This window comes from Clostridium pasteurianum DSM 525 = ATCC 6013 (assembly GCF_000807255.1).
In the GTDB taxonomy this organism is placed as follows: domain Bacteria; phylum Bacillota; class Clostridia; order Clostridiales; family Clostridiaceae; genus Clostridium_I; species Clostridium_I pasteurianum.
The window spans coordinates 3,344,951-3,575,636 of record NZ_CP009268.1 but is presented as its reverse complement, the minus strand read 5'-3'; the positions used below and the strand labels follow the sequence as shown (position 1 = coordinate 3,575,636).

At 29.8% G+C, this 230,686-nt stretch carries 207 protein-coding genes, 4 pseudogenes and 1 other annotated feature (2 of these 212 cut by a window edge); of the genes and pseudogenes, 170 read left to right on the top strand and 41 right to left on the bottom strand.

Going from position 1 to position 230,686, the window contains the following annotated elements; all coding sequences use genetic code 11:
- Positions 1-1,055 carry the 3' portion of a SpoVR family protein gene (locus tag CLPA_RS16130; RefSeq protein ID WP_003446566.1) on the top strand. It extends 331 nt beyond the left edge of the window, so the window shows 1,055 of its 1,386 coding nt (coding positions 332-1,386); the start codon falls outside the window, past its left edge; its stop codon occupies positions 1,053-1,055.
- 256 nt (positions 1,056-1,311) lie between these two features.
- On the opposite strand, the gene CLPA_RS16125 is transcribed toward CLPA_RS16130, so the two are convergent.
- Complete coding sequence (locus tag CLPA_RS16125; RefSeq protein ID WP_003446568.1) at positions 1,312-2,598, bottom strand: FAD-dependent oxidoreductase; 1,287 nt, start codon at positions 2,596-2,598, stop codon at positions 1,312-1,314.
- 216 nt (positions 2,599-2,814) lie between these two features.
- On the opposite strand from CLPA_RS16125, the gene CLPA_RS16120 reads away from it, so the two are divergent.
- Positions 2,815-4,215, top strand: a complete 1,401-nt coding sequence (locus CLPA_RS16120) for an MATE family efflux transporter (protein ID WP_003446570.1) — start codon at positions 2,815-2,817, stop codon at positions 4,213-4,215.
- Between the two features lie 74 nt (positions 4,216-4,289).
- Entirely contained in the window at positions 4,290-4,694 is a 405-nt protein-coding gene (locus CLPA_RS16115; protein WP_003446579.1) for a hypothetical protein, read from the top strand.
- Between the two features lie 82 nt (positions 4,695-4,776).
- Here CLPA_RS16115 and CLPA_RS16110 read toward each other — a convergent pair whose 3' ends face one another.
- The gene (locus tag CLPA_RS16110; protein WP_003446581.1) at positions 4,777-5,262 is read right to left on the bottom strand and encodes a QueT transporter family protein; all 486 of its coding nucleotides are present in this window, start codon (positions 5,260-5,262) and stop codon (positions 4,777-4,779) included.
- Between the two features lie 228 nt (positions 5,263-5,490).
- Between CLPA_RS16110 and ade the strand changes: the two genes are divergently transcribed.
- The 14 genes from ade (at position 5,491) to CLPA_RS16045 (ending at position 19,383) form a co-directional block, all read left to right on the top strand.
- Positions 5,491-7,200, top strand: a complete 1,710-nt coding sequence (ade, locus tag CLPA_RS16105) for an adenine deaminase (RefSeq protein WP_003446583.1) — start codon at positions 5,491-5,493, stop codon at positions 7,198-7,200.
- Between the two features lie 85 nt (positions 7,201-7,285).
- Complete coding sequence (locus CLPA_RS16100) at positions 7,286-8,152, top strand: tRNA 2-thiocytidine biosynthesis TtcA family protein (RefSeq protein WP_003446585.1); 867 nt, start codon at positions 7,286-7,288, stop codon at positions 8,150-8,152.
- Positions 8,153-8,499: 347 nt separating this feature from the next.
- Complete coding sequence (locus CLPA_RS16095) at positions 8,500-8,982, top strand: hypothetical protein (protein ID WP_003446587.1); 483 nt, start codon at positions 8,500-8,502, stop codon at positions 8,980-8,982.
- Positions 8,983-9,196: 214 nt separating this feature from the next.
- The gene (locus CLPA_RS16090) at positions 9,197-9,646 is read left to right on the top strand and encodes a hypothetical protein (protein ID WP_003446588.1); all 450 of its coding nucleotides are present in this window, start codon (positions 9,197-9,199) and stop codon (positions 9,644-9,646) included.
- A 7-nt stretch (positions 9,647-9,653) separates the two neighbouring features.
- Positions 9,654-10,307: an accessory gene regulator ArgB-like protein gene (locus tag CLPA_RS16085; RefSeq protein ID WP_003446590.1), complete on the top strand. Its 654-nt coding sequence runs from the start codon at positions 9,654-9,656 to the stop codon at positions 10,305-10,307.
- Positions 10,308-10,311: 4 nt separating this feature from the next.
- Positions 10,312-10,449 carry a cyclic lactone autoinducer peptide gene (locus tag CLPA_RS20590; RefSeq protein WP_003446592.1) on the top strand — a complete coding sequence of 46 codons (138 nt, stop codon included), beginning with the start codon at positions 10,312-10,314 and terminating at the stop codon, positions 10,447-10,449.
- A 59-nt stretch (positions 10,450-10,508) separates the two neighbouring features.
- Entirely contained in the window at positions 10,509-12,353 is a 1,845-nt protein-coding gene (locus tag CLPA_RS16080; protein ID WP_003446594.1) for a PAS domain-containing sensor histidine kinase, read from the top strand.
- Between the two features lie 44 nt (positions 12,354-12,397).
- Positions 12,398-13,030, top strand: a complete 633-nt coding sequence (locus CLPA_RS16075; protein WP_003446597.1) for a DUF2953 domain-containing protein — start codon at positions 12,398-12,400, stop codon at positions 13,028-13,030.
- Between the two features lie 154 nt (positions 13,031-13,184).
- Entirely contained in the window at positions 13,185-13,583 is a 399-nt protein-coding gene (locus CLPA_RS16070) for a GerW family sporulation protein (protein WP_003446599.1), read from the top strand.
- 612 nt (positions 13,584-14,195) lie between these two features.
- Positions 14,196-15,323 carry a tyrosine-type recombinase/integrase gene (locus CLPA_RS16065; protein ID WP_003448282.1) on the top strand — a complete coding sequence of 376 codons (1,128 nt, stop codon included), beginning with the start codon at positions 14,196-14,198 and terminating at the stop codon, positions 15,321-15,323.
- Between the two features lies 1 nt (position 15,324).
- Positions 15,325-17,277, top strand: a complete 1,953-nt coding sequence (locus CLPA_RS16060; RefSeq protein ID WP_003448281.1) for a tyrosine-type recombinase/integrase — start codon at positions 15,325-15,327, stop codon at positions 17,275-17,277.
- Positions 17,277-17,651, top strand: a complete 375-nt coding sequence (locus tag CLPA_RS16055; RefSeq protein WP_003448280.1) for a DUF6262 family protein — start codon at positions 17,277-17,279, stop codon at positions 17,649-17,651. Before CLPA_RS16060 ends, CLPA_RS16055 begins: the two co-directional genes overlap by 1 nt.
- A gap of 92 nt (positions 17,652-17,743) precedes the next feature.
- The gene (locus tag CLPA_RS16050) at positions 17,744-18,223 is read left to right on the top strand and encodes an Lrp/AsnC family transcriptional regulator (protein ID WP_003446871.1); all 480 of its coding nucleotides are present in this window, start codon (positions 17,744-17,746) and stop codon (positions 18,221-18,223) included.
- Positions 18,220-19,383: an aminotransferase class I/II-fold pyridoxal phosphate-dependent enzyme gene (locus tag CLPA_RS16045; protein WP_003446870.1), complete on the top strand. Its 1,164-nt coding sequence runs from the start codon at positions 18,220-18,222 to the stop codon at positions 19,381-19,383. Before CLPA_RS16050 ends, CLPA_RS16045 begins: the two co-directional genes overlap by 4 nt.
- A 106-nt stretch (positions 19,384-19,489) precedes the next feature.
- Here CLPA_RS16045 and CLPA_RS16040 read toward each other — a convergent pair whose 3' ends face one another.
- A complete protein-coding gene (locus CLPA_RS16040; protein ID WP_003446869.1) occupies positions 19,490-20,629 on the bottom strand; it encodes a DEAD/DEAH box helicase in 1,140 nt (379 codons plus the stop codon).
- A 299-nt stretch (positions 20,630-20,928) separates the two neighbouring features.
- Between CLPA_RS16040 and larE the strand changes: the two genes are divergently transcribed.
- The 7 genes from larE (at position 20,929) to speD (ending at position 29,794) form a co-directional block, all read left to right on the top strand.
- Positions 20,929-21,753: an ATP-dependent sacrificial sulfur transferase LarE gene (larE, locus tag CLPA_RS16035; protein ID WP_003446868.1), complete on the top strand. Its 825-nt coding sequence runs from the start codon at positions 20,929-20,931 to the stop codon at positions 21,751-21,753.
- 215 nt (positions 21,754-21,968) lie between these two features.
- The gene (locus CLPA_RS16030) at positions 21,969-23,408 is read left to right on the top strand and encodes a DEAD/DEAH box helicase (RefSeq protein ID WP_003446867.1); all 1,440 of its coding nucleotides are present in this window, start codon (positions 21,969-21,971) and stop codon (positions 23,406-23,408) included.
- 240 nt (positions 23,409-23,648) lie between these two features.
- Positions 23,649-24,806: an MGDG synthase family glycosyltransferase gene (locus CLPA_RS16025; RefSeq protein WP_003446866.1), complete on the top strand. Its 1,158-nt coding sequence runs from the start codon at positions 23,649-23,651 to the stop codon at positions 24,804-24,806.
- A gap of 352 nt (positions 24,807-25,158) precedes the next feature.
- Entirely contained in the window at positions 25,159-26,400 is a 1,242-nt protein-coding gene (locus tag CLPA_RS16020) for an SAM-dependent methyltransferase (protein WP_003446865.1), read from the top strand.
- 282 nt (positions 26,401-26,682) lie between these two features.
- Positions 26,683-26,952 carry a hypothetical protein gene (locus CLPA_RS16015; protein WP_003446864.1) on the top strand — a complete coding sequence of 90 codons (270 nt, stop codon included), beginning with the start codon at positions 26,683-26,685 and terminating at the stop codon, positions 26,950-26,952.
- 152 nt (positions 26,953-27,104) lie between these two features.
- Positions 27,105-28,535 (top strand): sensor histidine kinase, encoded by a 1,431-nt coding sequence (locus CLPA_RS16010; RefSeq protein WP_236900353.1) that lies wholly within the window; start codon positions 27,105-27,107, stop codon positions 28,533-28,535.
- 446 nt (positions 28,536-28,981) lie between these two features.
- Entirely contained in the window at positions 28,982-29,794 is an 813-nt protein-coding gene (gene speD / locus CLPA_RS16005; RefSeq protein WP_003446859.1) for an adenosylmethionine decarboxylase, read from the top strand.
- Positions 29,795-29,915: 121 nt separating this feature from the next.
- Here the strand turns inward: speD and dapG are convergent, their stop codons facing one another.
- Positions 29,916-31,139, bottom strand: a complete 1,224-nt coding sequence (dapG, locus tag CLPA_RS16000; protein WP_003446857.1) for an aspartate kinase — start codon at positions 31,137-31,139, stop codon at positions 29,916-29,918.
- 234 nt (positions 31,140-31,373) lie between these two features.
- Between dapG and CLPA_RS15995 the strand changes: the two genes are divergently transcribed.
- The 4 genes from CLPA_RS15995 (at position 31,374) to CLPA_RS15980 (ending at position 36,433) form a co-directional block, all read left to right on the top strand.
- Entirely contained in the window at positions 31,374-33,836 is a 2,463-nt protein-coding gene (locus CLPA_RS15995; RefSeq protein WP_003446855.1) for a WG repeat-containing protein, read from the top strand.
- Positions 33,837-33,860: 24 nt separating this feature from the next.
- Positions 33,861-34,448, top strand: coding sequence for a serine/threonine-protein kinase (locus CLPA_RS15990; RefSeq protein WP_003446853.1), 588 nt, complete (start codon positions 33,861-33,863; stop codon positions 34,446-34,448).
- A gap of 407 nt (positions 34,449-34,855) precedes the next feature.
- Positions 34,856-35,410 (top strand): GNAT family N-acetyltransferase, encoded by a 555-nt coding sequence (locus tag CLPA_RS15985; RefSeq protein ID WP_003446851.1) that lies wholly within the window; start codon positions 34,856-34,858, stop codon positions 35,408-35,410.
- 99 nt (positions 35,411-35,509) lie between these two features.
- Positions 35,510-36,433 carry an NAD-dependent epimerase/dehydratase family protein gene (locus CLPA_RS15980; RefSeq protein ID WP_003446849.1) on the top strand — a complete coding sequence of 308 codons (924 nt, stop codon included), beginning with the start codon at positions 35,510-35,512 and terminating at the stop codon, positions 36,431-36,433.
- A 126-nt stretch (positions 36,434-36,559) separates the two neighbouring features.
- Here the strand turns inward: CLPA_RS15980 and CLPA_RS15975 are convergent, their stop codons facing one another.
- Positions 36,560-36,967: a 5-fold beta-flower protein gene (locus tag CLPA_RS15975; RefSeq protein ID WP_003446845.1), complete on the bottom strand. Its 408-nt coding sequence runs from the start codon at positions 36,965-36,967 to the stop codon at positions 36,560-36,562.
- Positions 36,968-37,514: 547 nt separating this feature from the next.
- Here CLPA_RS15975 and CLPA_RS15970 point away from each other — a divergent pair.
- From CLPA_RS15970 to htpG, 3 genes are all read left to right on the top strand, one after another.
- Positions 37,515-38,471, top strand: a complete 957-nt coding sequence (locus CLPA_RS15970) for a carbohydrate kinase family protein (RefSeq protein ID WP_003446843.1) — start codon at positions 37,515-37,517, stop codon at positions 38,469-38,471.
- A 156-nt stretch (positions 38,472-38,627) separates the two neighbouring features.
- Entirely contained in the window at positions 38,628-38,858 is a 231-nt protein-coding gene (locus CLPA_RS15965) for a DUF3892 domain-containing protein (RefSeq protein ID WP_003446841.1), read from the top strand.
- A 227-nt stretch (positions 38,859-39,085) separates the two neighbouring features.
- Positions 39,086-40,960: a molecular chaperone HtpG gene (gene htpG, locus CLPA_RS15960; protein ID WP_003446839.1), complete on the top strand. Its 1,875-nt coding sequence runs from the start codon at positions 39,086-39,088 to the stop codon at positions 40,958-40,960.
- Positions 40,961-41,120: 160 nt separating this feature from the next.
- On the opposite strand, the gene CLPA_RS15955 is transcribed toward htpG, so the two are convergent.
- Positions 41,121-41,504, bottom strand: a complete 384-nt coding sequence (locus CLPA_RS15955; protein WP_003446837.1) for a hypothetical protein — start codon at positions 41,502-41,504, stop codon at positions 41,121-41,123.
- A 181-nt stretch (positions 41,505-41,685) separates the two neighbouring features.
- Here CLPA_RS15955 and CLPA_RS22180 point away from each other — a divergent pair, with 181 nt between their 5' ends.
- The 27 genes from CLPA_RS22180 to CLPA_RS15820 all read left to right on the top strand — a co-directional run bounded on the left by CLPA_RS22180 (position 41,686) and on the right by CLPA_RS15820 (position 66,176).
- Positions 41,686-42,324 carry a hypothetical protein gene (locus tag CLPA_RS22180; RefSeq protein ID WP_003446835.1) on the top strand — a complete coding sequence of 213 codons (639 nt, stop codon included), beginning with the start codon at positions 41,686-41,688 and terminating at the stop codon, positions 42,322-42,324.
- A 52-nt stretch (positions 42,325-42,376) separates the two neighbouring features.
- Complete coding sequence (locus CLPA_RS15945) at positions 42,377-42,820, top strand: cell wall hydrolase (protein ID WP_003446833.1); 444 nt, start codon at positions 42,377-42,379, stop codon at positions 42,818-42,820.
- Between the two features lie 34 nt (positions 42,821-42,854).
- On the top strand, positions 42,855-43,289 hold the full coding sequence (locus CLPA_RS15940; RefSeq protein WP_003446830.1) for a hypothetical protein: 435 nt from the start codon (positions 42,855-42,857) through the stop codon (positions 43,287-43,289).
- Positions 43,290-43,366: 77 nt separating this feature from the next.
- The gene (locus CLPA_RS15935) at positions 43,367-44,707 is read left to right on the top strand and encodes an aminotransferase class V-fold PLP-dependent enzyme (RefSeq protein WP_003446829.1); all 1,341 of its coding nucleotides are present in this window, start codon (positions 43,367-43,369) and stop codon (positions 44,705-44,707) included.
- A 121-nt stretch (positions 44,708-44,828) separates the two neighbouring features.
- The gene (locus CLPA_RS15930) at positions 44,829-45,305 is read left to right on the top strand and encodes a DsrE/DsrF/DrsH-like family protein (RefSeq protein WP_003446828.1); all 477 of its coding nucleotides are present in this window, start codon (positions 44,829-44,831) and stop codon (positions 45,303-45,305) included.
- An 83-nt stretch (positions 45,306-45,388) separates the two neighbouring features.
- A complete protein-coding gene (locus CLPA_RS15925; RefSeq protein WP_003446827.1) occupies positions 45,389-46,282 on the top strand; it encodes an acyl-CoA dehydratase activase-related protein in 894 nt (297 codons plus the stop codon).
- On the top strand, positions 46,282-47,373 hold the full coding sequence (locus CLPA_RS15920) for an acyl-CoA dehydratase activase-related protein (protein WP_003446826.1): 1,092 nt from the start codon (positions 46,282-46,284) through the stop codon (positions 47,371-47,373). Before CLPA_RS15925 ends, CLPA_RS15920 begins: the two co-directional genes overlap by 1 nt.
- Positions 47,361-48,314: an acyl-CoA dehydratase activase gene (locus tag CLPA_RS15915; protein WP_003446825.1), complete on the top strand. Its 954-nt coding sequence runs from the start codon at positions 47,361-47,363 to the stop codon at positions 48,312-48,314. The genes CLPA_RS15920 and CLPA_RS15915 overlap by 13 nt, the downstream gene beginning before the upstream one ends.
- Before the next feature lie 9 nt (positions 48,315-48,323).
- A complete protein-coding gene (locus CLPA_RS15910) occupies positions 48,324-49,688 on the top strand; it encodes a hypothetical protein (RefSeq protein ID WP_003446824.1) in 1,365 nt (454 codons plus the stop codon).
- A gap of 340 nt (positions 49,689-50,028) precedes the next feature.
- A complete protein-coding gene (locus CLPA_RS15905; protein WP_003446823.1) occupies positions 50,029-50,721 on the top strand; it encodes a hypothetical protein in 693 nt (230 codons plus the stop codon).
- A 139-nt stretch (positions 50,722-50,860) separates the two neighbouring features.
- Positions 50,861-51,814, top strand: a complete 954-nt coding sequence (locus tag CLPA_RS15900; protein WP_003446822.1) for a sensor histidine kinase — start codon at positions 50,861-50,863, stop codon at positions 51,812-51,814.
- Positions 51,815-52,292: 478 nt separating this feature from the next.
- Complete coding sequence (locus CLPA_RS15895) at positions 52,293-53,057, top strand: histidinol phosphate phosphatase (protein ID WP_003446821.1); 765 nt, start codon at positions 52,293-52,295, stop codon at positions 53,055-53,057.
- Positions 53,058-53,163: 106 nt separating this feature from the next.
- Complete coding sequence (locus CLPA_RS15890) at positions 53,164-54,408, top strand: ATP phosphoribosyltransferase regulatory subunit (protein ID WP_003446820.1); 1,245 nt, start codon at positions 53,164-53,166, stop codon at positions 54,406-54,408.
- Positions 54,409-54,481: 73 nt separating this feature from the next.
- Positions 54,482-55,147: an ATP phosphoribosyltransferase gene (gene hisG / locus CLPA_RS15885; RefSeq protein ID WP_003446818.1), complete on the top strand. Its 666-nt coding sequence runs from the start codon at positions 54,482-54,484 to the stop codon at positions 55,145-55,147.
- Positions 55,148-55,207: 60 nt separating this feature from the next.
- Positions 55,208-56,506, top strand: a complete 1,299-nt coding sequence (gene hisD, locus CLPA_RS15880; RefSeq protein WP_003446815.1) for a histidinol dehydrogenase — start codon at positions 55,208-55,210, stop codon at positions 56,504-56,506.
- 115 nt (positions 56,507-56,621) lie between these two features.
- Complete coding sequence (gene hisB, locus CLPA_RS15875) at positions 56,622-57,212, top strand: imidazoleglycerol-phosphate dehydratase HisB (protein WP_003446813.1); 591 nt, start codon at positions 56,622-56,624, stop codon at positions 57,210-57,212.
- A gap of 141 nt (positions 57,213-57,353) precedes the next feature.
- Entirely contained in the window at positions 57,354-57,965 is a 612-nt protein-coding gene (gene hisH, locus CLPA_RS15870) for an imidazole glycerol phosphate synthase subunit HisH (protein ID WP_003446811.1), read from the top strand.
- A complete protein-coding gene (hisA, locus tag CLPA_RS15865; protein ID WP_003446809.1) occupies positions 57,965-58,678 on the top strand; it encodes a 1-(5-phosphoribosyl)-5-[(5-phosphoribosylamino)methylideneamino]imidazole-4-carboxamide isomerase in 714 nt (237 codons plus the stop codon). Before hisH ends, hisA begins: the two co-directional genes overlap by 1 nt.
- Positions 58,679-58,736: 58 nt before the next feature.
- Entirely contained in the window at positions 58,737-59,810 is a 1,074-nt protein-coding gene (hisC, locus tag CLPA_RS15860) for a histidinol-phosphate transaminase (protein ID WP_003446807.1), read from the top strand.
- Between the two features lie 151 nt (positions 59,811-59,961).
- A complete protein-coding gene (gene hisF, locus CLPA_RS15855) occupies positions 59,962-60,723 on the top strand; it encodes an imidazole glycerol phosphate synthase subunit HisF (RefSeq protein WP_003446805.1) in 762 nt (253 codons plus the stop codon).
- 21 nt (positions 60,724-60,744) lie between these two features.
- Positions 60,745-61,074, top strand: a complete 330-nt coding sequence (gene hisI, locus CLPA_RS15850) for a phosphoribosyl-AMP cyclohydrolase (RefSeq protein ID WP_034830098.1) — start codon at positions 60,745-60,747, stop codon at positions 61,072-61,074.
- A 123-nt stretch (positions 61,075-61,197) separates the two neighbouring features.
- Entirely contained in the window at positions 61,198-61,530 is a 333-nt protein-coding gene (hisE, locus tag CLPA_RS15845) for a phosphoribosyl-ATP diphosphatase (RefSeq protein WP_174548969.1), read from the top strand.
- Positions 61,531-61,854: 324 nt separating this feature from the next.
- Complete coding sequence (locus CLPA_RS15840) at positions 61,855-62,481, top strand: class I SAM-dependent methyltransferase (protein ID WP_003446802.1); 627 nt, start codon at positions 61,855-61,857, stop codon at positions 62,479-62,481.
- A 172-nt stretch (positions 62,482-62,653) separates the two neighbouring features.
- A complete protein-coding gene (locus CLPA_RS15835) occupies positions 62,654-63,796 on the top strand; it encodes a trans-sulfuration enzyme family protein (RefSeq protein WP_003446800.1) in 1,143 nt (380 codons plus the stop codon).
- Between the two features lie 38 nt (positions 63,797-63,834).
- On the top strand, positions 63,835-64,743 hold the full coding sequence (gene cysK / locus CLPA_RS15830; protein WP_003446798.1) for a cysteine synthase A: 909 nt from the start codon (positions 63,835-63,837) through the stop codon (positions 64,741-64,743).
- A 200-nt stretch (positions 64,744-64,943) separates the two neighbouring features.
- Entirely contained in the window at positions 64,944-65,699 is a 756-nt protein-coding gene (gene surE / locus CLPA_RS15825; protein ID WP_003446796.1) for a 5'/3'-nucleotidase SurE, read from the top strand.
- Positions 65,700-65,756: 57 nt separating this feature from the next.
- Positions 65,757-66,176, top strand: a complete 420-nt coding sequence (locus CLPA_RS15820) for a putative ABC transporter permease (RefSeq protein WP_003446795.1) — start codon at positions 65,757-65,759, stop codon at positions 66,174-66,176.
- A gap of 142 nt (positions 66,177-66,318) precedes the next feature.
- Here the strand turns inward: CLPA_RS15820 and CLPA_RS15815 are convergent, their stop codons facing one another.
- Positions 66,319-66,576, bottom strand: a complete 258-nt coding sequence (locus CLPA_RS15815; protein WP_003446794.1) for a PTS glucose transporter subunit IIA — start codon at positions 66,574-66,576, stop codon at positions 66,319-66,321.
- Positions 66,577-66,992: 416 nt separating this feature from the next.
- On the bottom strand, positions 66,993-67,583 hold the full coding sequence (locus CLPA_RS15810) for a hypothetical protein (RefSeq protein ID WP_003446792.1): 591 nt from the start codon (positions 67,581-67,583) through the stop codon (positions 66,993-66,995).
- 248 nt (positions 67,584-67,831) lie between these two features.
- Here CLPA_RS15810 and CLPA_RS15805 point away from each other — a divergent pair, with 248 nt between their 5' ends.
- Entirely contained in the window at positions 67,832-69,871 is a 2,040-nt protein-coding gene (locus tag CLPA_RS15805; RefSeq protein ID WP_003446791.1) for a thioredoxin domain-containing protein, read from the top strand.
- A gap of 213 nt (positions 69,872-70,084) precedes the next feature.
- A pseudogene (locus CLPA_RS15800) lies at positions 70,085-70,840 on the top strand (IS91 family transposase); the annotation flags it as partial.
- A 190-nt stretch (positions 70,841-71,030) separates the two neighbouring features.
- Here the strand turns inward: CLPA_RS15800 and CLPA_RS15795 are convergent.
- Positions 71,031-72,035, bottom strand: a complete 1,005-nt coding sequence (locus CLPA_RS15795) for an IS4 family transposase (RefSeq protein ID WP_143756592.1) — start codon at positions 72,033-72,035, stop codon at positions 71,031-71,033.
- A 92-nt stretch (positions 72,036-72,127) separates the two neighbouring features.
- Here CLPA_RS15795 and CLPA_RS15785 point away from each other — a divergent pair.
- Positions 72,128-73,296, top strand: a pseudogene (locus CLPA_RS15785) (IS3 family transposase).
- 19 nt (positions 73,297-73,315) lie between these two features.
- On the opposite strand, the gene CLPA_RS15780 reads toward CLPA_RS15785, so the two are convergent.
- The 3 genes from CLPA_RS15780 to CLPA_RS15775 all read right to left on the bottom strand — a co-directional run bounded on the left by CLPA_RS15780 (position 73,316) and on the right by CLPA_RS15775 (position 74,438).
- Positions 73,316-73,609, bottom strand: coding sequence for a hypothetical protein (locus tag CLPA_RS15780; protein ID WP_003446777.1), 294 nt, complete (start codon positions 73,607-73,609; stop codon positions 73,316-73,318).
- Between the two features lie 188 nt (positions 73,610-73,797).
- Positions 73,798-73,971: a DUF6518 family protein gene (locus tag CLPA_RS22175; protein ID WP_472297989.1), complete on the bottom strand. Its 174-nt coding sequence runs from the start codon at positions 73,969-73,971 to the stop codon at positions 73,798-73,800.
- 116 nt (positions 73,972-74,087) lie between these two features.
- Positions 74,088-74,438, bottom strand: coding sequence for a winged helix-turn-helix transcriptional regulator (locus CLPA_RS15775; protein ID WP_003446775.1), 351 nt, complete (start codon positions 74,436-74,438; stop codon positions 74,088-74,090).
- Between the two features lie 209 nt (positions 74,439-74,647).
- Between CLPA_RS15775 and CLPA_RS15770 the strand changes: the two genes are divergently transcribed.
- On the top strand, positions 74,648-75,316 hold the full coding sequence (locus CLPA_RS15770; RefSeq protein WP_003446773.1) for an NAD(P)H-dependent oxidoreductase: 669 nt from the start codon (positions 74,648-74,650) through the stop codon (positions 75,314-75,316).
- Positions 75,317-75,475: 159 nt separating this feature from the next.
- Here CLPA_RS15770 and CLPA_RS20145 read toward each other — a convergent pair whose 3' ends face one another.
- Both CLPA_RS20145 and CLPA_RS15760 read right to left on the bottom strand, forming a co-directional pair.
- Positions 75,476-75,919 carry a flavodoxin family protein gene (locus tag CLPA_RS20145; protein WP_236900423.1) on the bottom strand — a complete coding sequence of 148 codons (444 nt, stop codon included), beginning with the start codon at positions 75,917-75,919 and terminating at the stop codon, positions 75,476-75,478.
- 47 nt (positions 75,920-75,966) lie between these two features.
- Entirely contained in the window at positions 75,967-76,866 is a 900-nt protein-coding gene (locus CLPA_RS15760) for a radical SAM protein (RefSeq protein ID WP_003446769.1), read from the bottom strand.
- Positions 76,867-77,220: 354 nt separating this feature from the next.
- Between CLPA_RS15760 and CLPA_RS15755 the strand changes: the two genes are divergently transcribed.
- The 4 genes from CLPA_RS15755 (at position 77,221) to CLPA_RS15740 (ending at position 80,812) form a co-directional block, all read left to right on the top strand.
- Entirely contained in the window at positions 77,221-78,483 is a 1,263-nt protein-coding gene (locus CLPA_RS15755) for a CYP152 family fatty-acid peroxygenase CypC (RefSeq protein WP_003446765.1), read from the top strand.
- 254 nt (positions 78,484-78,737) lie between these two features.
- Positions 78,738-79,238, top strand: coding sequence for a nitroreductase family protein (locus CLPA_RS15750; protein WP_003446763.1), 501 nt, complete (start codon positions 78,738-78,740; stop codon positions 79,236-79,238).
- Between the two features lie 141 nt (positions 79,239-79,379).
- Entirely contained in the window at positions 79,380-79,571 is a 192-nt protein-coding gene (locus tag CLPA_RS15745; protein WP_003446761.1) for a GntT/GntP/DsdX family permease, read from the top strand.
- A gap of 146 nt (positions 79,572-79,717) precedes the next feature.
- Positions 79,718-80,812: a GGDEF domain-containing protein gene (locus CLPA_RS15740; RefSeq protein WP_003446759.1), complete on the top strand. Its 1,095-nt coding sequence runs from the start codon at positions 79,718-79,720 to the stop codon at positions 80,810-80,812.
- Between the two features lie 105 nt (positions 80,813-80,917).
- On the opposite strand, the gene CLPA_RS15735 is transcribed toward CLPA_RS15740, so the two are convergent.
- Positions 80,918-81,676, bottom strand: a complete 759-nt coding sequence (locus CLPA_RS15735; RefSeq protein WP_003446757.1) for a class I SAM-dependent methyltransferase — start codon at positions 81,674-81,676, stop codon at positions 80,918-80,920.
- A 544-nt stretch (positions 81,677-82,220) separates the two neighbouring features.
- On the opposite strand from CLPA_RS15735, the gene kdpF reads away from it, so the two are divergent.
- The 9 genes from kdpF to CLPA_RS15695 all read left to right on the top strand — a co-directional run bounded on the left by kdpF (position 82,221) and on the right by CLPA_RS15695 (position 94,081).
- A complete protein-coding gene (gene kdpF, locus CLPA_RS22170; RefSeq protein ID WP_076719227.1) occupies positions 82,221-82,298 on the top strand; it encodes a K(+)-transporting ATPase subunit F in 78 nt (25 codons plus the stop codon).
- A 180-nt stretch (positions 82,299-82,478) separates the two neighbouring features.
- Positions 82,479-84,152, top strand: a complete 1,674-nt coding sequence (gene kdpA, locus CLPA_RS15730) for a potassium-transporting ATPase subunit KdpA (RefSeq protein WP_003446755.1) — start codon at positions 82,479-82,481, stop codon at positions 84,150-84,152.
- 16 nt (positions 84,153-84,168) lie between these two features.
- A complete protein-coding gene (gene kdpB, locus CLPA_RS15725) occupies positions 84,169-86,226 on the top strand; it encodes a potassium-transporting ATPase subunit KdpB (RefSeq protein WP_003446753.1) in 2,058 nt (685 codons plus the stop codon).
- A 93-nt stretch (positions 86,227-86,319) separates the two neighbouring features.
- Positions 86,320-86,943 (top strand): K(+)-transporting ATPase subunit C, encoded by a 624-nt coding sequence (locus CLPA_RS15720; protein WP_003446751.1) that lies wholly within the window; start codon positions 86,320-86,322, stop codon positions 86,941-86,943.
- A 197-nt stretch (positions 86,944-87,140) separates the two neighbouring features.
- A complete protein-coding gene (locus CLPA_RS15715) occupies positions 87,141-89,837 on the top strand; it encodes a sensor histidine kinase (protein ID WP_003446749.1) in 2,697 nt (898 codons plus the stop codon).
- A gap of 41 nt (positions 89,838-89,878) precedes the next feature.
- The gene (locus CLPA_RS15710; protein WP_003446747.1) at positions 89,879-90,577 is read left to right on the top strand and encodes a response regulator; all 699 of its coding nucleotides are present in this window, start codon (positions 89,879-89,881) and stop codon (positions 90,575-90,577) included.
- Positions 90,578-90,865: 288 nt separating this feature from the next.
- Positions 90,866-91,132: a metal-sensing transcriptional repressor gene (locus CLPA_RS15705; RefSeq protein WP_003446739.1), complete on the top strand. Its 267-nt coding sequence runs from the start codon at positions 90,866-90,868 to the stop codon at positions 91,130-91,132.
- A gap of 95 nt (positions 91,133-91,227) precedes the next feature.
- Positions 91,228-93,687 (top strand): heavy metal translocating P-type ATPase, encoded by a 2,460-nt coding sequence (locus CLPA_RS15700; RefSeq protein WP_003446737.1) that lies wholly within the window; start codon positions 91,228-91,230, stop codon positions 93,685-93,687.
- Positions 93,688-93,871: 184 nt separating this feature from the next.
- Positions 93,872-94,081 carry a heavy-metal-associated domain-containing protein gene (locus CLPA_RS15695; protein WP_003446735.1) on the top strand — a complete coding sequence of 70 codons (210 nt, stop codon included), beginning with the start codon at positions 93,872-93,874 and terminating at the stop codon, positions 94,079-94,081.
- Positions 94,082-94,139: 58 nt separating this feature from the next.
- Here CLPA_RS15695 and leuA read toward each other — a convergent pair whose 3' ends face one another.
- Positions 94,140-95,804 carry a 2-isopropylmalate synthase gene (leuA, locus tag CLPA_RS15690; protein ID WP_003446733.1) on the bottom strand — a complete coding sequence of 555 codons (1,665 nt, stop codon included), beginning with the start codon at positions 95,802-95,804 and terminating at the stop codon, positions 94,140-94,142.
- A gap of 59 nt (positions 95,805-95,863) precedes the next feature.
- Positions 95,864-96,095 (bottom strand) — a binding site (T-box leader).
- Positions 96,096-96,401: 306 nt separating this feature from the next.
- Between leuA and CLPA_RS15685 the strand changes: the two genes are divergently transcribed.
- The 3 genes from CLPA_RS15685 (at position 96,402) to CLPA_RS15675 (ending at position 100,366) form a co-directional block, all read left to right on the top strand.
- A complete protein-coding gene (locus tag CLPA_RS15685) occupies positions 96,402-97,247 on the top strand; it encodes a prephenate dehydratase (protein WP_003446732.1) in 846 nt (281 codons plus the stop codon).
- A 603-nt stretch (positions 97,248-97,850) separates the two neighbouring features.
- Positions 97,851-99,242 (top strand): dipeptidase PepV, encoded by a 1,392-nt coding sequence (gene pepV, locus CLPA_RS15680; protein ID WP_003446730.1) that lies wholly within the window; start codon positions 97,851-97,853, stop codon positions 99,240-99,242.
- A gap of 275 nt (positions 99,243-99,517) precedes the next feature.
- Positions 99,518-100,366 carry a DegV family protein gene (locus CLPA_RS15675; protein WP_003446728.1) on the top strand — a complete coding sequence of 283 codons (849 nt, stop codon included), beginning with the start codon at positions 99,518-99,520 and terminating at the stop codon, positions 100,364-100,366.
- 69 nt (positions 100,367-100,435) lie between these two features.
- Here the strand turns inward: CLPA_RS15675 and panD are convergent, their stop codons facing one another.
- From panD to panB, 3 genes are all read right to left on the bottom strand, one after another.
- Entirely contained in the window at positions 100,436-100,819 is a 384-nt protein-coding gene (gene panD / locus CLPA_RS15670) for an aspartate 1-decarboxylase (protein WP_003446726.1), read from the bottom strand.
- A gap of 23 nt (positions 100,820-100,842) precedes the next feature.
- Positions 100,843-101,700 carry a pantoate--beta-alanine ligase gene (panC, locus tag CLPA_RS15665; RefSeq protein WP_003446724.1) on the bottom strand — a complete coding sequence of 286 codons (858 nt, stop codon included), beginning with the start codon at positions 101,698-101,700 and terminating at the stop codon, positions 100,843-100,845.
- A gap of 82 nt (positions 101,701-101,782) precedes the next feature.
- Positions 101,783-102,610: a 3-methyl-2-oxobutanoate hydroxymethyltransferase gene (gene panB, locus CLPA_RS15660; RefSeq protein ID WP_003446722.1), complete on the bottom strand. Its 828-nt coding sequence runs from the start codon at positions 102,608-102,610 to the stop codon at positions 101,783-101,785.
- A 614-nt stretch (positions 102,611-103,224) separates the two neighbouring features.
- Here panB and CLPA_RS15655 point away from each other — a divergent pair.
- Both CLPA_RS15655 and CLPA_RS15650 read left to right on the top strand, forming a co-directional pair.
- Entirely contained in the window at positions 103,225-103,776 is a 552-nt protein-coding gene (locus CLPA_RS15655) for a manganese efflux pump MntP (RefSeq protein ID WP_003446720.1), read from the top strand.
- Between the two features lie 118 nt (positions 103,777-103,894).
- A complete protein-coding gene (locus CLPA_RS15650; protein ID WP_003446718.1) occupies positions 103,895-104,332 on the top strand; it encodes a Fur family transcriptional regulator in 438 nt (145 codons plus the stop codon).
- A gap of 4 nt (positions 104,333-104,336) precedes the next feature.
- On the opposite strand, the gene CLPA_RS15645 is transcribed toward CLPA_RS15650, so the two are convergent.
- Positions 104,337-104,696, bottom strand: coding sequence for a hypothetical protein (locus CLPA_RS15645; protein WP_003446716.1), 360 nt, complete (start codon positions 104,694-104,696; stop codon positions 104,337-104,339).
- Positions 104,697-104,799: 103 nt separating this feature from the next.
- Between CLPA_RS15645 and CLPA_RS15640 the strand changes: the two genes are divergently transcribed.
- The 4 genes from CLPA_RS15640 to CLPA_RS15625 all read left to right on the top strand — a co-directional run bounded on the left by CLPA_RS15640 (position 104,800) and on the right by CLPA_RS15625 (position 109,398).
- On the top strand, positions 104,800-105,198 hold the full coding sequence (locus CLPA_RS15640) for a DUF6762 family protein (protein ID WP_003446714.1): 399 nt from the start codon (positions 104,800-104,802) through the stop codon (positions 105,196-105,198).
- A 67-nt stretch (positions 105,199-105,265) separates the two neighbouring features.
- Positions 105,266-107,065: an oligoendopeptidase F gene (pepF, locus tag CLPA_RS15635; protein ID WP_003446712.1), complete on the top strand. Its 1,800-nt coding sequence runs from the start codon at positions 105,266-105,268 to the stop codon at positions 107,063-107,065.
- A gap of 260 nt (positions 107,066-107,325) precedes the next feature.
- Positions 107,326-108,387: an HD-GYP domain-containing protein gene (locus CLPA_RS15630; protein ID WP_003446710.1), complete on the top strand. Its 1,062-nt coding sequence runs from the start codon at positions 107,326-107,328 to the stop codon at positions 108,385-108,387.
- 33 nt (positions 108,388-108,420) lie between these two features.
- The gene (locus CLPA_RS15625) at positions 108,421-109,398 is read left to right on the top strand and encodes a rhomboid family intramembrane serine protease (protein WP_003446708.1); all 978 of its coding nucleotides are present in this window, start codon (positions 108,421-108,423) and stop codon (positions 109,396-109,398) included.
- A gap of 108 nt (positions 109,399-109,506) precedes the next feature.
- Here the strand turns inward: CLPA_RS15625 and CLPA_RS15620 are convergent, their stop codons facing one another.
- Positions 109,507-111,246: an ATP-dependent metallopeptidase FtsH/Yme1/Tma family protein gene (locus tag CLPA_RS15620; protein WP_003446706.1), complete on the bottom strand. Its 1,740-nt coding sequence runs from the start codon at positions 111,244-111,246 to the stop codon at positions 109,507-109,509.
- 285 nt (positions 111,247-111,531) lie between these two features.
- On the opposite strand from CLPA_RS15620, the gene CLPA_RS15615 reads away from it, so the two are divergent.
- Positions 111,532-112,086: a rubrerythrin family protein gene (locus CLPA_RS15615; RefSeq protein WP_003446704.1), complete on the top strand. Its 555-nt coding sequence runs from the start codon at positions 111,532-111,534 to the stop codon at positions 112,084-112,086.
- 361 nt (positions 112,087-112,447) lie between these two features.
- Positions 112,448-112,897, top strand: coding sequence for a large-conductance mechanosensitive channel protein MscL (gene mscL, locus CLPA_RS15610; protein ID WP_003446703.1), 450 nt, complete (start codon positions 112,448-112,450; stop codon positions 112,895-112,897).
- 164 nt (positions 112,898-113,061) lie between these two features.
- Here the strand turns inward: mscL and CLPA_RS15605 are convergent, their stop codons facing one another.
- On the bottom strand, positions 113,062-113,346 hold the full coding sequence (locus CLPA_RS15605) for a glutaredoxin family protein (protein WP_003446701.1): 285 nt from the start codon (positions 113,344-113,346) through the stop codon (positions 113,062-113,064).
- A 355-nt stretch (positions 113,347-113,701) separates the two neighbouring features.
- Between CLPA_RS15605 and rpiB the strand changes: the two genes are divergently transcribed.
- The 8 genes from rpiB (at position 113,702) to CLPA_RS15565 (ending at position 122,224) form a co-directional block, all read left to right on the top strand.
- Complete coding sequence (gene rpiB, locus CLPA_RS15600; RefSeq protein ID WP_003446699.1) at positions 113,702-114,172, top strand: ribose 5-phosphate isomerase B; 471 nt, start codon at positions 113,702-113,704, stop codon at positions 114,170-114,172.
- A 477-nt stretch (positions 114,173-114,649) separates the two neighbouring features.
- Positions 114,650-115,363 (top strand): ABC transporter ATP-binding protein, encoded by a 714-nt coding sequence (locus tag CLPA_RS15595; protein WP_003446697.1) that lies wholly within the window; start codon positions 114,650-114,652, stop codon positions 115,361-115,363.
- Entirely contained in the window at positions 115,353-117,917 is a 2,565-nt protein-coding gene (locus CLPA_RS15590; RefSeq protein WP_003446695.1) for an ABC transporter permease, read from the top strand. Before CLPA_RS15595 ends, CLPA_RS15590 begins: the two co-directional genes overlap by 11 nt.
- A gap of 358 nt (positions 117,918-118,275) precedes the next feature.
- Entirely contained in the window at positions 118,276-118,707 is a 432-nt protein-coding gene (locus CLPA_RS15585; RefSeq protein WP_003446694.1) for a MarR family winged helix-turn-helix transcriptional regulator, read from the top strand.
- 21 nt (positions 118,708-118,728) lie between these two features.
- Positions 118,729-119,385 carry an ABC transporter ATP-binding protein gene (locus CLPA_RS15580; protein ID WP_003446691.1) on the top strand — a complete coding sequence of 219 codons (657 nt, stop codon included), beginning with the start codon at positions 118,729-118,731 and terminating at the stop codon, positions 119,383-119,385.
- A complete protein-coding gene (locus CLPA_RS15575; protein ID WP_003446688.1) occupies positions 119,382-120,143 on the top strand; it encodes an ABC transporter permease in 762 nt (253 codons plus the stop codon). Before CLPA_RS15580 ends, CLPA_RS15575 begins: the two co-directional genes overlap by 4 nt.
- A gap of 125 nt (positions 120,144-120,268) precedes the next feature.
- Positions 120,269-120,976: a response regulator transcription factor gene (locus CLPA_RS15570; protein WP_003446685.1), complete on the top strand. Its 708-nt coding sequence runs from the start codon at positions 120,269-120,271 to the stop codon at positions 120,974-120,976.
- Positions 120,977-120,982: 6 nt separating this feature from the next.
- Positions 120,983-122,224 (top strand): HAMP domain-containing sensor histidine kinase, encoded by a 1,242-nt coding sequence (locus CLPA_RS15565; RefSeq protein ID WP_003446683.1) that lies wholly within the window; start codon positions 120,983-120,985, stop codon positions 122,222-122,224.
- 63 nt (positions 122,225-122,287) lie between these two features.
- Here the strand turns inward: CLPA_RS15565 and CLPA_RS20945 are convergent, their stop codons facing one another.
- Positions 122,288-122,419, bottom strand: coding sequence for a HepT-like ribonuclease domain-containing protein (locus CLPA_RS20945; RefSeq protein ID WP_143756591.1), 132 nt, complete (start codon positions 122,417-122,419; stop codon positions 122,288-122,290).
- A gap of 139 nt (positions 122,420-122,558) precedes the next feature.
- Positions 122,559-122,951, bottom strand: a complete 393-nt coding sequence (locus CLPA_RS15560; protein WP_003446681.1) for a zinc ribbon domain-containing protein — start codon at positions 122,949-122,951, stop codon at positions 122,559-122,561.
- Positions 122,952-123,923: 972 nt separating this feature from the next.
- Between CLPA_RS15560 and CLPA_RS15555 the strand changes: the two genes are divergently transcribed.
- A complete protein-coding gene (locus CLPA_RS15555; RefSeq protein ID WP_003446679.1) occupies positions 123,924-124,727 on the top strand; it encodes a J domain-containing protein in 804 nt (267 codons plus the stop codon).
- A gap of 27 nt (positions 124,728-124,754) precedes the next feature.
- Here the strand turns inward: CLPA_RS15555 and CLPA_RS15550 are convergent, their stop codons facing one another.
- On the bottom strand, positions 124,755-125,864 hold the full coding sequence (locus CLPA_RS15550) for a GerAB/ArcD/ProY family transporter (protein ID WP_003446677.1): 1,110 nt from the start codon (positions 125,862-125,864) through the stop codon (positions 124,755-124,757).
- Between the two features lie 308 nt (positions 125,865-126,172).
- On the opposite strand from CLPA_RS15550, the gene CLPA_RS15545 reads away from it, so the two are divergent.
- The 20 genes and pseudogenes from CLPA_RS15545 to CLPA_RS15450 all read left to right on the top strand — a co-directional run bounded on the left by CLPA_RS15545 (position 126,173) and on the right by CLPA_RS15450 (position 150,143).
- Entirely contained in the window at positions 126,173-127,744 is a 1,572-nt protein-coding gene (locus tag CLPA_RS15545) for an alpha-glucoside-specific PTS transporter subunit IIBC (RefSeq protein WP_003446675.1), read from the top strand.
- Positions 127,745-127,788: 44 nt separating this feature from the next.
- On the top strand, positions 127,789-128,277 hold the full coding sequence (locus tag CLPA_RS15540) for a hypothetical protein (RefSeq protein WP_003446673.1): 489 nt from the start codon (positions 127,789-127,791) through the stop codon (positions 128,275-128,277).
- Between the two features lie 285 nt (positions 128,278-128,562).
- Positions 128,563-129,897: a 6-phospho-alpha-glucosidase gene (locus tag CLPA_RS15535; protein WP_003446671.1), complete on the top strand. Its 1,335-nt coding sequence runs from the start codon at positions 128,563-128,565 to the stop codon at positions 129,895-129,897.
- A gap of 115 nt (positions 129,898-130,012) precedes the next feature.
- On the top strand, positions 130,013-130,777 hold the full coding sequence (locus CLPA_RS15530; protein ID WP_003446669.1) for a MurR/RpiR family transcriptional regulator: 765 nt from the start codon (positions 130,013-130,015) through the stop codon (positions 130,775-130,777).
- Position 130,778: 1 nt separating this feature from the next.
- The gene (locus tag CLPA_RS15525) at positions 130,779-131,549 is read left to right on the top strand and encodes a MurR/RpiR family transcriptional regulator (RefSeq protein WP_003446666.1); all 771 of its coding nucleotides are present in this window, start codon (positions 130,779-130,781) and stop codon (positions 131,547-131,549) included.
- A gap of 136 nt (positions 131,550-131,685) precedes the next feature.
- Positions 131,686-132,705, top strand: a complete 1,020-nt coding sequence (locus CLPA_RS15520; RefSeq protein ID WP_003446664.1) for a LacI family DNA-binding transcriptional regulator — start codon at positions 131,686-131,688, stop codon at positions 132,703-132,705.
- Positions 132,706-132,910: 205 nt separating this feature from the next.
- On the top strand, positions 132,911-134,158 hold the full coding sequence (locus CLPA_RS15515; protein WP_003446662.1) for an ABC transporter substrate-binding protein: 1,248 nt from the start codon (positions 132,911-132,913) through the stop codon (positions 134,156-134,158).
- Between the two features lie 67 nt (positions 134,159-134,225).
- Positions 134,226-135,089 carry a carbohydrate ABC transporter permease gene (locus CLPA_RS15510; RefSeq protein ID WP_003446660.1) on the top strand — a complete coding sequence of 288 codons (864 nt, stop codon included), beginning with the start codon at positions 134,226-134,228 and terminating at the stop codon, positions 135,087-135,089.
- Positions 135,086-135,910: a carbohydrate ABC transporter permease gene (locus tag CLPA_RS15505; RefSeq protein WP_003446659.1), complete on the top strand. Its 825-nt coding sequence runs from the start codon at positions 135,086-135,088 to the stop codon at positions 135,908-135,910. The genes CLPA_RS15510 and CLPA_RS15505 overlap by 4 nt, the downstream gene beginning before the upstream one ends.
- A 112-nt stretch (positions 135,911-136,022) precedes the next feature.
- Positions 136,023-137,705, top strand: coding sequence for a glycoside hydrolase family 13 protein (locus CLPA_RS15500; RefSeq protein ID WP_003446658.1), 1,683 nt, complete (start codon positions 136,023-136,025; stop codon positions 137,703-137,705).
- 45 nt (positions 137,706-137,750) lie between these two features.
- A complete protein-coding gene (locus CLPA_RS15495) occupies positions 137,751-138,275 on the top strand; it encodes a glycosyltransferase (protein WP_003446657.1) in 525 nt (174 codons plus the stop codon).
- A gap of 209 nt (positions 138,276-138,484) precedes the next feature.
- Entirely contained in the window at positions 138,485-139,435 is a 951-nt protein-coding gene (locus CLPA_RS15490) for an ROK family protein (protein WP_003446656.1), read from the top strand.
- A gap of 466 nt (positions 139,436-139,901) precedes the next feature.
- Positions 139,902-140,321 carry a PTS sugar transporter subunit IIA gene (locus CLPA_RS15485; RefSeq protein WP_003446655.1) on the top strand — a complete coding sequence of 140 codons (420 nt, stop codon included), beginning with the start codon at positions 139,902-139,904 and terminating at the stop codon, positions 140,319-140,321.
- Positions 140,322-140,346: 25 nt separating this feature from the next.
- Positions 140,347-140,847, top strand: coding sequence for a PTS sugar transporter subunit IIB (locus CLPA_RS15480; protein WP_003446654.1), 501 nt, complete (start codon positions 140,347-140,349; stop codon positions 140,845-140,847).
- A gap of 25 nt (positions 140,848-140,872) precedes the next feature.
- Positions 140,873-141,679, top strand: coding sequence for a PTS mannose/fructose/sorbose/N-acetylgalactosamine transporter subunit IIC (locus CLPA_RS15475; RefSeq protein ID WP_003446653.1), 807 nt, complete (start codon positions 140,873-140,875; stop codon positions 141,677-141,679).
- On the top strand, positions 141,672-142,499 hold the full coding sequence (locus CLPA_RS15470) for a PTS system mannose/fructose/sorbose family transporter subunit IID (protein WP_003446652.1): 828 nt from the start codon (positions 141,672-141,674) through the stop codon (positions 142,497-142,499). The genes CLPA_RS15475 and CLPA_RS15470 overlap by 8 nt, the downstream gene beginning before the upstream one ends.
- A gap of 27 nt (positions 142,500-142,526) precedes the next feature.
- Complete coding sequence (locus CLPA_RS15465; protein ID WP_003446650.1) at positions 142,527-144,206, top strand: glycoside hydrolase family 13 protein; 1,680 nt, start codon at positions 142,527-142,529, stop codon at positions 144,204-144,206.
- Positions 144,207-144,386: 180 nt separating this feature from the next.
- Complete coding sequence (locus tag CLPA_RS15460; protein WP_003446648.1) at positions 144,387-147,089, top strand: sigma 54-interacting transcriptional regulator; 2,703 nt, start codon at positions 144,387-144,389, stop codon at positions 147,087-147,089.
- A 17-nt stretch (positions 147,090-147,106) separates the two neighbouring features.
- A pseudogene (locus CLPA_RS15455) lies at positions 147,107-147,466 on the top strand (6-phosphofructokinase); the annotation flags it as partial.
- Positions 147,467-147,755: 289 nt separating this feature from the next.
- On the top strand, positions 147,756-150,143 hold the full coding sequence (locus CLPA_RS15450; protein WP_003446644.1) for a glycoside hydrolase family 31 protein: 2,388 nt from the start codon (positions 147,756-147,758) through the stop codon (positions 150,141-150,143).
- Between the two features lie 78 nt (positions 150,144-150,221).
- Here the strand turns inward: CLPA_RS15450 and CLPA_RS15445 are convergent, their stop codons facing one another.
- Positions 150,222-150,572: a winged helix-turn-helix transcriptional regulator gene (locus tag CLPA_RS15445; protein WP_003446643.1), complete on the bottom strand. Its 351-nt coding sequence runs from the start codon at positions 150,570-150,572 to the stop codon at positions 150,222-150,224.
- A gap of 112 nt (positions 150,573-150,684) precedes the next feature.
- On the opposite strand from CLPA_RS15445, the gene CLPA_RS15440 reads away from it, so the two are divergent.
- From CLPA_RS15440 to CLPA_RS15400, 10 genes are all read left to right on the top strand, one after another.
- On the top strand, positions 150,685-151,338 hold the full coding sequence (locus CLPA_RS15440; RefSeq protein WP_003446641.1) for a flavodoxin family protein: 654 nt from the start codon (positions 150,685-150,687) through the stop codon (positions 151,336-151,338).
- A 37-nt stretch (positions 151,339-151,375) separates the two neighbouring features.
- Positions 151,376-153,331 carry an FUSC family protein gene (locus CLPA_RS15435; protein WP_003446639.1) on the top strand — a complete coding sequence of 652 codons (1,956 nt, stop codon included), beginning with the start codon at positions 151,376-151,378 and terminating at the stop codon, positions 153,329-153,331.
- 246 nt (positions 153,332-153,577) lie between these two features.
- Positions 153,578-153,772: a hypothetical protein gene (locus CLPA_RS15430; protein ID WP_003446637.1), complete on the top strand. Its 195-nt coding sequence runs from the start codon at positions 153,578-153,580 to the stop codon at positions 153,770-153,772.
- 154 nt (positions 153,773-153,926) lie between these two features.
- Positions 153,927-154,850 (top strand): sugar phosphate isomerase/epimerase family protein, encoded by a 924-nt coding sequence (locus CLPA_RS15425; RefSeq protein WP_003446634.1) that lies wholly within the window; start codon positions 153,927-153,929, stop codon positions 154,848-154,850.
- Positions 154,851-154,986: 136 nt separating this feature from the next.
- Positions 154,987-155,835 (top strand): AraC family transcriptional regulator, encoded by an 849-nt coding sequence (locus CLPA_RS15420; protein WP_003446632.1) that lies wholly within the window; start codon positions 154,987-154,989, stop codon positions 155,833-155,835.
- 637 nt (positions 155,836-156,472) lie between these two features.
- Positions 156,473-156,937: a ribonuclease H-like YkuK family protein gene (locus tag CLPA_RS15415; protein WP_003446630.1), complete on the top strand. Its 465-nt coding sequence runs from the start codon at positions 156,473-156,475 to the stop codon at positions 156,935-156,937.
- A 154-nt stretch (positions 156,938-157,091) separates the two neighbouring features.
- Complete coding sequence (locus CLPA_RS21440) at positions 157,092-157,262, top strand: hypothetical protein (RefSeq protein WP_174548955.1); 171 nt, start codon at positions 157,092-157,094, stop codon at positions 157,260-157,262.
- A 129-nt stretch (positions 157,263-157,391) separates the two neighbouring features.
- Positions 157,392-157,742 carry an ROK family protein gene (locus CLPA_RS15410; protein WP_080751531.1) on the top strand — a complete coding sequence of 117 codons (351 nt, stop codon included), beginning with the start codon at positions 157,392-157,394 and terminating at the stop codon, positions 157,740-157,742.
- A gap of 154 nt (positions 157,743-157,896) precedes the next feature.
- A complete protein-coding gene (locus CLPA_RS15405) occupies positions 157,897-158,748 on the top strand; it encodes a dimethylarginine dimethylaminohydrolase family protein (protein ID WP_003446623.1) in 852 nt (283 codons plus the stop codon).
- 29 nt (positions 158,749-158,777) lie between these two features.
- Positions 158,778-159,014 carry a hypothetical protein gene (locus CLPA_RS15400; protein ID WP_003446621.1) on the top strand — a complete coding sequence of 79 codons (237 nt, stop codon included), beginning with the start codon at positions 158,778-158,780 and terminating at the stop codon, positions 159,012-159,014.
- Positions 159,015-159,197: 183 nt separating this feature from the next.
- Here the strand turns inward: CLPA_RS15400 and CLPA_RS15395 are convergent, their stop codons facing one another.
- Positions 159,198-161,798: a glycoside hydrolase family 31 protein gene (locus CLPA_RS15395; protein ID WP_003446617.1), complete on the bottom strand. Its 2,601-nt coding sequence runs from the start codon at positions 161,796-161,798 to the stop codon at positions 159,198-159,200.
- Positions 161,799-162,715: 917 nt separating this feature from the next.
- Between CLPA_RS15395 and CLPA_RS15390 the strand changes: the two genes are divergently transcribed.
- From CLPA_RS15390 to CLPA_RS15335, 12 genes are all read left to right on the top strand, one after another.
- On the top strand, positions 162,716-163,942 hold the full coding sequence (locus CLPA_RS15390) for an IS91 family transposase (protein ID WP_034829433.1): 1,227 nt from the start codon (positions 162,716-162,718) through the stop codon (positions 163,940-163,942).
- A gap of 15 nt (positions 163,943-163,957) precedes the next feature.
- Positions 163,958-164,227, top strand: a complete 270-nt coding sequence (locus tag CLPA_RS15385) for an SIR2 family protein (protein WP_003444843.1) — start codon at positions 163,958-163,960, stop codon at positions 164,225-164,227.
- A 613-nt stretch (positions 164,228-164,840) separates the two neighbouring features.
- On the top strand, positions 164,841-166,289 hold the full coding sequence (gtfA, locus tag CLPA_RS15380; RefSeq protein ID WP_003445664.1) for a sucrose phosphorylase: 1,449 nt from the start codon (positions 164,841-164,843) through the stop codon (positions 166,287-166,289).
- Positions 166,290-166,822: 533 nt separating this feature from the next.
- Positions 166,823-168,073: an MFS transporter gene (locus CLPA_RS15375; RefSeq protein WP_003445662.1), complete on the top strand. Its 1,251-nt coding sequence runs from the start codon at positions 166,823-166,825 to the stop codon at positions 168,071-168,073.
- Positions 168,074-168,151: 78 nt separating this feature from the next.
- A complete protein-coding gene (locus tag CLPA_RS15370; RefSeq protein WP_003445660.1) occupies positions 168,152-169,828 on the top strand; it encodes a glycoside hydrolase family 13 protein in 1,677 nt (558 codons plus the stop codon).
- Between the two features lie 315 nt (positions 169,829-170,143).
- Positions 170,144-171,154 (top strand): LacI family DNA-binding transcriptional regulator, encoded by a 1,011-nt coding sequence (locus CLPA_RS15365; protein WP_003445658.1) that lies wholly within the window; start codon positions 170,144-170,146, stop codon positions 171,152-171,154.
- 220 nt (positions 171,155-171,374) lie between these two features.
- Positions 171,375-172,847 (top strand): ABC transporter substrate-binding protein, encoded by a 1,473-nt coding sequence (locus tag CLPA_RS15360; protein WP_003445656.1) that lies wholly within the window; start codon positions 171,375-171,377, stop codon positions 172,845-172,847.
- Positions 172,848-172,984: 137 nt separating this feature from the next.
- The gene (locus tag CLPA_RS15355; protein ID WP_003445653.1) at positions 172,985-173,881 is read left to right on the top strand and encodes a carbohydrate ABC transporter permease; all 897 of its coding nucleotides are present in this window, start codon (positions 172,985-172,987) and stop codon (positions 173,879-173,881) included.
- Positions 173,881-174,735 carry a carbohydrate ABC transporter permease gene (locus tag CLPA_RS15350; RefSeq protein WP_003445650.1) on the top strand — a complete coding sequence of 285 codons (855 nt, stop codon included), beginning with the start codon at positions 173,881-173,883 and terminating at the stop codon, positions 174,733-174,735. Before CLPA_RS15355 ends, CLPA_RS15350 begins: the two co-directional genes overlap by 1 nt.
- A 282-nt stretch (positions 174,736-175,017) precedes the next feature.
- Positions 175,018-175,809: an HAD family hydrolase gene (locus CLPA_RS15345; RefSeq protein WP_003445649.1), complete on the top strand. Its 792-nt coding sequence runs from the start codon at positions 175,018-175,020 to the stop codon at positions 175,807-175,809.
- Positions 175,810-175,870: 61 nt separating this feature from the next.
- Entirely contained in the window at positions 175,871-179,116 is a 3,246-nt protein-coding gene (locus CLPA_RS15340; protein ID WP_003445647.1) for a DEAD/DEAH box helicase, read from the top strand.
- Positions 179,117-179,385: 269 nt separating this feature from the next.
- Positions 179,386-179,583 carry a cold-shock protein gene (locus tag CLPA_RS15335; protein WP_003445645.1) on the top strand — a complete coding sequence of 66 codons (198 nt, stop codon included), beginning with the start codon at positions 179,386-179,388 and terminating at the stop codon, positions 179,581-179,583.
- Positions 179,584-179,796: 213 nt separating this feature from the next.
- On the opposite strand, the gene CLPA_RS15330 is transcribed toward CLPA_RS15335, so the two are convergent.
- From CLPA_RS15330 to CLPA_RS15320, 3 genes are all read right to left on the bottom strand, one after another.
- Positions 179,797-180,738: an AEC family transporter gene (locus tag CLPA_RS15330; RefSeq protein WP_003445643.1), complete on the bottom strand. Its 942-nt coding sequence runs from the start codon at positions 180,736-180,738 to the stop codon at positions 179,797-179,799.
- A gap of 151 nt (positions 180,739-180,889) precedes the next feature.
- Positions 180,890-181,870 (bottom strand): hydroxyacid dehydrogenase, encoded by a 981-nt coding sequence (locus CLPA_RS15325; RefSeq protein WP_003445641.1) that lies wholly within the window; start codon positions 181,868-181,870, stop codon positions 180,890-180,892.
- 61 nt (positions 181,871-181,931) lie between these two features.
- Positions 181,932-183,113: a pyridoxal phosphate-dependent aminotransferase gene (locus CLPA_RS15320; protein ID WP_003445638.1), complete on the bottom strand. Its 1,182-nt coding sequence runs from the start codon at positions 183,111-183,113 to the stop codon at positions 181,932-181,934.
- Between the two features lie 844 nt (positions 183,114-183,957).
- Between CLPA_RS15320 and CLPA_RS15315 the strand changes: the two genes are divergently transcribed.
- The 13 genes from CLPA_RS15315 (at position 183,958) to CLPA_RS15255 (ending at position 200,328) form a co-directional block, all read left to right on the top strand.
- Entirely contained in the window at positions 183,958-185,265 is a 1,308-nt protein-coding gene (locus CLPA_RS15315) for an FAD-dependent oxidoreductase (RefSeq protein ID WP_003445636.1), read from the top strand.
- A gap of 153 nt (positions 185,266-185,418) precedes the next feature.
- On the top strand, positions 185,419-186,825 hold the full coding sequence (locus tag CLPA_RS15310; protein ID WP_003445634.1) for a hypothetical protein: 1,407 nt from the start codon (positions 185,419-185,421) through the stop codon (positions 186,823-186,825).
- Between the two features lie 676 nt (positions 186,826-187,501).
- Positions 187,502-187,891: a 3-aminobutyryl-CoA ammonia lyase gene (gene kal, locus CLPA_RS15305; protein WP_003445632.1), complete on the top strand. Its 390-nt coding sequence runs from the start codon at positions 187,502-187,504 to the stop codon at positions 187,889-187,891.
- Between the two features lie 108 nt (positions 187,892-187,999).
- Positions 188,000-188,821: a 3-keto-5-aminohexanoate cleavage enzyme gene (gene kce / locus CLPA_RS15300; protein WP_003445623.1), complete on the top strand. Its 822-nt coding sequence runs from the start codon at positions 188,000-188,002 to the stop codon at positions 188,819-188,821.
- Between the two features lie 18 nt (positions 188,822-188,839).
- Positions 188,840-189,874, top strand: a complete 1,035-nt coding sequence (gene kdd, locus CLPA_RS15295; RefSeq protein ID WP_003445621.1) for an L-erythro-3,5-diaminohexanoate dehydrogenase — start codon at positions 188,840-188,842, stop codon at positions 189,872-189,874.
- 72 nt (positions 189,875-189,946) lie between these two features.
- A complete protein-coding gene (gene kamA / locus CLPA_RS15290; protein WP_003445619.1) occupies positions 189,947-191,242 on the top strand; it encodes a lysine 2,3-aminomutase in 1,296 nt (431 codons plus the stop codon).
- Between the two features lie 2 nt (positions 191,243-191,244).
- Positions 191,245-192,306, top strand: a complete 1,062-nt coding sequence (gene kamB, locus CLPA_RS15285) for a lysine 5,6-aminomutase reactivase subunit KamB (protein WP_003445617.1) — start codon at positions 191,245-191,247, stop codon at positions 192,304-192,306.
- A complete protein-coding gene (kamC, locus tag CLPA_RS15280) occupies positions 192,303-193,760 on the top strand; it encodes a lysine 5,6-aminomutase reactivase ATPase KamC (protein ID WP_003445615.1) in 1,458 nt (485 codons plus the stop codon). The genes kamB and kamC overlap by 4 nt, the downstream gene beginning before the upstream one ends.
- Positions 193,757-195,301, top strand: coding sequence for a lysine 5,6-aminomutase subunit alpha (gene kamD / locus CLPA_RS15275; RefSeq protein ID WP_003445613.1), 1,545 nt, complete (start codon positions 193,757-193,759; stop codon positions 195,299-195,301). Before kamC ends, kamD begins: the two co-directional genes overlap by 4 nt.
- 104 nt (positions 195,302-195,405) lie before the next feature.
- Positions 195,406-196,194, top strand: a complete 789-nt coding sequence (kamE, locus tag CLPA_RS15270) for a lysine 5,6-aminomutase subunit beta (protein WP_003445612.1) — start codon at positions 195,406-195,408, stop codon at positions 196,192-196,194.
- Between the two features lie 148 nt (positions 196,195-196,342).
- The gene (locus CLPA_RS15265) at positions 196,343-197,506 is read left to right on the top strand and encodes a PucR family transcriptional regulator (protein WP_236900422.1); all 1,164 of its coding nucleotides are present in this window, start codon (positions 196,343-196,345) and stop codon (positions 197,504-197,506) included.
- Positions 197,507-197,632: 126 nt separating this feature from the next.
- The gene (locus tag CLPA_RS15260; RefSeq protein WP_003445608.1) at positions 197,633-198,334 is read left to right on the top strand and encodes an aspartate/glutamate racemase family protein; all 702 of its coding nucleotides are present in this window, start codon (positions 197,633-197,635) and stop codon (positions 198,332-198,334) included.
- Positions 198,335-198,444: 110 nt separating this feature from the next.
- On the top strand, positions 198,445-200,328 hold the full coding sequence (locus CLPA_RS15255) for a BMP family ABC transporter substrate-binding protein (protein ID WP_236900421.1): 1,884 nt from the start codon (positions 198,445-198,447) through the stop codon (positions 200,326-200,328).
- A 57-nt stretch (positions 200,329-200,385) separates the two neighbouring features.
- Here the strand turns inward: CLPA_RS15255 and CLPA_RS15250 are convergent, their stop codons facing one another.
- Positions 200,386-200,973: a metallophosphoesterase family protein gene (locus CLPA_RS15250; protein ID WP_003445606.1), complete on the bottom strand. Its 588-nt coding sequence runs from the start codon at positions 200,971-200,973 to the stop codon at positions 200,386-200,388.
- A gap of 96 nt (positions 200,974-201,069) precedes the next feature.
- A complete protein-coding gene (locus CLPA_RS15245; RefSeq protein WP_003445605.1) occupies positions 201,070-202,092 on the bottom strand; it encodes a LacI family DNA-binding transcriptional regulator in 1,023 nt (340 codons plus the stop codon).
- Positions 202,093-202,465: 373 nt separating this feature from the next.
- On the opposite strand from CLPA_RS15245, the gene CLPA_RS15240 reads away from it, so the two are divergent.
- The 3 genes from CLPA_RS15240 (at position 202,466) to CLPA_RS15230 (ending at position 204,932) form a co-directional block, all read left to right on the top strand.
- A complete protein-coding gene (locus CLPA_RS15240; protein ID WP_003445604.1) occupies positions 202,466-202,768 on the top strand; it encodes a DUF202 domain-containing protein in 303 nt (100 codons plus the stop codon).
- A gap of 124 nt (positions 202,769-202,892) precedes the next feature.
- Positions 202,893-204,248 (top strand): TrkH family potassium uptake protein, encoded by a 1,356-nt coding sequence (locus tag CLPA_RS15235; RefSeq protein ID WP_003445602.1) that lies wholly within the window; start codon positions 202,893-202,895, stop codon positions 204,246-204,248.
- Positions 204,249-204,275: 27 nt separating this feature from the next.
- Positions 204,276-204,932 (top strand): potassium channel family protein, encoded by a 657-nt coding sequence (locus CLPA_RS15230; protein ID WP_003445599.1) that lies wholly within the window; start codon positions 204,276-204,278, stop codon positions 204,930-204,932.
- 129 nt (positions 204,933-205,061) lie between these two features.
- Here the strand turns inward: CLPA_RS15230 and CLPA_RS15225 are convergent, their stop codons facing one another.
- Positions 205,062-205,847 (bottom strand): hypothetical protein, encoded by a 786-nt coding sequence (locus tag CLPA_RS15225; RefSeq protein ID WP_003445598.1) that lies wholly within the window; start codon positions 205,845-205,847, stop codon positions 205,062-205,064.
- A 217-nt stretch (positions 205,848-206,064) separates the two neighbouring features.
- On the opposite strand from CLPA_RS15225, the gene CLPA_RS15220 reads away from it, so the two are divergent.
- From CLPA_RS15220 to CLPA_RS15185, 8 genes and pseudogenes are all read left to right on the top strand, one after another.
- Positions 206,065-207,747 (top strand): sensor histidine kinase, encoded by a 1,683-nt coding sequence (locus CLPA_RS15220; protein ID WP_003445596.1) that lies wholly within the window; start codon positions 206,065-206,067, stop codon positions 207,745-207,747.
- 86 nt (positions 207,748-207,833) lie between these two features.
- Positions 207,834-208,553: a LytR/AlgR family response regulator transcription factor gene (locus CLPA_RS15215; RefSeq protein ID WP_003445588.1), complete on the top strand. Its 720-nt coding sequence runs from the start codon at positions 207,834-207,836 to the stop codon at positions 208,551-208,553.
- A gap of 181 nt (positions 208,554-208,734) precedes the next feature.
- Positions 208,735-209,193, top strand: coding sequence for an antiholin-like murein hydrolase modulator LrgA (gene lrgA, locus CLPA_RS15210; RefSeq protein ID WP_003445587.1), 459 nt, complete (start codon positions 208,735-208,737; stop codon positions 209,191-209,193).
- Complete coding sequence (gene lrgB / locus CLPA_RS15205) at positions 209,194-209,886, top strand: antiholin-like protein LrgB (protein ID WP_236900352.1); 693 nt, start codon at positions 209,194-209,196, stop codon at positions 209,884-209,886.
- 240 nt (positions 209,887-210,126) lie between these two features.
- Positions 210,127-210,270 (top strand): hypothetical protein, encoded by a 144-nt coding sequence (locus CLPA_RS20935; protein WP_158380944.1) that lies wholly within the window; start codon positions 210,127-210,129, stop codon positions 210,268-210,270.
- 180 nt (positions 210,271-210,450) lie between these two features.
- Positions 210,451-211,248 carry an HAD family hydrolase gene (locus CLPA_RS15195; protein WP_003445583.1) on the top strand — a complete coding sequence of 266 codons (798 nt, stop codon included), beginning with the start codon at positions 210,451-210,453 and terminating at the stop codon, positions 211,246-211,248.
- A gap of 143 nt (positions 211,249-211,391) precedes the next feature.
- A pseudogene (locus CLPA_RS15190) lies at positions 211,392-212,129 on the top strand (family 1 glycosylhydrolase); the annotation flags it as partial.
- A 54-nt stretch (positions 212,130-212,183) separates the two neighbouring features.
- A complete protein-coding gene (locus CLPA_RS15185; RefSeq protein WP_371877637.1) occupies positions 212,184-212,960 on the top strand; it encodes a DUF434 domain-containing protein in 777 nt (258 codons plus the stop codon).
- A gap of 145 nt (positions 212,961-213,105) precedes the next feature.
- Here CLPA_RS15185 and CLPA_RS15180 read toward each other — a convergent pair whose 3' ends face one another.
- The 3 genes from CLPA_RS15180 to CLPA_RS15170 all read right to left on the bottom strand — a co-directional run bounded on the left by CLPA_RS15180 (position 213,106) and on the right by CLPA_RS15170 (position 215,592).
- On the bottom strand, positions 213,106-213,555 hold the full coding sequence (locus CLPA_RS15180) for a GyrI-like domain-containing protein (RefSeq protein ID WP_003445580.1): 450 nt from the start codon (positions 213,553-213,555) through the stop codon (positions 213,106-213,108).
- A gap of 69 nt (positions 213,556-213,624) precedes the next feature.
- Positions 213,625-214,596 carry a helix-turn-helix transcriptional regulator gene (locus CLPA_RS15175; RefSeq protein ID WP_003445579.1) on the bottom strand — a complete coding sequence of 324 codons (972 nt, stop codon included), beginning with the start codon at positions 214,594-214,596 and terminating at the stop codon, positions 213,625-213,627.
- A gap of 123 nt (positions 214,597-214,719) precedes the next feature.
- The gene (locus tag CLPA_RS15170) at positions 214,720-215,592 is read right to left on the bottom strand and encodes a LysR family transcriptional regulator (protein ID WP_003445576.1); all 873 of its coding nucleotides are present in this window, start codon (positions 215,590-215,592) and stop codon (positions 214,720-214,722) included.
- A gap of 391 nt (positions 215,593-215,983) precedes the next feature.
- On the opposite strand from CLPA_RS15170, the gene CLPA_RS15165 reads away from it, so the two are divergent.
- The 6 genes from CLPA_RS15165 (at position 215,984) to CLPA_RS15140 (ending at position 222,620) form a co-directional block, all read left to right on the top strand.
- On the top strand, positions 215,984-216,778 hold the full coding sequence (locus CLPA_RS15165) for an ABC transporter permease (protein WP_003445574.1): 795 nt from the start codon (positions 215,984-215,986) through the stop codon (positions 216,776-216,778).
- Between the two features lie 14 nt (positions 216,779-216,792).
- Positions 216,793-217,578 (top strand): ABC transporter ATP-binding protein, encoded by a 786-nt coding sequence (locus CLPA_RS15160; protein ID WP_003445572.1) that lies wholly within the window; start codon positions 216,793-216,795, stop codon positions 217,576-217,578.
- Between the two features lie 113 nt (positions 217,579-217,691).
- The gene (locus CLPA_RS15155) at positions 217,692-218,891 is read left to right on the top strand and encodes a threonine synthase (protein ID WP_003445570.1); all 1,200 of its coding nucleotides are present in this window, start codon (positions 217,692-217,694) and stop codon (positions 218,889-218,891) included.
- 105 nt (positions 218,892-218,996) lie between these two features.
- On the top strand, positions 218,997-220,010 hold the full coding sequence (locus CLPA_RS15150) for an ABC transporter substrate-binding protein (RefSeq protein ID WP_003445568.1): 1,014 nt from the start codon (positions 218,997-218,999) through the stop codon (positions 220,008-220,010).
- 224 nt (positions 220,011-220,234) lie between these two features.
- Complete coding sequence (locus CLPA_RS15145; protein ID WP_003445566.1) at positions 220,235-221,518, top strand: nickel pincer cofactor-dependent isomerase, group 22; 1,284 nt, start codon at positions 220,235-220,237, stop codon at positions 221,516-221,518.
- 16 nt (positions 221,519-221,534) lie between these two features.
- The gene (locus CLPA_RS15140) at positions 221,535-222,620 is read left to right on the top strand and encodes an Ldh family oxidoreductase (protein WP_003445564.1); all 1,086 of its coding nucleotides are present in this window, start codon (positions 221,535-221,537) and stop codon (positions 222,618-222,620) included.
- Positions 222,621-222,859: 239 nt separating this feature from the next.
- Here CLPA_RS15140 and CLPA_RS15135 read toward each other — a convergent pair whose 3' ends face one another.
- Entirely contained in the window at positions 222,860-225,913 is a 3,054-nt protein-coding gene (locus tag CLPA_RS15135; RefSeq protein WP_003445561.1) for an ABC transporter permease, read from the bottom strand.
- A complete protein-coding gene (locus CLPA_RS15130) occupies positions 225,910-226,611 on the bottom strand; it encodes an ABC transporter ATP-binding protein (protein ID WP_003445559.1) in 702 nt (233 codons plus the stop codon). The genes CLPA_RS15135 and CLPA_RS15130 overlap by 4 nt, the downstream gene beginning before the upstream one ends.
- 182 nt (positions 226,612-226,793) lie before the next feature.
- Between CLPA_RS15130 and CLPA_RS15125 the strand changes: the two genes are divergently transcribed.
- Complete coding sequence (locus tag CLPA_RS15125) at positions 226,794-227,366, top strand: TetR/AcrR family transcriptional regulator (RefSeq protein WP_003445557.1); 573 nt, start codon at positions 226,794-226,796, stop codon at positions 227,364-227,366.
- Between the two features lie 191 nt (positions 227,367-227,557).
- A complete protein-coding gene (locus tag CLPA_RS15120) occupies positions 227,558-228,127 on the top strand; it encodes a nitroreductase family protein (protein ID WP_003445554.1) in 570 nt (189 codons plus the stop codon).
- 194 nt (positions 228,128-228,321) lie between these two features.
- Here CLPA_RS15120 and CLPA_RS21260 read toward each other — a convergent pair whose 3' ends face one another.
- Entirely contained in the window at positions 228,322-228,528 is a 207-nt protein-coding gene (locus CLPA_RS21260) for a hypothetical protein (RefSeq protein WP_003445552.1), read from the bottom strand.
- 196 nt (positions 228,529-228,724) lie between these two features.
- Complete coding sequence (locus CLPA_RS15115) at positions 228,725-229,093, bottom strand: MerR family transcriptional regulator (protein ID WP_003445549.1); 369 nt, start codon at positions 229,091-229,093, stop codon at positions 228,725-228,727.
- Positions 229,094-229,171: 78 nt separating this feature from the next.
- On the opposite strand from CLPA_RS15115, the gene CLPA_RS15110 reads away from it, so the two are divergent.
- The gene (locus tag CLPA_RS15110) at positions 229,172-229,540 is read left to right on the top strand and encodes a carboxymuconolactone decarboxylase family protein (RefSeq protein ID WP_003445547.1); all 369 of its coding nucleotides are present in this window, start codon (positions 229,172-229,174) and stop codon (positions 229,538-229,540) included.
- A gap of 236 nt (positions 229,541-229,776) precedes the next feature.
- Here the strand turns inward: CLPA_RS15110 and CLPA_RS15105 are convergent, their stop codons facing one another.
- On the bottom strand, positions 229,777-230,686 hold the 3' portion of the coding sequence (locus CLPA_RS15105; protein ID WP_003445534.1) for a hypothetical protein. It continues 302 nt past the right edge of the window; only the last 910 of its 1,212 coding nucleotides appear in the window; its start codon lies off the right edge, out of view; the stop codon is at positions 229,777-229,779.

Genomic DNA, 230,686 nt, shown 5'->3' with positions numbered 1-230,686 from the left:
ATTTTTTCAAAAATAACAGACTTTTTGCAGAGGGTACCAGAGCAGATTATACCGTTGAAATGTTTAAGACTGATGCGGATATGGTAAGAAGTTATATAAAAGATCCAAGTATTGGATATGAGAGTGTTGAAAGGATACTGGATGCTGCTCATGCTATTAAGCTTCAGACTTCAAGAGTTGTAGGAGAAAAGAGAATAACTGATGAGGAGCTTAAAAGAAGAATAATAAAGGAGTATACTAATAAAAATACTAATAGAAGTATATTGGAGCCTTATAAAAAAGATGAGGCTCCTGATATAAGTAAAATACCTCTTGAGACAGAAGATGATTTATTATATTTTATCATAAGATACGGAGACTTAAGCGAATGGGAAAAAAATCTGCTTCAGGTAGTACGTAAAGAAACATCCTATTTTATACCACAAATAGAGACTAAAATTATGAATGAAGGATGGGCAAGTTATTGTCATTATAATATTTTAAAAAAGCTGAATCTTCCTGATAAACTATATCTAGAATTCATAAAACGCCATAATGATGTTATCGCACCTGGTATAGGATTTATAAATCCTTATTTTATAGGATTTAAAATGTTTGAATATTTACACAAAAAATATGGAAAAGAGAAGATATTTGAAGTAAGAAAACTTGAAAGAGATGAATCCTTTATAAGAAGATACCTAACAAAGGAACTTTGCTATGACCTCAATTTATTTGAATATGCAAAAGAAAATGAAAACTATGTAATAAAGGATATTCCAGACGATAAAGGGTGGATAAATATAAGAAATACTCTTTGCAGTTCCTGTGGTATGGGGATGATTCCTTATATTAGAATAACAGATATGTCTATACGAGATAAGACATTGACTCTTGAACATGTTTTTGATGGAAGAGAACTTAATATGGGTTATGCTGAATCTACTATAAAATATATATATGAATTATGGGGGCATACTGTAGTTTTAAAAACTAAAATAGAAGATGGAGAGTTAAGCTTAATATGTGAGTCAAAAGACAGGGTTATAAAGAGGATGACTCAGATGAAAATATAATATATTAATAAAGGCACTGTTAAAGCTATTGACTTTAAGGGAACGTACATAGATTTGTGTAAATCAAATCTATGTACGTTCTTTTTATGTCAATGGAGAAAAAGACGAACTAAAACTTGAAAATTTTTCTGTAGTGTAACGGAAGAAAAATATTTTTATTTGATATTTGTTCTTTGAACTTTACACTTTGATGTTTGTTTCGTCTCTTACCTCCATTGTGTATAAATAAGCTGTGAATTAAATATAAAAATAATTCTTAATTGTGTAGTAATTTATTATTATAAAGTTCTGTAAGTCCTAATTTGTCTATCCTATTTTTTATTTCTTTATTGTCAGTAGAATAAAGTCCTAGTTTTTTCATTCTTTCAAAATATTCTGCTCCAGAAAAAGTGAATTTGATTTTTTTGCCATCTGCCGTATTGTTTACTCTATAATTTGAATAGGAAATTATATCTCCTATAGCAGTAGAATTTGGCAGTATTAAAGGGGGTAATTTGGCTAAATATCTAACTGCATTATGGCCAGCTAAAGAACCAGTACACATAGCTTCAGTATGTCCTATAAAAAAACCGGACTTTTCACCTGCACAAAATAGATTATCTATACCTACAACTTTTAAATCATTAGTTCTTGGAGCAGCTGTTAAGTATCTTATGGAATTACCTTTTCCACCTGAATAAGGGTCTGTAAATCTTACTTTTTCCAAACCTTTAATTTTTCTCAATTTATCCAGTGGATAAAAGGGAGTCATAAGCTTTATATGTCCTGTATCTAACAATACCAAATTTTCAGCAAATTCTTCAAGGGCATATTGCTGGCAGACCTTTAACTTTAACTTTTCAAGATTAATATCCTCTTTTGGAATTTTAAGTGTTACTACTCCATCCTTATCAAGCTTATCTAATAAGTCCTTAGATATACTTTCTCTTGATATTTCACAGGAGCCGCTAAAGGCACCAAAGCTGCCATCCTCTCTTTCCGATACTATATCTTTTGCTCCAGCTAGAGCACTAATGCTTACTCTGCCGCCAAAAGTAGGGCATCTTAGTATGCACATTACACAGCCATTGCCATATTTATAACAATTATTCATACCACCTGTGGAACCAGTAGCATCTATAAATACATCGCCGTCTATAAAATTTCCATTTTCAAGTTTTATACTTAGAATTTTATTTTCAAGTTTTTTTATCTTTACAACTTTAGATAATGTATTTATATCTATTCCCAAATTAATTAAATGTTTTTTTACTTCTGGTTCAATATTATTTACATTATAGGGCCAGGCATGTTCATGAGATGGAAAGTGAATATTTTTATGTGTGGCATTATTATCTGTTATGTGGATTAAATCTCCTGCACCTAAGTTTATAAGTTCTTCAGCGGCTGTATATCTTCCGTTGTTCCTCATTATTCCGCCTACATTTCCTAGACCCAGTAATAAGTCAGTCCTTTCGTATAGACTTACATCTGCACCTGCTCTTTTGGCTGTAATAGCTGTTGCACAACCAGCCCAGCCGCCGCCAATAATTATAACTTTCAAATTTACCACCCTTTCAATTAAAGCAATTATTACTATCATATGCATTAATTCTTATTTTGTTCCAGTTTTTTGTATTATTTATATATTGAATTTTATAATAGTTTGATTTATCCTAAAAATAACGCTTTATTTTTTGGATGTATTTTGCTAAAACGTATACATCAATAGTCATAATTTAAAATATATTAATATTTAAGGGAAAAGAGATGACTTAAGTTGAAATCTGTAAGATTTATAAGAAAAGATGTATTTAATCTGACAATACCTATATTTACAGAGCAGTTATTTGTAATGTCTATGGGAATGATTAATACCATGATGGCAGGTAATATAGGAAAAGAGGCAGTATCTGCAATTGGAATGGTAGATTCAATAAATAATATATTTATTGCATTTTTTTCAGCACTGGCAATAGGAGGGACGGTTGTAGTTGCTCAATTTATTGGACAAAAAAATGATAAACTTGCAAATGAATCTATGAAACAAGTTTTATATTCAGGAATTTTAATATCCTTTGGAATAACCTTAATTACATGGATATCTCGTAATCTGCTTATATCTTTGCTTTTTGGTTCAGCTGAGGGTGAAGTTATAAGAGATACTTATACTTACCTGGGTATAACACTTTTAACTTATCCTCTTATAGCTTTGAACTTAATATGCAATGGAATATTAAGGGGTGCTGGTGATAGTAAAACCCCAATGAAAATAAGTATATTTATGAATTTTATAAATGTAATTTTAAGTTTTATACTTATATATGGAATAAATATTGATGATGGCATTATTAAAATAAATACTCCAGGGTTAGGAATAAAAGGTGCTGCTCTTGGAATTGCCTTTGCCAGAATAATAGGAGCAATAACCGTTTTACTGGTTCTTTTGAGGGGAACAAAAATAATAAAATTAACTAAATTAACTGAATTTAAATTTAACAAACAGCTATTAAAACCAATTTTCAGCATAGGTATTCCTGCAAGTGTAGAATCATTACTTTTTAATTGTGGAAAATTAATTACGCAAGTATATATTGTAGATATAGGTACTATAGCTATAGCGTCCAATGCCATAGCAGTTTCTGTAAGTAATATGCTTAATATACCAGGTAATGCATTGAGTATAGCAGCTACTGCACTAGTTGGACAATATATGGGCAGAAGAAAAATAGAGGAGGCTGAAAGATGCTTATTATATATGACAAAGCTTTCTACGTTAGCATTAATATCAGTAGGTATAATATTTATACCTTTTTCTAAAATAATTTCATCTCTTTATACTCAAAATTTGGAGATTATAAATCTAACTACTAAGCTTTTAATAATAAATGGTTTAGCTATGTGCCTCTGGGCAATTTCTTTTGTTTTGCCTGCTGGTCTTAAAGGGGCAGGGGATGCCAAATATACCATGATTACCTCTATTATAGGTATGTGGATATTTAGAATTACTTTTGGATATGTACTTGGGATTCCGCTGGGATTAGGACTAATAGGAGTTTGGATTGGAATGTATACAGATTGGTTTGTGAGGGGAATTTTATATATAATAAGATTTAGAAAGGGTAAGTGGAAAAATATTGTTCTTATAGGAAGAAATAATAATATTTCTAAAAATAACTAATATAAAGACAAATATGTGTGATACAATCATATTATATAATAATGTATAAATAATATGTAGGGAGTATTATATTAATGGCACGTTTAAATATTTCTATGGATGAGGTTTTAACTTTAATTGAAAAGAATGCGGATTACGATAAAAAGAGGATAAGAAGCTTAGGCGCTATTAATGATAAAGAAGTTGAAATAACCGTTGGCATAGGATTTTTACCTAGTATTAAGGTCATTCTTGTTTTTAATAAATTTAAAGAGGGCAAGATTTATTTCACTTTAAATTCTAATGATAATATTATAAATATGTTTATGGGTTTTTTAAAGAAAACGGATGGTGACAATTTTATATATATACACAATAAAGTGGTTATTGTGAAGGCGAATAAATTCCTTTTGAAAAATTTTTCCGGTATCCAAATTATAGATTTAAACATAGTAGATAAAGAGGTTTATGTTAAGTTATATATTAATAAAAATATATAGTTATAATCAAATTACTAATGTATTAAAAGATTATAAGTACATGGCATGTTTTATAAAATGTCATGCACTTATAATTATATTTTTAATAGAACTTTAGTGATTTTACCAACTTTGTATTTTTTAATATAGTTCTAAAAATAGGATAGCCTAGACAAGTTACAACTATGAATTCTCCTAAAGCTACTTCTCCAAAGCTCAATAAAAGTGGCAAATTTAATATAAAATGTAGTTCTAAAGCAATTACTATACCATTGACAATAGAAGGATATATTGTTGCCATTAATAGATTTTTAGTTTTGCTTATTAAAAAGACGGATATAAGAGTTGCAATACTTCCAAAAGCCATATCTACAAGCCCCATTGGACTAAATATATTTGCTATTACACAGCCAAGTACCAGTCCTGGTATGTAGCCATAATCTATAAAAGCTAACAGTACCATAATTTCTGTAAATCTTAGCTGAATTGGTCCATAACTTAAAGATGAGATTGCTATGGTTAATGCACCATAAATTGCTGCTGTCATTGCTGTTCTTACTAGATTTCTTGTTTGAAAAAAATTTTTCATATTTATCCTCCACTTTTTTAGTAAGCCTTTTAAATTTAGAAATTACAGCATTAGTGCATATTAGATTATAAAATCCCATAACTACCTATTTTATTTATATTTTTTAATGCCGTAGTTTTATTTAATGACAGGAGGCTTTCGAACTGTCATTAAAGATTTTATCAGTTTGTACGAGAAGTTTCAATAAAATTTTATATTACATCAATTATATTGAGAAAGGAGTAATACATGAGCGTAAATTTAAAAAGACATAGAATAAATATAGCTATGAAAAGGGAAAAGTCAGATCTAGTTATTAAAAATGCAAATATAGTTAATGTGTTTACAAAGGAAATAATAAAGGGAGATATAGCAATTTATAAGGATCAAATTGTAGGTATAGGTAATTATTCCGGGGTTAGGGAAATAGATGCTGAGGGTAAATATGTCTGCCCTGGATTTATAGATAGCCATATGCATATAGAGTCTACTATGGTAACTCCTGGAGAGTTTGCAAAGTCAATAATTCCCCACGGAACTACAACGCTTATAGCAGATCCCCATGAGATAGCTAATGTTTGTGGAATCAATGGAATAAATTTTATGCTTAATCAGTCAAAAGGGCTGCCATTAAATATATATTATATGATGCCTTCCAGTGTACCAAGTACATCTTTTGAGAATAATGGAGCAGATTTAACAGCGGAACTTATTGAACCATTTTTATCAAATGATAAAATATTAGGTCTTGGAGAGGTTATGGATTATCCGGCTGTAACTAACGGCCATGAAAAAATGTTGAAAAAAATTGATTTATTTGATAACAAGATTATTGATGGTCACTCTCCAAATCTTACAGGAGAGGCACTAAATGCCTATAGGACTGCTGGTATTATGACAGATCATGAATGTTCCACTATAGGGGAGGCTTTAGAAAGATTAAGGCTTGGAATGTATCTTCAAATAAGAGAGGGTTCTGGGGCTAGAAATCTTAAAAATTTAGTGGAGGGACTTATTAAACATCATATGAGTTTTGAAAGGTGTATTTTTTGTACGGATGATAAACATTTGGAAGACATAAGAAAAGAAGGCCATATAAGTTACAATATAAAAAAAGCAGTGAAGTATGGAGTAAATCCAATAGATGCTATATGTATGGCTACAATAAATTCTGCTCAGTGCTATAAATTAAAAAGGTTAGGTGCTGTAGCTCCTGGATATTCCGCAGATATATTGATATTAAATAACTTACAAGACCTAAGTATAGATAAAGTATTTTATCGTGGAAAGGTTATTTATGAAAATAAAAAAGTTTGTACAAAAATAAATATAAAAATAGATGACAATAATGTACTTAACACTGTAAGATTGCAAAATATAACTATTGAAGATTTGAAAATAAAGATTGAAAATAATACAGCTGAAGTTATAGAACTTTTGCCTCATGAGTTGATTACAAAAAAGAGAGAGTTAAAGGTAAAAACATTAGAAGGTAATTTTGTAGCTGATGAGTTATTTTCAAAAATAGCAGTAATAGAGAGGCATAAAGCTACAAAAAATATAGGGCTTGGTATAGTGAGTAATTTTAATATTAAAAATGGGGCTATAGCCAGTACCGTGGCTCATGATTCTCATAATTTGATTGTAATAGGCGATAATGATAGAGATATGTTATTGGCTATTGATGAGATTAAAAAAGTAAATGGTGGTTATACTGTTGTAAGTAATGGAAAAATTAAAGGAACTCTGCCGCTTCCAGTAGCAGGACTAATGAGTGATAAGAGTTCTGAATATGTGGAAACAACTTTGAATAAAATGCTTGAAGAGGCTTTAAAACTTGGAATCAATAAAAATATAGATCCATTTATTACATTATCTTTTTTGGCTTTACCTGTGATACCAGAGATAAGAATTACAGATAAAGGACTTTTTGATGTAACACAATTTAAATTTATATAGAATATTTAACGGAAAAATAATATTGAAAAATATTTTAATAATACTTAAAATGAATAGTATTAATAGAATAAAATGAGGTGTGGATATGAGTAGTATTGCAGGAAGCGGTTGTGAATTATTAATACCGTTATGTGAAAGAAAACCGCTAAAGGAAATAGAGAGAAGTATTATTAAAAGATATAGAAAGTATTTATGGACGAAATTTGTAAGAGCAATTAAGGATTTTAAATTGGTGGAAGAAGGAGATAAGATTGCAGTGGCTGTTTCTGGCGGGAAGGACAGCTTGCTTATGGCAAAATTATTTCAACAATTGAAAAATCATCCTCAGATAAACTTTGAATTAGAATTTATCGCCATGGATCCTGGTTTTCACGAAAGTAATAGAGAATTACTACTTAACAACTGTGAATATCTAAATATTCCTGTACATCTTTTTGAGTCTGGTATATTTGAAGTGGTAGAAAATATAGCTAAAGACTATCCTTGCTATATGTGTGCAAGAATGAGAAGGGGAGCGCTCTACAATAAAGCCAAAGAATTAGGATGTAATAAATTGGCATTAGGACATCATTTTAATGATGTTATAGAAACGACTATGCTAAATGTTTTATATTCAGGTAATTTTAAAACTATGAAGCCAAAATTAAAGGCTACAAATTTTAAAGATATGGAATTAATAAGGCCTTTGTATTATATTGAAGAAGATGATATTAAAAAATTTGTAAGGAATAATGGATTAGCTACTATGAATTGTGGATGTATAGTAGCAGCACAAAAAACCTCCAGTAAAAGAAAAGAAGTTAAAGATTTGATAGGTGAATTAAAAAAGAATTTTAGAGATGTGGATAAGTCTATTTTTCAATCTGCACAAAATGTGAACTTGAATTCCATTGTAGGTTGGGAGAAGAATGGCGAAAAGCATTCGTTTTTAGATATCTATGATGAAGAATAATGAATTATATAAAAATTTACAAAAAAATGTTTGAAATATTTTAAAAATATTGTATAATTTATTGAAGGATGGAAGAATTTTGTATTGATGACTTTATAATAATTTATACAATAAAAAATGTATCTATATACAAATAATAATGTATAAAACTCTTCTGGGATAAGAATCCGTGAGAAGAGTTTTTTATTTTACGCATAGATTCTGCACTAACTTACATTCTGCTAAATGAGGAGATAATAGTGTTACATCCCTGTATAACTCATCTAAAATTATCACCATAGATAAAATTATTTGGTAAAAGATATATAAATCTTTATCGTGAGGATTATGTTGAAAGGATGATATATATGTTAAAATTAACTCCCATGGAATTTATCTTTAGGGGTATACCGGAATCTTTTTTAATAGTATTGGTAGCTTGCATATTCTGTAATAAGAGTATTTCTAAAAAATCAATAGCAGGAGCTACAATTATTTTAGCTATTTCAACATATCTAGTGAGATTATTACCCATTATGTTTGGGGTGCATACTGTATTGATTAGTATAATCTTTATTTTAATTGGAGTATACATTCTCAATATATCCATAAATAGAGCAATTCTTTCTATACTTGTATCTATAATATCAATTATAGTCTGTGAGCTTATAAATACCTATGTAGTAATGTATATTTTAAAAATAAATAAATTTAAAAATGATATATTAAAAATAATATATGACACTCCATCCTTAATTATGTTTATGATAATAGTATTTGTACTTTTTAAGTTTAATGATAAGTTCAAAGATAAACATAATAAATTATATATATCTAGAAATAATGATTAGAATACATGAATACAATAAAAATTGTATATTTTTACAGGATTATTTTGTATAGTGAATAAAATTACAATCATTATAAAATAAAATATCAGATTTTTTATAATAATTCCATAAAAAAACAATTACTTTACTATTAAATATATTTTTTACATATATTTTATTTTTTATTATAACGTGGTATAATATTCCTAAGGATATTGTTGGAAGGATGTGCTATATGTTAAAATTATCGGCATTGGAGTTTTTCTTCAGAACTATTCCGGAGTCTTTTTTGATAGTAATGGTTGCATACATTTTTGCAAATAAAAAAATATCTAGGAAAAGCTTTATTGTAGCTAGTTTGATTTTAGCAGTTATAACTTACTTAGTGAGATTACTTCCTATTAGTTTTGGAGTAAATACTATGATTAATATGATAGTTTTTATAATAATAGGAATTAATATTATTAAGATAAATATTAATATAAGTATTATTTCAGTATTTATTTCTGTAATATCTATTTATTTATGTGAATGGATAAATGTTATCATATTAAATGATTTGTTTAATATAGATAGATTTTCTAATGATTATTTTAAATTTTTACTTACTATGCCGTCTTTATTTATGTTTGCGATTGTAGTTTTGTTATTTTATATGTTTATAAATAAGTTTGTTAGGAGATAACTTCAGAATGTTTTTGGTTGAAAAATTGTCTAAAAGTATTGTGTCAAATATATGTAATGCCTCAGAAATAGATAAAGATGAATTAGAGATGATAGAATATGGTGCATTAATTTTTATTTTAAAATCAATAAATATAATATCTGTAATAATATTTGGAGTAATATTTGGAGTGTTCTTGGAGAGTTTAGCAATAACTTTTACAATTATTATACTTAGAAAATATTCAGGGGGAGTACATTCAGATTCTCCTAACAGATGTATAGTTATTGGCACTTGTATTTCAATACTTTTTCCAATAATTGTAAATAAAATTTATAATTATATTCCATTCAAGTTTGTCAATGTAATAGCAATAATAATTTTAATATTTTCCTATTATATTATATTAAAATTGGCACCTGTAGACAGTCCAGCAAAACCTATAGTTAATATGGAAATGAGAAAAAATCTAAAAAATATGTCAATATTAGTTATGACTTTAATATCAGTTTTATTGATTTTATTAACAATTTTATACATTAACTTTGCATACATAATTTTACTAAAGATACTGGAATGTATATGCTTTGGAGTGTTTTGGCAATGCTTTTCACTAACAGTTCTAGGACATGTTATTATGGGAAAGATTGATAATATCTTAAAATATATTGTAAGGAAGTGAAAAAATGAAGAATAAATTAAAAAATACTCTTAAAAAAAACATCAGTGTCATATTTAAGCGTACAGCATTTTCTACTTCAGCTTCAGCTTGCACTTTTTCTTTCTATCAGCCCAAGGAACCAAAATGCTTACAAAAGAAATAATATAAGGGCCATAATGGTCCTTATATTATTCATTTTTAAAATAGGTGTGTGAGAATAATATGGAACAAATTCAGCAAAATGAAGAAAAAAGAATAAATGAAATAATTTCTATAGTGAAATTAGCATCACTATTTTTTTGTGTTATTGTAATATATGAGAAAATATTTGAAAACCATTTATTTGGATATAACTATAATAATTTTTTGAAGATAAACTCTACAGGATTACTTGTATTTTTGGCAATATTCTTGTGGTGGTTTTTTTCTCATCTGATATCCAAAATATATAGACTAAAATACAATTTTATAATAAGGACTGTTGAAAATAGTATTCTTATTGGGATCTATACTACATTGATACTCATAACTAACACTTATTCAAACCAAATAAAATGTCTTTTTTTGCTTGTAATTATATCTTCTACACTTCAACTTGGAAAGAGAATGGGAATGATTACAGCATGTATTTCTTCTGCCATAATTTTAATTATAGATTTTACCTATGTTTCTGTGGGAGATATAAATTATTATTTTCAAAATGATTTGATTATAGTGGGGGTATTTATTTTAACAGCCTGGCCATTAGGACATTATAAGGAAATGGAAGACAAGAGAATTGCAAATAAGGATGTACAATTAAAGCTTTTAAACAGTAAATTAGAACAGAATGATGAGAAGAGAAGATTTATGGAAGAAAATTTGATAAAGAATAAATCCTGTTATGATTTACTTATTGAAAATTCCTATGAAGCTATTTTGGTACATCGTAATAATAAATTGATATTCGTAAATGAAAGTGCAGCTAAACTTTTAGGATTTAATAGTTATTCAGATATTATAGGAAAATCTATTTTATGTTTCTTACCAGATGAAGGTAAAGCTAACTTAAAGGACAAATTTTGTAAAATATATAAAGAAAAATTGCCTAAATTCGTGTTTGAGGAAAAAATATTAAATGCAAATAATGAAATTATAGCTATTGAAAATACCTCTTGTTTTTTTATTTATGAGGGAAAACCTGCTATTCTCAGCATTTTAAGAAACATAACTTTTGAAAAGGAAGTGCTAGAATTACAGAAGGATGTAGAAAGAAATACAAAACTTTTACAGGAATCTAGAGAATTTAATAAAACTATTACAGAATTCTTTATAAATATATCTCACGAGTTAAAAACTCCGCTTAATCTTATATTTTCTGCATTACAGATGATAAAGTTGTATAATAAGGATGGAGACTGCAATTATATACAAAAGAGAAATGATTATGTGGACATTATGAGAACAAATAGTTATAGGTTATTAAAACTTATAAATAATTTGCTGGATATAACTAAATATGATACAGGTTTTTTAAAACTTCAATTGGAAAATACTAATATTGTAAATATGATAGAAGATATAACTCTATCTATATCAGATTATGTGGAAAGTAAAGGTATTAAACTTATTTTCGATACTAATGTAGAAGAAAAAATAACAGCTGTGGATGCAGATAAAATTGAAAGAATTATGTTGAATTTACTTTCAAATGCTGTTAAATTTACAAATTCAGGTGGGCAGATACTAGTTAATGTAATAGATGAAGGAGAAAATGTTTCTATTATGGTAAAGGATACTGGAATAGGCATACCAGAAGATAAAAAGAAATTGATTTTTGAAAGATTTGGACAAGTTGATAAAACACTCAGCAGAAATAGAGAAGGAACTGGACTTGGTTTATCTTTAGTAAAATCTTTTGTAGAATTACATGGAGGGACCATTGATATTGAAAGTGAAGTTGATGTTGGAAGTAATTTTATTATAAATTTACCAGTGGTACATGTAGATAAAAGTGCTGAAAATAAAGCTTTTTATGAAACAAATACAGAAAGAATTAATATTGAATTTTCAGATATATATTCATAATTAATTATAAATGGAATTTTTGTATTTTAGAGAGTGGGTAAATAATGTTTGGAATAATTTTAGCTTTTAAAATTTTTATTATAATATTTATTATAGCTGTAATTTTATTAATTATGTTATTGCTTATTCCTTATAATTATTTTATAGAAGGTAATACAAGAGAAAATTTTAAAGTTAAAGTTCATGTAAATTGGTTAATAGGTATATTTAAAATTATTGTTTTTAATTTGTCAGATCAATTTCAAATAGAGGTTTATTTTTTTAATCTACGTATTTATTCCAGTTTTAAAAAAAATAGAAATAAATACATAGAAAATAGCAAATCTATAAATAAAAAATTTAAAATTAATTTAAAAAATTTAGATTTAAATTTTTTAAAAAAAGTATTATCCTATTTAAGGGATGTCTTTTTAATATTGAAACCTAACACTTTTAATATAAAGGGAGTATATGGGTTTGAAGATCCTTTTTTTACAGGAGCTATAAGTTCTGTATTATCAATAATAAAACTAAATTTTAGTTTAGTAAAAATAGATGTTTCTCCTGTTTTCGACAAAATTGTCTTAAATATATTAATTGAGGCTAAAGGAAAAGTAAATCTTTTTAAGATTATATTTGTTATTGTAAAAGTATTAAGAGAAAAAGAATTAAGAAAGTTTATATTAACAAAAGTTTAAATTCTTACATAATTATTGATCATATCTAAATATTAATAGAGATTTTTGTAAAATAAGATTAAAGATTAGGTGTTTATCCATATAATTTATTTAAAGTTAATTTAAATATAGAGAGTTGCACCTAAGAAATACTTTATATATAAGGAGGTAGCAAATGAATAGTCAGGCTTCTTTAAAAGAAAATCTAGATACCTTATTTAATAACTTAGAGAATTTTTTAAAAACTGAAACTGTGATAGGTGAACCAATAACAATAGGGGAGACTACATTGGTTCCAATAGTAAGTCTTTCTTTTGGATGTGGTACAGGAGCAGGAAATAATAGTGGTAAAAGTGAAGAAAATTCTAAAAATGGAACGGGTCTTGGAGCTGCAGCCAAGGTTACTCCCAATGCGGTAATTGCAGTAACAGGAGATAAAGTTACATTATTACCTATATCCGGCAAGAGTAATTTGGATAGCTTGATTAATTTAGTACCAGAAATAGTTTCAAAGTTCAAGTCAAAGAAATCTGATAAAAATAATACAGATAGTAAAAGCAGCGGAAATAAATAATATCTAAAAATCTTGAATAGTAGTAACTATTTTGATATAATTGTTAAAAACTAATTGTAAAGACTATGATGAGGAAGAGTATATAAGTTTTATATTTTAAGAGAGTTGGATAAGATATCTTATAAAAATGAAAAATTATAATTGCATTTTAATAGTGATATCTAAGCTGAAAATCCAATAGTATACCTTATAGAAGGCAGCCTCTAAGTTTCCTATTGAGAAATTGGGATTACAGGATTTATTGAAAAATAAAATTTTTATTATTTACTATCCTGTTGTTCTTATAATAGATAAAGACGTGTTCCTCACGTTATAGGGGAAAGAAATATTTTTTTCTACTAAAGAGAAAGTCTAAAATAGGCTTTAATTAGGGTGGTACCGCGAATGCTCTTCGTCCCTTTCAGGGATGAAGGGTATTTTTGTCATTTTTATATAAAATAATTTAAATTAAGAAATATAGTGTAGGAAATTAAATAGTATTTACAGTGTTTTATGTACTACTTTTATATAAGAATATAACTTAAATTACTATATAAATAGTTAGAATAATTAAAGTAATTATAGTAAAGCCTATGGTTAGAATAAATAGACCATAGGAGTGAAGATAGAAATATGGAAGTAGTAAAAGTAAGAACTGAAGATGATAAAGAGAGATATTATGTAGCTGATAAAGAGGGGTTGCCTGTAGAATCAATATTAAAGTTCATTAGGTTTAGGGATAATACAAACTATGCAAGAAATACTTTGCGAATGTACTGTCAACATTTGAAGCTATATTTTGAATATTTAGAACAAAGGGAATTGAATTTTCAAAAGGTAACTATTGATGACTTAGCATTATTTGTGAATTGGTTACAAAATCCTTATAAGAGTCTAAAGGTTATTCCCACAGATAAAATAGATTCAGCAAGAAGTCCAAGAACTATCAATGTAATAGTAAATACAGTTTTAGCGTTCTATGACTATATTTTAAGACATGAAGAATATAGCAACAATATTTCAGATAGGTTAAAGAAATTTTTATCTGCTCCAAGTAGAAATTTTAAAGGATTTTTATATGGAATAGCTCATGAACAGAAGAAAGTTACAAGCAATATATTAAGGATCAAAGTTCCAAAATCCAAACCTAAAACTTTAAAAAAAGATGAAATAGAAATGCTCGTTAGAGCTTGTAATAATCTAAGAGATAAGTTTTTATTATTACTACTCTATGAAACAGGTATGAGAATAGGCGAAGCCTTGAGTTTATGGATAGAAGATTTTGATGTAAGTGATATGATTATTGACATCAAAGACCGAGGTGAACTTGAGAATAATGCAGAGATTAAGACAGTATCAAGTCCTCGTAGAATTGATATTTCACAAAATTTAGCTGATATGTTTATGGAATATATAGCTGAATACCATACTGATGAAGTTGAAACTAATCATGTATTTATAAAAATAAGTGGTAAACATCAATATAAGTCAATGAACTACATTGATATAGATAATTTATTCAGAAAATTGGTAAAGAAAACTAATATATATGCTACGCCACATATGTTTAGACACAGTTCATTAACAGTACTTAGAATGGCAGGATGGCAACCTGAATTACTTAGAATAAGAGCTGGTCATAAAAATATCTATACTACTTTAAACACATATATACATCCTTCGGATAAAGAAATAATGGAAGAGTTCAATAAAACTCAATCTAACTTAAAATTAGATATTTATAATGAAGGAGATAAATAGTGTGAAAATACAAGAAATTAGAAGTAATCAACAGAATAAATATGGTGAAATAATTGAGTATTTGAAACAAGACAATGAATATTGGATAAATAATGACAAATGGGATTTAACTGAAAAATTCTTTGTAGGGAAGAAAATCTATGCTGTAAGATATATTGATTTTGATAAGTTTAAAAATCAATATATTAAAAATGAAATTAAATATTATATTACTTACAACTTTAAAAATAACCTGTTGAAGAATACTTATATTGTAAAGTTAGGAAATACATTTAAACATTTTTCTGTCTTTATAAATAAATACTATAAGTTTCTTGAAACTTTTAATTCTATTGATAAAGAATCTTTTAGTCTAAAATTTAACAATTATTTGTTGATTAATAATGTAATGACTTCACAAGAAATGAAAGGTTTACCTTCTATTCTAGATTTCATCAAAGATTTCTATGATGACAGAGAAGAAACTGAAAAAGATATATGGTATTCAAAAAATATTAATGGTGCTAAAATTCCTGCAAGTGGAGCTAATAATGGAGTAAATAATCAACTTAATTTTAGTACTATTCCTATTTATTATAGAGAAACTATAAAAAAATATTTCAAAACTATTATTACAAAAAAAAGTTGGAATCATTGTTGTCAGATTTTAAATAATTTAAATTACTTTTTAAATAAGTTTTATTCTAATGGATATATTGATGGATTTATAGAACATTTATCAAGAAAAGATATAGAGAATTATTTATATTGGTTAGGTAATGATTATAGATACAAAAATCCAACTTATAGATGTAAATTTGTATCTTATATAAGAACATTTTTAGAATATATACAAATGGCTCAATATGATAAAGCTCCTAAAAAGGAAGTAGCATTTTTAATATTTCAAGGTGATATTCCTAAAAGAGAACTAAATAAGGATGAAGTTAAGAAAGCTAAATTTGTTCCAGAACCTATATTAAAACAATTAGATAATAATATTATGGCTTTAGATAGACCACAATACATACCTATTTATATTTTACTTAGGGAAACAGGATGGCGTGGCACTGATATATTGAATCTTAGATATAACAATTGTTTAGAGAAAATATGGAATAACAAAGAAGAAAATTACAATTATTATCTTTGTGGAGAAATAACAAAGACGGGTATAGCACTCCTTAAAATCCCGATTAGGGATAAGGTGGCTGAGATGGTTCAAAAATGTATTAATAAGGCCAAAGAATTGAGTACGGAAGAAAACAACTTTAAAAAATATTTATTTAATACTTATGAAGGTAAATTAAAAGGAAACCCATTGGCGAAACATTCTTTATTGCTTACAATTAAAAGACTTATTGAACAAAAAGATATTAGAGATGTTAATGGTGAATTATATCATTTTAGACTTCATTCATTAAGACATACAAGAGCTAAAGAATATGTAGAACAAGGTATGGGTATAAGTATTATACAACAAATATTAGGACATCAAAGCTTGCAAATGACAGTATATTATGCAACTGTAAGTGAAAATACTCTCTACGAGAAATGGAAGAATACTGAGGACTTAGAATTATTTAAGGTTGATACTAAAACCAATAAACTTGAAAAAATAGAGTTATCGTCAGACAAAGGCGAAAGCCTTATACGATATGAATATGTTAAAAAAAATTTAGATGCTGTTAGAGTTCCTTTCGGAATATGTTTTAAGCCTACTAAATCTCCATGTAGGCAGCAAATGAATCATTGTTTAAACTGTGGCAGCTTTTGTACTACTACTGAAAATATTCCTGAATATGAGGAAGAGATACAGAAGGTAAGAACTCAAATAGAAGTAAGTAATAGATGTCGTAGAGAATTATGGGCTGAAAAGAATGAGCATTATTTAGATATACTGGAGAAAACATTAGAAAAAGTTAGAGAACATAAATTAGTTCATAAGAATGGTAAATCAAGGGAGGATTTATAATGGCAGATAATACTAAAGGGTTGAAAGAATACGCAAAACAAAAAACAGAAGTGACTTTAGAAAAAGTTGATAAAGCCATTAGAGAACTTTCATTAAAAGGAGAAAAAATTAATTTTAATAGTGTGTCTAATTTAAGTGGAGTATCTAAAACTTTTATGTATAAAAATGAAGAAGTTAAACAAAGAATCGAAAAGCTTAGAGATAAACAAACTGAAAAAGTTATAAAACAAAAACTTAAATATGATAAGACCGATAAGTCAAAAGATATTATTATAATGGCTAAAGATAAAAAAATTAAAGAATTAGAATTTGAAAATAAGAAACTAAAACAACAATTGGAAATATTAAGAGGAAATTTATATGAAAAAGTATAGAGTACATTATTTACATATAGTCTATGTATAAATTGCCATGACAAGGGGCTTTAAATACCTTGTACACGAGATATATTAAGGAGAGAAATTTTATGGAAGAAATTCTAGAGATTTTAGAAAAAAATTGCAAGTACACAGAGGAAGAAATAGCGAAAATGACTGGTAAAAGTTTAGAGGAAGTAAAAGAGGTCATTAAAAAATATGAAGATAATAATACTATTGCAGGATATACTGCATTGATTAATTGGGAAAAAACAACTAAAGAAGAAGTGCTTGCATTAATAGAAGTAAAAATAACTCCTCAAAGAGGTGAGGGATTCGATAAAGTTGCTGAGAGAATATATAAATTTCCAGAAGTAAAATCTTGTTATCTAATGTCTGGGGGATTTGATCTTACAGTTATAATAGAAGGTAAGACTATGAAAGAAGTGGCTTTATTTGTTGCGGAAAAATTAGCAGTACAAGAATACGTACTAAGCACATCTACCCATTTTGTACTTAAAAAATATAAAGACAAAGGTACTATTTTTAGGGATAAACCAAAGGATGATAGAGAGGGGTTATTTATATGATGCTTGAAAATATGATACGAAAAAATGTAAGAAATATGCCTCCGTCAGGTATAAGAAAATATTTTGATATGGTAAATGAGATGGAAGATGCCATATCCCTTGGAATAGGAGAACCTGACTTCGTTACACCCTGGAATGTGGTTGAAGCAGGAATATATTCTTTAGAGCAAGGTCATACACATTATTCTTCAAATGCTGGCTTTATGGATTTAAGAAGAGAAATATCAAATTCATTGAGAAATAAATACAGCCTAGACTATAATCCAGATGAAATTATTGTGACTGTGGGAGGTAGTGAAGGGATAGATATAGCTTTGAGGGCTTTAGTGGGACCTGGAGATGAAGTTATAATACCAGAACCTAGTTTTGTTGCATATAAAGGATGCACTGCCTTTACTGGAGCAACTCCTAAAATATTAAATCTTAGAGCGGAAGATAAATTTAAATTAACTCCAGAGCTTCTTGAAAAAGCCATAACAGAAAGAACTAAGGTAGTTATAATGCCTTTCCCTAATAACCCAACAGGTGCTACTATGACAGAAAGTGAATTAAAATCAATTGTGGAAGTTCTAAAAGACAAGGATATAATAATCATATCTGATGAAATATATTCTGAGTTAACCTATGAGAATAAGCATGTATCCATAGCTAGCTTCAAAGAAATAAGGGATAAGACTATAGTAATAAATGGTTTTTCAAAGGCCTATGCCATGACTGGATGGAGGCTTGGTTATGTATGTGGAAATAAAATACTGATAAATGCTATGAAAAAAATACATCAATATGCCATAATGTGTTCACCTACTACAGCACAATATGCAGCTATTGAGGCATTAAAAAATGGAGAAAGATCTGTAAAGGAAATGGTAAGTGAATATAATAGAAGAAGACGTGTGATGGTAAATAGTTTTAAAAATATGGGATTAGAATGTTTTGAACCACTGGGAGCATTTTATGTATTTCCATCTGTAAAGAGTACAGGAATGACATCTGATGAATTCTGTGAAAAACTCTTACAAGAAGAGAAGGTTTTGGTGATACCTGGAAATGCCTTTGGAGAGTGTGGAGAGGGATTTATTAGAGCTTGCTATGCTTCATCTATGGAAGATATATTAGAGGCTATGAAGAGAATGGAAAGATTTGTAAAATCAATAAGGTAAAAATGCGGGAAAAAGACGAAACAAACATCACTTTTTATTGTCCACTATCAACTTTTAACTGAAAAAAGTTTCGTCTTTTTCTCCAAGTATGAATTAAAATAAGCTGCTATTTAGTTTTATCAATAATCTTTCCTTTAAATATATATTTTTCTTTAATTTTTAAATTTAATTTATTCATATATTTTTTTATAGTAGGTAAATCTCTTTTAGTAATAATAGAGATAGTTATTCCAGATTTGTTCATTCTTCCGGTTCTGCCAACTCTATGAAGATATTCTTTTGGATCTTCAGGTAAATCTAAGTTGAATATGTGAGTTATATCTTTAACATCTAATCCCCTTGCTGCAATATCGGAGGCTACTAAAAATTGAATTTTACCAGCTCTAAAATTGTTTAAGGCTTTTTTTCTTTCTTCTTTTTTGGCATTACCATATAAGGCATAAGAACTTATATGATGATATTGAAGTTTAGATACTATAAATTCTATTTCAACAGGTTTGTTTATAAATATTAGAGATTTTTTAGGTTCCTCAGCAGCAATTATCTTTCTGAGTAATTCAAATTTTTCTCTTTGATCTGATAGAAAATACATGTGTTCAACGTTAGTATTAAGTATTTCATCTTCAATTTTTATAATTGATGGTTCTTTCATTAAGGAAGAAGCTGAATTTATTGTTTCTTCATTTATACTTGCAGAAAAGGCCATTAATTGTCTGTCACGCAGAGTTGTTTTTATTATATCTTTTACTTTAGATATATTGTTTTTGTCAAGTAATTTATCACATTCATCAATAACTATGGTTTTAATAGTGTGACTTGATATTTTTTTCTTTTTAATAAGCTCAAAAATACGTCCTGAAGAACCTACTATTATGTGAGGTTTTTCCTTTAATTTTTCAATTTGCCTTGCTATATTCACATTACCTATTATGCTGCAGGATGTTATATCTCTAGAATAATTTTGTGATAATAATTTTATTTCACTATTTATCTGCATTGCCAATTCATGAGTGGGTACAAGGATTATACACTGCATTTCTTTCTTTTCAAAATTGATCCTGTGGAATATTGGAAGAAGATAGGCTAGAGTTTTACCAGTACCAGTTTGAGATTTTGCTATAATATCTTTATTTTCTAACGCCAAAGGTATAACTTTAGTTTGTATATTTGTAGGAATAGTTATATGTTGTTTTTGCAGGCTGTTTATTAAGTCAATATTTAATCCTAATTCTTTAAATGAAGCCATTTTTTTCTCCTTGTATAATTATATATTTATCTTGTTAAAAACTTTAATAATTGTATACTTTGTATAGATTTTTGTCAATTTGTTATCTTGACAATTGATAAAGTAGTATATAAAATTATGTTAACAATATATGTAATCAAGCCATGTTTAAAGAAATAATTAACTAATATTATATATTGTATTGCACCTCGTATTAAGTGCTTTTCATAATATTTTTATCATTGTATGATATAAAATATATTAAGTATTTTTGATTGTTATGTAATTTTATATGATTTAAATTAAAGAGGAGAATGGGTATGAGTATTGATTATAAATTAAATATGTTGAAGGATAACATACGTAAACTTAAAAGTGCAGCTATAGCATATTCAGGAGGAGTTGACAGTACCTTTTTATTAAAAGTTGCTCATGATGTTCTTGGAGATAAGGTTATTGCAGTGACAGCAAAATCTTCTACCTATCCTGAAAGAGAATTTAATGAGGCAAAACAATTTGCTGAGGAAATAGGGGTTAAGCATATTGTTATTATCTCGGAAGAACTAGATATTGAAGGCTTTTCAAAAAACCCCACAAATAGGTGCTATTTTTGTAAAAAAGAGTTGTTTACAAAGATAAGAGAAGTGGCAAAACAGAATAATGTAGAGAAAATTTTAGATGGATCAAATTTAGATGATACTAAAGATTATAGACCTGGTATGGAAGCCGCAAGAGAACTTGAGGTAGTCAGTCCTTTAAAAGAGGCGAATTTATCTAAAGGTGATATAAGAGATTTGTCAAAGTCTATGGGCTTAAGAACTTGGAACAAGCCTTCTTTTGCATGCCTATCCTCTAGAGTTCCTTATGGAAGTGAAATAACTATGAATAAATTAAAGATGATAGAAATTTCAGAACAATTTTTATTGGATTTAGGTTTTCATCAAGTTAGAGTAAGACATCATGGAGATATTGCCAGAATAGAGGTTTCTCCAGAAGAAAGAGAAAAATTTTTTAGTATAGAGTTAATGGATAAAATTGCAGATAGATTAAAGAAGTTGGGATTTAAATATGTAACTTTAGACTTTTTTGGATATAGAACTGGAAGTATGAATGAAGTACTTACAAATCAACAAAAACAGTTATAAAACAAAAATAGATTAAAATATTCAATATTTATTTTTTAAGATTATCTTGAAATATTATCATTAATATTTTATAGTGTAAAGAGTATTTCTATTGGTGAAAATGTTTATGGTCAGCATTGATGCTGGCCTTTTTAATTTAAAAGCAATTAAAAAATTGTCACAGCATTTAATTAAAACTTTATTTTAAAATAAAAATAATAAGAGGTAATATTATAATGGAAAATTTCTGTAAATTTAATATAAGCAAGCGGATTTTACTATCCTTAGAAAAGTTGGGCTATAAAAATCCAACTGAGGTTCAGAAAGAAGTAATACCTTTAGTTTTAAAGAATAAAGATATAATAGTACAATCTGAAACGGGCAGCGGAAAGACTGCTTCTTTTGGAATACCAATATGTGAGAAGATACAAATAGAAAACAATATTATACAGTCATTAGTAATCACACCTACAAGAGAATTGTGTGTTCAGATTAAAGAAGATATGTCTAACATAGGAAGATTTAAAAAAGTTAGATGTGCTGCCATTTTTGGTAAACAAACATTTTCATCTCAAGTTAGGGAATTGAAACAAAGAGTTCATGTAGTAGTGGGAACACCGGGAAGAATATTGGATCATATGGATAGAGGAACTATAAATTTAACAGAAATAAAATATTTAGTTATTGATGAAGCTGATGAAATGATGAATATGGGATTTATAGAGCAGGTTACAAATATAATCAATAAATTACCTGAAAAGAGAGTAACTATGCTGTTTTCTGCTACCATGTCAGAGCAAGTAAATTTACTTTGTAAGAAATATATGAAAGAAGCTATTACAATAAATATAAACTCTGAAAAGCCAATAACTGAAAGAATAGAGGATTATTATTATATTGTTGAAGGAAAAGATAAATTTGATTTACTACAAAAAGTTATATATAAGGAGCTGCCTAAAAGTAGTATTATATTCTGTAACACTAGAAATAATGTAGATACTCTATTTAATTTATTAAAGGATAGAGGATTCTCTTGTATTTCTATACATGGAGGTATGCTTCAAGAGGAGAGATTGGAGGCAATTAGAAGATTCAGTAGAGGGGAATTTACTTTTTTGATAGCTACAGATATTGCATCTAGAGGAATTGATATAGCTGATATAACCCATGTAATAAATTATGATATGCCTTTCGAAAAAGAAAATTATGTTCATAGAATAGGAAGAACTGGGCGTGCTGAAAGTAATGGCAAAGCCATAAGTTTTTTGACTCCCAATCAACTAAGATTTCTAAATGAAATTGAAGTATATATTAATAGAAGTGTAAAATTAGGAGAAATTCCAACAATAGATGAAATTGAAATGGGTAAAAAGTTTTTTCAGGGTAAATCTAAAAATCCTATTAAATTAAAAAGAGAAAAAAATTTTGAATTAAATAAAAATATATCTAAAATATATATAAATGCTGGTAAAAAGAAAAAAATTAGAAATATAGATATTGTTGGAACTATTTCTAGCATAGAAGGTGTTAATGCTGAAGATATAGGTATAATAGATATACAGGACAATTTTTCATATGTTGATATATTAAATGGAAAAGCTTCTTTAGTAATAGAAGAATTAAAGGATAGAAATATGAAAGGGAAAAAAATCAGATGTGAAAAGGCTAAAAAATAATTAAATGTTAACAATATGATTTTAGTGTAAATAATTGTAATAATTATAAAATTTTAAAATCATAGAAATAGTGAACTATTGCTTTTTTATATTAGTTAATGCATAATAAATGTGAACGAAAAATTCAATTTGTGGAATTATAAATATATTACCATTTAATTATTAAAAATTTAATATTATACTTAACTTTACACAGTTTTGAAGATTTTAGTTATCTCTAGATAATAAGGGGGAAAAATTGTGAATATATTAATTATATCTTCAAATAATACAGGTTGTGGTCATAAGAGTATTGCAGAGGCATTAATGGAGGAGTTTGGGGAGATTCCAGACACAAATGTAAAAGTAATTGAAGGATTTGACACAAAGGGAATATTATTAAATACAGTGGGTAAGTCCTATGGATTTTGCACTAGAAGAGCAAGAGTGTTGTGGAAAGCTGTATGGAATATATCATTAAGGAAACCGGAATTATTATCTAAATTTACTGAAACTGCTATGACAAAAAATTTTACAAAAGTTTTAGACCAAGAAAAACCAGATTTGATATTATCCATACATCCCAATTTTAATGCTCCTGTATTAAATATATTATATAAAAATGGATATAATATACCATTTATAACTCTTATAGCGGACTTAATAAGCATAACACCTTTATGGGTAGATAAAAGAGCGGACTATATCATTTCCCCAACCATGGAAGCTAGAAAAAAATGTATTGAATTTGGAGCTAATCCTCTAAAAGTGAAAGTAGATAAATTCCCTGTAAGATCAAGATTTTATAATAATAACACAAGAAAAATTCCTATCATAAATAATGATCCTAAAAACGCTTTGAAATTCCTGCTTATGAGTGGAGGAGAAGGTGTTGGTAATTTAGGAAATATTGCTGAAATTTTACTGGAAAATTTTAATTGTGATGTTAAAATAGTTGCAGGAAAAAATTCTATATTAAAAAATAAATTAGAAAACAAATATAGCCAAAAGTACGGTGATAGACTAGAAGTATATGGCTATGTAAATAATATTAATAAACTTATGGAAGAAGTGGACATACTAATTACTAGAGGCAGCCCAAATGTTTTGATGGAAGCTGTAGCCTCAAATTTACCAATAATAGTTACTGGAGAGCTTTTAGGGCAGGAAGAAGAAAATTCTTATTATATTGAACAAAAAAAGCTTGGAATGGTTTGTAAAGATTATAAGAATTTAAATAATTCTGTAAAAAGATTATTAAACCAAAATGGAAAATTATTAAAAGAAATAATGGAAGCGCAGAGACTTTACAGAGACCCTGATGCTACTAAAAATACAGTGGATTTTATTATGAAAGTTTTAATGGACTTTAAGTTGCATGCAGATATGGAAAAAAATACATTGGAGAAATTAATTTAATTATATTAAAAGACTATCTCGTAATATACTATTTATTACGAGATAGTTTTTTTGTATAATAATATTGTGAAGGCTTATTGAATTGTAATTTCACAAAAGATAAGTTATTATTAAAATTAATATATATTTATTTTTGTATATTGTTTTTTATGAATTACTCTATACATCTAAGTAAAATCAATCATAGTATAGTATTAAAAAGTAGCAAACGTTTACTACTGGCTTTTTTACAGGTATATTAGCTTGAATGAAAAAAAATGGAATATTATAATTAGTATGTTTAAGAATTTTTTATGTGATTTATGCATATGAAAAATTTTTTTATTATTTTATATATTTTGGAGGGGATATAATGGCTTTCGATACTAAGAAAAATAAAGATAAAGATTTACTTGAGGCAGTTGGACGCATTTTTGAACAAACTAAGAAAAATTTTAATATAGTATTTTGGAATGGTGAAACTATTAATTATACAGAAGAACCAGAATTTGTATTGAAGTTTAATGACAAGAGTACTTTTAAAAAAATACTGGCAAATCCTAAAACTATGACTTTTGCTGAGGCATTCATGGATGGGACCTTTGATATAGAAGGAAATATAATAGAAGCTTTAACCTTAAAAGATCAGTTTGAAAATATAGAAATATCAAATAAAGATAAAGTCACTTTATTGTTAAAGGGAACATCTTTTCCAAGTATAAACTTACATACAAAAGAGAAAGATAAGGAAAATATATCTCATCACTATGATATATCAAATGATTTTTATAGATTGTTTTTAGGTTCTAGTATGACTTATTCTTGTGCTTATTACAAAAGTCAAGATGATGATTTAACTAAAGCTCAGGAAAATAAGGTAGATCACATATGTAAAAAATTAAGATTAAAACCTGGAGAAAAATTGCTTGATGTAGGCTGTGGATGGGGACTTATGATCACTTGGGCAGCAAAACATTATGGGGTAGAAGCTCATGGAGTAACAATTAGTGAAGAACAATACAAATATGTATGTCAAAAAATAAAAGATGAAAATCTAGAGGGAAAGTGTTTTGTTGAACTTAAGGATTATCGTGATATTGAAGGTGAAGGAATATACGATAAAATAGTAAGTATAGGTATGTTTGAGCATGTAGGAATAAAAAATCTTCCTATTTACTTTGGTAAAATGTATGAACTTTTAAAAGAAGATGGATTATTTTTAAATCATGGCATAACTCATTCAAAAAATTCAAAGGTTGGAAAAGATGAAAGTGAATTTATTGAAAAGTACATATTCCCAGGTGGAGAATTACACACAATAAGTGGTGGAATCTCTATAATGGAAGATGAAAATTATGAAATTTGTGATGTAGAATGTTTAAGAGAACATTATTATAAGACTTTAGTTGAATGGGTAAGGAATCTAGAGGCAAATAAAGGAAAAGCCATAGAGTTTACTTCAGATAAAACTTATAGAGCTTGGTTATTATACATGACTGGTTGTGCAATAAATTTTAGAGCAGGGCTTATATCTATATATCAAGTACTTCTAAGTAAATCACCTAAAAAGCCAGGATTTAATATACCTTTAACAAGAGATTATATGTATAAATAAGGTATTAAGTTATGATATTTAATATGGTTTTTCATATATAACGTAAAAAGATAATAATCTATATATATTTAGAAATTGTTGGTATTATTTCGTGTTAAATATATATAGATTATTTTTATATGCAAATTTGACATATAAATATTTAAAATATAAAATTAATTAAAAAATAAATATATATTGATCTATAATATATATTTATTTTAAATAGTATGTAAGATTATATTGAAATGATAAGATAAAGTAATACACAAATTTAATTTAAATTATGAGGAGGATAGTACCATGAGAATATGGGGAAAGGTTATAAAAAATAATAAAATAGTAAAAGATGAAGTTGTAGTTTCTACAGATGATGGAAGTTATCAAGATAATTTAAAACTTTGCATAAGAGAATTATGTTATAAGATGGACATTTCAAAACCCTATTGGCTGCCTCCAAATGTAAAAGAATATAATAGAAGAAGAAAAACAACATTTAATGAAAATCATTTTATAGATAAAATTGACTTTGATAAATTTATTATAGAAGAAATATCCTCTAAAGAAGAATAAGTATAAGAATATATAAAGATTATTTATACTTTTATTGTTTTAAACAACAAAAAATTCTGTTACAATATAAAAAAGATGTATTTTGACGTAAATTGTAGAAAATATTTTTTATGGAAGTGTTTTAAATGCACAATATTATGTTTTTTTTAATTATGCTATTTACCTATTCAACTCTAGCTCTTATTTGTATTGTATTTAATACTATATACCCTAAAAAATATATAGGTTTAATATCAGCAAGTCATATATTAGGGTTATTTACAATTATTTTTTCCATATTTGACGATATTATAAAATTAAATTTTATAATTACTAATATTACGGTACTCTGTTTTTTACTAGCAAACTTTATTGCAATAATGGCTCTATTAAATTTTATAAATGCACCTATAAAATCAAATTATAAATATGTAGTAGTAATTATCACAATATTAGATATATTTTCTGTAAATTTTTTTCCAAGTTTAAGTGTTTTTATTCATAAAGTATTAATTATGTGCATCTATATTTTTATAGGTATATTAATAGTTAAGGTTAAAAATAATAATATAAGTAAAATGTGTTTAGGCATTTGCTGTATTATTTTCCCCGCACTTCAGATAATATTTGAGATCCTAATAGTTTTTATAATTAAGAATATTTTTAATTTAGATTTAGCTGTTTATGTAATTCAATCATTAGCTTGTTCATTATTTTTAATATTAATAACCATGGAAGATGAACGTAAAAATTTTAATAAACATATGAATATGCTTGAAGAAAAGGTTAAAGATAGAGAAGAATTTATCAATAGGGCAAATGAAATTGATAAATTAAAAATGGAATTTTTAGCAAATATATCTCATGAACTTAAGACACCTATAAATGTCATATTTAGTAGTATACAATTAGTGGAATTAAATTTAGCTAAAGATGATTTATCTGACAGAGAAAAAGCTTTGGATTATCTCAAATTCATGAAACAAAATTGCTATAGACTTATAAAATTATCAAATAATTTTATAGATATGAGTAAAATAGAAGCGGGTTTTATGGATTTGAATTTACATAATATTGAGATTGTGAAACTTATAGAAGATACTACTATTTCTATTGTGCCTTTTGCAGAGGAAAGAGGTATTAAAATAATATTTGATACAGAAATTGAAGAAAAGTTAATGGCCTGTGATGCAGAAAAAATAGAAAGAGTTATTTTAAATATATTATCCAATGCTATAAAATTTACTCCAAAAGGCGGAGAAATAAATGTTTATGTGTATGAGAATAATAATAATATGCATATATTAATAAAAGATAGCGGTATAGGTATTCCGAAATATATGCAGGATAAAATCTTTGATAGATTTACACAGGTTAAAGATGGTCTTCTAAAAGAAAATGAAGGCAGTGGAATAGGTCTTTCATTAGTTAAGCATTTAGTTGAAATGCATGGTGGAAAAATTACTTTAGAAAGTGATATAAATAAAGGCTGCAAATTTAATATATTACTTCCCTGTAAGGTAATTGAAGGTGAAAATGCAAGGGATTTTTCTAATAACAGTATTGGGATGAGAAGAGTAGAAATAGAACTTTCTGATATCTAAATTTTGCTAAAATATTTTCGCTATAAAAATAAAAATTTATATTGTTTTAATATATAGAGATGTGATAATATTAGGCATATAAACAGAGTTCTTTGTTTCAGATGGAGGTTTTTTGTTATGACCACTGAAACTTAGAAATCGTTATCCAGGGACATAGCAGCCGTTATCTCCCACTTTGTAGAAGATGGGAGCATTACAGATGGTAGTCATCGGATAAAAAGAAATGACAAGTCTAATATAGTATTTATGTATATTCTTTTTAGCATTTTAATCCTGTGGCAAGTAAGTGCATATACTATTATGGCTTGTTATTTATTGAGCCTTATTTAGACATCATAAAGAAATAATTAGCTAAAACAAATAGCATTTTATCTGCATCTTTGTCTTGTTATTTATTTCAGATGCCTTAATTTTAAAATAGATTTTATAAGAAAAGGTGAAGGAAATTGTGGGCAATTGATAAAAACAAATTAAAACTGTATGGATTTAATAATTTAACAAAGTCACTTAGTTTCAATATATACGATGTATGTTATACTGAAAACGATCAGGATAGAAAAAAATACATTGAATATGTAGATGAACAGTATAATTCTGAAAGGCTAACGGGAATTCTAAAGGATGTTACTGAAATAATAGGAGCAAGTGTACTAAATATTGCAAAGCAAGATTATGAACCGCAGGGAGCCAGTGTAACACTTCTTATTTCTGAAGAAGAAGTACCTTTATATGTGCTTGATCCATCTTGTAATAAGGGAATAGTGTCACCCATTAGAGAAAATTTAGTTGGACATTTAGATAAGAGTCATGTTACAGTACACACTTATCCCGAAAGTCATCCGCAAAATAGTATAAGTACTTTTAGAGTAGATATTGATGTAGCAACCTGTGGAACCATTTCACCACTTAAAGCTTTAGATTATTTAATCGATAGCTTTGATTCAGATATTATTACTATAGATTATAAGGTCAGAGGCTTTACAAGAGATGTAGATGGTCATAAACACTATATAGATCACAAAATAAACTCTATACAAAACTTTATTGCAAGCAGAACTATAGATAGATACCTTTTAACTGATATGAATATATATCAATCTAATATATTCCATACGAAGATGAAGTTAAAAGATATTAAATTAGAGAACTATTTGTTTGATATGGAAGAAAAAAGTTTAACTAAAGAGAAAAAAGAAACCATAATAAAGGCATTGGATAGGGAAATGACAGAAATATTTTATGGGATAAATATAAATTAGAGTTAAGAAAATATGAATAGTTTTTATAAATAACACTATCAAAATTATAACTAACAATTTTGATAGTGTTTTTATGATGAATGCAGGAAGAAATAAATAAGATAGATATTAATATTTATTGTTAATCTTTTATGCAATTGTATTTATTCTCTAAGTTAAAGTCTCGATGGAGTGCATTTATAGCAGCAACTGATGAAGGGGTTTTTACAAGGCACCATATAGTTGTATTGGAATCAGCAGTTTGTAAAATTTCTATTCCCTCCTTTGTAAGTGTTTTTAAAATAGTTGCCATAACTCCCGGTACATCTTTTATACCATTACCTATAAGTGCGATTTTACTACAGTTATCTTCATAGCTGTATTTTATATTTAAATTTTTCATCATTATGCTGAAGGGTATAAACTGATTTTTGTTAATAGTAAAAATTTTTTTATTTGGAAATACATTTATTAAATCTATGCTTATTTTATTTTCACCTAGCGTATTTAATATATTAAAATAGTTGCTATTTCCATCATTATCGGCTAATGAAACATTAATTTGAACTCTATTATTCATGTTAGCTATACCGGTTATTACAGAATTATATTTTTCGTTACCGTCTTTGTTAATTATAGTACCGCTGCAATGATTAAGAGTATTTTTTACTACTAGAGGAATATTGGATTTTGCAGCTATTTCTACTGCTCTAGGATGAATTACCTTAGCTCCTTGATAGGCTAATTCAAAAACTTCGTTGTAACTTATTTCTTTTATTAATGAAGCATTTTTAACAATTCTTGGATCAGCAGTCATTATACCATCTACATCTGTGTATATTTCTATTTTGTTTGCATTTAGTGCAGAACCTAAAATGCAAGCAGTAACATCACTGCCACCTCTTCCTAAAGTGGTTATATATCCATCTTCAGTTATACCTTGAAATCCAGCTACTACTGGGATTTTTTTTTCATTTAATATGGGTAAAAGTTTTTTTGTGTCAACGTTTATTACTGAGGCCTTTCCAAAATTATTATCCGTAATTATTCCAGATTGACCTCCAAGTAGAGGCACAGAATCTATACATCTTTTATTTAATTCATTACTCATAACTACAGTACTTATAATTTCACCACAGCTCATAAGCAAATCCGTTGCTTGTAAGTTACTTTCTTTAAAATGTTTGTCTAAAAGAGATAAAAGAGTATCTGTAGCATAGGGATCGCCTTTTCTTCCCATGGCAGACACCACTACCACAGGACTATAACCATTTTTTTTTGCATCAAGTATTTTCTCTAATACTAATAATCTTCTTTCTTCAGTGGAGACAGAAGTACCACCAAATTTCTGTATTACTATTTTCATGGCTAACCTCCAATATTCATATAAAATTACTTTTTAATCTTATATGTTAAAATTTGTATATCAATTATTTAATAGGATAAAAAATATTTTTTTATAGATATATATTAAAATACATACTTATATTAATAATAATATGAAATAAAAGGTAAATATGAAATAAATAATTTTAATTCACCATTTTTATAGCTATTTCATAGAATGAATATGAAAACATATGGAATGGAGTGAGTTTAATTGCTTCAAAATAGTGAAAATATAAATGATTTTGATATTTTTTTACCTAAGGGTGCAACAATCGTAATTCCCTTAAATCCAAAGGATACAACAATCGTAAAAGTAGATGACTTAGATTTGGATGGAAATTTAGAAGCAGTAATACCCTATAAATTATCTGACGAATACTATTTGATGGTTTTAAAAAAATATAATGGACAATGGCATAATGTATTTTCAATAAATGGTAAAGGAATAGGAATAAATTATTTAAACTATGTTGATTTTGATGGAAGTGGTGTGAAAAATATTGTGGTGGGTTGGCAGGTAGGTGCTATTTGGTCAGATCTTAACATATTTGCCTGGAAGATGTATGGTTTAAAAAGGATAGTAAAAAACTTAAACTATAGTATTTTACAAATATTTTCTGTACCTAAAACTAAAAGAAAGGATTTTGCAATATGGCAGCATGATACTGGTGAAGCCTATAAAATAGAGGTTTTTGGCATAGAGAAAGATAATATTTTTAAGGATAAGAAATTTTATAAAGATTATTTTAAAATAGTGGCTAATTACTATAAAAAGAAAGTTTTAGAGATGCCTGATGCTGCATTTTATTGGTATTACTTAGCGGATGCACAAATTAAATCAGGAGATAAAAAAGATGCATTAAAATCAATAGAGAAAGGCCTTAGTTTAAATATTGATTATCCTCCTAAAGAAGCTTTTACTAATCTAAAAGATAAAGCGGAAAGTAAAAGAGGGATTGTGGGATATGTGCCCAGTGAAATTTATCCAGCTTCACTTAGAACTATAGATGGAATTAAATGGGGATATATTAATGCAAAAGGAGATTTTGTTATTAAACCAAATTTTGATTCTGCGGGAGAATTTCAAGAAAATGGATTAAGTATAGTTTCAAAAAATGATTATATGGGAGTTATAGATGGCAATGGTAAATTTATTATAGATCCTAAATATGATTATATTGAAAAATTCAGCGAAAACATAGCTATTGCCAATAATAAAAATGGATATTATGCTTTTTCAGATATCGGAAAAATTATATTTCAACATGAATATTATATTGGAAATTTTAAAGAGGATAGAGCTGTATTTGTTGAAATACACGATAATAATCAGTGGATATATGGATATGTAGATAGAAATGGCAGAGTTATAATTTCTGCAAAATATGAGGTAGCCAATGAGTTCAATAATTCTAAAGCAGTAGTTAAATTATTAAAAGGTCCTTATGAAATAATAGGTATAAGTGGGGATACTATACAAAGTTTTAAATATCCCTTTGTGGGAAATATAAATGAAGGTTTATTGCCTTTCAAACAAGAAATTGATGGTAAATTTGGCTATATAAATGAAAAAGGCGAAGTTGTAATAAATCCACAATTTGGTTCAGTTGAGGCCTTTCATAACGATGTAGCTGTTGTAAATTCATCTACGGATTTTGAAAACAAATATGGATTGATAGATAAAAAAGGAAATTTTATTATACAACCTATATATAATGACGTAAAACTTTTAAATGAGGATATGGCAGCAGTTGGAAAAGCTATAGATGAAAATAATCCTTCTAAAGGATCAAAATATGCTATAGCTGATACTAAAGGCAAATTAATAACTGATTTTATATATTATGGAATTTCTGATTATAAGAATGGTCTGGCTTCTGTTTACAATGATACTTGTACTTTTTTTGTGGATAAAGAGGGAAAAGAAGTATCAAGTCTGCCTAAGGTAAAGGGTAGTGGAGTTATGACATTACTAGACGATATAGTTAAGGTTGATGTAGATAATCGAGTTTCCTATTTAAATAAGAATGGGGATATAATATGGAAACAAAATACAGAGGTTATATTAAAGGATCAGTATAAAATACAGGAAATTAAATATAATCCTAATAGAAATTATCTATTGTATTATCCTGAAGTTTTAGGTATTAGAGATAAAAAAAGACAAAGACATATAAATAAAAAAATTGCTGATTTAGCTGGAGTGAAAAAAATTGGTAGTGAAGAGCAGCTTGACTACAATTATTTTGGTGATTTTTCTATAGAATTTTTTAAAAAGAATTTGGTAGTGTTAGAAATACATGGATATAACTATCCTTTTGGAGCAGCACATGGTATGCCTACTTTAATTTATGTACATGTGGATTTAAAAGAAGGTAAAATATATAGACTAGAGGATTTATTTAAGAAAAATAGCCATTACGTTAAAGTACTAAGCAATATTATTGAAAAACAGATTAAAGCACAGGGAGAAGAATCAGAAATATGGATTAATGAATATAAGGGAATAAAACGAGACCAGCCATTTTTTATTTCACAGGATGTATTAAATATATATTTTTATCCCTATGAAATAGCTCCTTATGCGGCAGGATTTCCTACCTTTCATATACCATTTAAGGAGATTGATGATATCATAGATAAAAAGGGAGAATTTTGGAGATCTTTTAATTGAGTAGCATTGAAAAAGAGGTGTCTTATGAAACATATTTATAAAAAATATATAGAACATTTTAATACAAATCTTTTACAGTGTATGGTTTTAGGAAGAGGGCATAATGGAGTTGTATATTTACTTCCTGATGGAAAAGTGATAAAGGTTTGTTTTTCGGAAGAAAGCTGCAGAGGTGAATATTATATATTAAATAAGGTAAATGGAAATAAATATTTTCCCAAAGTCTATGGAATGAATGGAAATTATATGATAAGAGATTATGTAGGAGGAATATGTTTAAGAGATTATGTTAAAGAATATGGTTTTGATAGAGAGCTGGCCTTAAAAGTTGTAAGTTTATTGGAAGAATTCGATAAACTTAAATTTACTAAAAGAGATATTCGCTGTAAAGATATATTTGTGCAGCCAGATGGTACGTTAAAGGTTATAGATCCTAAAAAATGTTATTCTAAGGAGAGAGATTTTCCTAGACATTTGTCAAAGGGATTTGAAAAGCTAGGAATATTGGACTATTTTATGGAAGTTGTAAAAGAAAAAAGGCCTAAATTATATAGAAGATGGTTTCGTAAAATTAGAGAATATATAAGAGAAATTTCAGAAGAGGATGATTGAGTAAAGATAAATGGGTGAAAAAATATTTGATTTTTTTAAAGACAGTATTTTAAGTATAAATATTGTATATGCAGTTTTAATTTTTTATAGATAAAAATTATTAAAATTGTATATACAATATTTTATATAATAAAAGTTTGTAAATTGTAAAAGGTAAAAGTTTGCTTTTAATAATTATTTTGTATAATATAAATATAATATTTAACTTCTATTGAAGATATGATGAGTATAAATGTATATAATAAGTTTCATTATATAGGAATAATGAAGTTAAAAATAGATAATAATATACAGTTTGTAAGATTTTAAACGATTATAGATATAATACACTTTTACAATTACTTGTTGTTTATAGGAATATAGATTAATATAAGATATGTACTTTTAAGTAATTTGGAGATGATAAATTGTTAATAAATAGTTTGCTTAGGGGAAAAAATGTAAGATTAACTTCCCTTAGAGAAGAAGATTTTAATAAAATTTATGAATGGTATAATGATGCATATTCATTGAGACTTTTTGATACGATTCCAAGCTATCCCTATAGTGAGGAGCACATAAGTAATTGGATTAAAGAAAAGCAAAAATCTAGCAATGATTATATTTTTGCTATAAGAAGTACAGCTGATAATGATTTCATAGGATACATAGATTTAAACAGCATTTCATGGAACAATAGAGTTGCTACGCTGTCCATAGGAATAGGGGCCTCGGATGTAAGGGGTAAAGGATATGGTACTGAAGCAATGCAGCTAATTTTACAATTTGGTTTTCATGAATTAAACTTACATAGAATTCAACTTTGTGTATTAAGTTATAACAAGCCGGCTATTAGACTTTATGAAAAGGTTGGTTTTATAAAAGAAGGATGCTTTAGAGAATATGTTCAAAGAGATGGTAATAAGTATGATATGTACTTATATGGTATATTATATAAAGAATGGATTGAAGCAAGTTCTTAATTCAGGTGGGGATTCTTTTACCCCATCTGAACTTTTACAATATCATAATAGATTAAGTCTTAATTGTATTGGAGTTTAAATGCACTAAGGAGGGAGAAAATGAACGTATTAGTAACGGGTGGAGCAGGTTTTATAGGTTCGCATATAGTGGATTTATTAATAGAAAATAATTATAAAGTTTCTATAATTGATAATTTAAGTCATGGAAAGAAAGAAAACATAAATCCAAAAGCTGTTTTTTATGAAATGGATATAAGGTGTGAAGATATACAGGAGATTTTTGAAAAAGAAAAACCGGAATTTGTAATTCATAATGCAGCTCAGATAAGCGTACCCAATTCTATAATTGATCCCATAAATGATGCCAGTATAAATATAATGGGTACTATAAATGTATTGGAAGCATCTAGAAAAGTCAATGTAAAAAAAATTATATATCCAGCTTCTGCGGCCATTTTTGGTGAACCGTCGTATTTACCTATAGATGAAGAACATCCACTTGAGATGTTGTCTGGGTATGGGGTTACAAAACATACTGTTGAACACTATTTAAAGGTATATAAATCACTATATGATATAAATTATATTAGTTTAAGATGTTCAAATGTGTATGGTCCAAGACAGGATTATTCAGGAGAAGGGGGAGTAGTTGCTATATTTTGTGAAAAATTGTTAAGCAATGAAAAACCGTGTATATATGGCGATGGATATCAAATAAGAGATTTTGTTTTCGTAAAAGATGTAGCAAAAGCATATTTAATGGCCATTGAATCAAATGTAAATGGTATATTTAACGTTTGTACCAATTCCAAGGTTACAGTTAATGAACTACTTAGTACTATAAATAATATTTTACATAAAGATATAACAGCTACCTATACCCATTCAAGAGAGGGTGATATAAAAGATAGCTATATGTCTTATGATAAGATTAATGAAGTTATAGGTTGGAAACCAGAAAAAACTTTAATTGAAGGTCTTAAAGAAACCTTAAACTACTATAATAATTCTTTAAAAATTTAAAGACATTATAAAAAAGTTGTGAAACAACTTTCAGTAGAATAAAAATTAATAATTTATAATTAAATTTTTAACTGAAAAGATGTTTCACCTAATATATTTTGTGAAAATTATTATATAGGAAAATTTTTACCAGAAAAAGCCACCAGGATATCCATAGTTGCTGCCATAACCCCAATTACTATAGCCGTAATTGTTATATCCATAGCCATATCTACCATGATGACTTCCAAATAGTCCGCCTAACAAAAGAAATAGACCAGCAGCTGCCACTAATGAAGTAAAGGTACTGTGTACATGGCCTACATGCCTGTTGCTATCATCATAAACTTTATAATCAGATTGACTAGCGTATCCTACAGGATAGCCATAGCAATTATAAACAATGTCATTAGAAATATATCCTACTAATTGGTAATTTGCATCATAGACACAAGGGCCATAAACGTAACCCATTAGTTTATTTTTTTTACAATAAATTTTATTTCCACGTAAATATCCATAAGTTGAATCTTTGCGATCATAAATTCTTTCCAAGTGCTTAACCCCCCTTTAGTTTGTCTCAGTTTATCATCTCAATAGTAATATATGCACGTTGAGTGTTATTGGGAATTAATAATTGAATCTATATTTTTTACATTAGATGTAATTGTTGGGATCAATAAGAAATATAAGTTGAAATAGTTATTCATACAGAACTTCAAGGTTTATAGTGTATACTAGAAAGAATAAAAAAGATAATTAGTCTTTACGAATTGCATGTAAGTATGGTAGGATATCAAGTAAAGGTTATACATATTTTCATAAGACGATACTAGTCGAAAAGATAATTTGGAAGTAGTATTGTTAAGATGAGTGGTAAAGGTTTTATCTGGTAGTATGATATTTATAAAACAGATAAATCAAGATGAGATTAAAAACAAGGGATGAATTATTCCTAATAGGTATTAATTTTAAGAATTAAATTTTTATAATTTAAAAGATAGGGAGGCTTTGCCTCTTTTTCGTGTGTTTTATTAATAATACAAAATATATTTAAAGGGAGGTGCATGCTGGGATATTTAAATTGTCCTAGCAGAAGTTTATGAATAATGTTTTGTGTATGGGAGAATTGTTAATTGATTTTATATGCTCAGATGTAAATACTAGTTTAGATTTAGGAGAAAATTTTAAGAAAAAGGCTGGGGGAGCACCTGCTAATGTCACTGCTGCTATCTGTAGGCTAGGAGGAAAGGCATCTTTTGTTGGTAAGGTTGGAGATGATCCTTTTGGTAAATTCTTAAAAGATACTCTAGATGATTTAAATGTAGATACTTCTATGCTACTTATGGACAAGGTGGAAAAAACTACCTTAGCTTTTGTTTCATTAAAGTCAAATGGAGAAAGAGATTTTGTCTTCAATAGAGGAGCAGATGGATGTCTTAAGTATAATGAATTAAATTTGGACAAAATATATTCAAATAAGGTTATGCATTTTGGTTCTGCGACAGCACTACTTAGTGGAGATATGAGGGAAAGTTATGTAAGAATTATGCAGGAAGCTAATAGTAGAAATATCTTTATATCCTTTGATCCTAATTTTAGAGATAATCTTTGGGAAGAAAATGTAGATGACTTTGTTCAAATATCAAAGAAGTGTATTGAATTTGCTGATTTCATAAAAGTTAGTGATGAAGAATTAAAAATAATAACTGGTAAAGAAGATATGTATGAAGCTGTGGATGCACTAAGAGGAAATGGAAATAAAATGGTGGCAGTAACTTTAGGAAAAGATGGTACTTTAATCAGTACTAGTGAAAAAACAGAAATAGTACCAAGTATTAAGATAAAATCTATTGATTCTACTGGTGCTGGAGATGCCTTTGTTGGATCATTGCTTTATAAAATATCATTACTTGATAATGCAAAGGAACTTTTTAAAGACTTTAATACATTGAGAGATATTGTAGTATTTGCAAATAAAGTAGGTGCCATAGTGTGTACTAAACTTGGTGCAATAGCAGCATTACCTACTCTTGAAGAAGTAGAAAATATGAAATAGGGCTAATTAATTTTAGACGGAAATAAAATTGATAGTATTAAGCTCCATGTTCAATGTCATCAGTTTCAATTTAAAAATATATGTATATTTTTGTGATTATCTCAAATAATATTGATATTAACAATTAGTCTTGATATCAGTATAGGAGGGATAAACATGAGTGATAAGTCTAAAATAACCAAAGTGAAAAAAAATAAAGATGGAGATATTACAGATATAATGCTTGAAGACGGCAATATCCATTCTATAGAGGAAGCTATAGTTATGACAAAAAATGGTTCCATAGAAGGGGTAAATGTTGGAAAGGCTAAAAATGGAAGAGAATTTTTAAGAAGTAATCCTAATGGAGATGAAAATGACAATTTAGATAGTAAGCCTACATTTTGATGAATAATTGAAAATATTAAGAGTTTAAAATTTTTAATTTTTTAAATTACGTATATATAAGTCAGAAAAGCAGATATGAGAGCTTTTCTGACTTATTTTTATAAATGTAAAAAACTATGTTCACAAAGCTTGACTTATTTTTTTTATAATAATAAAATATTTTATGGTGGGAATTTTTAATAATAAAAATTAAATTATTACGATATATAATATTAGGAGGGATTTATGTGAATCAGGAAAAAGGAAATATCTCAATTCATACTGAAAATATTTTCCCTATAATAAAAAAATGGCTGTATTCAGACAGAGACATTTTTGTAAGAGAGCTAATAAGTAATGGCTGTGATGCGGTCAATAAATTGAAAAGATTAGCTGCTATAGGAGAAGCAAAGGTAAGTGACGATACTAAATACTATGTTAAGGTAAAATTTAATAAGGATAAAAAAACCCTTAAATTTATTGATAATGGTATAGGGATGACTGCTGAGGAAGTCAAAAAATACATAACTCAAGTAGCCTTTTCTGGTGCAGAAGATTTTATATCAAAGTATAAAGATAAAATGGATGAATCAAATCAAATAATAGGGCATTTTGGTTTGGGATTTTATTCTGCTTTTATGGTAGCGGATACTGTTGAAATAGAAACTCTTTCTTATATAGATGGATCAGAAGCAGTAAAGTGGATTTGTGATGGTGGTACTGAATATGAGATATCATCTTCAAATAAGAGTGAGAGAGGCACAACAATAACATTACATTTAAATGAGGAAAGTGTTGAGTTTGTAAATGAGTTTAAACTTCGAGAAGTAATTCAAAAACATTGTTCATTTCTACCTATAGAAATATACCTAGAAGATGAAGCGAAAAAAGAAGATGAGGATAAGAAAGAAGAAATCAAGCCTTTAAATGATATTCATCCTCTATGGATGAAAAATCCTAATGAATGTACAGATGATGAATATAAAGAATTTTATAAAAAGGTATTTCATGATTTTAAGGAACCATTATTTTGGATTCATTTAAATGTAGACTATCCTTTTAATCTTAAAGGTATTCTTTATTTTCCTAAGTTAGATCATGAAGCAGCGACTATTGAAGGTCAGATTAAGCTTTACAACAATCAAGTTTTTGTAGCGGATAATATAAAAGAAGTAATCCCCGAATTTTTGATGCTTTTAAAAGGAGTTATAGATTGTGCCGATTTGCCTTTAAATGTATCAAGAAGTTTTCTACAAAATGATAGAAATGTAGCTAAAATTTCAAAACATATAAGCAAAAAGGTAGCAGATAAGCTTACTGAGCTTTATAAAAAAGAAAGAGAAACTTATAATAATTTTTGGAATGATATAAATCTGTTTATTAAATATGGTTGTATGAGAGAAGACGATTTTTACGATAAAGTAAAGGACATAATCATATTTAAGAATACTGAAGGTTCTTATGTTACCTTAAAGGAATATTTAGAAGCTAATAAGGATAAACATGAAAACAAAGTATTTTATGTAGATGATGAAAAGCAGCAGGCTCAATATATCAGAATGTTCAAGGAAAATGATTTACAGGCGATAATTTTGGATTCAAAGATAGATAGCCACTTTATAAATTTTCTTGAAATGAAGGAAAATGGCGTTAAATTCAACAGAATAGATTCAGATATATCTGATACCCTTAAAGATAAGAATGCTGATGAAGAGAATAAAGAAGAAATAAAAAAAGAGACTGAAACTTTAGAAAGTTTATTTAAGGAAATACTAAATAATGACAAGGTAAAGGTAAATGTAGAAAGCCTGAAATCTGAAGAGATACCAGCAGTAATTCTTCTATCAGAGGAATCAAGAAGAATGCAGCAAATGAACAGCATGTTCCAAGGAATGGATACTGCAAATATGTTTCCTAACGATGAAACTTTAGTACTTAATAGAAAAAATAATTTAGTTAAGTCTATGCTGTTAAAAAATAATGATGAAAGTAAAAGGGAAGATATAAAATTAATTGGAGAGCATATTTATGACTTGGCAATGATGAGCCATAAACAGTTAGATGGTGAAGCTATGTCTAAATTTATAGCAAGAAGCAATAAGATACTTACAAAAATTCTATAAAAATAAATTATAAACCACAAAATGGACAAAAATATTTGGTCATTTTGTGGTTTTTCTATAGTTTATTAAAAATTATATTTTAATATTTCTTTTCTACATTAATCATTAAAATTACAAAAATTCTATAGAAAAATGCATCTATTTTCTTAAGTAAAAGTAACTATTGTAATGAGTTAAGAGTATCTTTTCTATTTTCCTGTTTATCTTTTAAATTTTCAAGATCACGCTGATTCATATTTTCTGAATTGTGATTTAAATATCCTTCGCCATATTTTATATTCTTTTCTACATTTTCTATTTCAGCTTTTTTACTGCTGCTTTCTCCATTGACAATCTTATTTTCTAAAGTTTTAATTTGTTCTTCTCTCTCTTTTTGTTTTTCTTTAGCCTGATCAATAGATTCAGCATTTGCAATATCACTGTGTTGTTCAAGATGTCTTTCTGTTCGTGTATATTTTTCTACAACATTTTCAAGTTCATTTAATTCATTAAATTTTTCACTGTTAGAATTAGAATGATTTTTATTTGATGTAATGTCTTTCATAAATAATCCTCCTCGTTTAATATGAATTCATATATAATTTAACCTTATATTATGGAGAATATGCTTTAAACAAAATACTAATATAAGTATTTAATAATAAAATTTTCATTATCCTGCACATTATTCAATAACGATAATAGTATGATAATATGAGTCTTATATTTTAGGAGGAAATTTTATTATGTCACAGTTTTATTATAATCCTTTATATAGAAATAATTCTTCATCAGAAGAAGAATTATCTGTACCAATGGAAGAAAAAGATGATATATTTGATGATGATAGAAATAAACACCATCCTGTAGGTAGTGTACTTGGAACTAGTGCAGCTAATAGTGGTATACAAGGAACTACTGTTAGCCCAGTAGCTGGAAATAATGGTTGTGGTGCTGTGGGAAATGTAGCAGGAACAGGAACTATGCCTGCAGCTGGAACTGTAGCAGGAGCTGGTGTGGTTCCTTCCAGTGGAAATGGAACTGGTACTGTAGCAGGAGCTAGTACTGGAAATGGAACTACAGTGGGAGCAGGTGCTGGAACGATAAGTTCCCAGGGAACTACAACACCTTCTGTAGCTTTGCCATCAGCTTGTGGTTCGGGAAGCTCATTTCCAGTAGAGAGTATAGAGTATACTCAAGGTTATTTGAGAACTCAAATAGGACGAAGAGTGAGAGTACAATTTTTGCTTGGAACTGGTACATTTCAAGATAGAACAGGAGTTTTACTGGAAGTTGGTATAAGTTATATAATTCTTAGAAATGAAGAAACTAATGCAAATGTATTATGTGATATCTATTCAATAAAATTTGTTGATTTTTTCTAGACATAATATAAAGCTATAATGTATACAATAACTGAATCTACGAGGTGAAAATATGGCATATTCAGATAGAGAACTCCTTGCAAGAATAATTAAATGTGAAGCTGGCGGTGAGGGAGACAATGGAATGAAAGCAGTAGCTACTGTTGTAATGAATAGAGTACGTGTACCTTATGGAGAATATCAGAGAATAGGTCAAGGGGATGTAAGAAAGATAATATATCAACAGGGTCAATTTGACTGTGTAAGATCTGTGCTTGGCGGAGTAGCTAATCCACAAACTATTTGGGCTAATCCTCCAGATCAAACTCATTATGATATAGCAGATTGGGCCATAGCTGGAAATAGGGTATTTACTATAGGAAGCTCTTTGTGGTATTTCAATCCATTTATCCCCAATTGCCCTAATAATTTTCCTTATAATGGTACGGGAATTTTTCAAGTAAGAGTGGGGCAGCATTGTTTTTATAATCCAACAGAATTATATGCTCAAACTTAGTAATGTATATATATAAATTTTGGGAGGTAATTTTATGGAGGATGAATATTATAGTGATGATTTTTACAGTCAAAAAGTATCAGATGCATATGATATTCAATATTGTGAATCCAATGATAATTTATCAGAAATAGATCAAGATAAAAATGAAAACAATAAAAATGTTGATTATAGAGAAACTACAGCAATTCAAGGCCAAGTAAGTGAGTTTAATCAAATTCAAGAGTCTTTTACAATTGCACCAGGTTCTCCAAGAGTACTTGGAATTGAATATACTCAAGGGTATTTAAGAACAATTATAGGAAGACGTGTTAGTGTAACTTTTTTATTGGGAACAGGATCATTAACTGATAGAAGCGGGATATTAACTCGTGTTGGTATAAGTTATATTATTTTAAGACAAAGTCAAACTAATACAGATGTACTTTGTGATATATATTCTATAAAATTTGTTAATATATTTGATTAGAAAATTATATCTATGTAACAATATGTATTAATAATAAATATATTATTAGGGTAATCAATAATTTTAAAGGCAGAAAAATGTACTATAATTTATATAAATCAATATACAGAAATCTAATTGTAGGTTTAGATACTAAAATACCAATAACTAATGGAAATGCAGTAACGGCTATAAATTTTGATAATGCAGCTACCACACCTCCTTTGGTTTCAGTACTTAAAGAGATTGTCAATTATGCTCCTTGGTATTCATCCATTCATAGAGGAAGTGGATATAAATCCATAGTTTCATCTAAAATCTATGAAGATTCTAGAAAGATCGTACTGGATTTTGTAGGAGGAGATATTTTAAAAGATACAGTTATATATGTAAAAAATACTACCGAAGCTATTAATAAGTTGTCTAATACATTGTACGGAGATGATAAATGTAATTTAATATTGTCAAGTAATATGGAGCATCATTCTAATGATTTACCTTGGAGAAATAAATATAATGTAGATTATATAAGTGTAAATAAATGTGGAAAGCTGGATTTAAGAGATTTAGAATATAAACTAAGAAAAAATAGAGGAAGAGTTAAACTTGTAACGGTAGCTGGTGCATCTAATGTTACAGGATATGTGAATCCAATATATTCTATTGCAGCTCTTACACATAGATATGGTGCCAAAGTCTTAATTGATGGGGCTCAGCTTGTACCACATGCACCCATAGACATAAAGCCTCATAATTCAGAAGATCATATTGATTATTTAGTATTTTCAGCTCATAAGATGTATGCACCTTTTGGAACTGGAGTTTTAATTGGGCCAATAGATACTTTTAGAGATTCTGCACCAGATTATGTGGGTGGTGGAACTGTAGAAATAGTAAATCATAATTATATAAAATGGAAAGAGCCTCCTGATAAAGATGAAGCTGGTTCACCAAATATTATGGGGGTAGTGGCTTTGGTTTCATCCATCAGAACTCTTAAAAGTTTAGGAATGAATAATATTAAAAATTATGAAGATTTGCTTACTGAATACACAATAAACAGACTTAAGGATTTACCAGAGGTTAAAATGTACTGTGTTTCTGATAAATTTAATGACAGAGTAGGTATAATTCCTTTTAATATTAATGGAATTCCTCATGATATAACTGCTAAAATATTATCTTATGAATGGGGAATAGCTGTGAGGAACGGCTGCTTTTGTGCACAGTCTTATGTAAGAGAATTATTAAATGTAAGTGAAGAGGAAGAAGAATATTATATAAAAGATAGTTCCATAAAACGTCCAGGTATGGTTAGAATAAGCTTTGGAATGTACAATGATTATAGAGAGATAGATTTAATGGTGAAAGCCATATCAAAAATTATAGAGAATAAAGAATATTATTTAAGTAAATACGGCGGAGAAACTATGGCTTAAAGTGTATGCAAAGCATTTTAAGCTGTAGTTTTATTTTTCCACATTTATGAATAAAAAATCTGTTTTATGCTCATTATAAATAAGAAATAAAACTGCACTTTATTAAAAGGGAGAATTTATAATGAGTAAAAAATTAAATTTATTAATGTTTAGTGGAGATTATGACAAAGCTTTAGCCGGGTTAATATTGGCAAACAGCGCGAAAAATGTAGGTGCAGAGGTATCTATATTTTTTGCTTTTTGGGGGCTATGTCTTGTGAGGGATCCTGAGAAAATGAATTTGGAAGATAAAACTGCCTATGAAAAAATGTTCGATATGGTTACACCTAAAGGACCAGATAGTTTACCACTTTCAAAGATGAACATGAGTGGTATTGGTAAAAAAATGCTTGTTAGAATGATGGAAGAATCAGATACTCCTAGTCTAGCTGCTTTTTTGAAAGGAGCTATTAAAAAAGGAGTAAATTTTTATGGATGTAAATTGTCTGTTGAAGTAATGGGGTTTAAGGAGGAAGAACTTCTACCTGAAGTAAAAGTTATAACGGCTGATGAATATTTAAAAGATGCTTTTGATTCTGATATTCAATTGTTTATTTAATTTATTACAATGTGAATATTTTATAGAGATAAAGTCAAAAATTTATAAAGAAAATAAATGAATGATGGAAGGAAGTGTACCTAATGAGAATAGGTGTTCCTAGAGGACTCTTATATTATAAGTACTATCCATTTATAAATAATTTTTTTAATGAACTTGGTGAAGAAATTGTAATCTCACAGGATACAAACAGGGATATACTGGACTTAGGAGTTAAGTTTTCTGTAGATGATGCATGCCTGCCTGTTAAAATATTTCATGGCCACGTAGCTTCATTAAAGGATAAATGTGACTATGTATTTATACCACGTTTTATGGAAACTGATAGGGGTCAATCTATATGCCCCAAATTTTGTGGATTGCCAGAGATGGTTAAAAACAGCATACCTGATATGCCTAAAATTATTACTGAATCTATTTATGGTCTTAGTGACAAGAAGTTATGGGATTTTTCAAAAAAACTTGGTAGAAAGCTAAATAAGAATAGAAAACAAATAGAAAGAGCCTTTATTGATTCACTAAATATTCAAAAGAGTTTTGATATAGGTAAAAATGATAAAAATTATAAAGTAAAAATTGCATTGGTGGGTCATCCCTATAATATATATGACAGCTTTATAAATATGGATATAGTAAAAAAATTAAATGAAATGAATATTGGAGTCATAACAGAAGAATATGTGGAAAAGGAAGATATAGATTCAGAAGTGAATAAACTATTTAAAAAACCCTTTTGGACTTTTGCAAGAAATTCTTATGGATTTGCTGCTCATGTGGGGCATAACAAAGAAGTTAATGGAATAATATACATATCTTCTTTTGCCTGTGGTATTGATTCTGTGGTAATAGAATTAATAAAGGATTCATTAAATGATTTTCCAATTCTTGTATTAAAAGTAGATGAGCAGACTGGAGAAGCAGGTGTAGAAACTAGGATAGAAGCATTTACAGATATGTTGGAAAGAAGGTGCAGCTAGTGAAAGTAACAGTACCTCATATAGGAAATACATATTTGGCAGTCAAAGCATTATTTAATGGATTAGGTATTGAATATATTATGCCAGAGTTCAATAATAAAGATGCTTTAGAGATTGGAGCAAAATATGCTCCTGAAGAAATATGTTTACCGTTTAAAATTATGCTTGGGAACTTGATTCAGAGTTTTAAAGCTGGTGCAGATACTGCCATAATACCTGGAAGTTGTGGACCATGTAGATATGGTGAATATTGTGAGATTTTTAAAAATACTCTTAAAAAGATGGGATGTGATATTGAAATAATAGTTGTAGATCAGCCTAAGGATATAGGAATAAAGGAGTTATTAAATAGAATTGGAAAGATATCATCAGAAAGTAATAAGTCAAGAAATGAACAGCTTAAAGCTGTATACAATGCTTATAAAGTTACAAAGCTTATAGACTATATAGAAGGGAAATCAAGATATTTAGCCGGATATGAGTTGGAGAAAGGTCAATTTAAAAAACTTTTGTATGATTGTAAAAGAGATGCTTTAGCCTGTGAAAAGCCCTTAAAAATGATAGAGGTTTTAAAAAAATATAAAAGAAGTTTAAAGAGTATTAAAATTGATAAAAATAGAAATCCAATTACTATATCCATAATAGGAGAAATATATACTATATTAGAGCCATTTTCTAATCTCTATGTAGAAGATAAACTTATGGATTATGGTGTTTCTGTAAAAAAAGAAATTAGTCCCAGCTGGTGGGTTAAAGATGCCGCATTAGTCCCATTAAAGGCTAATTCGATAAATATAAGAAGAGCGTCTAAAAAGTATCTACCCCTATATATAGGAGGGCATGCAAGAGAATGTATAGGTGAAGCAGTATTAGCTGAAAAGAATAATATGGATGGAGTAATACAGATATTTCCACTAGGATGTATGCCGGAGATAGTAGCTAAAGCAATATTACCAAAGATATCTAAAGATAAGGATTTCCCAATTATGAGTCTTGTAGTGGATGAAATGACAGGAGAAGCTGGATATACTACAAGAATAGAGGCATTTATTGATTTGCTTGAGAGGAGAAAAGAAAAATGTATTATATAGGTGTTGATGTAGGATCTGTAAGTACAGATATTGTAATTTTAGATGAAAATATGAAAGTAATTGAATCACTTTATTTAAAGACAAGAGGGAATCCATTAAAGACAATAAAAGATGGTTTTAAAACTTTACAAAATAAATATGATGATGATGAAATTAAGGCTGTAGGAACTACTGGAAGTGGAAGACAAATTGCATCCTTTTTAGTAGGAGCAGATGCAGTTAAAAATGAGATAACCGCTCATGCAGTAGCTTCACTGGATATAGATAAGAATGTAAGAACTATTATCGAAATAGGTGGTCAAGATTCTAAAATAATAATTTTAAGAGATGGTATTGTCACAGATTTTGCCATGAACACTGTGTGTGCTGCTGGAACAGGTTCTTTTTTAGACAGACAGGCAGAAAGATTATCAGTACCAATAGAAGAATTTGGGGATTTGGCATTGCAATCAAAAACGCCTGTAAGAATAGCAGGGCGTTGTGCTGTTTTTGCAGAATCAGATATGATACACAAGCAGCAGGTAGGTTATAAGGCAGAGGATATTATAAGAGGTCTTTGTGAAGCTCTTGTAAGGAATTATTTGAACAATATTGCCAAAGGTAAAGAATTAAAGGAAAAAATATTTTTTCAGGGAGGAGTAGCAGCAAATGTTGGTATGAAGTCTGCCTTTGAAAGAGAATTAGGTGTGAAGTTGTATGTACCTGAACATTACAATGTAATGGGAGCTATTGGAGCAGCTATAATTGGAAGAAATGTTGTTGAAAAAAATAACAGCAAAAGTAATTTTAAAGGATTTAAAACTGCTAGCGGTGATTTTCATTCCAAGAGTTTTGAATGTAATGGATGTTCAAATAGGTGTGAAGTTGTAAAAATTATTGATGAAAAAAATAGTAGTGGTTGTTTTGGTGATAGATGTGGAAAGTGGAGTAACTGCAGCTAAGGAGTGCATATGATACAGTTAAGCTTAATACATTATGTTTATTTAGGAGTAATAATTGCTATAATTACTATAATGTGTTTTAAAAAAGATGTAGTGCTTCCTTGTATAATTGGTCTTTTCTTAGTGGGTTTTATCTATAGTGGCAGCATAATGAAGTCAATCCAGATTATCTATAGAGCTATATTGACCTCTGGTAGAGCATTTTTAGAAATAGTAATTATCATAGCTCTAGTTAATGCCATGTCTAAATCCCTTAGCAGCTTAGGGGCAGATGTTATAATGATGAACCCTTTGAGAAAACTTATGACTAATGGTAAAAGAGCTTTCTTTATATTAGGATTTACTATGCTTATATTTTCATGGTTTATTTGGCCGTCACCAGCAGTGGCTTTTATAGGTTCTCTTATGGTTCCAGCTGCTATAAAAAGTGGTTTGCCAGAAATATGGGCAGCTGTTGCATTGGACTTATTTGGAAATGGCATGGCCTTATCTAGTGACTATTTTATTCAAGGGGCTCCATCTATAACTGCAAAAACAGCACAAATTTCAGATCCAATTGGAATCATAAAAGCAAGTTTTCCACTGTGGATGGTGATGAGTGCTGTAACTGTAATATCTTCAGCAATTATTATGGGAAGAGATTTAAAGAAAATTAAAAATATAGACAAAGATGAGATTGAAAATATAAATAAAAATTCAAATTTTGGAAGTAAATTTATTGCTGTAATAACTCCAATATTTTTTGTGATAGATGTAGCTGTAATGTATATTTTTAGATTAAAAGGAGGAGATGCTACAGCCTTGATTGGGGGCACGGCTGTAATTATAATGTGCTTAACTTCTCTAGTTAACTATAAGCTTAAGGATGCGTTTGGAAAGGTAACTTTATACATAAGAGATGGTGCCATGTTCAGTATGAAGGTTTTTGCACCTGTAATTATAATAGGAGCTTTCTTCTTTTTAGGAAGTAATGAAAGTGCTCAAGAAATTCTTGGATCCAATACAAATGGATTTTTAACAGATATAGGTATGTTTATATCACAGCGTACAAATATGAGTAAAATTTCAGTTATATTAATTCATTCTGTTATAAGTGGACTTTTAGGTATAGGAGGATCTGGATTCTCAGGATTGCCTTTAATAGGAACTTTAGCTGAAGTCTTTTCATCCAATGTTAATATAGATAGATCTTCTTTAGCAGCTTTAGGTCAAGTAATAACAATATGGGTTGGTGGCGGTACTATAATTCCATGGAGTGTTGTACCTATAGCAGCAATTTGTAATGTTGATCCCGTTGAAATAGTTAAAAAGAACATAATACCTGTATTATTTGGGATTATTGCAACAATATTAACTGCTATTTTTATACTATAATTTAATCAATAACAAGATTTATTAAAATTTTAATAAATTATTTAGCAGAAATTTGTTATACAGCTGAGTTTAAATGAATTTAATAATTGAAGGAAGTGAACTGCCTCTAAATATAAAATTTAAGTGCAGTTCTTTTTTATATTTTATAAAGAGTACTAAATTTTATTATATTGAATATGATTAAATATGAGAATAATCTTATATAGAAGATATGTTGTAAAAATATAGAAATTATACTATAATGTGTATGTGAATGATTTACCATGTATATGAATTATTATAAATACAAATCTAATATCAATATTTAGATTGATATTAGTAAAAGAGGAGGATTATTAATATGCTTACTGAACTTCAGATAGGTAAAAATAATTTAAAACAAAACTTTTACATAAAAAAGATTTGTAATTCTATAAAGAAAAATCTTTTTTCAGTAATTATAGTTTCATTAGTTCTATTTATAGTAATTATGTCTATTATATACAATAATGAATTGGAAAATGTAGATTCCAGAAATATGTTTGTTGTAAATAGGTTAAGTTTTATGAGTATAATTATTGGAATTTTAATTGGTTTCTTTTTAGCTGTGTTTGGTGAAATTTGGTATAGAAAAAGAATTTTTCAAAATACTAATAGGGAAACTATAAAAAATTATGCTAGAATTTTTAAAGCTGATATAGAAAGGAGCAGTAGATTATTTAAAAATAAGAGATTTGAGTTAATTAGAATAAGCAACATAACTATTGTAAAAAATTGGCTTGAAGCTTTTGGATACATATCTGCTGAATTTAGCAAAGAAGAATTAGAACAATTTATAAATTATTACTCTAGGATAAATAAACTTATAGAATATGAAAAGCGTATAAATGAGCATTTAGAAGGCATGCAGAGTACTACATTAAAAGATTATCCATATATGAAAGAATATAAAGATCTTATTGCGGTATTTAGTTTTGAGATTAATAATCTCTTTAAAGTGGACATAACTAAATTAAAAGAAAAATTAAATTTAATATGTAATCAGTGTAAATAATATATTTTAATGAATAATTGGAGATTTTTATTTAATGATTATGCTGAAAATTATGCATCTAAATCTATTGAAAGTATAAAGTTTTTAGTAGCTAAAATTTAATTGATATAAATTTATAAATAGTACAAGGAGTTTTAATATGGAAGATAATTATAGGGTTGAAATAGATAATTTAAATAGAGAAATAGGGAAAAAAAATATAAAATTGAAAAATATAAGTGATCAATTAGAAGAGGAAAATATAAAGAGAAAAGCTATAGAAAGGTCTTTTAAAGAAAATCAGGAAATTTTAAAAAAAGTGTTGAAGGCAGATAAAGTAAGAAAGGATTTTTTTGCTAATATATCTCATGAATTAAGAACACCATTAAATGTTATATTTACATCTACGCAGTTAATTGATTTAAATTTAAAAAAGCTTCATATTGAGGATAAAAATTTGTGTAAATATTTAGCTATGAACAGACAAAATTGCTATAGACTTTTAAAACTTATAAATAATTTAATAGATATAACTAAAATTGATTCAGGGTATTTTGATATAAAATTAAAAAATACCAATATAATAAAGGTAGTTGAAGATACTGTACTGTCTATAGCAGAATATATTAAAAGCAAGAATATAGAAATTTTGTTTGATACAGATGTAGAAGAAAGATATACTTCTTGTGATGAAGAAAAAATCAGCAGGGTAATTATGAATCTTTTATCAAATGCAGTGAAATTTACAAAGCCTGAAGGTAAAATAGAGGTTAATATCCATGATAGTGAGAATAAAGTGATTATATCTGTTAAAGATACGGGAATAGGAATTCCATTGGAAATGCAAAAGGTCATATTTGAAAGATTTGCTCAAGCCAAAGAATCTTTAGCGAAAGAATGTGGGGGAAGTGGAATAGGTCTTTCTATAGTTAAGGCATTGGTAGAAATGCATAAAGGAAAAGTTTGGGTTAAAAGTGAAGAGGGAAAAGGCAGTGAGTTTTTTATTGAACTTCCAGTTATATTACTTGAAGAGAAGGATGTTCCTAAAAATCATAATTTGGTAGATAATAAAAATAATATTATAAATATTGAATTCTCAGATATAGTAGGCTGATTGAAATAATAAAATTTTAAATTTATTCAATTATTTATAACACATACAGGAAAAAGATTTTAAGTACAAAAGATAGGTTTAAATAAATTTATTTTTATATGTAAATTGTAGATTTATTTTGTGTTTAAGGAAATAATGCTTAGAGATGAATATAAAATTTATTAAAACAATATAAATTTGTAATCCAAGTAAACGTTTTAAAAGTGAAGCAAAGTAATTTTGTATACAACAGGGCGTAGTATTAAAGTGGTCAGTTATTAAATAAAATTATAATATTAAAGGGATTAATCTAGATTCATATAAGAACTAGGGTTAATCCCTTTTATTATTTTGGAATAGTAATTAAAGGCAGAAAAACTCTTTTCACTTTGTATAGTTTATGTACTATAAATATGATAAAATTAATTTAAATTAATTTTTTATAAAGTATGCTGCAATGAATTAATGTATAAACAGTACCTTTAAGGGAGGATTATATATGTTTGATACTCATGTTCACACTACTTTTTCTACTGATTCTAAGCTTTCTATAGATAAGGCTGTAAAAAAAGCTTATGATGATAATCTAGGACTTATTTTAACAGAGCATATGGATTTAAAATTCCCTGTAGAAGGAGAATTTACATTTGATATAGATAAATATTTTCAGGAATACCATAAATACAGAAATAACAAGCTTTTGCTTGGAATAGAACTTGGTATGAGAGATGATTGTATAAATGAAAATGCAGATATAGGTAAGGGATATCCTTTCGATTATGTACTTGGATCCATACATTTTGTAAATGGAATAGATATATATGAGAAAAGTTTTTATGATGGAAAAACTAAGAAAGATGCATATAATGAATACTTTGAAAACATGCTGGAAAATATAAAAAGCCACAGTTATATTGATAGTCTTGGTCATATTGATTATATATGCAGGTATGCCCAATATGAAGATAAAGATATACATTATAGAGAACATGGGGATATAATTGATGAAATACTAAAAGCTCTTATTGATAGAAATATAGCTATAGAAATAAATACAAGAAGACTTTCTAGTAAAGACACTGTTAACAGTCTTATAGATATATATAAAAGATTTTCAGAATTAAAAGGCAAATATGTGACTATAGGATCAGATTCCCATAGTGAAAACAGTATAGGATTTAATTACAACCAGGCATTAAAAATAGCAGAATTGTGTAAATTAACTCCTGTGTATTTTAAGAATAGAAAAATGGAATATGTATAAGCCTTTTATTTTTTTATTGACATAAGGTAATTTACTTGGTAATATTTTAGTATAGTAAAGCGATAAAGCGATGCATCGGTAAAGTTAAATTAATGGAGGACTTATCATGGCAAATTTAAAGAAATATATACCAGAAGGAACTAAAGATATACTTTTTGAAGAGTGCAGATCAAAAATTAAAATAGAAGATTTAATAAGAGATGTTTATATAAATTATGGATATAATGAAATTATTTCACCTACTTTAGAATTTTATGATGTGTTTAATATGGAGAATCAGCCTATACCACAAGAAAAAATGTATAAATTGTTTGATAATAGGGGAAGAATTCTTGTACTAAGGTCTGATATGACAACACCTATAGCAAGAATTGCGGCTACAAAAATAAAACCAGAAATGTATCCATTAAAACTCTTTTATAGTCAAAATATATTTAGAGTAAATGAAGTTCTAAATGGAAAATTAAGTGAATTTACTCAATCCGGTATTGAAATAATTGGAGTAGATAGTATAAGAGGAGATATAGAAGCTATTATTACTGGAATAGAAGCTCTAAAAAGAATAGGACTTAGAAACTTTAAAATAGAAATAGGAGATTCTCAGTTCTTCAGACAGCTTACAGATAATCTTCCTCTAAATATGGAGGAAAAGGAACAAGTTAGATTATTTATTCAAAATAAGAATATTGCTGGACTTAGAGAATTTCTTGATAATAACAGCAAGATTATTGACCTCAATGCATTAGAGATACTACAGAGATTACCAGAATTGTTTGGAGGTAAAGAAATTATTACAGAGACTAGAGAACTTCTAGGTAAATCTTATGGGATAAAGGCTCTTGAAAACATAGAAAGAGTTTATGAAGTCATGGACAAACTTGGATATAGTAAATATATATCTATTGATTTGGGAATGGTACAAAATTTAAATTATTATTCAGGACTTATTTTTAGAGGATATTGTATGGAGGCAGGAGATAGTATACTCAGCGGTGGAAGATATGACAAACTTATAGAAAACTTTGGAAAGAAATTACCTGCTACGGGCCTTGCAATAAATGTAGATATAGTGGTTGAAGCTTTGAAAACTCAAGGGAAAACTTTTGCAGATAATAAGATGGAAAAAATAATACATTGTAATTTTGATGATTTACATAAAGGTTATGATTTAGTTATGAAATTAAAAGAAAAAGGTACAAAAGCAGAAGTGAGTCTGATGAAAAAATTAGAAGAAAGCTTTCAATATGCAGAAAAAATGGGTGTAAAATCTGTTATAAATATATCGGAACAAATGGAATATAAATTTGAAGATAATATATGGATAAAGGGCAGTAAAATAATAACGGAATAATATTAGAATTTATATTACTATTTGTTGTTATGCATGGGAAAAATATAAATTTTAGAAATGGAGAGCTACCAATATGGAATCTATAAAACCTTTAAGAATAGCACTTACTAAAGGAAGACTTGAAAAATTTTCAGTAGATATATTTGATAAAGTTGGTATTGATACTGAAGAATTAAAGAACAAAGGCAGAAGACTTGTACTTTGTGATAAAAAAAATAATATACAATTTGTACTGGTGAAAGCTGTTGATGTATTAACTTATGTAGAACATGGAGCAGCAGACATAGGTATAGTTGGTAAAGACACCCTTTTAGAAGAGGGAAGAGATTTTTATGAAGTTATGGATTTAAAGGTTGGTAAATGTAAATTTGCACTGGCATCTATACCAAGTTTTAACATTAACGAAGGATATAATAGAAAAAAAATTGCTACTAAATATCCTAGAGTTACAAGAGATTACTTTAGAAAACTTGGTATGGATGTAGAAATTATTAAAATAGAAGGTTCTGTGGAACTTGCACCTATTTTAGGACTTTCAGATGCCATTGTAGACATTGTAGAAACAGGGACTACATTAAAGGAAAATGGACTTATTGTATTTAACGATATATGTGATATAAGTGCCAGAATGATTGTAAACAGAGCCAGCATGAAGATGAGAAAAGATGAAATTAAATCATTAATAGATAATGTTCAGAAAGTAGTAAATGAATTCGATAAGATACCCCAGAAGAAATAGTAAATTTATATAGTTTTAAATGTTATTTTTTAAATAACCTTAAACAGGGAGGTAATTTTAGTGAGTGAATTAATCAATATATTAAAAGCCAATAGTAAAGAGGGAATAGAATACTTAGAGAACCTAAAGAAGAGAGCAGAAGGTATAGAAAATGATGTAAATATAAAAGTAGCAGAAATGCTTTCAGAGATAAGAGAAAAGGGAGATAGTGCAGTTATAAACTTTACAAGAAAATTTGATTGCGAAAGCTTGGAAAGTTTAACAGTGAAAAGAGAAGAGATAGATAAAGCCTATGAAGAAGTGGATGAGGAATTCATAGAAGCATTAAAGACGGCAAAGTCAAATATAACAGAATTTCATGAAAAACAAAAGGATAAGTCTTGGATTATGACAAAGGAAAATGGAATAGTAATGGGACAAACTGTTAGAGGACTTTCAAGAGTTGGTATATACGTACCAGGGGGAACAGCTGCCTATCCATCTTCTGTAATGATGAACGCTTTGCCAGCAAAGGTGGCTGGAGTGGAAAAAATTGTTATGGTCACACCTCCTAAAAAGGATGGTACAATAAGTGCAAGTATACTTGTAGCTGCAGATATTGCAGGAGTTGATGAGATATATAAAGTAGGAGGAGCACAGGCGATTGGAGCTCTTGCCTATGGTACAGAAACTATAGAGAAGGTAGATAAAATAGTTGGACCGGGAAATATATTTGTGGCCCTGGCAAAGAGAAGTGTCTTTGGATTAGTAGATATAGATATGATTGCAGGACCTAGTGAAATACTTATAGTTTCTGATGAAAATGGTAATGAAAAATTTATAGCAGCAGATTTAATGTCTCAAGCTGAGCATGATAAACTTGCCTCTGCAATTCTAGTAACTACTTCGCAAGAATTAGCTGTAAAGGTTCAAAAGGAAATAAAAAGACAAGTAGAAAGTTTAAGCAGAAAAGAAATAATTGAAACTTCTCTAAAGGATTTTGGAGTAATACTTGTGGTAGATAATATGGATGAAGCCATTGATTTAGGTAATAAAATAGCTCCTGAGCACTTTGAACTTATGGTAAAAGATCCATTTTTATATCTTGGAAGAATAAAAAATGCAGGATCAATTTTTCTTGGTTCCTATTCTCCAGAACCATTAGGAGATTATATGGCAGGTCCTAATCATGTGTTACCTACCAGTGGAAGTGCCAGATTCTTCTCACCTCTTTCAGTAGATGATTTTATTAAGAAATCAAGTTATATATACTACAGTGAAGAAGGCTTATATGGAGTTAAAGATAAGATAGTTAAATTAGCTGATACAGAAGGGCTTACAGCTCACGCTAATTCCATAAAAGTTAGATATGAGGACTAGTAGGAATATAAGTATCAAATGGGGAAAAACTCCATCTGAAACAAAGAACTCTGTTTATATGAAGTTTTAAAAGATCAACTTAAAATAAATTTAATAATAGCAGGAGTGATTTTTTATGGATAAAAGAGAAGCCTCTATTTCAAGAAAAACTATGGAAACAAACATAGATATGAGTCTTGAACTTGACGGAGAGGGAAACTCCAGTATAGAAACTGGTGTGGGATTTTTTGATCATATGCTTACACTTATGACAAAGCATGGACTTATGACTTTAAATCTTAAAGCAGAGGGAGATATCTATGTAGATTCACATCATTTGGTAGAGGATGTGGGTATAGTTCTTGGAAAGTGTATTAATAAAGCTTTAGGAGATAAAGTTGGGATAAAGAGATACGGAACAGCCTATGTGCCTATGGATGAGAGCCTCTCACTGGTATCTATTGATATCAGTGGAAGACCTTATTTGGTGTTTGAAGGTGATTTTAGTACAGAAAAATTAGGTATGTTTGAAACGGAAATGGTAGAGGAATTTTTTAGAGCAGTAGCCTTTAATGCTGGAATAACTCTTCATGTAAAATCTCTATACGGTAAAAATACTCACCATATAATTGAAGGTATGTTTAAGGCTTTTGGAAGGGCCCTTAAAGAGGCTATGGAGAAAGATTTCAGAATAAAGGGTGTAATGTCCACTAAAGGAAGTTTGTAATTGTTAACTTACATTGCTGTTATAATTAATTTTTACTAGTTGTACATTATATTTAATTAAGTATAAGGATTCATCTAATATAAAGAGATTTTTAAAACTGGTATTTTTAAATTTTGCTATATTAAAGAAGGGGTGATAATTTTGAAGGAAAAGACATTGAGTATAGTAGATTATGGCATAGGAAATTTGAGAAGTGTACAGAAAGCCTTTGAATCCTTTGGTGGAAAATGTAATATAACATCTAGTGTAGATGAAATTCTAAACAGTGATGGTATTATACTTCCAGGAGTGGGGGCATTCCCTGATGCCATGGAAAATATAAAAAAATTAAATATGGATAAAGCTTTAAAGAATGCAGCAGAGGCAGGAGTACCTATCCTTGGGATATGTCTTGGAATGCAGCTGCTTTTTGATGAAAGTGATGAGATTAGACCTACAGAAGGATTAGGCCTTATAAAGGGAAGAATAAAGAAATTTGAAGTCAATTTGAAAATACCTCATATGGGATGGAATTCTTTAAACATATTAAAAAAATCACCTCTTTTAGAAGGTGTAAAAGATGGAAGTTACGCATACTTTGTTCATTCTTATTATGCTGAATTGGAAGAAGATAATTTAGATGCAGACAGCTTTTATGGTATAAATGTGCCGGCAGCTGTAAGTAAGAATAATGTATTTGGTTTTCAGTTTCATCCTGAGAAGAGTGGAGATCCGGGAATAAAAATGCTTAAAAATTTTTGGGGGTTGTTATAGTGATAATATTTCCAGCTATGGATTTAAGAGATGGTAAATGTGTAAGATTGTATCAAGGAAAATTTGATGAGTCAGAAGTTGTAGGAGAAAATCCATTAGATGTAGCTTTAGATTTTAAAGCTAAAGGAGCGGAATATATACATATGGTGGATTTAGATGGTGCACTGAAAGGTGAAATAAAGAACTTGAGTATTATATCGGAAGTAATTAAGACTGTGGGCATTCCAGTAGAACTTGGCGGTGGTATAAGAAATATGGAAACTGTTGATATGCTTATAGATACAGGTCTTTCAAGGGTAATACTGGGTACCGCAGCATTAAAGGATATGAATTTTGTAAAGCAGGCGGTAAAAAAGTATGGTGAAAAAATAGCTGTAGGTATAGATGCAAAGAACGAAAAAGTGGCGGTAAATGGATGGATCGATGTAAGTGACGTGGATTACATTGATTTTGCGAAACAAATGGAGAGTATAGGTGTAAAAACTATAATATTTACAGATATAAGTAAAGATGGAACCCTTCAAGGACCCAACTTAGAGCAGCTTGAAAAAATTCATAAGAGTGTAAGTTGTGACATAATAGCTTCTGGTGGAATAAAAAATGTAGAAGATTTGAAGCATATAAAGGACATGGGTGTTTATGGTGCTATTACAGGTAAAGCCATATATTCTGGAAATATAAATTTGGAAGAGGCAATAAAGGTTTGTAAATAGTATTATCATCTTTATTATAATTAATATGGCTAAATTAAGATTTAGGAAGTGAGTTTAAATGAGTAAATATTGGAGTGAAATTACTAAAAATATAGAACCCTATGTTTGTGGTGAGCAGCCTAAAGATAAAAAATACATTAAATTAAATACAAATGAAAATCCATATCCACCATCACCAAAGGTTATAGAAGCAATAAAGATGGCTGCTAACGAGGATTTAAGATTATATCCAGATCCAAATTGCGATGAATTGAGAGATACTATTGCAGAGTATTATGATTTAAATAGAGACCAAGTGTTTATTGGAAACGGATCTGATGAAGTATTAGCATTTTCATTTTTAGCATTTTTTAATACTAATGAAAAAATTATATTTCCAGATATAAGTTACAGTTTTTATCCCGTTTATGCTAAATTATATAAATTAGATTATAAACTATCAAGTTTAAAAGAGGATTTTTCTATAAATGTAGAGGATTTTTTAGGTGAAAATGGGGGCGTTGTAATTCCTAATCCCAATGCACCAACAGCTAAAGCAATAGATTCTGATGATATAAAGAAAATACTTCAGCATAACTCTGATAAAGTAGTTATAATAGATGAAGCCTATGTGGATTTTGGTTGCGAATCTGTGGTAAAGCTCATAAAGGAATATCCTAATTTACTAGTAATACAGACTCTGTCAAAATCTAGATGTTTAGCTGGAATTCGTGTTGGATTTGCTCTTGGACAAGAAGAACTTATAGATGGACTAAATAGGATAAAAAATTCTATGAACTCCTATACAATAGATAGAGTTGCAGCAAAAGCTGCCGTTGCGGCTATTAAAGATGAAGAATATTTTAAAGAATGTGTTTCCAAAATAATAAATACGCGAGAATTAGTAAGTGAAAAATTAAAAAGCTTTGGTTTTGAAGTAATACCTTCAAAGGCAAACTTTATATTTACGTGGCACCCTGATATAGATGGAGAAAAATTATTTGCTACACTTAGGGAAAATGGATTATTAGTAAGATATTTTAATAAACCTAGAATTAACAATTACTTGCGAATAACCATAGGTTCAGAAGATGAAATGAATGTTTTTCTTGAGAAGCTTCATAAAATAGTTGAAAATATACTTCAAAAATAATTAAATTTTATATTTTTAGTGTATATAAAAATAAAGTTAGGGTTATGTAAAATTTGAACATAGTAAATGGGAATAGTTATTAAGAATATGAGTTATGTAATTATCAATAAAAAATTAATTGCGGTAAAATAACCTTTGAGGATGTGATAATATGCTTACTAAGAGGATAATACCTTGTCTTGATGTAAATATGGGCAGGGTTGTTAAAGGAATAAATTTTGTAGATCTAAAGGATGTAGGAGATCCTGTAGCAATTGCAGAATTTTATAATAGTGAAGGTGCTGATGAAATAGTATTTTTGGATATAACTGCAACGTCAGATGGAAGAAAGACTATGATAGATGTAGTAAAGAGAACTGCAGAAAAAGTTTTTATACCTCTTACTGTTGGTGGAGGAATAAGAACTGTAGAGGATTTTAGAGATATATTAAAGGCCGGAGCAGATAAAATATCCATAAATTCTTCCGCAGTAAAAGACCCTACACTTATAACAAGAGCAGCTGAAAGGTTTGGTACTCAATGTGTAGTTGTAGCTATTGATGGAAGAAAGAGAGCAGATGGATCTGGGTGGAATGTAGTTATTGCTGGAGGAAGAATAGATACAGGACTTGATGCTATAGAATGGGCTCAAAAGGCAGAAAAACTTGGATGTGGTGAGATATTACTTACCAGCATGGATGCTGATGGAACGAAAAATGGTTATGATATAGAATTTACTAGTGCCATTACAAAGGCAGTAAATATTCCAGTTATAGCATCAGGAGGATGTGGAAATTTGGAACATTTCTATGATGTATTTGAAAAAACTAATTGTGATGCAGCATTAGCAGCTTCTCTATTTCATTATAGAGAACTTACAATAAAACAGGTTAAGGAATACTTAAGGGAGAAACAGGTTAGTGTTAGATTGTAGATGATTAAAGTAGGTGAAAATATGAATACAAATGAATTATTGGAGTCTGTAGATTTTAGTAAAGGTTTAATACCAGCTATTATTGTAGATGTAGAAAACGGTGAAGTTCTGATGCTGGCTTATATGAATAAAGAATCATTGAGAAAAACTATGGAAACTAAAACTACTTGGTTTTGGAGTCGTTCTAGAAATGAATACTGGAATAAAGGAGCTACTTCTGGACATTTTCAATATGTCAAAAGTATAAGTCTGGATTGTGATAATGATACTTTACTTATAAAGGTAGAGCAGGTAGGGGCAGCTTGTCATACAGGAAGCAGAAGTTGCTTTTTTAAAACGATTGATATTTAACCTGACTAACTTGCCGTAAGTCTCCCCCTTCTTCAAGTGGGAGTTCAACGCCAAGTAAGCCATGCATTCGCAGTTCTAAAATTCAGATGGGGTAATACTAAATAATTATAAAAGAGAGGAATGATATATATGAATGAAATTATTAAGGAACTTTATGCTACAATTTTAGATAGAAAAGCTAATCCGATAAAAGATTCTTACACAAATTATCTATTTGAAAAGGGAGTAGACAAAATACTTAAAAAAGTTGGAGAAGAATGTACTGAAACGGTAATAGCGGCAAAAAATAATGATCCTAAGGAACTTGTAATGGAGACTTGCGATTTAGTATATCATTTACTAGTTTTATTGGCAAATCAGGGTATAGATTTAAAGGATGTTGAAGCTGAGTTAATTAAAAGAGAAGCTAAGACAGGTAACAAAAAGCCAGAAAGAAGAGAAATAGAAAATTTATAAGTGTATATTGACAATGAAATCAATAGAGGCTATAATAATAAACAAATATATCAAATATGAATACTAGGAATTGTTTGACATATTTGTTTTATCTGTCTATACATGCTAACTAGACAAACTAGAGGCTGTATTTTACCATAGGTAAAGTGCGCCTTTTTATTATTTAAGAGAATTTTTAATAGTATAATAGTATAGATGTAACAGTGTATTTCTTAAGAATTATTTATTCCCTCACATTACTATTAATATTTATAATAGTATGACATTTTTTTATAATTAATCATACTATATCAATAGGAATAGTAAAATAAGGAGGGGTAAGTGATGAACTCTATAAAATATTTCAATGGTATTGCATCAAAATGGAATGTAATTAGAAGTGAATACTTCGAAGAAAGATTGAAATATAAGGTTTTATCAAAAGCAGATATAAAGAATAAAATTGTAGCTGATTTAGGTTGTGGAACAGGATTTATTTCACTGGAACTAGCTAATGAAGCAAAATTGGTATTTTCTATAGATAATTCAGTTAATATGCTAAAAGAATTAAAGAAGTCAAGTATAAATAAAAATTTTAATAATGTGTATCCATTAAAATCTTCTCTTGAGGATATAACTTTATTTGATGAATCTTTGGATGCTATATTCATAAATATGGCTTTACATCATATAAGAAATGCAGATAAGGCTATAGGTGAAATGAGCAGAATACTAAAAAAAGGAGGAGTCATAGTTATATCTGATGTGATGGAGCATAATGGTGAGTGGGCAAGAGAGGAAATGTTTGATGAATGGCTTGGTTTCTCAAATTCACAGATAAGTGAATGGCTTATAAAATCAAATTTTAAAAATATTCATATAGAAAATACAGATTTAACTTGTAAGGGATATTCAAGTAAAGGAGAATATACTGAAACAGGTATATTTATTGCATCTGCCATTAAATCCTAGCAAAAGAATCAATCAGTATATTAGTCTATTTTAAATCATATTGTGTTAATAGAATTTCATAATTCATCATTATGAAAATTCCTTTTATTGTTTGATGAAAGATAGACTTATCATACTGAATTATAATAACTTTTATAAAATGCTTAATTTCTAAATATGGGAGGAACAAATTATGAAAATAGAATCTTTAGTAATTCATGGTGGAATAGATGGTGATGAGAAAACTGGAGCAGTTAATGTGCCTGTTTATCAAACTTCTACTTATAAGCAGCCAAGCTTTGGACATAATACAGGCTATGAATATTCAAGAACTGGGAACCCAACAAGAGAAGCTTTAGAAAAGCTTATTTCAGACCTTGAAGAGGGATATGCAGGTTTTGCTTTTGCATCAGGTATGGCAGCAATTACAGCAGTTATATCTTTATTTAAGACAGGAGATAAAGTAATAATATCCAACAATGTTTATGGAGGAACCTTTAGAGTACTGGATAAAGTTTTTAATAATTTTAATATAGGGTATAAAATTGTGGATACTACGGACTTGGAAGCAGTGAGAAATAATGTAGATGAGAGTGTAAAAGCAATATATATAGAGACACCAACCAATCCACTTATGGATATAACTGATATTGAGGGTATATCTAAAATAGCAAAGGAAAAGGGTATATTTACTATTGTAGATAATACTTTTATGACTCCTTATCTTCAGAAGCCAATTACTTTAGGAGCAGATATAGTTATTCATAGTGCTACTAAATATTTAGGGGGACATAGTGATGTTGTTTCTGGTCTTGTGGTAGTAAATACTGAAGAATTAGCTAAAAGACTGCATTTTATTCAAAACTCTACAGGTGGTGTATTAGGACCTTTTGATTCATTCTTATTGATAAGAGGTATTAAAACCTTGGCAGTAAGAATGGACAGACATAATGAAAATAGTAAAATAATTTCAGAGTATTTAAAAAGCAGAGAGGAAATAGAAAAAGTTTATTATCCTGGATTTGAGGATCATCCAGGTTATGAAATTCAGACAAAACAGGCAAAGGGATATGGAGGAGTAATATCTTTTGTATTAAGTGACAAGATCGATTATAAAAAGTTTTTATCAAATTTAGAATTAATTACATTTGGTGAAAGTCTTGGTGGAGTGGAGTCTTTAATATGCCATCCAGCTTCCATGACTCATGCGGCAATTCCTTATGATATAAGACAGGAAGTGGGAATTGTAGATAATTTAATAAGATTATCTGTTGGAATAGAAAATTCTCAGGATTTATTAGAGGATTTAACTTCAGCATTAAAAAAGAGTCTATAGAAAAATTTCATAATTACATTATAAAGAAGGGGTAAAGTGTGAATTATATAGAGGATATTAAAAATCTTATAGGAAATACACCTATCGTAAAAATTAATCATATACAAATTAAAGATGGAGTTAATATTTTTGCAAAGCTTGAATCAAATAATCCTGGTGGAAGTGTTAAAGACAGAATAGGCATTTATATGATAGAAGATGCAGAAAAGAAGGGCTTATTAAAGCCAGGTTATACAATTGTAGAAGCTACAGCAGGAAATACAGGTATAGGAGTAGCACTTGCTGCTATTAATAGAGGATATAATATCATCTTTGTAGTACCAGAAAAATTTTCTGTGGAAAAACAGACTCTTATGAGGGCTCTAGGGGCTAAAATTATAAATACACCAAGAGAGGATGGAATGCTTGGAGCAGTTGCAAAAGCTGAGGAATTACTAAATACTATTGATAATTCTATAAGTTTAAAGCAATTTGAAAATAATACAAATCCATTAGCTCATTATGAGACTACTGGTCCAGAAATATATAGAGATTTGGATGGCAAAATAGATTATTTTGTGGCAGGAGCAGGAAGTGGCGGAACCTATACTGGTATTGTAAAATATTTAAAGGAAAAAAATCCTAATATTAAAGGTATACTGGCAGATCCAAAAGGTTCAACTATGGGCGGTGGTATAGAAGGATGCTATGACATTGAAGGTATAGGTAACAATTTTATACCTCATACTATGGATATGAATTTAGTAGATGAAATTATAAAAGTAACAGATGAAGAAGCCTTTAATATGGTAAAAGAACTGGCAATTAAAGAGGGAATTATAGCTGGCAGTTCATCAGGAGCTGCTTTGGTAGCAGCATTGAAGCTTTCTGAAAAAATAGATAATGGAAATATAGTAACTGTTTTCCCAGATAGAGGAGATAGATATTTCAGTAAAAATATCTATTAAAGAATATCATTTTATATAACACAAAAATAGCTGTTTTAATTAAATTAAAACAGCTATTTTTGTGTTCGAATGGTTAGTTCTGTAATATTATATTAATATGGCGAAATATTATTTTGATGAATTAATTTATTGATTTTAGGATAAGTATTATTTAAGATTATAATTATAGTATTTCTAATCAATCAAAGCGGAGGTATCCAATGAGATTATTACTGGTAAATGATGATGGCATAAATGCAAAAGGTCTCCATGCCTTAGCGAAAGAACTTGAAAAATATTATGAAATAACTATTGTTGCACCAGATAGTGAAAAAAGTGCTTGTGGACACTCCATAACTATTTCAAGGCCTCTATTGGTGAAAAAAGTAAAATTAGAAGGCATAAATTCTAATGCTTATAGTGTTACAGGTACTCCTGCCGATTGTGTGAGAATTGGTATGGTCAAATTAGTAGAGAAAGACATTGATATGGTGGTATCTGGAATAAATATAGGAGCCAACTTAGGTAATGATATACTCTATTCTGGAACTGTTTCTGCAGCCATTGAAGCAGCTATTAATAATATCCCCTCATTAGCAGTATCTGTGCAGGCAGATAAGACTTTTAAAAAATTTTCTACTGCAGCAAGATATGCTAGAAAAGTTTTGAATTTAGCACAAAAAAATAATTCATATAATGATGTAGTATTAAATGTAAATGTACCGGGATTGGCGCAAAAAGATATAAAAGGAATTAAAATATGCAGAATTGGAGGTAGAGTATATAATCATAACTATGAAAAAATTAAAAATTCTAATGAGGCTGCAAGGTTTATTCTCAATGGGCAGATTAATGAACTCCATGAAAATGATACAGATGTACATTTTCTTAGAGCAGGATATGTTACTTTAACACCTCTTCATTATGATTTAACAAATTTTAAAATTTTAAGAGATGTAGAGAAATGGATAAAGTAGAAAAATTTTATTTAATTTATTTAGAATATTTTAATTATAAATACAAAATATATATTTATGATTAAAAGATTTATAATATATGGATTCTTGGGATTAAGTGCCGAAATATTCTGGACTGGACTTGGATCATTGCTTAGGGGAGATATTAAACTTACTGGTTATACTTATATATGGATGTTTTTAATATATGGATTAGCTGTTTTTTTAGAGCCTTTGCATGATAGGATTAGAAGCTGGCCCCTTTTACTAAGAGGAGGCGTTTATATGGTAATTTTGTTTTCTATTGAATATTCAAGCGGCTGGCTTTTGAGAGAATTTATAGGTGTATGTCCATGGAATTACGGCAATGGTCCGCTATCTATCAATGGTCTTATAAGATTAGACTTCGCTCCTGTTTGGTTCTGTTGTGGTCTTGGTTTCGAAAGGGTTCATGATGCCATCGATAGAGTATTTGCTCAACTTGGAGTCCACAGTTAATATCTGTTACTACAAATGATAATTCTTATCTTTGAAAAAACTATAAGTTTAAATTTTTTTTAATCTAAAAAGCTATTAAATCAATAAAAATTCTGTTTAGCCTATCACTAAGTAAGTTAAATAGAATTTTTATTTTTAACACTTATTTTAATTCACATTTCAATACTAGTTCTTTGCATTTTACTCTTAATGAATTATTTTCCAAGTGAAAACTTTTTACTTTATCCTCATAATTAGTAATCAGTACTGGTGTTACAACTTTTTTATTACTACTCTTTGTAAATTCTAGATCAATATTTGATAATGGGTATCCAACCTTAACAGTATCTCCTTCTTTTACTAATATATCAAAACCTTCTCCATTAAGTTCTACAGTGTCTAATCCTACATGAATAATCATTTCTAATCCATCTATGTAGTTTCATGTCTACTTTGTATTCTTCAGCCTTATTAAATACTTTATTTTGTATTTGTTATGGTGGAAAATTATATTGGGAATTTATAAATTATACAAAGTTTAGTAACAAATATATAGATGATTCGTAAATATTAATATAAAATTTGTAAAAAAGTTTATTTTTTAGTATAAAGTTTCGCTGATATATAACGAAAAATAGTATATAATGTAAAATAATTCAAATTAATAAAAACTATTAGAGATTTCATAAATTATTCAATTATAACAAATAAATATTGTATATTAATGATTTGGAATTTTGTAATTATAAGGAGGCAATTTTATGTCAATAAATATTAGCTCTAATTATAGTACAAGTTACTATTCAAGCAATTCTAATTCAATAGCATCAAATACAACTAATACATTTGTAAATTAGATTGGAAGTTATTGAATAGAATTCTTATATGTTGAGAACTTCCGCTTCCTAAAAAGTCTGGATTAGAATTTATAGCTTTTTCTATATAATTCATAAAATTTTCGTATACTGATAAACTAGAATTTACTTTAGCATTACCATTTTTAGCGGAATCAATAAAAGTGTTATATTCTAAAGCCAAGCCAAGAGTTATATGACCTCTTTGACTTTCTGGTAATTTTTCTAAAGCTTTTCTATATGCTTTTCTTACATATCCTGGTGCTGTTGCTGATGGAAAAGTTATTGTTCCTTCCTTTATCATTTTCAAATTGACATTTCCAGAAGCCTTCCTTATCATATGTTTTACATCATTAAATAAAATCATATCTTCTTCTCTGTCAACTGGGTCAGTTTCGTTATTAATTTCATTAAGTATTTTAGCAATAGAAGGATTATCGTCTTTAGAGATAATTTCATTAAGTTTATCATTAAAAGCTGATGCTTTATTAGAGTCAGAATTAGAAGTCGATTTAATATTAGAGTTAGTGTTAACTGTATAGTTGTTATTTGAATCAATGCTTTCTATTGGCATATATAATCTATCCTTTCTTTATTAATAAGTTGCATTATTTAAAAGTTCAATTAATATATCGAGAGAAATTATCAATACTTTTGTTTCCTAAATTCAAATTTAATAATTTAATTTTAGTTTTGTTTTATTCATGCGTTTGTTCTGGCTATGGAATATGGCACTGCAAAAAAATTGACTTTTTTATTTTTATAGAGTGAAAGCAATTAGCTTAGGTTATAATAGATTTATATAAGTTAGGAAGTGATATTATGAATTTAACGAATAAACCTAATAGATTAATTAACGAAAAAAGTCCTTATTTGCTTCAGCATGCTCACAATCCTGTAGACTGGTATCCTTGGGGTGAGGAAGCTTTTAATAAAGCTGACAGGGAAAATAAACCTGTATTTCTGAGTGTTGGATATAGTACCTGCCATTGGTGTCATGTCATGAATAGAGAATCCTTTGAAGATGAGGAAGTAGCAGAAATATTAAACAAGTATTTTGTGGCAATTAAAGTAGATAGAGAAGAGAGACCTGATATAGATAACATATATATGTCCGTATGCCAAGCCATTACAGGCAGCGGTGGATGGCCTCTTACTATTATTATGACAGCTGAAAAAAAACCATTTTTTGCAGGAACTTATTTGCCTAAGATAGAGAAATATGGACAGATTGGAATTATAGAATTATTAGATAAAGTAAACACAATGTGGATACAAAAAAAAGATAAATTATTAGAATCAAGTAATAACATTGTGGATTTTTTACAAAATGATACTGTGGATAAAAAAGGGAAAATAAATGAAGATATAATAGATGAAGCTTATAACTCATTAAAAAATGCCTATGATCCTGTATTTGGTGGGTTTAGTGATTCACCTAAATTTCCAATACCACATAATTTAAGTTTTTTATTAAGATATTATAAGATAAAGGGTGATAGAGAAGCTCTGCAAATGGTTGAAAATACTTTGGATTCCATGTATTCTGGTGGTATTTTTGATCATATAGGCTTTGGTTTTGCTAGATATTCTGTTGATTCAAAATGGCTGGTGCCTCACTTTGAAAAAATGCTCTATGATAATGCACTTTTAGCTATAGTTTATACAGAGACTTATCAAATAACTCATAAAAATAGATACAAGGAAATAGTACAAAAAATATTCGATTATACATTGAGAGATATGACTAATGAAGATGGAGGCTTTTATTCTGCGGAAGATGCTGATTCAGAGGGTGTAGAGGGAAAGTTTTACTTGTGGGATAAAAGTGAAATAGAGAATATTTTAGAGGAAGATGCTGATTTATTTAACAGCTACTATAATATAAAATCCAAAGGAAATTTTGAGGGAAGGAATATCCCTAATCTTATAGGTGAAGATTTAGAAGAACTTGAAAATGAAGAAACAAAAAATAAAATTAACCGATTAAGAGAGAAGCTGTTTAATTACAGGGAAAAAAGAGTTCATCCTCATAAAGACGATAAAATACTTACAGCCTGGAATGGGCTTATGATAGCAGCTATGGCATATGCAGGAAAAGTATTTAAAATAGAAGCCTATAAAAAGGCAGCTAAAAAAGCATCAGATTTTATTTTAGCTAATTTGATTGATAATAGAGGAAGACTTTTGTGCAGATACAGGGATGGAGAAACTGGGAATGTAGGATTCTTAGATGATTATGCTTTTTTTGTTTTTGGATTGATTGAATTATATGAGGCAACTTTTGAAGTACATTATCTAAAAAAGGCTGTGGATTTAAATGGTGAAATGATTAAATATTTCTGGGATGAAGAAAATTCTGGATTCTTCTTTTATGGTAAAGATAGTGAAGAGCTTATACTAAAGACTAAAGAAATATATGATGGAGCTCTGCCTTCTGGAAATAGTGTAGCTGCGATGAATCTAATAAGATTATCCAGAATAACCGGAGATGTTCAATTAGAAGAAAAAGTAGCAGAAATATTCAGCTTATTTTCAGAAAAAATTAATAAAGTGCCCTTGGGATATATAAACACTATTTCTGCCTTTTTAACTAATACAGTTCCAGATATTCATATAGTTATAGCTGGAGATAAAGATGATGTGAATACAAAGACCCTCATAGATGAAATAAATAAAAGATTTCTACTCTTTGCTTCAGTAGTATTTAATGATGAAAGTGATGAACTCTCTAAACTGATACCTTATATAGAAGATAACAAAGTGGTTAATAATAAGGCTACAGCCTATGTATGTAAAAATAAGGCTTGTCTGACTCCTGTTAATGATGTGAAGGAGTTTATGGATTTGATAGAGGAGTAAAGCGTAGATAAAAAATTAGTAAAACCTCACCTTAATTTAAGGATGAGGTTTTATTTTTAATATATTAGGAATTTAAAAATTTTTTGTATAAAAATATTGCCCGGCAGGGCTTGAAAAATCTAATGTTAGAAGTTTGAGGAAAATATTACAAGTAATATTTTGGAATAGGATTTTTGATATAATTATTAGCAAATTTAGTGATTGGTGATGATTATGCAAGGTGTTATAAAACAAATATTTGTGGATAATTGGGAAAAATTCAGTGAGATATATAAAGGGAAAATTAGAGCTAACATAAGTAGAGAAGTTGATAAGATGATTAATTGTAAATCCTTAGATAATGGATTTATTGAGTTTAAGTGTGAAAATTGTGGTCATATAAAAAGAGTTGGATTTAGCTGTAAAAGTAGATTTTGTACCTCATGTGGTAAGAAAAAATCTGAAGAATGGTCTGATGAAATGGTGGCAAGACTCATTAACTCAAAGCATAGACATATGGTATTTACAATTCCACAGGAACTTAGAATATATTTTGCTAGGGATAGAAAACTATTATCATTATTACCTAAATGTTCAGCAAAAGCAATTATGAGCTGGTTTAGAGATTTAAATAAAAAAGAATGTTTTACACCAGGAATAATCTCAGTAATTCATACTTTTGGAAGAGACTTAAAATGGAATCCACATGTTCACTTAATTGTCACCGAAGGTGGTGCTGGAGAAATTACAATTTGGAGGAATACAAAACATATAAATTATACAGCACTAAGGAAAAGATGGCAAAAAATATTGTTAGACGAAATAGGAATTAATCTTAAAAGTGGAAAAAAAGAATTTAAAAAATTAAAAAATAAGCTATATAAAAGGTTAGAGAATGGATTTTATGTATATGGAAAAGGTGAAATAAAAACAGCAAAGCAAGCAGGAAAGTATGTTGGAAGATATACAGCAAGACCAGCTATCGCTCAATGTCATCAATTTAATATACAAAAATATGGAATATAATAAAAATAATTGCACTAAGTTGTTTGACTATAATTTATAATAATAAAAACAATCAAAACATTATTTTTGGGAACAGCAAACAAACCCCAAAATAAAGGATTTTTTTGAAATCACATAAAATGAGGTGTGTTTTTGACTATGATGAAATCAATCCTTATAAACTACGTTTTTTGTTAGTTTTGTACTTTCCTCGTGCAAATTTTTTAATGCGGGAGTTTTGTCTATCAGGTCTTATAGGAATATCACTCCTTGAAACTTTCTCCATGATATCTTTATAAATTTTATTTCTTTTCCTTGGACTCTCTTCGAGATACATCATTATAAGCTTGTCTTTTAAACTTCCAATTAAAATATTAAAATTAGTTTTATATTCATATTTATTATTTTTGTCTTTTCTTTGAAATGCTACAAATTCATCACTATCTTTTCGTGCTAATTCAATCATATTAGATAAGTATATTGATGCATAAAAATCTTGTTCTATTGCTATTTTAGTTGTACCAGTAAAGTTTTCAATTTCAAGTCTATTCTTAAGTTCATCATATTTTATTTCTATACCCCACCTCATAAAATATAATTTTTTAAAATCACTTAAAGTTATAGATTCGTCAAATAAATTAGTTACTAAAACTTCTTCTACTCCTGATTCAAGATGAAATTTAATAATTCTTACATCGTATATTCTTTTATTATATTTAATTTGAATTATTTGATCCTGATTTGCTGCATTAATTTTTTTCCTAAAAGTACTATTTTTAAGCCTCATTACAAAATTAATATTCATTTTTATTAACTCAGCTATAAGTTCTTGACTTGGATATCCTCTGTCAAATAGCATTAGTTCTTTCATTAGCTTATTATCTTGTTTCATTTCTAAAATCATTTCTATGGCAGTTTTTCTTTCTGAAGTTTTATAACGATCTATTTTGCTTGTTATAACAAACTTATTTAATACATCAAATATACAAGACGCAGAAGCTCGAGCAATGGCTACTTCAGCATACTGATTTTTTGCATAACCAAACTCATTCCTTAATAATTCTGTATTAGGAAGTTCTATTGTTGTTCCATCAATTGCACATACTCTATATTTATTCCATAATTTGAGTTCAGCACATTCTGTATATATAACATCTATTATTGCATTATTTAATTCAATAAATGCTTGGTGCTAGTATAAAAGGTGTAGACACAAAGGAATAGATTTACAGAAGTGATAAAATAAAAATAAGGGAAGGAAAGTGTCTACAGATGGGAAGAACAGTTAAAAGCTATACAGAAGAATATAAGAACACAATAGTTGAATTATTTAACAATGGGAAAACGTATAAAGAACTTAACAGCGAATATGGAGTACCAAAAAGTACTATAAGGCAGTGGGTAAATAAGGTAGAGAAAAGAAATGACGGAACTGAAGAAAAAGAGAATAATATAAAAGAAATACTTAAAAGAGATGCTCTTCTTCAAGAGGAGAATGAAATATTAAAAAAAGCATTGTCCATATTCGCAAAGGCAAAATAGAAGAAATATATAAGTTCATTGATACCTACAAGCAATATTACTGCAGAAAAATAAAAAAGTACTTCAGCATAAAGATAATGTGTAAAACTCTTGGAATAAGCAGAGCTGCATACTATAAGCATCTGCATAGAAAGCCATCTAAATGGGAGAAGGAAGATAAGATACTAGACAAAAAAATATATAAGGAATATAAGGATTCTAAAGGAATATATGGAGCACCAAAAATTCGCGAAAAATTGATGAAAAAAGGTTTTAATCCAAGTCTTAAAAGAGTTCAAAGAAGAATGAAGAAGATGAATATAAAATCCATTATAATAAAGAAATGGAAACCATACAATACCAGCAAAAAAAGAGTAGAGCAAAAAGAAAATCTAATAAAAGAAAACTTTACAGCCAGTACAATAAACGAGAAGTGGCTTACAGATATAACTTATATTTATACACTGGAAGATGGATGGTGTTACCTAGCATCTGTATTTGACTGTTATAGTGCTAAGATAATAGGATGGTGCTTTTCAAAAAATATTGATGCTAGTATGGCTTTACAAGCTATTAAGAATGCCGTAAATAGCCAAAAACCTAATTACGAAACTCTTATAATCCATAGTGATTTGGGGTCACAATATACAAGCAGTGAGATTGAAGGATACCTTAATGAATTAGGCATACGTCATTCTTACAGTAAAAAGGGTTATCCATATGATAATTCACCTCAAGAATCATTTCATGCTTCACTTAAGAAAGAAGAAAAATTGATGAATAAATATAAGAATTTTTATGAAGCTAAAATATGCATTTTTCAATATATTGAAGCATGGTACAACAGAAAAAGAATACATAGTAGATCTGGATTTATTACTCCACAACAATGTGAAGATATTGCTAGAAAATCTGCTTAAATGTTTATAAAAAAAGTGTCTACACTATTGACATAAATCCAGCTTTAGGACTAATCTTTTGTCTGTTTTCTGAAAAAGCCTGCTTAGAAATAGTATCTTTTCGTTTTAAAACCACTTCAAAAAAATCATTTAATTCTACCTGTAGAGATTTATTTATCATATTGAGCATAAATAATACTGTTTCTTTAAAATTCATTTTTCCAGACCTCGTAAAATATGATGGATTTGTTCTATTAGAACATTTAAATATATAATCCTCAACCATCATTTTACTTCTTAATAGAGCTTTATCAAAACTTTTTTTGAAATTCATCTTAATCACCTTTAATCATTAGAGATACACAAAAACTATGTGTTCTTTTTGATTATTGTGGCAATTTTCAAATGTCAAGTGTTTTTTTAAATTTTCTTTACTTTTTCTTACATTTTAGCTTGATGACATTGGTCTTGCGGCTGTTTTTTAATGGAAAAGGTATTTAAAATATTTTAGCAAAACTTCACTTATGAAGTTAAATAATATATAACTTGATATTCAATAATACCTATTAGTGCACTACCAAACTTATGTTTTGAACCTTTATCACGACTCCAAAAGAATCCCGCTGCTCCCCAAATTATGCTTGCAATGATTGCTATTACAGACCATATGAGTATATACTTTTTACAATTTTGTATGTTTTTGATGTATTATTTGACATATGAATATACATCTTTTATCAATAATCGCATTTACAGTATTATACTTTATATATCGTATATTGGATTTATTTTTTTCATATAAGATTATCTAATTATTTTTCCTTTTCTTGAACAAGTTTACCCCAATCAAAAAGTGCAACAATAATCGGCCTTATTGAGATTCCAAATTTCGTTAGTTCGTACTCAACCTTTGGTGGAACTTCCGCATAAACAGTTCTTTTAACTATACTATCTCTTTCAAGCTCCCTTAACTGGAGTGTTAACATTCTATGAGTTATCTTAGGCATTTCACGTCTTAGTTCATTAAATCTTTTTTTACCATCAAGCAAACGATAAATAATTATACCTTTCCATTTTCCACCTATAATATTAAGGCTAGTTTCTACAGGACATTGATTATTAGTACATTCTTCATTTATTTTAGTCTCAACATAATCTTTCACATTATCACCTCGGTATAAAAAGTATACTTAAGTACCTTTTTGTATATTATATATAAAAAATGTGCATACTTCAATATATTTAATTTTATATTTATAATTATTTTATAATGAAGATTTAGGAATCTGAAAATAAATAACAAGCTAGGGACACTAGCTATTTTTTTGAAGATGCCTCATTATAATATTGAATTTGAAAGGTGGAAAAATACATGCCAATTGAAAAAGAAAAAATTATAGAAGCCTATAATTTTAGACACGCTTGTAAGGAATTTGATGCAGATAGAAAAATATCTCAGGAGGATTTTAATTTTATTCTTGAGACAGCTAGATTATCTCCAAGTTCTTTTGGTTTTGAACCATGGAAATTTGTAATTGTACAAAATGAGGCATTAAGAGAAAAACTTAAAACTGCAGCTTGGGGAGCTCAAGGTCAGCTGCCTACAGCAAGTCACTTTGTAATAATTCTTGCAAGGAAAAAAACTGATATGATTTACAGTTCTCAGTATATTTCTGAGTTTATGTATAAGGTGCAGCATCTTCCTGAAGATATTGCTGAAGGAAAGAAAGCTGCCTATGAAGGTTTCCAAAAAAATGATTTTAAGTTGCTTGAAAGCGACAGAAGTATTTTTGACTGGGCTTCAAAACAAACTTATATAGCTCTTGGTAATATATTGACCTCAGCAGCTGAAATAGGTATCGATTCTTGCCCTATTGAAGGTTTTGATAAAGAAAAGATAGAAGATATACTTGAAAGTGAAGGCATACTAGATAAAGATAAGTTTGGAGTTTCTGTAATGGCTGCTTTTGGATACAGAAAGGCTGACCCAAGACCAAAAACAAGGCAATCCCTAGAAAAAATAATAGAGTGGATTGGATAAATTAGCTATTATTAATTAGGCTACTCACTGCTGTTTAGGTAAATGTGGGGGATGTTTCATTTAAACAATATTTATAATGTAGAATATTATGCTGAGTAATAAATTTTAGCGGAAGTACACAAACTCTCGCTAAAATTTATCAATAAAATATTTATATTACTAAAACTCTTCTACCAATTCTATACCCATATTATATGCTTCCTTCATCAATTCTGCATTGTTAGCTGCATCATTAGAACCATATAGTTCACCGCCTAAGAGTAATTTACATGGAGCATCAAAACTTCCTTCAAAAATATTGTTTAAAATATATCTTAGTGGAGTGAAAGCTTCAGTATAGGAAGCATTTTCCTCCGGCGTACGTTGAGTGACTATAAGTGCTGCCTTCTTCTTTTTATCAAATGTCACAGAGAATCCTCCCTCTTCAGCAATTATATAGGCATATAATCTATCTAAAACACATTTTAATTTTCCATGAATTCCTCCCATATAGTTTGGAGAAGCAAAAACAATTATATCAGCATCATCAATAAGGTCATATATCTTGTGCATATCGTCCTTTAATACACATTTCCCTGAACGCTTACATACATCACAATTAATGCATCCTAATAATGCATGTACATCATTATTAGGACAGCTCTTTAATTTTATTTAATTATTGAAATAGCACCTTCTGCACCTTTTTCAAGATGAGCATCTAAATATTCTGCCCTTATTGACTTTAAACCATCTTTTAGTTTTGTAATCATTTCATTTTTCTTTTCTGATAACATACCATGAACTGGTATTACATTAGATGTATGAAGACCGAAGAAATAAGTATTATCTAAGTTAAGTCCACTCAATATTTCAATTTCCTCTTCAATATTTTGACGTAAGGTATTTTCTTTAAAAAGTCCTTTATTTAACTCTTCATCAAGCGGGCTGCCGGGATCAACATGTAAAGTAGCAATAAAGATGAGCTTTGGATTAATTTCATTTAGTAATTTACTATTTGCAATTGCATTTTCATGTGTTTTTTCACTACCAGCTCCTCCGATTATAATATTTACACTAAAATCTATACCGGCATTTGTTAAACGCTTCAGCTGTATTTTGGCTCCATCAACAGTAAAACCTTTATTAAAGTGTTTAACTACTTCAGGCATACCAGATTCTAAGCCAATATTAAGGTCATTAATCTTTAAAGCTCTTAATTCTTTAAGCTCCTCATCTGTTTTATTTATTATGTTTTTAACTGAGGCATACATAGCTATAGTCTCAACTTCAGGTAAAATTTCATTTATTTTATTTGCAATTAATTTAAGTTTGTCTGCACTTAAAGCAAAGGGATCAGCATTTACTAAGAATATACGATTTACTTTAGGATAAATTTTTCTAGCTTCTAATAAATCCTTTTCAATTTGTTCCATAGTTTCTATTTGAAAAGGAACATTGTTATACATGGTACAGAAGCTGCATTTATTATGACTGCATCCTGCAGTAACTTGTAGTAATAATGAGTTTGCTTCAAATGGCGGACGATAAACTGGTCCAGTATATTTCATTTTCATATCTCCTTTATTCATATATTTTATTAGGCATCTGAAAATAAATGACAAGTCAAAGATACGACGTATATTTTGAATACTACAAGGAAACAGGTTCCGCAGATAGTGAGCTATCTAAGGGTTCTGTTAACGCAGTAGGATTCAAAATAGACTAGTATACTGACTAGTTATTTATTTGAAGATGCCTTAATATAAGTTTACTACGACACAATTATTTAAGGTAGTACGCACTTTAAAGTAAGTTATGAAAATCATAAATGGGAAATATGAATAATTCCTAGATATGGTGAAAAAATAAAATGTCAAAGGAATATATATTTTATGATTATTATAGAAGGGAAGATTAAATTTATGTTAATCAAGGAAGAAATCCCACATGATAAAATATTGGATAGCACTCTTGAGTTGTCTCAGGAAGGGTATATGTTTATCAAAAATAGAATTGATCAGTACCAGTCTAATCTATTTCAGGCTCATTTGCTTGGAGAAAAAGTAGTTTGTATCAGTGGAGAAGAAGCATCCAAGGTATTTTATGATTCAGAACGATTTCAGCGAAAGGGCGCAGCACCAAAGCGAGTGCAAAAAACATTGTTTGGAATGAATGCCATACAAACTATGGATGGTGAGGCACATATTCAACGAAAGCTTCTTTTTATGTCACTGATGACCCCAGTGCATGAGAAACGCCTTGCTGAGCTCATAATGGAGAAGTTGCAAGCTTCTGTTAATAGATGGGAAGTTGCCGATAAGATTGTACTTTTTGATGAAACAAAGGATATTTTATGCCAGATAGCATGCCATTGGGCTGGAGTTCCTCTGCTGAAATCCGAAGTGAAAGATAGAGCAGAGGATTTTAGTAGAATGATTGATGCCTTCGGAGCTATTGGACCACGTCACTGGAAAGGAAGAAGAGCAAGGTCTAGAGCTGAAAAGTGGATAAAAGGGATAATAGAAGATGTACGTACTGGTAAGCTGAAGATTGAAGAGGGCTCAGCACTTTATGCCATGGCATTTCACAGGGAACTGGATGGAAGTCAGCTTGATTTACAAATGGCAGCCATAGAACTTATTAATATATTGAGACCTATTGTTGCTATCTCAACCTTCATTACCTTTACAGCTTTAGCATTGTATAAACATCCAGAGTGCAAAGAGAGGTTAATGACAGATCATAATAGTGATATTGAAATGTTTGTACAGGAAGTTCGGAGATATTACCCATTTACTCCTTTCTTGGGTGCAAGGGTGCGAAAAAACTTTATTTGGAATCAATGCGAATTTAAAGAGGGAATGCTTGTACTATTTGATGTTTACGGCACCAATCATGATTCTCGAATATGGGATAATCCTTATGAATTTCGTCCAGAGCGTTTTAAGAAACGAAAGGAAAGCTTATTTGATTTCGTCCCCCAAGGTGGAGGCGATCCTGCCAAGGGACATCGTTGTCCAGGTGAAGGCATTACTGTGGAAATCATGAAAGCCAGCCTAGATTTTCTTGTGAACAAGATTGACTTTCAAGTACCAGAGCAGGATTTAAGATATAGTTTGTCAAGAATGCCTACATTACCTAAAAGCGGATTTGTTATGAGTAGTATTAAACGAAAATTTAAATAAAAAGAAGCAATAATCTATTTAAATATAGAAGTATATTTGTTGAATACACTTCTATATTTATGTCATAGTAAATTTGTTATTTTCGTAAAAGAAAAAAAGTGAAGGTAGCTCCTATAGAAAGCTCTAATTTGTAGTAAGATTAAATTAGAGCTTTATTGACAGTATCTTAATTAATAATTACAATAATATTAATAATACTAAACATATTTGAAATGTATTAAATCTCAATATAGATGAAAGAGAGGATGGGCTTTATGAATTCAATTTTTAAGAGAAGAAGTATAAGAAAATATACAAAAGAAACTGTATCAGAGGATACAGTAAAACAGCTATTAAAGGCAGGTATGTCGGCACCTTCTGCAGGTAATGAGCAGCCTTGGGAGTTCATTGTAATAAGAGATAAAAGTATACTGCAGCAAATTATTGATGTGCATGGATATGCATCCATGCTTAAGGAAGCAGCCGTGGCTATTGTAGTTTGTGGAGATAAAAAAAGAGAAAAAGTGAAAGATTTTTGGGTACAGGATTGTTCTGCTGCTACAGAAAATATTTTAATAGAGGCACAGGAACTTGGTCTTGGAGCTGTTTGGCTTGGAGTTTATCCTGTAGAAGAAAGAGTAAAACCCATAGAAAAAATATTAAAGCTGCCGGAATCAGTTATACCATTATCAATAATATCAATAGGTTATCCTGGGGAACACAAGGATCCACCTAATTATTATGATGAAGCAAGAATTCACCATAATCAATGGTAAAAGATCGAAAAGCCAGTGGGAAAATATCTTTAATAGAAATTCTGAATATAAAAGTTATTTTAAGAATAAATGACATTATAAAAGGTCCAAGCTTTTAGAAAGCTGGGCCTTATAATTTTGTATTAATAGTACTAAAAGGATTTGATAAAAATTATTGACATTAAAGTAATGGAAGGAATGCCTATATTAAAGGTAATTACTTCTCTTGAAAAGAGTGTAGGAGGTACACTAGGTAACTTGGAATTGATTTTAGGGTTTAGAGCTATATTTGGAAAGTTAAGTATATCTGCCATCAAGGCAATAAATAATATATTTGCTATTCAAGCAAATTAAAAAAACTTAAACTTTATATTTATTATGAAAAACTTAATAAATTCTAGAAATAATTGACAAGGTTATTAATATATTCTACAATATTCATGTAGAAATATGTAGAAAAAATATATATTTAATAATACAATTTGAAAGGCTAAAATCACATGTTACGAGATTTATTTGCAAATGCTTCTATTTTAGTAGCATTTATTAGTATATTTCATCAGTTATTTAGGGATAAAAGCTTAAATCATAAACTATCCTTAAGTTTAAAAATAGCTATAAGTTTTATAGGTGGTTTACTTGGAATAATATTAATGATTTATAGCTTACATATTGACAATAATACAATAGTTGATTTTCGTAATATACCTATAATATTAACTGCAATATATGGAGGTTTAATTTCCTCATTTATAACTAGTTTGTTAATTGGAATATTTAGAGTTTCTTATTTTGGACTAAACCAATCCTCAGTCAGTGCAGTTATCTGTGCTTTGCTTATGGGAATAGGATGTGGTGTGATTTCTTATATAAGAACTTCCAAAAAAGACATCTTTATTTATTCTGTTATATACTCTTTAATAATTAGCACGGTATCTTTTAGTATAATTATAAACAATAGTAGAATTTTAATGAATATCATATTTGTATATTCCACAGCTATGATATTAATATCTGCATCCATATATAAATATACAGTGTATTTGAGTGGCCTAACTAGTATATATAGACAGCTAAAAGAAGGATATTCAAAAGATTTTCTAACTGGATTAAACAATGTGAGATGTTTTGATACTATTTTTAACAAAATGCTGGTTGATGTAAAAGAAAAAAATGAAAGGCTTTCTATGCTTGTAATAGATATTGATTTCTTTAAAAAAGTAAATGATAGTTATGGACATTCAAATGGGGATGTTATTTTGAAACAATTAAGCAGTATATTAATAAATACTTGCGGAAGTTCCGAAGTGGTTTCAAGAAATGGCGGAGAAGAATTTTCAGTTTTATTATTAGATTGCTATCCCAATCATGCTGTGAGAATAGCAGAAAATATTCGAACAGCAGTAGAAAACTATCCCTTTGAACTTAATGATGGTACAAAAATAAATATAACAGTTTCAATAGGTATATCTACTTATCCTGATATAACATCAGATCTAGATAAACTTTTTGAGGAAGCTGATTCAGCACTCTATAGAGCTAAACATACTGGAAGAAATAAAGTGATTTTAGCAGATAAAGTTACGCTTCATTGAATAATTGATCTATGTCCATGTATAGCCGCTGCAGTACTCAATTATAAAGAGTAGAACAGCGGCGAATCTTTAATTTCATAGTCTTTATTAAAACTTTATATCAAATTAATTTTTACTTCCTCCAATTATACTCCACAAATGGTATTTTACAAATAAATCAACATTGATAAATCCAGCATCCTTTAGCCATTCAATCTGACTGAGAAAACTTTCATGTATATCATCGCCTTTTACTTTAGGGGTATCTACATGTACAATATTTCTTTCCTGCCATTTTCCAAAGGTAGAGGTCCAGTTTTCATAATATTTTAGTTTATCAACTGGGATCTGTGATTTAGTGCTATTGACATAATTAACCCAGAATTTCATGCTGTTTATGTAAGCATCTTTATACAGTGTCTTCATTTCATCACAGTTAAAGAACCAGCCGGAAGGTTTAAGTAAATTATAGCAGATTTTATAGAGTGATTTTTTCTCTTCGGTTTCCAAATGGTGAATGGCAGACATGGAGAAAATTAAATCTGCTTTTGTATCTATTTTACTTTCTAAATCATCCTGTAGAGTTGTAATTATATACTTTACTCTGTTGGAGTAGGCACTTAATCTTTTTTTTGCTGCTTCTATAAAATCAGTAGAATAATCTATCCAGTAACATTTGGCATTTGGAAAATTACTCAATATTCTCTCTAAGAATATTCCACTGCCTGCACCTAAATCAAATACTATTATCTCATCATTTTTCTTAAAGGGTGCTGATTTTATTGCTTCATTCTGAAGAAAATCATATTGTGGCAGTACATATTTAATCATTTCATTGTAAGTTTCAGCCATTGAAAAAAATCTGTCTTTGTCTCTGTAATCCATTATAATTATCTCCCTTGTAAATTATTGTTTGTTAATTATGCAATCAACTTAGGCATTTAAAAACAAATAACAAGTCAAAGATGCCTTATAATTATATTATAGATAATTATATTATATAACTGAAATGAATATTAGTTATAATTATTATAACTGTAGAGAATGTTAAATAAATTCAATAGGGAATAATCTCTATCTTATGTGAATTATTTTTACAGAGCGTGGTATAGTAGCAGCAATCCATTATAAGATCATCGGATAAAAATATAAGTAATGAGGAAAGCTAATTAATATTTGGTTTTCTTCATTACTTTTTTATTTCAATAAATCTTCAAAATCTTTATACAATCTTTATACAGATAAGTACAATCTTAACTTAAATTTTATATGTAAGATGATAATATTAGAGTTGAAAAGAACAGGGGGTGCGACATTATGCAGGACGTTATATTTATAGCTCTGATTCTAATTGGATTTGTAGCTTTAAAATATTTTATAAACTGGTGCGAAAGGCAGCTAAGTAAAAAATAGTACTGGAGGGTTATTTATGATTTTTTTAGGAATAGTAATTATTTTATTGTTTATTTATTTATGTTATGCATTATTTAATCCTGAAAAATTTTAATTAGGTATACGCAAATAAATAGTAAGTCAAAGATGCCACGGATATTTTGAATCCTATAAGACATAGGTTCCAAAGATAAGAGCTATCTGAGGGTTCTGTTGACGCAGTAAGATGCAAAATACACTAGTATACTGACTGGTTGTTTATTTTAATATGCCTAAATATATGGAGGTCATTAATATGGAAATATTACAAATTGGGATTATACTTTTAATTTTTGTGCTCCTTTGCATCCCTTTAGGTAAATATATTTATAAAGTAGCAGAACATGAAAGAACTTTCTTAGATCCCTTATTAGATAAAATAGATAATTTTATTTACAGGATTTCAGGAATAAAAAAAGAGGATATGAGCTGGAAACAGTATATTTTAGCATTGATTTCCTGCAATGCTATAGCTGCTTTTATCGCCTATTTAATTTTAAGAATTCAGTCAATTCATATTTTAAATCCTAATAATATAGGAAACATGGAACAGGGACTTACTTTTAATACTGTAATAAGTTTTATGACTAATACAAATCTTCAAGATTATAGTGGTGAATCCGGACTTTCCTATTTTAGTCAGATGGCAGTAATTACATTTTTTATGTTCTTTGCAGCAGCTACAGGTCTGGCAATAAGCTTTGCATTTATGAGGGCAATTTCAGGAAGAAAAAGGGAAATGGGAAATTTTTATGTGGATTTAGTAAGAATTATAACTAGAATATTACTACCTCTGTCTATTATAGCAGCTATATTTTATATTCAGCAGGGAGTACCACAGACTCTAGTATCCAATAAAACAGTAACTACTATAGAAGGAAAGTTTCAAGATATTTCAATGGGACCTGTTGCAAGTTTGGAAGCTATAAAAATGCTGGGAACTAATGGAGGAGGATTTTTTAGTGCTAATTCAGCTCATCCCTTTGAAAACCCTACACCACTTACAAATGTTGTTCAGTCAGTTTCAATACTGCTTTTGGCAGGAGCAGTGGTAGTATGCTTTGGATATATGCTAAAAAAGAAAAAACAGGCAATCTCTATATTCATAGCTATGTCTGTGCTTCTTCTAATAGGGCTTGTAATATGTTATGCATCTGAAAAAGCAGGTAATCCTGCACTGGCAAATTTAGGGCTTAATCAGTTTGTGGGAAATATGGAAGGAAAAGAAGTGAGGCTTGGTATAGGTTTATCTTCGCTTTTCACTACAATAACTACAGCTACGTCCACCGGAGCAGTTAATAATATGCATGATTCATTGACACCTATAGGTGGATTAGTGCCGCTTATGAATATTATGCTCAATGTGATATTTGGTGGAATAGGTACAGGATTCATGAACATGATTATGTATGCTATACTCACAGTTTTCCTATGTGGCCTCATGGTGGGAAGAACTCCTGAATTTTTGTCAAAGAAGATTGAAGCAAAGGAAATAAAATTGATAGCACTGGCAATAATTATTCATCCTCTGTTAATACTCATGTCTTCGGCCCTAGCGTTAGTAGTTCCACAGGGAACAGAAAGTATATCAAATCCAGGATTTCATGGGTTTACACAGGTATTGTATCAATTTTCAAGTGCGGCAGCAAACAATGGTTCTGCTCTTGAAGGACTTGCAGATAATACTATGTTCTGGAATATTGCTGCAGGAATAGTTATGTTCTGTGGAAGATATTTATCCATGATAATTTTAATTGCTGTAGCGGCATCTTTAGCTTCAAAGAGATCCATACCTGCTACTTCAGGGACCTTTAGAACAGATAATGGAATATTTACATTGACACTTATATTTATTGTTTTGATAATGGGTGCCCTTACATTTTTTCCGGCGTTAGCTCTTGGACCAATTGCGGAACAACTTACATTATAAAAAGGATGATGTGATTATGGAAAATAAAAAATCTAAATTTATTACAAAGGATATAATGAAAGATGCATCTGTTGAATGTTTTAAGAAACTAAATCCTCAATATATGTTTAAAAATCCTGTTATGTTTGTAGTTGAAATTGGTTTCTTTATATCACTGTTTCTCACAATTTTTCCCAATGTATTTGGTGATACAGGAAACAATTTGAGGATTTATAATTTTATAGTAACTATAATTTTATTTATAACGGTTTTATTTGCGAATTTTGCAGAGGCAGTGGCAGAGGGCAGAGGAAAGGCTCAGGCAGAAACTCTTAAGAAAACTCGTAAGGATACCGTGGCAAAGCTTTTAGATTCCAATGGAAAAGTAACAGTAATAAGTGCCAGTGAACTTAAAAAAGGTGATATAGTTTTAGTGGAAAATGGAGATATAATTCCAAATGATGGTGAAGTCATTGAAGGGATAGCATCTGTAGATGAATCTGCAATTACTGGTGAATCAGCACCAGTTGTAAAAGAACCTGGTGGAGACTTTGCTTCAGTTACAGGAGGAACAAAGGTTGTAAGCGATTGGCTTAAAATCAAAATGACAGCTACTCCAGGTGAATCCTTCCTTGATAAGATGATTAACCTTGTAGAAGGTTCTTCAAGACAAAAGACTCCAAATGAGATTGCACTTAATACTATACTTGTAAGTCTTACGCTGATTTTTCTCATTGTACTGGTATCACTTTATCCTATGGCATCCTACGTTGGAGTGAAAATTTCAATATCAACACTTATAGCTCTTTTAGTTTGCCTAATACCAACTACTATAGGTGGACTTTTATCTGCAATTGGTATAGCGGGAATGGATAGAGTTACTCGATTTAATGTAATAGCTATGTCCGGAAAAGCTGTTGAGGCCTGTGGTGATGTAGATACTATGATACTTGATAAAACGGGAACTATAACCTTTGGAAACAGACTTGCATCAGATTTTATTCCCGTTGGAGGTTTACAAAAGATAGAGCTTATAAATTATGCAGTGATATGTTCTTTAAGTGATGATACTCCAGAAGGTAAGTCTATAGTTGAACTTGGGAAAAAATTAGGATGCTCTGTGGATAAGGATAAATATATCAATATAAGGTTTGAAGAGTTTACAGCACAGACTAGGATGAGTGGAATAGACTTAGAAGATGGTACTAGTATAAGAAAGGGAGCCTATGATGCCATAAAAAAGAGAGTTACAGAACTTGAGGGTAAAATACCTGAGGAATTAGAAGATACAGTTAATAATGTAGCTAAATTAGGTGGAACACCTCTTGTAGTATGTGTTAACAATAAAATTTATGGAGTTATATATCTAAAGGATACCGTTAAACCTGGACTTGTGGAAAGATTTCAAAGGCTTCGTGAAATTGGTATTAAGACTATAATGTGTACTGGAGATAATCCTCTTACAGCTGCAACTATTGCCAAAGAAGCAGGAGTAGATGGGTTTGTAGCTGAGTGTAAACCGGAAGATAAGATAGATGTCATAAAAAAAGAACAATCTGAAGGTAAAATTGTTGCAATGACAGGGGACGGAACTAATGATGCACCAGCTCTTGCTCAGGCTGATGTAGGCCTTGCCATGAATAGTGGAACTACTGCTGCAAAAGAAGCTGCAAATATGGTGGATCTAGATTCAGATCCTACTAAAATACTTGAAGTGGTTGAAATAGGGAAACAACTGCTTATAACAAGAGGGGCACTTACAACCTTTAGCATAGCTAATGATGCTGCAAAATATTTTGCTATAATACCAGCTATATTTACAGCAGCCATACCACAGATGCAGGTTATGAACATTATGAAACTATCTACACCTAATAGTGCTATATTATCAGCATTGATATTTAATGCCATAATAATACCACTTCTGATACCCATTGCTATGAAAGGTGTAAAATATAGAGCTATGAAAGCGGAAATGTTACTTTTGAGAAATATGCTTATATTTGGACTTGGTGGTGTACTCGCACCTTTTGTAGGAATAAAAATTATAGATATGATTATAACTCCAATGGTTAGAATTTTTAATTTAGGTTAACTGGAAACTTCAAATAACTGTAGTCTCATATTTATGTTGTTATTTTTCAGATAATTAATATATTTATTATGATAAATAGAAGGAGGCATTAAAATGAAAATGCTTAAAAATGCTTTTGGATTGAGTATTGTTTTAATAATAATTTGCGGAATAATTTATCCGCTTTCTATAACGGGAATAGGGCAGTTGCTATTTCCTAAGCAGTCAAATGGCAGTATTATAACAAGCAATGGCAAATCAGTTGGATCAGAATTGATAGGTCAAAATTTTACTGATGCAAGATTTTTTAGAGGTAGAGTTTCTGCCATAAACTATAATACTTATACGGAAGCAGATATAAAATCAGATGCAGATGGTAAAAAATTATATTCAGGAGTTTCTTCTGGTTCTGAAAATTTGTCACCATCAAATAAAGTATTAGCAGAAAGAGTGCAAAAGGATATAAATGATTTTCTAAAAGTTCATCCTCATGTGAAAAAGGAAGATATACCTACAGATCTTCTTACAAGTTCTGGTTCTGGACTTGATCCTGACATAAGTCCAAAAGCAGCTGAAATTCAAATAGCCTCTGTATCAAAGGCAACAGGTATAAGTAAGGAAGAACTTCAAAAAATAGTTAATAAATATACAGAGGGTAAAACTTTTGGTATTTTTGGAGAACCAAGAGTAAATGTGCTTAAAGTTAACCTTGAAATAGCTTCAATGTTGAATAAGTAAGAGCTATTTTAAAATAAATTGTTGAATAATTAAATTGATGTTTATATACACTTAATTATTTAACAACCCATAAATATGTGATAATATCATAAAAAAGACAATTATCTAAATATGAGTTGTAATAATTGCTACTTATATATTGGGAATTTTGGAAAAATAATATAATGAATACATTTTATATAAGTGGGTGAGGTTTTATGAGCCATTATGAAAGGCCAAGTTCAGACTATTTCTTAAGTAAAATTGAAAAAGAAGAAGAGAAAAATAAGCAGGGAAAGTTAAAAATATTTTTTGGATATGCAGCAGGAGTAGGAAAGACCTATGAGATGCTTAGAGAAGCCCAGGAGATTAAAAAATCAGGTGAAGATATAGTTATAGGATATATTGAGCCTCATGCCAGACCAGAAACCATGGCGTTAACTGAAGGTCTGGAAAGTATAGAAAATAAAATTATCAAATATAAGGGAAGTACTTTTAAAGAATTTGATATTGATAAGGCTCTCATTAGAAAACCCAAAATAATATTAGTGGATGAGCTTGCTCATACTAATGCAAGAGGTCAGAGAAATAGAAAAAGATGGCAGGATATACAAGAACTTCTTGCAGCAGGAATAGATGTCTATACTACTGTAAATGTTCAGCATATTGAGAGCTTAAACGATGTGGTAGAAAATATAACTCATGTATCTGTACGGGAAACTATTCCTGATAAAATATTTGATGATGCAGAAAAGGTGGAAATAGTAGATATTGAACCTGATGAGCTTTTAAATCGTTTTAATGAAGGTAAAATATATAAAATGGAACAAGTTAAAAGAGCATTACTGAATTTTTTTACTAGAAATAATTTATATGCTCTTAGAGAAATATCCCTCAGAAGAATTGCAGACAGAGTAAACTACGAAGTAGAAAGTGAAAGGCTGGCTAAAAGAGAAATTACTGTAATTCCAACCTCTGAACAGATATTGGCCTGTATTAGTCCATCTCCATCTTCAGCAAAGGTTATACGTACTGCTGCAAGGATGGCAGAGAATTATCATTCAAAATTCATTGTTTTATATATCTCTACCAGTAAATCTGAAAATTTAAGTGAACAGGATAAAAAGAGATTAAATTTTAATTTTAATCTTGCTGAAAAATTAGGAGGAGAAGTAGTTCAATTATATGGAGATAATATAGTTGAACAAATAATACAATATGCGGAATTTAGGAATATAACTAAACTAGTTATAGGAAAAAATTATAAACGAAGCAGTAAAATATTTCATTTTTATGCTAAAGATGTGGTAGATAAACTCATGGATTCCAATGCTTATATTGATGTTTATGTAATACCAAATTCATTGTACAAGAAGAAAAGAGAAAAGGTAGTACTGAAATTAAATGAATGGAGCAATCTGTCACTTAGAGAAATTGTTGAAGCGGCTATAATTATAGGAATTGTAACAGGAATTGCAAGTATTTTTGAATATATGGGTTTTAACGATACTAATGCTATTATGATTTTTATATTGGGTGTTATAATTGTTTACATGAAGACAACAGGATATTTAATAGGTATAATATCTTCCATATTTGTAGTGCTAATGTTTAATTTTTTATTTACAGATCCTAAGTATTCTTTTAAGCTCTATGATAAAAATTATTTAACTACATTTATTATGATGCTTACAGTTGCTTTTATAGTTGGAAGTCTTACAAATAAAATACAAAAGGAAGCTAGTAATTCTTATAACAGGGAAAAGAGAACTCAAACTTTGTATATGGTTAGTAGTAAATTGTTAAGTGCAGTGGGTACCTCCGAGGTTATTTCCATAGGAATAAAATATATTTCCCGGTTAATTAACAGGACTATAATAGGATATTTACCAGAGGGGAATAAGCTTTCTACTAATTTTGTGTATAATAGAGATAAAGATGAAAATAAAAATTTATTTTTAAATAAAGAGGAAGATGCAGCAGCCTACTGGAGCTATCTGAATGGTAAGGAGGCTGGTAATGGTACAGATACCTTTTATGGAGCTAAGGGATATTATATGCCAATAAAAGTTCAAAATAAAGTATTAGGAGTAATTGGTGTGTCCTGCCTACAAGGTTTTCTTGAACCAGAACAAAAATTTATTGTTCAGACTATTACAGGGCAAATAGCTATTGCCATAGATAGAGAAATTCTTTCAAGTCAGCAGGAGAAATCTAAAGTTCAAATTGAAAGAGAAAGGCTTAGAAGTAATCTGTTAAGATCGATTTCTCATGATCTTAGAAGTCCTCTTGCAGGTATTAAGGGAGCTATAAGTACCATCTTAGAAAATGGAAAATTTATATCTGAAAAGACAAAAGAAGATTTGTTAAATGGTATTTATGATGATACGGAATGGTTGATAAGACTAGTTGAAAATTTATTGAGCATGACTAAATTTGATGAGGGTAACATGGAAATTAAGAAAAATATGGAGCTGGTAGAAGAAGTAGTGTCTGAAGCGGTTCAAAGAAGCTCTAAATATTTTAAAAATCACAAAATAAAAGTTAGCGTTCCTGAAAACATTATAATGGTTTCCATGGATGGTAATTTAATTGAACAGGTTATCATAAATCTGCTGGATAATGCAGTAAAGTTTTCACCTAAAGAATCTGTTATAGAAATAAAGGTATATGAAAAGGATGATGATGTGATTTTTCAAGTTATTGATAATGGAACAGGGATAGATGAAAAAATATTGTCTAATATATTTGACAGATTTTTTACAAATGGCAGTAAAATATCCGACTCAAGACGGGGAATTGGATTGGGGCTTGCCATTTGCAAATCCATAGTAGAAGCCCATGGGGGGAAAATTACAGCTGCTAACAGAAAAGAGGGAGGAGCTGTATTTAGTTTCAATATTCCTAAGGCTTAAAGTATCTTCAAATAAAGAAATTAGTAAAGGAGGGGATTATTATGGAAAATAAGCCATATATACTTGTAGTTGAGGATGATAAACCAATAAGAAATTTTATAACTGCAGCCATATCTTCTCAAGGATATAGATATATTGAGACCAGTAAAGGAAATGAGGCTATTGCACTTTCCATGTCTAATAGTCCTGATCTTATTATATTAGATTTAGGACTTCCAGATATCGATGGAATTGAAGTTATATCAAGAATAAGAGAGTGGTCAAGTGTCCCAATTATAATTGTATCTGCCAGAGAGAATGAAAGACAAAAGGTTGAAGCTCTAGATAAAGGTGCAGATGACTACCTAACTAAACCTTTTGGTATAGGAGAACTTCTTGCTAGAATTCGTGTATCTTTAAGACATACCATGTTAAATAAAAATAAAGAAGAAATAATTGATACTTTTAGAGTTAAGAATCTGTTTATTGACTTTGAAAAAAGACATGTAATAATAGAGAATAAAGAAATACATCTTACTCCTATAGAATACAAAATAATATCATTACTCTGCAAATATTCTGGTAGGGTACTTACCCATAATTTTATTATACATGAAATTTGGGGTACATCTTTAGGAAATGAAACTCAGTCCTTAAGAGTTTTTATGGCAAATCTAAGAAGAAAAATAGAAAAAGATCCAGCTCAGCCTGAGTACATATATACTGAGGTTGGAGTAGGATACAGGCTTGTAGATGAATAGAAACAGCAGTGTTAGTAGAAGAATTACGACATTTGTATAGATTTGTTTATGATGTAGGTTATAAATTATCATTAGGTCAATTAATATTATTATTTGACTTTTAAGTTAAATAGTATATAATGATATTAAGAATCACTATCATAAAATATTTTCTTGAATTTTTTAATCTTCATAAAATCTACACAAAAGTATGTTAATATACAATTAATTTAGGAAATCAACTTATGATGATTGTCATTGTCTATTAAAGGCTGCAATAATATCACCCCACAGGGGGGAGGTGGATATATGAATAATGAAAAAATAGAGGCGATAAAAGCATTGAAGACATCAAAAGGACAAATAGAAGGAATAATAAAGATGATAGAAGAAGGTAGATACTGTATTGATGTCTCAAATCAAGTGGTTGCCGCACAATCTTTATTAAAAAAAGCAAATATGCTTATACTAAAGCAGCATTTAAATCATTGTGTTAAAGATGCCTTCATGCAGGATAATGGTGATAAAAAAGTTGATGAAATAATAGATTTACTTGGAAGGCTTATGGGTAAGTAAATCTATTAATACAGTTTTTTATAAACAATGAAATTCCATGAAAATACAGATAAATAAGAGACAATTAAAAATTATTAAGATAGGGGGTATTAGTGATGGCAACAAGTAAGACTCTAAAAATAGAGGGAATGACTTGTGCAGCGTGTGCAAAGGCAGTAGAAAGAGTGTCAAAAAAATTAGATGGAGTAGAAGAAGCCAATGTAAATCTTGCCACGGAAAAATTGAATATAAGTTTTGATGAAGCTAAAGTTTCTATACCAGATGTTCAAAAGGCTATTGAAAAAGCTGGATATAAGGCATTGGTAGAATCTACAAATAAGATTCTAAAAATAGAGGGGATGACTTGTGCAGCGTGTGCAAAAGCAGTAGAAAGAGCTTCGAGAAAATTAGAGGGTGTAATTGAAGCAAATGTAAATTTAGCTACAGAAAAATTGAATATTACCTTTGAGCCATCAAAAGTTAGGATACCTGACATAAAGAAAGCTATTGAAAAAGCTGGATATAAGGCTTTGGAAGAAGAAATAAGCATTGATATGGACAAAGAGAAAAAAGAAAAACAAATAAAATCCATTTGGAAGAGATTTGTTATATCTGCTATATTTGCAGTCCCTCTTTTGATAATAGCCATGGGTCCTATGATATTAGAATGGTTTAATATAGAACTTCCAATGTCAATAAATCCAATGATGCATATGAAAGCATACGGAATAATACAATTAATTTTAGTCTTGCCAATTATAATTGCAGGAAAAAAATATTTTACTATTGGATTTAGGTCGCTGATAAAATTAAGTCCTAATATGGATTCACTGGTGGCTCTTGGAACTTCAGCAGCATTTTTATATAGTGTTTATGGGGTTATTACATCAATTTATTCTGGTGGTGAACACAACATTCATTTATATTTTGAATCTGCAGGAGTTATTTTAACACTTATTACTCTTGGAAAATATATGGAAGCCGTATCTAAAGGTAAAACTTCTGAAGCAATAAAAAAGCTTATGGGACTTGCACCTAAAACTGCTACTATAATTAGAGATGAAAAGGAAATAGAAATTCCCATAGATGAAGTAGAAATTGGTGATATTGTAATAGTTAAACCAGGAGAAAAAATGCCTGTAGATGGAGAAGTGGTAGAAGGTAATACTTCTGTAGATGAGTCTATGCTCACTGGAGAAAGTATACCTGTAGAAAAAAACATCGGAGATAAGATTATTGGTGCTAGCATAAATAAAAATGGCTCTATAAAATATAGAGTAACCAAAGTAGGAAAGGACACTGCCCTTTCACAGATTATTAAATTGGTGGAGGATGCACAGGGGTCAAAGGCACCTATAGCTAAATTGGCAGATATAATATCTGGTTATTTTGTTCCCGTTGTTATGGTACTTGCATTAATATCCTCTTTAGCATGGCTTATATCTGGTGAAAGTGGTGTATTCTCATTAACTATATTTATATCAGTGTTGGTAATAGCCTGCCCTTGTGCTCTTGGTTTAGCTACGCCTACAGCAATAATGGTGGGCACGGGAAAAGGAGCGGAATATGGAGTACTAATTAAAAGCGGTGTAGCTCTTGAAACATCTCATAAAGTGCAGACTATAGTTTTTGATAAAACAGGGACTATTACAGAAGGAAAGCCTAAGGTTACTGACATAATAGTAGCTGAAGGTATAGAGAAAGAATATATAATTAAAATTGCTGCATCGGCAGAGAAACGATCAGAGCATCCTTTAGGTGAAGCCATTGTAAAAAAGGCTGAAGAAGATGTTATAGAATTAATAGATGTTAATGAATTTAAAGCAATACCTGGACACGGTATTGAGGTGAATGTAGATTCAAATACAATATTGCTTGGAAATAAAAAATTAATGGATACAAGAGGTATTGATTTAAAGGGATTTGAAGAAGAGTCTGATAGATTGGCAGCAGAAGGTAAAACTCCAATGTATATAGCTTCAAAAGAAGAACTTATGGGGATTATAGCTGTAGCAGATATTGTTAAGGAAAATAGCAAGAAAGCTATTGAAAAACTTCATAAGATGGGAATAGAAGTAGCTATGATTACTGGTGATAATAAAAAGACTGCAGAAGCCATAGCAAAGCAGGTTGGCATAGATAGAGTATTATCAGAAGTTTTGCCACAGGATAAGGCAAATGAAGTAAAGAAACTTCAATCAGAAGGTAAAAAAGTGGCTATGGTAGGTGATGGAATAAATGATGCACCGGCTCTTGCACAGGCAGATATAGGAATAGCCATTGGATCAGGAACAGATGTGGCTATGGAGTCAGCAGATATTGTACTTATGAGAAGTGATTTAATGGATGTATCTACAGCTGTTGAGCTCAGTAAGAAGACTATAAAAAATATAAAAGAAAATTTATTTTGGGCTTTTGGATACAATGTTTTGGGGATACCAGTGGCTATGGGAATACTTTATATTTTAGGTGGTCCTCTCTTAAACCCTATGATAGCAGCACTGGCTATGAGTTTTAGTTCAGTGTCAGTACTTACTAATGCACTCAGATTAAAGGGGTTTAAACCTTTAACCTGACTAACTTGGCGTAAGGTTCCCAGTTCTTCAAGTGGGAGTTCAACGCCAAGTAAGCCATGCATTTGCAGTTCTAAAATTTAGGTGGGTTAAAAGAATCCCCACCTGAATTAAGAACTTGCTTCAACATAGCCATAACAAGGGGCTTAGTACCTTGTAAATAATGTATTGAAGGGAGAAGTTTTATATGAAAAAGAAAATTTCAATTGAAGGAATGAGTTGTGGTCATTGCGTAGCACATGTAGAGGAGGCTTTAAAAGAATTAGGAGCTAATTCAATAAATGTAAGTCTGGAAAAGAAATCTGCTGAGGCAGAAGTAGGTACTACTTCTGATGAAAAAATAAAAGAAGCTATTGAAGATGCTGGTTATGATGTGATTGGTATAGAAAGTATATAGGTTAATTAAAGCTCTGTATCGCAACAAAGTTTGTTATACAGAGCTTTAATTATAAACTTTATCTACATCTATTTATAGCACTGATTAAAGCTTTTAAAGAAGAAGTGCTTGTATTTTCAGATATTCCAACTCCAAAGTATCTTTTACCATTATTTTCAATTTGTATATAGGATACCGCTTTGGAACGAGAACCTTTATCTAGTGCATGCTGATCATATGAAATAAATTTACAGCCGTTAATATTAGAATTATGCAGTGCATTAAAGAAAGCATCTACAGGACCATTCCCTGTACCTTCTATATTTTTGTCAACACCATTTACATTTATAGTAGCATGAATATTCAGTATATTTTTATCATCCTCTACATTCTGAAGAGATTCAGTTTCATAGCTTTTTAGATTATAAGGAGTCTTTTTATCTAAATATTCATTTTCAAATAATTCAAATATCTGATTTGCACTAAGTTCTGTAGCTAAACTATCAGATTTTTCTTTAACAATAGTTCCAAATTCCTTGTGCATTTCTTTAGGTAGAATAAATCCAAAATCACTTTCCATAATATAGGCAGTTCCGCCTTTGCCAGACTGGCTGTTTATACGGATAATTTCTTCATATTCTCTGCCAAGGTCGTGAGGGTCTATTGCAAGATAAGGAACTTCCCAGTATTCATTATTTTCTTCTTCTAAAGCTTTAAGTCCTTTTCTTATAGCATCCTGATGAGATCCTGAAAATGCAGTATATACTAATTTACCTGCATAAGGATGACGTTCATGTACAGTCATATTAGTACATTCTTCATATATTTTTACTACATTATATATATTGGAAAAATCTAATTTAGGATCTATGCCCTGAGAATACATATTTAAAGCCATTGTAAGTATGTCAAGATTACCTGTTCTTTCGCCGTTTCCAAATAATGTACCTTCAATTCTATCAGCTCCTGCAAGGAGTCCTAATTCGCTGGAGGCAGTACAAGTACCTCTGTCATTATGAGTGTGAAGGCTTATTATAATATTTTCTCTATTTTTAATGTGTTTACAGATCCATTCAATCTGGTCTGCATATATATTTGGTGTAGCCATTTCTACTGTTGAAGGCAGATTTATAATTACCTTATTTGACTCAGTTGGTTTCCAGACATCTATTACTGCTTCACATATTTCAAGAGCATAGTTAAGCTCCGTTCCAGTAAAGCTCTCGGGAGAATACTCAAAAGTAAAATTAGTTTCGGGATATTTCTCTTTATATTCATTTAAAAGCTTAGCGCCACTTACAGCTATATCAATTATTTCTTCTTTACTCTTTTTGAAAACTACTTTTCTCTGTAGTACAGAAGTGGAATTATAAAGGTGTACTACAGCATTTTTTGCTCCTTTTAAAGCTTCAAAGGTTTTTTTAATTAAATGTTCTCTTGACTGTGTAAGTACTTGAATTGTTACATCATCAGGTATAAGATTGTCTTCTATTAATTTGCGAAGAAAAGTATATTCCGTATGAGATGCAGCTGGGAAGCCTACTTCTATTTCTTTGAAACCTATATCTAAAAGCATTTTATACATTCTAAGTTTATCTTCAACATTCATTGGAACGGGAAGTGCTTGATTACCGTCACGTAAGTCTACGCTGCACCATGTAGGAGCCTTTTCGATTTGTTTATTTGGCCACTCACGATCTTTTAAATCAACTGAAGGATATTTTCTATACTTTGAATAAGACAATAAACCCACCTCTTTCAATAAATTAAAATTCTATAAAAACAAATAAAGCCCGTCTCAACAAAAGAGACGAGGCTAACCCGCGGTACCACTCTAATTAGTTCTATTATGAACTCACTTTTTCAATGGCAAATTACCATCTATCCTTGTAACGGAGGACCACGTTCTGCCTTACTAATAAATTCAGGAGACAGCTCACAGACGAGTTCAAGATTTTGAAATTACCGAAATCACAGCATCATCGGTTCTCTGAAAATTTCACTTATCCCTACTACTTCTGCTCATTGCTTTATATTGTTTATGATTATACATTAATGAATAGTAGCTGTAAATATAAAAAGTTTAAAATTATATTATCAATAATTATTCTATAAAATATTAATAAATTAATAATAAATATAGGAATAAAATTAATATTTTTAATAATAATTATTTCGTTTTTTCATCAGTAAAATAATTATTTTATAAAATATTAATATAATATAACATATTTCTACAATGGATAAAAAAAGTAACCAATAACATATTTTTTATGCTAAAATATCATATAGTGATTATGTTGATAAATTTTATAAATTTATTTAGGCAGGGAGATATCTTATGAGAAAAATAGCTACACTTGGACCGGCAGGGACTTTTTGTGAAATTGCAGCTAAAAAATATAATAATGAAAAAGATTTTGATGGAAGTATAACTTTTTATCAAAGCATATCCAAAGCTTTTAAGGCTATTGGAGAACAATGTAAATTGGGGATAGTTCCCATTGAAAACACTTTAGATGGGTATGTACAACCTACATTGGAATTGCTATCAAAAACTAAATTGAATATTATAGATGAAGTTGTTGTTCCAATCCAATTTTCTTTTGTAGGAAATTCTAAGAATATTAATGACGTAAAAAGGTTATATGTTCAATTTAAAACTCAAGGTCAATGTTGTGATTTTTTGGAACAATTTGGTGATGATGTAAAAATCATAACTACGGAGAGTAATGCAGAATCTTTTATTAGTGCCAAGTATGGTAAGTTCAATGAAGCAGCTATAGTACCTCATCATATGCTTAAGACAGAATTTAAATTGCCCTATGAAATTGAAAATGTAACAGACTCTAAAGAAAATCAGACGAGATTTATAGTTGTTTCAGAAAAATTTTTATATTATTATCCAGATAAAGATTATAAAACTTCATTAATTATTATCCAGGCAGAAGATAAACCAGGTTCATTATCCAGTATATTAAATGAATTTGCCTGTAGAAATATTAACTTAATGTCAATATTGTCGCATCCTAATAAAGAGACTTTGGGAAAATATCATTTTTTCATAGATATAGAGGGAAATTATTTTAGTGATAAAAATGTGAAAGAAGCTATTGATAATATTTCTATAAGTAATAAAGTGAGAATACTTGGAGTATATGAAAATGCCATGAAAAATTCAATTTAGTATTGACAAATTACTAAATTTATTATAAAATTAAACCAAATAATTAAATTTTTAATAACGTAGTTTTTTATAAACTTTTAACTAATATGGTAAAAAGAATTCTGTTAAATTAATACAGTATTTTCATATACTGACTAGAAAACTAGAGGTAAAAAATTAATATTGGGTTGGCTGACTAGAGATACTAGAGGTCAATTTAAAGTTTAAGTTAAATTTAAAATTATATAAAGTATATATAGAAGCTGTCTTGTAATGCATACCATATGCATTACAAGACAGCTTTTTAACTATTTACATTATTGAAAATACTTATTTTTAATAACTAAATAAAAATATTTTTAATTTTATAAACATTTATTCCTTTTAAGATAAACTTCTTTTACTTATTCATTAGTTTTCATTAAGAGTAATTATTAATATTGGTTGATAAAATTTACATATAAAGTTTATAATAATAGATAAAGATAAGTTTGAAAGGATAATATTTGAAAATATAGACAGCATAGTATAATAATTTCTAGATATGAGAGGTTATAAATAAAAAATTTATTCCGTGTTTAGAGATCTGTTTATTAAATGTATTTTCAGTATTGGGAGGATTTTATGAAAATTAATGATAGTGTAGATATGCTCAGAGATGAACTTATTCAATCAGTTCAAGAAGTTGTAAGAGTTAAAAGTGTAGAGGAAGAGGCGAAGCTAGGAATGCCTTTTGGGGAGGGACCGGCTAATGCTCTTGAAACTGCTCTTGAAATCGCAAGAAATTTAGGATTTAAGGTGGTTAACTTAGATAATTATGTAGGGTATGCAGAGTATGGTGAAGGTGATGAATATGTAGCTGTTCTTGGACATCTTGATGTAGTACCAGAAGGAGATGGATGGAAATATCCACCCTATGCAGCAGAAATACATGATGGAAAAATTTATGGAAGAGGAACTACAGATGATAAGGGGCCTATTATATCTGCCCTGTTTGCATTGAAGGCCATTGTAGATGCAAAAGTATCTCTTTCTAAAAAGGTAAGAATTATATTTGGTACCAATGAAGAATCCGGTAGTAAAGAACTTAAATATTATTTGGATAGAGAAAAACCTCCAGTATCTGGTTTTACACCGGATGCTGAGTACCCAATAATAAATGGAGAAAAGGGAATAACCATATTTGATCTTGTGAAGGATTTAAATACAAAGCCTCAGAGAGATATCAATATAAAGTATATAAGAGGTGGTCAAAAGGCAAATATGGTTCCTGATTACTGTGAAGCTGGAATTATTACAGATTTAAAAAGCAGTCTTATAGAAAGCTGTGAGAACTTTTCAGAGAGAACAGGATATGACTTAAAGATAGAAGAAAAAGACAATATGGTGAAAGTGAAATCCTATGGAGTTTCTGCTCATGGAAGCTTGCCTCATTTAGGTAAGAATGCTATTATGCAGCTTTTTGCATTTTTAGGAGAGTTAGATCTTGGTACTTCAGATATACTTAAGTTTATAAATTTCTTTAATAGATATGTAGGTTTTGAAGTTAACGGGGAGTCCTTTGGTGTTGGACTTTCAGATGATGTATCTGGGGAACTTTCCTTTAACTTAGGGGTGGTAGAAATAGATGAGAATAAGGCAAGATTGACATTAAACTTAAGATACCCTGTTACAAAAACTTATGAGGATCTTATTAAGCCCTTGGAAGAAAGAATAGATGGTACAGGAATAAGAATCGAAAATATGCAGCATCAAAAGCCCCTATATTTTTCGGAAGATCATCCTTTAATTAAAACTCTTCAAAAAGTTTATAGTGAACAAACTGGTGATGAACCTAAATTATTATCCATTGGTGGAGGAACCTATGCTAAGGAAATGCCTAATATAGTGGCATTTGGACCTATATTTCCGGGGAAACCTGATTTAGATCATCAGACAAATGAGTATATTGAAGTAGAAGATTTAATACTCAATGCTAAAATTTACGCTCACACTATTTATGAATTGGCAAAGTAGATTAAAAAGTATATTAAGTGGAGTTTATTTATAAATATAATTTTTTAACAGTGAAAAGCTTATATTGAAATGATTTTTTCAGTATAAGCTTTTCTTAGGTATTAGTTTATAGTAATTAATTATATTATAAATCAATAAAAGTATTGAGTGACATTATTCTTTATGATTATGTGAATAATGATATAATAGAATAATTAGTAATAATAGAATGAATAAGAATTATATGTTAGATTATCTAGAATATAGTTATTTAATATGATTTAGGAGGGTATACAATGGAAAAGATAGCCTTGATAACAGATACTACAGCAGATTTATCTCAGGATATAATTAATCAATATAATATACAGGTTTTATCATTTAGAATAATATATAAGGACAGGGAATATAGGGATAAAGTTGAAATTACATCAGAAGAAGTCTATAGAGGATTAAAAGAAGAAGTTCCTACTTCATCAATGCCAGCTATTTCCGATATGGAAGAATTATATGATAAGTTAGAAAAGGAGGGGTATACTCATGCCATAGCTATAGTTCTTTCTACAGGACTTTCAGGTATATATAATGGGTTAACGCTAGTAAGCAAGAATCATGAAAATATAAAATCTTATATTTGTGATTCAAAATCTATATCCTTAGGAGAAGGAGCTTTAGTTGAAGAATGTGCAAAGCTTTTAGAAGGTGGTAAAAATTTTGAAGAGATAGTTGAGGCTATACCATCTATTAAAAATAGAGTACATTTATTCTTCGTAGTAGGTACCTTAGAGTATCTTATTAAAGGTGGAAGGATAGGTAAAGTAGCGGGAACTATAGGAACTATACTAAAGCTAAAACCTATAATATCTATAGATCAGGAGGGAAAATATTATACATATTTCAAGGCAAGGGGTAAAAAACAGGCGCTTAATAAAATTACTGAAATAGCAGAAGAAATATGTAAAGATAAAAAATGCAGAGCTTTTGTTGTACATGGAGATGGAGAGGATGATGCTCTTAAGGTAAAAGAGTCTATAGAGAAGCTTCCTAATATAACTTCTGTATATTATGGAGGATGCATTAGTCCTGTATCAGGAGTACATAGCGGACCGGGACTTATTGGGTTTGTTTGTATAGAAGAAGAGTAAAATTTTTAGTAAATTATGATAATAGGATTAGTTAAAAAATAGGCCCTTTTAACTAATCCTATTATTGTTTTATTTTATTTCGCCATGTCTTTCATAAGTGGTAATTTCAGAAATAGAGTTATCATCTTTTACAAATACTACAACAGGTTTATGAAGTTTTGCTTCTTCTTCTTCCATTTCACAGTAAGTCATTAATATAACCTTGTCTCCTGGTTGTGCATATCTAGCAGCAGCACCATTAAGGCATATAACTCCACTGCCGCTTTCACCAGCAATAACGTAGGTTTCAATTCTACTTCCATTATTTATATTAACTACTTGTATTTTTTCATATTCTAGTATATTTGCTTCCTTCATGAGATCTATATCGATTGTTATGCTTCCTACATAATTGAGTTTAGCTTCTGTAATGGTAGCTCTGTGTATTTTTGATTTTAACATGCTTAGTTTCATGGGTTTTATCCTCCATAGTAGTATTATTTATTATCATTAGTATTCCAAGTGAAATTATCTATAAGTCTTGTTTTACCTATATATACAGCTATAGCAACTAAAATAGATGAACTTATTTTACAAACAGGTTTTAAATCTATACTATCTACTATTTCGATATAGTCAATTTTGGCAAGGGGTTCACTATTTATTTTTTCAGATATAACGTGAGTTAATTTAGAAGCGTGAACTTCTCCATTTTCTAAAGCTTTTTTAGCTAACTTAAGACTTTCATTTAGAACAAGGGCAGCTTTTCTTTCACTGTCAGAAAGATAAGTATTTCTTGAACTCTTTGCCAGTCCATCTTCTTCCCTTACAATAGGGCAGCCTATTATATCTATATCAAAATTAAGATCACGAACCATTCTTTTTATAACGGCTAATTGCTGTGCATCTTTTTCTCCAAAATAGGCTTTATCTGGAGTAACTATGTTAAATAACTTTGAAACTACAGTACATACCCCTTGGAAGTGAATAGGACGTTTAGAACCGCACAAACCATTTGTAAGCTCTCCAACAGTTACTGAGGTAACTGCGTTATCAAAGTACATTTCTTCAGGAGCAGGATTGAAAATTAAATTGGTTCCTGCATTTTCACAGACTTTTTTATCCCTATCTAAGTTTCTGGGATAGGTATCTAAATCTTCCGTCGGACCAAACTGAATTGGATTTACAAATATACTTACCACTACTTTGTCATTTTCAGAGGCAGCTTTTTTTATTAAACTCTCGTGACCTTCATGAAGAAAACCCATAGTAGGTACAAGACCTATTGTAAAACCACTTTTTTCCCATTCTTTTATTATATTTTTTGTTTCTTGGATAGTTTGTACAAATTCCATTTTAAACATCCTTTCTCAGGTATATTTTTTTGAATATTACATGAAATAAATTAGTCTATTTTAATAGCAATTATTATTAAGTCTAATATAGTTTACTTAGCACTTTATCATTCATTTTAAAACTATGCTCATCGTCAGGGAAAACAGAATTTTTAACCTCATGAATGTATGTTTTAAAGGCAGAAGCCATAGAATCCCCTACATCAGCGTAGGATTTAACAAATTTAGGCTTGAAATCTGGGAACATACTGATCATATCTTGGTATACAAGAATTTGTCCATCGCAGTATTTTCCAGCACCAATACCTATAGTTGGTATCGATACAGAATTTGTTATTATTTCTGCTAGTTTAGAAGGAATCCCCTCTAGTACTATTGAAAAAACTCCTGAATCTTCTAAAATTTTAGCATCCTCTATAATCTTTTTAGCATCTTCATCTGCTTTACCTTGAACTTTAAATCCACCAAAAATATTTACAGATTGAGGTGTTAAACCTATGTGACCCATTACCGGAATTTGTGCTTTTACAATTGCTTTAATTTGTTCCTGTACTGAAGCTCCACCTTCAAGCTTAACAGCTTCGGCATTTCCCTCTTGGATAAGTCTCCCAGCATTTTTTATAGCATCATACACAGAGGTTTGATAGGACATGAAAGGCATATCACTAACTAATAATGCATTATTAGTACCTCTTGCCACAGCTTTAGTGTGATGAATCATATCTTCCATAGTTACACTTAGAGTATCTTTGTATCCTAAACACACCATTCCTAAAGAATCTCCAACTAAAATTCCATCTATGCCAGAATTATCTATAATTTTTGCTGTAGAGTAATCATAGGCTGTAAGCATTGCCAATTTTTCTCCCTTTTGTTTTGCAGCTACAAAAGTTGAAGAAGTATTTTTCATAATATATACCTCCAAAAAATTATTTTTTAATATTGAGAAAGTAATAATCTATGCGTTGTTAAAAAATATCAATAATGAAAAATTTATATGTAGATTAAACGGCATACAATTTCTATTAAGGATCTTAAAAATACATAAAATTTAATAGGAAAAATAACACACATAGTACAGGATAGAATATCCCAAAATGCCTGAAAAGTGTTAATGTGTGAAAAAGACCGCAAAAGGGTTATAGAATTTAGTATAAATCTAATTATTTAAAATCCTAAAATTAATTAGGACTAATCTCTTTTTAGCTGTCTCATTCAGAGGATATGAGCAGAAAGTTTAAAATTAATAACACTTTTGGTGCAGTTCTTTAAGATACTACCCGAAAATATTTTAACACAAAAAATTTCTTTATTCAATTTAAAAAATTATGTTAAAAATTAATAAATTAATATAAATTACGTGAATAATAAATATACTTATAGTAAAATTAAAAATTCTATGTATTAAATATTTTGTTACTTATATTTTTTAATTTAATAAAGTAAATAACTAATAAAAATATAATAATAAACTTTGTATATAAAGTTCAACTTATATTTTTAAATGCTTACAGGAGGAGTTTCATGGATATTTATTCTTTATTTTTAGTTGCATTAGCATTGTCACTGGATGCTTTTGGAGTAGCTATAAGTATAGGTATGTGTAATTGTATGGCAAGAAGACATAAAATTAGATTTTGTTTTTCATTTGGATTTTTTCAATTCCTATTTTCTTTTATGGGTGCCTATGCAGGAATTTTATTTAATACATATATTGCTGCAGTGCCTCAATTAATAGGAGGTATGGTTATTTCTGCAGTAGGAATATTTATGATAAAGGAGGGGTTCGAAAAAAAATCAGATACATTGTTATTAGATCCTAAAATGTATATTGTGCTTGGTGCATCGGTAAGTATAGATGCTTTAGTAGTAGGCTTTACTGTTTTTAACAATATATTAAATCACGCTGTAATAATATATCAGACTTTGTTTATAGGTTTTGTAAGTGGAAGTATATCCTGCATAGGATTTATTATTTCAAGATATCTTAGAAAAATTAATATAATTACCAAATATGCTGATTTTGTAGGAGGTATAATCCTTACACTATTCGGACTAAAAATGATTTTCTTTTAAAATAGCATATATAGAAATTTGTGGGCAAGCATTAATAATTACCTATTTAAATGTGCCTAATATACCAATAATGAGTAATTGTGATATAATAAAAATAAAAATTATGTAAGGTGATACTATGGATTATGAGGCTTTACTTAAAGAAAAAAAAATTAAAGTTACTTTAGGAAGAGTAGTTATACTTGAGATTATAGATAAGTACTCAGAGGCTATAAGTGCAGATAATATATACGAACAATGCAGGGATAAGGGTCATAATGTGGATTTATCTACGGTTTATAGAAGTTTAGATTTATTTGAACGTAAAGGTATAATTGAAAAATTTAATTTAGGTGATGGAAAATGTAATTATAAAATTAAAGGGCACAAGCATAAACATGTAATTGAATGTAGTCTCTGTCATAAAGAAGTTGAAATAGAGTGCCCTATGCTTCCTGTAGAGGAATTAATAAAAAATAAAACAGGATTTGTTCTTATAGAACATGAGCTTAAGATGAAAGCTCTTTGTCAAGAGTGTGTAAATCGTTGTGAGAAAAATAAAAAGAATAAAGTGTGATTTATTAATGATTTTCATTTAAAAATTGAACATCAGACAGCGGAATTACTTTTTTTACGTGCCAAATCCCACTGTTGTCTTTTGACATTTTTAGCTTATAACATGTGGTATTGGCAGAGGTTTTATTTTTTATGCCCATTATATTTATAATGGCATTATTTGAATCAGAAAATATTAAATAAGAGTGTTGTATGTCATATAATTTATATTTATTTAAAATTCCCGTAGTTAAATATTCATTTACAGCAAAATTTATATCTTTACCCTCTGTATGAGACGTATTAATTCTAACTATAATTAAAATAATTATGGTTATTATAATACCAAGTATGTATACTCTTTTTACTTTAGTTATTTTTTTCATAATGAAATTTCCTCCAATCTATAAAAATTACTTTTTATGTAAATAAATTATAATATATTTGGGTATATTTGTAAATATAGATACCGCTGAAAGGAATGATAAAATGAATTTTTCTTCTTTAGTTCTAATGGAGAAAGACAAAGAAAACAAGTTCTTTACAAGAGAAATTGGTAGTTATAAAGTTAGTGATGGAGCTGAATATATAACAAAAATGTACTATGACGGTAATTTGGTAAATGTCTTTTTTGATACAAAAAAAGATGTGGAAGAATGGGAATATACAGCTATATTTGACTGTTTTGATTATGAAAGTTTTAGTGAAAAAGGATATAATATAGAAGATGTAGATGATGAATATAATCCTACTTGGTTAGTGAAATTTGAATTTTTACCTCAGCATGAGGAGATGGAAAAAAGATTAAATGAACTTTGTGATTTAATATTAGAGAAAATTTACAAAGTGTTTGAAGATATAAAGAATAAAAAAGAAAAATATGAATAGGACATATTATGATATAGTAATACTAAAATTATAAATATTTGATAAATATTAAAAAGGGGAGAATTATATGGAAGAAATAAAGAGAACTAAGACAAGAGATGAAATAGATGAAAAGTATAAATGGAGAATAGATAAGGTATATAAAGATACAGATGCCTGGGAGAAGGATTTCAGTAGACTTAAAGAATTTTCCCCTAAGATAACCGTTCTCAGTGGAAAACTTAGTGATGGAGATAAACTTTTAGAATTTTATAAATTAGATGAAGAAGCTTCAAGAATACTTGAAAAGTTATTTATTTATGCTCATCAGAGATCAGATGAAGATACAACAAATACTACTTTCCAAATATTAAAGAGTAGAATAGATGCTTATCTTTCAGAATTTAAAAGTGCTGCAGCTTTTTTTGTTCCTGAGCTTTTATCAATACCAGAGGAACATATTAATAAGGAAGTTGAGAAGATTCCTGAACTTAAGCTCTATGATTTTGCATTAAAGGATATATTAAAAACAAAGCCACATGTGCTTTCAAAAAGTGAAGAAGAACTTTTAGCTGCGGTTTCTGATTGCCTAGAAGCTCCAGGAAATATATTTAGTATGCTTTCAAATGCAGATATAACTTTTCCTAAAGTTATAGATGAATATGGAAATGAAGTTGAACTTACGGAAGTAAAATACAGTAACTTTATAAAATCTAAAAACAGAGAAGTTAGAAAAAATGCCTTTAATGCATTATTTAATACTTATGGTAATTATAAGAATACTTTTGCACAGACTTTATCTTCATCAATTAAAAATTTTGTATTTGGATCAAAGGTGAGACATTATAAAAATTCTATGGAGTATAGTCTTAAACCTAATGATATACCATTAAATGTATATGACAATGTAATTGAAACTGTAAACAACAATCTAAAATCATCCTTGCATAGATATGTAGATATAAAAAAGAAATTACTGAAATTAGATGAAATCCACATGTATGATTTGTATGTTCCTCTAGTAGATACACCTAAAGAACATATTGAATTTGAGAAAGCTGTAGAAATTGCTAAAGAAGGCTTAAAGCCTCTTGGAAAAGAATATTTAGATATATTTGATAGTGGAATAAAAGATGGATGGATTGATGTCTTTGAAAACAAAGGTAAAAGAGGCGGAGCCTATTCCTTTGGATGTTATGATTCTATGCCTTATGTGCTGCTTAATTATAATTATGAAATAAATGATGTATCTACTCTGGTACATGAAATGGGGCATTCCATCCATTCGTATTATTCAAGGAGAACTCAACCATTTATATATGCCAGCTATACACTATTTTGTGCTGAAGTAGCTTCTACAACTAATGAGTGTCTTCTTATAAATCACCTTATAAATACAGAAAAGGATAAAAATAAAAAACTGTATTTTATTAATCAGCAGCTGGAGCAAATTAGAACCACTGTGTTTAGACAGGTTATGTTTGCTGAATTTGAAAAGATAACTCATGAAAGTATAGAAAATGGTAAGCCTCTTTCTGGAGAAGATTTCTGCAGTATATGGCATGCTTTAAATGTGAAATATTTTGGCCCTAACATGATAGTAGATAAAGAAATAGATATGGAATGGGCAAGAATTCCTCATTTCTATAGTGATTTTTATGTATATCAATATGCTACAGGTTATTCTGCTGCCAATTCTTTTTCTAATATGATATTAAAAGAAGGAGAAAAAGCAGTAAAAAAATACAAGGAATTTTTAAAGAGCGGCGGAAGTGATTATCCAATAAATATACTAAAGAAAGGTGGAGTTGATATGACAACGCCTAAACCTTTAGAGGACACTATAGAAACCTTTAACAGATTACTTGATATGCTGGAAAATAATTAACAGTATGTATATTTAAAAAACTGTATCACATTTATATATTGTGATACAGCCCTGTTACGTTTGATACTTATATTATATTTATTTTCCTTATAAATTATAATATTTTTGTAAATTAAATTTAAAAAAATACGAAAATAATATTGTAGGTGAAAAATATAAATATAATATTATTAGAATTAATATTAAATGGTTCAGAATAATTTGTAAATATCCACTTATATTTTGTAATTCTGAAGTTTTTAGTATTATATGAGGTACTTATGAGATTAGAATTCATGGATAGAGTTAAAGAAGATGATATTCTTGGTAGAAATATATATACTAATGATGGAAATATATTATTACGTGCAGGCATAAAACTAAATCCATTATATATAGAAAAATTGAAAAAAATAGGAATTTTGTACATATATGTAGAAGACAGCAGGTTAGATGATGTGGAAGAAGAAGATAAACAACTATTAGAATTAAAAAATACAACTATGAGAAATATGTCACAAATAGTAAGAAATATTTGTGCAAATGGTAATCAAAAGGAAACAAAAAATTCTTTGAGGATGGTTGAGGATCTTATTGACTATATAATAGAAATGAGAGATGTGAATAAATTTTTATATAATATTCAATCTTATGACAATTATACCTATGGGCATTCTATAGATACAGGTATAATGTCAACGTTTTTAGGGGAAAAAATGAATCTTAAGGAAACTGAATTAAAAGATTTAGGTATAGGGGCTGTACTTCATGATATTGGAAAGACAAGAGTTCCTATAGCTATAATAAATAAAAAGGGTTCTTTGACTCATGAAGAATATGATGAAATAAAAAAGCATCCTATTTATGGAAAAGAGATTTTAAAAAATAATTTTAAAATTTCTAATGATGTTATTAAAAGTATTGTTGAACATCATGAAAGAGTGGATGGTATGGGTTATCCTTATGGTTTAAAAGGCCATCAAATCTCTAAATTTGGCAAAATTGTCTGTATATGTGATGTTTATGATTCTGTAATGAATAATAGATGTTATAGGGAAAAGTTTGCACCTAATGATGCTTATGAACTGATTTTAGCAGGAAGTGGAACTATATTTGACGATAAAATTGTAGAAAATTTTAAAAAGACTTTTTCTGTTTATCCACTAGGATCTTGTGTAAAATTATCTAATGGTATAGAAGGCTATGTAATAAAACAAAACCCTGGATTCCCAGATAAGCCCATTATTAGAGTGCTATATGATTCTGTTACGAAAAAAAGCGTACAGTTCTATGAAATTGACTTGGTAAAAAATATAAATGTTATAATAGATAATATAGTGTAAACTAAATACTTTACTATATTATAGGAGAGCGTTATGGATAAATACATAAAAAGTATAATTGAAAGTTTATGTGAATATTACAACTATAGAATTACTGAGGTGAGTAGTGATAGTAATAAAGAGGCATTTTGGGCAGCTGTAAAAACAGAAGTTTATCCTAAAAAGATGTTTGTATTTTTTAAAAGCGATAATGTAAAAGATATAGATAAAATTATAGATAGCAATATAAAAATTGAAAATGATTATATTGATATAGTTAAAATAATTGTTACAAAACAAAATATAAATATTTCTGGGATAGTTAGCAGAAGCAATGAAAACATTTTAATTATTAATTCTTTAAATAATGAAACTATATATGCTTCTAATGACACATATAGTAAAGCTTTTGAAATTATAAATATATTAAACTTTTTTAGGCAGAATAAAAAAGATTACAAAAATTCTATAGTAACTTATATTATAATAGGAATTAATATAGCTGTATATCTACTTTCAGGAGTTTTATCCCGAAACTTATTTAACATAGATATAAATGTTTTAGATATTCTAGGTGCTAAAGATAATTATTTAATAAATAATGGAGAATATTATAGATTATTTACTTGTATGTTTTTGCATAGTGGTATTTTGCATATAGCCTCTAATATGTATGCTCTCTACAGTATAGGAGGTTTAGCGGAAAGTATTTATGGGAGAAAAAAATATATTATCATATATATATTATCAGGAATAATAGCATCCACAGCTAGTTATGTATTCAGTAATGGAATATCAGTAGGTGCTTCAGGTGCTATATTTGGAGTACTTGGAGGAGTTCTTGTTATATCTCATAAATTAAAACATAGAATAGGCTCAGGGCTTTTTAAAAATATAATTTTTATTATAATTTTGAATTTATTCATATCTTTTACAATACCTAATATAGATATATCAGCACATGCTGGAGGACTTGTAGCAGGTATAATAATATCTTGGCTTCTATTTCCTAAAAATGAGGAATCAATATAGTTATAAAGTATAACATATAAAAATAACGGATATGAAATTTAACTATTAATATAAATTTCATGGCCGTTATTAAAATGTTTTAAATTTATATATTTGTATTACAAAAATTTACTTTACTATATTAAGTAAATCAGCTTCGTTTAGAGTTTCTTTGTCTAAAAGTTCTGATGCTAGTTTGTCCAAAATATCTTTATTTAAAAGTAGAACATTTTTTGTTTCGTTATATAGAGAATTGATGATATTTTTACATTCATTAACTATATCGTTTCCTGGATTATAGTTAATATTAGATAGTTCGGATAGATTAAGGAGCCCAAGAGTTTCTCCCATTCCGTATTGAGTTACCATATTTGTAACTAGTCGTGTACTTTCTTTAAAGTCATTATATGCGCCAGTAGTTATGAAGTCTTTGCCAAAGATTATATCTTCAGCAGCTCTTCCAGCAAGAAGTACCATTATTCTTTTCATTATATAGTCTTTATTTTGATATAACTTGTCCTCTGGTATGCTGAGAGTATATCCGCCAGCGCCTTTCGTACTTGGTATTATTGTTACCTTGGAAACTTTTTCGCCTGGCAATGTTTTTAATGATACTAATGCATGTCCAGATTCGTGAAAAGCAGTTATGGATTTATCTTTATCACTGATATTTGAACGATTAATTTTTTCATAACCAGCTATTACAATAGAGTATGCTTTGTCAAAGTGTATATTTTCTATAAATTTGCTGTTAGATTTACAGGCCAGTATAGCTGCTTCATTTACAAGGTTTTCTAATTTTGCACCAGAGAAGTAGGAAGTTTTACGAGCTAAATCATCTATGTTTACTCCTGCTACTGGCTTGTTTTTTAAATGTAGGCTTAATATTTCTTTTCTGGCATTTAAATCAGGTAAGACTATTTCTATATGTCTGTCAAACCTTCCAGGTCTCAACAAAGCTGAATCAAGCATATCCAATCTGTTGGTAGCTGCCATAACTATTATACCTTCTTTTTCATTAAATCCAGACATTTCTGTTAATAATGCATTAAGAGTTTGATCTCTTTCGTCAGAACCTCCAGCCTTACTAGAATCTCTTTTTTTACCTATGGCATCTATCTCATCTATAAATATTACTGCCTTTCCATGAGCTCTTGCTTTTTTAAATAGCTGTCTAACTCTACTTGCTCCAACACCTACATATACTTGAATGAAATCTGAACCAGACATGGCATAAAAAGGTACACCGGCTTCTCCAGCTACAGCTTTGGCTAAAAGTGTCTTACCAGTTCCTGGTTCTCCATAGAGTATTATACCCTTTGGCATGCGTGCACCATAGGAATTATATTTTTCAGGATTTTTTAGAAAATCTACTACGTCCTTTACGCTTTCTTTAGCTTCCTCATTTCCTGCCACATTTTTAAAATTAAATCCTATATCCTCTACTGCATCTGTAGAAAGTGCATCCACAGAGAATAAGCTTTTAGAAGCAACATTACTTGATTTTATAAGCATAACAATTATTGTAACTATTGATAGAGACAATACAGATACAGGGGCAACATCTCTGTTATAAGAAAGAGATTTTTCAGAAACTTTTACACCTTTACCCAGTAAATCTGCTTTAAATGTATCTGTTCTTGGATTATCTGTTTTATATATAGTTCCATCTTTTAATTTTACGTCTATATTAGGTGAATTTGTAAGAGATACTTGTGAGACTTTATGACTTGCCAAATCTTTTTCAAAATCCAAATACAATTTATCTTTAATGCTTCCGCTGGAAAGGTTAAAGATAATCAGTAATACCAATGATATAGCTGCTGTAATTAATGGTATCAGCAAATATTTATTTTTAAGTTTATACATTCACATACCTCCTAAGAAGTAGATTAAAATCTGCTTTTTTTAGTTTACATAATATATTATACAGAGTTTTTTATAAAAGTCTAATGGAAAATTTTTATGATGTTTTACAATTTAACCTGTAAGGGAAATAATGAAAAGTAGAAAATATAGATACTATTATGGTATAATTAGGTATATTATTAAAGCATAAGTTTAATAATATATTTTGAGATATGAGATGTATTTAAATAGATAATTAATTTTATTTATTTTTTATGTCTAAATAATGAGAGGATGTGTTTTATTATGGCATTAAACAATGCAATGACTGCGGACTTTTTACGTTCTGCTTATGGTGGCGAAAGTATGGCTCATATGAGATATCTTATATGGGGAGATCAGGCAGAAAAAGATGGGTATCCTAATATAGGAAGACTTTTTAAAGGTGTAGCTTATGCAGAATTAGTTCATGCCAGCAATCATTTTACTGTGCTCAAGGAACAAGTAGGGGATAGTTCTGTTGCTGCTGGAGCTGTATTTGGCAAAACAGATATAGTTGAGAATCTTCAGGGAGCTATAAATGGGGAACTTCATGAAGTAGATCAAATGTATCCAGTGTATCTTGAAACTGCAAAATTTCAAAATGAAAAAGATGCACAGAGATCTTTCCATTTTGCATTGGAAGCAGAAAAGATTCATGCTAAGCTATTTAAAGATGCACAAGATAAGGCAAAGACAAAAACTGATATTGGTTCTGAAGAAATTTATGTCTGCCCAATTTGCGGATATACTGAAATTGGTGATAATGTTGAAAAATGCCCAGTTTGTGGTGCTAAGAAAGACATATTTAAAAGTTTTTAAAAACATATGATTTGTTTTTATACCTATTTTAAAAGTAAATTGTAGAAAGAATTATGTACTTAGATATAGTTATGTTTTTGTATCTATAATATCAATTGTTATAAGTTAGTTTTGTATGTATTTATATAATAAAAGGTAATACCTTAAGAGATAAGTATTTTTATCTATAGGTACTGCCTTTTATTTTTATTGCTAGTTATCTGTTTTTGTGTGGATAATTTTTACAGTGATTTTTACATGAATAATATTTATAATGTAAATGAACAGATTGCGTTGGAGACTTACGCCAAGTTAGTCAGGTTAAAAATGTTTAATTATAAAATTATATATCTAAAATGGAATAAAGAAAGGAAGTGTTCATATGTGGAAAGATTTTAAAAAGTTTGCTCTAAAGGGTAATGTAATTGATTTGGCAGTAGCTGTAATAATAGGTGGTGCTTTTGGGAAAATAGTTACATCCTTGGTGAATGACATCATTATGCCACCGCTTGGATTAATTTTAGGAAAAGTTGATTTTAGTGAATTTTATATTAATTTAAGCTCAAATACATACAAATCATTAACGGAAGCAAAAGCAGCGGGAGCACCTACTATAAATTATGGAATGTTCTTAAATAACATAATCCAATTTTTAATAGTAGCGTTTTCTATTTTTATTGTAATAAAGCAGCTGGATAGATTTAAGAAAAAGGAAGAAAAAGCTGAAACAGAAAAAGAGTGTCCTTACTGCTTTACTAAGATAAATATTAAGGCTGTACGATGTCCAAATTGCACATCAGTGTTAGAGGATTATCAAAATGAATTGGATTAAAATGAACAAATCTTTATTAAATCTCAGAATGGTTTTATTTCTTTATTAAAAAATAATTATTTTTGTTATAAAAGAGTTAGAAAGCTGTCTCACTATGAATAGATATCTATAGCGAGACAGCTGATTTTATTTTATGTTCTAATATGATAAATTTTTATACGTAGTTAAAAAATACTGGTTTTCTCATTAGAAGCACAGGCCCTATCAAATACATTTTTGACAATTTCTTTAGTAGGAACACCTTCATGTACTTTGAAATTTCCAACATAATAAGTTGGCACATAATAATAGTCATATTTCTTTGAAATTTCTGGATGAAGTTCTTCATCAATTATTTTAATCTCTATATCTTGATATTTTGGATTTTCTTGTTTTAAAGCATTCATAAAGGAAAAAGCTTGTTTACAATAAGGACACCAACTGGTTACAAACATAGTTACAGGTTTCATTATTATCACCACCTATTTTTATAAATTCATATGTTAGTATGCTGTGAAGTAAATAAATATATTTAGTAATTATAGTAGTTTTAGATTAAATTATTCAAAATATATTATTGTAATTACTACATTTAATTATACATTATTTATCTATAATATAGTTAAAGTTTGTTTATATAATAATATCATATTAATTTTATATTATCAATAATTATTATTAGATAGTAATATTTAATAATAATTATTGATAGAGATTGTTATAATGTTGCAAAAAAATATTAAAATAAGTGATATAATAAATTTTATAAAATATTTTTAAAATTAAACTTAAATTTATCTTCTTAAGAAAGGAATGATTATAATTATGAAAATTGCAATGGGAAATGACCATGCTGGATTTGATTTAAAGGAAGAAATAAAGGCCGTTTTAGAAAGTCAAGGACATGAAGTAATAGATTTTGGAACTCACAGTAAGGATTCCTGTGATCTGCCAGATTTTATTTATCCTGCAGCTTTAGCAGTAGGTAAAGGAGAGGCTGATCGTGGAATATTTGTAGATGGAGTTGGATATGGAAGTGCATTAATTGCAAACAGAATATATGGAGTAAATGCAGTAGTCTGTCAGGATCCATTTTGTGCAAAATTAGCACGTCAGCATACTGATAGTAATGTACTTTGTATTGGAGGCAAAATAATAGGTTCCGCCATAGCTCTTGATATTGTAGATGTATGGATGAAGACTGAATTCTTTACTGGAATTGAAAAATATGAAAAACGTGTACAGAAAGTAAATGAGATAACAGAAAGACATTTAAAGAAATTATCTGAAATATAATCATCAATTTGAATTTCATTTATTTTCTTACTATCTAGTTGTTAAGTTCATTAAATTTTCCAATTAGATTTTTTACATAACTCCCTTTACATGTATATGTAAGGGGATTATGTAGTTTTGTTCACAAAATATTATTAATTAGGTTAATTAATAGTTACAATATGGAAAAAAAACTGTAACATTAAATTGATACCATTAAAATATGAAGATTACCCCCTTCATTAGATGTATAGATTTTATATGTAGAGAGCATTAGTAGAGAAATACTAATGCTCTTTGTGCTGTGTACATTTTATTATGCTTTATTACAAATTTGTAAGATAGCAGATTTATTTGTAAGTTAATGGATATGGTATTGAATGTAGAGGACAGATATAATTTAGATATGGTGATTACCGGTGATAAATAAAACAGTGGTTATTAAGGCATTAAAGGACAATAAAAATTAAATGATTAAAGATGATGGGGAGGATGTAAATGGAGATTTTAAAAGTACAAAATTTAAATAAAACCTATGGAAAGGGAGATAATAGGGTAGAAGCACTTAAAGATGTAAATTTAACTGTTAATAAAGGAGAATTTGTAGTAATTGTTGGTGCATCAGGCTCTGGTAAGAGTACACTTTTACATATGTTGGGAGGCTTGGATAGGCCTACTTCAGGTAAGGTTATTATCGATGGAGAAAGTATATATGATTATAAAGAAGAACGTCTTGCCATATTCAGAAGGAGAAAAATAGGATTCGTATTCCAATTTTTTAATTTGATACCAGTACTGGATGTGGAAGAAAATATAGCTTTACCAGCTCTTATGGACAATGACAAAGTTGATAAAACTTATTTAAATGAGATTATTGAACTGCTTGGACTTAATGAGAGAAAAAATCACCTTCCTTCAGAATTATCAGGAGGGCAGCAGCAGAGAGTGTCTATAGGCAGAGCGCTTTTAAATAAGCCTTCTATAATATTTGCTGATGAACCTACAGGAAATCTTGACAGTAAAAGCTCTAAAGAAGTAATAGATCTTTTGAAATTTACAGCTAAAAAATACAATCAAACTCTTGTACTTATAACTCATGATATAAGAATAGCGGACTCCGCTGATAGAGTAATTTCCATTGAAGATGGAAGGATAACTTCTGACAAATATATTAAATTTTCAATGGAAGGAGATAGCAGATATGATAAGTAGTTATAAACAGCTCACAGGTAGATATCTTAAGGCCAATAAAAAGAGAAGTTTACTTACTATTATAGGAATACTATTATCCGTTGCACTAATAGCTACTATAGGTTTTTTTATTGTGGGTATGCAGCAGGCGCAAATTGAAGATATAAAAAATGGATATGGCTCCTGGCATGTATCTTTTTCTGCACCAGAGGAAGAGATAATATCAAAGGTAGTAAACAATCCCAAAGTTTTAAAAAGTGGAATGTATCAGCAGGGTGAACAGATAAACATAAAAAAGGACTTAAAATTATCTCCTACAATTGCTTCTGGTAAGGCTTTGGAGCTCTTACCTATGAAGATAAAAGAAGGAAGATTCCCAAAAGAAAAAAATGAGGTTGCTCTTGAAAAGTGGGTGCTTCCTTATATTGGAGATAATATTAAAGTTGGAGATAATATTAAAATTCAAAATAGAGAATATACTCTAACAGGTATTCTTCAAGATAGTGTATATACACAAAGTCAAAAAAATGGCACAATGCTTTTAATAAGTGATAATATTGATAGAAGGAAAGCGGCACTTCTTGCAGAAGTAAGCCCAAAGACAAATTTGAAAAATGCAGTAAAAGAGCTCACATCGCTAACGGATAAGAAAATAACAAGTATAAATGATAAGGGACAGAAAATTCAAATTCCATCTGTAGTTAAAAATTCACTTCTTATAGACATGCAAGGAGGAGGAGACAGAAATTCAGGATTAGCACAATTATATATACCAGTAGGAATAATAATTGGAATTGTTGTAGTTGCCACTATTGCAGTAATATATAATGCATTTCAAATAAGTGTTGTGGAAAGAATTAAGCAATTTGGTCTTTTAAGGGCTATAGGTACTACCCCAAAACAAATAAGAAAGATAGTATTGAGAGAAGCAACTATACTTACTATAATAGGAATACCTTTGGGAATTCTTGTAGGTGTAGCAGCAATATGCACAATTCAATACGTTTTTCAAGTTATAGGAGGAGATTCTGTAGAATGGTTTAAATTATCAATATCACCTGCAGTAATAATAATAAGTATAATTGTGGGTGTTGTATCCGTGTATGTATCAGCTTTAATACCAGCTTTTCTTGCAGGAAGAATTTCTCCATTAGTTGCCATAAACAGTAGAACATCCATAGTAAAAGAGAAAATGAAGAAAAAACGATTTTCAATTATGGGAAAGATATTTAAATTTGAAGGTGCTTTAGCTTCAAAAAATATAAAGAGAAATAGAAAGAGATATAGAATAACTGTTTTTTCCATAGTAATAAGTGTAGTGTTGTTTATTACTTTTAAATCCTTTATGGATATGACATTAAATATATCAGATACTCTCAATGAATCGAAGAATATACATTTTTTAGTTCAGACAAATTCATCTACTTTTATAGATAATAATATAATAAAAAATATAAGTACCTTAAATTCCATTGATAAAGTGTATAAAGTATATAAACAATACGATTTTGACCAATTTATAGATAAGGATAAAGAAATTAAAGCTATAAAGGGTATTGGTAGTATATATGGCAGGAATACAAATATAAATGGACAAGAAAAGGTATTAATGAATGGAAGTATTAACGTATACGATAAGGCTGCTTTACAGGCATCAAAAAAGTATATACAGTCAGGTAGTATAGATATAGATAAATTAAACAATGAAAATGGTGTTGTTGTAATAAATAAAAATCAACTTCTCAATGATAAAACTAATAAAAAATATGTTGGTCCTATAGTAGGTATAAAAGTTGGAGATGAAATAGAACTGCAATATAGTGGAGAAACAAGTAATACTGTAACAAATAATGGCCAAGGTATTACTACAAGAATTAATCCGGCACAAAATAAAGGAAAATTAAATAAGGTAAAGGTAATTGCTATACTTAAAGAAGATCCTTTCGATTTTCAAGGGCTGCAGAATGGAATTAAGATTATAACAACGGAAGAAATGGCTAAGAAGCTAACTGGGAAAAATGATATTGGAGTTGTTGCATTAAATATAGTTACCAAAAATGTAAAAAATGAAGGTGCTTCAAAAGCTGAAATAGAGAAAGGTATAAAATCACAACCATCCTTAAGTTTAATAAATTACTTAGATGGTAATAGAAAGACAAAGTCTACAATTTTAATGGTTAAAATACTGGTATATGGCTTTATCGTAGTAGTATCCTTAATAGGGAGTGTTAATATTATAAATACGTTGACTACAAACATAATACTTAGAAAAAAAGAATTTGCTGCTTTAAAGGCTATAGGTTTAACTCAAAAAGGTCTCAGAAAAATGATAATTTTAGAAGGCCTATTATATGCTATTGTTGGAACTATATATGGATCAATAATAGCCTGCGGGTTATCCTATATGATTTACAGTGGAATGAGCGGAATAAGAGAAATGATTTGGCCAGTGCCCTGGGATGCAATGATAATTGCTACCATAGCTTCTCTTGTAATAAGTTATCTTTCTGTACTCTCGCCATTAGCCAGAATTAACAAAGAAAATTTAATTGAAGCAGTAAGAGAAGACTATTAATTTGAAATTATGGACTATTCAATGATTTAATAAAAATCTAATAAAATGGATGCAGCTTAGTTGTATACATTTTATTAGATTTTTTTGATGATTATATATTTTATTATTTATAAGTTAATCAAAATCAGTGAAAAGCCGTTTTTTAGTAAATATTTTTTATTAAGAACAGATATTGTATTTTATTAGTTAAGAAGGTATAATTAATATACGGATATCGTAATAAACGAATATCGTAATTTATTTAATAATGATGGATTTAGGAAGATTTATATAAAAAGTAAAATTTATTGATAGATATATTGATATAAAGAATTATATATGTCTTTCAGTAATATAATTCAAAGGTGGGAGATATTAGTTGGATGAAAATGTTTTATTGCATAAATTAATAGAAATTTTGGAATATAAAAATTTTTATCAGTTTGAAACTTCAAATATTCAGCCTCAGGATATGTATATATTGGAGAGAGTATATTTTAGTGAAAAATTAAAAGTTAAGGATATATCTAAGAAATATAATATACCAGCTTCAACGGCTACAGGGATTATTGATAGATTAGAAGCAAAGAATTATGTTAAAAGGATTAGAAATAATGTAGATAGAAGAACTGTGGAACTCATTATAACTGAAGATGGAAAGTTAGTGGTAGACAGTCATATCAATGAAGATAAAATGTTTGCACATAATCTGTTTAATACATTGGAGAAGGATAAAAAGGAAGTATTTAAGCAGTTGTTGATTGAATTAATTAAAAATGTAAAAAAGGATCAATTATTTAAGCCAAATTAATAATTAAAGGAAGTGTTTATATTGTCCTTACTGAGTCTTGAAAATATTACGTATATTAATGATAATAAAATCATACTAAAAGATATATCATTAAATATTAATTCTGGAGATTTTATTTCTATAGTAGGAGCTTCGGGAAGTGGTAAAAGTACATTTTTGAAATTGTGTGCACATCTTATAAGCCCCACAGAGGGAAATATGATTTATAGGAATAAATCATACGTGGAGTATAGCCCTATAGATTGGAGAAAAAGCATAGGTTATTGTTTTCAAAATCCTTGCCTTTTTGGAGATACTGTAATTGAAAATCTAAATTTCCCCTATTTAATAAGAAATATAATGATGGATTCAAGTAGAGTAACTAAGCTTTTATCACTTTTTAAACTTAAAAAAAGTTACTTGAATGAGAAGGTAAAAAATCTTTCTGGTGGCGAAAAACAAAGAATAGCACTTATTAGAAGTATATTATTTAAACCAAAAATTCTTTTATTAGATGAAGTTACTTCGGCTCTTGATGTGGATAACACTTTAATTGTAGAAAATGTAATAAAAGCTTTAAATAGAGAAGGTATTACAATTTTATGGATAACACATAATCCAGAGCAAAGTAAAAAATATTCAAATAAAATAATAGTTATGGAAAATGGTCAAATAATGTCTTTGGAGGTTTTAAAATGAATGGAGGAGCAGATATTAGTATTTCCTCAATGTTAGTTTCATCACTACTGGTAATGGTTTCTCTTTTTTTTACATATTTTCAAAAGTTAAATCTAGAGAAGGAGATAATTATAGGAGTAATTAGAGCTGTAGTTCAGTTAGTCGTTGTTGGTTACTTGCTCAATTATATATTTGGTTTAAAAAGTCCAATTTTTACAACCTTTTTATTGAGTTTTATGATATTTAATGCCTCGTATAACGCTGCAAAAAGGAATAAAGGAGCAAAAAATGGATTATTAATATCTTTTATATCAATAGCTTTAGGTGCCAGTATTACTATTTCAATACTTGTATTCTCAGGAATCATAAAATATGAGGCATATCAGATAATACCTATAGGTGGAATGATTATAAGCAACTCAATGGTAGCTTTGGGATTATGTTTTAAGCAAATGAACTCAGCCTTTAAAGATAAACGTGAAGAAGTTCAGACAAAGCTTTCTCTGGGAGCAGATATTTTACCATCTTCCATAGATATAATAAGAGATTCCATTAAAACGGGAATGATGCCTACAATAGATTCCACAAAAACATTGGGTATAGTATCTTTACCAGGTATGATGACTGGACTTATCTTGGCTGGAACCTCACCAGTTAGTGCTATAAAATATCAGATAATAGTTACTTTTATGCTCCTTTCAACTACGGCTATTTGTTCCTTTATAGCATGTTATATGTGTTACAGAAATTTCTTTAATAAACGAAAACAGTTGATATAATTAGTTAAATAAATTAAAAAAGAAACTAATTATATTATTAGTAAATTTAAAGAGGAGGTAAACTGTTCCAAAACATATAATAGTATATAAATATTTTACAAGGTTCTAGCAACAGTATTAAGTTAATGGGGATAAACAGATATAAATTATTATTAGTAGAAGATGATGAACCCCTAGCCATTGGCATAGAATTTACACTAAAAGATGCTGGTTATGAAGTTTTTAGAACTTCTACGGTGGAAGGTGCTGTGGCATTATTTCAGAATGAAAAGTTCAGCTTAATTATTTTAGATATCAATCTGCCTGATGGAAATGGATATGATCTATGCAAATACATAAGAGATAAGAGTGATATTCCAGTACTGTTTTTAACAGCTCTTGATGAAGAAGTTAATATAGTTCTTGGACTTGAAATAGGTGGAGATGATTATATTACAAAGCCCTTTGGAGTAAAAGAATTTCTATCAAGAATTAAAGCTCTAATAAGGAGAAATTATAAAAATATATCAGCAGGTAGTATATTAAAAAGTGGAGATATAATTGTGGATACTTCTATGGCTTCTATAAAAAAATGCGGAAAAGAAATTGCCCTTACGGCACAGGAATATAAACTTTTACTCATATTTATGAATAAACCTGAGATAATAATAAAGAGAAAAAAAATACTAGAGGAATTAATTGAAGGTGAAGAAGCATTTTTTGATGAAAATACTCTCTCTGTTTATATTAAGAGAATAAGAGAAAAGATAGAAGATAGTGTTAGAGATCCAAAGTATATAATTACTCAAAGAGGTATGGGATATATTTGGAATAAAAGCGTTATTAAGGAGTAGAAAATTATGAAAAGGTATTTTGGTAATCCAGAGCTTAGAATGAGTTCAGTACTTCTTTTGTTTATAAGTATATTATTCATGACAGTAACAATTTTTACTTTAAAATTATATCATGACAATTTAAAGGTAGATTATATAAAGACTTTGGGAGCTGTTACTGCAAAGGTATCAGAAAAAAATCCACAATTAGGAAGAGAGATCATACCTCTTATTACAAAAGAAGTAACAAAACAAGATGAAGAAAAGGGAAAGATAATATTAAAACAATATGGATTAACATCTAAACTTGAAAATCAACTTTTTCCGTATGTAAATGAGACATCAATAAAAGATATATACTCTATTATAACTATATTTATATTGATGGCAATTCTATTTTTTATACTCAATTACTTACAGTATGCATATTTCTATGAACGGATAAGAAGGTTGACCTTTGGGGCAAAAAGAGTATTGGAAGGTGAATATGATATAGCAATCAGTGAAGACAAAGAAGGAGATATGTCAAAACTTTCTGCTTCCTTCAATTCTATGAGAGGTATAATAAGAAATAATTTAGATGAGCTTAGAAAGGAAAAACAATTTTTAGTGGATTTGTTATCTGATATATCACATCAGCTTAAAACACCACTTTCTTCTATGATTATATATAATGACATATTATTGAATAAAGAATTATCTAAAGATCAAAGTAATACATTTTTAGTAAGTAATAGAAATCAGTTGTACAGAATGAATTGGCTTATAAAAAGCATATTGAAACTGGCAAGGATTGATGCTAAAGCAGTAGAATTTAATAAAGAAAATCAAAGTCTCAATGAAACCATAGAGGATTCTATAGAGGCATTAGATAGCAAAGCATCAGAGGCAAAAGTGGAAATAGATTTTAAGAAAAATAGACAGGTTATATTTCCTCATGATAGTAAATGGATTCAGGAGGCTCTGATAAATATTATAAAAAATTCAATAGAGCATAGTAAGGAAAATGGCAAAATAAATGTATATCTTGATGAAAATCCTATTTATAGAAGAATCACTATTGAAGATAATGGAGAAGGTATAAGTGAAAGAGATTTACCCAACATATTTAAGAGATTTTATAAGGCAAAGACATCAAATAATAGTGAATCCATTGGAATAGGTTTAGCACTTTCAAAGTCAATAATTGAGGCCCATGATGGAATTATTGAAGCTAGAAGTAATATTTTCGAAGGTACCAGATTTATTATTACATTTCTTAAATATTAAATACATAAGAGGATTCCAATTAATTATCTATACAAATGTATCCAAATGCATAGTGAGACAGTATTATAATATTTTGTTTGACACCAGTTCAGCAAAACTTTTTAAAGTGTTTAGATGTTTTTCTATTATTTCCTTTAATATATTTAAATTTACAGTTTCATGGTCATAGACTGTTATATTCCTAAATTCAACCATATGATTTCAGATTTTTAAGCATATTTTTATCACTTCCTTATTTAAGAAGAAAAAGACAAAATTTTTTTCAGTAGAAAGTTGACATTTAATGAACTTTATACTTTGATTTTATTTCATCTTTTCCTCTAGTATATATTTGCTATGATTTAGCTTTAAACTGGTTGCCGCATTTACTGCAGGTAATAGTAACTCTTCCTTTTTTTCGGGGAAGTCTCAGTTTTTGAGAACAATTTGGACATTTAACTATTTTGTATTCTTTACGCTGGCTAAAAGCATATTTTTCAGCATAGTATTTTCGTTTTATAATATTAAAAAAATTATTAAAAGTTTCAAGTTCCTGATAGCGCTTATATTTATTCTTTGAGATGGTTCTAAATATTGCATAAGCTAATAAAGCAAAGGCTACCAGTTCTATATATCTATTTCCTATAAAACTTAAAATTACAGATACAATAAGAATAAAACTTGTTAATTTATCAACTCCATAACAATCTCTAAATTGATAACGAATTCTATCTAAAAAATTTCTCATTCTATCACACCTCCAAGTAAGAAATTTGTTTTTCTATATTAATAATATTCTATCATAAAGTGAAAATTTATTATATTTATATTTGATTATAATAGATGTAATATTAAATTTTTATTTTCATTTTTACGGTTTAAATCTAAATGTAAACTTTAAAGCAGAAATAAAAGAAAGATATTTATTTATATACATAGAAGACAATGAAATTGGAATAATGCAAGAAGATATATAATACATTTTCAATAAATTTTATAGAGGAGATAAATATAGAAATTATAAAATTTTTGGTTCTGGGCTTGAACTATCTACGTGCAAATATATTGTGTAAAAGCATGGAGGAAATATTTATTGCAAAACTAAAAAGTATAAAGGGAGTTTATTTTATTTTTCAATTCCACTAAGTTAGATGAAATTGAAAAGAATAAAAGTATCTACATACATATTTGTAATTTTATTAAATATATAAAATTATTTGTTAAAATCTCAATAAAAAGTGTTGTTGCTAAATTGTAAAAAAAATAGTGTATATTATATTGTTTTTGTCACAAAACCAATATTTATTTAATAATATAATAATAAAAAACATGTATTACATTATTAGGATGATTTTGGATTGATGAAAAGGCATACATATAATAAATACTTTAAATTTTTAAAAAATTCAAAAAAAACTGCAAAAAAAGCATTTTTACTATAGATTCTTATAAAAGTTTAGTGTATAATCTAATAAAACTACAATATTATTTAATTAAGACTTTTAGTAATTAGTGGTATGGTATAGAGTGTGTTAATAGAGTTAAAGTGAATTGAAGTTGAATTCAACAAAAATATATATTCTCTAAATAGTGCAAACTATGATTTTATCATTAACGAGTCCTTCATTTTATAAATGTAGGGGGGATTGAAGTGATACTATTGGTCTTATTATATTCATATTAGGGGTATAGACAAATAAATGTATGGGGGGGTATAAATATGAAATATGATGGAATAGGGCTTCATCCAAAAGTTAAAGAATTATTGAATAGGTATACCATTTTAAAAGATGAGTTAAGTAAGTTGATAGAAGAAAGAGAATATATAACTATTACTGAAATTCCAAGACTTGAATCTGAATACAAATTTAAAGTTGGAATTACTGAATATGATTGCTTTGCTTTAAAGATTGAAATGAGAGCTATGAGACATGAAATAAAAATGAGACAAAATGCTCTTAGAAATGGACAGAATATTAGTGACGAAGAAATTAAGAGTAGAATTGAACTGGAATTAAAAAATTGGAAAAAGCAAATTGATCAGATGAATGAAGAAATTAACAAAGCTAAAATATATTTAAGCGGCCCTACTTTATCTGAAGAAGAAGCTAAAGAGTTAAAAATACTATACAGAAATACTGCAAAAAAGCTTCATCCAGATATAAACCCTGATTTATCTGAAGATAATAAAATTTTGTGGACAAAAATTAATGAAGTATATAAAGATGGTAATATAGAAGAATTAAGAAATTTAAGTGCTAAGGTAAATGATATAGAAGAAGATTTACATCTAGATGATGAAAATGTGCTAGATAGTATGAGTAATAGGATAGTGAAAATGAGAAATAATATAGAAAAAGTTACTCAGGATATTGATAAATTAAGTTCTGAATTTCCATTTAATATGAAAGAAAAATTAAATGATAAAGAGTGGATTAGAATAAAGAATGAAGAAACAACTAAGCAAATAGAGAACTTAGAAAAGAAAAAGGTATTCTTAAAGGCTATGTTAGCTGAATTTTAGATAGTGATATGCTCCTACTAAATAGTTTTATTTAGTAGGAGCATATATTTTTAATACAAATTTTTTTATATGATAAACTATAAGGGATAATAAGGGGATTATAATAACAATAAAAGGAAAAAAGTATACCATTACATAATTCCAGCCAATATTGATATGCTCTGGATTATTTTCAGCTATTATAAATGAAGTTATTGATATTATTATACCTAGTACACTGCATAACAATCCCCAATTTTTAATCCTAAACAATTGTGAAATTCCAAGGGCTGATGCATACATTAATATAGAAATTTTAAAAAATCCACCTAACATTAAAACAACTAAAAATATTATATCTAATCTATTTAAAAAATCTCCTATACGTACTAATCTTAGAGTTTCAAGTAAAGGATATTGGTTTAAAACGGCGAATTCATAACCTAAAGCTGTTATAAAAAGGATATTATTTAAGGTGAGAGAAATACCCTCTAAAATTGATGTTAAAATTATAGTTTTTTTTAATCTATTTCTTTGCAGTAGAAAAGAATATAACATAGTCATAACCACAAATTCCCCATATGGAAATATAGAAAGCTTCCATCCTTTTAAAGCTACAAATATAAATCCATTATGAAGAATTGGTAATATGTTGTTAAAATGAAGTATATTTTTAGTCATAAATAATAGTATGTAAATAATTATAGTAGAAGCTAATAAAATTAAAAACCCAATTTGTGACATACTTCCTATATTTTCAATTCCCTTATAAACACTATAGGTAATTATTATCATAGAAGTCGCGGCTATGATATATACAGGCATTCTTATTAATGCAAAGGACGTAGTAAGCTCAGTGAAATCTCTCAGACCTCTTGCAGCATCATAGGCAAAGAAATATATGTATATTATACTTAATATGAAACCAATATATTTTCCATATATCTTAGGTAAATAGGTTACTATGGAGTCTTTTGGATATTTGTTAAAGAGGTTTATATAAATCATTTGAATTATTATAGAAGTAAAAGAGTAAAAAAGTAATGCAATCCAAACATCATTTTTGGTTTCTGGAGTTGTAAAAAATAAACTTGCAGTTCCATAAGGAGCTAGAAACATTATTGCTAGAAACTGAGATGAGGTTATTTTTTCCTTCATTACATAAATCCTCCCATAATTTTATTGATAAAATTATTTCTATATTTAATATTTATATTTCCTTTAAATAGTTGTTTTTATACGAAATTATATAATTTCTAATTAGTGGTTGTCATAAGATTATAATATTTTAAACTTTTAATTATTTAGTATTAAAAGAAGTGTGAAAATTCACTGAAAATGTGAAAAATTATATAATGATTAACCTGACTCCTAAAACTATGTAAACCGTTGATACTAGGTAATGAAAATGTTATCATAAAGTCAACTTATAAATAAACTTTTTAAAAAGAGAGGATGAATAAAACATGATGCAGAAAATTCAAAAGTTTGGTGGGGCAATGTTTACACCGGTTTTACTTTTTTCATTTGCAGGTATTATTATTGGTCTTGGAACTCTGTTTACTACAGAAGTAATAATGGGAAGTCTGGCTGCGCCAACTAGTTTGTGGTATAAATGCTGGAATGTAGTGCTTCAGGGAGGATGGACTGTATTTAGTCAGTTGCCATTATTATTTGTAGTAGGTCTTCCTATTGGTATGGCAAAAAAGCAAAATGCAAGATGTTGTATGGAGGCTTTGGTATTATATTTGACATTTCACTATTTTTTAAGTACTATACTTTCTCAGTGGGGTGGAGTTTTTGGAGTTAATTTCGCTGCTGAAGTAGGGGGAAGCAGTGGTCTTACTATGATAGCAAATATTAAGACTCTTGATATGGGAATGATGGGAGCTCTTCTTATTTCAGGTGTTGTAATCTATTTACACAACCGCTTTTTTGATACTGAATTACCTGACTGGCTGGGAACTTTCAGCGGATCTACCTTTGTATTTATGATTGGATTCTTTGTGATGATTCCATTAGCATTTATTGCAGCTCTAATATGGCCTCAGATTCAGGTAGGTATGTTAGCATTTCAGGGGTTTGTAAAAGGCGCAGGAGCAATTGGCGTATGGGTATTTGTATTTTTAGAACGTATTTTAATTCCATTTGGACTACATCATTTATTATATTCTCCATTTTTCTATGATAACGTTGTAGTACCAGGAGGTATATATTCCTACTGGGCAAAGAATCTGCCAACTGTAGCAGCATCAACGGATTCCCTTAGATCTCTAATGCCATCTGCTGCCTTTACAGCTACAGGATATTCAAAAATATTTGGATGTCCAGGTATTGCACTGGCGATTTATGCAACAGCAAAAAAGGCAAAGAAAAAACAAGTAATGGCATTATTGATACCTATTACATTGACAGCTATTGTTGCAGGAGTAACAGAACCAATTGAATTTACATTCCTCTTTGTTTCACCTATGTTATTTGCAGTGCATGCAGTACTAGCCGCAACTATTTCAACAGTTATGTATCTTTTTGGAATTGTTGGAGTATTTTCTGGTGGAACTATTGAAATGGCATCTTTAAACTGGATTCCACTAATGGGAACTCATTGGCCTCAATATCTATTACAATTTGTTATTGGAATCAGTTTTACAGGAATTTGGTTTTTAGTTTTTAGAACACTGATTTTAAAATTCGATTTTAAAACTCCGGGAAGGGAAGATGATGCAGAAGAAGTAAAATTCAGATCAAAGGCAGAATACAGAGAGAGAAATAATACTACTGGTAATGAACAGGTTGATAAGAAAACTCAGCTTGTAATGGATATTTTAGAGGGACTTGGTGGCAAGGACAATATTGTAGATGTAACAAACTGTGCAACACGTCTTAGAGTTAACGTAAAAGATGAAAACGTTTGTAGGGACGATCCTTACTTTAAATCTATTGGAACTCATGGGTGCTCAGTAAATGGTAAATCCTTTCAGGTTATAATTGGATTAAAGGTCCCAAATGTTCGAGAAGATTTTGAAAAACTGCTATAAATTTTTCATTAGTAGGAGTGTTAATTTAAAAGGTAGGGGTAAAAATGACAAATATGAAACAAATAAAATCTTTAGATAAATATTATAATACTGCAATACTGTTATTTGCTATAACTCCGTTTATATATCTATTTTACTCATATATGGGAGCAATTAAAACAGGAGCATCTTTTCAGCAGATAATTCAGCAAAATCCTGGGAATATAGTCGTACTACTAATAGCTATGATAAATCCATTTATAGGATATCTACTCATATTTATGAATAAAAGGATACAAAAAGGAGACATTGCATATGCAGTAGTCAATCTGTCGGTGTTGATTATTGCACAATTAATACTTAAAAATCAGTTATATTTAATATTGCTTGGATTACTTTTGTTTAAAACATTAAAAACTTATAATGTATCACTTATAGATTGTTTTAAAAATAAGTGGAATAAAAAGTTCTTTGTAACCATTTCAGGAGGGATAGTGGTATTAACACTAGTTGGTATTTGTTTATTTGCTACTATTAGAATTAGTACACCTTAAAATATATAATTTCCTTTGTAAAATAAGAGACTGATTTCTGTAATAGACAGAGATTAGTCTCTTATTTTTATTTGCAAAAGACTTTTGATATAGTTTTAAATTATGAGTTGCAGTAAAGGGAAATTAGATTGTGAAAAATCCCTTAAAAAGTGATAAAGTACAGTTTAAATATCCATTTCTCTAAAGCTCTAAAAGCTATTGTAAGCGATTTCTATCCGGCGTATTATGTACTTAGAAACAGATAAGAAATTAAAACAATAAAAGTTTATTATGGGAGGAATAAGAATGGCTAATAAAAAATATTCAATTACTGTAGCAGGTGGAGGAAGTACCTTTACACCAGGAATTGTACTTATGCTTTTAGATCATATGGATAGATTTCCAATCAGGTCTATTAAGTTTTATGATAATGATGCACAAAGACAGGAAACTGTAGCAAAAGCATGTGAGATACACTTGAAAGAAAATGCACCAGAAATTGAATTTTCATATACAACTGATCCAGAAACAGCATTTACCGATATAGATTTTGTACTAGCACACATCCGTGTGGGAAAATACGCAATGCGTGAAAAGGATGAAAAAATTCCTTTAAAATACGGGGTATTAGGACAAGAAACTTGTGGTCCAGGAGGAATTGCATACGGAATGCGTTCTATTGGAGGAGTTATTGAAATACTAGATTATATGGAGAAATATTCACCAAATGCATGGATGCTGAACTACTCAAATCCAGCGGCTATTGTGGCAGAGGCTACAAGAAGACTGAGACCAAATTCAAAGATATTAAATATATGTGATATGCCTATTGATCTTGAAGAAAAGATGGCAAGTATGTGTGGACTTAGATCTAGAAAAGAACTTCAAGTATCTTATTATGGATTAAATCATTTTGGATGGTGGTCAAAGATTTATGATAAAGATGGAAAGGATTTGATGCCGCAAATTAAAGAACACATGGAAGCCAATGGATTTGCTGATGCGCTGTCAGAAACTAATCAGCATGTGGATGAAAGCTGGATACACACTTTTCAAAAGGCAAGAGATGTATATGCAGTAGATCCAACAACTATTCCAAACACATATTTAAAATACTATTTATTCTCAGACTATGTAGTAGAAACTTCCGATCCAAATCATACCCGTGCAAACGAAGTTATGGAAGGTAGAGAAAAGCAGGTATTTGGTACATGTAAAAAGATAATTGAAAGTGGAACAAGTAAAGGTGGCGGCTTTGAAGCTGATGTACATGCAACATACATTGTGGATTTAGCATGTGCTCTAGCGGAAAATACAAAAGAAAGATTTTTATTGATTGTTCCAAATGAAGGTGCTATTGAAAACTTTGATAGAACTGCAATGGTGGAAATTCCATGTATAGTAGGAAATAATGGCTATGAAAAGATATGTCAAGGAGCTATACCTCAGTTCCAAAAAGGTTTAATGGAACAGCAGGTAAGTGTAGAAAAACTTACAGTAGAAGCATGGATAGAGGGAAGTTATAAAAAATTATGGCAGGCACTTACACTTTCAAAAACAGTACCAAGTGCAAGAGTAGCAAAATTAATATTAGATGATTTAATTGAAGCAAATAAGGATTATTGGCCAGAATTAAAATAATATATTATCTAAAAAGACAGCAATTGAAAAGATTGCTGTCTTTTTATGTACATAGACAAAATAAAAAATATAATGTAAAATTTAAGAAGTTTAAAAAAGAGAAGAGTGGTGTAGATTGAATTTAGATGAGATGATAAATAAATACCATAAGAAGTTAAATGAGAATGACTTATACATTTGGAATTATATTTCAAAACATCGCAAAGAATGTGAGAGCCTTTCAATTGATGAGTTAGCCCATAAATGCAGCGTTTCAAGGACAACGGTTTTAAGATTTTCTCAAAAACTGAATTTAAAGGGATATGGTGAGTTAAAGTTTTATCTAAAGCTGGATAACGAAAAGTCAAAGGAAAATATAAATAATGTAGAAATAGTATGTAATAGTTATAATGAAGTGATTAAAAGAATAAAAGAAAAGGATTGCACAGAAATTTTTGATGCTATTGATAAAGCTAAAACTCTTTATGTATATGGAATAGGAATGGTTCAATCCTCCATAAAAAAAGAAATTAAACGTATTTTTATGAATGTCGGCAAGCAGTTTTATGATTTGAGTGGTTATGATGAAGTAAATTCTATAATAAACTTTGTTACAGATGAAGATTTATTTATAATGATTTCTTTGTCAGGAGAAAATAAGTTTATTGTAGACTTTTCTAAAAATTTGAAAATAAGAAATGTACCAATAATATCTATAACTAGATTAGAGGATAATTCTCTGGCTAAGTTAAGCGATTACAATCTTTATACTTCTACGGCCTTAATTCCAAATGTTTTTAACCATATGAATTTTGAGTCTGTAACATCATATTTTATCTTAATAGAGATTCTATTTTTAAAGTATATGGAATATGAATCACAAAAAAAGAAGAGGGAGTAATATGAATTTAGAAACATTAATTGAAGAGAATTATGGAAAGTTAAATGAAAGTGATCTGTATATATGGAATTATATACTACATCATAAAAAAGAATGTCAGACTATGTCCATAAAAGAATTAGCTTTAGAATGTAATACATCTCATACTACAATTTTAAGATTTGCACGTAAACTTGGACTTCAGGGATATAGTGAGATGAAGATCTATCTAAAATGGGAAAATATGCAGGGAAATAATGAAAAAAATAAGTTCGATGATAGAGAAATTCAAAAGGTATATAAGGATATAGAAAAAACTATAGAGGTAATGAAAAAAACAGATTTTAAAGATATATTTCAGTTGTTTGAAAAAGCAGATAAAATATATATATACGGTACAGGTTCAGTGCAAAAAAGTGCTGCAAAGGACTTAAAGAGAAACATGATTCCTGTTAAAAAGTTAATTTATGTTTTAGAGGGAAGAGAAGAATCTAATATTATTTTAGATTATCTATCCTCAAAAGATATATTTTTCTTACTTTCTCTATCAGGAAATAATACTTTTATGAATGAATTTGCACGTAGATTAAAGAAGATTGGAATAAAAATTATTTCTATTACTCAAGTTGGAAATAACGAACTGGCTTCTCTTAGTGATATTAGCCTGCAATTTTATACTCATTCATTTTCAGTAAATGGCCAAATAGAGGTGTCTACTACAACACAATTTTTTTTGATCAACCAGATTTTATTATTAAAATATTTAGAATATAAAATGAGTGTGAGTTTATAAATTAAAGTTTTTATGCTAGATATACGATTAATAGCATTTTATTTGTATGCTAAATTTTCTACAAAAATTGTAGACATTTATAAAAAAAGTAGTATAATAAAGATGTGTTAAACGTTTACGAAAGGCGGTGAGATAAATGAAATTTACAGTTAAAAATCCCACAATTAAAGATGTAGCAAAACAATCAGAAGTATCTGTGGCTACTGTTTCCAGAATATTAAATGACCTAGGAGGATATTCGGAAGATACTAGAAAACGAGTAATTCAGGTTATTGATGAAATAGGTTATCGAAGAAATGATATTGCTAGAAACTTAAAGATCAAGAGCAGCAATACTATTGCTGTATTAATGCCTAAGGTAGGCACTAACTTCTATACAGAAATTTTAAATGGTATACAGGATTCAGCTCATAATAGTGGCTATAGCGTAATAATATGTAATGTGGGAGATAATGGAGACAGAACCGAAGAATATATAAAGATAATGATAGAAAGACAAGTAGATGGAATAATTGTATGCAGTCTGCCCCCTGAAAAGAGTTTAATAGAAAATATAGTAAGAGTTAATATACCAGTTGTTCTTATTTCTACAATGTACAGTGGTTACTCTATACCATATATTAAAGTTGATGATTATAAAGCCTCCTATGCAGCAGTTGAATATTTGATCAAGATGGGACATAGAGATATAGCCATGCTGGGAGGGAATCCATTAGATCCTATAGCAGGTATTCCACGTTTGCAGGCATTTATAGATGCATTGAGGAACAACAAACTTAAGGTAAAAGAAAATCTTATAAAGCATAACGGATTTTCTTTTAAGGATGGCATTACAAGTATGGAACAATTACTAAAAGAAAAAGAAAAATTTACAGCAATTTTTGCTTCCTGCGACGAAATTGCCATAGGAGCTATATCAGTAGCTCATAAGACAGGGCTAAAAATACCAGAAGATATATCTATTATAGGATATGATGGTACACAAATAGGAGAGATGTGCTATCCACCGTTGACTACATTAGTTCAGCCTTTTTATGACATGGGGGAAAAAGCGGTTAAGATACTTGAGAAAAAAATAAGTTCATCTGACAATGTCGAAAGTTTAATTATGCCATTTAAAATAGCTGAGAGAAATACGGTAAAAAGTATAGTATAATTTTTTATACCATACGTAAACGATTAACTAGAACTATATGAATTTTGAGTTAATGAATAGGTATTGGCAATAAAACATATATAAATTTTATATGTTTTACGTAAACGATTAACATGATTTTATGCAGTATCAATATAGTCTGCTTATAAATTTCAATTTAATATATAAGATTCATTGATTATATAAAAATATGAGGAGGGTAAAAATGAAAGAGAAATTAAAATTATTAGTAACTTTAGGTATAACTTTAGTGATGAGTTCAACATTATTAGTGGGATGTAATACAGATTCTGCTGATAAGGATAAAGTACAACTGGAAGTGTTCTCTACTAAACCTGAAAATAAAAATATTCTTCAATCAATGATTACTGATTTTAACAAACAAAACCCTGATATCAATGTAACACTTTCTGCACCTGCAGATGCAGGAACTGTTTTAAAGGCAAGGCTTACCAAAGATGATGTTCCTGATATTATGAGTTTAGGTGGAGATGCTGTAAACTATGCACCCCTTGTAGATGCTGATATGCTTTCCAATTTAACTAATGAAAGTTTTACAAAGAATATAGATAAAGCTTATCTTGAAATGATGAATCAATTAAAGGAAAAGCCAGATGGTAAGGTTTATGCTATACCTTATGCTACAAATGCATGTGGAATTATATACAATAAAGATTTATTTACAAAATTAGGATTAGAAGTTCCTACAACCTGGGATGAACTTATAGCTGTATGTAATAAAATTAAAGCTAGTGGAGGAACATCATTTTATTTGACTTTAAAAGATTCATGGACGGGAATGCCCTATTGGAATGCTTTAACCAGTAATTTGCAGCCTAAAAATTTTTTGAAAGATAGGAAGGCTGAAAAAACTACTTTTTCTGCTACTCATGGTGAAATAGTAGATAAGATGATGCAAATAGGAAATAATGCCGAAAAGGATATTTTAGGTGTATCTTATGATGATGGTAATGCGGCTTTTTCACAAGGTAAAGCTTTTATGTATATACAGGGAAACTGGGCAATCAGCGAAATCAAAAAGGGAAATCCCAAAATAAATTTAGGTATGTTCATGCTGCCAGCTAGTAGTGATGCAAGTAAAAACAGTGTACTTTCTGGAGTTGATGTAGCCTTTGCCATATCAAAGGATTCACCTCATCAGGTCGAAGCAAAAAAATTTATATCCTACATGATTGAAAAAGAAAATGTACAAAAATATATAAAAGATCAATTTGCTTTTTCAGCAGTTAAAGGTGTAGAACAAAAAGATCCAAGTGTTTCAGAAATTCAGCACAGTTTAACTGAAGGTAAAATTATAGGATTCTCTGATCACTATTATCCAGCAGCTTTTGATACAGCAAGTTTAATACAAGGACTATATACTAAGAAAAATAAAGCTGAATTTCTAAAAAAACTGGATGTAGAATATCATAAGGCAAATAACAGAAGGTGATTTAAGTATACAGGGTAATGTAAATTTTTAAAATAATGTAAATTTTAACAATAGGAAGGTGAAAGAATTGAAAAGTAAAAAGGCTTTTTATGTAATGGTTATACCTGCGGTCATATTGTTTTTTATATTTCACACCATGGCACTTTTAAAAGGTATATTTTATAGCTTTACTAATTACAAGGGATTTGGAAGCTGGGATTTTGTAGGTATTAAAAACTATATTGCAGTATTTCAAGACAGTAATATCTTTAATGCATATATGTTTACTTTTAAATTTGCAATTTTAACTACCATTATAGTAAATGTAGCTAGTCTTTTAATAGCTGTAGGATTGAACTCAAAAATTAAATTTAAAAATACTTTGAAAGCTGTATATTTTATTCCCAATATACTGGGAGCTTTAATAGTAGCTTTTATATTCAATTTTGTATTTGCACATATAGTACCTAATATAGGACAATCTTTAAATATGGCAGCACTTAGTAAGAATATACTGGGAGATGAAAACCTTGCATGGCTTGGAATAGTATTTGTAGCTGCTTGGCAGGCTATTGCCTTCAATACAATAATATATATATCAGGGCTTCAAACTATTGATAATGAAGTATATGAAGCTTGTGAAATAGATGGTGCCAATAACTGGCATAAATTTAAAGATATAATATTTCCCCTTATAGCCCCATTTTTTACTATAAATATGGTTTTGTGTATGAAGAATTTCTTAATGGTATTTGACCAAGTAATGGCAATGACTGGTGGGGGACCAGGGGGAGCCACTCAATCTATATCTTTTGTCATATATAATGGCGGATTTAATCAGGGAAGCTTTGCTTATCAATCTGCTAATGCTGTTATTTATTTCATTGTTATTGTAGCTATATCTTTGTTTCAGCTTAGAATTCTTGAAAAAAGGGAGGAAAAAGTATTATGAAGAAAAAAGGTGCAAATTGGATTACAACTATAATACTAGCAATTGTTGCCTTAGTTACTATAATATTGCCATTGTACATTACTGTTTTAATAGCTATAAAGTCGCCAGAGCAAATGATCCCAAATGCTTTATCTTTTCCAAAAACACTGCACTTTGAAAACTTTTCCAAAGCTATTGAAATGACAAATTTCTTTGGAGCATTTAAAAACAGTTTCATAATAACAGTTTTCGTATTAATTTTAACTATACTTTCAAATTCTCTAGTTGCCTACGCTATAGCTAGGAATAGAGATAAGAAATTTTTTAGCGGTCTATACTATTATTTTGTAAGTGCTATGTTTGTACCATTTCCAATAATAATGCTTCCTCTTGTTAAACAGGTAAGCAGTGTTCACATGGACAATATATTTGGTATTATATTTGTATATGCTGTATTTGGATTACCATTTAATATATTCCTATACACCGGCTATATTAAATCTATTCCTAAGTCCCTAGAAGAAGCAGCAATAATAGATGGAGCAACTACATTTCAAGTATTTAGACATGTTATATTTCCACTATTAAAACCTATAAATGCAACAGTTGCAATAACCACTTGTTTATGGACATGGAATGACTTCTTGATGCCACTTATACTTTTAAGCGACTCAAAGATGGCAACATTACCTTTAGTTCAATATGTATTTAAATCACAATTTGCTACTAACTATAATTTGGCATTTGCTTCTTATTTATTAGCTTTGCTGCCGCTTCTTATAGTTTATATATTTGCACAGAGATGGATTAGAGATGGTATTACTACAGGAGCTGTAAAATAATAAAGTTATCTGTTTAATATGTATATATAGGATTAAAAAGGAGATTTAAAATTTAATATTAATAAATTAAAAATAAATATATTATTTAATTATGTGAAAGGGGATTAATATAATGAACAAAAATTGGTGGAAAGAGGGAGTAGTTTATCAGATATACCCAAGGAGTTTTAAAGATTCCAATGGAGACGGTATAGGAGATTTAAGAGGTATTATTGAAAAATTAGATTATCTAAAGAATTTAGGAGTAAATATTATATGGTTGTGTCCTGTTTATAAATCACCTAATGACGACAATGGATATGATATAAGTGATTATAGAGATATAATGGATGAGTTTGGTACAAAAGAAGATTTCAATGAATTACTTAAAGAGATGCATTCAAGAGATATAAAACTGATAATGGATTTAGTAGTAAATCATACTTCTGATGAGCACAAATGGTTTGTGGAAAGTAAAAAATCTAAAGATAACCAGTATAGAGATTATTATATTTGGAGAGATGGAAAGGATGGTAATCCACCAAACAACTGGGGGTCATTTTTCAGTGGTTCGGCTTGGAAGTATGATGAAACTTCAGATCAATACTATTTACATCTATTTTCTACAAAACAGCCTGATTTAAATTGGGAAAATGAAAAGGTGAGAAAAGAAGTATATGACATGATGAAGTTTTGGTTGGATCAAGGCATAGATGGTTTTAGAATGGATGTTATAAACTTGATTTCAAAGGTTCCAGGACTACCTGACGGTGATAAGGGTGAGGATGATTTGTATGGAAATGGTTTTCCTTTTACTGCTAATGGACCAAGGGTACATGAATATTTACAGGAGATGAATAAGAAAGTACTTAGTAAATATGATATTATGACTGTAGGAGAAACTCCAGGGGTTACTCCTGAGATAGGTAAACTCTATGTGGATAATGATAGAAATGAATTAAATATGGTGTTTCAATTTGAAATGATGGAAATAGATTCAGGAGAGGAAGGTAAATGGGACATTGTTCCATGGAGACTTACAACTTTTAAAAATATAATGTATAAATGGTATACAGGTTTAAAAGAAAAGGGATGGAATTCTTTATTTTTAAATAATCATGACCAGCCAAGGATGGTATCTCGTTTTGGTAATGATAAAAAATATAGAGTGGAGTCTGCTAAAATGCTGGCTACTTTTTTACACACCTGGCAGGGAACTCCTTATATATACCAAGGAGAAGAAATTGGCATGACTAATGTAGAATTTAAAAATATAGAAGACTATAGAGATATAGAAATTATAAATATGTTTAAAGAAAAATCTGAACAGGGAATAGATAAAGATGTACTAATGAAAGCTATATATGCAAAGGGCAGAGATAATGCAAGAACTCCAATTCAATGGGATTCATCAAATAACGCAGGATTTACTAGCGGAGAACCTTGGATAGCTGTAAATCCAAATTATAAAGAAATAAATGTAGAGAAGGCATTAGAAGATAAAAATTCTATATTCTATTATTACCAAAAGTTAATTAAATTGAGAAAAGAAAATGAAATAATAGTATATGGAGATTTGGAACTAATAGATAGAGAAAATGAGAGTATATTTGCCTATGCTAGAAACTATAATGATGAAAAACTCATTGTCATACTTAATTTTTATGGGGAAAATACTAAATTTAAGTTTCATGAAGATTTTCAAGATAAGAAAGTTAATCTGTTAATTAGTAATTATGAGGTAGAGGACAACAATATAAATGATATAATATTAAGGCCTTATGAAGCAAGAGTGTACAAGATTAATTCTAAATAGTAATAGTGGGAAAACACGAAGTAAAAAGCAAAGTATAAAGTTCAAATGGGGGAAAGTGCTAACAGTATAGGAAAATCACTAAATTATGTTGGATTTATAGAAAACAATGACTATTATAGTAAAATGATTTTTCCTTTATTGAATAAATCAATTCATGAAAAAGCACAATTTAAATCGCCACAGGAAAAAGCAAATTTTTATCATTCGGCAAAGGTGACACTATTACCTATCCAATGTGAAGAGTCTTTTGGGTTTACATTAGTGGAATCTATGGCTGCTGGAACACCTGTTATAGCTTATGCTAAGGGTGCTATACCAGAAATCATAAAAGATGGAGAAACAGGTTTTATTGTCAATGCATCAAAAGATGATATACGTGGCAATTGGATTACAAAAGCTTATGGTCTAGAAGGACTCTGTGAAGCAATTGAAATACTTTATAATATGCCCCAAATAAAGTATTTAGAAATGAGAAAAAATTGCGTTAAACATGTAAATGATAATTTTACAGCTTCTCGTATGACCGATCAGTATGAAGCTCTATATGCTGAATTAATTTCACAAAATTAACAAATAGCATCAAATTAATTATATATTTGTAGTATATTATAAATAATTTATAAATTATTTTAAAAATCCACTAAAATAATTTATTTTTTTAAAATTCTATTTTAAACTAATGCTATTATAATGTATAGTAGATTATATGAGATTAGTATATCTTTAATTTTTATTTTATAGATGCTTAAGAAAATATCAGGTATTGGAGTGAAAAATCAATGTCAAAGGAATATGTTATAGGAATAGATTTAGGAGGAACAAAAATCAGCGGAGCACTATCTGATGTAGATGGAAACGTATTAAGTCAATATACAATATCTACTAATGCCTTTGAAGGTGAAGAAGTTGTACTTAAAAGAATAATTAGTGTTATTGAAAAAGTATTAAGCGATGGAGAAAAAGTTCCAGAAGATATTAAGACTATAGGGATAGGTTCACCGGGACCACTGGATGCACAAAAGGGAATAATAATAACTACACCAAATCTTCCCTTTAAAAATTTTAAGCTGGTAGATCCTATAAAAGAAAAATTTAAAATACCAACCTATCTTGATAACGATGCCAACGTTGGAGCTATAGGAGAGTTTGTATTTGGTGCAGGTCAGGGAACAAAAAATATGATTTACATTACTGTAAGTACTGGAGTAGGGGGAGGAGCTATTCTAAATGGACAAATATATAGAGGAAATACCTGTAATGCCCTTGAAATGGGACATATGACTGTTGAGAAAGATGGTCCTCAGTGTAATTGTGGAAATTATGGATGTGTAGAAGCACTAGCTTCGGGAACAGCCATAGGAAGAATTGCAAAGGAAGCAATTTTACGAGGAGAAGATACTATACTGAAAAGCTATGAAAATGTAACTTCCTATGAAGTGTTTCAAGCAGCTAAACAAGGAGACGCGGTGGCTTCTAGAATTTTAGATACAAGCCTTAACTATTTGGGAATATGTGTTGCCAATATGATAACGATATTTGATCCTGAAATGGTTATTATAGGAGGAGGAGTTTCAAAGGGTGGAGACATTGTATTTGATAAGGTAAAAGAAGTAGTAAATACAAGATGTTTTAAAGCCATGGCAGAATCCTGTAGGATTGTTCCTGCAGGACTTGGAACAGATGCAGGAGTAATGGGGGCTGTTGCTTTGGCGGTTATTGAGAGTAAATAATATTTGTTAAATCAATCAAATAAAAACAGCAATGATATTTAGATTTCATTGCTGTTTTTATTGCGTTATATAAAATATTCTATGTCATATTTTAAATTCAATACAAATGTGTCTAAGATAAAAGCTTAGACACAAACAAAAAGTGTCCAAAAAATTATTTTTAGTAATATTTCTTTGGACAGATTAAAGATTATAATTCTTTTAGTGTCTAAATACGAAATAAAAATATATAACATCAAATAAAAATCGCCATATTTAGAGGAATTTTTTAATGTCTAAAAATGTTGGCACGATACTTGCTTTATATAAAAGTGTAAGGTAAAAATCATTAAGGAAATATAAATGAATCTTATTTGATGAAGATTTATTTTAACTCAAAAAGTACCCAAAGATCTGTTGCTTATATCTTTAATGATAAGGTATTACAGCGACTAGTTATCATATAAAAGGAAAGGAGTATAAGAACGTGAAAAAGATATTAATTGCAACTCATGGAACTTTAGCTAGCGGTGCTAAAAGCACTATTGAACTTTTAGTAGGTAATATGGCAGATATTACATGCATTAATGCCTATGTAGAAGGAGGTGAGGATGTACCAGAAAGTATTACAAGGTTTTTCGACAGTGTGAAGCCAGAAGAAGTAGTATTTGTATTTACAGATATTTTAGGGGGGAGTGTCAATCAAAAGATTACAGCTTATGCATCTAAGTTAAATGTATTTATAATTGCTGGTTTTAATCTTCCTGTTATATTGACAGTATTAATGGAAACAGAAAAAGTAACTAAAGAGAGACTTAAGGAGATTATCGAAGAAAGTCGAAGTCAAATGAATTTAGTGGAAGTTGATATAAATAATGAAAATGACGAAGATTTTTTGGAAGGTTAAATTAAATAAATTGGAGGTATGAAAAATGATAGCAGCATTAAGAGTAGATGATAGATTAATACACGGGCAGGTTGCTTTAGGATGGTCAAAGGAGTTAAAAATTCAAGGAATTGTCGTTGCAAACGATGCAGCTGCAAAAGATGAAATGCAGAAAATGACATTAAAGATGGCAGCACCAAATAGCATTAAAGTACTTATAAAGTCAGTTGAGGATGCTATTGGTGTAGTTAACAACCCTAAAGCAGCTAAGATGCGTATCTTATTGATAACAAGAAATATTAAAGATGCTTTGAAGATTTGTGAAAGTGTAGAAAAAATAGAATATGTAAATATAGGTAATGTAGGAAGATTTGATGGAATTGATGTGTCTGAGAAAACAACATTAAGTCCAACAGTTATGCTTACAAAGGATGAAATCGATTCTCTTAAAAAAATTATTGAAATTGATCCAAACACTAGTTTACAGGCTGTTCCTTCTGATGAGAAAAAACCAATGAAAGATATAATTCGAAAGATAAATTTATAAGATTCAATAAAAGGAGGAATTAATTATGTTAGTACAGGCGACTTTGGTTGCACTAGCAGTTTTTATATGCGTTGGCGGTGCTGAATTAATAGGTCTTTCCATGCTTAATAGGCCAATTGTTATAGGCCCTTTAGTGGGCCTGCTGCTTGGAGACTTGCATACAGGTGTTTTGATAGGTGCAGCCCTTGAGGCAGTATTTATGGGAATAGTTAATATTGGGGGAGCACAGGCTGCTGAACCTGGTATTGCTACTGCAGTAGGTACAGCTTTTGCTATTACGGTAGGAGGAGGATCTCAGGTTGCTTTAACTTTAGCTATTCCAATTGGAATTTTGGGACTTCAAGTTAAAAATCTCTTATACATTTTTTTAGTAGGTTTTTTTGCACCAGTTTTTGATAAGCTTGCAGTAAAAGGAGAAGAACGCAAAATAATCACCTTACATTTTGGACTTTGGGCTGTTAACTGGTTTTTATACTCATTAGTTGCTTTCTTTGGTATACTTGTAGGTTCTGATGCAGTTCAAGCTTTGTTAAATGCAATACCACATTTTATATTAAATGGGTTGACAATCTGTGGTAATCTACTACCAGCTGTTGGTATGGCTATGTTATTAAGGCTTTTATGGAACAATAAAATAGCAGTTTTCTTTTTCTTGGGATTTGTAGTGGTTGCATATTTAAAATTACCACTTGTTGCTCTTGCTGCACTAGGTATAATAGTTGCAATTGTTATTGCCTACAATGATTTTGAGATAAGCCAATTGGCTAAAGCTGGTGTTGGTGAAAACGTTCAAGTAACTGATAGTGAAGAGGAGGATTTTTTCGATGAGTAATCTAACTAAAGAAATTCCAAAAGAAGAAAGAGTGTTACTTAGAAAAATATTTTGGCGTTCATTTACTTTATATTCTTCTGTAAGCCCCGCTAAACAAGGCGGTTCAGGTTTTTGTTATTCAATGATGCCATTTATTAATAAACTTTATAATAATCCAGAGGATAAAAAAGAAGCATTATCACGTCATATGTCATATTTTAGTGCAACTATTCCAATGTCTACTTTTATAATGGGACTCACAGCTTCCATGGAAAAAGAAAACAGCATGCGTGAAGATTTTGATACTACATCTATTAATGCGGTAAAGTCTAGTTTAATGGGACCTCTTTCAGGTATTGGAGATTCTATTTTCTGGGGGGTTATAAGAGTTATTGCTGCTGGTGTTGCTGTTAGTATAGGCCAATCAGGAAATGTTCTTGCACCTATTATTTTTCTTCTTCTTTTTAATATTCCAGCGGTTGTAATAAAATACTATGGAACATTTTTAGGATATAGCTTAGGTGCAAAATATATAGAAAAATTATATGCCAGTGGATTAATTAATATATTAACTAAAGCAGCTAGTATTGTAGGTTTAATTATGGTAGGCGGTATGACTAGTCAGATGGTAAATTTTAAGACTACTGTTCAATTTAAAATGGGGGGTACCTCTGTACTTAACCTGCAAAACATGTTAGATCAAATATTTGTTGGGATTATACCTTTAGGACTAACACTACTTTGTTTCTATTTGATGAAAAATAAAAAAGTTAGTATTAATATTTTGTTAATTGCTATTATTATACTAGGAATTTTACTTTCTGCATTGGGAATTGCATAATTTAATTTTAAGATAAGGAGAATTGTTATGAGTAATTGGTGGAAAAAAGCAGTAGTTTATCAGATATATCCAAGAAGTTTTAAAGATTCAAATGGGGATGGATATGGAGATTTAAATGGTATAATAGAAAAATTAGATTATTTAAAGAAGTTAGGAATCGATGTTATATGGATCAGTCCTGTTTATGAGTCTCCTCAAGATGACAATGGTTATGATATCAGCGATTATAGAAAGATATATGAAAAATTTGGAACCAATGCCGATATGGAAAACTTAATAGAGGAAGCACACAATAGAGATATTAAAATAGTAATGGATTTAGTTGCAAATCATACTTCTGATGAACATTTTTGGTTTGAAGAGAGTAAAAAGTCAAAGGATAATCCATACAGTAACTATTATTTTTGGCTTGATCCTAAAGCAGATGGCAGTGAACCAAATAATTGGGGCTCAAGTTTCTGCGGATCAGCCTGGGAATATTCAAAGGAAAGAAATCAATACTACCTACATTATTATACAAAGAAGCAGCCGGATTTAAATTGGGAAAATCCTAAGGTTCGTCAGGAAGTTTATGATTTAATGAAATTTTGGATGGATAAAGGGGTAGATGGATGGCGTATGGATGTAATCGCATCTATATCAAAATACACAGATTTTCCAGATTATCCTGAAAGACCAGGAGAAAAATATATTAAAGGATTTATGCATGCCAACGGACCAAGACTTCACGAATATTTGAAGGAAATGAATAGAGAAGTATTGTCAAAATATGACTGTATGACTGTTGGAGAGGCACCAGGATCTGATTCAGAAAATGCTAGATTATTTGTAGATCCAGAGAGAAAAGAATTAAATATGATTATTACTTTTGAACATATGAATATTGACAGAATTCCAAATTCTCCAAATAAAAAATGGGCATTAAAAGATTTTGATCTAATAGAGTTAAAACGTATACTTTCCAATTGGCAGACTAAATTATTAAATTACGGATGGAATGCTCTTTACTTTGAAAATCATGATCAGCCAAGAATTATTTCACGATGGGGAAATGATACAAATTATCGTAAAGAGTGTGCAAAAGCTTTTGCTACTATACTGCATGGTATGCAGGGAACCCCTTACATTTATCAGGGTGAAGAAATTGGAATGGTAAATGCTCACTACAAACTTAAAGAATATGACGATGTTGAAATCCATAATGCCTATAAAGAGTTGGTAGAGAAAGATAAATCCATTTCTGAAGAGGACTTCATGGCAGCTGTATGGAATAAAAGCAGAGATAATGGAAGAACACCAATGCAGTGGGATAGCTCTGAAAATGCAGGATTTACCACTGGGAATCCATGGATTAAAGTGAATCCACGTTATACTGAAATCAATGTAGCAGAAGAACTAGAAGATGAGAATTCTATTTTTTATTATTATCAAAAGCTAATTAAACTGCGTCATGAAGAAGAAATTCTTACAGAAGGTAGTTTTAAACTATATCTTACTGAAGATCCTAGTCTATATGTATATGAAAGAGAATTTAAGGGCGAAAAGTGGCTTGTTGTAGGTAATTTTTCAGAAGAAGAGATAGAAATAGATTCTCTTAAACCTTATTTTTACGAAAAATGGGAAAGTGTTATAAATAACTATGGTGAAGTGCGTGATAATATGCCGTTAAGGCCTTATGAAGCATTTATAATTAAAAAGATTAAATAATAAAAAATATATAATATATAATAAGACCAAGGTAAAAATTATTTATGGTGAAATAAAATTTATTAAATTGATAAAATAAATTCTATATAATATCTATCAGAGAGAGTATTTTTGATTCAATGGATAAAGTAAATATTTGTTACAAAAAATTAGATTTATTAATAAAGGAGAATAAGCAATATGCAGGCAAAAGATAGGGTTTATGATATGATGAAAAAAATATGCCGGGAAAAGACAAAAATTAGTGCAGTAGAATTATCAAGAGAATTAAATTTGAGCCGCCAGGTAGTAAGTCATTATCTTAACCGTCTTCTTGAGGAAAAATTAGTACAAAAGACAAACTCAAGGCCCGTATATTGGAGTATTCCAGAGATTGAAAAAACTGAAGATGAAGAAATAATAGAACATAAGGAATTTATAGTAGAGAATACAAAAGGGAATATAAATATTCAAGATAACAGTGAAAAAAATAATTGTCAGTATGAAAAAGATGCTTTTAGTGATCTTATTGGATGTTATGGAAGTCAGAAGAAAATTGTGGAACAGTGCAGGGCGTCAGTTAATTACCCACCTAATGGTCTGCCAATACTTATTACAGGTGAAAGTGGTGTTGGAAAAAGCTTTCTTGCCAAGTTAATTTATCAATATGCTCTGGAACAAAAGGTGATTTATTCTAAAGCACCTTTTGTAGTGCTAAATTGTGCAGATTATGCAAATAATCCTGAACTATTGTCTGCTACATTACTTGGATATAAAAAAGGAAGTTTTACTGGTGCAAATAGTGATAAGGAAGGACTGTTAAGTGAAGCTGATGGTGGATATCTATTTTTGGATGAAATTCATAGACTATCTTATGCCAATCAAGAAAAGTTATTTCTATTTATGGATACTGGTAAATACAGGCAACTGGGAGATAACCAGTGGAAAAAGTCAAATGTTAGATTTATTTTTGCTACTACAGAACGTACTGAAGAGGTATTGCTTGAAACTTTCAGACGAAGGATTGCTGTTCATATTAATATAGATAGTATAATAAATCGTCCTTTTACAGAAAGACTGCAAATAGTTTACCTCTTTTATTATAAAGAATCAAAAAAAATAAAAAAAGATATCATAGTCGATTCACATGTGGTAGAAGCATTATGTTTTTCAAGACCTAAAGGCAATATAGGAACTCTGCAGAATATTGTTCAAACTAGCTGTGCTAATGCTTTTACAAGACAGATGGATGAAGTTGTATTAAGGATTACCTTAGAAGATATACCGGATATTTCAAATATATTTTTTAGTGTATCTAATAGAGATATAGCACCTCTTAAAATATTTTATGATAGAGAATTTGTTCAAATTAAAGATGAAAGTTTAGAGGCAAAACAAAAATTTATTGAATTTTTCAATCAAATTTCTGAGTTTTCCTATGAAAATGCCGAAGCAGCTAAACTGGAAATTTTCATTGAATTTAAAAAATTAATGAATTCTATTAAAGAATATTTGAACTTATTATTTTTAGATGAAAATATATTTGTGAGAGAAAGCTATATGCAAAAATTTGTGAAAATTATAAAACGTTATGGTATTCACTGTACTAGAGAATCTATGGAATTAATGTTATGTTTAGTGCTGATACTACAGGATGATATGATAATTAAACTGGATTTTAAAAGAGTAATAAATTTTTTAAAAGGTGTATCTCCGAGAGCTTATTACATAGCTATAAAGCTTAGAGAAGAATTGGGAACAATTGTAACTGGATTATCTAGATGTTTGGACATTATGAATACTATATTTTTTCAAGAGTATATTGAGGAAAATATAGAACTTCAAGGGTTAATTGTAGCTCATGGAAATACAACGGCCAGCAGTATTCAAGCTGTTGCAAATGAAAACTGCGGTACTTTTGTATTTGAATCTATTGATATGCCTATGGATATATCTTTAGCTGATACTATAAAAAAGGTTAACGATTATCTTGAAAAAATAGATACTAGAAAAGGTGTTATCCTATTAGTAGATATGGGCTCTTTAAATCAAATGTATTCTTCTATAAAGAATCATCTATCTGGAGATTTACTTATTATGAATAATGTAACTACTGCTATTGCTTTGGATATTGGAATAAAAATGATTCAAAACAATTCTTTTAAATATATTGCAGAGCAGGCAAAGAGTGCTTATAACATCAGTATTCAGTACTTTGAGGGAATTGCAAGAGGTAAAAATATAATTATTTCCTGTATGTCCGGACTTGGAATATCTGATAAGATAAAAGAGATTATATCTAGATTTGTTAATCATGAGACCATGGATATTGTAATAATGGACTATAAAAATTTAAAAAAATTAATTGAGGAGAATAACAAAGATAATTTTAAGCATACAAAATTAATAATTACAACTTCAAATTTACCTAATATTGCGACGATGAAATGGGTGAATGTTTACGATATTCTAGATGGAACTGGTGAAAAGTGTTTATGGGAAGCCCTAAAGGATGAAATAAATGAAGAGAAATTTGAAGATTTAAAAAGAGAATTTTTAAAATTTTTTTCATTGGAGGGAATAGCTAGCCGGCTGACATTTTTAAATCCCAATATTGTAGTAAATGAAGTGGAAAATGTTATTTATAGATATGAACAATATTATGACATGAAATTAGTCGGTTATATTAAATTAAATCTGTATATGCATATTGCTTTTATGATTGAACGATTAATGACATCAAATAATTATGAGCCAGAGGAAAAAGCGGAGTATACAGATAAAGAAAAAGAATTTTATGATGTTTCAAGAGATATTTTTAGTGATATAGAAAAAAGATATCATATTAAAATAAATAAATATGAATTATCATTAATGTATGAGTTGTTTAAAAATATTTTATAATGATTATTATCCTTTAGCTGTGTAAAACTATCCTTGAAGGAAAATTGAAAGGAAAAATGCATAGTCTGATTATAGTAGCAGAAGGAATTGGCGGATCAATTGAATTGGCAAAAAAAGTTCAAGATATTACGGGTATTGAAACAAGGACCACTATTTTAGGACATATTCAAAGAGGTGGAAGTCCATCCGCCTTTGATAGAATGCTTGTCTCAAGAATGGGTGTTAGAGCTGTAGAAGTTCTGATTGAAGGAAAGAAGACATCGAAAGTTATGAGTATAAGAGATAATAAAATAACTGATGATATAGATGAAGCCCTAGCAATGCCAAGAAAATTTGATGAAAGACTATATGAGATATCAGAGATACTTTCAAGATAGTTTTCATTAAAATATGAAACTTATTAAATGGATTTTAGAAATAATTCATTGCTTATATAAAAATTAGAAGGGTATAAATTGAACAATTGCTCAATTTATACCCTTTTAATTATGTGACAACTTTAATCTCATATAGTGAAAAAAATTAAATTGTAGAAAAAATTAAAAACAGCAATATTTGAGAATAAGTGAGCAATTCCTAGGTAGTAATTAAAATATTAATAGTATAAAATTATATATGTAAGTTTCATTGATTAATAGAATATAGCTGTTAAATAGGGGTGGGAAAATGTTTGGTAAAATAAGAGGATTTGAGCAAGTAGACAATAAGATTCATATTGAGTTTGAAAACCAAAATGTCATTGTGGAGATAATTTCGACTTCTATAATAAATTTCTTTTCTCCGCTAAAGAGGGAAGAGAGATTATCTAAAGCAATAGAAGATCTAAATGTTAAGCAATGCAATTTTTCAGTAGATAGTAAAAAAGATAAAATAACTATTGCCACAGATAAGTTAAACGTAAACATATTTGATGATTTCAAGGTGGATATTTACGATTATAACTGGAATATACTTTGTGAAGATTATAGAGGAGACAGAAAATCTTTTGTAAGAAGAGGTGCTGAAGGTGGCTGGGATGTAGCAGCAGAAGAGGGTCATGAACTTAAAGATGGTGACAATGAATTAAAGGTGCAAGTGCTTAAAAAGATGGAAAATGATATGTATTTTTATGGCTTTGGTGAAAAGACAGGACATTTAAATAAGAAGGGATACCATTACAAGATGTGGAATACAGATAATCCTAACCCACATGTGGAAAGCTTTGAAGCATTATATAAATCCATTCCATTTTTTATTGGTTTAAAAGAAAAACAGGCTTTTGGTATTTTCTTTGACAATACTTTTGAGTCTCATTTTGATATTGGAAAAGAAAATAGCGACTATTATTATTTTGGAGCTGTAGATGGAAATTTAGATTATTATTTTATATATGGTCCCTCTATGAAAGAAGTATTAAATAAATATACTGATTTGACAGGAAGAACACCACTGCCTCAGCTTTGGACACTTGGATATCAGCAGTGTAGATGGTCTTATGTGCCAGAACAAAGGCTAATGGAAATTGCAAAAGAGTTTAGAACGAGAGATATACCTTGTGATGCACTATATTTAGATATTGATTATATGGATGGATATAGAGTATTTACCTGGGACAATGATAAATTTCCAAATCCTAAGGAAACCTTATCTGAGTTAAAGCAGAATGGATTTAAAGTTGTAACAATTATTGATCCTGGTGTTAAAAAAGACAATGGTTATGAAATCTATGATGAAGGTATTAAAAATGGATATTTTGCTACAGATAAAGATAATATCCCCTATGTAAATAAAGTATGGCCGGGAGATGCTCTTTATCCTGATTTTCCAAATGAAAAAGTGAGAAATTGGTGGGCAGAAAATCAAAAGATAATTATGGATTATGGAGTTTCTGGTATATGGAATGATATGAATGAGCCCGCAAGTTTTAATGGGCCCCTTCCTGATGATGTGGTTTTTAATAATGATGGAATTATTACAGATCATAGAGAGATGCACAATGTTTTTGGACATTATATGTCAAAGGCAACCTATGAGGGAATCAAGAAATACACTAATAAAAGACCTTTTGTAATAACCAGAGCCTGCTATGCAGGGACGCAAAAATATTCTACAGTATGGACTGGTGATAATCAAAGCCTTTGGGAGCATTTGCGAATGTCTCTTCCAATGCTTATGAATTTAGGATTAAGCGGGATAACTTTTTGTGGTACAGATGTAGGTGGATTTGGTTTTGATTGCACTGCAGAACTTTTATCAAGATGGGTACAGGTTGGATGCTTTACCCCATTATTTAGAAATCATTCCTCGATTATGACAAGAGATCAGGAACCCTGGGCTTTTGATAAGCAAACAGAAGATATTAACAGAAAATATATTAAACTTAGATATAAATTGATTCCTTATCTTTATGATACCCTCTGGAAGCAAAAAAGCAGCGGACTTCCTGTAATTAGGGCCTTAATGCTTCACTACCAGGAAGATGAAAATACTTATGAAATAAATGATGAATTCCTGTGTGGTGAAAATATTCTTGTAGCCCCAGTTGTAGAGCAGGGAAAGACAGCCAGAATGGTATATTTACCAAAGGGAAATAATTGGGTGGATTACTGGACAAAGGAAGTTTTTCAAGGTGGGGAATATATTGTTAAGGAAGCACCTTTAGATTTATGCCCTATATATATAAAACAGGGAACAATTATACCTAGTTATCCTATACAGAATTATATAGGAGAAAAGAAAATAGAAGAACTTACTCTAGATATATATCCAGCAGCTAATGATAGGGAAATTAAGTATGTACATTATCAGGATGATGGAGAAAGCTTTGAATATAGAAAGGGAGTTTACAATCTATATGAGTTTTTAATAAAACGCAATGATGACTTAAATGGAATGACAATTAGAATAAATAAGGCTTATAGGGCCTATAGAGATAATTATCATAGCTTTAAATTTAAAATAAATAATATTAAACCTACAGAGGTTTTGGCAGATGGGAAGGTAATTGAATTCAAAATAGTTGAAGAAACAGTTGAGTTTGTAGTGGAGAGTGAAACAGAAATTTATATTAAATAGTATAGATTTTTTTAAAATAATATTAAATTTAATAGCTAAAGTATAAAACAATAAGAGGTTATAAATGGGAGGATCATCCTATTTATAACCTTTTATTTCATGTTGTTCAAAGTCTGCTTGTTCTTCGCCCCATTTTTTCAAAGCATCCAGAGCAGGAATTAATTTTTTGCCATGTTCTGTTAATCCATATTCTACGTGAGGCGGAATATTAGAATGCTGTATTCGCACAACCAGTCCATGGGATGCTAACTCCTGTAAAGAGCGTGTAAGCATGATGTTGGTGATGCCCCGTACTTGACGTTTTAGCTCATTATAGCGAATATTGCCAGGAGATAGTTTACATAAAATAGGTAGTTTCCATTTGCCGCTGATAATGTTTAGTGAATTAATAATTCTACAGGAACCATCATATAAGTTTTTAGTACTCATTGCTATCATTTCCTTAGGGCACAAAAATGTGCGTACTTTATATTTTGTATCTGCATGTTATACTAAGTTTAACAGATTAAAAGAAGAAAGTAAATAAATAGGAGGTATTTTAATGAAAGCGATAGCTGTTAATGGAAGTCCGCGAAAGGAGTGGAATACAGCCACCTTATTAAAGCGGACGTTAGATGGAGCAAAATCTGTGGGAGCAGAAACCGAGATGATAAATCTTTACAATTTAAATTATAAGGGATGTATCAGCTGTTTTGCCTGTAAACGAAAAGACAGTAAGTTCGTTGGTCACTGTGCTGTGCGTGATGATCTCACAGAGGTACTGGAGAAAGTAATCACCAGCGACGTACTGCTGCTAGGCTCACCAATCTATCTAGGCAATGTGACAGGGGAAATGAGCTCATTTTTAGAGCGTCTTATATTCATGAATATTTCGTATAGCAAGGAAGATTATAGCAATTTCCAGGGAAAAATAAATGCGGGCTTTATTTATACAATGAATGTGCCTCAAATAGCTGTAGATGCATCTGGCTATCAATATATATTTGATATGCATAAAAGATATATGCAGTTGCTCAATGGCACAAATGAATCTTTAATTGTTACAGATACCTATCAGTTTGACGATTATAACAAATATGACGCTTCTAGATATGATGAGCAACACAAAGCACAAATAAAAGCGGAACAATTTCCTATAGATTGTGAAAAAGCTTTCCAAATGGGAAAAAGATTAGCAACTTATTGTAAAATATAAAACCTTAATTGTGAAATGAAAGGAGCAGGGATCTAACTTGGAACAGAAATTGAACGGAATGAAAAAAGTGTGTTACACATGGTGCAAACGAGGGATTACAACTTTACCCTTTGTGATATTGGGAATGATTATGTTTGTAGTAGGTAATATGATTGGCGGAGCTGCAAATGCCATTATTGCTGTTGGATTGGTACTTTATGCAGGTACTATGATAAAATCTCGTTTGTCCATAAAATCATATTTGAGAAGTTATCTGGTTATGTTTATTTCAGGCATGCTTGGCACATTTGCCAGTATGAACTATGTATCCTGCATATTACTGAATTTTGTTGCTATGTTTGTATTTATATATGTATTTGAAGATGAAATTTTGCCTAAAAATTACTTTATCGTTGGAGGTATGTTTATCTTGGCGCAGATGATACCATACAAGTTCTCCATGATACCAGAGCGACTTATGACATTTGCCTTTAGTTTTGCAATGGTAAGTCTTTTTATATTTATAATAAAACAGAAGGTGAAAATTCCAACTAGCGATCGATTTGTTATACAGGGCTTTAGAGAACTTTCTAAGCAGCTTTGGGAATTTAAGGAGGACAATGCCACAGGGAGAAATCACAAGGAACTGTCTAAATTGTCGGTTGATTTTTCAAAGGAGATTTATAATGATGTAGCTAAGCAGTATGGTGTCTTAAATGAAGGTCAGACTTATTTGTTTCATGTGATGCTTTGCCTGGAACAGATTGAGCAGATTGCAAATCAGTCTAGATTTTATTACAAAAGCGAAGATGCAGTGTACTTTAGAGAATTGGGCGTAATATTTTCAAATGCAGCAGAAAATAATAATGAAAAAGATAATTTTAAGATTCTTTCAGAAAAACTGATGGATTTTTTGGAAACACACCACTTACAGCATATGAAGCTTGAAGAAGAGTTTAAAATCATAATAGAGCGTCTTGCAGATGAATTGTCTTACTGCAAGAAACTCCACAGTAAAAAAATAGATTCTGCAAAAGGAATAGACTTTAAATTGAACCAATTGAAAAAACATTTTAGCTTGCAATCTTGCAGGGGAAGATTCGCATTAAAGGCGGCTATTCTAAATGGCATAAGCTTTACAATTTCTTATAAGCTTCCCTTTTCCAGAAGTTTTTGGTTACCACTACTTGTTTATATGATTACTTGCGAGTTTCACCATGAGGAAACCAAAAGTGCATTGAATCGTGTGGGAGGAACAGCTGTGGGACTACTTGTATTCCTATCCATCACAGAATTTATTCCAAACCGTATCCGCCTTGTTTTGGTTTTATTTGTCAGTATATGGATGCTTTTGTCTAGTAGCAGCCAGTTTATAAGTATGGTGTTTGCAACTCAGATAGCAATTGTTAGTATGATGCCCTTTCAAATGAGTATGTGGAGAGCTCTGGGTATACGTCTGGTCATCGTAATTGCTTCCGCATTAATGGTATGGATTATCGGTAAAGTTCTGCTGCGGACTGAAAAGCACCATGCGCTAAGCTATAGGAAAAGAGAACTAATGGAAAGTTATCAGAATATAGCTGATGAATTGGAAAAAGTACTTTTAAAAGCTGAGAACAGTCAGTATGTTAATGAACTTCTGCTGGAGGTACAGCTTACCACTGATAGTATTCAAGGCCTTGCACAGGATCAACAGGTTATTGACAAGGAACCCATTGACAATATCATTCTTCCTAGCTGCAGGGCATTTCGCATAGAAATAATCCATGTATTTATGATATTCCATTTTTATGATATTCCAGATAGTGAAAGAGATCATTTTCTATCAGAGATTGGCGTTTTAAAAAGCATACTGCACTCAATCAAATCCCGCAATTATTCCGAAATTAAAAAGGAAGACGATGGTAGAACCTTGAATAACATCGATTTACATTTAAGCGATTCTATTAGACATATTAAGCAGATGGCTCAAGGAATTAATTTATTGAAAGTAAGCCATAAAAACTTGTCCTAAATAAGAAATACCGTACTGTAAGTCCAGTACTAACAACTTTAAGCAGCATTGAAGTTTTTGCAATGCTGCTTAAAGTTGTTTTAGATATCTAAAAACAACAATATTTGAGAATAAGTGAGCAATTCATGAGAAGTAATTAAATAATTTCTATTATACAATTATATATGTAAACGTTAAGAATAAATTAAAGTTTTAAAGCTTTTGATTTTTATCCGATGACTACCATCCGTAATACTCCCAACTTCTATGGAAAATGGAGCAACTATAGTTCTGGAATCCAGTTGGGCAATAAATAGCCTGGATGTTGGAGAAGCTCAAACATCTCTTTGCGGAATAGAAGGTGGAGCAGATATGGTAGAGGGTCTTAGAATAAATGGAGAGAAGTTCAGCAGATTATACGAATCAGCTAAAAGTGGAGAACCAGTTTACCTGAATAATTAGAATATAGAGAAAATGTATTTTTATGTGCTTATCAATAGGACTGCAATTATACAGTATAAATGATAAAAGAGCTGCGGATTTCAAGAGCGCAATAAGAAAATCAGCAGAAATAGGTTATAAAAATTTAAAAAATTAATGGGGGGAGTGTTTTAATATGTATATTGGTTTGTTAACAGTAAGTCTTGGAAGTATACCACTTAAGGAGAAAGCAAAATGGGCAAGTGAACAAGGATTTAAGTCACTTGAAATTGCCTGCTGGCCAGCATCTAATAGCAGAGACTATTCAAGCTGTGACATAGACGTAGACAATTTTACTCAAAAAGAAGCTGAGGAAATCAAGGAATATTTTAGAGAATATGGGCTGACAATTTCTTCACTAGCTTACTATGATAACAATTTAGATCATGACATAAATAAAAGAAATAAGATAAATAATCATTTTAAAAAATGTGTTGATGCTGCAGTGCTGCTTGGAGTTCCAGCAGTGGGAACTTTTATTGGAAGAGATATAGATAAAACTATAGAGGAAAACCTTGATGAATTTCAGGTAGTGTTTAGTGATTTAGTTAAGTATGCTGAGGATAGGGGAATAAAAGTAATAATTGAAAACTGCGCAATGCCTGGCTGGCAAATTAAAGGAATACCAGGAACCATATCTTATTCACCTGAACTATGGCGAGAAATATTTAAAAGAGTTCCAAATAAGAACTTTGGGTTAAATTATGATCCATCTCATCTACATTCAATGCTTATGGATTATATCAGTCCCATTAAAGAATTTAAGGATAGAATATTCCATACTCATGCAAAGGATGCTGAAGTGTTTGAAGACAGATTAAAAGCCTATGGTGTATATAATAAACAGCTAAATTTTAGCTTTGAAGATTCTGGCTACTGGAGATATAGAATGCCGGGTCTTGGACAGATTGATTGGAAGAACTTTGTAAATGAATTAAGAGAAATAGGTTACGATGATGTCATAAGTATTGAACATGAAGATCCACTTTATGAAGGCAGCGAAGAAAAGGTGAAGAAAGGTTTATCTTTGGGGATAGAATATCTCAAAAAATTGGTATGATGCCTTAAATTTAGGAATACAGCTTGATATTACAGGTAAGTAAGCAATAAAAACTCAAGAAATTATATGCAATATCTATGAATCAGTTAAAAAGAGTACTAAAATGGAATTATAATAAAAATTTTTGGAGGAGACTATGCAGGGGAGCCTTGAAAAAACTGTATTGGAACCGGATTTTCCTTTTAGACTGTTTTTTAATGATGGATATATGAGTACGCCCCATCATTGGCATGAAGATATTGAAATTATATATATTGTAGAAGGTAGCATTAAAGTTGGGGTAGGCAGCCATATATATAAACTTAAAGTTGGAGATATACTTATTATAGGTTCAGGAGAAGTACATTATTTTTTTAAACAAATGGAATTCAGTAAAAGAGCAGTTATACAATTTAGGATGTCCATATATGACAATTTCCTTTCTAGAACAAAGGATACTAGGGCTATAAAATTAATGTTTATTAAATCTCAGTACTTTACAAAGGAAAGTGAAATTCATGGGCTAATGGAAAAGCAAATAAAGGAACTTATTCATGAAAACAGTGAAGCTAAAGAGGGATATAAGCTTATCTTAAAGGCACGTTTATATGATTTGGCAGGTATATTACTTAGATACATGCCTAAAATTGAGTATTCTTTAGAAGAGAAGAGCAGACAAAGAGAAAAATTACAAAAACTTGACAGGGTATTTCAGTATGTGGAGAAAAATTATGAAAAACATATTGATCTGAATCAAATTGCAAAAGTAGCGGGTTTCAGTAAATATTATTTTACAAGATTCTTCAAGGAGAATGCTGGTATGACTTTTTTAGATTATCTCAATAATTTTAGAATAACCAAGGCTGAATGGTATCTAATGGATAAAGAGGACTCTATTATAGAGGTGGCATATAAATCAGGTTTTAATAGTGTTAAAAGCTTTAATCGGGTATTTAAAGATTTAAAGGGTTGTGCACCCATGGAGTATAGAAAGACTGTAAAATAGTATTATAGGGGCTGTGTAACAATGTATATATGCATTGTTACACAGCTTTTTACATATTCTATTATTAAGGATATGTAAAAAGCTGATTTTTAACCTGACTAACTTGGTGTAAGTCTCCCACGCACACAGCGAAAGCGATTCACACAAAATCAAAAAAAGATTTTGGTTCTCTGCTTTTCTTCAAGTGGGAGTTCAACGCCAAGTAAGCCATGTATTTGCAGTTCTAAAATTCAGATGGGGTAAAAGAATCCCCACCTGAATTAAGAACTTGCTTCAATGATTAAATGAGGCCGTTCTCAAATTTAACAAATATTTATTTTGAGATAGCTCCTTTTTAAGTTAAGTTTTACTAGTATTGAGCAAATTAATGGTATAATTTAGACTATAGGCAGTAAATATTTAAAAAAGTATAATAAATATTATAGATAAAAAATAAAAATAAGGCGTATGAAAACAAATAGTAAGTAAAAGATACCGATAGTTATTTATTTGAATATGCTTAGAGTATCTAGTTATAAGTGAATGAAACAAATATACCAATAATTCATAGTATATTTATTAAAAGATTATTTAATAATTTGTTGCAAAAATTAATATGGAGAAATTTCTAAAAAATATTTTTAGGAGGTTTACAGTAATGTATGGCAAGACCTTTGGTAATGTTTCTGTTAATGAAATGGTAAATTGCATAAAAGGTTTCATATTAAGCGACAAGAATTATAAATACAAAATCACTGTTGGAATAGATTCTCAGAATAGAAGTTTGACTAAAGTAGTGGTAGTTGTAGCAGTTCATAGAATTGGCAGAGGTGGTATTTTCTTTTATGAAATAAAGTATGTTCCTAAGATAACTAATGTTAGACAAAAGATATATTATGAAACTGCACTTATAGAGCTTGCTTCAAAACTTTCTAAAAGCTTTGAGAAAGCTAATATAAAGGAAGATATAGAAATTCATGTGGATATTGGAACTAATAAAAATGGTAAAACATTTGAATTGATCAGCGAGATTACTGGGTGGATTACAGGAACGAGATATAAATATCAGATTAAGCCCTATTCCTATGCAGCTTCTTGCATAGCCGATAGAATCAGCAAATAAATTACTAAGGTGATACAATGGATAGAAATTTATTACTACAAACATTCAATGAACAGATTAACGGGAAAAATCACTCTAAGGGGATGAGAATCATAGATAATGATTTAATTTCCTCTTATTTTTAGATGAAAATATATTTGTGAGAGAAAGCTATATGCAAAAATTTGTGAAAATTATAAAACGTTATGGTATTCACTGTACTGGAGAATCTATGGAATTAATGTTATGTTTAGTGCTGATACTACAGGATGATATGATAATTAAACTGGATTTTAAAAGAGTAATAAATTTTTTAAAAGGTGTATCTCCGAGAGCTTATTCATAGTTATAAAGCTTAGAGAAGAATTGGGAACAATTGTAACTGGGTTATCTAGATGTTTGGATATTATGAATACTATATTTTTTCAAGAGTATATTGAGGAAAATATAGAACTTCAAGGGTTAATTATAGCTCATGGAAATACAACGGCCAGCAGTATTCAAGCTATTGCAAATGAAAACTGCTGAAGTGTTTCAAGCAGCTAAACAAGGAGATGCAGTGGCTTCTAGAATTTTAGATACAAGCCTTAACTATTTGGGAATATGTGTTGCCAATATGATAGCGATATTTGATCCTGAGATGGTTATCATAGGAGGAGGAGTTTCAAAGGGCGGAGACATTGTATTTAACAAGATAAAAGAAGTAGTAAATACAATATGTTTTAAAGCCATGGCAGAATCCTGTAAGATTATTACTGCAGCACTTGGAACAGATGATGCAGGAGTAATGGGGGCTGTTGCTTTGGCAGTTATTGAGAGTAAATAAAGTATAAAAAATTACTTTACTTTTTATTTGTTATATAATTTATTTCAGAAGTTCATATATTATTATGAATTTATTTTTTAGTCATGAAACTATTAAATACACTTAAATTTTTTAAACTTTAAGAAATATATTATATGAAATTGGGAGATATTATATGAATAAATTTTTTGTAAAAAACTCAACTGGTATATTAAAGAAAGTACTACTTTGTTCACCTGATTATATGAAACTTCAGCCTATTAATGTTATAGCTGAGAAGTGGATTAAAGAAAATAATGGTCTAAATATAGAAAAGTGTATTAAAGAACATAAAGATTTAATAAAGGCCTATGAAGAAAATGGTGTTGAAGTAGTTTTAATGGAGCCGGAAGAGAATCTTACAAATGAAGTGTTTGCAAGGGATTTTGGTGCCTGCATAAGAGAAGGATATATTTTAGGAAATTTTAAAAAACCAATTAGATATGGTGAAACAGAAGCATATAAAAAGAAAATGAAAGAATTGGGAGTACCTTGTGTTGCAAAGGTGAGTAAAGGTTATTTTGAAGGTGGAGACTTTTGGTTTTTAGATGATAATACTTTAGCAATAGGTGTTATTGCCAGAACAGATGAAACTGCTATAGGAGAAATAAGAGATCAAATCGGTAAATTTGGATATAATATAATCCCTATAAAATGTGCAGAAGAAAATCTTCATTTAGATATGTGCTTTAATATTGTAGATGAGAAAATAGCAGTAGCATGTAAGTCAGCTCTACCAGATCATTTCCTTCGTATATTAGAAGAAAAAGAGTTTGAATTGATTGATATACCTCAAGAAGGTGTTTTTGAGCATCATTGCAATCTACAGGCATTGGGAAATAGAAGAGTAATATCCCTCAAATCAAATACTAAAGTAAATAAAAAACTAAAGGATTGTGGAATTAAGGTGATAGAACTAGAACTAGAAGAAATACTTAAAAGTGGTGGAGGACCTCATTGTATGACTTTTCCACTTAAGAGAATATAATTATTTTATTTAATATGAGGTGATGTTAAGTGAATAATTTAGCTGAAGAAATAGAAAAATTGAGTTTAGATTTAGTTAATATACCTAGTGTTAATGGTACCGAAGGTGAAAAAAATATAGCTGATAAAATATATAAGTATATAAAAGAAGTAGAATATTTTAAAAGGCATAAACAATACTGCTTTCAAGTTCCTTTAATTAATGATTCTTATGAAAGGATAAATGTCTTTGCAATTATTATTGCAAATAATATTGATGTAAGGTAATAGGTATACAAACACTAAAGTTGAAAAAATAATGATAAAATATACAGCTTAGTTCAAAGAAAAAGTACACAATTTTATGCATTTTTATTTTGCAATAATTGTGTACTTTCATTATATAATTTATAAGGGGGGTCAGTACATAATAATTTATAGGTGCTTAAGTTTTGTAATAAATTCTTATATTTATTGTTGAATTCTTACTTTGTGATTCTCATTTACAGGTATTTTTACGTAAAGAGTATTGGTATTATTGTCAAAATAGTAGCCGCTTTTCTTGTTATTCAATTTATCTAAACTGCTTACTTTTTCATATTTATTGTTAGCTGCTTGTACATTTTTGGGATCTACTGACTTATTGAGTTTCAGCGTATAGGACTCAATGTCAGATTTATATTTTTGAGTTTTTTTGTTCTGTTCAAACTCAATGTGATTACTTTTCTTCTCAATATTGAAGTCAGTCACATTGAATTGACCTTTCTTGTAATTTTCTGTACTTCCATCATCTTGATAATAGCTGTATGATGCATCATGATCAAGATAGGTATCAAGTATTAAATTTTTCAATGGTTTTTCTCCAGCATATTGCTGAACTTCACGTCTTGGAATAATAGAATCTTGTCTTACATATATAGGGAGTGTATCAAGAGCAGCTTGTTTTGTAATAGTCTGGCCGCCATCATACTTTTCACCTGTCCAGTAGTCCACCCATTTTGTATCTTTTGGAAGATAAATACTACGTGATGTAGCCCCTTTAGTAACTATTGGTGCAATCATTATTGAGTCTCCAAACATGAACTGATCTTCATTGTTGTACGTATTTGGATCGTTTTGAAACTGATAAACTAGAGGCTGTTGAATGAGATTACCAGTTTCATGAGCCTGTTTGAAAGCGTTTTGTAAATAAGGCATAAGTTCATAACGCATGTTGATATATTTTCTACTTATATCTTCAACTTCTTGACCAAATTGCCATGGTTCTTGCCTATTAATATTTTGTTTTTCTCCAGGGCTATCGCCATCATTATTGTAATGATCACGGGCAAATGGAAGGAATGCACCCATTTCAACCCATCTGGCAAATAACTCAGGTGTGCAGATTTCTCCTCCCAATATATTTTTTGTAAATCCACCGATGTCATTACCTACAAAAGGAGCACCAGCAAGTCCAATGTTTGAGTTCATTGATATAGAAAGTTTCATGTGCTCCCAAGTGCTGTGATTGTCTCCAGTCCATATGGCTGCATAACGCTGAATGCCTGTATATCCAGATCTTGATAAGATAAATGGACGAACGTTAGGTTTCAGATACTTAAAGGCATTATAAGACGCTTGTTCCTCCATAAGAGGAAAAATATTATGAACTTCTTCGTGAGTATATTTCTTACCATTGTCATCCTGAAAAACTGCATTAAGAGGCAGTGTCCAGTGATCTTTTGCAATAAAACTTACAGGTTCATTAACATCGTTCCAAATACCATCAACGCCTGAATCGAACATTGGTTTATACTGCATGGACCACCAGTCACGAGTTTTTTGACTCATAAAATTTGGATAAACGGAATTAGGTTCACCAGACAGATCCCAAGGCCACAATTTTCCCATTAAGTTACTTCCATCAGGATTTTTTACCCAAAGATCTTTTTTAGTTCCATCCTCATAAACAGAATAGCCTGGTATTGCACGAATAGCTGGATCAAATATGTTTGTAAGTTTAAAATTGAGATTATCAAAAGTATTTTTTAATCCATTGGGATCTGGAACATTTTTTCCCCATGTAAAAGCTTTATAGTCATCCATCCAGCCTATATCAAACATGATACCGTCTGCAGGAATATTTTTTTCGCGGTAGGTTTTAGCTACTTCTTCAGCGTCTTTCTGATTATATGACCAGCTTGATTGTTGAAATCCCAAAGCCCATTCTGGGGGAAGGTTAAGTTTACCTGTCAGATCAGTATAGCGGTCTAATACGTCTTTTATATTTGGTCCATTAAAGAAATAATAGGTTAGTTTCCCTCCATCTGCATAAAAGTAATAATAGTCATCACTTTCTTTAGCAAAATCATAGTATGTGCGGTATGTGTTATCAAATAGAATTCCATATGCTTTTTTATCTTTCAAACCTATAAAAAATGGAACAGCTTCATATAGATATCTTGACTCATAAGGAAACGGATCTTGATGCCAAATGGCTTCAGTTTTACCGCGCTTGTTAAGACCGTCTGCTTTTTCTCCAAGACCATAAAAATTTTCATCTTTATCGGCTTTTTTAAATATATATGGTTTACCATTTTCGTAGCCCATACCTTGATTTGCATCTTCATTTATTACTTTACCATTTTTATCAAGATATCTTATGCCAAAAGGACTTTTCTTAATGTTGATAGTTATACTGTCAGTTATAAGGACAATATTGTTTCTTGTTTCTTTTACTCTGAAATTAGGTTTTTTCCAATCTGTTTTATCAATACCTGGAGAGGTGTATTCAGAATCACCCTTATTTAAAAGTGAAATTTTGGCTATGTCAGATGTGAGTAATCGTATAAAGGCATTTTGATTACCTAAATTCAATTTTATGCCATTCTCCAATTTAGTAACACTGAAAACGCTCATAGACTTTTGAAGGTTGTTTTTATCGAGTGGAATATCATCGTGTGGATGAAATGCATCTGTAGGAAAATCATCTGCAAAAGTTTGTTGAGCAAAATAAACTGGAGAAAACACTATTGAAAGCGCAAATATAATAATAAGTAGTTTTTTTGATGAATATTTTCTTTTGATTTTCATAGTTTCACTCCCATTAATTATTATAATTTTTGTTTTATCCGATGACCATCATCATCTAGAATACTTCTATCGTATTCTTTGAAAGTATGATGTAACAGCTGATATGTCTCTGGATAACGATTTACAAGTTTCATAGGTCATAAATAGAGAACTTCGTTTACTTCATGTTAGGTTGTCTTAAATAAAAATAGAGACGGCAAAACAATTTTCACCTGACTAACTTGGTGTAAGTCTCCCACGCACTCTGTACAGTCCTCACACAAAATCAAAAAAAAGATTTGGGTTCTCTGCTTACACGCTGTGAAAGTGATTCGCACCAAATTAGTCATGCATTTGCAGTTCTAAAATTCAGATGTTGTAAAAGAATCCCCACCTGAATTAAGAACTTGCTTCAATATGACATTTGTAAGTATTATTTCAAATAGTATAATGTAATCATTAATGAAACATGTTTCATTAGGCGCAGTATACTCTACTATATAACATATTACATTTATACTGTTGGCTAAATTTAGTATTTATGAAAAATGTTATTAACATTTTTCTATTGTCCGTATGCCATAAAATCCACTTAAAAGCAATTTTTTACTGGTAAATAAGCATAAATTTTTCATGATAATCTTTTAAATTTGTTCTATCCCCCTTTTATTCCATATTTAATTATATTTATGCTATTCTCTATCTTTATTCATGTCATATATATGCGTATGTCTTTTCATTTTTTTAAGGTGATTAAATTAATTATTAAATTTAATTATTTTTTATATATTAGGAATTTAAAAATTTTTTGTATAAAAATATTGCCCGGCAGGGCTTGAAAAATCTAATGTTAGAAGTTTGAGGAAAATATTACAAGTAATATTTTGGAATAGGATTTTTGATATAATTATTAGCAAATTTAGTGATTGGTGATGATTATGCAAGGTGTTATAAAACAAATATTTGTGGATAATTGGGAAAAATTCAGTGAGATATATAAAGGGAAAATTAGAGCTAACATAAGTAGAGAAGTTGATAAGATGATTAATTGTAAATCCTTAGATAATGGATTTATTGAGTTTAAGTGTGAAAATTGTGGTCATATAAAAAGAGTTGGATTTAGCTGTAAAAGTAGATTTTGTACCTCATGTGGTAAGAAAAAATCTGAAGAATGGTCTGATGAAATGGTGGCAAGACTCATTAACTCAAAGCATAGACATATGGTATTTACAATTCCACAGGAACTTAGAATATATTTTGCTAGGGATAGAAAACTATTATCATTATTACCTAAATGTTCAGCAAAAGCAATTATGAGCTGGTTTAGAGATTTAAATAAAAAAGAATGTTTTACACCAGGAATAATCTCAGTAATTCATACTTTTGGAAGAGACTTAAAATGGAATCCACATGTTCACTTAATTGTCACCGAAGGTGGTGCTGGAGAAATTACAATTTGGAGGAATACAAAACATATAAATTATACAGCACTAAGGAAAAGATGGCAAAAAATATTGTTAGACGAAATAGGAATTAATCTTAAAAGTGGAAAAAAAGAATTTAAAAAATTAAAAAATAAGCTATATAAAAGGTTAGAGAATGGATTTTATGTATATGGAAAAGGTGAAATAAAAACAGCAAAGCAAGCAGGAAAGTATGTTGGAAGATATACAGCAAGACCAGCTATCGCTGAATCAAGAATAATAAAGTATGATGGTAAAAAAGTAACTTTTCGTTATGAAAGACATGAAGATGGTGAAGAAGTTGTAGAGGAAATAGATGTTATTGATTTTATAGGTAGAGTAATAAGACACATACCAGAAAAGAATTTTAAGATGATAAGATATTATGGAATATATGCTAAAAACACAAGACATAAAAATAAATTTTTTAAGTTGGTAAATGAAAAAGTTGCTGAGTTCAAAAGAAAAATTAATAATTGGCAAACAAGAATACTTCTTACATTTGGAGTGAATCCATTAAAATGTGAAAAGTGTGGAATACAGATGAAATTTCATGATATATACTATAAAAATGTAAGTGTAAGAGAAAAATTTAAAGAGAAAATAATAGGTGAAAACAAAAGAAAAATTGAAGAGATAATGTACAATTATGGTGTGATTAAGGGGATAATTCGTGATAAAATAGAGCCATTATATGTATAAAGGAAGGTAGTTATTATGGCTAAAAAGAATAAAAAAATAAAAGATAAACAAAGGGCAAAATATAAAGCTAAATTGAAAGAAAATTTAATTGAAGAAGACGGAGTCTTATATATATGTACAGAATGTGGAGTGGAAGAATATATACCAAGGGATGTAGTTGAGATGTTTGATGAAATAGATGATGAAAATGTAATTGAACCTCCTACATTTAGTTGCGAGAAATGCGGAGCTATAATGAGACCAAGAAAATATGACGGAGTTCATGGTATAACTTATGAGTATTAAAATGCGGAGCATCAATATGCTTCGCAAAGGTTTTAGCTTTATAAAAATATTATGAAATAGATATGCTAAGAAATGGGTCTAATTAAAGGGCTTCGCCCAAAAGAAGTTGAGCGAAGCGAAATAACGCGGCTGTGGCCGCTTTTTTATATGAAAAAAATAACCTGTTAAATGAATAAAATACATAAGATGTATTTTTGTTCAAACAAATGTATATTAAAGCTCAATAATATAAATTTACATTTTCAGCTGATAATTTATTTATGAAAACAAGTACATTTTTGTTGACAGCGATTACAATATATATTATATTATATATGGAACATGTTTCATATATAATATCAATAAACCTAAATTATAGATGATTATAGAAATTTTATTCCATAAATTTTTTATCCGATGACTAACAGATGTAATACTCCCATCCTTTGTACAGTGGGGTACGTCTCTGGATAACAATTTACCCTATAAAGGACAACGATTTCTAAGTATCAAATGCAGATACTTAGAAATCTGTTTATTACAATGTATACAGTATTCTGTATAATAATTATAAATATGATTTTAAGGTATAGATTGAAATTAATTCTAAAAATACAATTAGGAGGAAATAATTATGGCAGTTAAAAATAAAATAATGCTTATTACTTATGCAGATAGTCTAGGTAAAAATTTAAGTGAACTTGAAAACCTTTTAACAACTTATTTTAAAAAAGCAATAGGGGGGGTACATATATTACCCTTCTTTCCATCATCCGCAGACAGAGGATTTGCACCAATGGGTTATGAAAAAGTAGATCCTGCTTTTGGGGATTGGGAAGATATTAAAAAATTAGGTGAAAGTTTCTATTTAATGTATGACTTTATGATAAATCACATATCCAAAAGTTCTGAATATTTTAAGGATTTTCAGAAAAACAAAGATAAATCACCTTATAAAGACTTCTTTATAAGATATAAAGATTTTTGGCCTAAAGGTGAGCCTACCCAGGAAGATGTAGATTTAATATATAAGAGAAAGCCTAGGGCACCTTATATAGATGTAGAATTTGCAGATGATACCAGTGAAAAAGTTTGGTGTACCTTTGACAGTGAACAGGTAGACTTAAATGTAAAATCAGAGGTTACTAAGAAGTTTATAAAGGATACTCTTACAAATATGGCAAAGAGGAAGGCTTCATTAATAAGACTCGACGCTTTTGCCTATGCTACTAAAAAAGTTGGAACAAATTGCTTCTTCATAGAACCAGATACCTGGGAACTTCTTGATGAAGTAAAGGAAATATTAGAACCATTGAATGTAGATATATTACCAGAAATACATGAACACTATTCAATACAAATGAAAATAGCAGAAAAAGGTCACTGGATATACGATTTTGCATTACCTATGATTATGCTTCATGCCCTATATAGTGGAGTGAATAAAAATCTTATAAAATGGCTTGAAATGTCTCCTAAAAAGCAGTTTACTACATTAGATACTCATGATGGTATTGGGGTAGTGGATGTAAAGGATTTGTTGACAGATGAGGAAGTAGAAATGACAAGAGAAGCACTATTCACTAAAGGAGCAAATGTAAAGAAAATATATAATACCACTGCCTACAATAATCTTGATATATATCAGATTAATTGTACCTATTATTCAGCTCTTGGTAATAATGATGATGCCTATATTTTGGCAAGAGCTATCCAGTTTTTTGCACCAGGAATACCTCAGGTATATTATGTAGGACTTATGGCTGGAGAAAATGATATAGAATTATTAGAAAAAACAAAAGTAGGAAGAAATATAAATCGTCATTACTATAGTAAAGAAGAAGTAAAAGAAAATATGAAAAGACCTGTCATGAAGAGACTGTTAAAACTTATGGAATTCAGAAATTCTTACGGAGCTTTTGGTGGTGATTATTCCATAACTGATACAGTTAGTGAAGAAGTTTTAGAAATAACTTGGGAAAAGGGTGAACTTAAAGCAGTTTTAAAGGCTGATCTTAAAACTCATAAATTTAAAATTAATTATTTTGATGCAGACAGTAAAGAGATTAAGGAATTGACATAAGTTTAGCAGGTTGAGGCCTATCTTGCAAGGATTAGCATTATAGTAAATATAATTTCCAGTAATCTTTTTCTTTAGGCACATTCAAATAAATAACTAGTCAGTATGCTAGTCTATTTTAAATCCTACTGCGTCAACAGAACCCTTAGATAGCTCACTATCTGCGGAACCTATTTCCTTGTATGATTCAAAATACCCGTCGCATCTTTGACTTATTATTTATTTTCATGTGCCTTAGTAGTCATTTTTAATTACTGGAAATACAATTTTTAAACTGACTATTGAAGCAAGTTCTTAATTCAGTGGGGATTTTTTTACCCCATCTGAATTTTAGAACTGCAAATGCATGGCTTACTTGGCGTCGAACTCCCACTTGAAGAAAAGCAGACAAAACAAAATTTATTTTGTATTTGGTCGCTTTCACAGAGTGCAAGTAGAGAACCCAAATTTTAATTTGGTGTGAATCACTTTCACAGAGTGCGTGGGAGACTTACGCCAAGTTAGTCAGGTGAAATAAATATATGAGGAGAATATCTATGAAAAAAAGAATTATGTATTGGAATCTAAGTGCATATTTTTTATTGTTTTTCTTTGCCTATGCTTCCTGTTTTTCTTTCTTTGCTATATGGCTTGGAGAAAAGATAAATTTAACTGGAGCACAAACTGGGATTGTATTTTCTGTAAACGCTGTCTTTGCTATGATTTTTCAGCCTATATACGGATACATATCTGACCGTATCGGATTAAAGAAATATGTACTATATTTTATAACTGCACTGCTTGCATTAGCTGGACCTTTCTATATATATGTATATGGACCGCTTTTAAAAAGTAATTTTATAGTTGGAGCTTTGATTGGAGGGCTTTACCTAGGTTTAACTTTTATAGCAGGTTGCGCCAGTGTGGAATCCTATATTGAAAAAGCTGGAAGAAAATATGATTTTGAATTTGGACGTGCACGTATGTGGGGGTCAATTGGATCAGCCAGTGCTGCCTTTGTATCAGGAAGAGTGTTCAATATTAGTCCTAATATAAACTTTTGGATGGCAACGGTTTCGGCTGCAGTACTGATTATTCTTGTTCTATTCATGAGAGTTGATGTAAGCACTGTAGAGGCTAAACAGGCTGAATCAGTAGGATTTAAAAATGTTAAAGAGCTTTTTAAATTAAAAGATTTTTGGTTCTTCATGATTTACATGGTGGGAGCTGTATGTGTATATATGGTTTACGATCAGCAATTCCCAGTATATTATGCTTCGCTGTTTCCTTCAAAAGAATTGGGCAATCAGGTTTTTGGAGATTTAAATTCTCTTCAGGTTTTCATGGAAGCAGGTATGATGTTTTTGGCTCCTGTCATTGTGAACAAAATAGGTCCTAAAAGAGGATTGATTTTAGCTGGGATAATAATGACCGGTCGTATGGTTGGTTCGGGAATTGTCAGTGATCCTTATAGCATTTCAGTTATAAAGCTGATTCATTCCTTTGAGTATGCTACACTATTAGTATCAATATTTAAATATCTAGCAGACAATTTTGATACTCGTCTATCCTCTGTACTTTATCTTGTAGGTTTTCAATTTGCTACTCAAATTGGTACTACGGTATTATCACCTATTGTAGGGAAAATGTATGATAGAGTAGGATTCAGAGAAACTTATCTGTTTATGGGAATATTAGTGCTGGTATTTACTATTTTTGCAGCCTTTACTTTGATAAACGAAAAAAAGGATGAGGCTTTAGCAAAAAAAGAAAACAGCAAGATCTTACCAGAGCAGCAGCTTGGATAGAAATCAAATTTTTAATATAGTTTTAAAAGAGGCTTCTATAGTATGTACTATAGGAGGTACAATAAGGAGGTAAATGTGTTGGGAAAAAGATGGTGGGATAAAAGTGTAATTTATCAAGTGTATCCTAAAAGTTTTTATGATTCCAATAATGATGGAATAGGTGATATAAGAGGTATCATTGAAAAGCTTGACTATTTAAAAGATTTAGGTATAGATATAATATGGTTGAGTCCAGTATATAAAAGTCCTATGGATGATAATGGCTATGATATTAGTGATTATTATGATATAGACAAGCAATTTGGCTCCATGGAAGATATGGACAGTTTAATAGAGGAAGGAAATAAAAGAGGAATTAAAATCATGATGGACTTGGTTATAAACCACACTTCTGATGAGAATGCTTGGTTTATAGAGTCAAAGAGCAGCATAGATAATCCTAAAAGAAATTTTTATATATGGAAGGATCCAAAACCAGATGGCAGTGCGCCAAATAACTGGCGATCTATATTTGGCGGCTCTGCCTGGGAATATGACGAAAATACAAAACAGTATTATCTGCATGTATTTTCAAAAAAGCAGCCAGACTTAAATTGGGAAAATGAACAGGTTCGAAAAGAACTTTATAAAATGGTTAATTATTGGCTGGATAAGGGACTTGGTGGTTTTAGAGTAGATGCCATAACTTATATAAAAAAAGACAACACTTTTAAATCTTTAGAAGCTGACGATAATGAGGGATTAGCTCATATAAATGCTGGTTCTTTAAATCAGGAGGGAATAGAGAACTTTCTGGCTGAATTAAAAGAAAATACATTTTCTAAATATGATATTGTAACTGTAGCAGAAGCACCAGGCATACCAAGGGAACAATTAAAGAAATACAGTGGACCAGAGGGTTTCTTTGATTTATTATTTGAATTTGGACATTCTGATTTAGATGTGGCTGAAGATGGAAAATGGTATACACCTAAAGAGTGGACACTGCAGGAATTCAAAGATGCTCTTTTTAAAAGTCAGGAAGTATATAATGACTTAGGTTTTGGAGCACTATTTTTAGAAAATCATGATCAGCCAAGATCTCTAAATAAGCTTATTAAGGAAGAGGATATAGGACTTTCTAGTGCAAAAATGCTGGCTACAATTTATTTTTTGTTAAAGGGTATTCCTTTTGTATATCAGGGTGAAGAAATAGGAATGACTAATGTTAAATATGATTCTATTGAAGAGTACAATGATATTTCTTCCATTGATCAATATAATAGTGCAATAAGGGATGGATTATCCAAAGAAGAAGCTTTAACTTCTGTGCATAATAGAAGCAGGGATAATGCGAGAATTCCAATGCAGTGGGATGACAGTAAAAATGCCGGATTTACAAAGGGAAAACCTTGGCTTAAGGCTAATAACAATTATAAAGAAGTAAATGTAAAAAATAATCTGGAAGCTGAGGATTCCATTTTAAATTATTATAAAAAACTGATTGATTTACGTAAAAACAGTGAATATTCTGATGTGATTGTATATGGTAAATACAAAGGCTTTATGGAAAATGATAAAAATATATTTGCCTATATAAGAGAATATGAGGATAAAAAGCTTTTAATATTAGCTAATTTCTATAGTCAAAATATAAAGCTTAAATTAAATTATACTGTAGAAAAAGTATTGCTATCAAATTATGGCTCATTTGATATATCTAATGGTGAAATATTCTTAAAACCTTATGAAGCATTGGTTCTGGCTGTTCTATAAATATTAAAATAAGCATGAATTTTTATAATAAGATTCATGCTTATTTTTCACTTATATATAATATACAATTGCTTTACAATTATAAGAATCTATAATTTCACATAAGAAACATTTATAAAAGAGTTAGCATATAATGGGATATTGTTAAATAAGCATCTTGTAGATTGTTATCATAAGATTACAAGTTTTATATTATACAAGCTGAAGTATTATAGCAACTAGTTATAGAATAAAATTTATAAGTGATTTATATAGATGATTGATATATAATAAGTTTAAAACAGTATTTTTATGTAAAATGGAGGATAGATGGCCATGGCAAGTATACGAGATGTAGCAAAAAAGGCAAATGTAGCAGCTTGTACTGTGTCCAGAGTACTAAATAACAGCGGGTATGTGGCACCAGAAACAAGAGATAAAATTGAAAAGGCAATCAAAGAACTAAATTATATACCAAATGAACTGGCACGAGGTATGTTTCGTCAAAAAGCAGGTATTATTGCAATGCTAGTACCAAATATTGTGCATCCTTTCTTTTCTACTCTAGCCAGCTATATAGAAAAAGAGTTATATAAAAACGGATACAAACTTATGTTATGTAGTACAGATGATGATATAAAAAAAGAAAAAGATTATATGGAAACACTGAAATCAAATATTGTAGATGGAGTAATATCTGGTGTAAGTAATTTGAAAGTAAAAGAATATAAAGATTTTAATAAACCTCTTGTGATGCTGGATTGTATTATCAATCCAAAGATTCCGGTGGTTGCTTCTAACCATAAGCTTGGAGGAGAATTAGCTGCAAGAAAATTTATTGAAAGTGGCTGTAAAAATGTAATTCACATATGTGATACTAAAGCTACAAAGGTATTATCTTATCAATGTCATGTTTCTTTGGAGAAGATACTAAAATCTAATAACATAGAAGCAACAGCTATTGAGATAAAATGGAATGACTTTGATTTTGAAGGATATCTAAAGCTTGCAAAAAAGGTACTTATGGAAAATGAGAGAATAGATGGTGTGTTCGCAGCAGATATGCCTGCTTCCGCTTTTTTAAAAGCTGCTGTGCAGCTTAATAAATCTGTCCCAAAGGATTTTTGTGTAGTAGCTTATGATGGAACTTATACTACTAACAGCAATATTTTAAATATAACTACTGTAGTACAGCAGGTATCTATAATAGCTAGTAAAGCAGTAGAAAATATATTAGCACTAATAGAAGAAGGTAAAATAATAGAATCTTATACTGAAGTAGATATATATTTAAGAGAAGGGGAAACAAGTTTTAAATCTATAGGAAATCAGTCTTTTTCGCCATAATATTTTAATATAATAATTTATTTTTGTATTGACAATATTCATATAATATATTACTATAAGCATATGAAACATGTTTCATGGTTTTGCACGAAATTGTAAACATATACATTGCTTAAAATACATGCAAAACTATAAAATTTTAATCTTGCTATTTTTACAAATAGCAAATATATTTTGCTTCTCAAGAAACATGTTTCATATGAATAAAGGGGGTTTTAAAATGTTAAAAAAATTAAGAGTAGGAGCAATATTTGCACTTGTGTTAATACTAATAGGAGGTATGGTAGGTTGCAGTTCTTCAAAGCATGATTATGATATATATATATTTAACGGTAAAATCGAAAATGGTGATGCCTTCAATAAACTTGCTGAAATATATGAAAAGGAGAAAGGGGTTAAAGTTAAAGTTTTTTCACTTGGTACAACAGAAGCAACAGATACTCTGAGATCTGCAATGAATTCAAGTGAAAAACCAACTATTTTTTCCGTAGGTGCAGGTACTGTTGAAGAGTGGAAATATAGTGGATATGCTCTTGATCTTAAAGATGCATCAGTTCCAGAGTTAAAAAAATTAGCTGAAAGTATACCAGAATCTATGAGATTACAAACAGAAAGTGGAGAAAATTATGGTATTCCATATAACATTGAGGGCTATGGACTGATTGTTAACAAAAAAATGATAGGAGACTTATTTGGGTTAACTGATACTACTCAATTTATTGAAGACTTTAAAAAAGCTAATTATGAAGAGTTTAAATATATGGTTATTGCTGTAAACGATTATATTAAAGAAAATAAAGTAAGTAACATAATGTTAAATGGACATACTTACAAATTAGCTCCAAATAAAACAGAACTTACATCAAAATTGAATGGTGTATTTTCTGTAGCAGGAGCAGAAAAATGGACTTATGGAGATCATTTCAGCAACTATCCCTTAAATACTGTATTTAGCAGTTTAGCTGCTGCACAAAAGGCAACAGATAGTCAGATTCAGAATTTAAAAGTACCTCTGGAAAAATCTGTTCAGGCATTGGATTTTGAAACAAGTTATCTTGCAGGACCCAAAAGTGCACTGACAAGAGGTGCGGATTTTATAAATTCTACAACTACAGGCTATGATCAAGCAGTGCAGACCTTTGCGGATGGAAAAGCTTTATTTATAAAACAAGGTAACTGGGTGTATAACAATATTAAAAAAGTAAATTCAGATATTACATCTTCATTAACTATGCTTCCGATGAAATTGCCATTTACAGATTTAGATATTAAGGTAAAAGGATTAACTGCTGAAAAATTTAATGAATCAATACCAGAATTTGTTCCAAGTTATTACGTGATTAATAAAAAAGTAAGTAGTGAAGAACAGAAAAAAGCAGAAGAGTTTTTAGTATGGCTTAATACTTCAGATACAGGTAAGAAATTTATTACAGACGAATTTGCTTTTGTACCATTCAATGCTGGGGATGATACTAAACTAGAAAATCCTTTAAGTAATGATTTAATCAGCTATAAAAAGGAGGAAAATATATTGTCTAATGCATTTAATGGAGCACCAAATTCTTGGGGGCAGGAGGCTTATGGAAAAATACTTCAGGAACAATATTTTACAAAAGCGAAATGGACTAAAGCAGATTATATAAAAGTAGCAAATTATTCTATAGAGAAGTGGAAAGAATTGAAGGCTGACTAATTACAGTAATAAATATAAAATTTATTGATATTGTGTAAAAGAAAATTCATTTTACCTATCTGGAGAGCTTAATCTAATTAGGTAGTATAAATTATATAAGAAACAACATTATTATAATTTTGAAAGGAGAATGAAAAATGGAGCAATTTTATAGAAAATGGTTTAAAATATTTTCGCTGCCCGCTATCATATTATTTGCAGTTGTTATTTTAATACCTTTTATTGTAGGTGTAATATACTCTTTCACTGCCTGGCGTGGAACTTATTTTATGGGAGGTGAACATTGGTGGCAGGCTTTAGTAGGATTTGATAACTATGCAAAGGTATTTCAATCAGATAAATTTAGAACAGCATTTTTATATACTATTAAATTTACTGTTATTGCAGTAATTGTAGTAAATGCATTTTCATTAATTCTTTCTATGCTATTAGTAAAAACACAAAGAGGTGCTGGTATATTTAGAGTCATATTCTACATGCCTAATTTATTAGGAGGATTGGCATTAGGTTTTATTTGGCAGTTTATATTTCAGATTGTTTACTCTAAGATATTTTTCGGTGAAAATGGCATTATTCATATACCTTTTTTAACTAATATGACCCAAGATTCTACAAAGGCCATGTTTGCACTAGTAATAATGGTTACCTGGCAGATGGCAGGATATATGATGCTTATTTATGTAAATGGTTTAAACACTATATCTAAAGATTTATACGAGGCCGCAAGTATAGATGGAGCAAGTCCAACTCAAAGGTTTTTTAAGATCACGGTGCCAATGCTTATGCCTTCGTTCACAATTGTATTTTTTCTTACACTTTCTAACTGTTTTAGATTATTGGATCAAAATTTAGCGTTGACAAATGGAAACTTCGGTACTAGAATGTTGGCACTCCAAGTTCTACAGACTACTAAGGATACTGTTCCACCAAATTATGGTTTTGCTCAGGCACAAGCTGTTATATTTTTTATTCTTATTGCTATAATTGCTTTAGCACAAGTCTCTGTAATGAAAAAGAAGGAGGTTGAAGCTTGATGAAATCTATAAAAACCATGGGGAATAAGAAAAAAATTAAAAATTATATTATTTATATAGTTTTAGGCTTAGGAGCTATTTATACACTCTTTCCGTTATTGTTCCTATTTATTAATTCATTTAAAGGACAATCGCAGATTGTAAGTTCACCTCTTTCTTTACCTAAAAACTGGAGCCTTGTCTATATTAAAAATGCTTTTGAACAAATTCATTTATTTAGTAGTCTGGGTTATACAATATTAATAACAGTGTTAGCTGTAGGGTTAATAGTAATAGTGTCATCTTTTACTGCATGGATAATGGTGAGAAGTAAATCTAAACTCAGCAATATTTTATTCCTTATTTTTACAGGAGCCATGTTAATACCTTTTCAATCTTTAATGTATCCATTGATTAGTTTTATGGATGCCTTGCATTTAAAGAATATAGGTGGTTTAATCATAATGTATGGTGGCTTTGGTTTAAGTCTTTCTGTGTTTTTATATCATGGATTTTTAAAAAGTGTACCTGCATCCTTAGAGGAAGCTGCAATAATTGATGGAGCGAATGTGTTTCAGGTGTTCTTTAAAGTTATATTTCCATTAGTGAAACCAACCACTGTAACTGTAATAATATTAAATGCAGTATGGATCTGGAATGATTATTTGTTACCATTTTTAGTTCTTGGAAATTCGGGGAAAAAGACGTTAACTTTGTCTTTATATTATGCTAAAAATCTTTCAGGTCAATACGGAAATCCCTGGGAGTTAGTCTTCCCATCAGTGTTCATTGTTATTATACCAATAATTATTCTATTCCTGTTTCTTCAGAAATATATTATAGCTGGAGTTGCAGATGGAGCAGAGAAAGGCTAATATATTTAATAACAAAATATAGAAAAATTAAAAATATTATTAATTTAGATTGCTATATTGCTTATAAAATAATTCAATTTTATAAGCAATATAGCAATTTTATGATTTAATTTATGTAATTAAATTATAAATTAAGTAAATTACAAGATAATAAATAAATTTACTTTAAAGTAAAAGTGGTTGATGTTTTTTTAAAAATCTATACAATAAAAGCATAGGAGGTTTTAGGGACTTTAATAGATTATAAATTTTGTTTAATTTTTATTTTGCAGGGGGTATTCAATGAATAGGAATATGATATTTTTTGATATTGATGGAACTATAATAACCGAAGGAACACACATTTGTCCTAAGAGTACAGAAAATTCAATAAAGAAGGCTCGTGAAAATGGTCATCTGGTTTTTATTAATACTGGTAGAACTTTTTTCAATGTAACTGAGGATATACGCAGCATTGGCTTCGACGGCTATGTTTGCGGTTGTGGAACTTACATAAATTATAATGATAAAGAACTTTTGTATAAATCTTTAGAAAGAGAAAAGTGTATTGAAATAGTACAAAAACTTCGAGAATATAGAGTTAATGCACTCTGTGAAGGATTAAATGATGTTTTCTTCGATAATAGAAGACCAAGTATAGGTCATCTTGCAAGGATAAAAGCACAATTTGGAGCTCAAGGATTTGATGTGTCAAAATCTTGGGATGATCCAGAAATAAGTTTTGATAAATTTGTTGTTTGGAAAGAAGAAAGTAGTGATTTTGAAAAATTTTATTCTTATATTATAGAAGAATTTGATTACATTGATAGAGGTAATAATTTTGGAGAGGTAGTACCTAAAGGATATTCAAAGGCAACTGGAATTAAGTTTCTGCAGGAATATTTTGATATACCTTTAGAAAATTGTTATGCTATTGGCGATAGTACTAATGATTTGCCAATGCTTGAATATGTTCCTAATAGTGTTGCTATGGGAAACAGCACACCTATCTTATTTGATTCCGTAGATTTCGTTACAAAGCATATAGAAGAAGATGGAATTGAACATGCATTAAAGCACTATGGGATTATATAGATAGTAGTGATTTATGTTATAATTAAATATTGTAACGTATAAATTACTATAAGGTGATAAAATGGATAAAAACTTATTGATGCAAATATTCAATGAACAGATTACCGGAAAGAATCATTCTAAAGGTTTAAGAATTGTGGATAATGACTTAGTTTCTTCCATAGAATTTGACAGTGAGGGAGAAATTGTCTACATAAAGGGGAAAGTAATTTCAGAAAATCTTTTTAGTGAATATAAAACCAGTATTGAAATGGATGCTGTAAATAATATTATAGTATCCACTTATTGCAGCTGCAAGGATTATGAAAACAATGAGCATAGACAAAATTATTGTTGTAAACATCTAATGGCTACTTTTTATAAATCAATAAATAAACTCATAGAGCAGCCTCTTTTAAATTCATCAAAAACTGAAGCCTTATTTGAGCATAATAAAAATATTGTAGATACAGATACCTTGGATATACTTTTAGGCAAGGATAGAGATAAATGTGAAGTAAAAATAGAGGTCTATATAAATAGAAATCAATGGGACCATAGTATTTCAGCAGAATTTAAAATAGGAACTAGTTCTATGAGTTCAAATAATCTCTATGTATTAAAAGACATAAATCAGTTTCTTATGGCAATATATAATGGGATTCCTGTAACCTACGGTAAAAATTTTACGTTGAATATGCATGAAAATAAACTTGGTATGAAGAATAGAAAACTTGTGGATTTTATTCAGACTCTTTTAAGTATAGATGGATCTTCAAACTATTTTAGAAGAGTAAAAAAGTCAAATATAGAGGGGAAATACATACATATACCAGATTATTTATTGAGGAATTTTTTTCATACAATAAAAAATCATAGGGTTTATCTAAATACAGGTTTTTTATATAGAAGTTTTGAAACGGAAATATTGGAAACCCCTCCACCTATTGAATTTGATTTAAGAATAGTAAAGGGAGAATATGTGCTTAAATTACTAGGGGATGCTCCCCTGGTATTGGGAAACAAGGAAAATATATTTTTATATGGAACAAGTATATATATGCCAAATTATGAGTATTGCATTAAAATAAATCCTTACATTAATGTATTTAAAACCAGTAAAATAGTTAAATTACCAATTTCACGGGAAGAGATCATATTAAGAGATCTGATCCCCAATTTAGATTTTTTAGCAGAGGATATCACCTTATCTAAATCTATAAGAGATAAAATAGTGAAGGAAAAATGTGAACCTAAATTTTATTTTGATAAAGATGGAAAAGATATTATTGTAACATTAAAGGTTAAATATGGAGCTTTTGAATTTAACATATTTGAAGATTGTACAGAAAAAATCATATATAGAGACTCAAAGAAAGAATCACAGGCTTTAGGGATGCTCAGAGGTCTCGGTTTTGAAGAAATAAACAATAAGTTTTACATACTTTGGGGAGATGACTATATTTTTCGATTCTTTAAAAGTGAAGTGAATAGACTTCAAACTTTAGGAGAGGTATTTTATTCTGAAAACTTTAAAGGTATTAAGTCAATTAATTCAAAGAATATAAGTGCACATATAAAAACGGGAAAGTACAATTATTTTGAAATGGACTTTAATCTAGGAGATATACCTGCCGGTGAAACGGCAATTATACTGAGAGCCTTTAGAGATAATCTAAAATACTATAAGCTTAAAAGTGGAGAATACCTTGATTTAGAGGAATTGGAAATTAGAAAATTTTTAAAGCTTTTGGATTCTGTGTCACCGATAAACATAAAGAAAAATCACATTGAAATTCCCAAAAATAAGGGCCTTTATATAGATGAATACATGGAAAAAAATAAAATCAGGTATATTAAGGGTAAAGCTGAACTTAAAAAGATAAGGAATAAGTTCGGTAAAATAGATAGTCTTAGTTTTAAGGAACCAGAAAATTTACAGGGAAGTCTAAGAGAGTATCAAAAAATAGGGTATAACTGGTTTAGGACTTTAGACTATTTGGGATTTGGCGGAATACTTGGAGATGAAATGGGACTGGGTAAAACCTTTCAATCCATTACTTTTTTATTGTCAAACCCAGGGAAAAAATCATTGATTGTGGTGCCCACTTCTCTAGTATATAATTGGGCACATGAATTTGAAAGATTTGCTCCAACTATGAACATAGCGGTAGCTAACGGATCAAAAAAAGAAAGAGAAGGAATAATTAAAAATATAGATAAGTATGATGTTATTATAACTACTTATAATCTCTTAAAAAGAGATTTCCAATTGTATAGATCCATAGAATTTGATTATTGCTTGTTAGATGAGGCTCAAAATATAAAGAATTCACATTCTCAAAATGCATTAACTGTAAAAAAAGTAAAAGCTAAAAGTAGATTTGCATTATCAGGAACTCCTATGGAAAACTCTGTCATGGAACTTTGGTCTGTATTTGATTTTATAATGCCAGGCTATCTTTATGATGAAAAGAGGTTTAGTGTAAGGTATTATAAAAAAATTAAAGAAGAACCAGAAGTTATTGAGGATTTAAATAGACTTATAAAACCTTTTATTTTAAGACGAAGGAAAAAAGATGTAATAAAGGAATTACCAGATAAAATAGAAAAGACTATGATGATTAATTTAGAAGATAAACAGAAAAAAGTCTATGGAACTTATGCAAAGCATGCAGTGGAGTTAATTAAAAAGAAAGTTCAAGATGAGGAATTTAAGAACAGTAAAATAGAAATTTTGGCATATATAACTAAATTAAGACAGATATGCCTTGATCCATCTGTAGTAATGGAAGATTACAATGGAAGTAGTGCTAAAATAGAAGCACTGTCAGATTTATTAACTCAGAGTATTGAAGAAGGTCATAGAATACTTGTATTCTCACAGTTTACCTCCGTTCTTAAAAATATAGCAAAGAGAATAGAATTGGAGAAAATAGATTATAGCTATCTAGATGGATCTGTATCTTCAAAAAATAGAATGAGTCTTGTGGAAAGCTTTAATAGAGGAAAAAATTCAGTATTCCTTATAAGTTTAAAAGCTGGTGGTACAGGATTAAATTTAACATCAGCAGATGTAGTAATTCATTTCGATCCCTGGTGGAATCCTGCGGTAGAGCAGCAGGCTACAGATAGAGCTCATAGAATAGGACAGAAAAATGTAGTGGAAGTAATAAAGCTAGTGGCTAAGGGAACTATAGAGGAAAAAATTATAGAGCTGCAAGAAGAAAAGAAGAAGCTCATAGACAGTTTACTTGGAGATGAAGTTTTTAGTGGAGATGGAATTGCAGATTTAACTGAAGATGAAATAGTAAACTTATTTAAATAACACAGTATTTCATTGATAGAAAAGTAGTTATCCCAATGAGAAATACTATGTACTAATATAATAAAAAGTTTATATAGAAAAAAATAATAAAAAATACTTGATATTAGTAAATAATAGTGATACAATAATATTAAGCTTAAATGAATCGTAATTAATGTAACACAAATATGTTTCAATTAGTACTTAAAAATAGTATTCTATATCGAAATTTTATTGTTGTATTATTACAAAGAGTTTAAGGAAAGTAAAATTTCGGAGGTAAGGTTTAAATGAACGGTACAGTTAAATGGTTCAATGCACAAAAAGGATTTGGATTTATTACAGGAGAAGATGGAAAAGATGTTTTCGCACATTTTTCACAGATAAATGCAGATGGATACAAATCTCTTGAAGAAGGTCAAAATGTTTCTTACAACGTAGTTGAAGGACCAAAAGGACCTCAAGCTGAAAATATCACTGTTCTATAATTAGTAGATATTTTAATCCCTTAAAGCTAAGCTTTAAGGGGTTTTTTGAATTTTACATAAATATAAATTTACAAGTATCAAGTTAAGAAGAGATTAATATTTTTGTCTATTTTAATTTAGTTAGGATATATATCCTAACTAAATTAATTTTAATAAATTTTTGGGAGTAGTGGAGTTTCTACATTATATGTAATATGCAGAAACAGTATTAGATTAAATTTTGCTTAGTACTACCATATAGATTGGAATTACAAATATAGATGCAATTGTAGTTACTGTTATTATAACTGCAGCAAAGGAATGATCTGCATTGTAAGACTTTGCTATTATAGAGGAGTTTGTCATTACAGGCATAGCAGCTTGTATTACAAAAACACTTCTCATAAGAGAGGGTATTGGCATAAACAAGCATAATATAAAAATAAGAACAGGAGATAGAATAAATCTACCGAAGAATATAGCTATCATTTCTTTACAAAGTTTGAATGCACTTTTATCCACAGAGTAAATAGTTATACCTATAAATATCATAGATAGTGGTGTAGAAAGATTACCTAAGTATTTGCAAGTACTCATTAAAGAATCTGGTAATTTAATTCCGAAAATAATAAAAACAAGACTTATGAGATAGCCTATAAGAGGGGGAGATAATATTTTTTTTATGGTCTTCATAGAAAAAAATCTGGATTTTTCTTCAGTACCATCTTTACTTATTTCATACACACCTAGTGTCCAAAAAAATATTGTATTAGCTACATAGTATAAGAGAACATAGGGTATACTTTTTTCTCCAAAGAGAGCCAGATTAATAGGCAATCCCATAAATATTGTATTGGAATTAAAAAAGCAGGAAGTAAAAAGACCTTCTCTATTTTTTTGTACATTTAATATTTTGGCTACAGCTGTACCTATTAAAAATAAGATAAATATTGATAATAAGGGTATACTGAGTCCTTTAAAAGAATGTATAAGTTCATTTCTGTCAAAATTCTCTAACATTATACTAAAAAGCAATGGAGGTAATGATATTTTAATTACAAGCTTTACTAGTAAATCTGTAGAATTTTTATTAAACCACTTTTTATATGCCAGTACATAGCCAATAATAATCATTATGGCTATACTTAATACATTTCCTATAGATGTAAGCAGCATTAATAAGTCTCCTTTTATTTTAGTCTATTGATATATGTATTCTAAAATACAGCACTTTCTTATAGTATACACTACAAGAAAGTGCCTTTCCAGAATGAGGGTATATATTAGGGCTATATATAATATTAATAGTATAGGCTGTTAAATTTTATTATACAGAAATACAATCTAAATCATTGTCTTTAATAGTATTTACAGGCCATGTTGGTGCCTCACCCATTAAGACTTCATGTATGCCTAGTGTTGAATGAAGAGCCATTCTTTTAAGAGTTTCATTTGTAAAAGCAGCAGTGTGTGGAGTCACAATTACATTTTCAAGTTTAAGAAGGGGATTATCCTTAGAAGGAACTTCACCTTCAAATACATCTATTGCAGCTCCAGCAAGTTTGTTTCCTGTAAGAGCTTCTACAAGAGCTTCCGTATCCACAACTTCTCCACGAGCAGTATTTATAAGGAAAGATCCATCTTTCATAAGACCTATTTCTCTTTTACCAATTAATTTTTTTGTCTTATCTGTAAGAGGAATATGTAAGCTTACAAAGTCAGAATTTTTAAGTACATAATCCATATCTTCAGTAAGTTCTACATTTTCCATTGCTGTTACATTTTTAATATTTCTCTTGTAACCTATAACTTTCATTCCAAATCCTTGAGAAGCTTTTTGAGCAACTAGATTTCCGATATTACCCATACCGATTATTCCAAGAACTTTACCTTCAAGGTCCATTCCAAAAGTTTGTCTTATTTGGAAATTTCCCTTTCTCAATTCTTTGTCATATATTCTGTATATTTTACTTAGAGAAAGTACCAAACCTATTGTATACTCAGCTACTGAATTTTTATTTGACTCAGGTGAGTTGGTAACTTGGATGCCAAGTCTTGTAGCAGCTTCTACATCTATAACATCTACACCTACTCCATGCATTGATACAACCTTAAGTTTTTTACCAGCTCTCATAACTTTTTCTGTGATATGACCATTACGAGTTAGTATAGCATCACAACCTTCAACTTCTCTTATTAATGTTTCTTCTTTTATGTCGGAACAAATTTTTATTTCATATCCTTGTTCTATAAGAAAATCTTTTCCTGCTTTATTAATATCTTCAGTAAGTAAAACTTTATAACTCATTTATAAACACTTCCTTTAATAAATTTTTTTATCAATAATATATGAGAATAACTTTATTAAGTTATTTTTCTGCGTTAATACTCGCATTGACAAGTTCAAAATTAATTTTTATGAATTTTTCAATTCTATCCAATCCTTTTTTTAGATTATCTAGATTGTCAGAATAGGAAATTCTCATGTATCCTTCCCCTTTATCTCCAAAGGCATCTCCAGGAACAACAGCTACTCCAGCTTCATCTAAAAGCCTTAAACAAAATTCGTTACTCTTTATTCCAAATTTCTTTATAGAAGGGAAGATATAAAAAGCACCCTTTGGCATTTCAACATCAAGACCCATTTTTACAAGCCTGTCATATACATAATTTCTTCTTCTAATAAATTCATTTTTCATGTCAATTGCATCCTGTCTGCACTCTTTCATCCCAGTAAGGGCTCCCCATTGGCATATTGAAGGGGCACAGGAACAGTTGTAAGAATGAACTTTTAGCACAGCCTTTATAATTTGTTCACTGGCACAAACATATCCTACACGTAAACCAGTCATGGAGAACATTTTTGAAAAACCACTTACTAAAATAAATTTATCTTTAATATCCTCATGTTGTATAGGAGTATAGTATTCATCAAAACAGAGTTCACAATAGATTTCATCACTTATAGCTATAATGTTATTGTTTTTTATTATTTCATATAAACTTTCCCTGTCATTTTTACTTAGTATAGCTCCGGTTGGATTTGAAGGAAAACATAATACAATGGCTTTAGGCTTATGTATTTTTAATTTGTATTCTAGATCCTCTATATTAATGGAAAAGTCATCGTTGAATTCATAGTAAATTGGATCTGCACCACACAATTTTAAAAGTGATTTATAAGAAGGAAAGCCGGGATTTGGTATAAGAACTTTGTCACCAGAATTGATAACAGCTTTAAAAGCACATAATAGACCTTCGGCACAGCCAACAGTTAAAGCTGTCTCATCAGGTGAGTATTTTATATTCTTTTCTAGTAGATACTTGCAGATTTCTTCTCGCAATTCAGGTATTCCGGCATTAGAAGTATACCCTGTTTTTCCTAAATCAAGGGCCTCTGATACTGCGGTTTTAATTTTTTCAGGTACTGGAAAGTCTGGTTCACCAAAAACAAATGATAAGGCATCTGGATAGTTTTGCAGGGCATTAAAAAACTTTCTTATTCCTGATATTTCAATACTTTCAATATCTCTTGCAATAATATTTTCCATAAGGCTTCTCCTCCAGTTATTAGTAAATCTCATCTATTGGTAGCTTATATTACCAATAGGCTTAAATTGACAATCAATATTTTTTATAAGTTGACAATTAATATTATTATAATTATGTATTGACGATGATAATAATGTAATTTTAAAGTGATTATATTATCAAGTTGTTAATGAATTTCTTGAAACTCATTATAATTTATTTTTATATGTCAAACAATCAACGAATTGTATGTAAAAATTAGATATAAATATACAACTTGTACATGTAAATGGATAACATAGTGAAATGAATAGAATTTACTACAATATAAGGAACTATTTTTTATATTATAAAATTTTTTTATAAAAATTATAAATTTTATTTATTTGATAAATTTTTAAATATATTATTGCTTAATTAAAAATATTATGATATATTACTAATTAATTTAACCCGTTGCCCACAGTTAAATTGATTAGTAAAAATTGTAAATGAAAAGAATAATCTATATTATACATTTACATTGAGGATTCTATTACAGTTGTAAAACTTTTGCATCTGTCATATCAACAGTATTTTATAATAGACACGCCCATGTTTGTTAAAATTCTAGAGATCCCAAGTATTTTAGTATTATATCAGTTAAATAATTATATATGTTGTTAATTTATTGTCCAAATTTTAATAGATAAATTCTATTGAAGTTAAATTTTGTTGCAGTAAATTAATATTAAGTATAATGTTTGATGTTACATAAAAAATACAATTAATGTAAATAATTTAATATGGACATAGGGTTGATTTATAGCTTAATGCATTAAATATTTTAAATTTAAAGTAATAAAAATCAAGGAGGAACTAAATATGAAAATAGTTATTGTTGGTGGAGGCTGGTCTGGATGTGCAGCAGCTGTATGTGCAAAAAAAGGTGGAGCAGAAGTTACACTACTTGAAAGAACTGATATGCTTTTAGGAACAGGCTTAGTTGGTGGAATAATGAGAAATAATGGACGTTATACTGCCACTGAAGAATTAATTGCCATGGGCGGAGGAGAAATATTTAAGATTGTAGATGATAATTCAAAACATAAGAATATAGAATTCCCAGGACATAGTCATGCCAACTTATATGACATAGGAAAAACTCCTGCAGCTGTATTAAGTTATCTTAAAGAAATTGGTGTAAATGTAGTTTTTGAAGCAAGAATGACAAAAGCTAATATGGAGGATAATTCTATAGTCAGCGTTGAAGATGCAAAAGGTAATGTCTATGAGGCTGATGTATTTATAGATACAACAGGAACAGCAGGACCTATGAATAATTGTACTAAATATGGTAATGGATGTGCTATGTGTATATTAAGATGTCCAAGCTTTGGAGGAAGAGTAAGTTTGACAGGACTTACTGGCATAAAAGAATATGTTGGTAAAAAGGCAAATGGTTCTGTAGGAGCTATGAGTGGTTCATGCAAATTATATAAAGAATCTTTGTCATCTGAAATAGTTGAAGAGTTGAACACAAAAGGTGTAGCTGTAATACCTATACCAGAAGAACTTATAGAGGATCATTTAGATATAAAAGCTTGTCAACAATATGCTTTAAAAGAATTTAAGAAAAATGTAATTCTTTTAGATACAGGACATGCAAAATTAATGACACCTTATTATGAGCTTGCAAAATTAAGAATGATACCTGGTTTTGAAAATGCAAGATATGAAGATCCATATGCTGGTGGAAAAGGTAATTCTATGAGATATTTTGCTATGGCACCAAGAGATAATAAGCTTAAGGTAGAAGGGGTAAATAATCTATTCTGCGCTGGTGAAAAAGCTGGACTTTTAGTTGGACATACTGAAGCAATAGTTACAGGAACTCTAGCTGCATATAACAGCGTTAAATTCTATAAGGGAGAAGAACAACTGGAAATTCCAAGACAATTAGCTATAGGAGAAGCAATTGCATATGTAAAAGAACAAATGGAAACAGAAGAAGGATTATCTAAGAAATATACTTTTTCAGGATCAGTACTTTTCGATAGAATGAAAGAATTAGGATTATATACTATAAATAATTCTGATATTAAAAATAAAGTTGAAGAACTACAATTAAAAGATATTTTCTCTTATAAGACTGAAGTACCAAGTGAATTAAATCTGCAGGGAGCAAAATAAAATTATTCTATAGATAATTATGGGTTTAAAACTAAGGAATACTTATACAATACAATTTATTTATCAATGAGTAGTATTGTATAAGAACTTCCAAAATTTAAAATAAATTTAGAGGTAATTTAAAATTAAATTACACTATGGAGGTAGTTAATAATGGTAAGTTTAGGTATTCTGCATTACATCTACATAATAATGACTATAGTTATAATTGTAACTTTATTAATGAAAAAAGAAATTGTTCTTCCTTGTATCATAGGTACCTTCCTAATAGGAATTGTTTATTCGGGAAATTTACTTAAAGCAGTACAGATTATGTATAATTCTGTAGTGGAATCAGGTACTCAATTTTTAGGAATAATAGTTGTAATATCATTAGTTGTTGCTATGTCAAGATCATTAAGTGATATAGGTTCAGATGAATTGATGATGAAACCTATAAAAAAGGTTATTAGAACCAAGAAAATGGCTTTCTTTGTAATAGGATTTGTAATGTTAATTGTATCCTGGTTTATTTGGCCATCACCTGCAGTTGCTCTTATTGGAGCATTATTACTGCCAGCAGCATTAGAAGTTGGATTACCTGCTATTTGGGCAGCCAGCGCAATGAATTTATTTGGACACGGTATGGGTTTATCTTCTGACTTCTTTATACAGGGGGCACCTGCAATAACAGGTAAAGCAGCAGGAGTTAGTACATTAGCTGTAATGAAGGCTATGCTTCCATTATGGATAGTTATGAGTGTTGTAACTGTTGGAGTTGCATTTTTTATGATGTTACGTGACCTTAAGAAAAATCCTCAGTATGAGAATGAAATAGCAGCTACTTTGGCTCCAGAAGCTGAGGTAAATGGTGTAATAGAAGAAGATAACAGTAAAAGTAAGTCTTCTGCAGCTAGATTATTTATTGCTGTAATAACACCAGCAGCTTTTATAATTGATGTAATCTTTATGTGTAAATATCACATAGTTGGTGGAGATGCTACTGCACTTGTAGGAGGAACTGCAATAATAATAATGTCTATAGTTACAGTTTTACATGGTAATCTATCAGAATCTCTTGAAAGAATAACAGATAATCTAAAAGAAGGATTTATATTTGGTATAAAGATATTTGCTCCTGTAATTGTAATAGCATCTTTTTTCTTCATGGGAAGCGAAGAAACTGCAAAGACCATATTAGGGCCTAATGCTAGAGGATTACTTAATGATATAGGAATGTACTTAGCTGGAATAATTCCTATGGCAAAATTTCCAATAGCTTTAATGCAGGCTGCAATAGGTGGTATAACAGGACTTGATGGATCTGGTTTCTCAGGACTTCCTCTTGTGGGATCGTTAGCTCAAACTTTTTCCACAGCAACTGGTGGAAATAGAGAAGTACTTGCTGCCCTAGGACAGATAGCCACAGTATGGGTCGGAGGAGGAACAATAATTCCATGGGGAGTTATACCTGTTGCTGCAATATGTAATGTAAAGCCAACCGAACTAGCTAGAAGAAATTTAATACCTGTACTTGCAGGACTTTTAGCTACTATAGTAGTTGCTATGTTTATGATATAAATATATTTCTTTGAATTTAATTGGTTAAAAATCATTTTATGACATATATTATAACACTGAAATTTTGTTAAAAAAGTATATATTCAAAAGTTTATGACATTCATAAATAGTAATATATTTTTGTAATATATTATCAATAGAATTAATAAAATACTTCCAAATTTAAAAATAATATTGATCATTAGCTGTCTCACAATACATATGTATTGTGAGACAGCTTTTTGTTATGCTACATCAAAAATAATTAAATATGGACACCTTGAAATTTAATGAATAGGTATACAATGTACAACATGTACATACATACTGAATATTTACATACAGAACGTTGATTGTAGAGCCTTAAAAAAAGAATTATAATAAAACATATTCAAAATGTTTGATAATTTGATAATGTATTTGGCTTTAAATTATCGAATTATTATGTATACTATAATTTTAACCTGACTAACTTGCGTAAGTCTCCCCCTTATTCAAGTGGGAGTTCAACGCCAAGTAAGCCATGCATTTGCAGTTCTAAAATTCAGATGGGGTAAAAGAATTCCCACTTGAATTAAGAACTTGCTTCAATAAGATAAAAATAAGTGATAGATTTAGAATTTTATAACTGAAATTTATTCATTTATTAATTTCATATTATTAATTTCTACATATTATGTTAGGGGGAGGAGATCTTATGTATGAATCAGTTATAAGACTTAGGATGGGCAATAATGACGCACATTATGGTGGAAATCTGGTAGATGGTGCTAAAATACTTGCTTTATTTGGTGATGTGGCGACGGAACTTTTAATAAAGCATGATGGAGATGAGGGCCTATTTAAAGCTTATGAAAGTGTAGAATTTATTGCTCCAGTTTATGCCGGGGATTATATAGAGGTTGTTGGAAGTATTACTAAAGTAGGTAACACATCACGAAAAATGAGTTTTGAAGCCAGAAAAGTAATATCTCAAAGAACAGATATCAATGATTCAGCAGCGGATTTTCTTGAAAATGCCATTGTTGTCTGTAAAGCTGTTGGGGTATGTGTAGTACCAAAAGATAAGCAGAGAAGAGCTAAATAACGGCTCAAAAGTCATATATCATAAAAATAATTAGTTGATATGTATTTATCTTATATATAATACTGTGGGCGCAGTGTTTATTTTCAAATTACTTAGTGGAGGAATGATATGGAAAAATTGATTATTACTGCAGCTATATGCGGTGCAGAAGTAACAAAAGAGCAAAATCCTGATATACCTTATTCTGTTGAAGAAATTGCAAGGGAAGCTGAAAGTGCATATAAAGCTGGTGCCAGTATAATTCATCTCCACGTAAGGGAAGAAGATGGTACCCCTACACAAGATATAAAAGTATTTAAAAAATGTATTACAGCCATTAAGGAAAAATGTAATGATGTAATAATTCAGTTATCTACCGGTGGGGCAGTCGGTATGAGTGATGATGAAAGATTAGATTGCATTAATTTAAAACCAGAAATGGCAAGTTTAGACTGTGGTACTTTAAACTTTGGGTTAAATGATATATTTGTAAATACAGAAAAAACTATAAACTATTTCGCAAAAAAAATGAAAGAGTTTCATGTAAAACCAGAGATAGAAGTATTTGATAAGAGTATGATAGATACGGCCCTTAGAATTTATAGAGAAGGTCTATTAGAAAGACCTCTTCAATTTAATTTTGTAATGGGACTTAGAGGAGGAACAAGTGCAACTTTAAGGGATCTATCCTTTATGATTGGAAGTATACCTGAGGGATCAACTTATACTGTAACAGGTGTGGGGAGAGCACAATTTACTATGGCAGCTATGGCTATAGCAGCAGGGGGCAATGTAAGAGTTGGATTTGAAGACAATATTTATATTGACAAGGGCATACTTGCTAAATCAAATGGGCAGATGGTTGAAAAGGTAGTTAATATTGCAAAACATATAGGAAGACCAGTTGCTACTCCAAAGGAAGCAAGAGAAATTTTAAATATATACAGATAAGAGGAGGCATGTAAGTAAATGATAGGTGATAAATATGGTGTTAATAGAGTTATAGAGCCTAAAGGCACTTTACCTCAAGCGGCTGTAAAGATATCCAATGATATGAATATCTATGACAATGAAATTCTTATAGATGTAAATGCTCTAAATATAGATTCAGCAAGTTTTACTCAAATTGAAAAAGCAGAGGGTGGTGACGTGGAAAGAATTAAAAAGAGCATAATGAATATAGTAGCTGAAAGAGGCAAAATGCAAAATCCTGTTACAGGTTCTGGCGGAATGCTTATAGGGACAGTTGAAAAGATAGGTAAAGATCTTATTGGAAAGATTGATATTAACGTCGGTGATAAAATAGCTACTCTGGTGTCTCTATCCCTTACACCTCTTAGAATAGATAAAATAAAAAATGTATACAAGGAAATAGATAGAGTTGAAATAGAAGGAAAAGCAGTAGTCTTTGAAAGCGGCTTATATGTAAAATTGCCTTCTGATTTAAGTGAGAATCTTGCTCTTGCGGTACTTGATGTGGCAGGAGCCCCAGCACAAGTTTCAAAATTGGTAAAGCCTGGAGATAATGTGCTTATATTAGGTTCTTTTGGAAAATCGGGTGTACTTTGTGCTTATGAAGCAAAAAAGAGAGTTGGACCAACAGGTAAAGTAGTGGGTCTTGTTGCCTTTGAAAAAGATAAAGAAGAACTCATTAAAACTGGATTTTGTGATGAAGTAATTTTAGCAGATGCATCAAATCCTATAGAAGTCTTAAATAAGGCACTGGAAGCTAACAATGGAGAGGAATTTGATATATCTATTAATTGCGTAAATGTGGAAAATACAGAGATGTCTACAATACTACCTGTAAAAGATAATGGGACTTCCTATTTCTTTTCAATGGCTACAAGCTTTACAAAAGCCGCACTGGGAGCAGAGGGTGTAGGTAAGGACGTGAAGCTCTATATAGGAAATGGGTATACTAAGGGACATGCAGAAATAGCTCTTCATGAGCTTAGAGAATCCAATATAATTAAAGAAATTTTTGAAAAGAGATATGCCTGAGACATAGGAAATTTAGATAGTATAGTTATCTATTTGAATATGCTTGGCTGCTTATTAAAAGGAGATTTTATTATGGTGAAGAGTAGAAGATACAAACTTTTTAAAGAAGTAAAAGATAGTGAATGGAATGACTGGAAATGGCAGCTTAAGAATAGAATAGAAACAGTAGAGGAATTGAAGAAGTATGTAAAGCTTTCTGAAGATGAAGAAAACCAGATGAAAAAATGTCTGGAAAGATTTAGAATGGCTATAACACCTTATTATTTATCATTAATAGATCCAGAAGATGAGTTTGATCCAATAGCAAAACAGGCAATCCCTGACATTGATGAAATGTACATTTCAAATGAAGATCTTCTTGATCCCCTTCATGAAGACGGAGATTCTCCTGTGCCAGGACTTACTCACAGATATCCAGATAGAGTGCTTATGCTTATAACAGATCAATGTTCTATGTACTGCAGACACTGTACAAGAAGAAGATTTGCAGGTCATAAGGATAATTTCCTTCCAATGGAGCAAATTGAAAAATGTATAGAATATATTTCTTTAAATCCAGCAGTAAGAGATGTACTTTTATCTGGAGGAGATGCTCTTTTAATAAGTGATGATAAACTTGAATATATAATAAAGAGATTAAGAGCTATACCTCATGTGGAAATAATAAGAATAGGATCAAGAGTTCCTGTGGTTATGCCTCAAAGGATAACAGAAGACCTTGTTAATATGCTTAAAAAATATCATCCAATATGGCTTAATACTCATTTCAATCATCCAAATGAAATAACAGAAGAATCTAAAAAAGCCTGTGAAATGCTGGCAAATGCCGGTATACCTCTTGGAAATCAATCTGTTCTCTTAAGAGGAGTTAATGATTGTGTTCATGTAATGAAAAAACTTGTAAATGAACTTGTAAAAATAAGAGTCAGACCTTACTATATTTATCAATGCGATCTTTCTATGGGATTAAGCCACTTTAGAACCTCAGTATCTAAAGGAGTAGAGATAATAGAGGGACTTAGAGGGCATACTTCAGGCTATTGTGTTCCTACTTTTGTAGTAGATGCACCTGGCGGCGGCGGAAAAATTCCTATAATGCCTAACTATATGATAAGTCAGAGTAATGATAAAGTAATAATGAGAAATTTTGAAGGAGTAATAACTACTTATCAAGAACCTAAAAATTACAGTCCTGATTGTCACTGTGAAGTATGCAGAGGTAAGAAAAAGGTTCATAGAATTGGTATCTCGGGATTGTTAAATGGTGAGAATATTACTATAGAATGTGGTGGAAATGAAAGAAAGATGAGGACTCAAAAATTTATTTCAGAACATGAAGAATTAAGGGATAAGTCTAAAAATGTATAACTATGTTAGAGATTAACGCTAGATTAAGGGATTTCAAGCTATTTATAGATAAATTATATAAGTATAGAACCATATCTATAATAGGCATGGAAAAGAATACGGGAAAAACCACTACATTAAACTTTTTAATTCAGCAGCTAAAAGGAAGGAAAATAGGAATTACTTCTGTAGGAAGAGATGGTGAAGAAGAAGATATAGTAACTTTAACTCCTAAGCCTAAAATTTATATTGATGAAAATACGTTAATTGCAACTTCAAAGTCAAGTTTTCTAAGAAGTGATTCTACTCTTAAAATACTTCAGGTTATGGACATAAATACTCCCCTTGGACCTGTAATAATTGGAGAGAGTATTTATTCTGGCTTTGTGGAAATAGCTGGACCATCTATTAACACTCAGATTAAAGCTGTTATAGAAAAACTTAAAGAGTTTAAGTGCCAGCATATAATTGTAGACGGAGCTCTATCTAAAAAAAGCTTTGCTGATCCTTCAATCACTGAGGCATCTATACTTTGTACTGGAGCAGCTTTTTCAGAGGATGTGAATGTTTTGGTGGAAGACACATTAAATGTATTAAATTTATTTTCTCTTGATGCGGTGGAATATAATATTTCTAAAATATATGAGGATAATATGGAAGATTGCAGGATTGCTTTTATATATGGAAATAATATAAAAAAGAGTGTTCTGAAGACTTCTATAAGTGCTTCAAAAGAAATTATATCTAATTTTAATAAGGATTTAGACTTTGTATTTATAAAAGGTGCTTTTACCAATAATCTTGTAGATGATATGATAAAGTCCAATTTAAATCTTAAATCTGTAACTTTTGTAGTGGAAGATGGAACTAAGCTATTGTTAGACAAAAATAGATATACTGAATTCATATATAAAGGTGGTAAGTTGAAAGTGAAAAATAATATAAATATTATAGGTATAAGTGTAAATCCTACATCTCCTTCTGGATATGTTTTAGATTATAATGAATTTTTCAATAGATTAAAGGAAGAAACAGATATTCCCGTTTTCAATGTAATGGATTATGCTTTGGATGTGAGAAAATGAATTATATGAAAAAAGATATTCTAGATAAGATCGGATTTTATTATGTTCTAGATAAACTTTCCATTTTAACTCCCTATGGAAGGAATTTGATTTCACATCTGCAAATTATAAGGGAAAAAGAAAAACTCTTACTGGAATATAATAATATTGAAAGATGTTTTTCCCTAATAAATGATGCTAAACTCAATAGTAATATTTCTAATACATTGATGAGATTTAAGGATATAAGAAACACTTTTATAAGATGCAGAGAGGGACAGGTACTTGATGAAGTAGAATTATATGAAATAAAATGCTTTGTAAGTTTATGTTTTGAATTTAAAGATCTGTATAAAAAAAGTGAAATGGATATTACGGAAATATTTTTTCATGAATTTTCAGAAGTGTATAAATTATTAAATCCACTGGAATATAGAAGTACAGATTTTTATGTATATGATGAATATTCCTCAAAACTAAAGATAATACGTTTGAAGAAAAAAGAATTTAACAAAACTCTTTTTAAAGAAAAAGATAGGATAAAACAGAAACAATTACTAGAACAAAGGCAGCAGCTTATAAGTGAAGAACGAGAAGAGGAATTTAAAATAAGAAAGGCTCTGTCTTTAACAATTTCACAATATGCAGATAAAATGATACAACAGACCATCTCTATAGGAAACTTTGATTTGATCTTTGCCAAGGCTAAAATTGCAGTTGCATATAAAATGGCAAGACCTGTTATATCCAACAGAATAAAAATGGATATGGGAGTAAATCCTATGGTTAAAAATAAAGTAGAAGAACGAGGAGGAATTTTTTCACCTGTATCTATTGAGGCTCTGAAAGGGACTACTGTTATAACAGGTGCAAATATGGGTGGAAAAACTGTACTTCTAAGTATAATAGCTCTTAATTATATGTTAGCATCTACAGGTTTTTTTGTATTTGCAAAAGGCTTTGAGTTTACTTTATTGGATTTTATATATTTTTTATCGGAAGATTCGGAATCCATAAAAAATGGACTTAGCAGTTTTGGAGGAGAAATTTTTAATATAAAGTATATATTAAGTAGAATAAAGAGTGAAAGAGGACTTATTATTCTTGATGAATTTGCAAAAGGTACAAATCCTACAGAAGGAGCCAATATTACAAAGGCACTGCTGCAGTATTTAAATAAATTTGATTCTATATGTATAATGTCTACTCATTATGATGGTGTCTGTTCTTTTGCCAATTTTCACTATCAGGTAAAGGGACTTAGATATGTAGATTTTAATGAATTAAAAAATATTGCAGTTAAGGAAGAAGATTACCTTAAACTTATAAATGATCACATGGATTATACTTTAGAAAAAGTTGATAGATATACATCTATACCAAGGGATGCCATAAATATATGCTCTTTAATGGGGATAGATGAAGAAATTATAAATATTGCTAAAGTATTATATGAAAAGGAGGAGGAAATATGAAATATAAACTTAATTTAGACTTTAAACTGGTAGAAAAGGCGAGAAAATCTGCAGGAAATATATCAAGTGATGTACAAAGGTTTATTGATAAACATACTACTGTATCTGTAGAAAGAACCATATGCAGATTAATTGGTATTGACGGCGTAAATGACAACGGAGTACCTCTTCCTAATGTAGTGGTAGATAATATTAATGAAGGTAATCATTTATCTAAAGGAGCAGCTTATTATATGAGTAATGCTGTTATTGCTACAGGACTTTCACCTCAGGAAGTGGCAGTAGAGGTTTCAAAGGGGAATATAGACCTTAAAACTTTTAAATCTGAAGATGAATTTGAAACTATGCAAAAAGCTTTAGATATTGCAAAAATCAGCATAGAAAAGATAAAAAAGAACAGGGAAAAAAGAGATAGCTTAATTGCTGAATATAAGGATAAGGAAGGACCTTATCTATATGTAATTGTTGCTACTGGAAATATATACGAGGATATAACCCAAGCTGTAGCAGCAGCAAGGCAGGGAGCCGATATAATTGCAGTTATAAGAACCACAGGACAAAGCCTACTTGACTATGTACCTTATGGAGCAACTACTGAGGGCTTTGGAGGTACTTATGCTACTCAGGAAAATTTCAGACTTATGAGAAAAGCTTTAGATGAAGTGGGAAAAGAGCTTAAAAGATATATAAGAGTATGTAATTATTGCTCAGGATTGTGTATGCCTGAAATTGCAGCTATGGGGGCATTGGAAAGACTGGATGTAATGCTGAATGATGCGCTATATGGAATACTGTTTAGAGATATAAATATGAAACGAACCCTTATAGATCAATATTTTTCAAGAGTAATAAATGGGTTTTCAGGGATAATTATAAATACTGGCGAAGATAATTATTTAACTACAGCGGATGCCTTTGAAGAAGCACATACCGTATTGGCTTCCCAATTTATAAATGAGCAATTTGCTATAACAGCAGGTATTAGAGAAGAACAAATGGGACTTGGTCATGCTTTTGAAATTGATCCTAATCTGGAGAATTCTTTTGTATATGAACTTGCTCAAGCACAGATGGCAAGGGAAATATTCAGTAAAGCACCTTTAAAATATATGCCTCCTACAAAATACATGACAGGAAATATTTTTAAAGGACATGTTCAAGATGCCTTATTTAATATGGTGACTATAATGACTGGACAAAAAATACATCTTTTAGGTATGATGACAGAAGCTATTCATACACCTTTTATGTCTGATAGAGCACTTTCCATAGAAAATGCTTCCTATGTATTCAATGCCATGAAGAGTCTTGGAGATGAAATTGAATTCAAGCAGGATGGCATAATTCAAAAGAGAGCTGCTTTTATACTTCAAAAGGCATGCAGTCTTTTGGAAAAGATTGAAAAAGATGGCCTTTTTAACACATTGGAGAAGGGAGCTTTTGCCGGTATTAAAAGATCTAGAGAAATGGGAAAAGGTCTTGATGGAGTAATTGTGAAAGATGAAAGCTATTTTAATCCATTTATAGAGCTTATGATGTAAAATCTGTGAGATAGTATTAATTTGAAATCTGTGAGATTTGTTTTAAATTGCAGTAAAATACACTGTTAGCATATTATAAAATAAAGGAAAGAAGGTGTTGTAGTATGGGTGGAGGATTATATTCTCTGGAACAAAAAAAGTTTGATAAAACACTTGATTTAAAAAATGTGAAACCTTACGGTGACACTATGAACGATGGTAAAGTACAGATAAGTTTTACACTTCCGTTAGAGGACTGTGAAAAGTCTACAGAAGCAGCAAAAATTTTGGCACAAAAAATGGGCATGAGAGACATAGATGTAGTATGTCATAAAAAACTCGACAATGGATTTACTTTTTATGTAGTATATGGTAATACAGAGCATAATATTAATTATACAGAGATAACTGTTAAATCTGTTGATATAAAAACTATGAGTATGGAAGAAATAAATGAGTATATAAAGGAAAATATTAAGAGAAAAATAACTGTTATTGGTGCAAGTACAGGTACTGATGCCCATACGGTAGGAATAGATGCCATAATGAATATGAAAGGTTATGCAGGGCATTATGGACTTGAAAGATATGATATGATAGATGCCTATAATCTTGGTAGTCAAGTGGAAAATGAGAAGTTTGTAAAGAAAGCCATAGACCTTAATGCAGATGTACTGCTAGTTTCTCAAACGGTTACTCAAAAGAATATCCATATAAAAAATCTTACTAATTTAGTGGAACTTTTAGAGGTGGAAGGTATTAGAGATAAAGTCATACTTATATGCGGCGGAACCAGAATAACTTATGAGCTTGCCAAAGAATTAGGTTATGATGCTGGCTTTGGTCCAGGAAAGTTTGCAGATGATGTGGCTACTTTTGCAGTAACTGAAATGACAAACAGAAAACTTATATAAACAGAGAGTCCTTTGTTTTAGATATAACATATATTGGATGTAATTTAGGCATTTGCATATGCTATAATTGAAAATAAAATTTATTTTTAATCAGCAATTCAGTTTTGTATATTAAGTTGAGAAAGGAGGGATTATAGTATTGGCTTTTATGGTGAGAAACATAGTAGAACTTAATTTGCTGGAAGGAGCAAAAATAGTAGCTGGGGAAAAGGGAATTAGCAATGAGATTTTGTGGGTTAATCTGATGGAAATACTTGATGCCTTGGATTCACTGCAAAAGGGAGAATTGCTTATTACTACAGGATATGAAATTGATAATGAAAGTCAGTTTAAAGACTTAATTCCAAAATTGAAAAAGAGAGGACTTTGTGGAATAGTAATACAAACTGGATATTATATAGATGAAATTCCTGAATACATTAAAGAATCTGGAGATAGATATGATTTTCCAGTAATTGAACTTCCACCTAATTTAACTTTTTCAACTATTATGCATGTTTTAATAGAAAATATAAATAATCAATCAAATATACAGGATAACTCAGATGTGTTTAATCTTAGAAATAAATTAAATAATATACTTAATAGCAGTCGTAATAATTATATCAATAAGATGATTGAAAATAAGGAAGAATCCAAAGTATATCTATTATTGATGTCTGTATATTATGATAATGCAGCAATAACCAATAATATGATTTTGAAAAGCATAAATAGGCTAAAAGAATATCTTGTCAGTGTAAGTTCGGAAGTGGAAATAGAATGGTTTGGGGAAAAGATACTTTTTATCATATCATTGAAAAAAGAAATAACCTTTCAAGATATATCCTTTAATATTTCCAAGATACTTAACAATCTATCTAATGAGTTACAAATTAAATTATTTATTGGAGCAAGTATTTTAAAAGACATAGATAACTTAATTGGTGCATTTAATGATTGTATAGCAAGTCAGCAGATGCTGGAAAAAATAGGCGCAAAGCGAGGAGTCTGTTCTTTTGAAGATATAGAAATAATTAAACTATTAGAAAGCATGCGGAATAATGATTATGCTATTGATTTTTCCTATAGTATATTAAAGCCCATTGAGAATTATGATAATTCACATAAAAGCTACTATATGGATACATTAAAGCTCTATTTAATGAATGAATGTAATATATCCGATACATCAAATAAGCTTTTTATACATAGACATACTCTTAAGAATAGACTAAATAAGATAAGCGAGTTAAGTGAAATCGATTTTAAGAGCTATTACTCCAGAATGAAGTTTTCCATAGCATTATTTATTTACGATTACTTTATGTAATAAAAAATATTTATCTTCTTATTATTTACAAGAAGATAAATATTTTTTTATTGTAACAGAAATATATTTATATTAGTAATTATAAATTATAGGTTAAATGTATAAGCAGCAGTTAGGAGGGTAAAAATGAAAATTGGAATTGTTGGAGGGATGGGCCCTGAATCTACAGTTGATTATTATAAAACTCTAATATATAAATATAAAAATCTAAAAAAAGATGGAAGTTATCCTAAAATAATAATAGATAGTATAGATATGAAGGAAGTTTTACATTTTATATCCACAAAGCAATGGTATAAGCTTGTGGATATGCTGGTAAGTTCTCTTAATAATTTATATATAGCAGGTGCTAACATTGCTGTTATATCATCTAATACTCCTCATATAGTATTTCAAAAGGTAAAGAAACTGGCTCCTATGCCTGTGCTGAGCATTGTTGAAGAAACCCGTGAAAGGGCTAAGGAGTTGAGACTTAAAAGATTGGGACTTCTTGGTACAATTATCACTATGGAAGAGTCCTTTTACAAGGATAGCTTTTTAAAAAGTGCTATAGATATAGTAATTCCAAGAAAGGCAGAGAGGGAATATATTAACCAAAGGATAGTGACAGAACTTCAAAATGGAATTATTAACAAGAGAACTAAGGAAGGTTTCCTAAATATAATTAGAAGAATGATAAAAGAAGAATCCATTGATGGAGTAATTTTAGGGTGTACTGAAATACCTATTATATTAAAAAATGGAGAACTCAATATTCCCTTTTTAAATACCGTAGATATACATGTAGATGGAATCATAAAAGAGCTTAGAAAAAATGATGAATTTTAATAAAAATATATGTAAAATTGCCAACTTCCAGTATAATTTATATGATAAAATAATTAATATATATTTGTATATTATATGTATTGATTAGGGGGAGGTGCCTCATTTTGGAAATGGAAGCAAAGGAACACTATAGAGAAATGAGTAAAATAGGTAAAAGAGAACTTATGTCTAAAGGACCTCTTATCTGCCTTGATGAAATATTAAAAAATGAAGAAATTGTTGCCAATGTGGATTTGGGAACTCTTGAAATACCTCTAAAAAAAATAGTTGGCACTTATTCAAATTCTAGAAGTAATGCCTTTTCAAAGAGTTTTATGCCTGCAATTGATACGGACTCAGAATTTAGAACAAAGTGGATAGCTCTATATGAAAGCCATTTAGAGGAAGGTATAAATCAACCAATAAAAGTATATGAATATCTAAACTACTTCTATGTAATTGAAGGAAATAAAAGAGTAAGTGTACTTAAATCTTTAAAGGCCTTTTCCATAAGAGCTGAGGTTATAAGATTAGTACCTAAAAAAAATAAAAATGATATAACTAATACCATATATTATGAGTTTATGGATTTTTACAACAAGACAAAGCTTAATTGTATATGGTTTACAAAAAAACACAGTTTTAATAAACTTCTATCTATGCTTGAGGCATATAATCCTAAACTTTACTTGGAAGAGGATAAATATGAACATTTTAAAAAATTTAAATATGATACTTTTAGAGAAGTATATCTTAAAATGGGAGGAGGCAAACTTCCAATAACTACAGGAGATGCCTTTTTAGAGTATATTTCTCTATATGGAATAAATGACCAATTGACGGGAGAAAAACTTAGTAATAGATTGAAACAACTTATGAAGGAATTAACTCATTTTAAGAAAGATGATGTAAAAATTCAAACTAATGAGCAAAAGGATTCTCCTAAAAGATTGACGGGGATACCAAATTTAATAAGTATACCTAAAAAACTAAAGGTAGCTTTTGTATATGCCAGAAATATCAAGACTTCAGGCTGGACCTATGGGCATGAACTTGGAAGAAGGTATGTACAGGATAAACTTTCTGACCAAATTATTACAAAATATATTCAAGGTGTGCCAGAGAATGCCTTTGACTATGAATATATAAAAGCTCTTGCAGAAGAGGGAAATAATGTGATTTTTACTACTAGTCCTATATTTAGAAGTGCTACATTAAAATGTGCTATGGAATATCCAAATGTTAAGTTCTTTAATTGTTCAGATGATAGACCTTATGAGCATATGAGCTGTTATTTTGGAAGAGTTTATGAACCCAGATTTTTAACGGGTATGATAGCAGGCGCTATGACAAAGACCAATATAATAGGATATTCTGCTACTAGTCCTTCTAAGGAAGTAATTTCTGCCATAAATTCTTTTGCCCTTGGAGCCAAACTGGTGAATCCCTATTCAGAGGTAAAGGTAGCATGGACCAGAGAATGGAATAGCCATGAGAAGTTTACCAATGTGGAAACAAAGCTTCTGGACAAAAAATGTGATGTTATCTCCAATAGAAATCTTAAAGTAGCAAGAACTGAAACAGAAAAATTTGGAGTCTACTCTATGCTGTGCAGTTTTCAAAAGGGAAGTGAGGAACCAGATAAATATCTTGCCGCACCTATCTGGAATTGGGGAATATACTATGAAAAGATACTCAATAATATATTAAATGACAGTTTTAGAACTATTGTAAATATGTTTAATTCCAATTCAAAGCTGATTAACTTTTGGTATGGTATGGCAGAAGGGGTAGTAGATATATATTATTCTAAAAAATATGTTCCAATATCCCTTCAAAAGCTTGTAGAAGCTATGAGAAAAATGATAATAACCCATGAGTTTAATCCTTTTACAGGAGAAATTTATGATAATACCGGAAAGCTTAGATTATCTGAAGATCAGCAGGCAAATCCTTATGAAATTTTAAATATAGATTGGTTTGTAGACAACGTAGAAGCTGAGAAATATATATAGCTGAAAACCTCTTAATAGGGATATTCTAAGAGTTATTTCTATTGAGAGGTTTTAATTTTAATATTCTAATATATAGTAATCATAAGCATTGATTATTGTAGTATTATTATATATAGTATCTCTTGGCTTTTTACCATAATTCATATGCACATGTCCATGTAAAAAATATTTCGGAGAATATTTATCTATAAGCCTATTAAAGCATCTATAGCCCTCATGGCATAAATCATTATCATCATTGATGCCGCTGGCAGGAGCGTGAGACACAAGTATATCAAAACCCTTATTTAAAAATAGTTTAAATTTAAGTTTTTGTATTCGTTTACTCATTTGGCTTTCGGTATATAGAAATGGACCTTTTTTATATTTCATACTGCCGCCCAGTCCTAGAATTCTTATATCTTTATACACAATAAGCTTGTCATCTATGCAAATGCAGCCTTCTGGTGGCTTTTCAATATAATAATGATCATGATTACCGTGTACATAAAAAACTGGTACGTGGATCATAGTAGCTAAATAACTTAAATAATCTGCTTTTAAATCTCCGCAAGATATGATGAGGTCTATATCTTTAAAAGCATCTTTAGAAAAAAAATCCCAAATGTACTGAGATTCCACATCTGAAACCAAAAGTATTTTCATACAAAAACCTACTTTCTAATGGATAATGGCAGCTATACTGCTTGATGATGTATATTTTTTTAGATAAACAGAGTTCTTCTAAATTCAAATGTTTAACTAAATAACCTTTTTACAACTATTTCTTATAATCAATTTTGTATTTAATTGTACTCTTTTTAAATTATTATCTTTATTTTTTATTATGTCTAAAATCATATTAGCAGATTTTTCTCCTAAAAGGTACATGTTTTGGTCTACAGTAGTGAGTTTTGGTTCAATTATGTTGGAGATTAATATGTTGTCAAATCCAATTATGGATACATCATTAGGTACATGAAGTTCTGATTTTTTACAGGCATTCATAACCCCTAGAGCAATTAAATCATTGCAGCAAAAGAAAGCCACTGGAAATTTAACATTTTTCTTTAATTTGCTATATATGATATTCATGGTATTTTCTACAGTTTCATTGCTGTTACCATGGCCTATGTTTATAATCTTTTTATTCCTCAACAATTTATGTTTTTTTAAGGACTCTATATAGACATTTTCCTTTAAATCATAAGAATAGCTTTTTTCACCTCTTATAAAGAATATATTTTTATGCCCAAGAGCTATAAGATGTTCCATTGCTTGAATAGATCCACTGACTTCGTCATTTAGTACAAAATTGCACTTAATATCTTTATTGTATCCGTTTATGCATACTAGAGGTATAGTTTTACTGATATCCTCATAAAAGCCATTTTTCATATTTTCAGTTTTTGGATCTATGGAAATAATACCATCTACTTGTCTTCCCAAAAGGGATTTTATATAGTTTATTTCCTCGGAGGCCTTGTCATCTGTGTCACATAGATAAATTGAATAATCATTTTTTCTAAGTATATGCTCTATTTCTTTGATTACAGTGGGAAAGAAAAGATTATCTATGCTTGGAGCTACAACACCTATAGTTTTGGTATTTTGATTTACCAGAGAGCGGGCTAATACGTTAGGACTAAAGTTTAATTTTTCAATTGCATCTTCTACTCTTTTTTTTGTTTCAGCTTTAACAGGGTAATTATTATTTAGAACTCTTGATACTGTACTCATGGATACTCCGGCTTCTCTAGCTACATCCTTAATGTTAACTTTCATAAAAATAATCCTCCAATAAATTATAGGTCCAATGATATTTGAAAAACCTTTTCTTGCTAAAAAATTTCCTTATCCATATATTATACTACTGATTGTGCAATTATGAAAAGCTTTATCATTAATAAGTTCAATAGTTACATATAATAGTACTGTTTCATTTGATAATTTTAGTTGTTTTAGACTTTAAAAAGTTCAATAAAATTAAATATGTATATTATAGTAATTTATGATAAAATATCAATGTTGTAAAAGTAAGTTTATAGAAATCAATAAAATGGATAAGTGAGGTGAAAAATCCTGATTTGCAGCAGTAGCAAAAACTTTAATTAATAGTACTGACAAATATAAATAAAAATTTGAAATCAGGTTTAATATGAGTAATATGGATGATAATAGTGAAGAAACAGTTTATAATTTTAATAAAAAAGATATGATATTAAGAGATTTTCTAGCTGCAGACAGAACAGCTCTTGCTAATGAGAGAACGTTGTTAGCTTATATAAGAACAGGAATAAGTTTAATTATTATAGCTATTTCACTGATAAAATTATTTGATGATACTTTTACTTATGTTTTGGGTATAGTATGTGGAATATTTAGTATAATCCCTATAGTTTTAGGAATATACAAGTACAGAAAAATGAATAAAAAATTGAGCAATATATTATATAAATAGTTTACAAAAGTTTTAATGAAATCAAGATACAGATTTTAAAATACATTTATAATTAACTATAAAATTAAACATTTATCATAGGGTGTTAAGTGTAAATACTAAAGAATAGAGGGAGAATTTCTCAATGAATTTTAAAAATATAAAATTATTTAAAATAAATGAACTTCAGATTTTAATATTTGGTTTTTTATTGATAATATTTATAGGTGCCATTTTATTGTGGCTTCCAATATCATCTCAAAATTATACTTATACAAATTTCATAGATTCATTATTTGTAGCCACATCTTCAACTTGTGTAACAGGTCTTGTTACTGTGGATACAGGGACTCATTGGAGTGATTTTGGAAAAGTAGTAATTTTGTGTTTGATTCAAGTTGGTGGATTGGGATTTATGTCAATTTCCACTCTTATTGCATTAATTTTAGGAAGAAAGATAACGTTAAAAGAAAGATTATTAATTCAACAGTCTCTAAATTCTTTTAATATTCAAGGGCTTGTAAAAATGTCAAAATATATACTCATATTTACCTTTTTGGTAGAAGGAATTGGAGCGACCCTTTTATCCATCCAATTTATACCGGAATTTGGATTTAGAAAGGGCTTGTTTTATTCAATATTTCATTCAATTTCTGCTTTTTGTAACGCTGGTATAGATCTTATTGGAAATGGGAGAAGTTTAACCCCATATTATAATAATCCTATAATAATATTAACTATAGGCTTTCTAATCATAATTGGAGGCCTGGGATTTTTCGTATGGCAGGAAATATATAGTTTAAGGGATTTTAAGGATATAAAAAAAATATCTCTTCATTCGAAAATTGTTATAACAATGACTCTCTTTCTTTTAATTTCTGGTATTGTATTGTTCTTTTTATTTGAATTAAATAACCCGGCTACTATGGGAAATATGACTATTAGTAATAAATTGTTGTCATCATTTTTTGCTTCAGTTACCCCAAGAACCGCAGGCTTTAATACCATTTCTCTTACAGATATAAGTGGAAACAGTAAATTTCTAACTATTATATTGATGTTTATAGGTGGGTCACCAGGTTCCACAGCAGGAGGATTAAAAACAACCACTGCAGCTTTAATTATAATGACAGTAATATCAGTAATAAAAGGCAGACAGGATACTGAAATATATAATAGAACAATAAAAAAAGATTTAGTATATAAGGCTATTGTAATAGTTATAATTGACATGTTTTTAATTCTAATATCTTGTATGATGTTAGGTATAACTGAGAAAGGAGTACCTTTAGAAACTATATTATTTGAGTGTGTATCAGCTTTTGGAACTGTAGGATTAACTTTAAATTTTACACCAGAGTTAAGTTCTGTGGGGAAAATTATTATAGCTATTCTAATGTTTTTTGGAAGATTAGGCAGTCTTACAATAATATTATCTATGGTAAATAGAAGAATTCCTAAATCTATAAAGTATCCTGAAAGTAAAATTTTAATTGGATAAAATTCGAATATGGAGGTAACTGATTATATGAAAAAAAAGCAATATTTAGTTATAGGTCTTGGAAGATTTGGAAAATCCATAGCCATAACTCTTTCTGAACTGGGAAATGATGTATTGGCAGTGGATTCAAGGGAGGATAATGTTCAATACATAGCTCCCTACGTAACTCAAGCTATTCAGGCAAATGCCACAGAGGAAGAAAATCTTAAAGCTCTTGGAGTAAATAATTTTGATGCTGCCATAATAGGTATAGGTGTGGATATTCAGAGCAGTGTTGTAGTTACCCTATTATTAAAGGAAATGGGTATAAAATATATACTGGCAAAGGCAAATACAGAACTACATGCAAAAATTTTATATAAAATAGGAGCAGATAAGGTGGTTTTCCCTGAAAAGGATACTGCTATAAGAGTTGCCCACAGCATGGCTTCTGGCAATATATTGGACTTTATAAAATTGTCTTCAGAATATAGAATAGCGGAAGTCCTGTGTCCTAAAGAGTGGTGGGGAAAAAGTCTTGGAGAACTCCATGTAAGAGCTAAATACGGAATAAATATTATAGGGATAAAGAGAGGAATGGAAGTAAACATATCACTTACTTCAGAATCCAGAGTATTTAAAGATGATATAATTGTAGCTATTGGAGGACAAAAGGAAATTGAAAAACTGGAAAATAATATTTAGTATTATTCATAATGGTTTTAATATATAGGAGGTTATCCTAAGTAGCAGGATAACCTCAAAGATGTTTTTATAAAAATATGATATTATAGGAAGAAAAATAAAGTAGTAAAGGATAATCAGTGACCAGTATTAATGACAAACGGAAGTTGAAGATATTGCTCGAAGAGATACACTATCTAAAAGCCATGATACTAGTGATACATTTCTAAAAGTAAATCGGAATTCCACAGTAACAGAGGATACATCACAAGGAACTGTAATGTCTGCAGCTTTTTGGTGGAAATGATATCCATTGTCTACGAAAAAAGGTGCGGTAAATTCGTTTAAAGTGTATCCTATTTCTGTATTTATTAAATCAAATTTAGTATTACCTTTTGAATAATAAACTCTTGCAGAAAGTGTAGCATTAATTTCATCATTTTGTTGAGTGATTAGATTTTTAAATGAATTAAGCTTAGCAGCAGTATCAACATCTTTTAATTTATTTAATTCATTTAATATTTTATATTTAGATAATGGAGATTGACCTATAATAATAAGAAGAAGGAACAAGTCTTCAGCAAAGCTGAGTTGATATAGGCAACCTGGTGTTACAATAACATTTTGAGATAAAGATGCTGAGGTGGTAGTTTCAAAAGCTGAAGCTAAAATTGCTGCTGCGCTAACTCCTTCATGCGGAATAGGGACAATTGAAAAAGCAGTATTAGGAGCCTCTGATTGATTCCAATATGCGAAGGCTTGGCCTATATTAGTACCTGGAGTTTCAAAACCCCCATTTCTAATTAATTCTCTAGTTCCACAAGATTTGCAGATGCTTGGACAATTGCCACGTGTGGAAGCTGGGCAATCCTTCTTCTTTAAAGAATGATTAGTTTTATGACTGGATTCGCTATCTGAAGAATAATACAGTGACATTTTAACACTCTCCTGTTTTATATTGAGAACCAATAAAATAGAAATTAACAATTTTATTAGTTGCTAATATATAATATGAAGAATATTTAAAGGTGTAACTGACTTTTTTTAATATTTTCAAAATCGTATGCAGTTGACTGAATTTTAAGCTTACTATAATATAGAGTTAACACATTAATGTTAAGTTTTACATACCTAAGAGGTGATAATAGGTTAAATGTTATATTCTAAATTTATATATACTTATAACATGATGGGAAAATTGTTTGAGAGGGCTGCTTTTTTAATTATTCTCCTGTTTATTTTAACCAGAATACAGGGATTTAGAAGGGTATTTCAAAAGAACAGTTATGAAAAAAAAGACCTGATAATTTTATGTATGATATTTTCTGTATTTTCTATAATTGCAAATTACACAGGAATAGATGTAGAAGGCTCACTGGTTAATACAAGAATCATAACTATAATATCAGGAGGTATATTATTTGGACCGGTAGTTGGTATAACTACAGGAGTAGTTGCTGGATTACATAGATATTTAATAAATATACAAGGGGTAACATCTTTCCCCTGCCTCATAAGCAGTATTGTAGCAGGTCTTGTAGCGGGGTATATAAATAAAAAGATACAGAAAAATCATATGTGGATAGCTGGCATAATTGCAGGAATGTTCTGTGAAGGTCTAACAATGATATTTATACTTATCCTCAGTGTCCCTCATCAACTGGGAATAGATATAGTATCTAAAATATCTATTCCAATGATACTTGGAGAGGTGAATGTGGGATTCATTGTACTTCTAATACAAAGTGTGGAAGATGAAAGAGACAAGATAGCGGGAACTCAGGCAAAGCTGGCACTGGATATAGCAAATAAAACTCTTCCCTATTTTAGAAGTATAAACAGTGAATCACTTAAAAAAATATGTACTATTATAAAAGGTGATATCAAAGCGGATGCAGTAGCTATAACAGATGAAAAATATATACTTGCCTATGTGGGAGAAGATGAGGAATACTATGACCCTGGTAAGGAAATAATAACGGAAGCTACTAAAAGATCTATAAAAAGTGGCAAAATAGAAATTATAAACGATAATTTTGATGTATATAACATAAATAATAAAATAAAATCTGCTATAATAATACCACTTAAAGATAAGGAAGAGGTTATAGGAACTTTAAAAATATATTATAAGAGAGATCATAAAATAACTTATTCCCTGGAGTGTCTTGCAGTGGGACTTTCGCAAATTATATCTACATTAATGGAAGTTTCAAAGGTAGAACATATAAGAGAAATGGCCAATAAAGCTGAAATAAGGGCATTGCAGACCAAGATAAATCCTCATTTTTTATTTAATGCATTAAATGCTATAACTTCATTTATAAGAATAAATCCTGATAAAGCACGGGAACTTATTATAAATTTATCCAGTTATCTAAGATATAATATAGATATAGGCGATAAACTTATAGATATAAAAAGTGAACTAAAGCAAGTTAGAGACTATATTGAAATTGAAAAGGCAAGATTTGGAGATAAATTAAAGGTTATATATGATATAGATGAAGTTCATGTGAAAATACCAAGTCTTATAATAGAACCTCTAGTGGAAAATGCAGTGATACATGGCATATTAAAAGTGAGAGGACAGGGGATTGTAAAAATAAGTGTTAAGGACTGTGAAGATAAAGTTAAAATAACTATTGAGGATACGGGACCGGGAATTAGCGATGAAATAATAGACAAAGTTTATAATGACAGTATGCCAGAAAACAAAATAGGTATCTATAATGTACATGCAAGGCTTAAACTTATCTATGGTGAAGGACTTAAAATCGAAAAGCTTCAAAATGGGACCAAAATAGAGTTTTATGTTAGAAATGTAGATGAGTAAATAAAACTGATGGGATTATAAAAAACCACATTATAAACTGTTTATGCATAGGGTAAAGGACGCAGATTTGTGTGAGGTGATATTCAGTGAAGGGAATAATAGTAGAAGATGAATTTTTAGCAAGAGAAGAATTAAAGTATTTCATAAAGAATTTTAGCAGTATAGAAATTGTGGATGAATTTGAAGATGGACTTGATGTGCTTAAATTCATTCAGCAAAATGAAGTGGATGTTATATTTCTTGATATAAATATAGCCTCTATTGATGGAGTGTTACTGGCAAAGAATATAAGTAAATTTTCTAAAAGACCCTATATAGTATTCATAACAGCTTATAGAGAACATGCTGTGGAAGCTTTTGAAGTTGAGGCCTTTGACTATATTTTAAAGCCCTATGATGAATCTAGAATAAAATCCATGTTAAAAAAACTGGAGATGGCCTACGAGAGAGATAACGAAAAAGGTTCTGCTGTCATATCCAATAAGATAAATTTGTGGAAAAATGATAAGATTATAGTAGTTGATGTGGATTATATATATTACTGTACTGCTAAAGAGAGGATTACAGAGGTACTTACAAGAGAAGAAAAGTATACTGTTAATCTCAGTTTATCTGAATTTTGTAATAATCTTCCAAAAGATAAATTTTTTAGATGTCACAGGTCTTATATTGTGAATATAACGAAGATAAAAGAAATAATACCTTGGTTTAACAATACCTATAATTTAAAGCTTCAGGATATAGAGGAAGAAATACCTGTAAGCAGAAGTCATATAAAAGACTTTAAGCAAATTATGAATATATGATAAATTAAAACTGCTGCAAATTATGAATGCATTAATGTATTTCATGCAGCTTTTTTTGCATTTCATTCAAAAAATAATAATTTTATAGTATATGGATTTATAATAGAGACAACGAAAAGATAGTTATTAAAAACACCAATGTATACGGTTACTTAATAAGATTATATGAGGAGTGATTGAAATGAGTAGTAAAAAAGCTTCTGGATTTATAATGCAGGCAATAATTTTTTCAGTTATTATGATTGTATCAAATTTTATAGCCAGTAAACTTCCGATTCCAATGCCAGCATCTGTTATAGGAATGATAATCCTATTTATTCTTTTATGTACAAAGGCAGTTAAGCTTGAACAAGTAGAAGATCTTGGAATGGCTCTAAATTCTAAAATAGGATTTTTCTTTGTACCAGCTGGAATCTCAGTTATAAATTCTCTTGGATTAATGCAGAAGTATGGAATTGCAATATGTTTGGTTATTTTTGCAGCTACAGTAATTTTGCTGGGGGTAACAGGATTATTCTCTGATATGCTGTTAAAGCATAGTGAAATTCATTCAAAAGATAAAAATAAAGCTGCCATAGATGACAAAGTGGGATTAGGCAGTGAATCTAGAGGTTATAGAACTAAGAAAGAGGTGATTTAAATGGGAACTAGTAATATGACTCCATACTTTGGAATTTTAGTATCATTGATATCCTATGGTATAGGTATGATATTATTTAAAAAGAGTAAAGGATTCTTCCTCTTTACACCGTTATTTATGTCAATGGTTCTTGGAATATTATTTTTGAAATTAGGTCATTTTTCCTATGCAGATTACAATAATGGTGGAAAAATAATTAATTTCTTTCTTGAACCAGCTACTATAGCTTTTGCTATTCCTCTATATAAACAGGCAGATAAACTGAAAAAATACTGGAAACAGATATTGGCTTCTATTACTGTAGGATCAATATTCTCAGTTGCAATCGTTTATACAATAGCTACACTATTGGGACTTGATTCAGCTGTTATGAAATCTCTTCTTCCAGAGGCTTCAACTACAGCTATTGCATTGCCTCTAGCTCAGGGAATAGGCGGAATTCCAGCAATAACTTCTTTTGCAGTAATATTAAATGCTGTAATTGTCTATGCAGTGGGTACTAAATTTCTTAATATATTCAAGGTTAAAAATCCTATTTCAAAGGGATTGGCTTTAGGTACTTCAGGCCATGCATTAGGTGCAGCAAGAAGTCTTGAGCTAGGAGAAGTAGAAGGTGCTATGGCAAGTATTGCAGTAGTAATTGTTGGTGTTGTAACTGTAATTGTAGTACCTATATTTGTCAGATTGTTGTGATAAGATATTTTTAAAATAGAAGTTTAAAAATATTTTAAATAAATAAAGCTGTTTTATAAGAAAAGGGATAAAAAAACAAATTAGAAAAATCTAATTTGTTTTTTTATTGTGTAGAATTTCATAAAAACTTAAATTAACTTAAAATTAAGCTCACTATAATATAAAATTAACATATCAATATTACAATTAAGATATAAAGTTTAATCTATAATATTAATGAATGGAAAATTAAATGAGTTAATGGAACAGAATTTTCAGATTTATAATAAGAAAAAACCTATATTATTACATCTAGATTTAATAAAGGGATTATCTGTGGATGGTGTATCCTGCAGTAATAGTACTTTATGGAACATCAATTCAAAAAATAAATTTTCAGTATAGATTAATATTTAAAAGATTGAATGATTACTGGTGGAGATTTGAGAAAACCATTAATCATCCTCTAAAAATAAGTTTGCAGAATAGGAATATTAAAAGCAGATTTAAAAGAAGGGGGTGATATAGAGTTTTTTTGAATCTCTAATTTTCATTATTTTATAATTAAAAGTAAGGAGTTTTTGTATGAGTATTAAAATGATTGTATCGGATTTAGATGGAACTTTAGTCAATAGTTACAAAGAAGGCTATAAAATTTCATCAAAGTTAATAGAGGAAATACATAATTTTGAGAGAAAAGGTAAAATATTTACCATAGCTACGGGGAGGTCTAAAGAAGCTGCTTTATCTGTAATCAAAGAACTGGATATAAGTTTTCCTTATATTGTATACAATGGGGCGGAGATAATTGATAAAGGGGGCAATCAAATCTATTCGGATACTTTTCTTTTGAAAACTTGGATTCTATTTTTGGATAGGCTTCAGGAACTTGGTGCTTCAGTTATATTTTCTTATGATGGACAAATATTTTGCCTTAAATACACGGATAGGATTTCTGTTTATGAAAAAAAAGAAATGATAAAATGTGAAATTATAGATAAAAGTCTTTTAGATTCCAATATAGAAGTAAATAAAATTTTAATAATAGGCGATGTAGAGAAATATAAACAGTGTTGGAATGAGTTGGATGAAATTTCAAAAAGTGAGTTTAGATATGTAATATCAGAGGATGACTATATGGAAATACTGACAAAAGGCATTTCAAAAGGCAGTGCACTTAAAAAGTTAAAAGAGTATTTAAATATAAAGGATGAGGAAGTTGTAACTATAGGTAATCATATGAATGATAAGGAATTAATTGAAGAAGCACACATAGGAGTGGCTGTTGCCAATGCAGTAGATGGATTGAAAAATATAGCAAATATTATAACAGATGGTGAATATGAAGAGGGAGTTATTGAAGTGATAAAAAAATTTGCATAGAAAATATATAATATGCTCTTGCAGCAGTTCCAATAGCTAACCTTATAATGGGAAAAAGTGTAGGAGCGGTAGCAGCTAATCAATGTGAAGGTGCCTATAATGAAGATGGAAAGGGACTATCAACTCAGGATGTAGCTCCAAAAGGAGTTCCAAACTATCCGCTAACGTGTAATCCAAGCGATGTACTTGAAGCAATGAGACAGGATAGAGAAATTTTATATTTTGCAGATGTTCAGGTTAGAGGGGCATATCCAAAGTATATGGACAGATATTTTAGAGATAATAATATTAAGATCAAAAAATCTCCTGCAGATGAAGAAATACTTAAAAATACAGTAGATTTTGTTTCTTTTAGCTATTATATGAGTTCCTGTGCTACGGCAGATCCTGAAAAAAGGAAGCTGGGAAATGGAAATATTATATCGGGAGTTCCAAATCCATATTTAAAAACTTCTGACTGGGGATGGCAGATAGATCCACAGGGGCTTAGATATATACTTAATCTTTTATATGATCGTTATCAAAAACCTTTGTTTATTGTGGAAAATGGTTTAGGAGCAGTGGATAAACTTGTAAGGGATGAAAAGGAAAATAAAACTGTAATTGATGATTATAGAATTAAGTATTTAAAAGATCACCTGATTCAAGTATCTGAAGCTATTGAAGACGGAGTAGAAGTAATAGGTTACACCACTTGGGGATGTATTGATCTTGTCAGTGCTTCAACAGCGGAATTTAGAAAACGTTATGGATTTATCTATGTAGATCGTAATGATGATGGAAACGGAACGCTTGAGAGGTACAGAAAAAAGAGTTTTTATTGGTACAAAGAAGTTATTTCAAGCAATGGAGAAAGCTTATTTACAAAAGATTTAAGATGATAAAAATAAATAAGACTTTATATCTTCTTTTCAATGGGAAAATAGTTAATAGAGGTGAATTTATTGGAGGAATCAAAATTAAAAACAGTAAGAAGAGGTACTGATCCGCAGGATGGCAGGTGGTTTTCAAAAGAAGCTGTTTTAAAGCTCCAAAAAGCTCAGGAAGAATTGGAATGGATGCTTAATAGAGGATACAATAATAAATCTGTAGTAAATATTATAGGAAATCACTATCAATTTTCACTGAGGCAGAGAAATGCTCTTACCCGTTCAACCTCATCACAGGAAAAGTGCAGCATAAGGGAAAAAAAGCAGATTCAGTTATCTGACTGTAGGAATAAGTGTCTATACATAGATGGATTTAATCTAATTATTACACTGGAAGCAGCACTGTCAAAGGGAGTTCTTGTATTATGTAATGACAATACTCTTAGAGACTTGGCGGGGCTTCGGGGAACTTACAGTGTTATAGATAAAACTGATTTTGCACTGGAGCTCATAGGAAAAAAGCTGGATGAAGCTAATATATCAAAGGCTGAATTTTTTCTTGACATGAATGTATCTAACTCTGGAAGGCTTAAGAGTTTTATATTGAAGCATGCAGAAAAATGGACTATGGATACCGAAGTAGAACTTATGCAGAGGGTAGATTCTTTTCTGTATGAACAGGAAAGGGTAGTTACCAGTGATTCCATAATACTTGATAACTGTGAAAGCTGGGTTAATCTATCCATGGATATAGTAGAGGAGTATATACGGGATGTAAATATAGTTGATCTAAGTGGAAGGAAGACTGCATTTACATCTGATCCTGATAATTGTGAGATATAAGGTAGATGTAGAGAACAAAAGAGGCAGAGTAGGAAAAATATTAAAGAAGTTATGAGTATTAGGTTAATAGCCCATGAGTAATTTATAAAAAAGAAGAAAATGTCTCATAATACTTATACGCATTGTGAGACATTTTTTTATGCTCTTATTTAACAGGTATATATATGTCGAATTCTCCAGTATTCATAAATCTTGAATCGTATAATTCAAATTGAGGTCTTAAGTCAATTTCATGACCTGAAGCGGGAAGATATTTTGTAAATAGATTATTGTAAAAAACACCTATGTCTTTTATATCCCCAGTATAGGTATATAAGAGATATTTGCCTGGTGGTACAATTTTTGTTTCCATGCCTTCAGGTATATCTTGAAAGCTATCCACTTGTGAACAGGCAGTATAATGAAATCTGCCCTGAGAATCCATTTCATCATCACATATGCCATAGCATAACATGGATTTACTTTTATGTTTTATATCATTATAGCGGCTATTGAATACCTGCCAAAGATTTGGGATTTCTCCATTGCTATTATTGCCAAAGTAGGTAATACCTACAGCTTTGAAACCTTGTATAGTTACTAATTTGTTTTCCATAATTATTCCCTCCATCTATTTTATGTCTTAATTATACCAATGAATTGTTGCCAACATTGTGTCAGGAATTTATTTGGATTTATATAAATTTAAAATCTTATTGGTTTTTGTTATTATGTACTCTCTAAGGTCTAAGGGTTCTAAAACTTCTATTCTGTCACATAGAGGGAAGATTACATTGCAGGCAGTTTCAAAGCTTAACATATCAATAGTATAGAGCCATTTATTTGATAATTGTATAGAAGATTGTATATGAAAACCTTCCAGTAATTTTTTCTTTTCTTCATAAAATTTAATCTTAACAGGGTATGAATTATGTTTTAAGTTAGGAGTGGGTTGATTTACAAATTTTTCTTTGCTGGTATTCCAGAATCTTTCTAAGGAAAAGTTTTCAGGCATTTTAAAGGTTTCCTTAAGTATTTCTACAGCTTCAATCCTGCTGCATTTAAAGATTCTTACTTCATTTTTTAGTTCACAAAAAGCTGTCATATACCACTGCGAATTTTTTACTACCACACCGTAAGGTCTTATAATTCTTTCCGATATTTCTCCAGTAAATTTTTTGTAGTATATTTTTAACTTTTTTAAATTAAATAAAGACTTTTTTATTATATCTACATTTTTATTCTCAATTTTCCTACCCCACCAAGGCTGTGAATCAATAAAAAATCTTTCCTTAGCTTTAATAATCTCATTTCTATGTTCTTCAGATAAACTATTTTCAAGCTTTAAGATGGAGTTTTTTAACTGCTGAGATGTTTCTGTATTCTTTTCAGTCACTATCCCCATACTAGAAAGTAAAATATTAAATACGTCTCCAGTTTCCAAATCCTTTGAATTTATTTTATAGCCTTCCATAAAGGAAAAGCCTCCTTTAGGACCGGAAGTGGAGGTGATGGGAATACCTGATTCACAAAGTATATCAATATCTCTGTATATGGTTCTCTCTGAGGTTTCAAGTAATTTAGCCAGATTTCCAGCCTTCATTGTTCCACGGGAATTAAGAAGCATTATAATGCCTAAAAGTCTGTGAAGTCTCATATGGATATACACCTCTATATTGTTTTATTGATATTTTAAAGTTGAAGTAAGTATATATGTCCAATGTATAATTAGAACATATTTAAGTTGAATATCTATATATAAATTCTGTTACAATGTAAATTAATCTGCCTTAAACATTTCTATAAAATTTTTAGCCACATCAGATAAATATCTGTTTTTTACCCATACAACTGCAGGTCTGGTTTTTAAGGATAATTCGTCTATTTCAATATATTTTAAGCCCAATCCCGGGATGAGATCAGCAGCAGATTTAGGTAGTATACCTATGCCTATTTCTGTATGAGCCCATAGAAGAACTGATCTTGCATCTTCATTTTCACACAAAATTGTTGGCTCAAAACCAGCTTGGTGGCAGGTGGAAATTAGCATATCTTTAAATTTGTGATCTATTATCAATGGTTTGTTTATTAAATCATTTAAACTTATAGAATTCTTGTTGTTATTGATAAAATAGGTATCAGGTTTAAAGGCTATTATCATAGGTTCACTGGAAAGCAGTAGTGATTCAAATTTTTCAGAATTAAAAGGTGTTAAAATAACCCCTACTTCTATTGTTCCTATAGAAAGAGATTTTAATATTTCACCGGTATTGCTTTCTCTTATCTTAAAATTTATGTGAGGATACTTATTATGAAATTCATTTAATTTTTTTAACAAAATAGTAGTACTTGAAGAGGGAACTGTACCTAGAGATAGTACTCCTTTAAAGCCGTGTTTCAAATTTTTAATTTCCTTTTTAGTGTTTTGGGTTAATTCTAAAATTTGTTTGGAGCGATGTTGAAGTATTCTTCCCGCATCTGTTATTTGAATTTTTCTTGTGTTTCTTTCTATAAGTTTTATATCAAGTTCATCCTCAAGCAATTTCAATTGCTGACTTAAGGGCGGCTGAGCAATGTGTAATTTTTCTGCAGCTTTAGTTATACTGCCCTCTTCTGCTATGGTAAGAAAGTATTTAAGCTGTCTGATGTCCATAAATAATCACCTCTTATATTTTATTTATATTAATTTCATATAAATCCGATATGTTATTTATATTTGTTATATAAGTTTCTATTTGATATAATCATACACAAAGTTAAGGATTTATAAAAGTAATAAGGAACAATTTTATAAAAAAGATATGATTAGTATGTATTAATTATAAATCTTATAATGAATTTAAATTATTTTACATAAAGTATTGACACATAACAAAAAGATAGTGTAATATTTTATCTGATTAAAGTATACACATTATATTACTAGGAAATATTTTTTTGCCCAATAAACAAGTTTTCCGATAGGTTAAATGTAATTTCTGAATAGAGTAATTGTGGTATGAATTTAAAATTATATTATCATTAACATCATAAGGGGGATATATATGAATTCTAAAACTATTCTACATAAAGCACTTAGAGTAATTAAAAATATAATTATAGGATTAATTGTTCCCATAATTATATTAATATTTTGGCAGATACTAAGCGATAAAGGTTTTATCAGGTCTTCTGTATTACCGGCACCACAGGTTATTTATCAAGCTTTAGTTGATATGATAGAAAGTGGAGATCTGTTTAAAAATTTATGGATAAGTATATTAAGAGTATTAAAGGGATATGCCATAGGAGCTGTTCTTGGAATAGTTTTTGGAATATTAATCGGATTATTTAAAGGCATTGAAAAGGCTTTGGATTTAATTATAGGGTTTTTAAGACCAATACCTATTGTAGCCTGGGTACCTGTACTTATACTGTGGATGGGTATAGACGAGGCATCAAAGATAACAATAATAATTATTGGAAGTTTTTGGCCAATACTTATAAATACTATTTATGGAATAAAAGGAGCAGACAAAAAATTCTTAGAGGTTGCAAAAATATTGGAGAAGAGTAAATTAAACACGCTTATAAAAATAGTCTTTCCTTCTGCTCTTCCATCTATTTTCACAGGACTTAGAATTGGAATAGGCAGTGCATGGATGAGTGTTATTACTGCAGAAATCATTGCTGCAACTTCGGGTATAGGATATCAGATATCCTACGCAAGAGAGTTATCCCAGCCTGATGTTATGCTGGTAGGAGTTTTTTCCATAGGTATAATTGGTTTTCTAATTGATTATTTAATAAAGAAATTGCAAGTTTTAGTTATTAAGTGGGATACAAGTAATGAAAATTAGAGGGAGGTAAGGTTATGGGTGATAAAAGCAGAAAAGCTATTGAAATAGAAAATTTAAATAAGACTTTTAAAATAGATAGTGGAGAACTTACGGTGTTGAAGGATATAAATCTATCCGTTGAAGATGGAGAATTTTTAAGTATTGTAGGTTCCAGCGGCTGTGGTAAAAGTACTCTGCTTAGAATGATAGTAGGTCTTGATAGGAATTACTCAGGAAGTATATTATCCTATGGAAAGCACGTTGAAGGCTCCGCTGTGGATAGAGGTATGATTTTTCAGGAGTCTAGACTTTTCCCTTGGCTTACAGTTGAAAAAAACATAGCTTTTGGCATAAGCAAGAAAGTATCAAATTCAGAAAAAAAGGAATTGGTAAAGGAACAGCTTGAACTAGTGGGATTAAGCAGTTTTGCAAAAGCCTATCCAGGTCAGCTGTCAGGAGGAATGAAGCAGAGAATAAGTATTGCCAGAGCACTAATTAATAAACCAAAGATTTTATTACTTGATGAACCCTTTGGAGCTTTAGATGCCATGACTAGGATTAATATGCAGCAGGAAATTTTAAAAATATGGGAAAAAGAAAAAACTACTATGATTCTTGTAACTCATGATATAGATGAGGCTGTATACCTTGGTAATAGAGTGGTGGTGCTTTCAAGCAGACCAGGAGGTATTAAAAAAATAGTTCCTGTGGAATTATCAAGACCAAGAGATAGAAGCAGTTATGATTTTACTTATATAAAAAGTCAGATATATGATGAATTTTTTACAAAAGTAGAAAATCCATTTTCATATAGTATATAGAATAATTTGTGTTTATAGTTCAGTATTAAGAAGCAAAATTGTTATTTAGCTAAATTATTTAATTAATAAGTTAAAGCAAATATATAAAATTATAGGGAGAGGAAGTAATTTAAATGAGTTATTTTAGTTATCTACAATGTTCAAAATGCGGAAAAGAGTATTCAAAGGATGAGCCTCATAATTTGTGTGAATGCGGTGGACCATTACTTGTAAGATATGATTTACATAGTATAAAAGAAAATGTGGACAAAAATCTGTTTAAAACCAGAGAAAAAGGATTATTTAGATTCAAAGAACTTTTACCAATTGAAGATGAAAAAAATATAGTTTCACTGGGAGAAGGAGATACGCCTATACTTAAAGCTGACAGTTTAGGAGAGAAAATAGGAGCAGAAAATCTTTATATCAAAGATGAAGGATTAAATCCTACAGGGACTTTTAAATCCAGAGGAGCAGCAGTAGGGGTGTCAAAGGCTAAGGAACTTGGTATAAAGACAATAGCAATGCCCACAGCTGGAAACGCAGGGGGAGCTTGGTCTGCCTATTCTGCCAAAGCAGGAATTGAACTTATAGTGGCTATGCCAAAGGATGCACCGGATTTAGCTAAAAAAGAAGCTTTTATATATGGATCAAGAACTTATCTTGTTAAAGGATTAATATCTGATGCAGGAAAAATAATAGCTAAGGGTGTAAAAAAGTATGGTTGGTTTGATGCAGCTACACTTAAAGAGCCCTATAGAATTGAAGGTAAAAAGACTATGGGACTTGAACTTGCTGAATATTTTAATTGGGAGTTTCCAGATGCCATCCTTTACCCTACTGGTGGTGGTGTAGGTATAATTGGAATATGGAAAGCCTTCAAGGAATTAAAGGAACTTGGATGGATTAAAGATAAAATCCCAAAACTTATAGCAGTTCAGGCAGAAGGCTGCAATCCAATAGTAAAGGCTTTTAATGAAAATTCAGAAGCTTCTGAATTCTATACTGGTGCTAACACTATAGCTGGAGGTATACGTGTTCCAAAAGCTTTAGGAGATTTTATAGTTCTTGATGCTGTAAGACAGAGTAAAGGTACTGCCATTGAAGTAAAAGATTCTGAAATTATAGAATCACTTAATCTTTTAGCTAAGACAGAGGGGTTGTTTGTAGCTCCAGAAGGAGCAACCTTGGTTGCAGCAGCAGATAAACTTATTAAAAATGGTTTCTTAAAGTCAACAGATAAGATTGTACTTTTAAATACTGGATGTGGATTAAAATATGCAAATTTAGTAGAAGAAGAGCTTCAGGTACTTGAAATAGATGCAGATATATAAAGATAATTATGAATTCATAGCAGATGAAAATTGTTATAAAAAGTAATTGATTACTTAATTCAAACTAACATTAATTATATTGAAAATATACGAGGAGTGAATTTAATGAAAAAAGTAACTGTTCTAATCTCTACATTATTAGTAGGCATATTGGCATTTACGGCTTGCGGTCAAACTAACAGTTCTACAAATTCATCAGCAAGCAATGCTGCATCGTCAACACAAAAACCGAAAGAAATAAGTATAGGATATCAACCGGGAATAAACCATACACTTTTAATTGTTGCAAAAAACCAGGAATGGTTTGAGGAAGAATTTAAAAAAGATAATATAAAAGTTAATTTCCAGAGCTTTGTATCCGGACCACCAATGATGGAGGCTTTTGCTGGAGGAAGACTGGATTTTGGGCAAGCTGGTGATCAGCCATCTATTCAGGCAAGAGCAAATAATGCTGATATAAAAGGTATAGGAGTTTATGCATCAGGATATAAATTAAACACTATACTTGCTGCTACTGGTTCCAATATAAAATCAGCCAAGGACTTAAAGGGTAAAAAAGTTGCCGTAACTGTTGGATCTTCTGCACATATGCTCCTTGCCAGATACTTAGAAGCGGCAGGGCTTAAGCAAAGTGATATACAATTAGTTAATCTTCAGCCTACAGATATAAAAACTTCCTTTGCCTCAAAGAATATTGATGCAGCAATAACTTGGGAACCTTATGCATCTTCAATTGAAGCTGAAAATACAGCCTATGCAATTGGTGATGGAACTGGTCTTAAATATGAAGTAAACTTGATTTCAGTAAATAATGAATTTGCAAAGAATAATCCTGACATAGTAAAGAGGGTGCTTAAAGTATATGAAAAGACAGAAAAATGGGTTAAAGCAAATCCAGATAAAACAGCTGATATTATTTCAAAAGAACTTAAACTTAATAGAGATGTTGCAGCAAAGGGCTTAGCTAAAGAAGATTTTGATATAAGATTAACAGACCAAGTAGTAGATTCACTTACATCAACTATTAAAACTTTAAGACAAAATAACACTGTAAGAAAAGATGTAGATGTGAAAGATCTTCTAGATAAAACTTATGCAACAGATGCAGGAATAAAATAAAAGATTTTTAGGCATGTGAAAATAAATGGACTAGTATATTAGTCTAGTCATTTATTTCAATATGCCTTAACTTTATTTAACCTGACTAACTTGACGTAAAGTCTCCCATTTCTTCAAGTGGAAGTTCGACGCCAAGTAAACCATGCATTTGCAGTTCTAAAATTCAGATGGGGTAAAAGAATCCCAACCTGAATTAAAGAACTTGCTTCAAAGAAGGTGATATTGTGGAATCTTTAGATTTAAGTAAATTTAATGAAATAGAGCTGCCTAAGTTTTTTAAGGTAAGACAGAACTTTAAAAAAGATAGAATTTTGGATATCAAAAGAGAGGTGAAAGAAAAAATTCAGTATCATTTACAGGATTTAAAGAATAAGAGAATTGCAGTGGGGGTTGGAAGCCGGGGAATAGCCAATATAGATATAATAACAAAGACTGTTATAGAGTGTTTAAAAGCATCTGGAGCAAAGCCTTTCATAGTTCCTGCAATGGGAAGCCATGGTGGAGCAACAGAAAAAGGACAGAGGGAAATTCTAGCTTCCTATGGGATTACAGAAGAAAACATGGAAGTCAATATAGATGGATCTATGGATACAGAAATTATAGGAGAATATGAAGCTGATTTACCTATTTATGCAGCAAAAAGTGTACTAGAGGTTGATGGAATAGTGATAATTCCCAGAATAAAGCCACATACAGGCTTTAGAGGAAAGGTGGAAAGCGGGGTTTGCAAAATGCTTTCCATTGGACTTGGAAAGCAAAAGGGTGCAGACTCAATCCATAGTAAAGGCTTTGGGAGATTTCCAGAATTAATACCTAAAATAGGCTGCATGATAGCTAGGAAAACTAAAGTATTATTTGCTGTAGCTGTAGTGGAAAATGCCTATGATGAGACTTATAAAATAGAAATCATAACTAAAGATGAAATACTGTCTCTAAAAAGGGAAGAGGATCTGCTTAAGGAAAGTCGAAAGCTTATGGGAAGTATACTTATACCTAAATTTGATGTGCTTATAATAGATGAAATAGGAAAAAATATAAGTGGTAATGGTCAAGATCCAAATGTAACCGGGCTGTATTTTACTGGATGTGTCAGCGGCGGCCCCCAATTTAAAAAATGTGTAATTCTTGATATTACTGAAGAATCTCATGGAAATGCCAACGGAGTTGGGGTATCAGATATTATTACCAGGAAATTATTTGATAAAATAAATTTTATAGATATGTATACTAATTGTTTTACTAGTACATATATGGAACCAGCTAAAATACCTATGGTGGCATCAAATTCAGAGGATGCAATAAAAATTGCCGTTAAAATATGCAATGGAGTTAAAAGCGGAGAACATAAAATTGTCTGGATAAAAAATACTATGGAACTGGAAAATATTGTGGTTAGTGAACCTCTTATGGAGGAAGTTAAATTAAATGCTAATTTAGGTATTTTGACGAAGGCTGAAGAGTTGAAATTCAATAGGGGTGAGCCTGATTTTTCTTGGGGAAAACTTTAGTTAAAGGAGGAAAAATGTGAGTTATAAAAGTTATAATTATGAAGGATTGAAAAAACTATGTAATATAGTGTTTGAAAAATTTGGATTTAATCATGAAGAAAGTGAAAATATAACAGATGTACTGCTATTGGCAGATTTATTTGGAATTGAATCTCATGGAATACAGAGGTTAGTTCTATATTATAAATCTATAAAAAGTGGACTGGTAAAATTAAATCCAAAAATAAAAATAGTTAAAGAAACACCAATATCAGTTGTAATAGATGCAGGGCAGGCTATAGGGCAAATAGCTGGCATAAAAGCTATGGATATGGCAATAAAGAAGGCAAAAAATTCAGGAATAGGTATGGTTGTGGTAAATAATTCTAATCATTATGGCATAGCAGGATATTATGCAAGGATGGCAGAAAAAGAAGGTTTACTTGGAATTTCAATGACTAATTCTGCGGCAATTACAGTACCCACCTTTGGAAAAGAAGCTATGATGGGAAGTAATCCTATTGCCATATCTATGCCTGCAAAGCCCTATCCTTTTTTGATAGATATGTCTACAAGTGTTGTTACAAGGGGTAAAATAGAAGTCTATAACAAAAGAAATGACAAGCTTCCCATAGGGTGGACTCTTGATTCAGAGGGAAATGACAACTCAAGTGCTAAAGATGTATTATATAATATGTCCAATAAAAAGGGTGGAGGAATAGTTCCTTTAGGTGGATCAGAAGAAATATCAGGAGGACATAAAGGCTATGGATTTGCCCTCACAGTTGAATTATTTACGGCAATTTTATCTGGTGGATTAACAGCAAATTATGTTCATACCAATGGAGTCTCAGGTACATGTCATTCCTTTATTGCCCTTGACTATGGAATATTTGGTGATAAAAAAGCAATTGAAAGTAATTTTTCAGAATATTTAAATGAAATTAGAAAATCTGAAAAGGCAAAGGGTAAGCAGAGAATATATATTCATGGAGAGAAAGAAATGGAGGCCTATGAGGATAAGATAAAAAATGGTATTCCTATGAATGATAATACTTTGAAGGAAATAGATGAAATATGCAAGTATTTTGATTTGAAAATGGATGACTATATTATTCAATAATTGGTAAGTTATATAATACGTAGTGAGAAATAAAATACGTTCCATTATGACTATTCTTGGTACCTTGGTACTGTTCTGCTTATGGGTGACTTTAGTATGACTGGTATAGTGTTCTTAAAAATGGCAGAGTAAATGAGAGATATGTGAAAGATTATATTTTAATAGTTAATAATATAGTAATATAGGAAAGAGCTGTATCACAATGTGTATGTATGCACTGCGATACAGCTCTTATTTTTTTATTCCACAGATTTTAAGGATTCAATCATATCTATTGTCTGCATTTTAAAATAGGTAACTATTTGCATAACTACAGAAACTATTATGATAACCAGAGATGACCACACAAAACTGAGTACATGTATATTTCTAAAATATACTGTTGAATCGTCCTCTATAGCTCCAATTACAAAGCGATGGAGCAGAATTCCTAAGCATAAACCTGCTGCTATACCGAAAAGGGTCATCAGAAAGGCCTCACGGTAAATATATTCATTAGTTTCTTTATCTGTAAATCCAAGTACTTTTAGTGTGGCAATTTCACGCTTTCTTTCACTTATATTAATAGAGGTTAAATTATAAAGCACAATGACTACCAGTATAGATGCAATAACAACCAGAAGAACTACTACATTATTTAAGCTGCTATTGCCATCGTGGGCCTGCTTTAGTATGTCATCCTTGAATGTAACATTTACAATGGAGTCACTATCTAGAAGATGATTTGCCAGTGTAGTTTTATCTTGACTGTAATCTGATACAAGCATATTATAGGATACTTCTTCCCCGAATACTTTACTATATAGGTTTTTATTCATGTAGATGTAATTTTGCATATAATTCTCTGCAACATCAGAAACTTTCAGAGAATAGGAGTTATTATCCGCATCTTTTATTTTGATTGTACCACCTTTGCCTATTTTTAAAGTATCCGCCAGTTTTTCTGTAATTACTGCACCGCTGTCATCTAATTTTACACTGGATTCTGTTATTTTACTTGTAAGATCATAATATTTTTTAAACAAATCTTCATTTACTGGTACAATTAAATAAGTGTCCAAGGAGTCATTTCCTGATTGAGCTTTAAAAGTTGTCTGCTTGATTAAAAGGGGATTTTCTACCTTCTCTTTTGTAAGCAGTTTTTTCAAATCTTTGCTCATATCAGGAGTTTCATTTTTCAGAGCAATTATAGCATTGTATTTGAAAATTTCGCCATATTGTTTTTCGGCTACTCCGTTCATACTGTCTTTTAAGCCAAAACCAGCTGCTAGCAGTGCTGTACAACCTGCAACTCCTACAATGGTCATAATAACTTTCTGTTTATATCGAAATATGTTACGCATAGTAACCTTCCAGGTAAAGGAAAGAGTTTTCCATATAAATCCTATCTTTTCAAGCAATATTTTCTGACCCTGTTTCGGTGGCACAGGACGCATTAAAGCAGCAGGATTTTGATTTAGTTCGCTATTGCAGAAGAAAAGTGTTACCATTGTCATCAATGTTATGGAAACTGCCAATACCAATAATAAACTTGTGATGTCATAATTTATAACCAGCGGTGGTAAAATGAATTTATTGAAAGTGGCAAATATAATGTTGGGAATTATTTTAGATCCTATAAAGAAGCCGGTTATAGCACCTAATATAGTGGCAGACAGTACATAAAGCAAATATGTTGAAATAATATTTCTATCTTTGAAGCCTAATGAAGTCAATGTTCCAAGTTCATTTCGTTCTTCTACTATCATTCTGGCCATTGTATTAGATGTCATTAATATGACGATTAAAATAAAGAAAATAGGAAAAACAGCTGCTACAGATGTAATAGTGTCTGTACCGCCTTTTAGAGAACTATAACCTGCTATATCATCTCTGTCATAAATATACCATTTGGCTTTTTCTATTTTTGAAAGATCCTTTTTGGCACTGTCAATCTTTGACTGGGCATCTGTTATTTTTAAATTGAACTGAGCCAAATTTTTGTTGTATTCACTGTAGCCATTTTCTAACTTTTTTTCGTTGGTGTTAAGCTCATTTTTACCTTCAGTAATTTTTATTTTTGCCTTTTCAATTTCTGTATTAAAAGTTTCTATTCCATTGTTTAATTGTTTTTCTTGACCAGTTAATTCTGTTATTGATGTTTGAAGTTTCAGTAATCCTTCATAGGAAGTGGAATACTGATTAATCTTTGTAGTAAGCTGTGCATATGCTTGACTTTTAGCTGGAAGCTGGCTTTGCTGAACTTTCATGTTTTTGAGGGCATTGTTCAGTTCATTTATTTTGCCGCTTAAATCTTCCTTTTTAATGTTGCTGTTTTTTAACGCAGTATTGATTTGACTCCAGCCTAGAGCAATTTTATCTTTTGCATTTTTAAATTCAATATTTTGACTTGAGGCTTTTTTCTCTAAATTACTTTCATTTTCAGCAAGTGCCTGTTTTGCATTGTTAAGCTTCAATTTATTTGCATCAAGTTCAGATTTTGCCTTTGATAGTTTATGTTCACCTTTGGATTTTTCATCATTGAGCTTTGCCTGATTGTTATTTATTTCATGGTCTGCTTTATTGTAAATTTCTTGATACCTGGCGTTTTCTCTTTCAGGTTTTAATTTTAGCAGTTCACTATTTAAATGATCTGCTAAAGCATCATATTCTTTTGAGTAGGAGGTCATATTTTTAGTATTAGCTGCAGTAATATAGATTTCCGTATAGGCATCCATAGTAAAATTGTCTTTATTCACAAAGATAAAGGAAGAAAGCTTTCCGTCACCAATGGTGGTGTTGCCATAATCAGTAGACATGTATAAGGGTGAACTTATTGTACCTGCTACAATGAATTCTTTGTTTTTTAGTTTATCATTTACATCACTTGTAATGGTAATTTTATCGCCTATTTTATAATTTTTGCTGTCTGCCAAACATTCCGTATGATTTTTAGGCATTCTACCACTTATAAGATTTACTGTATTAACGGATTTTTCTAATGCCTGTACTTTGATTGTCTTACCTTTATCTAAAACATCTAGAGAATAACTAGGAACAACAGTATTCACATCTTTTAATGATTTTAGAGCATCTACATCTTCATTTGTCAATCCTAAGGTACTTACAATTTTAAAATCCATTAAATTTTTCTCTTTATAGTATTTGTCTACAGAAGAGATAATATCTGGTGAACTTCCCTTTAATCCTGAAAAAAATCCTACACCTACTATAACTATGATAAATAAAGAAATATATCTTCCAAAGGATTTTTTTATTTTCATCAATGTATTTTTGTATAACAAATCAATCACCACGCTATCTCTTCAGCTTTTTTAGGACTTTCATTGATAAGAATATCTTCCACAGTTCCATTTTTTATTTGTATTACTTTGTCTGCAATATCCGCTATGGCGGCATTGTGAGTAATTAAAACTGTTGTCATATCCATTTCTCTGCAGGTGTTTTGCAAAAGTTCAATAACCCTCTGACCTGTTATGCTGTCTAAGGCTCCTGTGGGTTCATCACATAATAATAGCTTTGGATTTTTGGCAATTGCTCTAGCTATGGCAACACGCTGCTGCTCGCCTCCAGATAACTGAGAGGGAAAACTATTTATACGGTGAGACAATCCTACCTGATCTAAAATATTTTTGGGATCCAGTGAGTCAGGGCATATCTGACAGGCAAGTTCCACATTTTCAAGTGCTGTGAGGTTTCCTACAAGGTTATAAAATTGAAATACAAACCCAATATCATTACGTCTGTAGTTTATCAGCTGCTTTTTATTGTAATTATGAATTTCCTTATTATCTACAATAATATTACCATCACTTGGATTATCCATTCCCCCCAGCAGATTTAAAACAGTTGTTTTACCTGCACCGGAGGGGCCAAGTATCACTACTAATTCACCTTTTTTTATTGAAAAAGAACAATCTTTAACTGCTGTAATAGTTACATCTCCAGTAATATATTCTTTTTTTATGTTTTTAAACTCTATAAAAGACATGAAATACCTCCCATTTTAATAAACAATGTGTTGATTATCCATCACTAATAAAGTATACTTACATAATGAAATAAATACAACAATCAGATAATTAAAAAATGATAGATGTAAAACAGATTTTCATAAAGTGTTTGATAAATAGTAAAAATGCATTTTATATAACAGGGGAGGCCATTATTTATATGAGGGAAAAGAAAATAGACAGACGAGTGAAGTATACTAAAATGGTTATAAAGGATAGTTTTGTAAAATTATTAAAACAAAAGTCCATATCGAAAATTTCCATAAAAGAAATATGTGAGGATGCTGATATTAACCGATCTACCTTTTATGCACATTATGTCAGTCAATATGATTTGCTTCATCAGATAGAAAAAGATATTATTGATGATATTAGTAAGTATCTAACATACTATGATTTTAAAAATAGAGCAGATGTACCTGTTGATGGAATTGAAAAAATATTAGAGTATATTAAGGAAAACTCAGAATTATTTGATCTGCTGCTTAATTCCAATGGGGATATAAAGTTTCAGCAGGAAATTACAAAGATTATTGGAAAGCAGCATTTCCCGTTAGATACAGAAAGCAATTTTTTAAACAAGGAAGATGCAGAATACATATTTGATTTTTTAGCAAATGGCAGTGTAGGTATCATTCGAAAATGGTTGAATGAGGGCATGAAAAAGCCTGCCAGAGAAATGGCGGAGCTGATACTTAAAATAGCTATTAACGGAAGAACAGCTTTTGATTAATTGTATTGTATTTAATATAATAAAGTTAGTCAATAGATAAATTGCAATATTAGTACAACAAGTGGCAAAAGGAGCAAAATCCAAAGGTAACTAGGTTAATGGCAAGATATATTTAGTTATTGGTTTTCTTTTTTTATAACACGCAACAGTAAAAAAGATGAAATAGATACACAAGTAGGGAGATGAAAAAAATGATTTATGATCTAATAAAAAAGAATAGAACCTATAGGAGATTTGAACAAAATTACAAAATAAATCAGGATACTTTAAAAGAATTGATTGATTTGGCTCGTTTGTCTTCATCAGGAGCCAATTTACAGCCTCTGAAATATATCCTCTCTAATACAGAGGAGAAAAACAATCTTATTTTTCATCATTTAAAGTGGGCAGGTTATTTTAAAGATTGGGATGGACCAGAGGAAGGGGAGAAACCTTCTGCTTATATAATTATGCTAGGAGATAAAAACATCAGTACAAATTATTTGTGGGATCACGGTATCGCTTGTCAAAGTATGTTGTTGGGGGCATGCGAAAAAGGTCTTGGTGGATGTATGTTCGGAGCAGTCAATAAAAAAGGACTAGGGGAAGCTCTCAATATTAAGGAGCAATTCGAAATAATACTTGTGATAGCGCTAGGGAAACCAAAGGAAGTGGTTGTTTTGGAAGAACTTAAAGATTCAAAAAATATTAAATATTGGCGTGATGAAAATGGAGTTCACCATGTACCAAAAAGAAAACTTGAGGATATTATTGTAAAATAACAAATTATGTTAAATTAAATATAGTTATTTAATGAAAAACTATTGTTTAACTTTATTCTTAAAGGATGAACTAGAGTTAAAAACTCTATATATACTACATTGTTTATGGCGCAACTAAGGCATTTGTTTTATGTTTTACAGAAGCATTGAGATATGAAATAAGACAATCAGATATTATGGTAAGCTGCCTTTGTCTAGGTGATACTAAGACAAATTTTTTCTGCAAATATGGATCTTATGTCTAAAATTCCAAGATTTGTTCTAAAATATTTAATTGCTAAAAGAGTATCAAGATATAATTTATAATTTTTATTATTTAAGTCATACTTTTCTTTTAAACGATAAGGCCATATAGTAGATATTAATTCTAGTATATGGCCTGTTTTTGAAAATATTTCCACTACACATTGTTTAATTTTAAATTCTACATTATGTAATTATCTGATTTCTTCCCAATTCCTTTGCTGTATATAGTTTCTATTAAGAATATCACTTGTTAATTAAGAATTCTAAATAGTTTTTGATTGGCAAGTGTAAAATGGGTAGAGCTAGATAAAAAATGTAATATGAAGTAATGCGGATTTATGATATATCCAGCTATTTGTCCTTGTCCTTAAGCATTTGTTTATAGGCATCAATTTTTTTATTAAGATGATGTATATTTTCTTCTATCCTTTCTTTTTCTGCATTTAATCTATTCATTTGTTTTTCTAAAAGCTCCAATCGCTTTTCCGCTGTGCTGTCTCCCTGATACCTCAATTCAGAGTAATACTGTATCTGATTAATAGGCATGTTTATTTCTTTTAAACGAATTATAAAATTTATCCAGGATATATCTTTCTCAGAGTATATTCTCTTGTTAATGCTATCTCTTTCAGGATAAATAAGACCAAGCTTTTCATAGTATCTCAAAGTATCTATACTGACACCAACTTTTTTAGAAAATTCTCCAATGTAATACTTCAAATTAAAAACCTCCTGTTGACATGGAGTTAACTCCAGCATGTATCATAATATTATCAAAAAACAGGAGGTAATTCAATTATGGAAAATAGATATGAAAAAGGTGTGAATAAGCTTAAAGAAGTAGATGGTAAGGGAGGAGATGAAGTAGTAGAATCTCTTAAGGATATCGCTCCAGATCTTGGAAAGTATATCATTGAGTTTGCCTTTGGAGACATATATACAAGACCTGCCCTTGATTTAAAACAAAGAGAACTTATTACCTTATCCTCATTGACTACTTTGGGAGGCTGTGAAAAGCAGCTAAAGGTTCACATAAATGGAGCATTAAATGTGGGGATATCGAAGGAAGAAATTATAGAAGTATTTTTACAATGTATTCCCTATGTAGGATTTCCAAAGGTTCTGAATGCAGTTTTTGTGGCAAAGGAGGTTTTCAATGAGAATTGATTAATTGTAGAAGAAATGTTGCTATTTTACTGATTTAAGTTCTATAAAAATGAAAAATAATCTTGTGTTAATATAAAAGAGACTATCTTCTAATAAAAGTTGTTTTTTTATTAGAGGATAATCTCTATTTAAACTCTTTAAATAAAACATAAATGTCTAATATTAAGTTGAAAATTTTTTTAGAAGCCTTCTACTTTTTCAATATCAAATATAACTGCAACAATAACATCAATAAGTTAGTTTGATGCATTTCCAGTTGATGTTCCAGTTGATGAACCAGAGGATGACCCGGATGAAGAATTAGTATCTTTATTTTCGGAGGATGATCCAGAGGATGCATTTGTACTTTTGTTTTCAGAAGATGCTCCTGATGGTGTATTTGTAACTGTATTTTCAGAGGATGATCTAGTAGATGTATTGTTGCTTGTGTTCCCAGATGAATTTTCAATTGTTGTATTTGTGCCTCTATTTTGGGAATACGCTCCAGAAGAGGTACCTTTATTTTCAGAGGATGTTCCAGATGATTTAGTTGATGAACTTGAATTTGTATCTCTAGTTGTCCCTCTTATAGATGAATTTTTACTTGTATTTCTAGTGGAGCTTTCAGTTGCTCTATTTGTATCCTTATATCCACCGGATTCTGATGAATTTTTACTTTTTATTGTATCTTCTGATGCTGAACCTTTTGAACCAGTTGAATGGTTAGGAAGAGCAGTATTTACAGTGGAATTTGATGTATTAGCAGGCAATCCTTTGAAATAAGATTTTCCTAGAAAGCCTACAATTACAAGTAAAATAATTGGTACAGTAATGATCATTGCTTTTTTAGCTTTACCGAGTTTCCTATTTCCGTTATTTATTCCGTATTCAGCATCTGAGGATTTATCTATAGCTCTTGTAAAGTCCTCTCTTTTATCAGTAGCAGATTTTTTAGAGCTTTTTGTTATGTTCAACACTGCTTGTTTTATACTTTCAGGTATACTCAGCAGTAAAGCAAGAATCCCCTTTTGTCCTGCAGAGTCTATTCTTTTAAAGTTTTCAGGGGATCTAATTACAATAACAGGTTTATTATGTACTGCCTGTGGATTTTCTACATACATTGTCACTGAAAACTTATCATCCTTACTTAAAAATGGCATATACACG

Excerpts from the sequence above, each read along its gene's own strand:
- CLPA_RS16115 (WP_003446579.1), top strand. The coding sequence starts at position 4,290 with ATGGCACGTTTAAATATTTCTATGGATGAGGTTTTAACTTTAATTGAA.
- CLPA_RS16110 (WP_003446581.1), bottom strand. The coding sequence starts at position 5,262 with ATGAAAAATTTTTTTCAAACAAGAAATCTAGTAAGAACAGCAATGACA.
- ade (WP_003446583.1), top strand. The coding sequence starts at position 5,491 with ATGAGCGTAAATTTAAAAAGACATAGAATAAATATAGCTATGAAAAGG.
- CLPA_RS16100 (WP_003446585.1), top strand. The coding sequence starts at position 7,286 with ATGAGTAGTATTGCAGGAAGCGGTTGTGAATTATTAATACCGTTATGT.
- CLPA_RS16095 (WP_003446587.1), top strand. The coding sequence starts at position 8,500 with ATGTTAAAATTAACTCCCATGGAATTTATCTTTAGGGGTATACCGGAA.
- CLPA_RS16090 (WP_003446588.1), top strand. The coding sequence starts at position 9,197 with ATGTTAAAATTATCGGCATTGGAGTTTTTCTTCAGAACTATTCCGGAG.
- CLPA_RS16085 (WP_003446590.1), top strand. The coding sequence starts at position 9,654 with ATGTTTTTGGTTGAAAAATTGTCTAAAAGTATTGTGTCAAATATATGT.
- CLPA_RS20590 (WP_003446592.1), top strand. The coding sequence starts at position 10,312 with ATGAAGAATAAATTAAAAAATACTCTTAAAAAAAACATCAGTGTCATA.
- CLPA_RS16080 (WP_003446594.1), top strand. The coding sequence starts at position 10,509 with ATGGAACAAATTCAGCAAAATGAAGAAAAAAGAATAAATGAAATAATT.
- CLPA_RS16075 (WP_003446597.1), top strand. The coding sequence starts at position 12,398 with ATGTTTGGAATAATTTTAGCTTTTAAAATTTTTATTATAATATTTATT.
- CLPA_RS16070 (WP_003446599.1), top strand. The coding sequence starts at position 13,185 with ATGAATAGTCAGGCTTCTTTAAAAGAAAATCTAGATACCTTATTTAAT.
- CLPA_RS16065 (WP_003448282.1), top strand. The coding sequence starts at position 14,196 with ATGGAAGTAGTAAAAGTAAGAACTGAAGATGATAAAGAGAGATATTAT.
- CLPA_RS16055 (WP_003448280.1), top strand. The coding sequence starts at position 17,277 with ATGGCAGATAATACTAAAGGGTTGAAAGAATACGCAAAACAAAAAACA.
- CLPA_RS16050 (WP_003446871.1), top strand. The coding sequence starts at position 17,744 with ATGGAAGAAATTCTAGAGATTTTAGAAAAAAATTGCAAGTACACAGAG.
- CLPA_RS16045 (WP_003446870.1), top strand. The coding sequence starts at position 18,220 with ATGATGCTTGAAAATATGATACGAAAAAATGTAAGAAATATGCCTCCG.
- CLPA_RS16040 (WP_003446869.1), bottom strand. The coding sequence starts at position 20,629 with ATGGCTTCATTTAAAGAATTAGGATTAAATATTGACTTAATAAACAGC.
- larE (WP_003446868.1), top strand. The coding sequence starts at position 20,929 with ATGAGTATTGATTATAAATTAAATATGTTGAAGGATAACATACGTAAA.
- CLPA_RS16030 (WP_003446867.1), top strand. The coding sequence starts at position 21,969 with ATGGAAAATTTCTGTAAATTTAATATAAGCAAGCGGATTTTACTATCC.
- CLPA_RS16020 (WP_003446865.1), top strand. The coding sequence starts at position 25,159 with ATGGCTTTCGATACTAAGAAAAATAAAGATAAAGATTTACTTGAGGCA.
- CLPA_RS16015 (WP_003446864.1), top strand. The coding sequence starts at position 26,683 with ATGAGAATATGGGGAAAGGTTATAAAAAATAATAAAATAGTAAAAGAT.
- CLPA_RS16010 (WP_236900353.1), top strand. The coding sequence starts at position 27,105 with ATGCTATTTACCTATTCAACTCTAGCTCTTATTTGTATTGTATTTAAT.
- dapG (WP_003446857.1), bottom strand. The coding sequence starts at position 31,139 with ATGAAAATAGTAATACAGAAATTTGGTGGTACTTCTGTCTCCACTGAA.
- CLPA_RS15990 (WP_003446853.1), top strand. The coding sequence starts at position 33,861 with ATGAAACATATTTATAAAAAATATATAGAACATTTTAATACAAATCTT.
- CLPA_RS15980 (WP_003446849.1), top strand. The coding sequence starts at position 35,510 with ATGAACGTATTAGTAACGGGTGGAGCAGGTTTTATAGGTTCGCATATA.
- CLPA_RS15970 (WP_003446843.1), top strand. The coding sequence starts at position 37,515 with ATGAATAATGTTTTGTGTATGGGAGAATTGTTAATTGATTTTATATGC.
- CLPA_RS15965 (WP_003446841.1), top strand. The coding sequence starts at position 38,628 with ATGAGTGATAAGTCTAAAATAACCAAAGTGAAAAAAAATAAAGATGGA.
- CLPA_RS15955 (WP_003446837.1), bottom strand. The coding sequence starts at position 41,504 with ATGAAAGACATTACATCAAATAAAAATCATTCTAATTCTAACAGTGAA.
- CLPA_RS22180 (WP_003446835.1), top strand. The coding sequence starts at position 41,686 with ATGTCACAGTTTTATTATAATCCTTTATATAGAAATAATTCTTCATCA.
- CLPA_RS15945 (WP_003446833.1), top strand. The coding sequence starts at position 42,377 with ATGGCATATTCAGATAGAGAACTCCTTGCAAGAATAATTAAATGTGAA.
- CLPA_RS15940 (WP_003446830.1), top strand. The coding sequence starts at position 42,855 with ATGGAGGATGAATATTATAGTGATGATTTTTACAGTCAAAAAGTATCA.
- CLPA_RS15935 (WP_003446829.1), top strand. The coding sequence starts at position 43,367 with ATGTACTATAATTTATATAAATCAATATACAGAAATCTAATTGTAGGT.
- CLPA_RS15930 (WP_003446828.1), top strand. The coding sequence starts at position 44,829 with ATGAGTAAAAAATTAAATTTATTAATGTTTAGTGGAGATTATGACAAA.
- CLPA_RS15925 (WP_003446827.1), top strand. The coding sequence starts at position 45,389 with ATGAGAATAGGTGTTCCTAGAGGACTCTTATATTATAAGTACTATCCA.
- CLPA_RS15915 (WP_003446825.1), top strand. The coding sequence starts at position 47,361 with ATGTATTATATAGGTGTTGATGTAGGATCTGTAAGTACAGATATTGTA.
- CLPA_RS15910 (WP_003446824.1), top strand. The coding sequence starts at position 48,324 with ATGATACAGTTAAGCTTAATACATTATGTTTATTTAGGAGTAATAATT.
- CLPA_RS15905 (WP_003446823.1), top strand. The coding sequence starts at position 50,029 with ATGCTTACTGAACTTCAGATAGGTAAAAATAATTTAAAACAAAACTTT.
- CLPA_RS15900 (WP_003446822.1), top strand. The coding sequence starts at position 50,861 with ATGGAAGATAATTATAGGGTTGAAATAGATAATTTAAATAGAGAAATA.
- CLPA_RS15895 (WP_003446821.1), top strand. The coding sequence starts at position 52,293 with ATGTTTGATACTCATGTTCACACTACTTTTTCTACTGATTCTAAGCTT.
- CLPA_RS15890 (WP_003446820.1), top strand. The coding sequence starts at position 53,164 with ATGGCAAATTTAAAGAAATATATACCAGAAGGAACTAAAGATATACTT.
- hisG (WP_003446818.1), top strand. The coding sequence starts at position 54,482 with ATGGAATCTATAAAACCTTTAAGAATAGCACTTACTAAAGGAAGACTT.
- hisB (WP_003446813.1), top strand. The coding sequence starts at position 56,622 with ATGGATAAAAGAGAAGCCTCTATTTCAAGAAAAACTATGGAAACAAAC.
- hisC (WP_003446807.1), top strand. The coding sequence starts at position 58,737 with ATGAGTAAATATTGGAGTGAAATTACTAAAAATATAGAACCCTATGTT.
- hisF (WP_003446805.1), top strand. The coding sequence starts at position 59,962 with ATGCTTACTAAGAGGATAATACCTTGTCTTGATGTAAATATGGGCAGG.
- hisI (WP_034830098.1), top strand. The coding sequence starts at position 60,745 with ATGAATACAAATGAATTATTGGAGTCTGTAGATTTTAGTAAAGGTTTA.
- CLPA_RS15840 (WP_003446802.1), top strand. The coding sequence starts at position 61,855 with ATGAACTCTATAAAATATTTCAATGGTATTGCATCAAAATGGAATGTA.
- CLPA_RS15835 (WP_003446800.1), top strand. The coding sequence starts at position 62,654 with ATGAAAATAGAATCTTTAGTAATTCATGGTGGAATAGATGGTGATGAG.
- surE (WP_003446796.1), top strand. The coding sequence starts at position 64,944 with ATGAGATTATTACTGGTAAATGATGATGGCATAAATGCAAAAGGTCTC.
- CLPA_RS15820 (WP_003446795.1), top strand. The coding sequence starts at position 65,757 with ATGATTAAAAGATTTATAATATATGGATTCTTGGGATTAAGTGCCGAA.
- CLPA_RS15815 (WP_003446794.1), bottom strand. The coding sequence starts at position 66,576 with ATGATTATTCATGTAGGATTAGACACTGTAGAACTTAATGGAGAAGGT.
- CLPA_RS15810 (WP_003446792.1), bottom strand. The coding sequence starts at position 67,583 with ATGCCAATAGAAAGCATTGATTCAAATAACAACTATACAGTTAACACT.
- CLPA_RS15805 (WP_003446791.1), top strand. The coding sequence starts at position 67,832 with ATGAATTTAACGAATAAACCTAATAGATTAATTAACGAAAAAAGTCCT.
- CLPA_RS15780 (WP_003446777.1), bottom strand. The coding sequence starts at position 73,609 with ATGAATTTCAAAAAAAGTTTTGATAAAGCTCTATTAAGAAGTAAAATG.
- CLPA_RS15770 (WP_003446773.1), top strand. The coding sequence starts at position 74,648 with ATGCCAATTGAAAAAGAAAAAATTATAGAAGCCTATAATTTTAGACAC.
- CLPA_RS15760 (WP_003446769.1), bottom strand. The coding sequence starts at position 76,866 with ATGAAATATACTGGACCAGTTTATCGTCCGCCATTTGAAGCAAACTCA.
- CLPA_RS15755 (WP_003446765.1), top strand. The coding sequence starts at position 77,221 with ATGTTAATCAAGGAAGAAATCCCACATGATAAAATATTGGATAGCACT.
- CLPA_RS15750 (WP_003446763.1), top strand. The coding sequence starts at position 78,738 with ATGAATTCAATTTTTAAGAGAAGAAGTATAAGAAAATATACAAAAGAA.
- CLPA_RS15740 (WP_003446759.1), top strand. The coding sequence starts at position 79,718 with ATGTTACGAGATTTATTTGCAAATGCTTCTATTTTAGTAGCATTTATT.
- CLPA_RS15735 (WP_003446757.1), bottom strand. The coding sequence starts at position 81,676 with ATGGATTACAGAGACAAAGACAGATTTTTTTCAATGGCTGAAACTTAC.
- kdpF (WP_076719227.1), top strand. The coding sequence starts at position 82,221 with ATGATTTTTTTAGGAATAGTAATTATTTTATTGTTTATTTATTTATGT.
- kdpA (WP_003446755.1), top strand. The coding sequence starts at position 82,479 with ATGGAAATATTACAAATTGGGATTATACTTTTAATTTTTGTGCTCCTT.
- kdpB (WP_003446753.1), top strand. The coding sequence starts at position 84,169 with ATGGAAAATAAAAAATCTAAATTTATTACAAAGGATATAATGAAAGAT.
- CLPA_RS15720 (WP_003446751.1), top strand. The coding sequence starts at position 86,320 with ATGAAAATGCTTAAAAATGCTTTTGGATTGAGTATTGTTTTAATAATA.
- CLPA_RS15715 (WP_003446749.1), top strand. The coding sequence starts at position 87,141 with ATGAGCCATTATGAAAGGCCAAGTTCAGACTATTTCTTAAGTAAAATT.
- CLPA_RS15710 (WP_003446747.1), top strand. The coding sequence starts at position 89,879 with ATGGAAAATAAGCCATATATACTTGTAGTTGAGGATGATAAACCAATA.
- CLPA_RS15705 (WP_003446739.1), top strand. The coding sequence starts at position 90,866 with ATGAATAATGAAAAAATAGAGGCGATAAAAGCATTGAAGACATCAAAA.
- CLPA_RS15700 (WP_003446737.1), top strand. The coding sequence starts at position 91,228 with ATGGCAACAAGTAAGACTCTAAAAATAGAGGGAATGACTTGTGCAGCG.
- CLPA_RS15695 (WP_003446735.1), top strand. The coding sequence starts at position 93,872 with ATGAAAAAGAAAATTTCAATTGAAGGAATGAGTTGTGGTCATTGCGTA.
- CLPA_RS15685 (WP_003446732.1), top strand. The coding sequence starts at position 96,402 with ATGAGAAAAATAGCTACACTTGGACCGGCAGGGACTTTTTGTGAAATT.
- pepV (WP_003446730.1), top strand. The coding sequence starts at position 97,851 with ATGAAAATTAATGATAGTGTAGATATGCTCAGAGATGAACTTATTCAA.
- CLPA_RS15675 (WP_003446728.1), top strand. The coding sequence starts at position 99,518 with ATGGAAAAGATAGCCTTGATAACAGATACTACAGCAGATTTATCTCAG.
- panD (WP_003446726.1), bottom strand. The coding sequence starts at position 100,819 with ATGAAACTAAGCATGTTAAAATCAAAAATACACAGAGCTACCATTACA.
- panC (WP_003446724.1), bottom strand. The coding sequence starts at position 101,700 with ATGGAATTTGTACAAACTATCCAAGAAACAAAAAATATAATAAAAGAA.
- panB (WP_003446722.1), bottom strand. The coding sequence starts at position 102,610 with ATGAAAAATACTTCTTCAACTTTTGTAGCTGCAAAACAAAAGGGAGAA.
- CLPA_RS15655 (WP_003446720.1), top strand. The coding sequence starts at position 103,225 with ATGGATATTTATTCTTTATTTTTAGTTGCATTAGCATTGTCACTGGAT.
- CLPA_RS15650 (WP_003446718.1), top strand. The coding sequence starts at position 103,895 with ATGGATTATGAGGCTTTACTTAAAGAAAAAAAAATTAAAGTTACTTTA.
- CLPA_RS15645 (WP_003446716.1), bottom strand. The coding sequence starts at position 104,696 with ATGAAAAAAATAACTAAAGTAAAAAGAGTATACATACTTGGTATTATA.
- CLPA_RS15640 (WP_003446714.1), top strand. The coding sequence starts at position 104,800 with ATGAATTTTTCTTCTTTAGTTCTAATGGAGAAAGACAAAGAAAACAAG.
- pepF (WP_003446712.1), top strand. The coding sequence starts at position 105,266 with ATGGAAGAAATAAAGAGAACTAAGACAAGAGATGAAATAGATGAAAAG.
- CLPA_RS15630 (WP_003446710.1), top strand. The coding sequence starts at position 107,326 with ATGAGATTAGAATTCATGGATAGAGTTAAAGAAGATGATATTCTTGGT.
- CLPA_RS15625 (WP_003446708.1), top strand. The coding sequence starts at position 108,421 with ATGGATAAATACATAAAAAGTATAATTGAAAGTTTATGTGAATATTAC.
- CLPA_RS15620 (WP_003446706.1), bottom strand. The coding sequence starts at position 111,246 with ATGTATAAACTTAAAAATAAATATTTGCTGATACCATTAATTACAGCA.
- CLPA_RS15615 (WP_003446704.1), top strand. The coding sequence starts at position 111,532 with ATGGCATTAAACAATGCAATGACTGCGGACTTTTTACGTTCTGCTTAT.
- mscL (WP_003446703.1), top strand. The coding sequence starts at position 112,448 with ATGTGGAAAGATTTTAAAAAGTTTGCTCTAAAGGGTAATGTAATTGAT.
- CLPA_RS15605 (WP_003446701.1), bottom strand. The coding sequence starts at position 113,346 with ATGAAACCTGTAACTATGTTTGTAACCAGTTGGTGTCCTTATTGTAAA.
- rpiB (WP_003446699.1), top strand. The coding sequence starts at position 113,702 with ATGAAAATTGCAATGGGAAATGACCATGCTGGATTTGATTTAAAGGAA.
- CLPA_RS15595 (WP_003446697.1), top strand. The coding sequence starts at position 114,650 with ATGGAGATTTTAAAAGTACAAAATTTAAATAAAACCTATGGAAAGGGA.
- CLPA_RS15590 (WP_003446695.1), top strand. The coding sequence starts at position 115,353 with ATGATAAGTAGTTATAAACAGCTCACAGGTAGATATCTTAAGGCCAAT.
- CLPA_RS15575 (WP_003446688.1), top strand. The coding sequence starts at position 119,382 with ATGAATGGAGGAGCAGATATTAGTATTTCCTCAATGTTAGTTTCATCA.
- CLPA_RS15570 (WP_003446685.1), top strand. The coding sequence starts at position 120,269 with ATGGGGATAAACAGATATAAATTATTATTAGTAGAAGATGATGAACCC.
- CLPA_RS15565 (WP_003446683.1), top strand. The coding sequence starts at position 120,983 with ATGAAAAGGTATTTTGGTAATCCAGAGCTTAGAATGAGTTCAGTACTT.
- CLPA_RS20945 (WP_143756591.1), bottom strand. The coding sequence starts at position 122,419 with ATGGTTGAATTTAGGAATATAACAGTCTATGACCATGAAACTGTAAAT.
- CLPA_RS15560 (WP_003446681.1), bottom strand. The coding sequence starts at position 122,951 with ATGAGAAATTTTTTAGATAGAATTCGTTATCAATTTAGAGATTGTTAT.
- CLPA_RS15555 (WP_003446679.1), top strand. The coding sequence starts at position 123,924 with ATGAAATATGATGGAATAGGGCTTCATCCAAAAGTTAAAGAATTATTG.
- CLPA_RS15550 (WP_003446677.1), bottom strand. The coding sequence starts at position 125,864 with ATGAAGGAAAAAATAACCTCATCTCAGTTTCTAGCAATAATGTTTCTA.
- CLPA_RS15545 (WP_003446675.1), top strand. The coding sequence starts at position 126,173 with ATGATGCAGAAAATTCAAAAGTTTGGTGGGGCAATGTTTACACCGGTT.
- CLPA_RS15540 (WP_003446673.1), top strand. The coding sequence starts at position 127,789 with ATGACAAATATGAAACAAATAAAATCTTTAGATAAATATTATAATACT.
- CLPA_RS15535 (WP_003446671.1), top strand. The coding sequence starts at position 128,563 with ATGGCTAATAAAAAATATTCAATTACTGTAGCAGGTGGAGGAAGTACC.
- CLPA_RS15525 (WP_003446666.1), top strand. The coding sequence starts at position 130,779 with ATGAATTTAGAAACATTAATTGAAGAGAATTATGGAAAGTTAAATGAA.
- CLPA_RS15520 (WP_003446664.1), top strand. The coding sequence starts at position 131,686 with ATGAAATTTACAGTTAAAAATCCCACAATTAAAGATGTAGCAAAACAA.
- CLPA_RS15515 (WP_003446662.1), top strand. The coding sequence starts at position 132,911 with ATGAAAGAGAAATTAAAATTATTAGTAACTTTAGGTATAACTTTAGTG.
- CLPA_RS15505 (WP_003446659.1), top strand. The coding sequence starts at position 135,086 with ATGAAGAAAAAAGGTGCAAATTGGATTACAACTATAATACTAGCAATT.
- CLPA_RS15500 (WP_003446658.1), top strand. The coding sequence starts at position 136,023 with ATGAACAAAAATTGGTGGAAAGAGGGAGTAGTTTATCAGATATACCCA.
- CLPA_RS15495 (WP_003446657.1), top strand. The coding sequence starts at position 137,751 with ATGGGGGAAAGTGCTAACAGTATAGGAAAATCACTAAATTATGTTGGA.
- CLPA_RS15490 (WP_003446656.1), top strand. The coding sequence starts at position 138,485 with ATGTCAAAGGAATATGTTATAGGAATAGATTTAGGAGGAACAAAAATC.
- CLPA_RS15480 (WP_003446654.1), top strand. The coding sequence starts at position 140,347 with ATGATAGCAGCATTAAGAGTAGATGATAGATTAATACACGGGCAGGTT.
- CLPA_RS15475 (WP_003446653.1), top strand. The coding sequence starts at position 140,873 with ATGTTAGTACAGGCGACTTTGGTTGCACTAGCAGTTTTTATATGCGTT.
- CLPA_RS15470 (WP_003446652.1), top strand. The coding sequence starts at position 141,672 with ATGAGTAATCTAACTAAAGAAATTCCAAAAGAAGAAAGAGTGTTACTT.
- CLPA_RS15465 (WP_003446650.1), top strand. The coding sequence starts at position 142,527 with ATGAGTAATTGGTGGAAAAAAGCAGTAGTTTATCAGATATATCCAAGA.
- CLPA_RS15460 (WP_003446648.1), top strand. The coding sequence starts at position 144,387 with ATGCAGGCAAAAGATAGGGTTTATGATATGATGAAAAAAATATGCCGG.
- CLPA_RS15450 (WP_003446644.1), top strand. The coding sequence starts at position 147,756 with ATGTTTGGTAAAATAAGAGGATTTGAGCAAGTAGACAATAAGATTCAT.
- CLPA_RS15445 (WP_003446643.1), bottom strand. The coding sequence starts at position 150,572 with ATGAGTACTAAAAACTTATATGATGGTTCCTGTAGAATTATTAATTCA.
- CLPA_RS15440 (WP_003446641.1), top strand. The coding sequence starts at position 150,685 with ATGAAAGCGATAGCTGTTAATGGAAGTCCGCGAAAGGAGTGGAATACA.
- CLPA_RS15430 (WP_003446637.1), top strand. The coding sequence starts at position 153,578 with ATGGAAAATGGAGCAACTATAGTTCTGGAATCCAGTTGGGCAATAAAT.
- CLPA_RS15425 (WP_003446634.1), top strand. The coding sequence starts at position 153,927 with ATGTATATTGGTTTGTTAACAGTAAGTCTTGGAAGTATACCACTTAAG.
- CLPA_RS15420 (WP_003446632.1), top strand. The coding sequence starts at position 154,987 with ATGCAGGGGAGCCTTGAAAAAACTGTATTGGAACCGGATTTTCCTTTT.
- CLPA_RS15415 (WP_003446630.1), top strand. The coding sequence starts at position 156,473 with ATGTATGGCAAGACCTTTGGTAATGTTTCTGTTAATGAAATGGTAAAT.
- CLPA_RS21440 (WP_174548955.1), top strand. The coding sequence starts at position 157,092 with ATGCAAAAATTTGTGAAAATTATAAAACGTTATGGTATTCACTGTACT.
- CLPA_RS15410 (WP_080751531.1), top strand. The coding sequence starts at position 157,392 with ATGGAAATACAACGGCCAGCAGTATTCAAGCTATTGCAAATGAAAACT.
- CLPA_RS15405 (WP_003446623.1), top strand. The coding sequence starts at position 157,897 with ATGAATAAATTTTTTGTAAAAAACTCAACTGGTATATTAAAGAAAGTA.
- CLPA_RS15395 (WP_003446617.1), bottom strand. The coding sequence starts at position 161,798 with ATGAAAATCAAAAGAAAATATTCATCAAAAAAACTACTTATTATTATA.
- CLPA_RS15390 (WP_034829433.1), top strand. The coding sequence starts at position 162,716 with ATGCAAGGTGTTATAAAACAAATATTTGTGGATAATTGGGAAAAATTC.
- CLPA_RS15385 (WP_003444843.1), top strand. The coding sequence starts at position 163,958 with ATGGCTAAAAAGAATAAAAAAATAAAAGATAAACAAAGGGCAAAATAT.
- gtfA (WP_003445664.1), top strand. The coding sequence starts at position 164,841 with ATGGCAGTTAAAAATAAAATAATGCTTATTACTTATGCAGATAGTCTA.
- CLPA_RS15375 (WP_003445662.1), top strand. The coding sequence starts at position 166,823 with ATGAAAAAAAGAATTATGTATTGGAATCTAAGTGCATATTTTTTATTG.
- CLPA_RS15365 (WP_003445658.1), top strand. The coding sequence starts at position 170,144 with ATGGCAAGTATACGAGATGTAGCAAAAAAGGCAAATGTAGCAGCTTGT.
- CLPA_RS15360 (WP_003445656.1), top strand. The coding sequence starts at position 171,375 with ATGTTAAAAAAATTAAGAGTAGGAGCAATATTTGCACTTGTGTTAATA.
- CLPA_RS15355 (WP_003445653.1), top strand. The coding sequence starts at position 172,985 with ATGGAGCAATTTTATAGAAAATGGTTTAAAATATTTTCGCTGCCCGCT.
- CLPA_RS15350 (WP_003445650.1), top strand. The coding sequence starts at position 173,881 with ATGAAATCTATAAAAACCATGGGGAATAAGAAAAAAATTAAAAATTAT.
- CLPA_RS15345 (WP_003445649.1), top strand. The coding sequence starts at position 175,018 with ATGAATAGGAATATGATATTTTTTGATATTGATGGAACTATAATAACC.
- CLPA_RS15340 (WP_003445647.1), top strand. The coding sequence starts at position 175,871 with ATGGATAAAAACTTATTGATGCAAATATTCAATGAACAGATTACCGGA.
- CLPA_RS15335 (WP_003445645.1), top strand. The coding sequence starts at position 179,386 with ATGAACGGTACAGTTAAATGGTTCAATGCACAAAAAGGATTTGGATTT.
- CLPA_RS15330 (WP_003445643.1), bottom strand. The coding sequence starts at position 180,738 with ATGCTGCTTACATCTATAGGAAATGTATTAAGTATAGCCATAATGATT.
- CLPA_RS15325 (WP_003445641.1), bottom strand. The coding sequence starts at position 181,870 with ATGAGTTATAAAGTTTTACTTACTGAAGATATTAATAAAGCAGGAAAA.
- CLPA_RS15320 (WP_003445638.1), bottom strand. The coding sequence starts at position 183,113 with ATGGAAAATATTATTGCAAGAGATATTGAAAGTATTGAAATATCAGGA.
- CLPA_RS15315 (WP_003445636.1), top strand. The coding sequence starts at position 183,958 with ATGAAAATAGTTATTGTTGGTGGAGGCTGGTCTGGATGTGCAGCAGCT.
- CLPA_RS15310 (WP_003445634.1), top strand. The coding sequence starts at position 185,419 with ATGGTAAGTTTAGGTATTCTGCATTACATCTACATAATAATGACTATA.
- kal (WP_003445632.1), top strand. The coding sequence starts at position 187,502 with ATGTATGAATCAGTTATAAGACTTAGGATGGGCAATAATGACGCACAT.
- kce (WP_003445623.1), top strand. The coding sequence starts at position 188,000 with ATGGAAAAATTGATTATTACTGCAGCTATATGCGGTGCAGAAGTAACA.
- kdd (WP_003445621.1), top strand. The coding sequence starts at position 188,840 with ATGATAGGTGATAAATATGGTGTTAATAGAGTTATAGAGCCTAAAGGC.
- kamA (WP_003445619.1), top strand. The coding sequence starts at position 189,947 with ATGGTGAAGAGTAGAAGATACAAACTTTTTAAAGAAGTAAAAGATAGT.
- kamB (WP_003445617.1), top strand. The coding sequence starts at position 191,245 with ATGTTAGAGATTAACGCTAGATTAAGGGATTTCAAGCTATTTATAGAT.
- kamC (WP_003445615.1), top strand. The coding sequence starts at position 192,303 with ATGAATTATATGAAAAAAGATATTCTAGATAAGATCGGATTTTATTAT.
- kamD (WP_003445613.1), top strand. The coding sequence starts at position 193,757 with ATGAAATATAAACTTAATTTAGACTTTAAACTGGTAGAAAAGGCGAGA.
- kamE (WP_003445612.1), top strand. The coding sequence starts at position 195,406 with ATGGGTGGAGGATTATATTCTCTGGAACAAAAAAAGTTTGATAAAACA.
- CLPA_RS15265 (WP_236900422.1), top strand. The coding sequence starts at position 196,343 with ATGGTGAGAAACATAGTAGAACTTAATTTGCTGGAAGGAGCAAAAATA.
- CLPA_RS15260 (WP_003445608.1), top strand. The coding sequence starts at position 197,633 with ATGAAAATTGGAATTGTTGGAGGGATGGGCCCTGAATCTACAGTTGAT.
- CLPA_RS15255 (WP_236900421.1), top strand. The coding sequence starts at position 198,445 with ATGGAAGCAAAGGAACACTATAGAGAAATGAGTAAAATAGGTAAAAGA.
- CLPA_RS15250 (WP_003445606.1), bottom strand. The coding sequence starts at position 200,973 with ATGAAAATACTTTTGGTTTCAGATGTGGAATCTCAGTACATTTGGGAT.
- CLPA_RS15245 (WP_003445605.1), bottom strand. The coding sequence starts at position 202,092 with ATGAAAGTTAACATTAAGGATGTAGCTAGAGAAGCCGGAGTATCCATG.
- CLPA_RS15240 (WP_003445604.1), top strand. The coding sequence starts at position 202,466 with ATGAGTAATATGGATGATAATAGTGAAGAAACAGTTTATAATTTTAAT.
- CLPA_RS15235 (WP_003445602.1), top strand. The coding sequence starts at position 202,893 with ATGAATTTTAAAAATATAAAATTATTTAAAATAAATGAACTTCAGATT.
- CLPA_RS15230 (WP_003445599.1), top strand. The coding sequence starts at position 204,276 with ATGAAAAAAAAGCAATATTTAGTTATAGGTCTTGGAAGATTTGGAAAA.
- CLPA_RS15225 (WP_003445598.1), bottom strand. The coding sequence starts at position 205,847 with ATGTCACTGTATTATTCTTCAGATAGCGAATCCAGTCATAAAACTAAT.
- CLPA_RS15220 (WP_003445596.1), top strand. The coding sequence starts at position 206,065 with ATGTTATATTCTAAATTTATATATACTTATAACATGATGGGAAAATTG.
- lrgA (WP_003445587.1), top strand. The coding sequence starts at position 208,735 with ATGAGTAGTAAAAAAGCTTCTGGATTTATAATGCAGGCAATAATTTTT.
- lrgB (WP_236900352.1), top strand. The coding sequence starts at position 209,194 with ATGGGAACTAGTAATATGACTCCATACTTTGGAATTTTAGTATCATTG.
- CLPA_RS20935 (WP_158380944.1), top strand. The coding sequence starts at position 210,127 with ATGGAACAGAATTTTCAGATTTATAATAAGAAAAAACCTATATTATTA.
- CLPA_RS15195 (WP_003445583.1), top strand. The coding sequence starts at position 210,451 with ATGAGTATTAAAATGATTGTATCGGATTTAGATGGAACTTTAGTCAAT.
- CLPA_RS15180 (WP_003445580.1), bottom strand. The coding sequence starts at position 213,555 with ATGGAAAACAAATTAGTAACTATACAAGGTTTCAAAGCTGTAGGTATT.
- CLPA_RS15175 (WP_003445579.1), bottom strand. The coding sequence starts at position 214,596 with ATGAGACTTCACAGACTTTTAGGCATTATAATGCTTCTTAATTCCCGT.
- CLPA_RS15170 (WP_003445576.1), bottom strand. The coding sequence starts at position 215,592 with ATGGACATCAGACAGCTTAAATACTTTCTTACCATAGCAGAAGAGGGC.
- CLPA_RS15165 (WP_003445574.1), top strand. The coding sequence starts at position 215,984 with ATGAATTCTAAAACTATTCTACATAAAGCACTTAGAGTAATTAAAAAT.
- CLPA_RS15160 (WP_003445572.1), top strand. The coding sequence starts at position 216,793 with ATGGGTGATAAAAGCAGAAAAGCTATTGAAATAGAAAATTTAAATAAG.
- CLPA_RS15155 (WP_003445570.1), top strand. The coding sequence starts at position 217,692 with ATGAGTTATTTTAGTTATCTACAATGTTCAAAATGCGGAAAAGAGTAT.
- CLPA_RS15150 (WP_003445568.1), top strand. The coding sequence starts at position 218,997 with ATGAAAAAAGTAACTGTTCTAATCTCTACATTATTAGTAGGCATATTG.
- CLPA_RS15130 (WP_003445559.1), bottom strand. The coding sequence starts at position 226,611 with ATGTCTTTTATAGAGTTTAAAAACATAAAAAAAGAATATATTACTGGA.
- CLPA_RS15125 (WP_003445557.1), top strand. The coding sequence starts at position 226,794 with ATGAGGGAAAAGAAAATAGACAGACGAGTGAAGTATACTAAAATGGTT.
- CLPA_RS15120 (WP_003445554.1), top strand. The coding sequence starts at position 227,558 with ATGATTTATGATCTAATAAAAAAGAATAGAACCTATAGGAGATTTGAA.
- CLPA_RS15110 (WP_003445547.1), top strand. The coding sequence starts at position 229,172 with ATGGAAAATAGATATGAAAAAGGTGTGAATAAGCTTAAAGAAGTAGAT.